The sequence below is a fragment of the Mucilaginibacter sp. GW822-FHT03E02 genome (genome assembly GCF_058801545.1).
Genome location: NZ_JBXANJ010000001.1, coordinates 4,612,253 through 4,842,938, shown reverse-complemented (window position 1 = coordinate 4,842,938; position 230,686 = coordinate 4,612,253). Strand labels below are relative to the sequence as shown.

The following is a 230,686-nucleotide window of genomic DNA, read 5'->3' as shown; positions in this document are numbered from 1 at the left end:
AATAGCGTCAAATATACAAACTAACTGCTCACTCCATCAACTTAATCAACCACTCACCAAATTAACCCTTCTCCACGCTCCTTTTCTTCAGTTCCTTGCTTATCGTATTCAAAGCTTTTTTCTTTTTGGCTTCTTTGGCTTTTTTAATCTTTGCGGCCTCGGCTTTCAATAAAGCGGTTTCTGTATTGTTTCGTTCATAATACCTGCAAAACCAGGTAAGCGGGCAAATATCACATTTGGGGCTGCGGGCCACACAAATGTACCGGCCATGAAGTATAAGCCAGTGGTGGGCTACGGCTATATGCTCTTTAGGAATATGTTGTATTAATTGCTTTTCAACAGCCAGCGGCGTAGTTGCGTTATTGGTTAAACCTATGCGGTTGGCTACCCTAAAAACGTGTGTATCTACCGCCATTGCCGGCTCTTCAAATACTACAGATGCAATAACATTGGCGGTTTTACGGCCAACGCCCGGCATTTTCTGCAGGTTATCTATGCCCGATGGCACCTCGCTGTTAAATACATCTACCAGTATTTTGGCCATACCCACCAGGTGCTTTGCCTTATTATTAGGATAGCTTACACTACGGATATAAGTAAAAACCTCATCGGGTGTTGATGCAGCCAATGCTTCGGGCGTAGGGAAGCGTTCAAACAGCGCAGGCGTTACCTGGTTAATGCGTTTATCTGTGCATTGCGCCGACAGAATAACCGCCACCAATAATTGAAACGGATTATCATAATGTAGCTCGGTAACAGGGTTGGGTTGATTTTTAGAAAAGTATTCAACAAAGTGTTTGTAGCGATCGGCTTTTAACATGGTTCATTAGTTCATTATCGGCTATGCCTTGTTCATTAGTTCATTGGTAGCTGCACATTTAGTTCATTGGTTCACTGGTTCATTAGTAGATGGTGGCAGAAAAAATGGGCATAATCAATATACTGCAATTATGCTCAATAAATTGCAATTGGCAAAACCACTAAAAATATTGAACTATCCACCAATGAACTAATGAACAAGCGCAGCGACAATGAACCAATGAACTAACATAAAATAGAAAGGTTCATAAATCATTTATCGGATTTTTGGCAGGATCGATTCACATCGGGTACCGTAATCAACAATTTATGATCTATGAACCAGTGAGGGGGTGCAATGCTTAACGCAGGCTCTTCGAATAGTCCAGTATCTGGTGTATGGTTTGCACTTTGGGCTTCTTAGCCAAAAGGTCCAAATCGGCGCGAATTGAATTGTAAAAAATCAACTCGTCGGCGTCCAGGTTTAAATGTACATTATCGTTCATTTCAGCTTGGTTAGCATTAGCATTCAACGTTCTTGTAAAGGTTTCATCCATAAGCTTTATTACTGTAATTTTTATACGATTTATAACGGTGGCTTAAAGATAATATTTTGTTAGATGAAAATTAAATGAAATATTTTTTATTAATTAATTTTTCCTGATTATTTAATTAGCTGGAAATGTGATTAATAAAGTTACCTACACAAAAAATCCGGTTAATTGATAATTAATCAACAACCGGATTCAATATTAAAATAACTTATTACTTAATGCTTAACCACTAATTTTTAAGGCTAAGTTCCCTCCCCTGCATCATTTTGCGCAGGTTATTGAGCGCATAGCGCATACGGCCAAGAGCGGTGTTGATACTTACGTCGGTAATATCGGCAATCTCTTTAAAGCTCATATCGCCAAAGTGACGCATAATCAGCACCTCTTTTTGTTCAGATGGCAAAAGCTGTATTAAGCCTTTAAGGTCCTTATAAGTTTGCTCCCTAACCATCTTATCTTCAGTGCTTTCATCGTAATTACCCAGCACCTCAAAAATATCAAAGTCGTCGCCATTGCTTACCATCGGTGCACGTTTTTCGCGGCGAAAATGGTCGATAACCAAATTATGTGCAATACGGGTTACCCAGGGCAAAAATTTACCTTCTTCGTTGTACTTCCCGGCTTTAAGGGTATTTATTACTTTTATAAAAGTATCCTGAAAAATATCCTCGGCAAGGTATTCATCTTTTACAAGCAAGTAAACAGAGGTGTATATTTTTGATTGGTAACGCCTGATCAATTCTACAAGCCCCGCTTCATCACCGGCAATGTATAGATGGATTAAATCCTGATCACTCTTCAATTGAAAATCCATAGAAAGTACTACTTTAAACTTAATTTTTAGTTAAACTCTTGAAAAGTAAAGTATTTCCTATAGCGTTTTGATTAGGGTAAAAAAATTGTTACGTCAAATAAAACAAATTCCCGGATAAAAAACAAATAATATTTTTCCAACCAGTCATTTTTTTAATATTCATCGGGTTAATTAGCAACAAAACAATTTATTATTTGGCAACAATAATATTAGACTAAATTATATTACCAAAGGTTTAATGGGTACCAAAATAAATTTTAAAAATTGAATTGATAAAAAAATATGGTACTGTTAAATTGTATTAAATCCGTTACAAATATTTTGTACTGTAAATTTATTAAAAGGCATCAACTTATTGCCCGGCAAGATGTTAAAAAATGTTAAATATTAAATGTTTCCGGTGTTAACAGATACTAATAGCCGTGGACAGTGCAGGCAGATAAGCCGGACAACGAGAGTGTTATATCAAACCATCATCCTTTAAACTTTTTAACAGCACGTTGATATCAGACGTATCATATTCGCTTTTAAGATAAATCTCTGCCAAAATAACAGTTTCATTATCTAATATTGCGTATGTTATCACCCTGACTCCACCTGACTTTCCTTTGCCGGTTCCGGTAATAGCCATTCTGATCTTGTAAAAATTTTGCCCCAGATTTGTCCCTATAATAGGATTTATTTCCAAATCAGTAATGAGTTTACCAATATCTGATTTTATGCCCGGATGTTTTTTTGCAATTCTCTTGGCCTCTTTACCAAATGCAGAAGCAATGATAACTCTATAGCTCATTTAAAAATTCTCTTGCATCCTGAAGTTCAATTTTCCCTTCCTTATAAAGATTTATTTCTTTTACAGATCGTTTTAGCCGGTTATACATCACCTGTTCCGACTTTGATAATGGGCGCTTAGTGTTGTCTTTTGCAACATTATAATCCAGGCCAAAAGCATCCAATACGGCTTTGATGGCTTTCTCGGTTTTTTTATCCTCAATATTTACAGTCAGCGTAGTCATTATGTTGGCGTATATTGTAAAATTACAAAATGATACCAGCTTTTAAAAGCATTATTTCACCAATTTGCAGGGCAATCGTCGTTAACGTTTATAAGATTTATTTCGCGCAAAAGACGCAGAGACGCAAAGTGATTTGCTTATTTTTTTCTTTGCGGCTCTGCGTCTCTGCCAGAAAAATCCAACAACTTGATGCCTGCATAGCAAATATAGCTGATCATGAAATCTTGAATGCTCTCTGCACCAATATGGAAGGATCGGTTAAATCAAAAGCCTAAAAAGCCTAACTCCTCCGCATGTTTACGTTAAAGTAATTTAGCTCCCCGCCACCCCAAAAAATCCTCTCTAAATAATTAAAAGTCAACAAACTGTAAACTCGGGTATTTAATTGCAATAATCATCTAAACAAAGTGAAAGCGATTTGGATTATGCTAAATATTTTAGGATTTTTGCACTCGCAAAAAGTTCATAGTTGATAGATCATGGTTCATGGTATAAATTTTGCCATCAACCTATTTAGCTTCCTAACGGCTATGATCCATGAACTATGAACCATGAACTAATTCAACGCATGAGCAAAGAAGCAGAAAAAGATCCATCAAAACATATTATTATAAAAGGCGCGCGCGTACACAACCTTAAAAATATGGATGTGGCCATCCCCAAAAACAAGCTGGTTGTTGTAACGGGTATGTCGGGTTCGGGCAAATCGTCGCTTGCTTTTGATACGTTATATGCCGAGGGCCAGCGCCGCTATGTAGAAAGCCTTTCGTCATATGCCCGCCAGTTCCTGGGCCGCATGAACAAGCCCGACGTTGATTATATAAAAGGTATAGCGCCCGCAATAGCTATTGAGCAAAAAGTAATCACATCAAACCCACGCTCAACTGTGGGCACCTCGACAGAAATTTATGATTACCTGAAACTGCTTTTCTCGCGCATTGGCAAAACCATTTCACCTATATCCGGCCTGCCAGTGAAAAAAGATTCGGTTACCGATGTGGTAAACTTTGTACTCGGCCTGCCCAATGAAAGCCAGGTAACCATATTGGCTCCCTTATATCCGCACAATAACCGCAGCCTGAAAGAAGAGTTGGCCGTGCTGATGCAAAAAGGTTTTGTACGCGTGGAATACCAGGGCAAACTTTCAAAAATAGAGGCATTGTTAGAGGATGCCAGCATTGTTGATGACGGGTCATGGCTGGTAGAAGAAATATCCGGCGAAGCCGTAACTGAAAAGCCAATGGCGAAGGGCAAAAAAACAAAGACGGTGAGCGATACTGAAAGCGCTACCGCCGCTGTGCACTCTGCTGATACCTATAACGCTGTACGCATCGTTATCGACCGTATAAACAAAAACGAAGAGGATGAAACGGTAAGTCGCCTGGGCGACTCTATCCAGACCGCCTTTTTTGAGGGTAAAGGCGATTGCTACGTGCGTTACCAGGAGCAAGCCCCTCCTAAATCCTCCCCGGAAGGGAGGACTTTAAATGAAGAGGAAGAAGCTAACGAAACCGAGCGCTTTTTTTGCGACCGTTTTGAATTGGACGGCATTAAGTTTGAAGAGCCTACACCAAACTTTTTCAGCTTTAATAATCCTTACGGCGCCTGCAAAAAATGCGAAGGCTATGGTAAGGTAATTGGTATTGATGAAGATTTGGTTATCCCCGATAAAAGTAAATCGATATATGAAGGAGCCATTGCCCCGTGGCGCGGCGAAAAGATGCGTGAGTGGAATGACAACCTGGTTAGGCATGCCCTGAAATTTGATTTTCCTATCCATCGCCAGTATAACCAGCTTAATGCCAAAGAACAAAAACTGCTGTGGACCGGCAATAAGTTTTTCCGTGGCCTTGATGAGTTTTTCAAAGAGATGGAAGAGCAAACCTACAAAATTCAGTACCGCGTTTTGTTATCGCGCTACAGGGGCAAAACCACCTGCCCCGAGTGTAAGGGCAGCCGTTTGCGCCAGGATGCATCGTATGTAAAAATTAATGAGCGCTCCATTACCGATGTGGTTTTAATGCCGCTGGATAAAGCGCTGGAGTTTTTCCAGGGCCTGGAACTGAACGAAACTGATGCCAAAATTGGTAAACGTTTATTAATGGAAATAACCAATCGTTTGGTTTTCCTGAATGATGTTGGCTTAAGCTACCTAACGCTAAATCGTTTATCAAACACGCTATCGGGTGGCGAATCGCAACGGATTAATCTGGCTACGTCATTGGGTAGCAGCCTGGTCGGCTCGATATATGTATTGGATGAGCCAAGCATAGGCCTGCACCCGCGCGATACCCAGCGCCTGATTGGCGTATTAAAATCCCTGCGCGATGTGGGCAACACCGTTTTGGTGGTTGAGCACGAGGAAGAGATTATGAAGGCAGCCGACCATATTATTGATATTGGCCCCGAAGCCGGTACCCACGGCGGCGAATTGATTTTTACCGGAACTTATGACGAGATTATAAAAGATGATAACAGCTTAACCGGCCGCTACCTAAGCGGTAAAGACGAGATAGCTATACCAGCCACCCGCCGTAAATGGCACGATTTTATTGAGATAAAGGGCGGCCGCGAAAACAACCTGCAACACGTAAATGCTAAGTTCCCTTTGGGTGTACTTACCGTGGTTACCGGTGTATCCGGATCAGGTAAAACCAGTTTGGTTAAACGCATCCTGGCCCCTGCCCTGCAAAAAACGCTGGGCAATTACTCGGGCGAGCAAACCGGATCATACGATAGTATTGAAGGCGATTACGCCAAGATAGAACAGGTAGAAATGGTTGATCAAAATCCCATTGGCCGTTCATCGCGTTCAAACCCGGTTACTTACGTAAAAGCCTGGGACGAGATCCGCAACCTGTACGCTGCACAACCAGCAGCCAAAGCAGCCGGCTTAAAACCATCCGCATTCTCGTTTAACGTAGAGGGTGGCCGCTGCGATGTTTGCCAGGGCGAGGGAGAAGTGAAAATAGAGATGCAGTTTATGGCCGATATTTTCCTTACCTGCGAAACCTGCGGTGGCAACCGTTTTAAACAGCACATACTGGATATTACCTACAACGAAAAGAACGTAGCCGAAGTACTGCACATGACCATTGATGAGGCTTTGCAGTTTTTTGCCAAAGAGCCCAAGATCATATCCAAAATAAAGCCCCTGGTTGATGTTGGTTTAGGCTATGTACAGCTGGGCCAATCATCAAATACGTTATCGGGCGGCGAAGCGCAGCGTATAAAGCTTGCATCGTTCCTGGTAAAAGGTAACAATACGCACAAAACGCTATTTATTTTTGATGAACCCACTACCGGGCTGCATTTTGCCGATATTAAAAAGCTGCTAAAATCATTTGATGCCCTGCTGGAACACGGTAATACCATTATTGTTATTGAACATAACATGGATGTTATTAAATGCGCCGACTGGGTAATTGACATTGGCCCCGAAGGCGGCGACAGAGGCGGGAAAGTAGTATTTGAAGGTGTGCCCGAAACCCTCATCAAAGAAAAAAAATCACACACCGGGAATTATTTAAAAGAACGGTTTGGAAAGTAATATCGCCGTATAAGCTATAACAAAAAGGCGTTTGCAGTATAAACACTGTAAGCCCTTTTTTTGCTGTTGTTAGCAATCCATGTTAATTTGCTTTTGATATTTGTTATGCAAATACTTATATTTACATAACAAGGCCTAACATCTTATTTTTTCCTCTTCCACAAACATCTACCTGTAAAAGATACGGTAACGGCCACGGGCTATTAACTTCTAAATCTTCAATTTATGTCGGGTACAAAACACCTCTACGACACCATTCGTCCTATGTTTGGTGGTCACATTTTACAAAGCCAGGTTGATGGCATCGAAACTATCTTAGCCGCTGTTGCTGCAGCTGGAATAACCGATAACCGCAAAATAGCTTATATGCTGGGCACCGTTTTTCATGAATGCGCAAAAAAAATGCAGCCCATCGAGGAGTTTGGCAAAGGGGCAGGCCACCCTTATGGGAAAAAATTAAAAGAAGGTAAGGCAGGTCATCATATCCCCTACACCACGCCCGACGAACTTTATTACGGCCGGGGTTATGTTCAGTTAACATGGTATGAAAACTACGAAACCATGGGCCACTTGCTGCAGATTCCGCTGCTTGTAAACCCCGCCCTGGCATTGGTACCTCAAAACGCGGCAAATATTATGATAAAGGGGATGATGGGCGGAATTTTTACCGGGGTGAGCTTAAACAAATATTTCACTAACACTAAAACCGACTGGGTAAACGCCCGCAAAATAATTAACGGCCTCGACCAGGCCGCAGCCATTGCGGAGTATGCGCAAACCTTTTATAAAGGATTAACGGTGCCTGTTTAAAATAAGCAAAGTGTCTCAGTTGGCGAAAGAGCCCAACGAAATTCCGGCTTCCCGAATTTCATCGCATCTGCTGTTTGTCAAAGCCGATACGGCGCTATATAATTGTTGATTATCTCGCCAAAAAGCAGGCTTGATTTTCAGCACAACCGCTAATAAGTCGCCGGGGTATAAATCACCCTCGGCAAAAAGGTCGTTAGTAAGTTTTTCGATAGCCAGTGGTACAAGATATTGCAAGCTAAACTCCTGCCCTATCATCAAACGCAGATCCTCGAAAGTAAACTCATTTAGCGGGACTTTTAATAGCTCAAGGCAGCGTCGTACAAGTCGTGTTGGCGCGGTTGCCGGATCTTCAACGACTATCTTTTCCAGGTTTTGTAGTGATTTGTAGCGCCAATTATTTTCCAGTTTCATAAAACATAATCAACATCCCTAAGCCATTAACTTAGTCAACCACTCACCCAATCAAACACTCACCTAATTACTTGCCGCCTGTTTTAACGTACATATAAATAATACCGCCGATAACGGTAATAGCCAATACAATAAGCCCGGTAACGCCTTTCTTTTTATCCTGGCGCATTAGCCATACTAAAAATGCAACCAGCGGCAGCACAAAAACTGCCCAGAATATTAATGATGGAATGTTCATATCAATTAATTTAGTTCATGGTTCATAGATCATGGTTCATGGTAATCCGGCCTCATTTGCTATGATCCATGAACCATCAACTATGAACCTAAAATATCATCCTCGCCATAGGTGCAATTTCCTGCCCTACAAATTCGCCTCTTAAATATTTATAGTAACCAGCAATTGCAATCATGGCAGCGTTATCTGTACAATATTGCATAGCCGGAATAAAGCTTTCCCACCCGTTTTTTTCGCAAAGTGCCTGCAGACCCAATCTTAAACCTGTATTGGCCGATACACCGCCGGCCAAAGCCAATTGTTTAATGCCATACTGTTTTGCGGCCTTTTCAAATTTATTTAGCAATATGGTTGCTATCCGTTTTTCAACCGAGGCACAAATATCGGCCATGTTTTCGCTGATAAAATCGGGGTTCTTGGCCACGTTATCGCGAATAAAATATAATATTGATGTTTTTAACCCGCTAAAACTAAAATCAAAACCCGGGATCTGTGGCTCGGGGAACTTGTAGGCATCCGGATTACCCAGCCGCGCATATTTATCTATAAGCGGGCCACCCGGATAAGGTAAGCCCAATATCTTGCTGGTTTTATCCATTGCCTCGCCCGCTGCATCATCCAGTGTTTGGCCAATAATTTCCATTTCAAAATAATCTTTTACCAAAACTATTTGCGTGTGTCCGCCCGATACGGTAAGGCATAAAAATGGAAACACGGGCTTATGATCGCCAATAAAGTGCGCCAGGATATGGGCCTGCATATGATTAATTTCGACCAATGGTGCGTTTTGAGCAAGCGCAAATGCCTTGGCGAACGATACCCCAACTAATAATGAGCCTAAAAGGCCCGGCCCGCGGGTAAAAGCTACCGCATCAATATCATTTTTGTTTACTTTTGCGTTCAATAGTGCTTGTTGAACGGCAGGAACAATATTTTGCTGATGTACCCTTGAGGCAAGCTCGGGGACAACGCCACCATATGCCTCGTGAATGCTTTGGTTAGCAATAACATTGCTCAGGATAACCCCATCAACGCAAACAGAGGCAGATGTGTCATCGCAAGAAGATTCAATTCCTAATATTACAGGCACTTTATTAAGTCAAAAGTCAAAAATTAAAAGTCAAAATGACTTAATTTTTGGCAGATTATAAATTAAATTCAGAAAGTGAAAACCATTAAGGCTTTTTTGAATTTTTACTTTTGAATTTTTAATTAATCACAAAGTTATTAAAAAAGCACTCAAAATAGTATTCGGGCTGGTGTTGTTGATATTATTGACACTGAGCATACTTTTATTGGCTTTTCAATATAAACCCGTACAAACATGGGCCGCAAAAAAAGCGACCAAATATTTGTCGGACGAATTGCGTACTACCGTAAACATAAAAAGCCTTTATATAAGACCTTTTAGCACCGTAGTTATTGAAGGCTTATATGTACTGGATAAAAAGAAGGATACGCTGCTGAATACCCCTAAGCTGGCAGTAGATATTAATGGCTTCTCGATTTTTAACAGCATCAAACAACGGCTTATCACTTTTTCGGCCATCGAGCTTGATAACGGTTCGTTTTACCTTAAAAAGCAAAAGGACAGTACCACCAACCTCGATTTCATCATCAATTATTTCAACTCGGGCGATACTGCAAAAACCACCAGCAAGCCCTGGACGCTGAATTTTGATAAGATTACCATTAACAACTTCCACTTCCGGTACAAAAACCAGCTGATTGATACCGCAATGGCCCAGGTTAATTTCGACGATATTGACGTAAAACATTTTAGCACAGTGGTTTTAAATATGGATATCAAAAACCACCTGTTTAAAGGCAACGTTCAAAAGCTGACCCTTGTAGAAAAAAGCGGGTTTTACGTTAAAAATTTAACATCAAATATCACGATAGATACTAACCAAATCCTGGCACAAAACCTCCATTTAAAAACCGGGCATTCTGATTTAAAAGATTATTTCAGGATGAAATTCAAATCGTTTAGCGATTTTAATGAGTTTAACACCAAGGTTTACATGGATGGCGATTTTAAATCGTCGCGGGTATCATCGGCAGATATCGCCTACTTTACCAGCGGGCTCGAAAAAGTAAGCTTTGATCTTGGTTTAGATGGCCGGGCCCACGGGCCGGTTAGTAATTTAAAATCGAAGGGGGTTACCATAACGGGTGGCCAGGCTACCTTTATAAAAGGCGATTTTAACTTAAGAGGCTTGCCCGATTGGAATAACACTTTCCTGGAGCTACGGTTTGACCAGATAGCATCCAACAAAAAGGATATCGATTATCTTATCAGTCATTTTTCGGGCCAGCCCAACTTAAAGGTACCCGATATTATCAACAAGTTTGGCAACATCAATTTCACAGGCAGGTTTAGCGGTTTGCAAAACGATTTTGTGGCCTACGGTATTTTCAAAACCAGGCTTGGCCGTTTTGATTCGGACATTAATTTAAAAATCGACAAAAAAGGAAACCCCAGTTACAGCGGCAAACTGGATGCCTTTAACTTTGACCTGGGCACCCTGCTTGATGAAAGCAGCCTGGGCCGCACCACGTTTACATCAAACATAAAAGGCAGCGGTGACGACCTGAAAACCCTGAGTGAAAAAGGCGATGCTAAAATTAAATACATCGATTTTAATAATTACACTTATAATAACCTTACCATCAATGGCTCGTTTATTAAAAAACTGGCAGATGGACATATTACCATTAACGACAAAAACCTAAAACTCGACCTGAAAGGCAAGGTAAACTTAAATGGCCAGCTCCCCGCTTATGATTTGGCAGCCACTATTAAGGATGCCAAACTAAACGCTTTAAAACTGATAAAAGATACCATCACCCTTAGTACGCAGCTAAAAACTACGTTCAGCGGCGATGACCTTAAAAACTTACAGGGCAATATTTTGCTATCGCCGATCAAGATTGTAGACCCACGCAATAATTACCAGGCCGACTCGCTTTACCTATCGGCCAATGGAAGCGGTAATGCCCGGGAGATAGCCCTTAAATCGGACTTTGCCGATGCCAATATTAAAGGCAGTTTTGACCTTGCTACCCTACCATCGTATTTTAAAACCATTGTTAAAAAATATATCCCCTCGTTACAAACTACTATCGTACCACCCAAGCCAGAAGAGTTTGATTTTAACCTGACCATCAAAAAACTCGATCCGCTTACATCGATATTTTTACCCGAATTAAAAATACCTGAGCAAGGGAATTTTACAGGCCATTTTGATTCCAATAACAAAACGGCTACGCTATCGGGCTATATCAAAACGTTTAAAATTGGGAAAACAGTTTTCCATGATTTTATTATTGATGAAAGCACATCCGATAATTTGCTGGGTCTTAACGTTTCGCTAAAAAAGGTTGACCTAACCGACAGCCTTTTTATAAAGGATATTAACATAACCAACTTTCTTAAAAATGATAGCTTAAACTTTAACGTTAAGCTATCCGATAAAAATGCGGTAAACCAGCTGGATCTTTACGGCCTGGTTGAATTTGGTAAAGACACTACCGCCAAATTAAAACTATTACCGTCGGATGTAATCCTGGAGCACGAAAAATGGAAAATACAAGACCAGGTACGTATCCGGCTACTTAATGGCAAAACCCAGGTAACGGGCTTTGAGTTATCAAACGGAACGCAAAAGGTTAAAATAAATGGCTTTATATCTGATAACCCTACTGATATATTAAAACTCTCGTTTGAGCAATTTAATATGCGCACGTTTAACCAGCTTACCAAAACATCGGGCATATTTTTAAAGGGCTACCTTAATGGCGATGTAAACATGACCGCCATTACCGCAGATCCCGGTGTTGACGCAAAACTGTCCATCGATTCGCTTACCATGAACAAAACGCTTATTGGTAATGTAAAACTGCTATCGGCACTGGATAACGACCGCAAACAGGCCGACATGAAATTAAACATCGTTAACCGCGGCCTGGAAACCATGAACCTATCGGGGATATACGCCTTTGGAAAGGATGCCCCAAACAACCTGGACTTTGATGTAAAAATGAACCAAACCGAGGCCATCATTTTTGAACCGTTTATTAAAGACCTTGTATCAGATATTAAAGGCAATATATCCACCAATTTAAAGCTGACAGGCAACCCGTCGAAACCGCAACTGAATGGTGATGTCACCTTAGTAAACACAGGCGTAACCGTTAATTATTTGAAAACAGCTTACACCGTTAATACCAAAGTAAACGTAACCAATAGCGTTATCAAGGTAGATAACATGGTGCTAAAAGACAAAAAAGGCGGCACAGGCACGGCTAATGGAACGATAGATTTAAACAATCCATCTAACCCCGATATTGAGGTTGACCTGGTTGCCAAAAACCTGCTGGCGTTGAATACTACATTTAAAAACAACCACGTGTACTACGGTACGGCATACGGAACAGGGAATTTCAGTTTCAAAGGCCCGGTTGATAACATGAAAATTGATATAACCGCGCGTACCGAGGCAGGCACAATTTTCAATATCCCGCTTAATACCTCATCAACAGCAAGCGATTATGATTTTATAAAATTTGTAAGCCATAGCGATACCGCCAAGGTTGTAGCCAAAGAGCGTGCATTTAATGGTGTTACCCTTAATTTTGATTTAACCGCCGACGAAAAAACCGTGGTAAGGATAGCAACGGATTATGGCTTGCTGGAAGGCAGCGGGGTAGCCAATAACCTAAAGCTGAATATTAACAGCCTGGGCGATTTTGAAATGTATGGCGACTTTTTAATAACCACGGGTAAATTTGAATTTACGGCCAAAAACTTTATCAGTAAAAACTTTACGGTAAGCCAGGGCGGTACCATCAGGTGGACAGGCAACCCGGCAAACGCCGAAATAAACCTGAAAGCTTTATACGAAGTACGAACAGATCGTTCGCCATTGTATACCGCCGCGGGCCTGCAATCGCCGCAGGGCAATAAGCAGGTATTGGTACAGGCCGAGCTGATCCTGACCAAATCGTTGTTATTACCTGTTATCGACTTCGACTTTAACTTCCCAACCGATCCTTCGGTAAAGGATGATGTAGCTACTTACCTATCGGATAATAACAACCGCAGCCAGCAGGCCTTAAGTATTATTGTACGCAGGCAGTTTTCGTCGGGCAGTAATAACAGTTTAACTAACCAGGTAATAAGTACAGCCGGCGATGCTGTTACCGAATTTGCTTTTAACAAACTAAATAACCTGATAGCGCAGTCAAACATTAAAAACTTTGATTTAAACATCCGCTCGTTTAATGAAGCCAGCGCCTCGCTTCGCTTTTTTAATGACAGGCTTTCATTTAACGGAAGTTTGTTTACCAACACGGCCTCAAACGATTTATTTAACAACAATAACACTACCCTTTTCAATCAAAGCTTCAACTCAATTAACAAGGATTTTGAAGCCCTGTACCGCATCAGGAAAGATGGTAACTTAACTGCCCGGTACTCCTACCGGATTTTAAACAGTACCACGCTAAATAATTTAAATAACCAGTTACTGCCACAGTATGTGAACGGGTTGGGCTTGGTTTATCAACGGGATTTTGACACCTTCCGCGAGTTTATCCGTAACCTTTTCAGAAGCGGCAGGCGCGCCCAGGCCCCGGTAACACCGTTACCGGTAACAAACCCCAATCCTATCGTTACCAGGCCGGATGACGATGATTAGCAGATTGATGTGCAAATGATTATGCCGGGTTGCTATTAAGGATGGCTATATCCAATACAAAAAAAGCAGGCTGACATTAATCAACCTGCTTTTTCCTTATCTAATTTCCCCACATCTGCACATTTGAAATCTGCATATCTGCACATCCAAGGGCTTAATGATCGCGCATAATGGCATGATCCATTTTGTCGCGTTTGGTACGCAGGTATAATTCGTTATGTGGGTTTGACGCTATTTCGATAGGTACATTTTCAACAACCTCAAGTCCGTAGCCAATAAGGCCTGCACGTTTTTTGGGATTGTTAGTCATCAGCCTCATTTTTGAAATTCCAAGGCTGCGCAATATCTGCGCCCCAACGCCATAATCGCGCTGATCCATTTTAAAGCCCAGTTTAACGTTTGCTTCAACAGTATCGTAACCGTTTTCCTGCAGGTGGTATGCTTTTAACTTGTTAATAAGGCCTATACCACGTCCCTCCTGGTTCATGTAAACAACAACACCCTTACCTTCTTTGCTTATCATCTCCATTGCTTTGTGCAGCTGTGGGCCGCAATCGCACCTGCACGATCCAAAGATATCGCCGGTAACGCATGAACTATGCACCCGGGTTAAAATTGGCTCACCGGGTTCCCAGGTACCTTTCACCAAAGCAAGATGATTTTCGCCTGTATCCAACTGGGTGTAGGCTATCATTTCAAAATCGCCCCACTCGGTAGGCATTTTCACCGATACTTCTTTTTTAACCAGCGTCTCGGCATTTAAGCGGTAAGCTATCAGGTCTTTTATAGATACAATTTTCAGGTTAAACTCTTTTGCCATAACCAACAGGTCGGGCAGGCGGGCCATGTCGCCATCTTCTTTCATGATCTCGCATATCACTCCGGCAGGTTCAAAACCGGCCAAAACAGCCAAATCAATAGCCGCCTCGGTATGGCCCGAGCGACGCAAAACGCCTCCATCTTTGGCAATAAGCGGGAATATATGGCCCGGCCTTCCCAAATCTTCGGGCTTGGTGGCCGGATCAATTAATGCCAATGTTGTTTTTGAACGGTCGGTGGCCGATATGCCGGTTGTACAGCCGTGCCCCAGTAAATCAACAGAAACCGTAAAATTAGTTTCGTGCGAGGTGGTATTATGGCTCACCATCGGCTCCAGTTCAAGTTCGCAGGCCCTATCTACAGTAATAGGTGCGCAAACCAGGCCCCGGCCATAGCGTACCATAAAATTTATTGCTTCGGGGGTTGCGTTGCGGGCGGCAGTCAAAAAATCGCCTTCATTTTCCCTGTCCTCATCATCAACCACAATGATCATTTTACCTGACCGTATATCTTCTATAGCTTCTTGTATTGTATTTAACATTATGTGGGTATTACGTATGGCAAACCTAAAAGGGTGCCATGATGTATTAAAGTTTAAACAAATTTAAACTATATTAAAATGATTCTGGTCGGCACTATGTAAAATGATTTTGGGAGCAACTTGCCTATCAGGCCTCCTTGCGTTTAAAGATTTTATTAAAATATCTTTTGTAGGCCTCCATATCAAATATCACCGAATCGGTAGCGGCTTTATAGGAAAGGAAGAGCCCGATGGGCGTTAGCACAATAATGGCCACCCACATACCAAATACAGTATTAACGTTACCTGCCTTTACAGACTTTTCGCCAATGGTTGATATAATATAGTAGATGAGGAAAAATATCACCGAAATTACCACCGGCAGCCCCAGCCCCCCTTTACGGATAATGGCGCCAAGCGGCGCACCTATCAAGAACAATGCTATACAGGCTGCAGATAAAGTATATTTCTTTTGCACTTCCGAATCATATCGGCGGATGGTAGATGCATCGTTATTATATTTATCGGCACGGTTTTTTAAAAAATCCTTTACCGACCGCACTTCAGATGCAGCGCTTGATAAGGCCATCTGCTGATCTGCAATTTTCATGCTTTTTAACACGTCTTTATCGGCAGCAATATATTTTACTTTTGATTTAGACGGCAAATTAAAATATTTGATATACGGTGTAATAAGTTTATAATTTAATACAACAGCAGCATCCGTAGCCTTTTGACTCGAATCAACAAAAAATTTAAGCTGCCGCAAATTCATCATCTGCGATGCCTGCTTAAACTCATTTTCATCGGTACGGCTAATTTTAAAGGCATCCAGCGGAAATTTTTGCTCCATTTCTTTAAAACGGAAACGGGTGAAGCGTTGCCGCAAATCATAATTGGCCCCGTCGCTTTTTGATTCCAAATAATCTACACCATCCTTGAGTTTTAGCACCAAAAACTTATCGCCCATGGTACGGAACATGGTACCTTCACGGGCCATGGTCACTTCGGTATTATTGGTTTCCTCGATTTTTTTGTAAATAATAATGCCATACAGCCTTTGCCCGTCGGGATCTTTCTTGGTTACACGAATGGTGTAGCCCGGAAAGCTGGAGCTGAATATCATTTCAGGCAATAAATCGGCCGATTTCTGCTTTCGGGCATCGTATAAAAGGGAATAGTATTTCAGGTTAGCTATCGGCAGCATATAATCTGAAAAGAAAAAGGCTGCGATACTTAATACCGATACAACAATGATCATGGGATACATTGCCCTGCGCAACGAAATGCCGGCAGCTTTAATGGCCACTAACTCATAATTTTCGCCAAGGGCTCCATAAGTCATGATGGTTGATAGTAATACCGATAGCGGTAGTGCCATGGCCACATTTGTTGCCGAGTTGTACATCATCAGCTCCAGGATGATATACCAGGCAAAGCCTTTGCCTATAAGATCGTCGATGTATTTAAACAAAAACAGCATCAGCAACACAAACATTACGATGAAAAGCGTGCTTACAAAAGGCCTTATAAATGATTTAAGCAGTAAAAGGTGGATCTTTTTCATCGGGGCAATTTGTATTTACAGGATAAAAAACGCGCAACGGTGCAGGTTAATTTTCATTAACGCAAAATTAGCTAAAATTAAATTGGCCTTACGCGCCCAGCACGCTAATGAGGTAATCAATCTGGTTATCCCATATCAGTTTTCGTTCGGGGATCTGGTCTTCGGTAGCAAAATCGGTAATGCTAAGGGCAACATCGTTAGTAAGTTCGTCTTGCAAAATTTCCATTTCAAAATAGCATTGCGGCTCATCCTCAAGCCATTTGAACCTAACCAGCTTATTTTCTTTAACTAAAATAAGTTTTGCTTTTTGCGGCTCATCGTCCCAGGTAAAAGTAAAAACCTGGTCACGAACATTTACATCATCGGCAAACCATTGTGCTAACCCGTTAGGCTCATTTAGGAAAGTGAACAGTATTCTTGGAGATGATTTTATCTCATACTCAATAGTAAATTTCTTTTTTTCGGACATCGGGGTTTATACTTGAAAACAGGTTATGCAGTAAATGTTAACATTTTTTCTAAAGAAAACGAATTTCTGCTATATTTGCAAACCTTTTTAAGGAAGCCTATTGTTTTATAAACATGGCTGCTCTTTTTAACAACCATATAAAAAGAGGATTAAATTAAAAACGGCGGGGTAGCTCAGATGGTTAGAGCGTAGGATTCATAACCCTAAGGTCGGCAGTTCGATCCTGCTCCCCGCTACTGAGACCGAAAACGGCCTTGAAATATCTATTTCAAGGCCTATTTTTTTCTACAATTCCCTATCGTTCTAAAAATCAACACAATACCTGGTTCGATCCTGCTCCAGTACCTAAAGCGAGAACTTCTTTAAAAGCGATTAATAACACTTCACAACTAACTTATTTCAATTAATTAACTTTACTCTTTTAATAGTTCCATATTTTCATCAAAATTATTTTTCCTAAATCAATCGCCGGTTTACAAAACCACTGTTTTTTGGGGGGGATGTCCGCATAAAATCCACGAATGGACAGGACTTAAGATGCTTACCGCAGCACAACGATACTCAAAAGATCATAGATGACCGGGAATGGAATATCCCTGCCTTTTTGAACAATCTATCAGTACGAAATCATTAAAAAGCACATTTTAATTTAAAATTCCATTTTTGCCCCTCCTTTTTTGCAGGTTAGCCCCTTTTGTTTTTAGTGTTTTTCAAAGACTTTGCCCTCTCGAATGGTCATATCAAAATCGCCATTTGTATTAACCAATTATTTCATTAATAAAACCCATCAATGAGAAAAATTCCGAAAGTTGCGGATGCCCTGAAAAAGACACCGCCGGCATCTTAGTTGAAACATTTTCACAAAATGCCAGGATAAATTCCTGGCCCGTGCAATTGTCTGTTATTGTTAACGCTGGGAGCTGTATCAGCTACTTGACATTATGCTTTTCGGTTACAGGCGCGTCATCGCCAACAGCATTACCTACAACGGCCCTTGCCGATTGAACCAAACAACTTAAATTTTAACAACCCAATTATGAAACGAAAACTACTAATTCCAAATTATTTGTATTCCAGGGGGTTTCGCAACACACTTAAAACTTTGGCATTATTGATATTGCCAGTTGCTACAAACGCCTCGGCCTCCAGTTTAATAACGCACAACAATCGGCAGGTAATTACCAAAATAACATCTTTTAAAGCTGCTATAACGGTAAAAGGCTCTATCGTAGATGCTGTTGATGGTCAGCCGCTGGTTGGTGTTTCTATCAGTGTAAAAGGAACCACAAAAGGTGTTCTAAGTGATTTAAAAGGTAACTTTCAACTTTCGAACGTGGCGGAAGATGCGATACTGGTTGTAACATATATCTCTTATGAAAGAGTTGAAATTGCTGTAGGCGGAAAAACTGATATCGCGATTAAACTTCAACCCTCCATGAAAACGCTAAACGATGTGGTAGTAGTTGGTTACGGAACACAGAAGAAAGAAAACCTTACAGGATCTGTAGGCGTTGTAAATACAAAGGATTTGGAAAGCAGGCCCCTGACAAATACCGGCCAGGCGTTACAAGGCACAGTTTCAGGTGTGTTTGCGCTGCAAAGTTCGGGTAAACCCGGAGATGACAATACCGTAATTGACATTCGTGGGGTAGGAACTTTTGGAGATAATTCCCCATTGGTATTAGTTGATGGTTTTCCAGGCAGTATCGGCGACGTAAACCCTAACGACGTTGAATCCATTTCGGTATTGAAAGATGCCGCGTCGTCGGCTATTTATGGTAGTCGCGCAGCAAACGGCGTTATATTAATTACTACTAAACGGGGATCAGCAGGCAAACTTCGTGTCAACTACAGTGGATATGCAGGTATCCAAAGTCCAACAAGGTTACCCAAAGTATTAAACTCTGTTCAATATACTACGCTTTACAACGAGGCTGCTGTAAATACCGGGGCGGCACCGGCTTATCCGGATTCGATAATTCAAAAATACGCGGCTCACAACAATCCATTATACCCCGATATCAATTATTTCAAAGTATATTATGATAATGCCTATATGCAAAATCATCGTGTAAGCGCAACGGGAGGGAGCGACAATGTTAATTATTCGTTTATGTTAGGCCATTTAGATCAGGATGGAATCCTGGTGGCGACCAATTACAAGAAAACAGACTTCCGCCTTAACCTTGACACTTACCACCTAAAAGATAAAAGACTTCGTGTTTCTGGCAATATATCGGGAAACTTAGGGGTAAAAAGCGAACCAACTGATCTTTGGAACGCCGAATGGTATGCAACTCTGGCTCCAATACACCCCCTTAAAGATGCCGACGGGAACTGGGTTTCTGTAAACGGCGAACGCAACTACTACGGCGAAATTAAAGAAGGTAGCACCAACCTTACCAAACGGTACAATTTTAGCGGCCAGGCCGAAGCAGAATATAAAATTCTGCCCGGTTTAAGTGCGCAGCTTACTTACGGTTATAATGTTATCTCCACTAACGCAAATGCTTTTCATGCCAATGTAACGCTGAAAAACCAAAATGGAACAAGTACACAATTGCCATCAGACCTCAATGTAACCAACGAGACTGACGGCCACTCATTGCTTACCGGATTACTGAAATATAATAAGACAATTAACCGTCATTCATTCAATTTATTAGGCGGTTACAGCGAAGAGGAGTTTACCTATGACTGGCAAAGCGGCTTTCGCTCACATTTTGTAAACAATACGCAACGCGTATTAAATCTTGGCGACGCTGCTACGCAAACCAATAACTCTGGCAGCTATGATCTGGGCCTTCGCTCGGTTTTTGGCAGGTTCAACTATGCATTTGACGGAAAGTATTTATTTGAAGCAAATGTCCGGAGAGATGGATCTTCCAGGTTTGCACAAGGGAAACAATGGGGAACGTTTCCGTCGTTCTCAGCAGCCTGGGTACTATCAAAAGAGGATTTCATGAAAAGCGTAAGCTGGCTTGACTTTGCAAAAATCCGTGCTTCCTGGGGCCGTTTAGGTAATCAAAATATAAGTAATTACTATAATGGAAGCGATATCTTGAGTTCGGGACAGAATTATTCGTTCGGCGGAACGCTTTACTCGGGTGTTGCCGTTACAGCGATGACTAATAAAGATTTAACCTGGGAAACAGCCCAACAACTGGATTTGGGACTTGACATCTCTTTCCACAATAACATTGAAATTACCGCAGATTATTTTGATAAAAGGACTAAAAACCTCTTATTGACCCAGCCGATACCACTAACAATTGCGCAGTCGGCCCCAATGGCTAATGCCGGTGAAGTGCAAAACAAGGGTTTTGAACTGGGCATCTCCTATAAAACAACGTTTGGCAATGGTGTTAAATTAAGAACTTCCTTCAATGTTTCTCACATCGTCAACAAAATCATCAGCATGAACGTGCCTCAGCAGTACAGCTCTCCAAAGGCGATTGTTGTGGGCTCGGCTATAAACTCATTCTACGGCTATCAGATGACAGGCATTTACCAGATCTCTGATTTTACATGGCAAAACAACAGTGATGCATCCATTCCTTACGCAAGCCGTAGTTATACGCTTAAACCGGGGGTAGTTAAAGTAAGCGATTACAGTGCACAACCCGGCGACATTAAATATGCTGATCTTAACGGTGATGGCATAGTTGACCAAAATCACGACCGCAAAATCATAGGTAAGCAATTTCCTGACATAACTTATGCTTTTAACTTCAATGTAGCCTGGAAAGGCATTGACCTGGGCGTATTTCTGCAGGGCGTACAAGGCATGCAGGGTTATACCTACTATGAAATAGCTTCGCCTTTTAGCGGCTTTGCAAACGTTGGTACCTGGTGGTTAAACAGGTGGACACCACAAAATCCATCTAATACCTATCCCCGCGTTACATTGGATGGTGTAAGAAACAATATCCACTCTTCCTTTTACGTGGAAAATGCATCATATCTGAGGGTTAAGAATATTGAATTAGGATATACCTTGAGTCCGGCTGCTATTAAAAAGATAGGCTTAAGCTCGCTTAGGATATATGCCAATGTGCAAAACGCCTTCACATTCACCAAATTCAAAGGATTTGACCCGGAACAAACCTCTGATCAAACAAGAGCGGAGGCATATCCACAGGTGCGCGTAGTGACCGCAGGTATAAATGTTAATTTCTAAAGGATAAAATCATGAAGACTATATATAAAATCATAATCTTAGCATCAGTTATTAATCTTGCCGGCTGCCAGAAAAACCTTCTGGATAAGACGCCAAAAGACCGTTTGTCGCCCTCGACGTTTTACCAGAACGAAACCCAGGTAAAAATGGCTATGGTTGGCATTTACAATGCATTACCGCCAAACGCTACGCCTGGTCATTTCTTCCAGTTTGAATTTGAATCGGATAATGCCTATTGCCAGGACGCGTGGCAGGGCTCAAAGGAAGTAGGCGCATGGCAAACCACAACCAACAGTTGGGCGCCATATGCAAAGTGGACCCAGGACTATACCATAATTTCCAGGGCCAACGAGTTTTTGCAGGACGTTGCCGCCGCAAACATTGACGCTGCTGAAAAAACCCAAATGTCGGCAGAGGCGAAGTTTTTACGAGGTTATGCATACGCCGATCTGATCACATATTTTGGCGATGTGCCCTTGATTACCAAGGTTCAGTCGCTCTCGGAAGCCTATGTTTCAAGGACGGCTAAAGCTACAGTTCTTACCCAGGTTATAACTGACCTTACAGATGCCGCAGCCGCGCTACCGACCTCCTATTCGGGTGCCGACGTTGGCCGCGCAACAAAGGGTGCCGCCCTGGCATATAAAGCAAAAGTACTTTTGTATAATGAAAAGTGGGCCGATGCTGCACAAGCCGCCCAGGATGTGATCAATCTTAACGCCTACAGTTTATACACCAACTATAGTTCGCTCTTTGATGAGACGCATGAAAACAATAGCGAAGTGATTTTTGACATCCAATATATACCTACTACCCAGCCACAGCCCTGGCCATCATCTGCCTTATCTTTGAGTGTTTGGCCAACCCCAAATGTTACAGCCGGTTTGATTGACTCATATTATATGACCAATGGATTGCCGGTTACCAACTCAGCTTCGGGGTACAATGCTCAAAACCCGTATGTCAATCGCGATCCAAGATTGGCTGCTTCGGTAGTATTACCAGGCTCTTTGTGGGGTACAACTACCTACATACCTGCCAGTGATGTGGTTCCGTCGGGCGCGCGGCCACGTAAATACGCGGCGATAGGTATTGCCGACCCGAATAATTGCTCGCTCAATACTATCTTGATGCGTTACGCCGATGTATTATTAATACGTGCCGAGGCCCTCATTGAATCGGGAAGCACCGCGCCGGAAATATATACACTTATAGACCAGGTGCGGGCCAGGGTAAACATGCCAAAGGTTGAAGATGTAGAAGGTACCGGTTTAAGTCAGTCGCAATTACGTGCAATTTTGCGCCATGAACGCAGGGTTGAATTTTTTATGGAAGGCACCCGGTATGCAGATATGTTACGCTGGAAAGACCAATCCCTGGTTCATGATGTTTATGGTTATGACAAATCCTTGCTGAGTAATCCGGCAAGTGCTTCTACCTGGCAATTTAAGCAGGTTAAGTTAGATACCCGGACATTTGATGCAGGTAAAGGATGGTTATGGCCAGTGCCACAAGCCGACATCGACATTAACAAAAAATTGCTACCCAACAACCCGGGATATTAAGGCGTCCTGTCATCGCACAAATTTCCTTTCGTCTTAGCGATATAGCCCCCGATAATACTGCAATAGCGGCCTATCGGGGGTTTCGTTTTAAATACGATATATCTGCTTTGTACATGTTTGAAATTGGCAGCTCCCATCATATCAGAAGCATTGCAGCAAGGCACTTAGTCCTATAACGCCCTGGGCAAACGCATCTAATTGGGTTAACACAACTTAACACATTTCAGATAAAATATTTATAAATATTTGATAATCAATACATTGTATTTCATCATGGTTAACACTAAAATGATCGCGCAATTTAGGCGTATCCTCTTTTATATCGATGAATACACTGCTTTGCAAATTTTCAGTTATCAATCGCAAGGTAAATAAATCGTAAAACAGAAAAGGCTGCCCTTTTAAGGCAGCCTCGCGATGTAGTATAATGTCATCGATAAATTGACGGAAAATGTTATCCTAAAGTTCTAAGTCAAAAAATAAAAAACCCAACTTTAGTCTTACCACTTGGTACTGTTGACTTTTTTATTGCGCAATAAGCGTCCATTGCTGGTTATTGCTTGAACCGCTTGTCCACTGTTGCATAACAGATCCATTGGCAGTTAAGCCTCCGGTATCAAGGCACTTTCCTGTAGCCAGGTTAACTATTTTGTAGTAACCGCCTCCGGCCGAAACTATTGACCAACGCTGGTTAGTACTGGAGCCTACTACGTATTGTTTAACTGACGATCCATCAGTAGTATTTCCCCCGGTATCCAGGCACTCGTTCCCGGTTACACAGCTTAGCGTGTAATAACCATTAGTATAGCTGATGTTCCATTTCTGATTGGCGCTCGTTCCCGATGCCCACTGAGCTACGGTCGCGCCATCGGTTGTACTGCCCAAATTATCAAGCATCAGGCCCGATGCACGGTTTTGAAGCTTGTACCGTCCGTCGGCAATAGGCCCCAGCCACACAGGAGATGCAGTAAGTTTCCACGACCATCTGAACATATTTGCGGCGCCCGGGCTAACTTCAACAAGGTTATTACTGGCCTTATACCAGCGGTAGGTATCAATATCATTAACGCCCGACCATGCAATTGTGCCCATAGAGTTGTCTTTTGCATAGGAAAGCGCACCTGTTAAAAATGCCTGATCAACAAATACACCGGTATCCCATTGCCACCAGAAACTTATGTTTCTGGCTACTGTCTCTACGCCAATTTCTGTAACCACCGTACGGGCCGCGTAAGATCCGGTCCTGCTCGACATATCGCTGTAATAGCCCGACCAAACGTTATGCGATCCCCAGAACCACCAGTAGCAGTGCAGGCCAAGGTATTGATTAACTAATCTTGAATCGGCGCCAACCGTGGTCACGTCAGCGGCGTAACCGGTACCATCCAGAATGCATTTGCCATCTGCAGTGCTAAATGTGGTCAGGAAACCGGCATATAAATTATTCAAATCGGTACTTGAATAATCAACTGGTTCATTAATAGGTTCATATAATACCGATGTATTATTTTTATAAACATTATTTACAGTTGTCCACATGGTAGTCCATTGGCTGGTATCCGGTACATGATGTACGCCTACCGGCCAGTAGCAAAGTATTACCTTACAACCATTGGCTATAATTGCATTAATTGCAGCCTGGTACACAGGCCAGTAAGTAGAGCTTGAAGCCGTCCATGGATTTATTGGCATCCTGATAGTAGTACCGCCGCTTGTTTTAACAGCGCTTGATATACTGGTGGCTAAAGCGGCCGCCTGGGTGGTGGTGAGCGATGTAGTCATGCCGCTTGGCAATACAACCCTTCCGTCTCCCTCGTTACCATTAGGGTCGGCCCAATTTATGCCCCTGAAACCATTGGTATTGGTTGTTGAAAGAGCAAGGTTTTGTTTGGTAGATAAGCCCGAGGTATCGGGGCTTTTTTGAATAGGGTTTTTAGAACAGCCCATCACGAAGGCTAACAGACAGCATAGTGCCTGAGCGGTTAAATTTTTTCTCATAGTTTTATATTAAAATGTTAAATAATTGGTTCTTTATAATCAGTTGGTTTTTGACTTTTAAACGTGGCGGAGATCTTCCCGGCGTGGGCACGAAGCAAGTAATGACATCGATTAACTGCAAAACAATTGAATGCATGCGCAGTAACAATTTAAATATTCTCATGGTAGGTGTACTGAAAAAAAACAGATTTCCCGGCCTGCAATCACCGTTATTAGCCGCCGGATGTTACCGACAGTAATTTAATCAGCCAGCGAAAAATGGCTGTAAGCAATAATGGAAATGGAAAATCCGTGTTTATATGGTTTGACCTAAATTTCTTTTAAAAAACAGGAATTAAAAAGGGGGTAAAGCCTCAATATTGCGGGGATAAAGTGTCATTTTAATGGGTTTTTAAAGTAATTCCCCATCTTTTTTAATCGGTTACCTCCTGAATATCAAATTTTGACGCTGTTTCCTGTCCCTAAACATTTGGAATTCTTGTTATTAATACAATTAATATTCTATAAATTTGAGTGCCTTATAAACTTAATGTTTCAACGTCACAGTAGGGGTTCGATTAATATTTAAGAGGGATGATGAATCCTCCAATTCGGGTTTAAATGAAGTTTTATCCATATATTCTTAAGGGAAAATGTGTATCAAACCTCAATTTATACCTCAATAAAAAGGATCATTTGTCGGTACTTTTAATATGGCCAACGTGCCGTGTTCCCCGCTTTGTTGGAATTGTGTTATCCTGAAAATTAGTGTATTAAGTACAATATTTTTGATTATTAACCAACCAAAAATGGTTGTGAAGCTTATTTTATACTGGTACAAGTTACCAGTGATAACACGGTATAGTATCTATCTAATTAAAAGTGATAACGGATTTATGTATAAAGCTGTCTTATTCTTCCTGATCAATTTTTTGTGCACAACCGGCCTAAATGGACAAATTTTAACGACCTCTCCAACCAACGACATCAAGAATTTTGCGTTAAAATCATATACTATTCATGACGGCCTGCCATCCGAAAACGTAACCGTAGCACTTAAAGACAGGCGCGGATACATGTGGATAGGGACAGACAATGGCCTTTGTAAGTTTGATGGCTACTCCTTTGAAAACTTAGTGAACATTCCTGGCAACACGGCAAGCATAAGCTCAAATTATATTAATGCGCTTGCCGAAGATAAAAACGGAAAAATATGGGTCGGGACGATGGACGGCTTAAATGTTTTAGATCCCAACACCGAAAAATTTGAACGGTTTTATCATAGTGATAAAATCAAACAGTCGATAAGTAACAACAAGATTTTTTCGATCTTATGTGACAGTGAAGGAACTATCTGGATAGGAACAGACGACGGCTTTAATCAATATGTGGCAAGCCGCCGTTCATTTATCACTTATAAACCTGCCTCACAAAATGAGTTTTCAATAAAAGGGAAGTCGGTAAATGCCATTGTTGAAGATAAGGAGAAAAACCTATGGTTAGGGAACTGGAATGGCGGGTTGAATAAATTCGATAAAGTTAGTAAGCGCTTTACCAATTATCCGCAAACCGAATCTTTGCATAAAAAAAGTCCTAATGATATTTGGAGCCTTTTCTACGATCAAAAAAACGGTTGTATTTGGGTAGGCACTTATTGGAGCGGACTTTTCTGTTTTGACCCTAAAATTCAACAATATACCGCATTCCCAAGTCATGACAACCTTAATATAGGCGCTTTTAGCATCGATAATGCCAATGACTCCACCTTAGTTGTTGGAAGCAACGCCGGGTTTTATTTTATAAATAAAGGCACCGGCCAATGGCGAAAAATTGGCGATGTTAATAGTACTGCAGATGGCTACGTTTATAATGATAATGCTGGTATCATGTGGCTCTGTGGTAAAGATGCTTTAACAAAAATCGATTTTACACAGTATAAATTTCATTTCATTCCATTGTCAATCAGCCCGCGCGAAGTAAAAAGCATGTTGTTACAAGGAAACAGGTTGTGGTTGGCAACAAACAACGGACTTTATCAGTTTGATTTAATAAAGAAAACCACCAAACTATTTAATCACACAAATGATCCTTCAAGCATTAGCAGCAATCAGGTTGGCAAAATATATTTAGATAATGAAAATGTGTTATGGGCCGCTACCGAAAATGGTTTTGATAAGTTTGACGTTACGAATAACCGATTTATACACCACTTTCATCATTCGGCCCTAAGCAATTTTTTTAATGAAGACGTTTTCAGGGATATTCTTGAAATAAGGCCCCATGAATACTGGCTCGCTACCGACGCGGGCCTTAAGATATACAACGAAGAAAAACAGCAATTCAAACATTATTATAACGATGATAAAAACCCTAATTCAATTGCCAGCAATCATATTTATAACCTTTTAAAAGACAAAAAAGGCAACGTATGGATTGGAACAAATGGAAACGGGGTTGATCGTTTTGATCAGAAAACCGGCATTTTTCATCATTATGCCTATAATGACAAAAATGCCGGTAGCCTCAGTAGTAATATCGTGCACTGCTTATTTGAGGATAGTAAAAGGAATATCTGGATCTGTACGGCCGACGGGCTAAATAAATACGTGCCGGAAAGTGATTCTTTTATCGTTTACTCGCGCAGAAATGGATTTGCAAGTAACGTTTTCAATAACCTTGTTGAAGATGGTTTCGGGAATCTTTGGATTAACTCTGCGACGGGAATATCAAAATTTACTCCCCAAACATTATCTGTTACCAATTTCGACGAAGGCGACGGCGTGTTTTCCCACTCGCTTATTTACAAGTCTGCAGACGGTCAGATTTATTTAGGCGGAAATACTGGTGTAGTTGTTTTCGATCCGTCAAAAATCAAATTGAATAATAAAATCCCCCAGGTTTATCTTTCCGATTTCCAGGTGTTTAATAAATCGGTAAGGCCGGGTAAAAACTCGCCATTGAAAAAGCCGGTTAGCATAGCCGATACTGCACTGCTTAATTACGACCAAAATGTATTTTCAATTGAATTCGTTTCGCTCAACTATACCCATTCAGAGAAAAATAGTTATCGGTATAAGTTGGAAGGCTTTGACGAAAAATGGAGTTTTAACAGTAGCCAGCGAAGGGTTACTTACACCAACCTTAACCCGGGAACTTATACCTTTAAGGTAATTGCAAGCAATAATGACGGCGTGTGGAACAGAACGCCGAAATCGTTAATCATAATTATTTCCCCACCATGGTACCGAACCTGGTGGGCGTATACAATTTACATTGTATTTATAGGTGGGTTGGTTTATCTGTATCTGTTATATAGAGACCATCAGGCTAAACTAAAATACGAAATTCAGATTGCACATTATGAAAGTGAAAAGGAAAAGGAGTTAAGTGAACGAAAGCTTGCTTTCTTTACCAATATTTCTCATGAGTTCCGGACGCCATTGACATTGATCATTAACCCAGTCAAGGAACTCTTATTTAGTGAAAAGAAGGCTATGGATACCACCAATTTAACCATTGTTTACAGAAACGCGCGCCGGCTATTAGGCCTGGTAGATCAGCTGCTGCTTTTTAAAAAGGCCGAGTCAGAATCAGACCAGCTTAGAATAAGCAATGTTAATATTGTTGATTTATGTAAGGAGGTTTATTTATGTTTTGTTCACGAGGCGAAAAGAAAGCAAATCCATTTGGAGTTTGCATCGACAGCCGAGTGCCTGAATACTTATGTAGATAGAGAAAAAACAGAAATAGTGTTATTTAATCTGCTCTCCAATGCTATAAAGTTCACTCCTAAACATGGAAAGATTCGCATCTGTGTAGAAGAAGCTGACCAGGTTGTATCAATAATGGTGGAGGACAATGGATGCGGAATTCCGCCTGAAGTTGGTGAAAAACTCTTTAGTCGTTTTTACCAGGTACCTGATTTGGCGGGCACACCAACCGGAGGATTTGGTCTTGGACTATACCTCGTCAAAAATTTTGTAGAACGCCAGGCCGGAACAGTTGAATACCACAGCCAGATTGGAAAGGGTACATCGTTCACCCTCACTTTTAAAAAAGGTAGCTCTCACATTAAAGATCAGATTATTTTGGAGCAACCATCAGCTACTTCGGAGTTTTTAAAGGAACTGATTGATGCTGAAACTACAGCCAATGATATAGTATCAGCAGCAGACCCGGTTGAAGAACAATCATTGTCTGACTTCAAAACGTTATTGATCATCGATGACCATGAGGATATGAGAGAATACCTGCGCCAGATTTTCAAACTTGAATATAATGTTCTCGTTGCGTCAAACGGTGAAGATGGAATAACAATAATAAACGAACAATGGCCGGATATTGTTATATGTGATGTAATGATGCAGGGTATTACCGGCATAGAAGTTTGTGCGGCCATTAAGGGAAATATGACAACTTCACACGTTCCCGTGATTCTTTTAACGGCCAGTGCATCAAATGAGATAAAGCTAAAAGGTATTGAAGGTGGCGCTGATGATTATATCGGAAAACCGTTTGACAAGGATATCCTGAAAGCAAAGGTCAATGGGCTGTTAAGGAGCAGGAATACCCTTCAACAATATTTTTATAACGAAATTACGCTTAACAATAATCCGCATAGCATCTCGATAGAGTACAAGCGATTTCTGGATTCCTGCATCCGGATTGTTGAGGATCACATAACAGATCCCGATTTTAACCTACAATCCTTAGCCTACGAATTAAATATGTCCTATTCCGGCATCTATAAAAAAATCAAAATGATTTCCGGGCAACCCGCAAATAGCTTCATACGGTCAATCAGATTGCGAAAAGCGGCACAGTTATTTGTACATAGCGATTTAAATATATTAGAAACCGCTTATGCCGTTGGAATAAAAGATATCAAGTATTTTCGTGAGCAGTTTAAAAAAGTGTTCGACTTAAAACCTTCCGAATACATTAAAAAATTCAGAAGGAGCTTCAAAAATGCTATGGTTAACCAGGTGGCCGAAAGAAAATAAACCGGTAAGCAGCCGCCTGGTTTACCGCCCCCCGAAAATGTAAAAACCATTCTCCAGCCGGCACTTTATTGGACGTTGTGCAATGATGTCCTTTTTTGACTATCAGAAATCTTTACGAAAATAACCTTTTGGGAGCTTTTTTCGTGGTTTACCCCTTCAATTTTGCCGGTTAGCCCCCTTTTTATTAATTGATTTTACATCCATTTTAGCAGCATCAGCCAATAGCCAGAAGTATTAATGGAGCTTAACCGCATCCGTAATGCAATTTTGACAAGCCTGCCAATTATGTAATCAATAACACTTTATATTTTTTTAATGAGATCATTTATTCTTTTTTTAATTGGGGCCATTTTGTTAGCGGGCGGCCTGGTCAAAGCCCAACCTAAACATCAATTCACATTAGGAGATAAGGACTTTCTGTTAGATGGTAAGCCTTTCCAGATGATCTCGGGCGAATTACACTATCCCCGCATACCACGGGAGGCCTGGCGCGACAGAATGAAAATGGCAAAGGCAATGGGGCTTAACACCATAGGTACGTATGTTTTTTGGAACTTGCACGAACCGCAAAAGGGACAATTTGACTTCTCTGGCAACAATGATATTGTTGAATTTATTAAAATAGCCCAGGAGGAAGGTTTGTGGGTAATTTTACGCCCAAGCCCTTATGTATGTGCCGAATGGGAATTTGGCGGTTATCCGTATTGGCTGGAAAATGAAGAGGGACTGGTTGTAAGAAGCAAGAATCCACAATATTTAAACGAATACGAAAGCTATATTAAAGAATTAGGAAAGCGTTTGTCCCCCTACCAGGTAAATCATGGCGGTAACATCCTGATGGTACAAATTGAAAATGAGTATGGCTCATACGGCTCTGACAAGGATTACCTGGCTATTAACCAAAAAATGTTTAAAGACGCGGGATTTGACGGTTTGTTATACACCTGCGATCCGGCCGCTGATCTGGTGAAAGGACATTTACCAGGATTGCTGCCGGCAGTGAACGGCTTAGACAATCCGGCTAAGGTAAAAGAGCTCATCAATCAAAACCACGATGGTAAAGGCCCTTATTATATTGCCGAATGGTATCCGGCATGGTTCGACTGGTGGGGTACAAAACACCATACGGTTCCGGCCGATCAGTATACCGGCCGGTTAGACTCTGTACTTGCGGCCGGCATTTCGATAAATATGTACATGTTTCATGGCGGCACTACAAGGGGATTTATGAATGGCGCTAATTATAATGACCAGGCCCCGTTTGAGCCACAAATAAGCAGTTACGATTATGATGCACCACTTGACGAAGCCGGAAACGCGACACCCAAATTTTGGGCTTTTAGAAACGTAATTCAAAAACATTTACCCGCCGGCATTAATTTGCCTGCTGTTCCCCGGGTTAAGCCCACCATCATAATACCTCAAATTGAGCTTAATAATGTGGCAGGCCTTGACGACCTAAAACTTGAAAGCAAGAACAGTCAAAGTCCGTTAACCTTTGAGGATATGAAACTTGATTATGGTTTTATGTTATACCGCACTATCATTACGGGAGGGAAATCCGGATTAATAAAGGTTAAAGACCTTAGAGATTTCGCCGTAGTGATGATCAATGGAAAAACGGTGGGAACCCTCGATCGTCGTACCGGATTGGATAGTATTAATGTGAGTTTACCTAATGGGAATGTGACGCTGGATATTTTGGTCGAAAACCAGGGTCGCATCAATTTTGGTAAATACTTGTTACAGAATAAAAAGGGAATTGTTGGCAAGGTGTTTTTTCAGGATAATGAAGTAACGGGCTGGCAAAACTTTCCTTTGCCATTAAAAACTGTTGGTACTTACAAACCTAAACCTGGTTTGTTGAGTTTAAACACACCTGTTATGAAAAAGGGGACTTTTTCATTATCTTCATTGGGAGATACATATCTCGATATGACCGATTGGGGTAAGGGCATGGTGTGGATTAACGGACATAACTTAGGCAGGTACTGGCGAACCGGCCCTCAACAAACTTTGTATGTGCCACGCGAATGGTTGCATACCGGCAAAAATGAGGTATTAGTTTTTGAACTGCTAAAACCCGAAAACCAAAAACTGTCGGCAGTGAACAAACCGGTCTTAGATCGCTTACAATAAGCCAGTTAAAAGGTTGATTTTTATAAATGTGGCGTGCCGTATCGTGTTACAATTATCGGGCATAAGCCTGTATTGTATACGCTGTTAACAACCTTGAACGTTCCCAAAATCTTCGGAACGTTCAAGGTTGTGATCAAGTATGCCGGATTTACAGTAACCAATTCTGTTGATGTTGCTTTGCCTCCCTGAAATTTTGCTTTCCTTGTAAAAAATACGACCCTTGTATCTTGTATGAAAAAAGCAGCAGCTACCCGGTTAAACATTCTACAAAAAGCTTTTGAACTGATCTATGTTAGCGGCTTGCCACCTGGATTAAAGATTACCGATAATCATCAAGATTATAGAATATTTAAAACTTGTCCGCAAGTGTTTCAATGCCGTTGTTAATTGATTTTCTACCGTCCGTTTTGAAATACCTAATTTTTCGGATATTTCTGTAATTGATAAATTATCCCTGCGGCTCATATGATATATTTCGCGACACCTTTTAGGTAAGGCTTTTAGCAACGCGTCAACAGTTTCATTGACATCCTTTTCGACGAGCGCCACTTCGCCCTGATTGCCCGCATAATGATGTATTTCGTTTTCGACGTAATTGTAATCTTCAACGTATTGTACAATCAGTCCGGCAAGTGCCTGCTTTTTGCGTATTCCGTGATAACTGGCAGCAGTAGTTACATAATTTTTAAATGAATTGACCTTAAGTTGGCGCCGTTTATCCCAAATATTCAAAAAAATATCGTGGGCTATTTCCAGGGCAGTCTCTTCATCTTTAACATACCTGTTGGCAACACTATAAACTTTAAACCAGTGACGTTCAAATAATTGATTAAACGCCTTCTCGTTGTCAAGTATGATAGCCTCAAATAACTCTGAGTCTGTTACATTATTGCTTGGCATATAATTGGGTTCGATAAAGCTATGAATTATAAATTATTTCAAACAAAATTTATTAATTCTGTAACTTTTTTACCACATAAACAGGGGTTTAAGGGATTAAATCACGGTAATTCCCTTGGCATCAACATGCCGCCACACCCGGTTACTCTACTGGGAATAAAATAATTTCTTTTTTTATGTGTGTTACAATACGTCCAATGTATCTATATAATATATAAGCCCAATTATACCCTTTTATTCAATTACATTATTTATGACCGACGATCAATATCTGTTCTTATGCGAAAAGTATTTGCAAGGAATAGCTACGCCTGAAGAAGAAATTTTGATCGAAGAATATCAGAATTCCCAGGGGTTGAATAACAACCTATTGGGAGACGTAGGGGTAAATGATAAAGAACGCTTAAAAGCTATACTATACAACCGGTTACAAGCCAGCCTTCAACAGCAGGCAGCACCTGTTGTTAAAATGCGTAGCTGGCCGTACGCTGCTGCTGCCGCCATACTTGTATTTATATCCGTTGGAATTTACCTGGTTGGCAAAAAAACCAGTAGCCCTGCTCCTACGCTAAGTCAGCATGCCAAGCCTGTAAAAAACGATATCCAGCCAGGATCGGAAAAGGCAATATTAACTTTAGCAAACGGAAACACAATAACCCTCGATGATGCTCCAAATGGCGTAGTAAGTAAACAAGGAAATTCCGCCATTTCAAAGTCGGCAAACGGCCTTGTTATCAATGGCGGCAATGATGCCGGTAACCAGCTGGCTTTTAACACCATTACAATACCTCGTGGCGGCAAATACCATATTACGCTGTCAGATGGCACCAACGTTTGGTTAAACTCCTCATCGGCATTAACATTCCCGGCTACTTTTACCGGAACCGGCAGAACAGTTCGCGTAACAGGTGAAGCCTATTTCGAGGTTGCCAAAAACGATAAAATGCCGTTTAAAATAGACGTAAATGGCAAACAAGTTGTTGAAGTTATAGGAACGCATTTTAATATCAGCGCCTATACCGACGAAAATAACATTACCACCACCTTGCTGGAAGGCTCGGTTAAAGTAACTTACAAAGACAAATTCACTTACATTGTCCCCGGTCAAATGGCGGTCAATAATTTCGGCCAGCGTATCATGGTGAAGCAGGCTAATCTGGAGGAAGTAATGGCATGGAAAAATGACAGCTTTATTTTTAACAATGAAAACATAACTTCCATTATGCGAAAAATATCGCGATGGTATGATGTGGATGTTGCTTATAAAGGCGACATGACCAGCATTAATTTCGACGGCAGCTATTCCCGCTCCAAAGGGTTGGCGAGCTTGCTGAAAAACATTGAATTAGTAAATAAGGTCCGTTTTGTTACCGAAGAAAGGAGGGTCACGGTTATAGCAAAATAGCTACTATCCCCAAAAAGTCAAAAACCGGGAGTGTTGAAGCCACCCCCGGCGTTAATTAGCCTTGTTAGGTTAATTAGGACAAAACAATAATTAAATCGATTAACCAATTATTTAATCCTAAACAAATGTATAAAATTTTTACTGCACAATTGTGCGGGAAGATGCATCGTCGTATCCCTAAATTTCTCTTGATCATGAAACTTACCGTCATTATTATGATGCTTGCCTTTTTACAGGTAAGTGCTGTCAGCCTGGCTCAGCATGTAAGTATAAATGTTAAAAAGGCATCTGTAAGAGAGGTGCTTAACCAGTTAACTAAACAAACCGGCTATGATTTTATTTGCGATGCAGATGTGATCAATTCCACAAAGCCGGTTACCATCAAAGCAACCAACGCAGAATTAAAAAGAGTGCTGGAAGATTGCTTCAGCGGTGAAACCGTAGAAATTGTAACCGGCGATAGTAAAACCATCATCATCCGAAAGAAACTGTTACCGGTTATACCAGCCGCCGCTGTGATCACCATTACCGGTAGAGTAACCGATAGCAAAGGCCAAACGCTACCAGGTGTTACTGTCGCAGTTAAAGGTACCCAACAGGGGGTTGTAACCAATGGTGATGGCGCATATACTTTAAAAGTGCCAGACGATAAAAGCGTACTGGTTTTCTCCTTTATTGGCATGGTATCCCAGGAGATTGTGGTTGGCAATAAAACTGTAATAGATGTTGTCCTTGCCGACGCTCCTAAGACGTTGAGTGATGTAGTGGTTATAGGTTATGGTACACAATCGCGTGCAACGGTAACAGCCGCCATTGCCAGGGTAGACGGTAAAAACATCGGCAATCAGCCTGTAAGCACGCCCGGGGAAGCCCTGGCCGGCTTAGCGGCAGGCGTTCAGGTACAATCAGATCAGGGTTCAAAACCCGGAGCTGCACCAACTATCCGCATACGGGGTGTGAGCTCATTAAGTTCATCTAACGATCCGCTTTACGTGGTTGATGGTTACCCGCTGGAAACCGCATCCAACTTTAACCTGATCAATCCCGGCGATATCGAATCGATAGAGATATTAAAAGATGCTGCCTCGGCGGCTATCTACGGATCGCGTGCGGCAAATGGTGTAGTATTGGTCACTACCAAAAGGGGAAAAGCGGGGAAAACCGTATTTTCTGTAAGTGCCTACACCGGCGTTCAACAAGTAAACAGGTTCATAGATGTTTTAAATAAAGATCAATATGTGGATCAGGTTAAAAATATCAGCCGCATCAGAAACCTGGCTTACCCAAGCAGTTTGGACGGCGATATTTCCGGGTTGCCTGATGTTGACTGGCAAAAGGCCATTTTCAGAACGGCACCTTTAAGAAATTTTGAGCTGAATGCTTCCGGCGGCAGCGAAAAAGTTAGGTTTAGTGCATCGGCCGGTATTTACAAACAGCAGGGCGTGTTGATTGGTACCGACTATACCCGTTATAATACCCGGTTAAATCTCGATGCCGACCTGGTAAAAAATCTAAAATTCGGCTTTTCCGTTTCTCCATCGTATGCAGAGCAGTTTAAACAACCTTCATCAGGGCAGGCAAGCGGTGCGGGAGCCAACCCTGCCGATTTTTTAATTGGTGTGCCGGGATTAGTTGCTAATTTGAATTTACCAAGCCCGCTTAACCAGGCTTTAACATTTCAGCCAATAGTACCGGTATATAAAGCAAATGGCGATTTTCAACAACCGTATGACCGTGACCTGGGTTTCAACCTGTCGCCTACAGCAGTCTTCTCTGCCAGTAATTTCTATAACCCGGTGGGCATTTTAGCACAGTCCATCAACCGTTCAAGAGCTTTCCGTACGCTTAGTAACATGTTCCTGGAATACACACCATTCCGCGACCTTAAATTAAAGACCTATATAGGCGCAACCCTGGAAAATGAACAGATTCATGCTTATGTACCCGGAACAATGGCCTACAGTTCGGCACCAACAGCTTCGCGATCCAATCCACAATTGGCGGGCATATACGCATCCGATAATGCCCGCACCAGCTTTGACTGGGTTTGGGAAAACACGGCAACCTACGATAAGCAAATAGGCAAACATCATTTTAATTTGCTGGGCCTGTTTTCTGCACAGAAATATAACTCACAGATCAACTATACCGCAGGCTTACCAGGCACTTTTATCACCACGGCAGTGGAAAGCCCGCTGGCTTCGCCAAACACGGTTGGTACCGAGTTATTTGATGCCAATACCTTTGTATCTTACGCGGGCCGTATCACTTATGATTACAGTAAAAAGTACCTGTTCACAGCTGCCGTACGTCAGGACGGTTCATCCCGCTTCGGGCCAAATAACCGCTACGCGGTATTCCCTTCATTCTCGGCAGGCTGGCGCGTAGGCGAAGAGCCTTTCCTGAAACCTTTTTTGGAGAAATTAAGAATAAACGAACTGAAGTTAAGAGGTGGTTATGGCCGCACGGGTAACGCCAATATCGGCAGCTTTACTTATGTTAATGCCATCGCACTCAACAGGAACTATGCATCGGGAAATAACCGGATATTTGGCTCGCAGCAATCAGGTTTCGCCAACCCGGACCTGACATGGGAGAAGAATGATCAGACCAGTGTTGGTATCGACCTTAGCTTATTAAACAGTGCTATCACTATAACGGCCGATTACTTCAGGCGCAACTCAAATGGCATGTTGCTAAACAAGGCATTGCCTCTTGATGTAGGTTATGCATCAACTTACCAGGCCAACCTGGGCAAGCTGAGCAACAATGGTTTAGAATTTAACATTAACACCGGCTTCACCATAGGTAATGTACGCTGGAATACAAACGCAAATTTATCAACCTACAAAACGAAGGTTTTAAACCTCGGCGGTCCGTCGGCATTACCGGCAGTGGCAGCAATGAATGGATGGAACAATGTTTACCAGGTTCAGGTAGGCAAACCTTTGGGGCTAATGTACGGTTACGTGGTTAAGGGTGTTTTCAAAAACGCAGATGATCTGGCCAACAATCCAAAAGCAGTATCAGGCAACGTGGTGGGCGACTGGATGATCAAAGATCAAAACGCTGATGGGAAAATTGATGCCAGTGACAGGACCGTATTGGGACATGGCCTGCCGGATTTCACCTACGGTTTAACCAATACCTTTCAATACAAAAATTTTGACCTAAGTATCTTAGTGCAGGGCGTACAGGGCGTTAATGTCATCAATGGCAATAACAGGCAAACTATCACCGGTAACAATAACCAGAACTCCCGCAGCATTTACTACCAGAATTATTTTGACCCGGCTTCGCCAAACAGGGATGTTAAATTTCCCATACCGGCATCCGGCGGTTTTGTTAACCCCGGTAATGCATTGGTCGACTTCGATGTGGAAAATGGTTCCTATTTAAGGGTGCGTAATATTACCTTGGGTTATCGCCTGCCGGACAATTTACTGCGCAAACTGTTTGTAAAAACCGCCCGTTTTTACGTTACTGCTCAAAATCCGTTCCTTATTACCAAATACTCCGGGTACAATCCCGAAGCAAATATTATGGGCGGCGACCCGACAACACCAGGTGTTGACCAGGGAACTTACCCTACAGCCCGCACAATTATCATGGGTGTAAATTTTGGATTTTAATTGCTTTAACCTGAAAATCATGAAAATTAAAAAACTAATCATAAGCAGCCTATCCGTAATTACACTGATGGTTGTATTACCTGCCTGTAAAAAGTCCTTTATTGATCTTACTCCGCAGGGCATTGTTCCCGTAAGCACCTACTATAGAACCGAGATAGATATTAAAACAGCCCTTAACGGCGTATACAGCAGTTTAAGGCCAATTTATAACGAGCAATATGGATTTGGCGAGGTTCCATCTGATAACACCGAAACGTATGGGGAGAGCGAAGTATCTTACGGCGAACAGGATAAATTGACCTGGGCTGCCACATCAACCAATCTTCAAAACGCTTATAGCCGGTTCTATGCAACCATTGCCTATGCAAATATCGTTTTAGGCCATGTGAATACCCCGGTGATGCCCCAGGCAAACCGTGACAGCTATACGGGTCAGGCAAAGTTTCTAAGAGCGTTAATGTATTTTAACCTGGTACGTATGTTTGGCGGTGTGCCCCTGGTATTAACGGAAATAACCTCTGAAGAACAAGCTTATACTTACAACAGGGCAACCCCGGCTGCAGTTTATGCACAGATCGAAAAAGACCTGACAGAAGCAGCAGCTGTATTACCGGCATCTTATACCGGTACCGACATCGGGCGGGCAACCAGCATTGCTGCCAACGCCTTGTTGGGTAAAGTTTACATGTTCGAGAACAAGTTTACGCAGGCAGAATCGATCCTGGCAACGGTTTCCGCCACTTCAGGGACGCTGATACCGTACGACCAGGTATTTGGCCTGGGAAAAGATAACAATAAAGACATCATCTTCTCCGTACAATATCTTGGCGGCGGATTTGGTGAAGGGAATACCTTTGCCCGTGGTTTTGTGCCACAGCCATCGGGTACAACAATTACCACATCGGTTACAGGCAATAGCAACAACATCGGCACTGCCGATCTTTACAAAGCCTTCGAACCAGGAGACAGTCGATTGAACACATCGATAGGTATATTCACTTCGGGAACCTTTGTATATTATTATGCCAAAAAGTTTATTTATTCAAGTGTTATAGGGGTAAGTGAGGGCGATAACGACTGGCCGGTTCTGCGTTATGGTGATATTATTTTGCTTTACGCGGAGGCGCTTAACGAAAACGGTAAAACAACTGATGCATTAACACAGCTTAACCTGGTGCGGAACAGGGCAAACCTGGGTTCAAAATCCGGTCTTTCTCAAGCAGATGCCCGCACGGCAATCCGAAACGAACGACGCGTAGAACTTTGTTTTGAGGCCGAAAGGTGGTTCGACCTGATCCGGTGGAATACCTATGTGCAGGTAATGACTGCCTTCAAGGCAAACAACAGGTCTGCTAATGGTACCATTGGGAACGTAACCGCAACTTTGAATTTATTCCCTATTCCACTCAGGGAAATTCAGTTGAATCCTAAATTGACGCAAAACCCCGGATATTAAGTATATATAGCCTGCCATAGCTATTATGGCAGGCTATATCTCATTAGGTTAATTTTTTATAAAGTCGTCCGGATAGAACTAGTGTCATTTATTGGGTAGAAACCATGTTGTATTATTAATCACTCCGAATTTCTTTACTGTTTCAGGCGGTTGTCACACTTTTTAATAAAGGTGTCTAATGATAAAACGAAAACATGGAAAACGAATTTAAAGGTAAAACCGCCTTGGTACTTGGAGGATCAAGCGGAATTGGTAAAGCTACAACGGCATTGTTATTACAAAATGGAGCTGCAGTAGTTATTGTTGGCAAAAATCAGGTTAATATAGATCAAACAATTAACGAATTGTCTGGCAGTGGAAATATTAAAGGTTACAAAGTTGACTTGACAGATCGTCCGCAAACTGCTGATTTTATAAATCAGTTCGGCAATACTATAAGCCGGGTTGACTATCTGGTTAATGCTTCTGGTATTTTTAGCCCAAAGCCATTCTTGGATCATACTTCTATTGACTATGATTCCTATCTTGATTTAAACAGAGGATTGTTTTTTATAACACAGGCCGTAGCCAAACTAATGGCTAATAATAAAAACGGCTCCATAGTTAATATCGGTTCAATGTGGGCAAAGCAATCTGTTAGGGCCACACCTTCATCTGCTTATTCAATGCAGAAAGCGGGGCTGCATTCTTTAACCCAGCATTTGGCAATGGAACTTGCACAATATAATATCAGGGTTAACGCAGTGTCTCCCGCAGTCGTTGAAACACCGGTGTATGATAAGGTTTTTGGAGGGCAGAAGGCTGCAGTTGAAGCCTTAAAAGGTTTTAATGGATTTCAGCCGATCGGCCGGAACGGAAAACCGGAGGATATAGCTAATACAATTGTGTACCTGCTTTCGGAAAAAGCCTCGTGGGTAACCGGTGTCATTTGGGATGTCGACGGCGGCGTTATGGCAGGAAGGAATTAATTTTTAAATTTAGATGCGCTGAACATGTCTTGTTCCAATAGAAATACGATGAATCCTTTTTTAGTCGCTTATGATACCAATGAGGAAATGCGTTTTATAAAAGAGGCGCAGGAAGGTTCAAAATCTGCTTTGGAAAGCTTGATTAAGCTGCATCAGCGATTTGTTTATAATGTCGCGCTGAGATTAGTACGAAATGCTGAAGATGCTGCTGATCTAACCCAGGAAGGTTTGATAAAAATGGTAACCAAATTAAGCCAATTCCAGGGCAAAAGCAGTTTCAGAACATGGTTGTACCGTATAGTTTTCAACCATTTCATCCAAAACCAGGGCAATAAGAGGAGGCTGGAAACGGCCTCCTTTGAAGAGCTCGGTGATTTTCTCGAAAATGCGCATGCATCTGAAGAAATGAGTGTTGAAGAGCAGGTCATTTATAGCGATTTGATTGATGATACGAGGAATAAATGCATGAGTGGCATGTTGCTTTGTTTAGACAGACAGCAAAGAATTATTTTTATACTGGGAGCTATCTTTAACATGAAATCTACTGTAGCTGCGCCACTGTTGGAAATTTCTCCGGAAAATTTCCGGAAACAATTGTCGAGAGCCCGGGCTGACCTTTTTCAATTCATGGGAAATAAGTGTGGATTGGTGAATCCCACCAATCCTTGCCGTTGTCATAAAAAAACAATGGGGTTTATTAAAGAAGGCAAAGTGGAACCGACTCAGAGAAAATTTATGCCTGAAGCTATAGAAACAATCCGGTCGGTCTCACCTCAAATAAATGATGAACTTGACCAATTGATGGAGGACAACTACATGAGTTTTTTTAAAACACAAAATTATGAAAAACATGAAGTTGCAAATGAGATTGTCCAGTCTTTATTATTTAATAGTGAGATTAAAACTATGTTCAACCTTAACTGAGAAAGCTTTACAGTCCTGATTAGCAAGCGCAAAGGCTCGTTAATGCCGATAGAGTTGTCCGTTCACGCCGCTGGTCAGTTAATACACCCCGACTAAATATATCGGCAAACAGATCTTTATACATTGGAGCTTTGCCAGCTAAAACGCCATTTTATGCAAATCCTCCAAGAAAAAGTTCGAAATTTGCCCAGTCAGGGCCACTTGAACCGTCAAAAGCCTCTAAAGTCGAACTTCTCTATTGAGAATCGATACTTTAGAGGCTTTGTCATTTTCTTATAGTTGAATATCGACTTGATAGAATAAGTCCCGGCAGCCGGGTTTACTGACTGCCGGGTTTAGCGCGATAAGATTCCTGGAAGCCGCCTGCTTTATATCAAGCCTCCTTCCAAAAGCTTGTTGATATCCCCTGACTTATAGCACACAATACTGCCGATATTGGTAAAGCTTCATCAATGGATAAAGCCGCTTAAAATGCCTAATCTCAAAGCAGACTTTAACAACTTAAAAATCAAAGTTACAAACCATTAAAGAGCTCATTAGCCAAATAAACTTTAAAATCCTTAATTCTCCCGGTTTCCATATCCTGCCGGGGCAACATTTTAACACCGCTTATGGTTGTCTTACTTCCCAGGTCAATAACAATCTGGTGCGGGTGTTTGGTGGCATTATCCTTCCATTGGGTATGCCAGATACTGGTATACTGTAGGTCGAAGACGTTTTCCGATTTGCCGTCCTCCCCTTTCAGTTCTTCGCTATCGGCATACACCACTTTCCACAAACCGCGGGGTATTTGTTTTCCGTTCTCATCCAGCAATTCAATCTCGGCCAATGAGGTAAATTGGTCGCCCACAAAGTTGTTTAATGCTTCCAGGGCAATATAACGACCGCTTTTTATGGGGAACGTAAATGTTTGCCATTTAGTAGAATTTTCCATTACTCCCGAATATAAAAGGCTATTCAAATTATTTCCGAAGTGTTGGCCGGCTTTACGGTGGTTGCTACTCACAGCCTTTATTTCTGTAAGACTATCAAGTATCGGCTTATCCAAACCTTGCAGGCGGGCAGCAAGTGGCCGGTGCATATCCAATACAACCACTTCATTTTTTCCCTTGTTTAGCCATACTCCGGGTACGTACATGGTTTGGGTTGGCCCAATGTTCCAGTACCGGCCCAGGCAATGCCCGTTTATCCAGGTAACACCTTTTTTAAACCAGCGCATATCCAAATAAAAATCATCCTTGCTTTTTACATTAAAGTAGCCTTTGTAAAACGCGGGCTCATTCAACTTAGCTACGGCATTAATTGGTTTATATTTAAATGCAGGGTTGCCTTCGCCCAATGGAATGGAATAATGTTTCCAGTCCTTTAACATAACCTTTTGCCCAACTGTTATGCTATAAACCTCGCCCTGCAGGCCCTTACGATCGCATAGGTAATAACCATAGTTAACCCTGCCCATGGCTTCAACAAAAACCCTGAGCCTGGTACGCTTAATTAGTGCAGGAATTTCAACTATATGATCATTTTTAACACGGTTTAATACGCCAACGAGCTTATTGTCAATAAAAACTTCGGCGTAATCATGTACTTCGGTAAAATCCAGTTTACTTTTTGCACCAGCCGGCAGCGTTGTTTCATAAACCATCATGCCGTAACCCTGGTTCAAATCTTCCATAAAAAGTGTGGTATCACTTAATACCGGTTTTCCCAGTTGACTCATTATTGGGGCTACCATGGTAAGATTAAAAGGCTTTATTTTTTGTACCGGTAACGCGTCGGGCACGTCTGTCAATACCTCGCCTGGCTGAAGATACTTTTTAAGTGTATTGCGCAACTCATCATATTTGGCTGTTGCAGAGCCATTTTCGCTTATAGGCGCATCGTAATCATAACTTGATGTTTCTGGGGCGTAAGGCTGACAGTTTGCACCCGCCCATAAGCCGAATGACGTGCCGCCATGTATCATATAGATACTAAAAGAAGCCTTATGATCAAGCATCCAGCCAATTTCTTTGATGAGATGATCATTTGAGCCAGTATGGTGCGGCGCACCCCAGCTGTCAAACCAGCCCGGGTAATACTCGCCGCACATTAGCGGCCCGGTGGGCTGTACCGCGCGCAAGGCCTTAAAGCCGGCTTCGGGATTATTTCCAAAATTCACCACGGCAAAAATATCCTTTTGAACATCGTTTTTTAGCTGAACAGTGCCATCGCATGTAAACAAGGGAACGGTAAAGCCTGCCTCCTTTAAATAATCGCGTATTTTTAAAATATATTCTTTATCTGTGCCGTAGCTGCCATATTCATTTTCAACCTGTACCATTAGTATGGGGCCGCCTTTAGTTATTTGTAAAGGGCTTAACACCCGGCCAACTTCTTTTAAATATTGGCGGCAACGCTGCATGTAGTAAGCGTCCTGGGTACGTAATTGAATGTCCTTCTTTTTTAACAGCCACCAGGGCAGGCCACCAAACTCCCACTCGGCACATGAATATGGGCCGGGGCGCAACAAAACATATAGCCCTTCTTCCTGCGCTATCTTACAAAACTCGGCTGCATCAGCCTGCCCTTCCCAGGTAAATTTTCCAGACTCTGTTTCCTGGAAATTCCAAAACAGGTAAGCGCACACCGTGTTTAAGCCAACGGCTTTCGCCATTTTCAGCCGGTGCCTCCAATACGCTTTGGGTATACGCGCAAAATGCATCTCGCCACAACGGATAACGAATGGCTTGCCGTTTAACATAAATGATTCTGTGCCAATTTTAAAAGGCTCATTAGTTTCCTGCTGACCAAAGGTGGATCGGGAAGTCAATCCGGCTAATAATAAGAGTAACCAAACAATACTTTTCTTCATTAAAAATCAATCTTAAAACTATGTTGTAAATTCACAAGAGGCAATACTTTTTCGGCTACTAATAAAATTAAAGCTTTCATATGCATGAAGCCAAAACATGTCATTCCTTTTTTAGCTGCAGTGTTATTACAAATGGCTGGGTAAATTTTGCTTCTCCTAAATGCAGATAATATTCGTTTCCGTACGTTTTCTCGATTGTGAATTTTTGAAGGCTATCAGTTAAAAGCGAGTTATCTGCAATCCTTGTTTTTTCGGGAAGCTTTAATTTTAATGCTTTTGATATTGGTATATTAAAAACTATCATGTAAAGCTTATCGTCGCCTGGCTTCTGTGTAAAATAGCCCCAGTCCTGCTTTTCCAGTCCGGCGTTATCACAGCCATATATCGCCGCCGAATTGGCTTTCATCCATGCACCAACTTCTTTGGCCAGGTTTTGCTCATAGGTACGGATAGCACCATCGGGCTGAGGGCCAAAATTGAGTACAAAATTGCCACCCATAGCGGTGCAGGTGGCCAGCATTTCTTCTATTTCGTAAGCGGTTTTTGTATGCCCCTGCCATATTTTGTGGTATCCCCATTGGTTTTCCGGAACGGTCATACAGGCTTCCCAGTCAAAATCAAGGCTTTTTACGTTTGAAGGTAAACGGCGCTCAAAACTCCCGTCAAAATCACCAAAATGCCGTCCCTTATAATCATGATCTACATGCCCCTGCGCATCGGTGCGGATGCGGTTATTAAGAATAATACCCGGTTTTAGTGCCCGGCAATATTGCTCCAGCTCATAACCCATTTTGTAGTTTTTTTTGTAGGATGCTTCCCATTGCCCGTCAAACCAAAGGCCTTTAATACCGGGATAAGTAGTTATCAGCTCTTTCAGTTGATTTTTAACGAATGCAAAATACCGTTCAAAAGCCTTTTGATCATCATCCGATTGTATAACCGACCGGTAATCGGGATGATGCCAGTCAAGAATAGAATAATAAAAATAAACATCAATCCCCTCCTTTTGATAGGCCTTTACAAAACGCATCAGTAAATCTTTTTTATAAGGTGTTGATGCTATAGAAAAATCTGTAAAGCTACTGGGCCACAGGCAAAATCCCTCGTGATGTTTAGTTGTAAGGATCACATATTTTACACCCATATTTTTAGCAATACGGGCCCATTCTGTCGGGTTATATTTTTGAGGGTTAAACTGATGGATGAGTTCGGCATATTCTGCGGAGGAAATGCGGGCATCGGCTTTTATCCATTCTGCAGCACCCGGATAATTTTCACCCTTCCACTGCCCGCCCGGCACGGCATATAAACCCCAATGGATAAATTGGCCGAATCTATTATCGCGCCATTTTTGCATCGCGGCGTCGGTACGCTTGCTTAATATCGTAGCGCCCAACAATGAATCGGCAGGGGCAATTGTTTGTGCAAATGAAACCACACTTACAACTGTGCAAATAATAAAGCTGATTATAATTTTCTTCATTTTATAAGATGATTTTTAACGATGAAAGGGGCGCCATTTGGTAAAATATGGCCTTTGAGATACAATGGTAGCAAAATAATAATCGAAAAAAATAGTGAAAACTTACGCAACCGTTTGCGCATGCTGCAACAAACGTTTGCGTAAGTTTTATGCAGCAACAGCGCCGGGCTGCGCCTTATTTTCTATTTTAATTTTAGTTAGTTTCGAGGATGTTAACCCTCAAAATCAATATTTTTATATGCGAAAACTAACTTTTCTGCTTGTTTTATTTTTGCCAATACACCTTTTTGCCCAACAATTTGAACCGGTAAAAGCACTGGTTAAAAGGCGTGCTCCCTGGTTAAGCGATCATATTATTTTCAAGGCCTTAAAATCTCCGGGCTCCGAAATAGCCCAGCTACAAACCATAAAAAACAAACTGGTGATCAGCACATCAGGGCCTAACGCAGCGGCAGTTGGTGTAAACTGGTATTTAAAATATTATTGCAATAGGTCGATGTCGCATATGGGCGATAACCTGGCGCCTGTATTCCCGATTCCGGTTGTTGGTAAAAAAACAAGTGTACAGGCTGAAGCCAAGTATCGTTATGCATTAAATTATTGTACCTATAACTATACCATGAGTTTTTACAGCTGGGCCGATTGGGAACGGGAGCTTGACTGGATGGCGCTAAATGGTGTTAATACGATGCTTACCGTTGAAGGCATGGAAGCGGTATGGCAAAATACATTGAGGAAGATAGGGTATAACGAAAATGAAATTAACAACTTTATAGTTGGCCCCGCTTATACCGCATGGTGGCTGATGGGCAATATTGAAGGCTGGGGCGGGCCGATGCCACAAAGCCAGATTGACAACCGCAAGCTGATTCAGCAAAAAATGATAAAGCGAATGCAGGAACTGGGGATAGAACCTGTGTTGCAGGGCTTTTATGGAATGGTGCCAAGTACGTTAAAAAATAAAAGCAAGGCACACATTATAGACCAGGGTAACTGGGGGGCTTTTAAACGGCCCGACATACTTGACCCTACTGACCCTGAATTTAGCCGCATAGCGGGTATATATTACAGCGAAATGCAGGCATTATATGGTAAAAACATTCACTTTTTTGCAGGCGATCCTTTTCATGAGGGAGGTAAAACCGATGGCATAGATCTGAAGAAAGCAGGAGCCTCCATACAGGCATCAATGCAACATTATTACCCGGGCTCGTCATGGGTGTTGCAGGGCTGGCAGGATAACCCCAAACAAGCAATGCTTGATGGTCTTGATAAATCAAAAGTATTAGTACAGGAACTTTTTGGCGAGTTTACCAATAACTGGGAAAAACGTAAAGCCTATGATAACACACCATTTATATGGTGCAGTGTTAATAATTTTGGCGAACGCCCCGGTGTATACGGCAAATTACAGCGCTTTGCCGATGAAATTTACAGGGCCAGGGAAAGCACTTACAGCAATTACCTTAAGGGTGTTGGTATAATGCCCGAAGGCATCAACAATAATCCGCCAGACTATGATTTGATGCTTGAACTGGGTTGGCGCACAGAACATGTTGATACCCGGAGCTGGATTAATAATTACGCCAAATACCGTTATGGTGTAAACAATGCGCATACAAGTAATGCCTGGCAGGGCTTTTTACAAACCATTTACCAAAGTCTCCCCGGTTACCAGGAAGGCGCAGGTGAGTCTATTTTCTGCGCAAGGCCCGCACTTAAAGTTAAATCAATCTCCAGCTGGGGCACACTTACCCGTAATTACGATACCGTACAATTTGAAAAAGCGGTAAAAGAGTTTGCACGGGCTGCACCCGGGCTCATGAATTCGGCTACCTACAAAATAGATCTCATTAACATGGTTAGGCAGGTGTTGTCAAATAAAGGAACCCTTGTTTTTAATGACCTGGTAACAGCCTATAACAACAAGGACTTACCGGCCTTTAACAAGGCAAGTGAAAAGTTTCTGCACATGGTAAAATTGACAGACGACTTACTGAATACAGATGGTTACTTCAGGCTCAACACCTATCTCAAACAATCTATAGCCAACGGAAACACTGCTGAAGAGAAAGCAAATAACCTAAAAAATGCTTTAATGCAGATTACCTATTGGGGAGAAAACGTACGTACCGAAGATAACCTGCATGAATATGCCTATAAAGAATGGGCCGGCCTGATGGATGGCTACTACCTGCCCCGCTGGGAAATTTATTTTGATTATCTGCGTGGTAACCTGCAAGGCAAAAACGCTCCCGAGCCCGATTACTTTTCATGGGAACGCAAATGGGTGGATGAAAACCAGAAGCTAAGTCCCGAAAAACCACACAGGCCTTTACAGGAAGTGGTTAACCAAATTTTATCGATGTAAACTTAAAACACCTACTTTAATTCAAGCTAACAGACCGCTATGCGTCAATTCAAAAAAACAGTCTTAATTACGTTATTAATTCCCCTAATATTTTCCTCTTCGTATGCTCAAAAGAAAATAGGAACAGAAACACCCGAACAAAAAGCTAAACGCATGGCCTGGTGGACCAATGACCGTTTTGGCATGTTTATTCATTGGGGGCTCTACTCGCAGGCAGCGAGGCACGAATGGGTAAAAAGGTGGGAACGCATGACCGATAAACAATACCAGCCTTACTTTGATGAGTTTAACCCCGATTTGTTTAACCCTAAAGAATGGGCGAAGAAAGCCAAAGCAGCCGGAATGAAATATGCCGTACTCACGACAAAACACCACGAAGGGTTTTGCCTGTTTGATTCGAAATATACCGATTATAAGGCCACCAATACCGCTGCTAAACGAGACCTTGTAAGAGAGTTTGTAAATGCATTTAGGGCCGAAGGCATAAAAATAGGTTTCTATTACTCGCTGTTGGATTGGCATCACCCTGATTTTACAGTTGATGTTTTACACCCGTTGCAACCGGCAAGCGAAAAGGATGAAGATTATGATAAATTGAATAAAGGCCGCGATATGGCCAGGTACCGTACCTACATGCACAACCAGATTAAAGAACTGCTTAGCAATTACGGTAAAGTTGATATGCTGTGGCTCGATTTTTCGTACCCCGACAACGGCAAACATGGTAAAGGTAGCAAAGACTGGGGATCTGTTGAATTGGTTAAAGAAATAAGAAAACTACAGCCCAATATTATAATTGATAATCGCCTTGATATAAACGAATACCAGGACGGATGGGACTACCTGACGCCCGAACAGGTAAACTTAACAGAATGGACCAAAAAAAACGATTACAAAACTTACTGGGAAACCTGCCAAACGTTTTCTGGCTCCTGGGGATATTTCCGCGATGAAAACAGCTGGAAAAGCACCAAACAGTTAGTTACGATGCTGATAGAAGCCGTAAGCAAGCGCGGCAACCTGTTGCTGAATGTGGGCCCTACTGCACGTGGTTTATTTGATAAACGCGCTAACGAAAGGCTGGACGGGATAGCAGCATGGATGAAATACAATAGCCGCGCAATTTACGGATGCACAGAAGCCCCGGAAACATTTAAAGCACCTGAACATACTATGCTTACCTATAATGCCAACACCAGGCGTTTGTATGTGCATTTGTTGGAGTACCCGGGCAAAACAATTACCTTATCGGGATATAAGGACAAAGTAAAATACATACAGTTTTTGCACGATGCCTCAGAGATACAAACCGATAGCAAATCAAAAGATGCAGGAAATGACCTTGTATTAAATCTACCGGAGACCAAACCTGATACCGAGATACCGGTAATTGAATTGATACTGAACTAATGCAATATACCCTGCTATTAAAATATATCCATTTATCATGATCCAAAAATTCATACTTGGCCTCTGCTTGTTGGCTTGTGGCCAGGCGGCGCTCGCGCAAAACGAGCACGAAATGTCCACTACGTACCAGGCTCCTAAAGACTCCCTGGTACGGAAAAAGCTTGCCCAATGGCAGGACCAAAAATTCGGTTTGTTTATGCACTGGGGAACATACAGCCAATGGGGTGTATCAGAAAGCTGGACTATTTGCCCCGATGACTGGGTTACACGTACCGGCCCCTATAGTGCTGATTATTTCACCTATAAAAAAGCCTATGAAAACCTGCAAACCACGTTTAACCCTGCAAACTTTAACCCCGAAAAATGGGCTAAAGCCGCAAAAGCGGCGGGCATGAATTACATGGTGTTTACAACCAAACACCACGATGGCTTTAGCATGTTTGACACCAAACAAACGGATTATAAAATTACAGATCCTAAAACGCCTTTCTCAAAAAATCCGCGAAGCAATGTCACTAAAGAAATATTTAACGCCTTCCGTAAAGATAATTTTATGATTGGGGCATATTTCTCTAAACCCGACTGGCATAACCAAAACTATTGGTGGCCATACTTTCCCCCTAAAGACCACAATGTTAATTATTCCCCGCAACGCTACCCCGAACGCTGGCAAAAATTTAAAGATTTTACTTATAACCAGATTGAAGAATTGATGACGGGCTATGGCAAAGTAGATATTTTATGGCTCGATGGAGGCTGGGTAAGGCCCTTGCCAACAAATGATAACGATCCGCAGCACTATAACCAGGATCTTGATATGGCCAAAATAGCCAAAATGGGACGCAGCCATCAGCGAGGCCTCATCATGGTAGACAGAACAGTTGCCGGCGAATTTGAAAACTATACCACCCCAGAACAGGAAGTACCGGATAAACCTTTATCGTACCCATGGGAAACCTGTATGACCATTGGTAAATATTGGAGTTACGTGCCGGATGACGAATTTAAACCCAGCCGGCAACTGGTGCAAACATTGATAAAAATAGTTTCGCGCGGCGGTAACCTGCTGCTTAATATAGCACCGGGACCTGACGGCGACTGGAATCCGGTTGCCTATCAACGATTGCAGGATATTGCGGATTGGATGAAAATTAACGGGAAGGGTATTTATGGTTCAGAGCCGGTAGCCCCTTACTCTGCCGGGAATATTTATTTTACTAAATCGAAGACCACGAAAACGTTATATGCTTTTTGGCTGTCTGAAAAAGATATGGTAAACCTACCGTCCAACGTAAGTTTTCCGGTAAATAACATTAAACAAGTTAAAAAAGTAAGCTTGCTGGGCAGCAGTCAAAAATTAAAATGGGACTACCAAAACGGACTGTTAAGTATTCAAATACCCGATGCTTTACAAAAAAGCGATGCCTTAAAATATAGCGGCACTTTTGTGTTGGCATATTAAGGGATAGACGATTATATCAGGAGGCTACTGTGTGGCCCCCTTTGTATATATTCAAAACTGTTGTGTTCGCAACAGGTGCAACAACAAAAAACATCATCTATCTAACAATCAATTGATTACCAATTGTCATATTTTACAAATCGCAACAAAACCGCAACATCAGGCGAAAAAGAGCGACTATCAGGAGGCAAAACTTTTGGGTTCCAAAACCCAGGGCAAACGCATCTAAATATTTAGCGCGATGATCTGTTTTTAAATTGTAGCTAACGGAATAAGCTTAGGAGGTGAAGAAGATATAAGCGTCAAACGATACCTTGCGTTATTTCCTGATGCTGGTTAAAAAATCCATGTCCATCCGGCACCTGTTTTTACCAATAACACACACAAACATTTGTATGCGCTTAAATTGCGTAAAGTGTCAATTTAATGTTAACCATGAAAAAACAACAAAACATTGACTACAAGGTATTTGTACAGAATTTTATCTAAATGTGTTAAGTTATGTTAACCCAGTTTAGATGCATTTGCCCTGGTTTCAAACGGGGTAATTACCCTACGCCCTATTTAAAATTTAGTTAATTTAACCATCACCACATCGTGTATTCCGATAGTGGTTTTTAATGCACGTTTGGTGTTACCTAAAGTTTTCTTCAGCCACAAGTCGTATATCTTGTAAGTTGATGTATTAAAATCAATATCGATACCAGAAAGATCATCTTTTACCGGATGATCTTTCCAGTTATAAGCGATGGTTTGTTCCTTGGCCGATCTGTTAAAAAAACAAACCGCCAGTTGGTTATTGGCTAAGGGCTTTATCCATATCTCCAACCCGTCAACAGCCGAATACTTAAAGCCCTCAATTCCTAAAGGATCCTGATCTACAGCAATTACATCCTTGTTTGTGAGTATGGATTTAGTTTGGTCGGTCATTTTACGCAGATCATTACCGGCCATCAACGGTGCTGCCAGCATACACCATAACGAAAAATGCGCCTTATCTTCGTTATAAGACATGCCGTTACCTACTTCCAGCATATCTAAATCGTTCCAATGCCCTGGCCCCGCATATTTTCTGAAGCCCTCCTGCTGATCAAGGATTCCGGTAACCCCTAAGGCATTCCACGTACCCTTGTTTACCAAACGCCCGAAACCGGCACCTATGTCGCCTGTGGTGCGCCATAAATGACCTACGTTTTTGGCCCATAGCCAGGGTTTATGGTTACCCCATTCGCATAAGCTAAATACCATTGGCCGGCCGGCAATTTTTATAGCCTTGCTCATGGTGGTATAGGCCTCGTGCGCATTCAGGCTGTCTGTATTGCACCAATCAAACTTCAAGTAGTCAACACCCCACGAAGCATACAAGCGGGCATCCTGGTACTCATATCCACGTGTGCCTGGATAGCCGCCACAGGTTAGCGTACCTGCACAATTGTATATGCCAAATTTTAGGCCCTTGGCGTGCACATAATCTACCAGCTTTTTTATGCCTCCAGGAAACTTCGCGGGATCGGCAACAAGGCTGCCATTATTATCTCTTTGCATGGCCATCCATCCGTCGTCCAATACAAAATATTGGTAGCCGGCATCCTTCATACCCGATGAAACAAAATTATCAACCATATTTTCAAGCATTTGCTCATTAATATTGGTTTGAAACGTATTCCAGGTGTTAAAACCCATAGGCGGCGTTTGCGCCAGTTTCTCAAATTTTTGAGCAAACAGGTTATTAACGTTCAATAAAATTATAATCGCAGTATATAAAAATGATTTTACCATAGTGGTGTAATTATTAAGGGAAGGGTAATGTAATGCACTACCTGTCGGGTTAAGCGCATAATGAATAATTTATCAGGCCGACTTATACAGCTGAATAAATGGCTTTCAACCAGGAATAATCACCTGTATTTACATCAAGCTGTTAACCGCATGTATAACCATGCTTGAATCAAATACAACCCGGTGAAAGCCAGGGATTGATGGAGTTTCTTTAGCACGGTCGTCAATTAACTTGAAAAGTATTTCTGCAGCTTTTACGCCTTGCTCTTTAGGGAACTGTTCGATAGATGCGAGCGGCGAATTATCCGTAAAACTCCAGATAGGCGAATTGGCAAAACTAATAAAGCTGATATCGCGATTGACTACCAAATTGTGGGTTTTTACCTGCCCCATTGCATCCCGGGCCACGTAATCGTTAAAAGTGATGACGGCTGTGGGCCTATCCGCCAATGAAATCAGCTCGTCCATGGCCTGCTGATTTCGCTCACGCGATAGGTCTGAATACACAACAAACCCTGGCTTTATGTCAATTTGATGATCGCTAAGCCCTTTTTGATAAGCCTCCAAACGTTCTTTACTTGCTGCTAACTGCCATGGGCCATTAATTAACCCAATATTGCGGTGCCCTTTGGCTATTAAACACTCAATGGCCTGTAACATTCCCGATTGGAGGTTACAAGCCGAATAATGTATATCTTCCATGTCGGGTATACGATCAACAAATACGATGGGGATATTATATTTTTTCAATTGGTTAAACACTTCATAATCGGTAGTATTTTTACTTATAGATATAATGATGCCATCTAACCGGTGATTCCTCATAGTTTGCAGGATTCCTTTTTCTTTATCGGGGTTTTCTAATGACTGCCCGATAAAAACATTGTAGTTTTTTTTACTCGCATAATCTTCAATGCCGCTAAGAGCCAAAGAAAAAAAAGCATCAGAAAAATCAGGAAGAATAACACCGATAGTGAATGTTTTTCGTTGCTTAAAAAAAACCGCGGTTTGATTACGCTCATAATTTAATTCGTTTGCTACCTTATTAACCCTCATGGTTGTTACCAGGCCAATACTGGGGTGCCCATGAAGGGCCCGGGATACCGTTGATGCATTTACTTTTAAGCGTTTAGCTATCTCTTTAATTGTCGGGATCTTTTCCATTTGATAAACGAGATTAAAACAATGGGTATTTATTATCTATTAGTCTTAGTCCAAAAAAATCGTTGAAGTCAAATAATTAAAGGGTTAACGTCACCCGCGTGTTGTTCTATAATTGCAAAACCAAAGCAGTATGCGTAACCTGCATATACAACTAATGGTTATTGATAAGCACCTTTGCTTATTTGCTGATTAACAATACGCGCGTTGCCATCAAAATCTGTATTACCATTAACAACATCTGATATAACCTGCCCGCTATTTTTTGCAGTAGAAGATAATTGCAAACGAAGATTGAGGCCGGATGTATTTATGAATAAAGGATCGGCACCAGTTGTAGAATTAGCATCTCCGCCACTGGCGGCCTTCCAGGCATTGTAATCGGTGTAGGATACGCCGTTCCAGGTCCACTGTGCGGCACCCGTGGTATAATACAGATTGTAATCAATAACGTTTCCGGATCCTTTAGCCGTGTACTTATGAATAAACATATCTGATGCACCTCCATAAATAACATTGTTCTTAATCACATTATTGGTGCAATCTTCCCTGATACTAATTTCTCCTTCTATTTCACCAAAGGCCCCTAATGCCTGGTTATTGTTGTATAAGGTATTATTTACAATGTATGAGTTACTTGTGCCCGCGCCGGTATAATTCAAATACCCTCCCATATAAATACCCGAGCACCAACAGTTGTATACCAGGTTGTTCCTTATGGTAACGTGATCAGTAGGAAATCCATTTGTTTCGCTTACTGCACCAATCCCCCTATCTGTAACAGATACCCTGTTCTTTTCTACTACCACGTTTCTGCCGCCATCTACATAAATACCTATAGCGCCATGCCCGCCAAGCGGCCCTCTTTTACTTTCAATATTATACAGGGTGTTACCGCTGATGACCCCGTTTCGAGCATAATTAAGTGCAGGGTCGGCATTGGCAGCGTAACCGCCGGCAGCATCAATACCAATATTTTGCGCGTTATAGATGGTATTGTTTGTAATGGCGAACCCGTCAACATACCCATTAACAGTCAGGTTTTCGCCGTATCCGGTTTTACAATCATGTATGGTGTTCCCGGTAACGGTAATATTAGTTACCGGATCGGATGTGTTCCCGATAATTAAAATGGCGTTGCCTCCGCCGTTCAGCGGCAGCTGGGTATAATCAATACCATATATGGTGTTGTTCTTTATGGTGATGTAGTCAGATCCGCCCTCAACCATAATGGCTTTAGGATCGCCGGTAGATGTTTTAAAATTGCGTATTTCAAAACCGTCAACCACTATAAATTTGGCTTTATCAATAGTTACCAGCGCCTCGCGGCCATTAACGCTAAAAGCGCTGCCATCAATAACCGGCTTCTCGCCGCGGTAGGCTTTCAATGTAATATACTTATCCATTACCCCCGACTTTGGGAAAACCACTTTTTCGTTATATATGCCAGCCCGTACCATTACGGTATCGCCGGGGATAGTATGGTTTAGCGCATTATTAATAGTTTGAAAAGGCGCATCAATCGTTCCTTTATTGGATTCCAATCCGTTGGCAGATACATAATAGATATGAGCGCCGGCAGAAGGGGTTACAACCCCGGCGCCGTTTTTTTTACTGCAACCAAATACCTGCGCCACAAAACCAAGCATTAAAAAAATATTAATATTACGTTTCATCATCTGTAGTTTTTAAATTAAGAATCCCCTATTGTTGTGCGCCCTTACTTATCTTATTGCTCACAACACGTGCATTTCCATCAATATCTGTTGCCCCGTTTATATCTGCCGAAATTACCTGCCCGGAATTTTTTGCAGGAGACGATGATTGTATATGAAGATCTGGCAGCGAAGTGCTTTTCAACAAAGGATCTGCACCATATAACGAGTTAGCATCATTAGCGCTGGCTGTTTTCCATGCGTTTAAATTGGTGTACGGAGTACCATTGGTACTATTCCATATCCATTGCGGAGTACCTGTTGTAAAGTATAAATTGTTATCAATTACGTTATTGCTCCCGGTTGAAGTATACTTGTGAATAAACACATCAACCGGCCGGGCGTAAACAATGTTGTTTTTTATTACGTTGTTAAAGCAGTTTTCGGTAAGCCTTATCTCCCCTTCAATTTCACCAAATGCACCTATTACACGATCATTTTGATAAAGGGTATTATTCACCACATAACAGTCTTTAGTTCCGCCGGACGTATAGTTTAAATAATCGCCCATGTATATGCCTGTACGGTAGCAGTTGTACACAAAGTTGTTTCGCACAATGGTGGTTCGGGTAGCATACACGTTACTTTCGCTCACCAGCCCTATCCCACGGTCGCTGTTATATACTTTGTTCCGTTCAATGATGGTGTTAGCGCCGCCGCACACATAAATAGAAATGGCGCCATACCTGTCGGCCCCCCAAATTTCCGGTGTTTTGGTCATCGAGTTATCGTGAAACTCGTTATCGCTAATTACCCCATTACGGGCATAATTGGTGGCAACTGCGCCGGTTTTATTGAGGTTATCGCCACCGGCTACAATTATCCCGATGTTTTCCGTATCGTATACTTTATTACGGCTAAAAATAAAGCCGTCTATATTACCCGCCAACGTTACGTTTTCGCTTGTACCGGTTTGTGTATCATGCACTGTACATCCGGTAATAACCAGGTTGGTAATAGCGGTGGTACCGTTGCCTATTACCAGTATAGCATGGCCGCTTCGCCAATCAGCTAATGAAGCGTTGCTTTTAATATTATAGATATTACAGTTTTTAATCGTGATATCGTGCGAGTCGCCGTTAATTGCTATCCCCTCCGGGTCGGTATTAAAAGCAGCACTTGTAAAATTGCAGATATCAAAACCATCAAGCGTTATATACCTTACATTACTCAGGGTAACTAACGACATCCATCCTGAAATAATTATTTTGCTTCCATCTATTACAGGCTTTTCTCCGGGAAATGCTTTTACGGTAATCAATTTATTCATTATTCCCGATTTTGGGAACACCACTTTTTCGTAGTAAGCGCCTCCCCTAACCAGAACGGTATCGCCGGGCGTGGCATGGGTTAACGCGGCATTGATGGTTTGGAAGGGCGCGCCGATTGTGCCTGTATTAGCATCAGACCCGTTTGCTGCCACGTAATAAACATGGATAGCGGCTATGGGCACCACATTATTACCAGCTGTTTTTTTGCTGCAGGCCAGCGTTTGTAAAGCGCACACACACACTAACAAAATATTGATATAAAATTTCATTGCGTTTTTTTAATTAAGAAATACTTGCTGCCTTGCCTTGCAGTTATTAAATGTTACCGGCGTTTAGCGGCGCAAAGTATAGCCCTCGTAGCAAATTATACGTGCTACGAGGTACCATACAAATCAAACAACATAAACTATCACTCAAACAGCTTCCCAAACAATGAAAGAGATATTTGTTGGGGCGGATACTCAAAGATTACCAACATCGATCCTGGGAAGCTATTCAGCGCACATATTGGCATTATTCGGAAACTATTTTCCGTATCCGGTTATTATTTTTGTCCAACACGTAAACGGTTCCGTTTTTATCTACAGCAACACCGGTTGGTGCGCTAAAAAGTGCAAACCCTCCTATTGCATCGGTGTAACCGGCTGTGCTGCTTCCGGCAAAGGTGCTTACGTCAAACGTACCTGCCTGTATATAGCGGATACTTTGGTCCGGATGGCTGATATCGCCATAAACGGTCCCGTTACCTGCCACATATATATTGTTATTATTATCTACAGCAATGCCCCATGGCAACGAAAATTTTGATACCGCGGGCGCCCCGTTCACATACCCGGCACTCCCCTGCTGCCCGGCAATGATACTGCCTTGCCATGTCCCGGCGGTATACTTTTTGATAACGTGATCTCCGTTCATTGACACATATAGATTACCGGTTTTATCAAACTTGATGCCTGCAGGATAATTAAGGCCGGATACAACTTCTTTAGCAGTCCACTGTGCTGATAGCTGGTAAATACTTCCCGGACTGGAGCAACTTGAATAATAAACATAGCCGGTAGTTTTGTCAACAGCCACACTCCAGGGCGATTGGTTTCCCCAGGCCCAGGTGGTGGCCGTGCCGTCGGGGCTTATCTTTCGGATATCCCAGTTGCCCGGGTCAGCAGAGTATACATTGCCCTGGGCGTCAACAGCCACATCATAAGGCAAAGAAAAAGTTGCGGCTGTACCTTTCCCATCAGAATAACCAGAAACCCCCGGATTACCGGCCAGCGTTGTAACGTTTCCGCCAGTGTCAATTTTCCGGATACAGTGATTCCCCGGATCGGCAACATACACATTCAGGTTATCATCAACAGCTACGCCGCAGCTCCTGTACCAGCCCTGACCGTTAAAATCAAACTGGGCATCCGCTCCCTGGCCATTGGCAAAACCGGCTTTACCCGACCCGGCCAACGTAGTAACCGTTCTGGTGTATTGATAAGTAAAATTAGTTGTGCTTGTTGCAGTTCCCTTTCCTATAGTTACCATAATAGGTCCGGTGCCGGCTTTTTTTGGTACCACTACCATCATTTGCGTGGTATTGGCACCGATGATTTTGAGCTTTACCCCATTAAGGGTAACTGCAATTTGCGAAGTATCTGTTGAAAAATTACTGCCGTTAATAAGCACTTCTGTTCCGCCACCGCCCTGTGCCGGAATAAAGCTGTTGATACTAATTGGCGAATTGTTATTATGGGTGGGGGTTTTGTCTTTTTTACAACTTATAAAAGCTATCATTATAAAAACCCCGCCGGCAAATAAGCATTGATTTATGCTTTTTGCCATTATGTTTATGAATGTTTTCATTTGAATAATTACACTTTAATTATTAGTTTTTTTATACCTCTTTTTTTGCCTTTGGGCAAATAAAAAACACGCATCTACCAACCGGGATTTTGAACCAATGCCCTATCACGGTCTAATTGATACTGGGAAATTGGGAACAGGTACATTTTATTGTTCCATACCCTTTTTTGGAAAAGTGTTTTATTATAAAAAGCTCCAAACGAAAATCCCTGTCCCTGGTCGTCGGTATTTACATTTAATCCATAAATGGTTTGGTTTTCGTCGGCACCCAATGATAGCCTTCTTATCAGTGTATAGTACCTGTCACTTTCAAAGCACAGCTCTACCTGTCTTTCCCTCAAAATGTATTTCCGCATTAAATCTTTGTTTCCTACGGCGCCCGGATAAACAGTTTCTATACCGGGCAAACCGGCCCTGCTCCTGATCTGGTCAAGGTAAAGCACAATATTTTGGTTAGATGGATCGTACTCATTTAAAGCTTCAACATAATCCAGCAAAATTTCGGCATATCTCAGCAGTATAAAAGGGCGGTAATTGGCAGTCCATTGCCTTATATTATCGGCAGGGCTTACATTTTTCAATACATCATATCCTGTAATGTTATTGCTGGCCCCGCTTGCTTTTGCTCCGGCCTTACCATTATAATAAAACTCGGCCCGGCCTGTTCCGTCAATATTTTCGGTTGATGAATAATAGTTTTTATCATCAACAGTTGGTGCGGGTAACACCGGGCGGCCGTTATATTGAATGTAAGCGTAAAACCGTGGTTCGCGGTTGGCATACATGTTCCACTGCCCCTTCTTGTGTTCCCAATACTTTGCGCCATTACTTTGCACAAAATTGCTTGCAATATATCCGGATGAAGGGTCGTCAATGGTTTTACCATTATTCATGTAAAACGCGTCAACAACGTTTTGGGTAGCATTATACATGCTGTAGCCCCCGGCACCTGGCGTTACACATTTTGTATAGCCCCCGTAATTCCATGAATTTCTCGAAAATATGATCTCGCTGTTCCAGTTGGTAATGAAAAGATCCCTTACAGACAGGTAAGGATCAAACACCGTCCCACCATTGTCAAGATTGGTAAATAATTTATATGAGCCAAGGTCAATTACTGCTTTTGCAGCATCGGCTGCTATTTTCCATTTATTGGCATCATATACCGTTGGTGCCAGTTGTGTACCATCCTGGTTTTTAAAAGAGGCAAACGAAGGGTTACCATTCCATAACGGACTGGCTGCCAGCAAGGCAAGTTGCGCTTTTACAGCAAGGCAGCTACCTTTTGTTGGCCGGCCGTAATTGCTGGTTGTAGCCCATTCTGCGGGTAAACCAGCTGCTGCCTGATCCATCAGTGTGTTAACATAGTCTTTACACTCGTCAAAAGATGATCTTGGAAACTTGTTGAAATCGGCATTCAAACTCATTGCTTCTGTCACTTTTACAACCGGACCATATTGTTTTATCAACTGCCAGTAAAACCACCCTCTTAAAAACCGCGATTCTGCTTTATATTGATTTTTTAAGGTAACACTTAACTGGCTGGCCGGAACCCTGTCAATATTAGCTTCAAAAATAAATGACGATCGGATTCCTCTGTAATAGTTATCCCAATTGTCAAAATAAGCATTTACAGGGCTCCAGTTGCCTGCAACCATTTGCCTTACATTGGTACCCGGGATAGATACAGATGATTCATCACTTGCGCCCATAGCACTAAAATCGCCGCCGTCGGTTTCAACGATATATCCATATATATTGTACAGGTACGATTCGGCATTGGCCCTGGTGCTCCAAATCAAATCAGATGTTAACAGGTTATCGGGCTTTTTATTAAGATAATTACAGGAAGATAAACTGGCACTCAGGAACCATACCCCAACAGCCATAATTAGTATATTTTTTTTCATTGGAAAAACTTTAAATACTTTTAAAATTGATTTAAATCCATTATTGCTAAAATGCAGCCCGCAACCCAAAAGCAAATATTCTTACCGGCGGGTAGCCTGCGCCATTAGAGCCGAGTTCGGGATCCCAAAGTTTGAATTTGGAGAACGTTAGCAGATTTTGGCCCGTTAAATAAAGGTAAACCGAGCTGATGCCCGCTTTTGTAAGAAACAAAGGCTTGAGTGTATACCCTAATGTTGCCTGTTTTAAACGAACAAAACTCGCATCTTTAGACCACCACGTACTTGGCTGATAATTGTTACTATTTTGGTTGGCAATGCCTAACCGTGGGTAATCTACATTTTGGCTGGGGTTTTCAACCGTCCACCGGCTTTCCAGGTTGGCCAGCATACCGGATGGATAAGTACCCATGCCTGTAAACGGAACTATCCCCGCCCCTTGCGCACCGGCACCCGTTATAGATGAACCGTTCGCCATTATGATTACATTGGAAGTCCCCTGAAAAAATAGCGAGAGATCGAACTTCTTATAACCAACGGTAAACCCTGCACCATATAAAATAGTAGGTATGTCTGATTTACCGGTGTATACCTTATCAAAGCTATTTATTACGCCGTCGTTATTTACATCTTTGTACTTGATATCGCCGGGCCTTAATACAGCGCCAAACTGAGTGGGGCTTTTATCAACATCTTCCTGCGACGTAAACAGCCCTTCGGCAACATACATCAAATTATCGCCATACTTACGGCCGGTAGCTTGCTGGTAAGCGTACAGTTGTTTTGGCTCGTCCTTTTGTACGATTTTATTATTATTATAAGTAAAGTTTCCATAAAGGCGAAGTGCCACTTTGCCAAAATTTTCATTGTATTCAACATTGCCTTCAATGCCATGGTTGTTCATTTCGCCCAAATTGGCAAATACAGCCCCGCTTACCCCCAGTATTCCCGATAAAGAACCGCGTTGAACTAAAATGCTGGTTCTTCTTTCTTTATAAGCATCAATGGTGATGTTCAATTTATTGAATAGCCCTATTTCCAGCCCGATATTGTCTTTGGTTGCTTTTTCCCAGGTAAGGTTCTCTACCCCAATTACGGTTTCGGTAGTGCCACCATACACGGTTCCGTTAAGGCCTAAACCTACAGATCCACCACCGCCATACTGGTTGATATAAGGGAACCTGGTGATACGGTAATTAGACCCAATCTGGTCATTACCTACAAGGCCGTGAGATCCCCTTATTTTAAGCAGATTAAATGTAGTTGCAAGGCTTTTAAAGAAAGGCTCCCTGGAAATTACCCATCCCCCCGAAACTGAGGGAAAAAAACCAAACTTTTTACCTGCTTCAAAGTTTTCTGAGCCTGTATAACCGGCATCAAACTCAAGCAAATACCTGTCGGCGTAGGCGTAAGTTGCCCTGGCTGCCAGGCTCTGATTATTATAAGGAATGGAACTAATAACGTCCCCTGCGGAACTCTGCACCCTCGATCTCATGTTATACAAAATCAATCCGCCAACATGGTGTTTGCCAAAAGCCTGGTCGTAATTAACGTTTGTTTCCAGGTACATGGTTTTTTCGGCCGATGATGATTGGGTGTAGCCTAAAAACTGGCTTCCGTACCTCGATTGGCCAAATACCAAATTACCCTGTGGGTCTCTTGATGTTGCTAAAAAGAGGTCATTTGTGCCGGTCCTGCCATTATCATTTTCGCTATAAGAATCAAACGAAAACCTCGCCATAGCGCTTAAGCCATCAGTAATTGCATCCAGTTTTTGGTTGATAGAAAAAACCGACTGAACAGTTGGGCGAAACTCGCTGTTATAACCAGAATTTTGAATATCGTTCACCGGGTTGGATCCCCCGTTGTTAAACGGACCGGCCCATATACCTCCCGGATATTGTATCGGGAATGCATTGGGTGGTGTTAAATACGATTCGTACCAGATACTGCCGGCAGACAGTCCGGGATAACGGCTGCTCACCAGCATCGCATCCAGGTTCATGGATAATAAAGTGGTTTTGCTTAAATCTATATCCAGGTTAGACCTGAAATCATACCTTTTGAAGTTTAGGTTGGGGTTATAACCATTTTGTTTGGTTACCTTATAACTTCCATCCTGGTCATAAAAAGATGCCGAAACATAGTACCTTACTGTTGATGCGCCGCCGCTAACATTCAGGTTGGTGTTATATCCCGGTGCCCAATCCTTGTAAACAGATTTTATCCAGTTAACATTAGGATACAGATATGGATCTAAACCGCTGGCTGTTTTTTGAATAGTTTCTTCAGAATAAGCCGCGGCGTTACCATCATTTGTAGTTGCTTCGTTATGTAATCTCATCCATGATACCGCATCCAGCATTTTTGGCGTTTTGGTAAGGCCAGACATTGAAGCTTCTGTTTTTAATGAAATTTTAGGTTTGCCTGCAACACCTCTTTTGGTAGTTATAATTAAAACCCCATTTGCGCCCTTGGCACCATACACGGCGGTTGACGAAGCATCTTTTAACAACGAAATACTTTGAATATCCTCCGGGTCGATGTTGTTGTAAGCCCCGCCATAAGTGCTGTTTACATCATCCCGCTGCACCCCGTCAATAATAATAAGCGGGTTTGCATTACCTGTAAAAGTACCAATGCCACGGATAGTAAATGATGCATTATCATAACCAGGTTCTCCGCTTCTTTGCATTGATATTACCCCGGCCACTTTTCCTGCCAGGGCATTAGATAATGAGCGGTTGGGTGTTGTTATATCGGCCACATTTACTGTAGTAACAGCCCCGGTTATCGTCAACTTTTTTTGCTTGCCATAACCTACCACTACTACTTCATTTATTCCTTTGGTATCATCCAATAATTGAACAGTTAGCGAGGATGTTGCTTCGGTAACTGTAATTTCTTTGGCAACGAAACCGGCAAATGAAAAAACCAGGATGCTGTTAACGTCGGCGTCAATAGTAAAGCGCCCTTGTATATCAGTTACCACCCCTTTATTGGTGCCTTTAATACGCACACTGGCCCCCGGTAAGGTAAGCCCCTTTGAATCAGTAACAATACCCGAAACCTTTATAACGGGTATTGGCTGAGACGGTGAAACAAAAGGTTTAGGTTTTATAATAATTGTTTTCTCGCTTATACTATAAATAAACGGCTGCCCTTTAAATGTCAGTTTTAATACTTCTTCTAATTCGGTATTCAGAACATCAATACTTACCGGGTTAGCCTGCTTAATTACCTTTGAATTATAGAAGAAATCATATCCGCATTGTTCCCTAATTTCTTTAAGAACTTTTTCTAATGGCGCATTTTTTTCTGATAACGTAATTTTTTGTGCGTAACCTGAAGCACTTGCCTGAAGTATGGTTGCTACCAACAATATGATGGATAGTTTCATAATCAACAAAGCTTTATTTTTTATACAGGGAACCCTGTACAAACTTATTTCATAACATTTCATACATTTGAACTTGTTTGGGTTTAAGGTGTAATTGGACTACGAATTTAGTTTCATGGTAAGCCCTAACGTTTTAGTCGGGAGTGTTCGAGCACTTCCGGCTTATTTTTCAGGATACCTTAATGCGGAGTAATTATCAAGGCATAATGATGACTCTCCTTCCTTCAATTTTAGTTTTAACGTTTCCTGTTTGCTCTATGATTTTCAAAGCCTGGGCTAAATCTCTTGAACGTGACACCATTCCGCCAAATCTTAAATTATCCACATTGCCGGCGTATTCTACGTCAACGTTATACCAGCGCGCAAACTTGCTCATAATGCTTTTCAAGTCTTCGTCAACAAACAGGAAATAGCCATTTTTCCAGGCAATTACCTCTTCGGTATTAACTGTTTGTACATTAAATGAGTTGCTTAAATAATTGATGTTTGATTGCTCGCCTGGTTTAAGCAGTTTTGATTGATTAGATTTGGTTGACAACACCTTAACAGAACCTTCCAATAAAGTAGTTTTAACCGAAGTATCATCAATGTAAGAGCTGATATTAAAATGCGTACCTAAAACTTCAACCACCTGGCTATTACTAACAACCCTGAATGGTTTTTTAGCATTTTTAGCAACTTCAAAATAAGCCTCGCCCGCTAACTGAACACTGCGTTCATTGCCATTGAAATTGGTTGGATAACGAAGCGATGAGCCCGCATTTAACCAAACTTTTGAACCATCGGGCAAATCAACCTGGTACTGGCCGCCTTTTGGTGTCTCGATGGTATTATATGTCACCTGGGCAGAAGCACCTGAATTAGAGGATGCATTTTCGACTGTATAAACCAACTGACCATTGGCAGCTTTGGTAACCTTTACACCAGATTGTTTGGCCAGTTCGCCGGTCGCGGCATCATCTAAAACAATTTTTGAACCGTTGGCTAAGGTTAATAATGCTTTGTTCCCGCCTGGGGCTATGGTATTCCCGGTTGCCGATTGCGGTTTGTTTTTAGTTAATAAACCAGAAGTGCCGGGCTTGAGGTAAAAAACCAATAATGAGGAAGCGACAAGGAATAAGGTAATTGATGCAGCTACAAACCACCGCCTCAAAAAAACAATTCTTTTAGGTGCAGATTCGCGTGCTTTTATCTCCAGCAATACTTTATCGTAAAGCTCGGCCCTGGCGGTATTTTCATCGCCCATGGCAAGCTCGTCCCATTTCAATTCGTTTTTCTGGAGTGTGTTGTAATAGTTTAATAAAAGTTCTTCCTCCTCGGCAGTGGCCTGGTTTGAAAGGTATTTGTTTATTAAGTTCAGAAGTGTTTCTTTTTTCATTGGGCGGTTATTGTATGTAAGTAACCCAACACAGGGGGTACCCCCAAAGAAATTTTAAATATTTCTATATCATTAACAAATCATGAAGTTTTAGGAAATAATGAGAGGAGAATATTAAGAAAACAGGCCGGGTAAAATTCAGTAAAAATGTTAAAACCATCGCCCGCATAGCATAATAGCAGCTAAGCAAACAAAATCGCCCAATGTTTTACGCAAACGGTTCAAGGCTACCGTTAATTGATTTTCAACTGTTTTAGGGGCAATTCCCAGCCGTTCGGCAATTTCTTTGGTGGTTAGGTGTTCTTTACGGCTCATAATAAATATTTGCCGGCACTTTTCGGGCAGTTCGGCCACCCCCTGCTCCAGCAAACGGTTAATATCTTTTTGGGATAAGATATCTTCGCCCCCGTTATTGCTAAAAAGTTCTTCCAGGTGATTAAAAAGATCTGCTCTTACTTTGCCGGAGCGGATAACATTAAACACCTGGTAGCGCACGGCCGTATATAAATAAGCATTTAAAGAAGTGAGTTGAAGGTTAGCACGTTTCATCCATAGGTTTACCAATACCTCCTGGGTAACGTCTTCAGATACCTGGCGGTCCCGGAGGATATTGTATGCTGAAAGATAAAGTTTTGACCAATATTTATTATAGATACGTTCAAATGCCGCAAGATTATTATCCTGGATCAACGCTATAAGCCGCTCATCTGTCAATAGCTGAACTTCCAGGTTATTCATTCGGCATTATGAAATTTAAAATTGGCAACTTCAAATAAAGTGTTTTTTATTGTTTTAAAATATTACAATTACTACCACTGAGGTAGCCATTCGGTATTCCCGCCGAAGCCCTTGTTTTCCCTCCGGCTCCTACTCAGAAATTTGCGGCATCTATCGTATACCGATTTGCCCTGAGACTTCAAAATTGTTATTTAAGCTACTTCTGATAGTAAATAAAGTCAAAAAAATGCAAAAAGTAAAAGAAAATGTTCAATAAAATTTAGAATCAGCCGCCGGGTTACCCTCTTCTGTAGTTGCTCTGTGATGCATCTAACCCATGATATAGCATCCATCATTTTTAGTGTTTTGGTAATGGTGTACATTAAAGATTCTGTTTTTAAGGTTTTTTTGGGGGAATTATGAATGATATAAGTGGCTGCCCATCTAAAAAAATAAAAGATCAATTTCATTTATTATAATTATTTATTACATTAGTATTATAATAATTCTATAAACTAAACATTATCTATTAAAATCTAACACTCATGAAAACCACATTATTAGTTTTAATTTCATTCCTGCTAATTAAGGCCGACCGTAATATTAACTCACGATTTTTCATACATGAAAAAAACGTAGAAATCACAAGTGCTAAGGCGGTCATACCTACTTCTTTTGATTTTGGTTTTACTTTAGACGTAGCCACTCATACATTGTATGTTCGTTGGAATCCAACAGGCGGTGGTAGTGTTGTACAGCCTGTACGATGGCTGGAAGACCAAAACCAGGTAAGATATGTCCTCATACAAGGTCCACATACAGAAACTTATTATGGTGCTATTATCCAGCCAAATGTAACTCAACATTACTATATAGGGAATCAAATGGCTACATTTAAATGGGATGGAGTTAATCCAGAGTGTATAATAATATGTCAGCCAGGCCCTAATACTTCGCCTTGTCCTTTTTAATTACGTAATGCTATTATATAATTGTACTTCAATTTGAGATATACGATCGGCATGTAATATTTCGAGTGTATTATAAATATTCTTTTTAAAAGCATATCATCTAAATAATTTGATTTGTTGATGGGTTGCCGAACGATCTTTTGCAATATATCGCTCAGCCAAGTATAAGGCTCAATTCTTTACATTTTGTATATGCTCAATAAAGTATAGCATGTTATTAGAGGATTTGTTTAATATATTTTTCGGATAAAATATCTTCGCCGCCATCATTACTAAAAAGTTCCTCCGGGTGATTAAAAAGATTGGCTTTTACTTTGCCGGAGCTGATAACATTAAACACATGGTAACGCACGGATGTATATAAATAAGCATTTAAAGAAGTGGGTTGAAGATTGGCACGTTTCATCCATAGCTTTACAAACACTTCTTGGGTAACGTCTTCAGATACCTGGTGGTCTCTGAGAATATTGTATACCAACAGATAAAGTTTTGACCAATACTTATTATAGATACATTCAAATGCCGTTATATCATCCTTCTGGATCATGGCTATAAGCCGCTCATCTGTCAATATATGAACCTCGACGCTATTCATTCCGTATTATAAATTTTATAATTGGCAACTTTAAGAAAAGTGTTTTTTATAGTTTTAAAACATTAAAATTAGTCCACCGGGAGCCCTGTTAGTGTCGGCACAAAACCTGCATTTGAGAAGTTCATTCCCTGCCAAAAAACACCAAAAGCTAAAGAAAAGAGCAATAAATTTAACAAAAACTACATTTTATTACAATAATTTACAAGTTATTTAAATCGTTCTGCGAAACGTGCAGAACTTCGCCTGCACTTTTATTTTTTGCCTCGCTGATATCAAAACCACTTAATATTTTTTCAAGCTGATGCAATTTATCTTGCCGGTTTTCTTTCATAAACTGGCTCTTTAGTATATTAATTTTTTCATAATCCTGAATACCCTCAACCAGCCGTTCAAAACGGATAGAGGTACGCAAACCGGGATAAACCAGGTAGGCATCCCCGGATGACCATGATCCGAACCGGGTGTCGCGTAAGGCATCTTTTGTCCAGCAGTTGTATGCCCAGCGCAGGTAACCATCATATCCCTTGTAAGCAGCATACCATCCAAGCCAGGCAGACTCGGCAGGTGCAGAAAAGGAAAAGGTGTTGGGATGCCCCTCTGTACAACAAGTATAATAGGTAGTGTTTAATCCTGCTTTTTTACGTGCAAGCATAGTTGCACTATCTATCACCTGGTTTGAGGCCACGCTGTAATCCACTAAATCTCTTTCAATTTCGGGGTGATAATTACCGGCCAACGAAATTTTAAAATCTTTATCGGCGCTTTTAATTAACGCTATAGCCTTTTGCATGTCGGCCATCGATCGTTCGTCCATGGCGATGGTAGTTTTGGCAAACCATCCCTTTTGTTTAAGATGCCTGGCAAAACTGGTAAGCATGGGGCGCCAATGGGCATCGTATGCTAAAGTGCCTGGTTTGGCTACTATGGCGGTATCTTTCCCAAGGGCCTCGTCGTGGTAGTAAAATTTCAAATTCCAGGGAATCATACTATAGCAGTTAATAAACTTATCAATGCCTAACGACATCATAAAAGTTACCCATTTGTCAAAAACGGTATAATCATACGCCCAGGAGCCGTTCCTGTTTTTAGTCCATTTTATCATCGAACCATACACGTCATAGGTTTGGCTGTTCCATGGGTCGTTTATCAGGGTGGTGGTAATTGATTTCTGACCGGCATCGGCAAGCATTTTCATATACGGGCGCATAGTGGCAAAATGCTGACTGGACCATGGCTTTACCCCATACCAGCGTGCAACGGAATAGGGATTTTGCCACAAATCCAAATGGAATTTCCACTGCGCCGGTGCGGGCAGCTGATGGTTAAGTACCTGTACTGTATAATGCAGCATTGCAGCATACTTATTTTTGCCTTCCTTAACTTTCACATAACCGCTGTACACACCCTGCGTAGCGTTGCCCGGCACATTAATGCTTAGCCAAACAGGCCGGGTAGTATTTTTAGTTAGGGCAAGGGATTTTACCTGGTCAATTACATCTTCAACCAGCGACGAGTCATGACCGGGTTGAATACCGCATCCGCCTCCTTCACTATTAAGCCCATCGGCCATCACATAACGTACAAAGTTGGCGCTGATGTTTTTTGCGGCAATTTCATGACCCTTACCATCATCAAGTTTACTCCACTCAACACTAATTTGCGGCAGGTTACGGGTTGCCCACACCAGGAATTGCGTATGCACCTTTTCGCCTTTCCAGGCTTTGGTTTGCCACTGGGTTTGTAACGGAAATATTGCGGGTGCATTACGCTTATCATACCGGATATCAGCCGACGCAAAACTCACGTATGTACCTGGTTTTAAAAGATTCCAGCTTTCCTGGTCAACAGGTTTTGGATCACGGAGCTCCTGGTAAAAATCGCCGGTTTTTGATTGCGCCCAAACACCTGCGCTATACAGCAACAGGATTACGGTAAATTTTAATCTCATGAGTTTGTTGCTTTTGTTTTACAGGAGTTAAGTGTTTATTGGGGCTTTGGAATTTCATTTCCCCAAAAAAACCGGGCAAATGAAAGTTGGGTTCGGCAGATTTGATATCATTCCACGCCAAAAAATGCGGATCGGGCAGTTCATCGCCACATTTATAAAAATTGGCCCGGCATTGCCTGCCATTTAATGTTGTAAACGAATGGTAGTAAAATGCATCCAACGGAATCATCAGGGTTAGTTCCCAGGCTATATTGCCCTCGCCTTTATGGTTTACCGCTTTCATTTGCACCTCGTGCCTTATCATTCTGATAACAGGCTCGGGTAATAACCGGCGATTTTCCCTGTGTGCCCCAAACCCCGCCAGGCAAGCACCGGCACAGTTAAATTCAAAATTGTAATATTCGTTTTCGTCACCAAAACAAACAAAAAACTCCACGCAACTATCTTTATAAACCGGCTCATTAGGCTGGCTATAAATTGCCCTTACACACTTTTCGCTCACGTAGTATTTTATAAAAACACAATCGTTACCATAGGCCATTGTAAAATTAGCATCGGGCTTATAACCGTAGTCGGGCCAGGGAACCATGCCTATGGCGTTAGTTTCGTAACTATCTAACAAAAAAGACACATGAGCTATGGGGCTAATTTTAGTTACCCCCTTCAAAAATGGTACGCTGAGTTCTTTCATTTAATTTCGGATGATAATTGCGGGCATAACTTTGCCGCGTTTTTAATTATTTGGTCTAAAACATCGTATTCTTCTTCAAGCTTTCTGAGCAACTGAAACTGCGCCCTGGTTCGCTGCAGGTTGTGATGGGCAAAGTGCGTTTTATAGTAAACATCGCCGGCAACGTAATCCGTCAGGAACCGAACGCCTTGCATATAAGGTATCAGCAAAACGCCCATTGAAAGGGATTGAACCTCCGTATCTGTTAAAAAACTGCCTGCACTTTTAAAATAGCCGTCGGTATAGGCCTTAAACAATGGGATGCTAAGCCCTATTTTTGTTAGGTCTTCCTCGTCCTCGGGCGCTATATTGATAATGGTGCGGATGGCATCGCCAAAATCATAAGCTACATAGCCAGGCATAACGGTATCCAAATCAATTACACACTGCCCGCAATCATTCGCATCCAGCAATATGTTGTTAAATTTGGTATCGTTATGTATAATACGCTGCGGCAATTTGCCTTTTTTTCCCAAATTTAAAATGGTAACCATGCTGTCTGCCCTTTCAACCACAAAAGTTAATTCGGGCAAAACATCTTTAACCCGGTTTTCCGGATCGGCCAGTACCGCTTTATTTAAGTTATCGAGCCGCATGCTGATGTCATGAAAACCGGGGATGGTTTCGCAAATCAGGCCGGCATCCAAATCTGCCAGCAGCAATTGAAACTTGCCAAAGGTTTTCCCCCCTTCGTAAGCTTGCTGTTCGGTTAGTACGAGGTCATAACTTTTGGTATCCTTCAAAAAACAATACATTCTCCAGTAACTGCCTTCAGCGTCACAAAAAAAACTTTGCTCGTCTTTCGTCCAAACCATAGTGAGCACTTCTTTATCCGGGTTTGAGCCTGGTATCTGCGCCAGCTTTTTTTTGAGATGACTGGTTACCCGATGTATATTTTCCATGAGGGCGGGCACATTTTCAAACACATGATGATTGATGCGCTGAAGCAGGTAGCCGGGCAACGCAGCATCTTTGTTCGTTACGTGAAATGTATCATTAATATGGCCCGAACCATACGTAACAACAGCAGCTATATCTCCCTCGACGGAAAATTTGGATACTATTTCATAAATCTTGTTGGTCATTTTTTCTTTTTGATCATTTTAAATTCTACGGTCAATTACTGCCCGGTGTACAAAATGCGAAAAGCTATATGTATCAGTATGCGCACACATTTACATGTTACAAATAGCTACAAACAAATATAAAAATATTTGCGTGCTCGCACACACTTTAATAAAAAATTATTAAATTAATTCTTTTATGTAAACAAACGCGCGCTATGGTAAATAAGGCTTTCTTTGACGGAGAGCCGCCGACTGCTGCAGCAGGATTAAATGAACTAAGGAATGGGCGGCATAGCAAAACTCCTGTTAAAAGAATCAGCTACTACTTTTGGATAAGCATAGGTGTGCTGTATTACCACACAGGACAATCGCGTTTTAAATTTGATGTAGAAAGCCCCCCTACGAGATAAGTGGACAATCAAATATCTAAGTAAACAGTGTCTTCATCATCTGTATAATAGTTCATATTCTCCTTTGTCACGATATCCAACGGCAGGTATTTAATAATGGGAACTTCCTTTTTGAACACGAGGTAATCGGTTAGCTGATAAATACCCCAATACCCCTGCCCCTTGGGGTTTTGGTTAATCAGGAAACTAATTGCACCTTTATTCAGGAAATATAAATTAGCAGGTAGCAAATCGTACCCTATTATTTTGATGTGTTTTATATGACGCTGCTCCAGGTGTTTTGCAATTTCGTGTGCTTTAGATGTTGTTACAAAAACACTGGTAATATCGGGCGTGCTATCAATAATATCATCAAGCTGTGTGATGAACAAAGCGGGGTTCGACCGGTTTAATTCAATCCTTAAAATATTGTACTGATGCTCCAGGTTATTTTGAGCAAAATAATTGCGGAACCCCTGTTCTTTTTTCAAAAGGTGGGCCGCGTTACTTATCTCTTCATCGATATGTGCAATTAAAACAGAGCAAGGATTGGGCTGGCCGTAATGAATAAGCTTACCAGCCAAAAAACCGCTTTGGTACGAGTCCTGGCCAATATAACTTAAAGGCTCGCACTCGGCAATTTGGGTATTAAACAATACAAATGGAATTTCGGCAGCTTTCCACTTCGCAAAAAACGGTAAGGTTTCCCGGTAAAATATAGGAGACAAAATTATACCGTCGGGATTATCTTTGGTTAATTGATTGGCTTGAGTTATAAACGACTCAACATCATAAGGATTAAATACATATTGCTGAACGACGATGCCAAATTGTTTTAAATCTTTCTCGGCTTTTTCAATTCCGGCTTTTGGGGCGTACCAATATGAATCGCTTTTATGATCGGGTATTAGGGCAGCAATCTGATATATTTTATTTGAGCCTAAAGCCCTCGCCATCAAATTTGGCTCATAATCCATCTCTTCAATGATCTTGAGTATCTTCTCTTCTACTTTTTTTGATACCCGCCCCCGTTTGTGTAATACCCTGTCAACTGTACCTGTAGAAACTTTCGCTTTTTCGGCAATATCTTTAATGCGTACAATTTTATTCTTCATGTTAACCTTTCGTGTAAAAAAGATAGCAAAGGTAATTTAATATAGTTTTTGTCGCATTATCCAGCTATAATTTTGCGTGGAGGTATGTTGGCCGTTTGCGTGGCGGTTAATCGAGTGTTGAAGGGTTGCGCGGAGAGGACTTTGCGCATTGTGCGTCGATGGGTTAGCAAACACATATCCTATTTTCCTATCATCCTGAACCTGTCGAAGGGTCGTGCGGAGAGCCCTTTACCCACATGCTTCGACAGGCTACCCATGACATATTATAAATACCCCCTTTGTCATTCTGAACGCAGTGAAGAACAACCTCTTGAACGAAGTGAAAAATCTGCAAGCTGACATGCATAGCCGACGGAAAAGTTCGCGAATAGATCCTTCACTGCGTTCAGGATGACAAGTATCTTATTGTATGCCATTACTCCTTCTGAATTTCGCGAAATTTTACCACTCAGCGGGGCGGCCTTTTTACTATGTTGCCTCCGCTTCAGAACTTTCGCCCCCACCCCTACTTTTTAAGATACGGAACCAAAGCAACTGCCAACTTTTGATACCCCTCCTCGTTCGGATGCAGGCCATCGCCAAACAAAGATTCATCGATGTTACCGGCACCATTAAGCAATAAGATGCCCGGATTAATAAAACGAACACCAGCCTGAGCCGCTAATTTTGCTATTCCTTTATTAAGTACCTGTACCCTTTTTTCCTGTGCCCGTCTTGGCAACAAGCCGGATAACAAAATTCCGGCCTGGGGCTGCCGCGCTTTTACGGCCTGCACCAGTAATTTTAACCCCGCAATTATCTCATCATCGGTATTAACAGACAGGTTATTGGTGCCTATCATAATCATAACCCTATCGGCTTTAAAGCCATCAAGCTCTTCATGATACACGCGCCACAGCACATTTTCAACCTGGTCCCATCCAAAGCCAAAGTTTTTTACCCCTAATGGTTCCAGGTATTTATCCCATGATGCGGCGCCTCTTGCTAAAGGCGCTTTTGGTGTTCCACCCCAGTAATTCAGGATAGAATTACCAAGGAACACAATTTTTGGCGCATCGGTTTTAATGAGCGTTAATATTTCATTATGCCTGTTTCGCCAATCGTAATAGCCATCCCGGCTTTGCACAACAGGCGCAGTAGTTGAATATGCACCCGTTGGCTCGTTAATAATTGCCCGGATAGCCTTTTCATAAGCCCGGGCATACTGTTGCATTCCGGCGTCATTGGGATGTACGCCATCGACCGTCGAATTAATATCAAACCCTATTTCTTTATTGGTTAACAGGTAAGCATTTTTCTCTCCCGCTGCAATCAGCTTTGAATAGGTTTGGTTAAGCACTTTATTTACCCGGATATAATCGGTATTCCTCCCGGTATCTAACAAGCCATCTACATTACCCCCGGCATGCTCCACAAGTAGTATTGGTACCAGCGGATGTTTGTGTTTTAAGCCTTGTATTGATGCCAGTAAACGCGTTTCAATTTCCGCGTCAGCAAAACTGGTTAAATTGGGCATGCAATCAAGAACGTAAACTTTTGCATCAACCTCGGCCATCAGGTCGATAACCGATTTTTCCAATCGCCCGGAACCGGAAAAGCCCAGGTTTACCAGCGGGCGGTCAAGCGTACGTTGTAAAATTGCCGTCCATGCCAAACCCGGCCGCGATGCGCAGGCACCCTGTGCTATAGATGTACCATACACAAGCACCGGTTTCTCCTCAGATAGAGGCAAAAAACTAAGATTATTACCTGCCGGAACACCTATTTGAAGCCAGGATACGGAATTATATAAGGGCAAAAAAAGCCTGTATTCATAGCTTCGGCCCGGAAAACTGGTGCTCACCTTTATATTTGAGTACCGATAAGTAATGGTATCCGTAAAAGTAAAGCTTCCGGGAGCCAGGCACCATTTTCCGTTAGGATCCAGCGCGTAAAGATCCAAACCGCTTACGCCTGTGGCCGGCATATGCGACATGGCTAAATCTCCTTTTACTTTATAACGGATAACCAGGTTTGGCGCATCTGTTTTAAACTTAATGTATAAACCGGCGCTACTATGCGAGATGTTCCACACATTAGGGTTTAAGCTTTTTTCTGCCCGCGCCGGGAACCTGTCGTAAGTATTTGCCGTTTCCGACGACCATGCCTGCCCCTCTATAACCGGGAATCCGGCGGCGGCTGGGTCAAGCCATTTATAGCCGGCCGTTGTTTGGCAAAAGGATGCTGTATTGAAAAGGCAAAACGTTAATAAAATTGCAATTCGTTTCATTTGTATTTTTTGGGCATTGAGTAGTATGGGATCCGGGATTAACTTAAAGCACGTATTCGTTGCATTAAATCACGTCATTGCGAGTAACCATCAGGATGATCCCGAAAAAATCATTATGACGTGCAACGAAATATAGATTATTAATGCTGTTTTTTTGTAGAGACGCATCACATGCGTCTCCTAACATGCAAATCGAACCTGCTAGCGGGAGGCGCATGTGATGCGCCTCTACAAAGCTCCAACCGTGTCATTATTATTTTTCCCAGCTACAAAGCAGGCCTGGCGTTTAATACCATTACTTCAAATGGCTGTAGCGTAACGGTATAGTTATCCCCTTTAAATAAAGGCGCTTTCGCTTCGTTGCCAGCTGATTTGGCGTTATAAAAAACATAACTGTACTTACTATTTAAAGGCAATTCAAAAACCTTACCTGCGTTAACCTCGAATGTTTTTGCTGTATCCGAAGGATTTCTTAAAGTAAGAATAGCTTTTTTTGGCGACCAGGCTGCAAAACCGTAAACATCACCTTTCGCCGGATCACCGCCTACCCAATGCACATCGGGCATAATATCTGCATTTTGCCGCGACCATTTTATTGCGCTGGCCAGGCAGTCCCAATTGGCGGTGTTTAATTTATGGGGATTGATATACAGCTCCTGCAAACTTGTTCCCGATCCAAAAAACGACCAGATTTCGTCAGCGATATCCTTATCGTTCATATCAAATTTGGCGGGCGGCCCATTGTCGGCAATACAAACGCCATGATACATTAAAGCGCTTATAGGATAAAGAGGGGCACGCTGTACAATATTTTTATATACTTCGCCATCGCGGTAATTGAGCCACTGTTGCCTGGTATCCCCCTGCCCTTGTGTATTGGTATCCCAGCCGTTTCTCCAAATTACATCGCCGTATTTAAGCCAGAAAGGCGATGGCCAGGTACCTATAGTCATGCTAAAATAAAGATCTGGTTTCACGGTGCGGAGTGATGCTACCAGCTTTAACAGCGATTCCATATCCGTTTGATATTCGGGAGTAGCACCGGTTGATTGATCTCCGGCCCCTACGCCATCAAATTTAAACATCGAGACGCCATATTTTGTAACAAAGTTAGCAGCCGTTTCTTTAAACCTGCCGGAATAGACAGGTCCGGAGAGAGAGAAACCATGCGAATTAGTTTCAAACGGGGGATTTTGTTTCCGGCCATACTGCAGCCGCTGTTCTTTTGCCTGCTCATATCCACCCCATGGCGACATCCAAACCCCCAGCGATGCGTGGTATTTATTGGCCAGCGCTTTCATATTATCAAAACCTACCGGGAAATTTGCTTTGCTGATTTGCCATAGTGTTTGATTATCGTCCCAGCCATCATCAAATAAAAAGGCGTTTAAGTTAAGGTGCCGCTTTACGGTAAGGCTATCGCCAAAGGTTTTAATACGGTCAAGACAGCCTGCTTCTGTCAGTTTACGATCGGCCCATGATATATCGTACCAGGAGTTATAATGAAGCATTTGCCGGTAAGGCACCGCCCTTTCGCGTTGCAGATAATACAGAAATCCCCTGCGCAGCTGGCCTGCGGGAGCTATGCCCCAAACCGTAGAGCCATTTAAATCTAAAGTTGGCTCCGGGTGTTCAATATAGCTGCTAACCCAGCCGTTATCGGTGTTGTATTTACTTATAGGAGTTTCAGATGCAAAAAAGTAGTTACCCGATACTATCGGCGAACCATCAACAACACCCGATGGCTTGATGCCCGTTTCCATCGGAAATTTGATGAGTTTTAATTTGGCGACTTTCAGGGAATCTTTGAGGCTGTGAAAACTGAATACTTGCCTGATATAGTTGGAATTATCTTTTAAAACAGCTTCCCACATTACGCGGATACCATACTTTATACTGAAAAGCTCCGCAAAAACCTCCACCCCATTTTCTTTTTCTGAAAGTTTAACTGCTTTCTGGTTGCCCTTTATGGCAATAATTTTTGGCGGGGCGCTTATTTGAAAATCGGCAGAGTTAATTACCGTGCCATCCTTCAGTTCCAGCTCAAACATGGGTGAACCTTTTAAAGCTACCTGTTTATTGTTTTGGGCAACAAATTCGTCTATCGCAATCGTCTTTTTATGGGCAAGCCATTTTACCGACAAGCAATTGTTTTTTAGAATCAGCGATCCCTTGCCCGAAAACGCAATCGCCTTGCCCGGCTTTATCCCCGACAGAAAAACATTCTGAGCATTACAAAAACCCGGCAGGGCGATACAAATTAAAAGCAATAGTTTTTTTAGCATGTTTGATAAATTACAGGGAAAAACACAAATAATAATTTTGCGTGTGCGCACACAAATATAGATAGTAATTTTTCTATTAAAAACATGCCATAAAATATTAGCTCCTTCAAACCAGCGAAAAAGGAGCAGATGACGCATTAATGGCCAAAACAATCGTTTGCGCCATTTTTCAGATGCAAGCGTAGTGTTAGACCCATTTACTCTCTTTTTCAGTTTAAATTCCTGTATTTTATGCACAATAAAATACACTATCTTTCAATATGCAGCACCAAGAATTTGCGCCTCCCGAAGAGCTACAAGATTCCATAAAATGTTTTTGGTACAACAGCAGAGATTTCGGGGAACAACTATCTGACTTTGAAGTACAACCCGATGGCTATGCCGAAATCATTTTTCATTTCGGGAGCGGTTGCAGCATTGCCCGGGATGGCGGCTTGCGGCCATTGCCATCGCCGTTTATGATGGGGTTGCTCAACCAGCCTGTTGTTTTTTACGCTAAAAACCGTTTACAAATCATTGGCATCAGGTGCTTTCCCTGGACGGTGTTCGATTTGCTTGGGCTGCCGGCTGGTAAAGGCGGCGTGCGCATATTTGAACATCCGATAGCACAGCTTCACCCCGCGTTAAAAAAGTGCATTGACGCCGGCAGGGTAGATGAAGCGCTGGCCGCGGTAAAAAAGTATTTTAGGAATGCCCGGTCGGAGGTTGCTACCAGCAGTATACTATTTAAAGCGGGCGTTGCGATGAGTAAAGCAAAGGGAACCATGCCAGTAAGCCAGGTAGCGGAGGCGGCCCATGCTACCGTTCGTACGCTGGAGCGGAACTTCAAGCAATCGTCTGGCCACACGGTTAAAGATGTATCCGGGTTAATGCGTTTTGAGCAGGTGCGCAACCGTTTATGGCTTTATCCGGATATCAACCTTGCCGGCTTAGCGCATGAACTGGGCTATACAGATCAATCTCACCTAAGCCGCGAGTTTAAACGTTATAGCGGCACTACGCCCGCAGCCTTCGCTCGAAAAGCAAAGAACGGAAAGCAAGCTGTAGGCAACGATTTTGTCGCGTTTGTACAAGCCTGAGACAGCAGCATTGCTGAATTTTGTGTATCAAATCATTCCATATGAAAGTTACACTTCAAAGCAATAAATCAGCACAAAATAATTCTATCTACAACGTGATCATTTCCGGCGCCGGGCCTGTAGGCCTGTTCCTGGCTTGCGAACTGGCCCTGGCCAAATGCTCGGTACTGATACTGGAAAAAGCGGAGAACCCACACTCGCCACTAAAACAATTACCCTTCGGGATCCGGGGGCTCTCGGCACCTACTATCGAAGCGCTGTACCGGCGCGGGTTGCTGCAGCAACTTGAGGTACACAAGCGTCTTAGAAATCCTCATCAAAATGCCGGGCAAGGGTTACGGCGCCAGGTGGGGCACTTCGCCGGCATTCCTTTTCACGAAGGCGATATTGACACAGTTCGATTCGCAAATCGCCTGCCCGGCTCAACTGATACCAGCTTGATTTCAGAAATGGCGGAGCTTGAAACTGTGCTGTCCCACCGCGCAGAGACTCTTGGCGTAGAAATCAAGCGCGGGCTTGCTGTTACTGACTTTCATCAAACAGCGGACGGGGTAACTGTTCAGTCTGACGAGCAATCTTTTCAGAGCAAATGGCTGGTAGGTTGCGATGGAAGCCGCAGCGTTGTTCGCAAGTTGGGCGGTTTTGAATTTGCAGGCACCGAACCTGAATTTACCGGCTACACTACCCGGGTTGACATTGCCGATCCTGAGAAGCTAAACCCGGGCCGAAATGTGACACCAAGAGGCATGTACCTGCAATCTCAGCCAGGCTACCTCATGATGCAGGATTTTGACGGCGGAGCATTTCATAGCTCCGAAAAACCAATAACCCTTGAACACGTGCAGGAGATGTTACGCCGTATCTCGGATACCGACGTTACCATCAATACGCTGCATATTGCAACCACGTGGACAGACCGGGCACGCCAAGCCACTACCTACCGCAACGGAAGGATACTTTTAGCCGGCGATGCCGCTCATATTCATTCGCCATTAGGAGGCCAGGGGCTTAACCTTGGGCTGGGCGATGCCATGAACCTGGGCTGGAAGCTTGCTGCAACCATCCGCCAGGAAGCGCCGGAAGGCCTGCTGGACAGTTATTATACAGAAAGGCACCCAATTGGCGCACAGGTTTTGGATTGGTCGCGCGCGCAGGTTGCCATTATGAAACCAAGCTCGGGAGCCCGCGCGCTACAAGTAATTATGCGCGACCTGATGAATACAAGCGATGGCGCCACCTATTTTGCAGGGCGCGTTTGGGGTGTTTCCACCCACTATGATCTTGGTGGTCATCACCCCCTGGCCGGCTACAGTGTTCCCAACTTTGAGCTGGGAGATGGTACAAAAATTGGCGAGCTTATGCACGATGGCATGGGAATACTGCTGGATTTTGATGAGAACCCTTCGCTTAAAACTTTAGCTGACCAATATAGCAACCGGATGAAGTACATCTCAGGCAACACAAAAGAGCGATTAGGTGTAAGCGCCGCGCTTATACGCCCGGATGGGATTATCGCGTGGGCATCTGCAGGCAACCCGGATTACAGCGAGTTGCGAAAGGCCCTCGCGCGTTGGTTTGTTGGTAACTAAAGGATTAGCATACACTCGCCCTTATTAGTCGGGCAAATACTGGCTGCTGATCTCACAGGGTCGCGAGTATGGAAAAAGTCATGTACCTGCATAATCGCTCACTGCCTGTCATCCCCAAACTCATCAGCACACTTTAACCGCCTGTATATTTAGTAGTTTTGCTAATTTTTGAATTTTGGATGCAATATGCCCTTTGCCCACGGCGCAATGGTGTGCAGGGCCATGCGAGTTCCAGGCCTCAACAAATCCCCTGGCCCCAATAGGAAATTTATAGCGGCTGTTGGTATTACCAATTTCCAGTATTGGGCCGGCAACAGATTCGGCCTCGGCAATAAGTAACTGCACCTTTCCGTCAACAGTTTCAATAACGGATAATAAGGTAACAGGACCATGCTTTACCGACATCTCCACCGATAATCCGCTGCCAACCTTACCATGATAAACCTGCAAGGGCTTCACCTTTATCCTGCCTTCAGCAATCGCCGGGTGACAAGGGCCATCGTGGCCCATTAATACCACATCATCGGTAAAATCCATGGCATAATATTCCGTAAATGAGCCGCCTGCTCCAAAGCAGTCCATAATCTTCATGGCCTGTGCATTCTTTATTTCATATTCGCCGGCCACCGGAATACCGCTTGCCGTAAGCAATGATGTCCCCAGGATAACCGAGCTCATGGTATCTTCATTTTGCGCGTTGCCGGTGCCCTTGTGGTAATAAGCCAGTGATCCCAAACTGTGCTTTTCAACCAGTTTATCAAGGGCTACCGCGGTTACCGCTGCCCGGCTTATTTCACCATCAGGGCAATCGGCCTGTACATCAAATCTGCAGTAAAACTCTTCAATTTTTTTCTTTGTCTCCTGCTCGGTAACCCCTGGCCGCAAACCAGACAACTCATCAACCTCGATAACTTCAATGTGGCCGCCAAACGTTGCACATTGCAGGGTAAGGTTTGCGTAAATATCCAGCATGCCGCTATAATAATTACCCATTACTCCCATCCTGTTGTAGTACATCATATGGGCAACTTTAGCAGCTGCTATCCATTCTTCTACTTCATCCCACACACCGGGATCGTTGTTCAACATGCCGGTAACCTGGTAAAACGGAATATTTGACCGCCTGAATACGTTGGCAATTTCGGGCACCGGGCAAGCCGAACAAAAGGCAAGCCACTCGCCTGTCATGGCGGTGCGGTTGTTCATTTGGTTGAACGTTGAATAATCAATGGCCGCCTCAGGGGCCAGGTTTAGTACAATAACCGGCACTTTAACCTTGCTTACAACAGGAAGTACAGTAGATGATAGGGCATAAGTGGTAACATATAAAAATATCAAATCTACTTCCTCGCGCCGAAAACGGCTGCCCGATTCAAATGCTTTTTCAGGGGTATCTACCAACCCAAGGTTTACAATTTCGGCACCATAGCCGCTTAGTTTGCCGGCCACCAAATCAATGTAACCCGCAAGGCGTTTTTCAAGCCCTTCAAATTGTTCCCAATATGCCTGCAAGCCTATACCGAACAAGCCAACTTTAAGTACAGGTTTGTATTTTTTATCAGTCATCCTTTTTATTTTTTACTATATAGAATTTTTAGCTTAAGCTCGATTAGTGGTGAGTAACAATTTGTCGAAACTCAACACGTTATGCTACGACATGCCCTGAAATTTTATTAATTGCAAAATTTGTATGTTTCGGACAAGGTTGATATTAACTGGCATTCAAATGTATCTGATTCGGCATGCCGGGAAATATATAATTTGATAATTGTTATATAGTTTTTGACTCCCCCATCTCTACACCTGCTACCAAACAAGCGCTTATGTACATTTTGATATTTAATATACCATTTATGTCATTTAAGGATTATGTAATAAAAATCTTGATAATTTTATCACATCATATAAACCGGCGGTATGCCTCAAGTCCACTTTATAGTCTTTTACCATTTACATTTATTTGCTTAATTATCAGGAGATGATCAATTATTACAAATATTTGCCCGTTAGCCAGGACGATGAAAACTGGGGGTTATATGTATTGAACACCGGTTGCACACATGTGGAACCAGCCGGCTGTTATCCGTCAAAAACGCACCCCTCACATCACAATTTCAACTGGGAAAATGGCCGGATTTTAAATGAATACCAGGTAATTTATATCACAAAAGGGCAGGGCATTTTTGAATCGGATCATTGCAAGATGAAAGATTTAAAGGCAGGAACGCTCATTTTTCTTTTTCCTGGTGAAAGGCATCGGTATAAACCCGATGACAACACCGGTTGGGATGAATACTGGATAGGGATAAAGGGCGAAATTCTGGATAACCTTGTTAACAAAGGTTTTTTTAAGCCCGAGACGCCATGTGTATATATTGGGTTTAATGAAAATGTATTTAACCTGTTTAATTCGATAATTGAAAAAACTAAAAATGAGAGTTCAGGATATCAGCCGTTAATATCCGGGGCTGCCCTGCATTTGCTGGGCTACTGTCATTCCATCACCAAACAATATGCTATTGAATCGGAAGAAAATGCAGTTGTTGTAAACCAGGCCCGGTTATTATTTCGCGCCAATATCGCCGAAGCTTTTTCTCCGGAGGAAGCTGCCGCCCAATTAAATATAGGCTATTCGCGGTTCAGGAAAGTTTTTAAAAATTATACCGGGTTATCACCCGGTCAATATTACATTCAACTTAAGATTGACCGGGCAAAGGAATTGCTAAACGAACCTGGCATGTCTGTAAAAGAAATCGCGTTCAAATTAAATTTCGAATCCTATTTCTACTTCGCCAAGTTGTTTAAAGAAAAAACTGGCCTGTCTCCTACTGATTACCGGAAAAGCGCGGCAGGCTAAGCTTAATCTTAAACCAGCGCCATTGATAATCAAGCCTTCACGAGTGATCTGTACTTACTAATCCCAATTAAATTCCCAACATGAACTTCTTTAACTATTTTGATAAAAAGCCTGTCGCAACTTTTATTTGTATTGCCTTTAGCTGCCTGCTTTTACCGCTGTGCGGCTACACGCAACTTTCAGAAGTAACCAACTTTGGCAAAGCGGGCGGCCAGGTAACAAAATTTAGCAAGCTTGGTGATGCCATTGACGCTCACGATGGCGAAATAGCCTATTTTAACGGAGTATATTACTTGTACGGAACCAGTTATGGCTGCGGATTTGAATGGGGACATAAAGAAGCACCATTTTGCGGTTTTAAGGTATATACATCAACAGATTTGATTACCTGGCAAGACCGGGGAGAGCTTTTTGATGCGAGTACCAAAATCTGGCAAACGCGATGCGACGGAAATACCTACGGTTGTTTTCGGCCACATGTTATTTACAATAAAAGCACCGCTAAGTATGTATTATGGATAAACGTTTATGATAACAGGGTGGGTTACCGTGTATTTACAAGCAGCAAGCCAACAGGCCCTTTTGTTGAGCAAGCCGAACCTAAACTGGCCGTAAATAGTGAGGCCGCTGTTGCCGGCCTAAACAATGGCGACCACGATACATTTGTAGATGATGACGGTACCGCTTACCTGGCTTATACAGATTGGCGGGCTAAGGGCGCAATTGCCGTAGAGCAGTTAAGTGCCGACTATTTGACAGGCACGGGCAAGGTTACCAGGGCCATCACTCCGGGCGAAACGGAAGCACCATCTTTATTTAAAAGGAAGGGCATCTATTACCTGGTATATTCAGATCCAAACTGCGGCTACTGCTCCGGAACGGGTGCATCTTATCGTACCGCCCCATCGCCTATGGGCCCGTGGTCTGAAGGGACGAGGATCAGCGATAACTCATGCGGCGGCCAGCCGTCGTTTGTATCGTCCATCAAATTAAAATCGGGCGAGGTTTTTCTTTTCGGCAGCGACCTGTGGAACAACGGCGCTAAAAACGAATCGTTGGCCAATTATTATTGGTCGCCATTAACATTCGATGCCCATGGCGCTATCAACAAAATGGAATGCAGCAAAACATTTAGCATTTATTCATGGGCAAAAAAAACAAACCATAAAAACACCGCGGTAACCGAGCTGGCGCCGGTTTGCGATATTGACAGTACAACTAAGCGCAGCCAGACTTTTATTGCCATCAAAGACGGCATTTTAAGACAACTGACGATATCATGTTTTAAAAATCAACACCCAACTGATGGCTTATTAATTGAGATAAAAAATGCGGCAGGCAAGCGCTTATACTCGGCAAATATCGCTGCTGACAGTATCAGCTGGTCTCCAAAAAACACCCTTATTCGCCCGGAAATCCGGGTACAAAAAGGAAAGCGTTACTTGATTACAGTTGGCACCGGGGCAACTAAAGGGACCTATGGACTGGAGTACTATGTAGAAGACAATGTAAAACCATCGAAACGCTTTTTGTTCTCAAAAACAATAGTTTCAAAATAGCGGCTGCCGCCTTGCCGGGCCTATTCGCAACTGATATAATTTATTATTGAGGAGGTAATTTGGTTTGTAAACGTTAAAACAAAACGTAATTGAAAATAAAATGAAAACAGTACCTATAATTATATCGATTTTATTTGGTGTCTTGATTTGTAAGGCGCAAACGCCACAGCTTAGAATTGGATGGGATGAAAATGTGATGATATCTAAATCGACCCCAACGCTGCAGGTTGTTGGCAACCCCATGTTGCGTCCCCAGGGGGCTATGCGCCAAGGTGCCCTCAATGCGCTTAAAAATCTTGGGGCAGATTATGTACGATATGTGCCGTGGTTTCCTTACCCTAAGCTTGCTGTAGCCGAACTGAAGGCCCCTGAAAAAACCACCTCATGGGATTTTAGTTTAATAGACCCCATGACCATCGATTTTTTGGAAGCAACAAAGGGTCATCCTGTAATCATCAACTTTAGTACAATCCCCCAGTGGATGTTTAAAACCAATCAGCCTGTTACTTATCCTGACGACCCTAACCAGGTTGGCTGGGGTTATGCCGGTGGTACCGAATTGCGCGATACAACAATGAAAGAATTAACAGATTATTATGTACGATTAATAAGCTGGTACACCAAAGGCGGATTTACCGACGAATTAGGAAAATACCACAAATCTGGCTATCATTATCAAATACCTTACTGGGAGGTATTGAATGAACCCGACCTTGAGCATAACATGTCGCCGCAAACGTATACCAAAATTTATGATGCTATGGTTACAGCCATCAGGGGGGTATTGCCCAAAGCAAAATTTGTAGGGATGGCCCTTGCCTATGTAAAACCCGGATGGTTTGAATATTTCCTTAATCCGGCTAACCATAAACCAGGTATCCCAATTGATTTAATATCATACCATTGCTACGCAAATGCCAATAGCAGGCAAAAATTCGATGCTTACGAATATTCTGTTTTTGATAAGGCCGAAAGCTTTGTGAATACCGTTAGTTATATCGAAAACATTCGTAAACGCCTTGCGCCCAATACCAAAACCGATATCAATGAACTGGGCACGTTTGTAAGCGACGAAATGCGCAACCAACCAATAACCCCTGCTTATTGGAACCTATCGGCAAGTGTGTATGCTTATTTTTTTATCGAGCTCTCAAAAGCAGGTATCGATATCATTGGCGAATCGCAATTGGTTGGTTTTCCAACACAATTCCCGGATGTGAGTATGATAAATTACCAAAACAATAAGCCCAATGCGCGGTATTGGGTATTAAAATTGATTAAAGACAATTTTACGCCCGGCAGTAAACTGGTTAAAACATTTTTGGACGACAATAATGGCGATGATATTTTAGCACAAGGCTTTGTAACGCAAGGGGTAAAAAAGGTATTGCTTTTAAATAAAAGGAACAGGGCAATCAACGTAAAACTACCTGCAGATTTCAAGGGGGCTAAGGTGAGCGCCATAGATATGGAATCTGGCGATAATGAAGCACCTGTAGCAACTATCAATGGCGAAGAAACAGAGATGAAAGCATTTGCTGTTAAGGTGATTACACTTGGTAACTAATTGCTTACGCACTTAACAACTTCCTTACCTGGTGGGACCAAATAGTTTTAAACAACACCCACATCGGTCGGGATATATTACCCATAACCACTGAGTTTGGCCCCGAACCGTACATGCCCAAAATCCCATTTAGTTAACACTCAAATAGTAGGCCTTTTAAGCGCACTTATTCAAATAAAAGCCCCAGTTTTTTTCGGCCGGCCCTACATTCAGATATTTTTGGTAATTCTGCATTGCTTACAGGTAAATATACGCCTAATTAATAGGTATACATATTAACTGTTACTGGGCCCAGTAATCCCGATGGTTCCAAACCCTTTCCCGCATCTGGTCCAAACAAGGCTGCTGTTTTCCTTTTATCGGCAGGTAATTTGGCATCGCCCAACAAACGGTTTACCCAGGTATTCACAATTTTAATTTGCAGCTGATTTTTGCCCGGCCGCAATGCTTTTGTAATATCCAAACGGTATGGCGGTGTCCATGCGCCACCCACTTCAATACCGTTTACTGTTATTTTGGCTATATCCCGGGCAAGGCCAAGGTCAATTACATAGTTTGTACCGCTTTGAATCTTATCTATGTTGATGGTGTTTCGATAGTATGCAGCACCCGAATAGTATTTGACGCTATCATTTGCATTAAGCGACCAATCGGTTAACGTACCGAATGTTACCGGTTTTGCGGGCCCACCCATGGTATTATCAAATGTTACGGCCCATGGTGTTGCTATACCTATGCTTTGCTTAGGCTCAGGGTAGTTTGATCTTGTTGTATCGCCGCCTGCCCCATCTTTCCTGAAAATAACAAAGGCACTTTCATTGGCCGCAAGCTTTAAAGGTATGGTGGTATGGGTTGCTGTTGAATGGAATGATGGCAAATTGCGTACGGTGCCAGTCACGGCATCCCAAAGTTCGGGCTTTTTGCCGGTTACCCTAAACTGGGCGGCAATGGTAATCGTTTCATTTTTTTGGTTCGATATAAAATAAACCGATCCATTGTTCAGTTTCCTGTGGATAAACAATACCGGGTCGTTCTTTTCTGTTTTAAAATCCGGGACAACCCCTATCAGGTTCAAGGCTTCCTGCATATCCATGCCGCTAATTACAAGGCCTTTGCCATAATGATTTACCTTATTTGTTGTACCATTAATATTACCCCACAACTCAGCTGCCATTAACTTTACCTGTTTATCTGCTTGTGGATAGCCCTGCAAACTTGGCGACCTTTCCGGTTTCGGCCCCAATATCACAGCTCCGTTGCGCACCAACTCCCTTATCTTAGCCAATAACTCCGGGCGAATGGTGCTAAGCTTAGGCATAACCAAAATGCTGTAGCTTATCCCGTTCGGCAAGCTGAGCTTTCCATTTTTTACCGAAAGACTCCCCTTTATCACGTCGCCGTTAATATAATCAAATGAATAGCCCTTAGGCAATTCGGGATCTGTGACTCCCATTATCCTTGGGGCATCCTCGCCTATAAAGTAGGCGGCATCAGCTGCATATTGGCCTTGCTGCAACATAAAATTGCACCGCTTTAAATATTTTAAAAATACATCCATATCAAAAAACCATGTATTCCCCCGGTTAAACTCAGTGCCAAACCAGGCACTGATACCCGGTTTCGGGTCATCCTCGGGCTGGTGTATAAAAACATGCAGCAAGGTGTTATTTATGCCGTCAGTAAAAAAGCGGTCACCGCGTGCCTTTAAATTTCCGGGGTACTTGCGCCAGGGAGCCCCCGCCGAAGTAAATGATTCGGCAGATACTTTAACCTTGCCATAAATGTGCGCAACCGAAGAGGCCGCCCGGTTTTCAAACATACCCAAACGCCCGTCAAGCCAAAATTCGCCCGCCACTTCGTCCGACTGGCCTCCGTATTGTAAAAACTCAGCCGGAAACCCAAAATAACCGTATGGTTCAAGCCAGGTGGTAAGCCCATGCTCATGACTTTTCCTGGTAAGGCCGCCCACGTATTTAAAAGCAGCATCATCTGCTATTAGTCGCCTAAGATCCCACAAAAAACGGTCAGACATCACAGCGCTGCCAACCACTTTACCCTGTAAAACCGGTATAAATGGAGTAGCATCATAATTGTACTTCTGTTTAAATTCCTGTAACAGCAAATCGGTCCAGTTTTGGCTGCCCGTTTCGTAACTATCGGCCACTACCACGGTAAGGGTTTTACGATCTTCTGGCGGAATACGCTTTAATACCTGACCCACATAATTATCAAAATGTTCATTAATGTGCCGGCTACTCATTTTGTCTGTTTCAAAGCCCGTTGCCTCGGGCGTTGCAGGCACGTTGTGCATGTTGGTGGGCACCATTCCGGTGCGTTCAATTATCCAGTTGCCGGCAGGCACCTGCCAGTTAAGCGTACCATCGGCAGCCATGTATTTTGAAACATCTATCACCTGCGCCTGGTTTATAATATATTTTGATTGCTCATTCGGTTGCAGATTCCAGAGATAGGCATTCCAGGTAAGGTCTTCGGTTTGCCAGGCTTTGGCCAGCGTTTTTTCCATATAACTATCAACCACCGCCGTTGGCGACATTTTCAATTCTGTTATGCCCGAATTACCGGAGATGTTGGTGAACAATAATCTAAAACCTGTAGCAGTAGTTGCCGGTATGGAAATTGCCGATTTGGCCCAGGGCAAAAAACCAAAGTTTAACGCCGGGCTTCGCCTGTCGATAATAAAATGCTTAACAGTAATATATTCACCCTTCGTTTTCACCTGTATATCTCCTTCCAGATAAACCGGCTGATGCGTTGTGGAGATGGTTATACTGCGCACGGTGTATGGCTTTTGCGTATTGATATCTATCGACAGTTGCTGGCCCTGTTTAAAATGAACCCCGGTAGCCAGGTTATTATCCATCAGGTTGTTCAGCGAATCGATCCCTTGTACTGACGATAGCCGGGGTTTTACTTCGCTGATATCTGCGCCATAATCGGCCGGAACAGGATAAGCCAGAACCTTTACATCCTGAAAGTTTGATTGAGATACAGGCAACTGCTTGTTATAAAGTAAAGGCCCCTTTACCAATACTTCCGATGATGTTAAATAGCGCATACTTTGCCCCGGTTTAACCCACGGCCCGCCGGCCTGGCTCCATCCCGGTCCGTTGAACAGCCCAATTTTTATATTTAAACGCGCTGCCGTTTTAAGTGCTGTATGTAAAATATCCCACCACTCATCCGAAAGAAATTTAACCTCCCCGTAAGGCACGTCGTTTAAACCAATATCGCCTAAAAATGCCCTGTTAATGCCCACCTTTTTCATGGCCTCCAGGTCTTTCACCACCCCGGTTTTTGAAACATTACCCGACAACCAATACCAGTAAACACTGGTCTGTATAGAATCCGGAATCATTTTAAAATCTTTTTCAATTGCATCAAACTTTGTTGACCTGGGCGGAGTAATGCTATTAGCATTTTGACCTTTGGTTACCTGGGTGATGAAAAAAAGCAAGAGCAGCGACAGGCTACTTTTTATTGATATCGTCATAAGTTTTTTATAAATATAACTGGCGACTTTCGGTTATTTAATGTTGATGTATTGTACCGATTTTACGTGAATAGCTCCAAAAAAAGAAGCGCAGGGTTTCTCCTGCGACTTCCGTGCATGCGGTTATTCTCAATAAACAACCAACGTCATGCCTTGTTAACCAATAACATTCTTTTAAATTTTGTCAAATTACAGTGTTTTTCAGTGGCTAACTACAAACCATACGTGCTTATTTCTCCCATTACCATATAGCTTAGCGGGCCGCTTATGCCAACAAATTTAAAATACCTTGCCCTTGGATTATTAGGGGTCAAATACCGTTGTTCGCCATTAATTAAACGGTTAAAATTAAACGTGCCCTGGTTTACCCAGTTTGTGTTATCGGTGCTGGTAAAAAACTGAAATTTATCTGGCCCACGGTCGTCACCCCCGTTTTCAAAAGTGGTACGCCAAACGCCAAATTGGGTAATTGTTCTTTCTATCCCCATGTCTATTGTTGCAAAATGCGGGTAGCTTGAACACCCGGCGCAGGTATGCCAGCGTGTTGCGTCGGTACCGTCAATAAAATTGGTTACCGCATTATCTCCTGCTGAGTGCTGCGTTGAATAATCAATGATCTTCCAGTCTTTTTTGTCAAATGCAAATAATCCTCCATCTGAATAACCGGTGTAAAAATTGTCGATACTCAGCGAATCGGGTTTAAATATTGTCCTGAACTTATAATTTGTATTGGGTTTAATATCGGTAATTTCAGAGGTTTTCTGGTCCACCGAAAATACCTGTGATTTCACATTACCGGCAACGTCTGTGTACTTAACTTCTGATGCAAAAGCGCCGTTTGATACATCGGCGCCGCCCCAATTGATGGTAAGCTTACCTTTAGCATTTAAAACCGTTGAATTTACAGGCCTGGTTAACAGTTGTGCCTGGTATTTAACGCCATAAGAGCCGCCTACTACCTCGACAGGTATGGATGAATTCCCCTTCCCGTCATAGGTACGGATAACAAACGTATAGCTTTTTTCGTCAAGGTTGTTGATCATCGCGCTTACGGTATCCCCTGCAGGCGGGATATCAACAGACAAAGAATCCTTAAAATTATTCCAGAAAATTTTGGCTTTTATTACCGTTGGGTCCGATCCCCTTAGCCACGCTATCTTTATCCTGTTAAGGCCAGAGTAAGCTTTTGGTGCAGTAGCTTTCCCGGTGTAGGTTAATCCACCCGGAACTACAAATTGTTTGTAGGTTGCATCCATTTTGGTACAAGCTGCAAAAACACAAATAGTAATGAATACTATTAGTCCGATATGCAATATCTTTTTCATTATATGATTTTTACGATTAATTAAGTAAAATACCTATTGTACTATCTGGCCAAAAAACGTCATCTCCATGATTACCACCTGGCCCGGACTGCTGTATGTTTCCAGCGATTTTAAACGCAGGTAACGTGCTGCGGGCGGCTGCACATCAAAATTAAAATCGGCACCCAGGTTGGTAGCATAATTGATATCCTCGTTGGTTTTTTGGCCCAGCGGCAAGCCCGATGGTTTAAATGTTGTAAAATTGCCCAGCAAGGTCCACTGTGTCCATCCGCCATCCGGATCGGGCGAATTTGATCCCCATAGTTCAAAGTTTTTTAAACCCGATCCTGTATAACAATGGTCATTGGGCTCCATCCACATTTTAAACCTGCTCATCAACACCTTTTTACCCAAATCAATGGTGATCCATTGCGGCAGCGACGAGGCATTTGATGAAGCGTAAATCCGCCTGTCGGCCAATCCGTTCCATATATTTTCGATGTTAAAACCCGGATCTGCAAGTTCAGTCTGGTCGGTTGGCAATACCAATTTACTAAAGGTATTTTTCGGAATTTCGATCTCGAATTTAGGGGTCAGTGTTTTAACCAGCGTGTCTGATTTATTATTCCAGCGATCGCGTATAAACACCGCAAATTTTTGAGGTTTTGATTCAAAGCCACGGGCGGCAAAATTACCGGCGGTGGCGGCTGTATAAAACGTGCGCACGGTTACCCAGTTGTTATTGCCGGTGGTATCCCTTAATACCACAATTGCCAAATCTGCCTTATCCGGGTTTTTAAAGGAGACGCTTACGCCGCCAAATGTTTCCGAAAAATTCGAAGTTTTAAATACTGATTTAACGGGCGGTGTTTTTGGCGTTACATCAACTGAAATAGGAGCTGATTCCTTTTCATTGTTGCCCACACTATAAACCTTTACCGCATGTTTCAATGTATCACCAAAACCTACCAAACGCAATGTATCTGTATATCTTGATGATTTTGCCTCCCTGAAAACACCCGGTTGTATTTCATATACAGCCTTTACGTAAGCCAGGTTAGGGTCGGACGGAAGCGTATAGGTTAGTATACCTCCCCCGGGAGTTGCATCAACCTTTACCGCGCTGATTTGCGCAGGAGCAGGTAAGTTTGAATCTACAAAGTCTAATCTTCCTTCTTTTGAACAACTGTACCATAAAAGGGCGACGAGCAACCCTCCTATAAAATATATTTTTTTCATTTTTACTGTTTTAATTATGTGATCAACCTGTAAATGATATTTTTACCAACCTAAGTTTTGAACTAAATTCCTGTTAGCGGTCATGTTACCTTCCGCAATAGGCCAGAAGTAGTCTTTTGCCCCAAACGTTTGGTTAAAAAGCACAGTGATGCGGTAGTAGGATATGGGGGTTGTTTGCGATAGATCCCAGCCTTTAATGGAGTTATTTAACTCTTTGGATGATTCTTTCCACCGGCGCAGATCCCACAACCGTTGCGATTCGAAAGATAGTTCGATAAGGCGTTCCTGGTGAATAATGGCGCGCATACCATCCTGGTTCTGGAATTTTACCGGATTGGTAGAGTAGTTGGTCCATGATGATGCAACGGTACCTAAACCGGCGCGTTTCCTAACCAGGTCGATATATTTATTTACCTCAGGCGACGGCCCTCCCGACTCATTCAACGCTTCAGCATAAAGCAAATACAAATCAGATAAACGCATTATAGGATAAGGATAATCAATAACCGAGTAATCGTTAGATGAGTTGATTGTATTTTGAAAATTTATCAGTTTTTTAAGGTTGTAGCCGGTTACCGTATTATAACCGTATTTGCCTTTACCATCCCGTTGTTTAAATTTCCCCTCCAGGTAAAATAGGTCCATATATTTTTTATCGTCAAAGCGTCCCTGGCCATAGTATACGCCGCCATCAAAGCCAAGGTCTGCGTAAAACCGTGGCTCCCTGTTAAAATGCAGCCCGGCGGTGGTATAACCTTTCCGTATGTACAACTTATCGGCATCCCCTGCAGTGCGTAAACCATACCGCCCGTTATAATCCCAGGTTTTATCCTCATCAATGGGTACACCATTAGCGGTATAAAACAATTCGGCAATTTTTAAAGGAGGCGAAAGTTCTCCCCTTGTAATAACGCCGTCAAGGTATAAGGGGTCCCACCAGCTTGATATCAACCGTTGTAAATCGGCCGTATTTGATTGGGTATTAGCCCAGATAATCTCGCTGTTCCATTTCTCGGTAACGGCATTTCTGATACTTAGCTGCGTTTTAATAGTATCCGTAAGGGTAAATTGTTGAAAGGCCGGGTTATAGACATACAGTTTTATACCGGCAGATTCGCACACATCTATAGCCCTTTTGCAGGCAGTAGCTGCCGAATCCCATTTTACTTTTGAATAATTGGTATTAAATAGTGGCGTCCCGTCCAGGTTTTTTAAACTGCTCTGATCGGTGTTACCATTAAATAAAGGGCTGGCTGCGGTAACCAATACCTTTGCTTTTAAGGATAATGCGATGGGCCGCGTAATGCGCCCTGCCTCGGTAGTCGGGCTGATGATTGTTAAGGGCAGCCCCGGTGCTGCTTCGTCAAGCAGCTTTGCGATGTAACTAAAGCAAGAATCTGCAGGATCACGAACTACTTTTACCTGGTTCACATCTGCCGATATAGGCAGGTTAGTTTTGATGAGCGGAATAGGCCCATACATCCGCACCAGGATAAAATGATAATAGGCTTTAAGAAATTTCACTTCCGAAATCCATCGTCTTCTTTCTGTTTCCTGCATATCGGGTACTTTCCCAATATTTTCAAGGAAAATATTGCAATCCCTGATGGCCTGGTACATTGGCTGAAACCTATCGCCCAGCGGGCCAACCTTACTCTGAAAGCCTTTGGCCATATCTAAATAGGCGCCCCTTTCAGGAATTTCCCATAGCTCATCGCCCCCAACCATCGCCGGGTCATCGCCTAACTGGCCATTTTTGGGCATAAAGGAGTAGCAAGTAAATAAAAACTTCATAGCCTGGGTACGCATGGTAAAGGCGTTATCTATGGTGGCCACGTTATCCGGAACTACATCTAAAAACTTTTTGCAGGAAGTTAATACAGCTAAAAAGAGCAATGCATAAGTTCCTGTTACAATATATTTTCTCATAATATGTGTGTTTATGAATTTAACTGGTATAAATTAATTGCGCCCTAATGCGGTATTTACCTTATTGATACGTTTAAACCAATATTAAACACGCGCTGAATAGGATAGCCAAGGCCATCGCCACCCATTTCTACATCCCATAATTTAAACTTGCTGAAATTAAGCAGGTTAGTTGCGTTCACATAGATCCTGAAGTTGGAGAGGTGCAAACTCTTCTGCAAACTTTGAGGGATCTTATACCCAAGTTCAACCTGCTTCAGGCGTAAAAACGAACCGTCGCGCATAAACCAGGTACTGGTTTGGTTGTTGTTATTGTTAATATCCGGGCTTAACCTTGGCCAAAGCGCATAAACATTACGTGAATCTTCAGACCAGTGACTATCAGCATAGGCTTTTAATAATTGTGTCTGGTTATTAAACGGTGATGTACTGTTGGCATCAATCCAAAATGATTCATTGGCCAACCCCTGGAAGAAAGCCGAAAAATCAAAATTTTTATACCCCATAGAAAATCCAAACCCATAAACAATTTCAGGTAATCGTGGATTGCCGATAGGAACACGATCTGCATCTGTAATTTGACCATCGCGGTTTACATCGGTATACTTTATATCTCCACCGCCGTAAGGGCCAAAGTTTTGTTTCGGCGAATTCAGGGCTTCTGCATCGTCAACAAATAGCCGCTCTGCAATGTATCCGTATTCCTGAAAAATAGGATTCCCTATACGGCTGCGATATTTTTCGTCATAAACCGGCTCTTCGTAAACGGTATACTTGCTCCTGGCATAAGTAAAGTTTCCGGTTGCCGAAAACCAAAAGTCTTTTCCTATATTGTCCTGGTAATCTATCGAAATATCAGTTCCTTTCCCTGCAGCTTCGCCTACGTTTGAGCGTACATCAGCAGTTAAACCCATGGTAACAGGAATTGACGCACGCGACATCAGGATGTTTTTACGCTTTTCGGAGTATATCTCGGCGTTTATCTTTAGCTTGTTAAAAAGCCCTATTTCAAGCGCAAGGTTTGTTTTTGTCGATTTTTCCCAGGTAATGTCGTCATTGGCGTACCTGGATATGTTTACACCGTTTAAATAAGTGCCTGCCCCCTGGCCGTTTCCAAAAGTAGCCCCCCGGTAATTGGCGTTCATATCCACATTAGAGAGGTAAAAGAAACGATCTGACGGCGAACCGATAGCATCGTTTCCGATAAACCCGTAAGTGGCCCTCAACCTAAGATTGTTAACAACGGGTTTAATATTCTCGAAGAATTTTTCATTGAATATACTCCAGGCAACACCGGCAGATGGAAAATATCCAAACCTGTGTTTTTGAGAAAATCTTTCAGATCCGTTATAACCAAAGTTATACTCCAAATAATAGCGGCTATCGTAATTGTAAGTTGCCCTTCCTGATACTCCTACGTTTCTGAAGGGAAGAGATTGCTGCAGATCAGGAGCATTTGCACTGATATTATTTTGTATCATATATACCAGCAAACCACTAAAGCCGTGCTTTTTAAACTGATGGTTATAACTTAACATGGATTGCGCATAGAAGGTAGAATTCAGATCTTTACCTCCCTGGTTGTAGTCAAGGTATTCTGTTGCGGTGGGTTCGTTAATATTTCTTATTGAATAGGTATTAGCAACAGGATCATACCCGGTAAGCGAATAAAAATAAGGATTGTATGACCGCCTGACATCAAAATATGATGTGCGGTTAATGTTCATCATGGCACTTAAGGAAAGCCCGTCGATAAAGCCAGACAGATCCTGCTTGGCCTCTAACTGTGCCAGCATCAGTGATCGGGAATAGTTCATATACCCTTTGGTCAAATCTGCGTAGGGATTGGTATAGCCACCCTGGTCATAATTTCCGTACATGATGTGTTTAACAAACGCATGATCAGCGTCTACCGGGTAATATTGAGGGAATAGCACAGGATTGGAGCGCATAACTTTTCTGTACATTTCCGCTCCGCCATCCAAAGGGCCGGTGTAATCGTCGAAATTGCCGCTCAAACGGACAATCATCTCCGTTGTTTTAGTTAGGTTTATGGTAATGTTGGATCTAAGCGAGTAACTTGTTAAATCAATATTATTATTAAAATTGTTCCGGTGATCAACTTTCAACATACCGTTGTCCCTGTTTACAGATCCCGAAACAAAATATTTTGCAACATCACCGCCACCGCTTACATTCAGGTTGGCGCGCTGGTTCATGGTATAATCTTTAAAAACCTGCTTCTTCCAATTGTTGGCAGGATAAATTATAGGATTTAACCCGGCCGCAGTATTTGCTATCTTCTCGTCGCTGTAAAGGGTTATGCCCAATGGGTTACGCGTTAATATCGCTTCATTGGATTGTTTCATATAAGTAACCGGATCGGCCATTTCGATATCCCGTACCGAAGTTGAAATGGAGTTTTCTAACCGGAAAGCTATTTGTGCTTTACCTACTTTACCTTGCTTGGTGGTTACCAAAATTACACCGTTGGCCCCGCGTGCGCCGTATACAGCAGTTGATGTGGCATCTTTCAGGATAGAAAAACTGGCAATATCGTCTGGTTGTAAGCGGGCCAGATCTGTTGTGCTTAGTTCCATCCCATCAATAAGTATTAAGGGATTGTTTTTGTAACCAAAGGTGGTAACACCACGGATAAAGAAATCCGCATTATCCTTGCCAGGTTCGCCACCCCGCTGAAAAGCAATAAGCCCTGCGGCGCGGCCCGCCAACGCTGTTGTAAGGTTGCTTGATGGAATTTTAAGCTCGGATAGTTTAATGGAAGTAACCGAGCCAACCAAATCGGTTTTCTTTTGTGTACCAAAGGCCACTACAACCACCTCGCTTATTGAATTCTTATTGGATTTTAGCAATACATTGATGACGGTTTTTCCATCTACAGGCACTTCCTGCGTAATATAGCTAACAAAAGAAAATACCAGTACCGCATTATCATTGGGTATATCCAGCACAAACTTTCCGTTCTCATCGGTTTTTGTTCCTAAACCGGTGCCCTTTATCTTGATGGTTACACCAGGCAAGGTGCCAAGCGAATCCCTCACTGTTCCGGTTACCGTAACTTTTTGATTTTCGTCCTTTACTTCGTCAAACACTGCCGTCGGGGGCTTCATTTTAACAATAATGGTTTTTCGCTCAATGAGGTAGGTAACGGGTTGCCCGTCGAAACATTTTTGCAGCACATCATCAACAGCTGCATTTTTTAGATCGAGGCTGATCAATTTGGTTTCTTTAAGAACATTGGGATTGTAAAGCAGATTTAAGCCTGTTTGTGCCTTTATCTCCTTTAAAACATTTTCAAGCGTTGCCCCCTTTACTGCCAGGTTTACTTTTTGCCCGTAACTGGCAGCACTAACCTGTAGCAGAGTGGCAATTATTAAAATAATGGTAAGCTTCATTATCTTGATGAATTGGAGCATTACGCGGGAATTTATGCCGCAACAAAATGCCGTATAAGTTTTATACATTTGGAATTAGGTTTATGAAATGAAAGTTGTTTCTATAACGGGAATGATTTCAATAGGCCAACGTTGACCAGGGTTGTCGCAAGCATCCCTGGTTTTGTTTTTACCTTGAGGCTTAGTAAGGTTAATTCATAGTCCTTCTCCTTTCATTTTCTTAGGCTGGTTATTGTTTTCTTTTATTGAAAACCCATTTATAGCTTCCTGGCAACCGTGTTATTTTAACAAAACGGCACACCACACAGCTCATTTAGGTATTGGTTATTGTAAAGACGGGGATGGCGGATAAAAGGGGGGGATCAATTTATTATTAATAAACTATCACACTCAATATTAACCTGAACCTTATAAATAGAGCATAAGCATAGTAATATAAGATCATCGAAGTGATTCATTCGGACCAGATAGATTGGGATTAAAGAAATTGTTTTTTAAATAACGGCGATCAACAACTATAGCTGTTATAGTTAGTATTTAAGGTTGTGGGTAAATGATTGGCGGAAAATATTAAAACACGGTAATCTTTCGCTCCTTTATGGCAAACGAAACACTGCCGGTTAACTGTAGCATCTTCAGTACTTCGGTTACGTTGCTATATTTTGATATCACGCCTGAAAAAACCTTACCACGCATATCTCCACGGTAATCCACATCAATGTTATACCACCTGGCAATTTTTCGCATTACCACATAAATATCTTCATTGTCAAATTGAAAAAAGCCGTTTTTCCACGCAGTTGCCGAAGCGGTATCAGCTGCACTAACCTTTATGTTACCACGATCCAGGTTTGCCTGCTGCCCCGGCCTGAGCATTGCTGATGAGGGGGACGTTTGCTGGCCATCTCCGTTAAGCGTATTCACTTTTACCGACCCTTCAAGCAAGGTTGTTTTCACACTGCTCTCTTCCCGGTAATCATTTACATTAAACCTGGTACCTAATACCTCTATCTGTTGGCGGCCGCTCAAAACAACAAAGGGCATCTTTTCAAACTTATTTGCCTTTTTCAGGGGAATAAAAACTTTCGTCACCTCAAAATAAGCCTCGCCGGTTAACTCAACCAAACGTTTATCTGCCGCAAATTGCGCCGGGAATTTTATGGACGATGCAGCATTTAACCACACCTTTGATCCATCCGGAAGCACAACCTCATATTGGCCGCCATCGGGTGTTGTAATCGTGTTATATAAAGGCACTGCTGATGCGGCACTGCCTGCTTCGCCGGAAGCATTGGCCTGGTAAACCACCAGCCCCTCTTTTGTTTTTGTGATAGTGAAATTCGATTGGGCGGCTATGGCTCCGTTAGCCGCGTCTTCTAAATTAATTTTTTGACCGTTGCTTAAAGTTAAAACGGCCTTATTGCCGCCAAACGTAATTTTTTGCTGATGGTTATTTGCCACCAAATTTGCCGGCTTATTTTTTTTGAAAACATAGGCTCCAATAGCCAAAAATAACAGCATGGTAGCCGCTGCATACCATTTGTATAAATGGCGGACATTTTTTTTGTTGATTTTTTTTGTTGGCAAACCAGAATTTAAAATCGCCTCCAATTTAAGGTTCAGCAATTCTTCAGACACCTCGTTTGGGTTTACACCCTGCTCCGTTTGCTGCAATTGCTCTTCTGCCAATTGGCGGAACATACCGTCATAAGATCTGTCTGACAGCAACTTCAACAGCAAATCTGCTTCCTTTTCAGTGCATTCATTTTTTACCAGTTTTTCAAACAGAAGTGATAATTCCCTGTAGTTCATCTATCAGCAGTTATACTATTTTACTAAAGACGTAATTAAAATAAATATGGGGGGCTCAATCAATCGAATTAAAAAACTGCGCACCAATTAATTGGACAAAACTATGTAAAAACAACACATCAAAAAGGTAACAATTTCCATGTTTTTGACCATGTAAGATTTCACAACGTTTTTTGCTTTAGATAGATATTCCTTTACGGTATGGGGAGATATGCCAAGTTTTGTGGCGGTTTCTTTATAGCTAAATCCATCAAGCTTACAAAGTTGATAAACCTGGCGCTGTTGTGGCGAAAGTTCTGCCAAAGCCTGTAGCAGCAGATTTTCGCTTTCTTTAAAAAATATTTTTTCTTCTATGTGCGAATAATGCTCGGTAATAGTCGATTTAAAGTGGGCCGTCATTTTCCGGTCGCTTTCCAGCTTTCTATAAAAATCACACACCAAATGCGAACCTGCCCTGTATAAATAACCCGAAAAATCGCGCTCATAGGTAATAGTCTCGCGCTGATGCCAGATCCGTGAAAATAAAACCTGGATCATCTCTTCTACAACCTCCTTGTCCTTCACCATCTTAAACATGTTGGCGTACATTTTAGGGCTGTATTTATGATACAACTGGGTAAATGCCAAAACACTCCCACTTTTGAGTAGTGCGGTAAGCTCTTTATCCGTTTGGCTAAGAGAAGAACTCATAGTGTTTTTTTCATTTGAAGTTGCAAAGCAAGGTTTGGTTACACCCGTTATCCGTTTAAAATATGGAATGGTTTTTATTGGTTACACAATAATGCATAACATAAATATTAAAACCATCCCTATCTATCTGTATCATCCGGCACCAGTTCATGGGGTTGAATAATTCTTTATTCCATTAATCTTCAACATAAATTGCACTGCTGTATGACGAGAATCGATAAAATAACAATCAACTAACAGTCAAATACTTACATATAGTTCAATAAAACGTTTGTGCTTTTTGATAAAACACAAAACATTCGCTTATCGTTGAAAATGATAAGCGCCGCCTTGAACAGAAAATTTTTGATAGGTTTTACCTAACGCATCGGGCACAAAAATATCAGCAGTTGTGTTTTGTGGGATGGTAACCGACATATCAAGCTTGCCGCCTTCTATTTTCCACTTACTGCTAATGTGTCCGTACGGGCAATCGTAACCGCCCTCGGCCCAGGTTAGGCCGCCGCCGATAGCCGGCTTAATAATTATTTTTTTATAACCGGCCTCACCAGCCTGTATGCCGGCTATGTTTTGATACATCCAATCGCCAATGGCGCCATAAGCGTAATGGTTATAGGAGTTCATAGACGATTCCTCGAAGCTGCCATCGGTCCTGATGCCATCCCACCTTTCCCAAATGGTTGTGGCCCCTGCCTTGATAGGGTATAACCATGACGGATAGGTATCCTGTAACAACAACCTGTAAGCCACATCCGCATGGCCAAACTTGCTAAGGGCATCGCAAAGGTACGGGGTACCTAAAAAGCCCGTTGTAAGGTGATAATCATACTGCTTTATATTTTTAACCAGCCGCCCGGCAGCCTGTTGCCTTAGCGGTACCGGCAGCATATCAAATTCAAGCGCCAGTACATAGGCTGTTTGTGTATCAGATGATATCAACCCATTTGGCGTAACATATTCCTTTACGAAGGCATTTTTTATCCTTTGCAATAATTGCGTATAATACTGTTCGTCGGCCTTTTTGTTCAGGACTTTGGCGCTGTTAAGTAATATCTGTGTTGAATAGGAATAGAAACATTGGGCAATTAAATATTTATTGGTGATGGCAGATGTACCGTCCCTGTCGTTGTTCACGCTGTAAAACAGCCAGTCGCCAAAATGATTTCCGGTAACCCAAAGGTCGTTTTCGGTTTGCTTTTCAATGTACTTAACCCAGGCTTTCATACTCGCGTACTGATTTTCCAGAACCTGTTTATCACCATAAGCTGAGTAAACCGTCCAGGGTACAATGGTTGATACATCACCCCAGCCGGTACTGCCGCCAACTTCATTATTGCCGTTAGTAAAAACATCGGGGATGATGTAAGGGATACTTCCGCTGGGGTATTGGTCGGCAGCCACATCTTTAAGCCATTTGGTAAAAAAGTTGTGCACGTTCATGTTGTACGATGCCGTGCGCGAAAAAACCTGCGCATCACCCGTCCAGCCCAGCCGTTCATCGCGTTGCGGGCAATCAGTAGGCACATCTAAAAAATTGCCCCTTTGCCCCCATTGAATATTGTGCTGTAATTGGTTAAGGGATGGGTTTGAGCATGCAAAACTCCCCGTCACCTTCATATCAGAATATAAGGCTATCCCGGTAAAATCGGCCGGATTTAATTCGCCTTTAATGCCTGCTACCTTAATATACCTGAAACCCTGCCAGGTAAACTGCGGTTCGAAAGTTTGCTTGCTGTTATCTTTTAAAATGTAAATATTCTGGGCTTTGGCGGCACGCAGGTTTTCGGTATAAAAATTACCGGCCTTATCTAATACCTCGGCGTGCGATATCATAATGGAATCGCCGGCATGGCCCTGAACGGTAACTTTTACCCAACCTACCAGGTTTTGACCAAAGTCGATCACTTTTTCGCCCCGTGGAGTGGTGATGATTTTAATGGGCTTAAATGTTTCATGCTGCCTAACCGGTTCATTAATGGTGGCCACCAGGTTGTTTTTATCCAGGGACTGTACTTTTACATCCTGCCAGTCCCGGTCGTTAAAACCGGCTTCCGACCAGCCCTGCCGGGCAAGCCGGGTATCAAGAATACAGCCATCGTAAATTTCGGCAAAGCGCAGGGCGCCGGTAGATGACTTCCAACTTTCGTCGGATACAATTAGTTTTTCGGTGCCATCGGTGTAAACTATTTTCATTTGCAGCAAAAGCGCAAGGTTTTTCCCGTAAAAATCCGGTCGTGGATTGTATGGCCCCAGCGGGCTGCGGTACCAGCCACTGCCAAGCGACACTCCAATAGCATTATCACCCGATTTTAAAAGGTCCTTAACATCATAAGCCTGGTATTGCAGCCTTTTGTTGTAGCTTGTCCACCCGGGTGTCAGGTAGGCATCACCCACCTTTTTGCCATTTATTTGGGCCTCATAAAAGCCATGGGATGTGATGTATGCTGTTGCCTTGCTAATCTGTTTGTTTAACAAAAAACCGGCCCTTAATAACGGAACAGGGCCATTCACCACATCGGGTGTTGAAGGGCCTATCCATTTTGCCTGCCAGTCGGCCGGGGATAATAGCCCCATCGTCCATAAGGCAGGTTCGCTCCAGGCAGACTGCTTACCGCTGATGTCCCAGGTCCTTACCTTCCATGAATAACTATGTCCCGATTGCAACGTTTGGCCACCGTATGGCACATACAACGTTTGGCTTGATAACACCTTACCGGTTGACCATAAACTAACGGGCTTGCCACCCTCAGCATCAATAGCATCCACCTGCACCTCGTAAGCGGCCTGGCTATTGGCCTTGCTGCCATTTGGGGCCAGCTGCCAGCTAAACCGGGGGCTACGGGCATCAATGCTGATGGGATTTTTCTGATCTTCGGTTAAAAGATTGGTAGCGGTTACCTGTGCTGTACCAATTTTGCATACTAATAAAAAACAGGCCGTGGCAAGGATTATTCTCATATATAGGTTAATGTTTTTACGATCTAAGGTTATCTAAAGTCGACCATCAAAAACCGGGATAGCCTGGTTAGCGGCCATGCTGGCATAGTTTGTTTTCCAACTTCATCTTTATCCTTCAGAAACAAATGGGTTATAACAGGCTTTGTTAGTTAAACACGCCACAAAGGGCACAACCGGTTGTCAAAAGCCAAAACAATTCAATTACAATCACTCGAAACAACACGTATTCAACAATATTTTATCATTGGTTGCCAACCCGGCAATTCGATAGATTATAAATGGTTAATCAAAATTAATTTAAGCAGATATGATAACCGTCCCCTTCTGTCCTGCAAGACAGAGAGCCTTTGTATAGCTATTTGCTGTTCAAAAGCGCTTCAGGAAAAGCGTGACTACCAATAAAAAAGAGCAAATTCCAGGTTGAAATTTGCCCTTTTTTATTGGTGGCTAAGGTCGTTGTCTGTTTTTGTTTGACTTACCCTTATCTGAGTTTTACCGGCCGGGCTGATATCGGGTTTGCGTTGCCCATTTAGCATCAGGTGTATCCTGCATAAAAAATTCCAGGCTACCGCCGTTCATGATCTCCTGATAGCTGATGTAATTACGCAGGCTTAGCTTCCCGTTCCGCTTAACCTGGTAAATGTATGCTGAATTTTTACTTTTCTTGTGGCAGGTTATGGTGGTGCTTTTCCCATTGGGCAGCTTCAATATTACTTTATCAAAAATTGGCGAACATAATACAAATTGGCCCGATACCGGGTTTACCGGGTAAAAACCCATGGATGCAAACATATACCAGGCCGACATTTGCCCGGCATCGTCATTACCTCCCAAACCACCCGGCCCATCACTATACTCCGTTGCAAGTATCTCCCTAACCTCTTGCTGGGACTTCCAGGGAGCGGCGGTATAATTGTACATAAAAGGTATTTGATGCCCCGGCTCATTGCCGTGCCAGTATTCTTTTTTCAAAAACAAACTATCCAATGCCGATTCCAGTTTAGCGGGCCCACCCATCAGTTGTGCAAGGCCCGGAATATCCTGGGGCACGTAAAATGTATATTGGCGGGGCGTACCCTCGGTAATATAGCTTTCTTTTTTATCGGGGTTATAATCCGCTATCCAACTGCCATTGGCGTAGCGGCCACGTACCATGCCCGTTGCCGGGTCAAATACATTTTTATAGTAACCCGCTCGTTGTATCAGCAATTTATAATCTGCTGTTTTATTTATTTGTTTCGCAAATTGCGATAAGGCATAATCATCATAAGCATACTCCATTGTACGGCTAACCTGCTCTTTTTTATGAAAGGCATCGGGCACGCTATCTTCCAGGGGTATGTAGTGATATTTTAAATAGCTGTCCAAAGCCCGGCGGCCTTTGCCTTCTATATAATCAGCTTTATTGGCAGGGATGTCAAAAGCGTTGTGCCGCAATAAACCATAAGCTTCGTTTACATCATAATCGCGGATGCCTTTAAGATAGGCGGAGCTAATTACCGAAGCCGTATGATCGCCTATCATTTCTGACGTGTAATTGTTCCAGCAGGGGAATATAGGCATCCAGCCTCCTTGCCTGCCTTTAATAATCAGCGAGCGTACCAGGTCATTTACAAAAGCAGGTTTCAGTATTTCATACAAAGGAATTTCGGCACGGTAAATATCCCACATCGAAAAATCGTCATAATAATTGCCCTTAGTTAACTTTGCTGTTTTGTAACTGGTGGCAAACATAGGATAGCGGCCATCCACATCGTTAAACAACCTGGGTTGCTGCATGGTGTGATAATAGGCCGTGTAAAAAATATTTTTATCCTTCAGGTTATCTGTTACTACGCTAATTTGGCTTAAGGCTTTTTGCCAAACCGCCTTACACGTAACAACTGCATTATCGAAATCAGCGCTGGGCATTTCTGCCTGTAAATTTTTACGGGCACCATCCAGGCTGGTAAATGATGTACCTATGCGGATTACCAGCTTTTCGCCCTTGTTCATTTTAAAGCCAACAAAAGCGCCTAAGCCCGGCATGTCTTTCAGGCTTGTGGCTGATAAAATCTTCTCCCCGGTAAAAGTCCCCGCGCGATCGGCCTGTTTTTCAAACCGGATTACAAAAAAGCCATTAAAACCCGCGCTTTTGCCCCATCCCTGGTAAATGCGATGCGCCGGGTTGTAACCGCATATTTCTCCGCGTTGGGCATCCACCTGTATGTAGCCTTCGTGCCTGTCGCTGTTGGGCGTAATCAGTAAATAAAGGCTATCTGCCTTATCCATTGTAAACTGCATTATACCACAGCGTGGGGTGGCGGTTACGGCGGCATGTACGTTATATTCGGCTAAATTAACCTGGTATAAATAGGGGGTTAACAGCTCATCGGTGTGTTTAAACGAGGTTTGGTAATTGTTGGTCTTTAATTTCCCGGTTATGGGCATAATGGTAAAGCTGCCATAATCCTGCGTGCAGGAACCACTTAACCAATGCGAGCCACGCAGGCCGTAAAACAGGCTATCTTTATAAAGATACGGTGGTACGCACTTATTTTCCGTTGCCTGGGTTTCCGGCGTCCACTGCGTCATGGCGAATGGTGTGGTTACGGCAGGGATAGTATTGGCCTGCGAGGCCCCGTAGCCCGCACCATGCTTTAGTGCCGATGCCGTTGTGGCAACAGCGGTACCCGCCAGGGGTTGCACATATTTAACAACATCCTGCGCAAATGCAGATGCCGATGCAACCGACAGCAACAAAGTAAAATATAAACGTAGTCCTTTAAATAGTATCATATAGCCCCCTCTAAATCTCCCCCGGTTGGGGAGACTTTTTTGAAATGAATTGTTATATTTTTAAAAATATCTTATTACGATATAAAAAGTATAGTAGGGCGAGTTGCACAATCACGATGCTTATGGCCTGCCAAACCGCTTGCCATAGCGGCGATACGTACTGGATCAGCCCGCCAAAAAAGTAATGGGCGGTATGCTGAAAATCGATCATGCCTTCGGATGCCAGGTAAATAAGGATTGAATTTACCCCGATAAGCACAAAAGGGAAAGCCCATTTGCGATAGCCGGCCACATCGATAATCAGATAAAATACAGACAGGAAAACCAAACTCCATCCACCTACAAATAAAACAAAAGAGCTTGTCCAGAGGCGTTTATTGATAGGGAAGGTCAAATTCCATACGGCGCCGATAGCAATTAATAGTAGCCCACCCACAAATAGCGCCACACCCTTTTTCCACATGGGCCATTTTACCGATTGGTATTTTAAAAACTGACCGGTAAAGATGCCCAGCATGGCTGTGCCAATTGCCGGGATGGTTGATAACACCCCTTCGGGATCATGTATTTTATCATGTAAGCGGCCGGGAAGTAATAAACGATCGACATATGATTCCAGGCTGCCATTCATGGTTAAAACTCCTGCGCCATAACCCGGCACCGGGATAAGCATCATAGCGGCCCAGTACCCTAACAATAATACAGCAAACCAGGCAAACTGCTGCCTGATATTAAAATTCAAATAAATGAGGCCTGCAAAAAACCAGGCCAGGCCGATGCGCCCTAACACGCTTGCAAAGCGCGTTTGCTCGTACCCGTTCCACTTAAAAAGGCCGTTAACAATCAGCCCTAAAAAAAGCAGGATCAAGGTACGCCGAATCATGGATAAATAGATGCTCCGCTTATCTGCTTTGGGTAAAAACTGTGCATCGTTTACCCCCGCCTTCAGCATTTTATTATGCATAGAGTATGGCATTGATACCCCCGCAATGAACAAAAACAACGGGAAAATCATATCATAAAATGTGATCCCGTTCCAATCGGTGTGGTGTAACTGGCCTGACATCCACAGTAAAACCGGCCAGTTGGTTGCCTTCGCCAGGGCGTGTATCACCCCTTCGCCACTCATTATCCAAAACATATCAAAGCCACGCAGCGCATCTAACGATAGTAAGCGGGGTAACTTTACAGGCGCGTTTTTACCGTTGCCGGTATTTATTAAAGGATCAGTTACAATTGGTGCATTGGCCATATGCCTTAAATATTAATATTATTTTAAGTCTGCCCCTATTTTAGTACGGTACTTTTTATATAGTTGCTGGGCCAGCAATATGCTATTGCCTTTGGTGGTTACCGGGTAGGGCTTTTGCGTATTTACCCAATTCCACTCCCAGGCGCTTATATTTTTATCAAATGCGGCGGCATCCATCGGCTTTCCGGCTTTCAACGCGGCCTGGGCTTCTGTAAAAAACTTTTGCCACCGTACTTTATAAAAATCATTTAACAAGCCGCTCCACTGGCGGCAGGAGTATTCATGAAGCGGGCTTTTCTCGTCGCCCCAAAGCGTAACCAGGTTTCGGGCATTCCGTTCATAAATTGCCTTTTCGGCCAGGGTAGTTCCGCATTTACGGGCATCGGCAAGCCATGGGCCTAATAAAAAATCTTTACGTGTTGCCAAAAGCGCATCCATATCGCCAATCAACTGAAGATACTGAACGCTGTATTTATCAAAGTCGGCCACGTTTTTATCCTCGTAAGCCTTTACCCATTTTTGCTGCAATGGCCTGGCATAGTTTGCCAATACCTGTCTCGATAAATCCACCAGGTCATATTGAAAACCATCGCTCTTCCCGTTTGTGGGTATTGCTTTCATTAATTCGTCCCAGGCGGGTAGTAAGTCTTTACGCTGATAATTTAGCTTAGTCCTCGTCCACACTGCTGCCGAATCAAACGTTGGCCTGCCTGTTATGATCGACTCCGAGGCGTCGCGGATATCTTTACCATTATAAACGGTTTCTTTTAATACCTGCCATGCTTTTAGGGTATGCTGGTTCACATTTCCATAGCGGTTTAAAATGTACGACCGAAGCCAGTTATCCAGGTTAATGGGTTCGCTTTGCCAGGTGTTGCTGGTCATTAGTTCATACAACACGGGGTTTTGTTCAATCCCCTCCATAGTAAGGCCAATACCTGCCAGTTTACCCGATGCGGTATCTTTAAGTGCAAGTGCCGGACCATTTGCCACCCCTTTTATCCTGCCGAACATGCCTATATTGCCGCCAAAATTATGCAGCATGTTCCATATCCACGGCTTGCCGTAATAAGCTTCGGTACGTTTCCAAACGGGTTCAATCTCGGTTGCCAAATCAAGCATAATCATATGATCGTTAGGCACCGCCTCCAATAAGGCTTTTATCTGTGGTGTTTTCCAGAATTTTCGGTCGCTGTAAAAAAGCCAGCCCTGCATTACCCAGATAGCTTTGGGGTCGGCACTACTCATAGCCTGGTACACTCGCGAACTTAGTGCCGATAAATAAGCCGGATCATCCGTCGGCGGTTCGTTTTCATTAAAGGTATCGGCCGAGTATAAATGATCGGTTCCGTATAAACGCGTTTGGGTTTCTAAAAACTTACGCCCAATTAAGTCAAACATTGGGTCGTGGGTGTCCAATATATAGGTGTCGCCAAAACCATTGTTCCAGTTAGTTTTTTTGAGTTTTGAATTAGGGAAGCGTGTCATGAACGCGGCGGGTACATGGCCGGTAAATGACTGTAAAACGGGTTTCATACCCAATGCCCTTTCGCGCTGTAGTATCTTTTTTTGCAGATCGCGGTGGCTTGTCATCCAGCTTACCGGCAAGGGGCCACCCCAGCCATCCAGGTTACCCATCCAAAACCATGAAAAATAAGCCGGGCCGCAAAAAAACGATTTCAAATCATTATCTGTAAAGCCCATATCCTTATACACCTCGTACCATGTATATTCCTGGCCGGTTAGCGCAAGCGGCATATCAATACCATGCAGGGCCATCCAGTCAATTTCTTTTTCCCATCGCTTCCAGTCCCACCAGCTCATGCTGTAGTTGTACGTGCAATAGTTTAAGTAGTACCGATATTGGTAGGGTGTGTTTTTATGAATTTTAGTGGTTACTGCGGGTAATTTTGCGGGCAGGTTTAAATTGGTACCATTCCAGGTTACCTGGCAGCGGCAGTATTCGGTTAAGTAATAGTATAATGCGGATGCTATCGCGACGCCATTATTGCCCCTTAATACAATTTTGTTGTTAACGCTTTCTATTTCAAACAGATCCTTGCCATTAACGGCAGGAATTTCTTCTATCTTAAAATGTGCTGCTGCCTTTGGTATAACGCGGCCAATTAACGCGTATGATGCATCCTTGTTAACCTGGGCATTTACAATATTCCCTATAAAAGTTAAAACAACAAGCAGGGCAAAAAAACGTACTGAAAAAAATTTGCTTAACAACATATAGAGCCTGTTTAAATTTGATAAGATAGAAATGTTAAAGAGGGCTTTAACTTTTAATTTACGTTATTGCTTTTACCTACTTACGAGTTATTGAAATTTATGTCATAAACATTTGCCCGAACGCCGGCTACGACTCACCCGGTCGAGGCTACGCCCGACCACCCTCTCTCCGGCTGCGCCGCATAGAGGGTTTCGCGTTTGTAGTTAATTTATAATCAATGTTTATAAAACCCTCCGCTACCAGCATGGCGGAGACGACTCACCCCGAACATCGCTACGCTCGTTCTGCCCCTCTCTCCGGCTGCGCCGCATAGAGGGGCGAAAAGATTGTTTTTTCTTTCCTCAACCCTCTTTGCGCGAAGCGGAGAGAGGGTCGGCCAGCGCAGCGTAGCCGGGGTGAGTCGTCACCGCCATGCGATATACGACATTCCGCCTCAGCCATTCGCCAGGCTTTAACATGCAATCATGGTCTTTTTCTTTTATTGTTAAACAGTGTTATAGAACAATTATATTAAAAACAAAAGACGGTAAAAAACAAATACAGGCCGGTGTACGGCCTGTATTTATTACTAAACATACTGCTCAATAACCTGGGTTTTGAACCAGTTTTGGATTTAACTGCATTTCGGGTCTTGGTATCGGGAAAATGCGTTTGGCAGGATTTGCATCGGTTTTTATACCCCATGGCTTCTCAAACTGACCAAAACGGATAACGTCATTACGGCGCCACATTTCCATCGCCAGCTCGCGGCCGCGCTCATCTAAAATATCCTGCAAGGTAACAGCCGCCATTGGCGAAGCTTTTGCACGCGCCCTTACCTGGTTAACTAACGACAAAGGCGAATCGCCGTTGGTTGCTGTTGCGCCCCTTAAAATGGCTTCTGCTTTCTCCAGCAACACATCGGCATACCTGAACATCGGCACATCATTGCCCTGGTTACGATCTGTATTTAAACTATCCGGATAAAATTTGTTGTTCCTGTAGCCTTCTTCGTTGGCAAGTTCATCATTGCCAATATCAAAGGTTGCGTTATTTTTCCAAACAATATCAGGCGTAAACTCCAGCTGGTGTACAACAGTTGCATTAGGATTTGGCCCGCTATAGCTTGCATCAAGCCCTATATTGGTTGTAGTAATATTTATTGGCGTGCCATCATTGTTATATTGCTTACCAACCAGGTATTGTTTTTTACGGATATCATTAGCATCGTTAAACAAAGCATAATACTCTTTGTAAGTGTACACAGGCCCATCTGGTGTGTAAGGCATTTTATACTTGTTTTTCAAGTTAGGGTTAATTGTCCAACGGGCATAATACTGGCCCTGCGCCTGCACGCCATCATAAGGTACGGCAAATATAAAATCTTTAATTTGCGGACCGTTATTTGGTTTAAACATGCCCAAATAATCGGCATCTAAAGAATATTGGCCCAGTTTTATGATATTATCGCACATGGTAACCGCATCCTGGTACCTTGCCGTGCCAATATAGTATTGGGCATTAAGGTACATTTTTGCAAGTATGGCATAAGCTAAACCTTTAGTTGGCCTGCCATAAGTAGTTACGCCCGATGTAGCGCTCAGATCAGGAATTTGTGCCAGCAATTCGCTTTCGATAAATGCAAACACAGTTGCCCTTGGCTGGGTGCCCAGATTGGTGGTATCGCCAAACTTTTTGCTGATAGGCACATTTCCGAAAAGATCCATCAGGTAAAAATATGACAATGCCCGCATGGTTTTAATTTCGGCAACGGTTTGTTTTTTAGCATCACTTGCCGGAGTAGCGTCAAACAATGACAATACCTGGTTACATAAACTTATGGTTCCGTAACCCCACTGCCAGCAGGTTTCTGTCATGCCGTTATCAGGTGTTACTGTATGCAGGTTCACGGTTGAATAGGTACCCCCATCAAGCCAGTTACCGCCACGTGCTACCAGCACATTTTCATCGGTACTTAAATTTTGCAATAACCAGTACTGCCTGCCCGGCGCCCCGCGAAACGAGGTATAAATAGGCCCGGTGGCAGCTACATACTGCGCCGGGGTAGTTGGGAAAATAGATGGGGTAAGCGCTGATTTAGGCGTAATATCTAATTTCGTACAACCCGAAAGGTAAATAGCGCCCATTACCATGGCAATAAGGCCAGGTTTTATATATCTTTTTAAATTATTCATGTCAGTTAGGTTAATGGTTATTATAAATCAACTTGTATACCTGCAAGGAAACTCCTTGTTTTTGGATAGAAATTATTACTATCAACGCCGATAAACTGGCCGCTTGCCTGGTTATCGATGTTCAAATTCAACTCGGGATCAACTCCTTTGTATTTGGTGATAATAAATAAGTTGGTACCAGTAACATACAAACGGATGCCATGTACATAATTACCTGAAACATTAAATTTGTAAGCAAGGGTTGCGTTACTTAACCTGATAAACGCGCCACTTTCAAGGTAACGGGTTGAATACAAGTTGGCGTTAACATCGGTACCCGGTTCGCTCAATGTTAAAGTAGGCACGCCATGTGCCGAAGCCTGGGTTGGCTGGTTAAAGCTGGCCAAAGATGCGTTCATGATTTTGTTACCACCCTGACCTCTGAAAAAGAAATTAAGGCTAAAGTTTTTATATGTAAAATCGTTACCCAAACCAAATGTATAGGTTGGCTGCGCATTACCCGCATAGGTTTGATCGGCACTTGTAGGTGTTGTGGTTGACTGACCGTTGGCACCTAAGAATGTTGATACTCCATTGGTGCGGCCAAGATATTTCAGCGTATAAAACTCGCCAAGCGGATAGCCGGCTTCAATAATAGATACTTTTATACCGCTTTGTCCGGGTCCTTCAGGATCACCCACATATATTTTAGAAAGATTTGGGGCCAACGATGTGATCTTGTTTTTATTGAATGAAATATTGCCGTAGCTGCTCCAGGTAAAATCTTTTGATTTGATAGGCGTACCGTTAAGGGCAATTTCAACACCTTTGTTAGACATGCTACCTACGTTTTCTACCTTAGTGGATACGAAGTTATTGATCAGTGATACCGGAACGGTAGTGATCATATCGGTTGTTTTTTTATTGTAGATATCAACCGAGCCACCCAGCCTTCCTTTTAATATAGAGAAATCGATACCACCGTTAAGCGTACCTGTACTTTCCCATTTCAAATCAGGATTTGGATTCTGGGTTACACCAATAGCGCCGATATAGGCACCGTTATAATAAAAACTACCGGTAGTACCATAAAGGGTAATTGGTGTATAAGGCGAAAAGCCTAACGAGTTACCTGTTTTACCATACCCTACCCTAAGCTTCAAATCATCAAACAGCGATTGTGATTTCATGAAACCCTCGTCGATTACACGCCATGCAGCCGATGCAGCCGGGAAATATCCCCAGCGGTTATTGGTACCAAAGGCGTTTGATCCGTCGCGGCGTAATGATGCCTGTAAAAGGTATTTACCTTGGTAGCTATAATTTAGGCGCGAATAAAATGATACCAGGCGTAACGTTTCCTGATTAACGCTGCCATAATCAACCCGGTAACCGGCGGCAGGCGTACCTAACGCCAGGTTACTGTAGCCGGTTGCATCAGATATAAAATTCTGATTAGTTGACTGAAAACCGTCACCCGTTGTAGTTTGATCTATTGAATAACCAAACAGGATTTTAAAATTATGCTTATCATTCCAGTTATGAGCATAGGTTAAATAGTTTTCAAATAACTTTTTGGTATCTGTATAAGTCGACCGGATAGCTTTACCGTTAAGACTTGGAGCAAGCTCAGATGCCGAATTGTAATAAGTATTGTTATCGGTATTTGTTTCCTGGTAAGCTAAGTTAAAATTGTAAAGCAGGCCGGCAGGTAATATTAACTCACCGCGCACATTACCCAATAACAAGCTCACTTTTTGTTTGTAGGTATCGTTGGTAATAAGGCCAACCGGGTTATAACCCAGTTTTAAAGTTGGGTCGTTATAAAATGTACCATCAGCATTATAAATGGTACGGGTAGGCAAATACTGAACTATTGATTTAAACAATCCGGGACTTTGGCCATTTGCACTTGACAAAGGGATATCATTAACCAACAGGTTTGAGTTGGTAACCGCGTTGCTTAACGAAAAATCCAGCTTCAGTTTATCATTCAATGCTTTTTGCGTAATGTTAAGCCTGCCTATAACACGCTTTAAACCGCTGCTTTTAACAATACCCTGGTTATCCAGGTAATTTAAGCTTCCGTTATAAGTAGTTTTATCGGTACCGCCGCCAAAAGACAGGTTATGGTTTTGCGAAAAACCGGTATTACGTTCAACTGCCTTTTGCCAGTCAGTATTTCCACCATTGTCATTTGCCGGTGTAAAACTTTGCCCGTTAGCTTTCACATAGGCCCTCAATTGGTCGGCGCTGGCTACATCAAACTGGTTAGATACTTTTTCAAATGCCCCGTAACCATTGTAAGTCATCCTCATCTGGCCCGATTTGGCTTTTTTGGTAGTTACGATAATTACACCATTGGTAGCCCTGGTACCGTAAATTGCAGCAGCAGAGGCATCTTTTAATACATCTATTGAAGCAATATCCGATGGGGCAAGCAAGTTAAAATCGGCTCCGGGTACGCCGTCTATTACATAAAATGGTGCCGATGCGGCACCAGCCCTTATTGACGATGGCCCACGGAGTGTAACAGAAGCTTTGCTATTGGGATTGCCATCATTGGTAATATTTAAACCGGCTACTTTACCTTCCAGCAAGTCGGCAGGACTTGATACCACACCGGCGTTAAATTGCTCGGCCTTAACCGTAGCAATGGCGCTGGTTAGTTCCTTTTTGGTTGTGGTACCGTAACCTACAACTACTACGGTTGATAATGAATTGGCCGAAGGCACCAACGTAACCTTTATAACGGTTTGCGTGCCAACAGTTATTCTTTGGGTATCAAAACCGATATAAGAGAATACCAGTACAGTATTTTCATTGGCTACCTGTACCTTAAATTTGCCTTCTAAATCGGTTACTGCCCCTGTTGCAAGGCCTGCTATTTTAACCGAAACACCTATTAATGGCAGCCCCTTGTCATCAACAACGGTACCGGTAATAATAGTAGGCGGCGGCAATTCCTCTTTTTTCTCCACAGGGGGTTTTGGCGCTGGCTTAACCAATAAGCTACCTTCAATTTCGGTGTAAGTAAATTGGTTGTCCAATAAAACCTTTTTCAAAACGGCCTCCAGTTTCTCGTTGCGAGCCGTCAGGGTCACTTTAACATCGCTTTCAATATTATTACCGGTATACATAATCCGTACACCTGTATTTGCCGAAATGCGCTCAAGCGCATCAGAAAGCGGCATTTTTTTCAATTTAAGGGTAACTGGCTTTTCCAGTACGCTTTGTCCGTATGAGTTATCGGCCATAGCAATGGACGATAGCGAACAGACAACTAATAAAATAATCGCATTAATTTTCATAACGAGTGTTATGGCTCGAAAGAATCTTTCGGGTATGGTTTTTTTCATATTTTTGCTATATTAAAGTGTTATAGGTCAAGCTGGAACGTGCTATGGTTCTTGAGGCCTCCTGCATGCTCCATTAATAAATCTTTGGCATTTTATTCCTCCAAAACTGGCCCGGCCATTTTGGAGGATCATTTTCTCTTTCCCTGGGTTTTAACTCATAGCTTTTATTTAGGTGTCAAACATTATTTGTTTTTATATAATTGGTATATTAATTACAGCCCTTACCTTTTAAGGTATATGCACTGCCCTCCTTTTTAAAGTGGGCGTTTATAAGGGCTTCTATCAGCTTTAATACTTTTTGCAATGGCATATTGTTAAAATCGGCATACAAGGTGCAGTTGAGCAGATTTTTATCGGCCTTGATCACCACGTTATATTTGCGCTGAACATCGGCCAGCACATCAGACAATGGTGTATTATGGTATTGCAACTTACCCTGCTGCCAGCTAACTACCGACAGGGCATCGTCAATTTTTTTTGCAACCAGTGTTTCGTCAGTCTTGGAATATACCAACTGCATATTAGGTGTAAGTAAAACAGCAGGCTGTTTTACTTTTGTGTTTAATATCCCCACCTTGCCGGTTACCACGGTTACTTTAATGGCTTTATCTTCGTTATAGGCTTTAACATTAAAGCTGGTACCTAAAACTGTGGTTGTAATTTTGCCCGAATGAATGATAAACGGCTTAGCGCTATTATGCGCTACTTTAAAAAAAGCTTCGCCGGTAAGGGTAACTTCCCTTGTATTTTGTTTGAACTTATCAGGATAGTTCAGCCGGCTGCCCGAGTTAAGGCATATTGTGGTGCCATCAGATAAACTTATTAGTTTTATTTCGCCGTTTAGCGCTACTGTTTCCTGGTACTTAACCGGGTCTATCCAATTATCCAGTTGTTTTCTGAACAAGTAGCCGGTACAAAATACAGTGGCAACAGATGCTGCAATGGCCATTTTTACCAGCAACCGCCTTATTGGAAATACCTGTTCAGGAGGCGTAGTTATACGTTGATGGATATTTTTTAGTATTTGGTTGGATGCCTGATCGCTGAGGGTAAGTTTTTGTTCCAGCACATCTTTACTGAAACCATCAAGCGCTATAAGGTATAATTCCGAGATATCTCCCTTCAGGTATTCGGCAAGCCAGCGCTTGTCGTCCTGAGTCAGGATATCAGTTTTATAAAGCCTTTCTAAACGTTGAACTATGGTTTCCACGAGCAATTTTTATATAAATACGCCGGGAGGTTTAAAACGGGGGGATGGTTTTGAAATTATTTTCAAATAAAATTCAAAAATTACAAATAGTGTCAATTATGTAGTTTGCAGATGCTGTTTTCATAAATCTTGACGGTACTTTTGTTGGCGAAAAAACATTCTGGTGATTACGACAGCAAACTCTTATTCGGTTACAGTTAGCCAATTATCTGTAACTTGTACGAGGCAAAGATTGTCTCACCGTTAAACCATACAGCATGAAACGCCTGTCTTTATTTGCTATTATTTTACTTATTCCGATTTTAACAAAGGCCCAAATAGATCGTGCGCGCCTGGACAGCCTGTTTCACTATCTCAGCACAGGTGACCTGGCGATAGGAAGCCTGGCGATCACTCAAAACGGTAAAATGATTTACCAGCGTTCCTTTGGCAAGGATCAGAACCCATCCACTGAATATCGTATCGGCTCGATCACCAAGGTATTCACGGCAATCCTCACTTACCAGTTGATCGATGCCCGTCGTTTAACGCTTTCCGATCGTTTAAGCCTTTTCTTTCCGGGTCTGCCTAATGCGGATAAGGTCACCATCGCCCAACTGCTGGGGCACCGAAGCGGATTAGCGAACTTCACGAATAACACCGATTTTGATACTTGGAAAGACCAGCCTAAAACGCATGCTGAACTGCTGGAAATGATCAGCAGGCAAAAGCCGGATTTTGAACCGGATGCTAAAGCAGATTATAATAATTCCAATTACTTGCTGCTGGGTTACATCGCTGAGAAATTATACGGCCAGCCCTATCAAAACGTAGTGACCAACCAGATCATCCGGCCACTGGGATTAAAGCATACCTATTATGGGGAAAAAGTTGGATTTATGCCTGGCGAAGCGACCTCTTATAAATATTTTGACAGTAACTGGAAGCCCGACCGCGCCGTTTGCCTCGATAACTTTGGCGGAGCGGGCGCACTCATTTCCACGCCGCGGGACCTCTGCAGCTTTATCACCGCACTTTTCAGCGGCAAACTGATTAGTGCCGGCAGCCTGGCGATCATGAAAACCATGCGGGACGGATATGGTAAAGGCCTTTTTCCTTACGGTGATGCGTTAAATCCCGGTTTTGGCCATAACGGCAAGACCGAAGGTTTTGGCAGCTCGATGCAATATTATCCAAAGGAAGGTTTGGCCCTTGCATATTGCACAAACGGCGAAGTATTCCCGAAAGCTCGCATCCTCGATCACATTTTTAAAGCCTGCTTCCATATCTCCGATACGCTGGAAACCTTCCAAAGCGTCCAACTCGATAGCACCCGGTTAAGTGCTTTTACTGGCACCTATAGTGCGCCTTCCGGCATGCAGGTTGCTAACCGTTTAGATAAAGGCAAACTGCTGATTTCGGTCAAAGGCAAGGATTTTGAATTGACCGCGATCTCACCAAACGAGTTCTGGAACAAGCCTTTCGGCTTTTTCTTTTATTTTGATGATGGCGGCAAGCGGTTATTGCTGCAGGACGTGGATGATGTGTATGAATTGCACCGCCCGTAGCGGGTGGCTGGAATGTCTCATAAAGGTCTATTAAAACAGTACCATTATACGGTATAACTGACAAACAGCTATTTTAACGCATAAGATACCCAATTTTTCAGGCTGTTTTTTTCTGAACTTTTAAGTGAAAAATCTTCATTTTATTTTTGTGTCAATAAATGTACTTTTTGTGTCAATAAATTGCGCATTTATTGCTGAAAAATGCAGACTAATTGCCTTATTTTTACCTGTTTATGCATAAATAAAGGGCTGTTTTGATATATAAAAAGAAGCGTGTAAATTTGTACTGTTTGCCCACAAAGAAAAAGAGTTTTGATGCTGTTTTGTACAACATTCACTTTGTGGATTCTGCTTTAATTTGTGAGAGGCAGGCTCTGTTAATTTTACCTGCCAAACTATATTTCATAGATCGAAATTAATGGTCGATGCCGACCCAATAACAGGCCAGTAACACGCCGGCGGTTTTCCATTCGGCCTGGTGTTCGTGAATGTGGTTTTTCACTGCAGCCACAGCATGCCCAAGATACTCTTTAACAGTATGTTTAGATATGTTTAGCGTTTCGGCCGCCTCTTCGTAAGTTTTCCCTTCTAACTTGCAAAGGGTAAATACTTTTTTACGCTGGGGCGATAGCTGGTTAATGGCCTGGTTCAACAAATAATACTGATCGTCAATTAGGTGCAGGTTGTTATCTTCCTGCTCAATTTCGGCAAATGGCATAGCGTTAACAACCGCTGCCTCCCGTAGCTTTTTACGTAAATGTGATATCGATTTATTAAAGCTCAACACAAAAAGCCAGCCGCTAACAGATTGGTCGGCATTAATTTCGGCACGCTTTTCCCATAATGCGATAAAAATATCCTGTAAAATATCGCAGGAGATGTCGTCATCCTTAGTGAGTTTGTAAATATTACGATAAATGGCCTGGTGATACTTTTGATAAAGCAGGTCAAATGCCGCGATGTCGTCATCGTGCAGGCGAAATACTAAATCTTTATCTGCGTCCATATTCATAAAAACCGGTAATTATTTAATCATTTAACAAGCAGGAATTATTGTGAAAAATACAAATATTTATTTGCTCATAAACACTTCTTAGCGTATCCGGGCCGGTTTATTGATTTTTAAAGTAAGCCTGTTTTAAACTTAACCTGCTAAAACGTTATTTTGTACAGGTTAAGTAAACAGGCCAAATCAATTAAAATCAAAAAAATCGTTGTTATAGGGGTACATCAATTACAATTTAACTGTAGCCGGCAAATATTTGGCAATCAAATCCTCATAGTAAGGCTTTAACTCCGATACTACGGGCGGTTTTGGGCTTTTTGAGTACAAATCGTACGGGTTAAATTTATCAACCCATTTAAACATCTCCTGGTCATGCGCGTTCAGCAAATGATCATACGCCTTTTCGCGGTGTTGCGAATAAAAGGAATGATAACGGATCATATACAACGCTTCTTCGGGCAAATAATCTTTGGTAATGTGGTACAGATATTCATCGTGCCCCCATGACATATGCACGTTATCCAACCCACACTGGTGGGTATAAACACCATATTTTGTATTATAGCGCTCATCAGTGCTATCGGGGTTGGCCGCAAAAAACTCAGGGTAAACTATCTTATCCGAAAACTTGCATCCTACCGGGAATGAGTCGCCTACTACGTTCCATTGCGGTTCGCCAAAAAGGCAAAGCACTTTGCCTAAATCGTGGATAAAGCCTGTTAATACAAACCAATCGGGATGGCCATCAGCACGAATAGCTTCAGATGTTTGCAATAAATGCTGCAACTGATCGAGCGAAATATCAGGATCTGATTCATCAACCAACGTATTCAAATACTCCATTGCCGACCACCATGGCATTTCCATTTTATCAAACTGTAAAAAATTAGCTTTTTTTGCTAAAACGTTACCATAAGTTTGGTAGGTATGGTTAAGCCTGTAAAACTCCCTTACCGGGTTGTCTTCGGCATCATTATAAACCCTGAACTCGTCTTTGGCTTTAGCTGTGCCGGGCTCGGGGTACCTGCTTAATACATCATCTTCCCAAACATCCAAACTCGGCAGCGGCGAAATCTCTTTTTCAGTTAACTTTTCCATATCGAAAACTATTCAAACAATTAATTATTAAATATTGGTAAAGCCCTCATCTGTTGAACTCTAAAATATACTTATCGCTCCCCCCGGAAACCTTGGAGTAAAAACTACAACAGGCCATTTATAAACCGGCAATCCAATAAATAAGTCTTAAAATGAGCTGTGCTTAAAGGCACAGTTTAGCTTTATAATGTTTTAAAATTCACTAAAAAAAACATCGGTTTTACATAATTGGGGGTATTTATTTACGTAAACGATTACGTACATACCCTGTTACCTATTTTGTAAGTACCTTATTTTTAGCACTTCCGGGCACTATAATATTTTGCATTAACGATTTAGTAACGCCAAAAAGCGATATTACGGGTAATGATTTTACCTGCGGTATTTTAAGCGAGTTAAGGGTTAGTCCGTCAATATCTTCAAATACGCAGGCTGCCCTAAAATCCCGCCCGGCGCAGCTAAGTGTTACATTTTTAAAGCTCACGCCTGCCGCATGGCGGGCATAAAACCCCCATGCAGGCAATTCGCCAAACATCGAAAACTCCGGATAATCATGCGGGTTTTCGGGTATCCTGGTCAATGAATCTAAACTTACGTGGGCTACAGCTTTACTGGCATCGCCATGATATACTATTTTGATATTCTGCAGGGTTACGTTTTGAACAGGATGTCCCGGTAACCCGGCAATTGAGGACGGGAAGGGGTTGTGTGAACCCTTAACCTCCGGCCCTTCCATTGGGTATCCTTTATCGGGTTTACCTTTGGGTACATCAACGGTTACGTTGCTTATCCTAATGCCATTAATCCTGCTCACTACAGTGTCTTTATTGCGATGGCCAAGGCGTATAAATATAGCATTGCCCGTGTTAATGGCATGAATGTTACTGATGTCAATATCTTCCATCACGCCGCCATCAACGCATTCCAGGGCAATTGCCGAGCGGTAGGTGTCATAAATTTTGATATCTTTTATGGTGATTTTTTTAAAGCCCCCCCATGAAGCAGTGCCAAATTTAATACCACTGGCGCTTGAACGCGTGGTGCAGTTGGCTATGTATATATTTTCGCAGCAGCTATTCCGGTCGCTCGATTTCAGGCAGATGCCATCGTCGTCGGCATTAAAAAAGCTGTTTGTAAGCTTTACATTTTTACAATCCACCAGGTCAATACCATCATTATTCCAGTAGGTGTTGCTTACTACTTTAATGCTATCGATAACCATATCCCTGCACTTATTGTAATCTTGGATCCACACCAGTCCATTTTGAATGGTTATACCTTTTACCTGGATGCCGGTACAGTTAAAAAAGCCAATTAGTTTGGGGCGATTTGGCTCTTCGGGTTGAATTTGCCCCCAGGGATTAGTTTTTTGCCATAACGAATCCCGCAATTTCCCGGCCTTCAGCATCGCGAAAAGGTCTTTCAGCAATTCGTCGCCGTTACCGTCAATTGTTCCTTTACCGGTGATACCGATGTGTTGCTGATCTTTGGCAAATATTAAGGGCGATGCATGGCCTTCGCCATAATCAATCCGCTTTGCGCTCCCCAGCAGTACGGCGTTGGCTGCCAGGTTTAGCGTAACGTTTGACTTTAAGTTGATAACCCCCGTTAAAAACTTCCCTGCCGGGACATATACCGTACCACCGCCTTGTGCGTTTGCATTGTCAATAGCCTTTTGAATGCTTGCGGTGTTATTGGTAATACCATCGGCTTTAGCGCCGTAATCGGTTATGTTAAAGGTTTTTTGCTGCGCATAACCGGCAAAGGGCAGCGCAAGCAAAGCCAAAAAAGAAAATATTTTCATGATAAACTATTGATAAAGAAAAATTAAGCAGGTTTATTATCCCGGCATATGCCACACAACCAGGATTTCATTTTTATATCAGGCATCTAAGTTGTTAAACTTTTAGTTTAGTTTGGGGCAACGGCATCCATTTATTTACGTAAACGTTTGCATAAAACCCATTATATTAGTAAAATTATATCGTTATAAACAGGTATCCGCAATGGGTAACATCAATTTAAAAGAACTCGCTTTAGCACTTAATTTATCAACCGCCACAGTATCAAGGGCGCTACGGGACAGTCATGAAATAAGCCCCGAAACCAAAAAGAAGGTTTTGGAACTGGCTAAACAATTGAACTATGAGCCCAACCCGGCCGCCAGCAATTTAAGGAGCCACAAAACAAAAACAATTGCCGTAATTATTCCTGAAGTAACCAATAACTTTTTTTCTCAGGCCATAAATGGCATCGAAGAAATAGCACGCCAGCATGATTATCATGTTTTAATATACCAAACGCACGAAAACAGCGATTTGGAAATGGCCTTTATGCGCCGTTTGCTGAGTGGACGGGTTGACGGCATCCTGATTTCGGTTGCAAGCGAAACCCATAACGATCAGGATTTTAAGGACATCATTAATCAGCTACCTGTTGTTTTTTTTGACCGTGTAAATGAAGATATAGATGCTGTAAAAATAACTACTGATGATTACGAAAGCACTTATAATGCTACCTGTCATTTAATTGAGTGTGGATGCAAAAAAATTGCCTACCTGATGGCCTTAAACAACCTATCGACAGGAAAAAAACGGTTTGCCGGATATTGTGCTGCATTAAACGACAACAGCATTGCCAAAAACGATGCATTAGTTGTAAACGACGCTAACGATGAAGATGAAAATTACGCGCTGATAAAAAAACTGCTGATTGATGAAAACCCCGACGGCATCATAACATCTATCGAGAACCTGGCCCTGCCCTGTTACTATGCGTGCAAAGATCTTAATTTGAATGTCCCCCGCGACATTAAGATAATTAGTTTTTCGAACCTCAAAACCGCACCGCTTTTAAACCCGTCACTTAGTACCATTACACAGCCCGCCTTTGAGATGGGCAAAGAAGCAGCAAGCATCCTTTTTAAAATATTGAATAAAAAGTATTTTGAACCAAACGAAACACTGATACTAAAATCAACCATTATAAAAAGAGAATCCACGGGATTTTAAGGGTTGTTTAATTCGCTGCTCCAGGTAATTTTCCGCACTATATTACCTTTCTGTTAAATAATACCCAAGCGGTAAAATTCCCGTTTGGGTGGTTTAACTTTGCAGTGGTTACCATGTGAACAAGGGTATACCGCTGCGTAGGGCGCCGGACGGCGGCATATGAAAGGTTCGAGCCCTTTCCCTACATCTCGTTTAAGAATTAAGTGCCCGAAATTAAGAGTTACTTTTTGGGGAGCAGGTGTTTACGCTGTTTGCAGCAAAGATTGATGAAATTAAGACCTGCCCGCTGGCTACATGCGCTTGTAAAACCTTATTTATGAACAATATAAATTATCTTGAAGTAAGTTTAGCCGTGCTTGCAGCAGCAGCGTTGGTGGTTTGGCTGGTGCGCCGCAACATCAAAGACGAAAAGAAGTTTGAAAAGGACACGATCCAATCGGAAATGAAGCCCGACAGTGAGGAGCAGGATGAGCGGGGCGATCCGTTGGTTTAATATTAATATTAAGTTGAAAGTACTAAGTCTTAAGTTCTAAGTCGAATTTGCTTTTTGACTTAGAACTTAAGACTTTCGACTAAAGACTAACAGTAGCATCAGATAAAATTTTACGTTTAGGCATGCAAAGAAGAGCAGCATTAAAAAACATTGGCGGCCTGTTGCTGGTACCGTCAATTGGATTGAGCCAAGGTATCGACCCTAAAAGGCGAGCGTTAAGGGTAGCCCATGTTACCGATATTCACCTGAAAGATAAGTTTGGTGCCCCTGCTAAATTTGTAAAATGCCTGCACCATGTACAGCAACAAAAGCCCGACCTTGTACTGAACGGCGGCGATATTGTTTTTGACATGAACAAGGAAAACCTGGGTACCATTAACACCCAATGGCAGCTGATGAAGGGCATCCTAAAAGCTGAAACCAGCATACCCACTCATTTTTGCCTGGGCAACCATGATATTTGGTGGAACGAAAACAATAAAAGCGAGGCCGTTTACGGCAAGCAATACAGCATGGACCAGCTGCAGTTAGCCAAACCTTATAACAGCTTTATACAGGGCGGCTGGAAATTTATTTTGCTTGATAGCGTTCACCTTGATGTTGATGGTACCTGGTACATTGGCAAACTGGGCGACGAGCAGTTTGCCTGGCTTGAAAACCAACTAAAAACTACAGATGCGGCAATGCCGGTACTCATCATGTCGCACATACCTATCCTGAGCGCTACTGTACTTATAGCCGATAATATTATTAACAAATGGGAAATACTGGGCGGCGACATGCATACCGATAGCACCCGCATCATTAACCTGTTTGCCCAATACCCCAACGTAAAGCTATGCCTGGCCGGCCACATCCACCTGCGCGACAAGGTGGTATACAATAACGTTACCTACATTTGCAACGGCGCGGTAAGCGGTGCCTGGTGGGAAGGTAACCTGCGCCAAACCGCCCCTGGCTACGGCTTGATTGACCTATATGCCGATGGTACCTTTGAGGAGCAATATGTGAATTACCTGGGGTAATAAATTAAGATTGAACTGCCGGTCCGCCCGCCATAATATTGCTGTTGTGTTGCGCAACAGGTGAAACAGCCACATTTTCTATTCCGCTAATAAACAACACTTTAAGAATTGTCATAAAATAAAATCGCAACAAAACCGCAACAGTAGTACTAAAATCCATTCATCTGCCTTTCAATGCTATTAAGTTAAGGGAAATATTAAAATTTTAATTTCGCGCAAAGGCGCCAGGACGCTAAGAAAAAATAAGCAAATCACTTTGCGCCTCTGCGTCTTTGCGCGAAAAGCCTCCTAACCTAATGACATTGCCCATTCTTCAGGAAAAGAATTACCCCATTCCCTGGCTTCTTTTAATCCATCCCAGACACCTCTGGCAACAACGCCCGCAAGGAACCTGGCTTTTTTAATATTCATTATTGTTTTCTCCCTCTCTTATTAAACGGCCTCTCGTTAACTTATAGCACTGATTTCCTGCTATATTTTTTGAATATACCGCCGCAAATATTATTAAAAATTATTTTTTGTACCTCTTGTATTTCTCAAATGCAATTGCATACATTTGTAGTGCACTATCTAACTATAGCACTTATTATGATAGAGATTAAAGAACTGCATTTCGGGTACCAAAAAAACAAGCTGCTTTTTAGCGGGCTAAACCTTTCCTTGAGCAAAGGCCATATTTACGGCCTGCTTGGTAAAAACGGGGCTGGCAAATCAACCCTGCTCAAAAACATGGTAGGCCTTACTTACCCGGCAAAGGGCGCCTGTTATTATAATAACAAAAATGTTTTCGGCAGGCCGGTTTCTGTTTTGGAAGATGTATACTTTTTGGCCGAAGAACTTTTTGTGCCCGATATTACACCCGCCCAGTATGTTAAAAGCACCGCCGTGTTTTATCCCAAATTCAGCAAAGCCGATTTTTACCGGTACCTGGCCGCTTTGGATGTTGATATGGATGCCGTGATGGATAAGCAAAGCTACGGCCAGCAAAAAAAGGCCATGATCGCTTTCGGGCTTGCCACCAATACAGGTTTGATGATCATGGATGAGCCTACCAACGGATTAGATATTCCGTCCAAAGTGCAGTTCCGCAAGCTGATAGCGTCGGTATTAACCGAAGACAGGTGCATTGTAATATCTACCCACCAGGTACGCGACCTTGACAGCCTGATTGATACCCTGCTCATTTTACATCAAGGCGATATAGTGGTTAACCAATCGATGGATGAAGTGGCCGAAAAAATAACCTTTGGCAGCTATGCCGATACCGAAGGCTTGCCTATACTATACGAAGAAAAAGGCCAGCGCGGCAAAAACGTTATTATGCAAAACAACACCGGCGAGTATAGTAAAGTTGATCTTGAGCTGCTGTTTAACGCCATTACAACCGGTAACCATCTTGTTTTACAAACCCTAAAAGCAACAGCAAATGAACGAGATATTTAACCTGAAACGTTTTGGCCGGCTGTTTTACAAACATACAACTGAGCATTATAAAAGCTATCTGATGTCAATAACAGTACTTACCTGTGTATTGTTATTGGGGGGTAGCTTCCTGGTGTTTTTGATGGATGTGCGTATGGAGTTGCCGCTGCAGCTTTTACTATTGGCCTGGGTTATACTGTTCACCGGCACCATATTTACCAGCACCATATTTGCCGATCTGGGCGACGACAAAAAAGCGCTTGGTGCATTAACCTTGCCAAGTACCCATTTTGAAAAATACCTGGTAGCCTGGTTATACTCGTTCGTGGTATTTTTGGTGGTATCAATAGGCTGCTTTTACCTGGTAATGTTGTTTTTATTACATGCTAAACATTTTCCAGGCCCGCCGCTTGAAATATTCAGCCTTTTTTACCGCGTGCTGGGCTTTGGTGGCGATGTGGTATTCATCATCCTTATTTTGTACTCACTGTTTCATTCTATCGCCTTTTTGGGAGCTATCTACTTCAAAAAACTTCATTTTGTAAAAACTGCGCTGCTGTTTTTTATCGTGATAGCTATACTCATCATCTTTAACAATATAGCTATGGCGCATATGATACACAGGGATATTATCCAGGTGGTCCCTTTTACCTCGGTAGGCTTTATGGAGAATGGGAAATACTTTGGCGTAAATGCCGAGGCCTTTGTATGGACAGGCCAGTTGGTATATATCATTATGGCATTTATTTTATGGACGGCTGCTTACTTTCGCCTCAAGGAAAAACAGGTGTAATGCATTATGGAATTTAAAGATAAGGATGCCATATACCTGCAGATAGCAGCTTATGTGAGCGAAAATATATTATTAGGCAAATGGCTGCCCGAAGAAAAGATCCCCTCCACGCGCGATCTGGCCGTTGAACTGGAGGTAAACCCCAACACGGTTATCCGGTCGTACGAGTTTTTGCAATCGCAGGAGGTGGTGGTCAATAAACGTGGGCTTGGCTTGTTTGTGGCGCCGGATGGGCCGCAAAAAGTGAAGGCCTATCGCAAGCAACGTTTTATTCAGCAGCAGCTGCCGGATTTTTTCAGGAATATATACCTGCTGGATATCGATATCAAAGACCTGGAGAATATGTACAAGGAATACACGGCCGGCTTAACCCAGCCTAAAGCAGATGAAAACAAATGAAAACGAGTACAAAAGTATTTATAGCCGCTTTAGTGTTCCTGGTGCTATGCATCGGTGGATACGACCTGCTGCTGAAAAAAGAATTTTTAACCGGCCGGTACAAAAACTTTTATTCGCACTTTACCCAGCTACCATACAAAGATTTTGATGCACTGGAAATAAATGCCGCGCATAAAGCCAGTGTTGAGGTGGTACAGGGGCCATTTGGTGTAAAAGCCGATCCCAACATACTTGATTACGTACAGTTTACCCAAAAGGGCAGGCTGCTGCAAATGAACATCCAATACAACACCAACCGGTTTTACAATGATGAAAATTACCGCATCATCATATCGTGTCCCAGCCTTACAAGTGTAACCGCCAATGCCTTCATGCTTATCAATAAGCAACGCGTTATTGATACTACAACAAACGACAACTGGAATTATGGCAAACTAATGATTAATGGCTTTAAACAGGATAGTTTAATCATAAGCCAGGATTATGGCAGCCAGGTTGTATTGGCCAATAATAACATAGGCTTGTTAAACGCCACCATTGGGCTAAGCCCTTTCAGCGGTTCGCACATTACCATTTTAAAAAACAACCATTTTAATGTAGCAAAACTACAGGTACTCAACAAAAGCACCCTAAACCTTAACGAAGCTAAAATAAACCAGCTGGATTATCGCCCCGGCGATAGCACCCGGCTCATTATAAACGGGGCTGCCAAAAACAGCCTGCTACCCTATATCCACCTTAAACAATAGTAACTTATGAAATTACAAATCAATTCCCTTTCAAAAACTTACGCCAACGGGGTACATGCATTAAAAGATGTATCCCTCACTTTAAATAACGGTATGTTTGGTTTATTAGGCCCAAACGGGGCCGGCAAATCATCGCTGATGCGCACCATTGCTACCTTGCAGGAAGCTGATAAAGGCAGCATTTTTTTAGATGACCTGGATGTGCTTAAAAACAAAACCCAGGTAAGGCAGCTGCTTGGCTACCTGCCGCAGGAGTTTGGGGTATACCCCAAAATATCGGCCGAGCGCATGCTTGACCACATTGCTCAGCTTAAAGGCATAGGCAATGCCGCCGAGCGTAAAGAACTGGTAGGCAGCCTGCTCGAAAATGTGAACCTATCTAAAGACCGCAAAAAACACCTGGGCACCTTCTCGGGCGGGATGAAACAGCGTTTTGGTATTGCCCAGGCACTGATAGGCAACCCCAAGCTCATTATTGTTGATGAACCTACCGCCGGCCTTGACCCTGCCGAGCGTAACCGTTTTTATAACCTGCTGAGCCAACTGGGCGAGAATACTATTGTAATACTATCTACCCATATTGTAGAGGACGTGAGCACCCTTTGCGCCAATTTTGCCATTATTTGCCAGGGCGAAGTATTATACGCCGGCCAGCCCGATGCTGCCGTAAACGAGCTGGAAGGCAAAATTTACAGCAAAGCCATCAACAAGGCCGATCTTAATTTTTACAAAGATGATTTTTCGGTTATCTCTACCCAGTTAAAAACCGGGCAGCTGCACATCCGCATTATACAGGATACCGAACCGGGCAACGGCTTTATCGCCGCAACCCCAAATCTGGAGGATGTGTACTTTAGCAATATTGCCACCCGCGTAGATGTAAATACCATTTAACCCGCTTAAAAACAAAATATTATGTTTCGGAAAATATTCATTTTCGAGGTGCAAAACCGCCTCAGAAGGCCCGCGGTTTATCTTTATTTTGCCGCCATTCTTGTATTTACCATCACGACATTTGCTACCGGATCGTTGCCCATGGGCGATAAGGAGCACATCAACGCGCCCTTTGTTTTGGCATTATGGTGCGCGGGTATTACCATGTTTATGATGCTGGTAAGCTCATCAATCATGGGTGAACCGCTTTACCGGGATATTGAAAACAACACTAAAGATTATTACCTCACCTACCCCATTACCAAGGCGGGCTATTTTTGGGGCAGGTATTTGGGCAGCTTTGTGTTTATGCTTTTTATAGCCAGCGCCATTATTATCGGGGCTTACCTGGGCACAAAGCTTGGCCCGGCCATGGGCTGGAAAGACCCTAAAGAATACGGCCCCAATAAACTCATTTATTACCTGCACCCTTTTTTGGTGATGGCCCTGCCTAACCTGTTTTTCACCTCCTCGTTATTTTTTGGCCTGGTGGCGCTTACGCGGAATGTAAAGGTGATTTACACCGGTGGCATCCTGCTGTTTTTAGGGTATTTTATTTCCGTTTTTTTTCTGCAACATACCAACAATGCCACAGTTATTATCAATGCCGACCCCTTTGGTATTAGCGCCGTGCGCTTTATGTCGGACATTACCACATCGGCTGAAAAAAACACGATGCTGTTCCCGGTTACCGGCGCTTTTTTGGCCAACCGGTTGATATGGACAGGCGTTGGCCTGGTAATTTTGGTATTTACCTACATGCGGTTCAGCTTCGAAAGGTTTTTTAGCGGCAAGCGCGATAAAGCGGCCATTGATGATGTGGTTTCAAAAACAAAGCGGGCATTGGTATTAAAGGCCAACGTTAGTTTTACAGGTTCCTACAACCGTAAAACCTTGTTTAGCCTTGCACGGGTAGAACTCACCAATATCATCCGCGATAATTATTTCTGGATAATTTTGCTTGCCGGAATGGGCTTCCTGGGTTTTGTATTCTGGTTGGGGATGAATGAGAGTGGGGTTGCCTATTTCCCGCGCACCGTAATTTTAATGGCCATATTTAACGATGTCTTCCCCTTCTTCATCTTCTTCATCATCATATTTTACACCGGCGAAACCCTGCACCGCGACAAAATTACGCGTTATGCATTCATTAACGATTCCTTACCGCCGCCAAACTGGGTGCTTAATGGTTCAAAACTCCTGGCTTTGCTGGTACTTGGTTTCGGCTTATCGTTGGTACCGCTGGTAACGGGTTTAGTTGTACAAACCATAAAAGGCTTCCATCAATATAACCTGTCGTTCTTTTTAATGTATGTGTTTACGGTAATTATGCCGCGTTTCCTGGAGATGGTGATTTTTGCTTATGTGGTACACGTTGTTATCAATAATAAGTTTGTGGCGCATGGTGTTGGGGTAGCTATTTGGGTGCTGGTTTTCTTTTTAAATACTACCGGGATATTCAATTACAACCTGCTCATTTACTCCTATACCCCATGGTACGGCATATCAGATATGGATGGCATAGGTCACATGCAGGCACCTGTGTATTGGTTTAACCTGTACTGGCTGTTATGTGGCGGGCTGCTTATTATTATAGCCGCTTTGTTTTATTATCGTGGCGTTACCAGCTCATTTAAAGAGCGGCTGCAACTGGTGGGCCAACGGTTTGATACCAAAACAAAACTTTTTACCGTGGTTGTTGGCATAGCTTTTTTGGCTGTAGGCGCTTACAATTACTACAACATTAGCTACCTGAACAACTTTTTAACCCAGGGCGAAAACGAAGACAGGGCTATTATTTACGAAAAATCTTTAAAAAAATACGCCGACCTACCACTACCAAAGGTTACCGGGATAAAGCTATTTGCAGATATTTATCCTGATAAGCAGCAGGAAATTGTAAAGGCCTTTGTAACCGTTTTTAACCCTACCGATAAACCAATTGAAAAGCTATTGTTAGATGGCGATGACGTTACCGGTTATAGTATAAAAATTGGCGGCAAGCCGGTGCCCTTTACCTATCCGCTGCTATACAAACGGGGTATGTTCAATTGGTTCAGGCCCAAACAGGATACGGCCGAATTCAGGTTATACCAGTTTGAAAAACCCTTGGCGCCCGGCGATTCGGCCGTGTTCGAGGTTAATTCATATATAGCACATAAAGGCTTCGAAAATGGTTTGTATGCCAAAAACCTGCTGCATAATGGCACATTTTTTAACGGCGGCCTGCCCGGCATGGGATATGATGATGACGACGAGGAAAACAGCAACTACGTCCGTAAAAAAAACGGGTTGCCCGAGAAGCAAGAGGAAGAAATAGCGCAAAACGACCCGATAGGCATCAGTACCCTCAAATCGGGCAAAGCTTCCGGCTTGGTAAATCTTGATATTACGGTAAGTACATCGGCCAATCAAACTGCCATAGCCCCCGGCTACTTGCAAAGACACTGGCAGCAAAATGGCCGCAACTATTACCACTACACCTGTAATAATTTTTATGCCCCGCTGGCCATCCTATCGGCAAGGTATGAAAACCGGCATGATAGCGTACAGCTTGACCATAAGGTTAATGTTGATGTTTATTACCACCCGGCGCATAATACCAACATCAACCGTATAATGGCGGCTTATAAAGATGGGCTGCATTATTTTTCAAAGGCATTTGGCCCCTACCCGTTCAATGATATCCGCCTGGCCGAAACCAGTGACTTTGGCCCGCATGATGCTTCGTTAAGCACGCTCGATACTTATGCCGAGCGATATGCCTGGAACGCCAATTTTGAAAACCCCAACCAATTTGACTTTGTATATTTTAACACCAGCCGCCAGCTGGCACAGCAATGGTGGCGCTACCAGGTTGCGCCAAACGCAACCGTAGGATCATTGGTAATACCCGAAGGCCTTGCCAGTTATAGTGCCTTGCTTTTGGCCGAGCAAAAGTATGGCAAAGACAATATGAAATGGATATTGTACAACCAGGTGAACTTTTACACCTTTATCAGGCACCGGCTGGAAGAAAAAGAACATCCCCTGATAAAGGCCGACAAGTGGTTTTTATGGGGCGGCAAAGCCGGACTGGTATTATACACCCTAAAAGATTTGATGGGCGAAGACAGCCTGAACAGCGCGTTGCGCGAATTTAAAAATGCCTATGCTTTTAAAAGTAAACCACCTTATGCCGGCAGCAATGATTTGTACCGCTACCTGCAAAAGCACGTACCCGATTCGTTACAATATTATTTAACTGATACCTGGCAAAAAATTACGCTTTACGATAATAAACTGATCGATTTAAAATCGGCGCCAACCAGTAACAAAAACGAATATAAGGTTACCCTTACCGTAAACGTAGGTAAAGTTTGGATTGATAGCAAAGGCAATGATATCGAGGCCAAAAACATGAACGATTATATAGATATCGGCGTGTTTGGGGCCAATACTACCAATAAGGAAGGCAGGTTGGTAACCAACCCGCTTTACCTTAAACGGCACAAGCTTACCGCCGGCAAGCACACCATAACGATGATTGTAAAAGGCAAACCCGTAAACGCAGGCATCGACCCATACAACAAACTGATAGACCGTTTAATGGGCGATAATTCAAAAGATTTTTAATAACCTGCCGCGATTTACCCAGTGCACCAAAAACAGCTCTTAAACCTTACTATAAAAAAGCTCATCGGCGAGACAACTGCCGATGAGCTTTTAGCACTTGAAAGCCTGGTAAAAGCCCATCCCGACTATGCTTTTTTTATAAATACCATGACCGCCTTTTTCACTACCGAAACCGAAATTGAGGAAGGGCAAAGTGAGCGGCTGTTTAACCGCATTAAGGCTAAAATAAAACCATAGCACAGCTAAACTTATAGAAAATTGCAAGCACCTGATTTTGTAGGGATAACCAAATTGCCATTCCCGGTTTTAAACCTTACCACTCATAAACCCAATGGACCTCGCTTCCTGCTCCTTAACTGCAAGGCCCTGTATAAAAAGCTGCCCATCCTCAATTTTAAACTGAAGGCTGCGTTCATCAACCTTAAAACCATCTGCTTTTAAAACATCTTTTATCTTTTCAACCAGTTCTTTACGGTCAAACACCGGGCTCAGCTTCAGTTGATCGGTTACCGGCTCCAGCACAATGCTGTCTGCCTTGTAGGAGAATATTTTTGATTCCATACGATAAATGTCGTGATTATTAAGTGGCAGATGCTTTATTTAGTGTCACGATTTTTGATTTACTTTTCTGCAAACTGTGTATTTACTGATAAGCGCAATTGTACCTGGTGGGTGTAATAATTATCGCTGTACGGCTATAATTTTTTACGCGGGCAAAAATTACTGAAAACGATTTTTCCGTATCCGGCTTAAATTGTTAAAATTGCAGTTGTGAAAACCTTACTTTTATACTGCTAAACAGGCTATTTCATAACTTCGCACACTGAGAAAATTAACCGGTTTGAGTATACAGGATTTGATCAGACGTATCCATCTTAATCAAGATGAATCTGCATTTAACGAGCTTTACAGACAGCAGTTTGGCAGGTTATTTCAGTTTGCCTATTCGTTTTTAGGAGATAAGGAAGCGGCCGAAGAAATTATTAACGACGTATTTCTTAAAGTTTGGTTAAACCGTAAAGATATGGACAAGGTGCTCAATATCCAGGTATACTTGTTCGTTATCGTAAAAAACGCCTGTTTAAATTATTTAAGAGGAACCACCACCAAACAACTCAAAGAGTTAAACATAGCCGAAGCCTATTATTTTCACCTTTCGGTTGATCCGGCGCAGTTGCTTATCAGTAAAGAGTTGCAGGCTTTCCTTTTAACCGCTGTTGATAGCTTGCCACCGCGCTGTAAGCTTATTTTTAAAATGGTTAAGCAGGATGGCTTATCTTGTAAAGAAGTGGCCTCCATCCTCAACCTATCCGATAAAACGGTGTTTGCACAACTGGCCATCGCTCTCAAAAAACTCGAAAGCGTTTTGCTGTAATCCATCATTGGTTTTTGGGGCGATTCCGGGTAATGCCTCAAAAGCAACTGTGCTCTCCCAAAACCCTTAGCCAATTCACACGCAGAAAGCATAACAATAACCGGGGTATTCCTTTACATTGCCGGCATATATTTACCAAATGAGTTTGATCAGCAAAAACGATGTGATAAAAGCAACCGGTACCGCCAGGCTTCCTGCCCTGGCTACGCTTTTGATGAGGCTGATGAAAATAGATGCATTTAACAACATGATGCAACAGGCAGGTATTTTAACAGGCGTTGAATTCACCAGTTTTGCGCTTCAGTTTTTAGGCATCACCATCCGGGTTGATGAAGAAGACCTGGCTAACATCCCGGCATCGGGTGCATTCATCGCGGTGGCCAATCACCCTTATGGTGCTGTTGAATCACTGGCGCTGCTTAATTTATTGGTATCGCGCAGGCCCGATACTTTGTTTATGGGCAACTTTCTGCTTAAACGCGTGCCCAACCTGGCCGATTACATCATCGCGGTTAATCCGTTCGAAAAAATCAAAGACAGCTCCAGCATCAGCGGACTAAAAAATACATTGGGCCAATTACGTAGTGGCACTCCCGTTGCCATTTTCCCGGCGGGCGAGGTCTCTGCATTTGATTTTAAAACGCAGCGTGTTACCGATAGGGAATGGCACCCAGTTGTTGGAAAGCTGATTGCCAAAGCCGGCGCACCCGTGTTGCCCATCTATTTTCATGGTGATAATGGTTTAGGGTTCAGTCTGCTGCGCTACATCCATCCCTCACTCCAAACCGCCATGTTACCCGCCGAACTTTTTAATAAAAAAGGAATGGTGCTTCGGGTACGCATAGGTAAACCCATATCACCCCAAGACTTTCAGACCCAGCAAAAAAACGACGAGCTATTGGCTATACTTAGGGCTAAAACATATGGGTTAAAAGAGGAGGCGGCTTAATGTCATCTTTTCAAATAACCAATCTCGCCCCTTCGCGGCTATCACTTTAATTCATCAATAGGGCTTGTTTATGATAATACCGATAGAATAAGCAACCTATGGTGTATTTCTGGATTAAACAGTTTTTTTTAATTATTATCTTTAGCTGTTTCACCAAAATCTTACACACTAAGTATGCGGGCAAGAACTGTGCTTTTTTTATTTATTTCAGTTATCTGCTGTGCCTGTAATCAAATAGATCAAAAGGATTTATCGGGTCAGTGGCTTATTAATAAATCATTTTTTAAGGGTGCCCCCATTAAAATAAACAGCAAAAGCTTTCGGGTGGCTTTCGTTCCTGTTGGATACGAAGCCAATTATAGTTTGAATTTTAACGTCAAAGATTCTACTGTTAGTTTCCCCGGGATACTTACCAAGGATATTCCCTGCAAATGGGTGATTGATGATAATAAACTAACGATTAACTTTGATGCCGTAACATTTAACAACGATGCCTTGTTCCCGATTGATAGTCTCAAACAAGAGTCTTTGCTAAAACACGATCCTGTCTTAATAAAAACATATGCTTTCAAACGCGATTCTATTTTAAAAAAGAAAAATATCGATTCGTTACTCGAGCCGATAAAAATTTATACCGGAACCTATAATATTGAGAAAATACGGGGTGGCCTGATCCTCACTTCGGCAACTACAAAATTTGAATTATATAATCTCGACTATATAACCAAACAACAAATAGATGGCATGTTTAAAGGGCTATGAATGATACAGTAATTAGATGGTCGGGATTAAACAAATTTAGATAACATCCCTTAATTTTAATTATTTATTGATAAATGGTTTATGAGTTATTGAAGCTTTGCTGGTAGCTTGCTGTATTTTATATAAACGGGTAGCCATTTCAAAACGCTCTTTATAGCTTCGCTTTAAACCTTCTTTTAAAAGGTCTAATTCGGCCTGATCAAATGATTGCTTCGCCTTTTCCATCACTTAAGCCATTAAATATTATCAAATTTAAGGAAAATACAGGTGAAAATAATTAACACAGGTATTTAAGCATAACGACTAAAGCTAAAGTAATTGCAAACCTGATCCGGCTTATAAAAATATGACATGTTTTTATTCAAGCTGATTACAATTAAGTAAATTTGTTTTAAATGCAAAAGTACTATTATGCAAATACTTGAAATAAATGTACCAGATAATAAAACCCGCCTTGTTAAGCAATTTTTAAAGGAACTTGGAGTGACTGTTAAAGTAAAAAAACAATCCGGCACTCCAAATGCGGATACTATTGCTGCTATGGCGGAACTTAAAGCTGGCAAAGGAAAAAAATTCAATAGCGTTAATGAACTGTTCGACAGTATCTGATTAAGGAAGATGTTTGAAATAGTTACTTCCACAAAATTCTTAAAAGATCTGAAACTGCTTAAAAAACGATCTGTTAAAGATTTACAGTTATTGCAATAGGTTATTACTACGCTTGCTGAAAAAGGGCACAGCGGACTATCAAAAAAACACAATGCCCATAAACTCAGTGGCGACTATAAAGGTTATTGGGAATGCCACGTAAAACCAGATCTGCTACTTATTTGGGATGAAAATGAACAAATAATGCTTCTTGAGTTGGTACGCACAGGCACACATTCCGATCTTTTTTAATCAAATCCTATTTAACCTTACTCACCCCTTCACTTGTCATCACCACCCTTTTTATTGTACCATCTTTATTGTAGTACAAATAATCGATACATACCGAGCGATGGAAGCTGCCGGCATCGGGCACCAGGGCGCCGTTATGGTATATAAAATAATTTTTGCCTTTAAAGTTAATGATAGCCTGGTGATTGGTGTTGGAATTACCGGCAATTTCGTTGATGATGCCTTTATAAACCCAGGGGCCATTAATATTGCGGCTCATGGCGTAGGCTATTTTCTCTGGGAACTCATAGGCATATGAAAGATAATACCAGCCATTACGTTCATGTAGCCATGGCGCTTCCGTGTAATGTGGCAGGGTAATGGTTTTAATTTCTCCGTCAAGTTCGATCATGTTGGGTTTTAGCTTGGCGTAGTAGCAAATGCCGTTGCCCCAAAACAGGTAAGCCTGCCCGTCTTTATCAATAATAACCGATGGGTCGATGTCGTCCCAGGAGTGTTTAACTGCTTTGGTCATGTCGTTGGTAACCAGGGCCGTTCCGCGGGCGTCCTTGAAGGGGCCGGTTGGGCTGTCGCTTACACCTACGCCAATTGCTTTGCCGTGTATAGTGGCATGCTCAACCGCTACATACCAGTAAAACTTGCCATTGCGCTCAATTACCTGCGATGCCCAGGCATCATCCCGTGCCCAGGTAAAATCTTTTACATTCATTGGCGAAGGATGTTCTGTCCAGGTGACCATATCCGACGACGAGAAGCATGTCCAATTATGCATTACGTAACCGTTGTGGTTGGTTGGCGCTTCGTCATGGCCGGTATACAGGTATACTTTGCCTTTATATACCATCGCAGCCGGATCTGCAGTAAATTCGTGACGGATGATTGGGTTGCCATCGGTATGGATAACAGAATCCGATTTCACAGTTTGCGCTTGTGCCGAAGCGAGGCAGCACAGTGTTAATGATAATGCAAGCAGGTATTTTGATGTTTTCATAATGTATTACATGAACCGTCATTGCGAGGCACGAAGCAATCCCCGATATGCTAAGTCCCACATAGTTCGGGATTATTAATGCTGTGTTTTGATTTTTACAGGTATTAATGAGCTCCCTACGGTCGGTTATCTTCGTACCTCGCAATGACGGTAGTTTAGAACATTCGTTTAACTATATACGTGGCGCGTCATAACGATTTTTTTCAGGTTTTATCTGGTGGATACCCGCAATGGCGCGACTTTTATTTAGCGTTTTCTCACCGTTCCACTATTACCGGCCATCCATCAACCCAGTTCAATTTTTTTAATTGCAGTTTGGATATGCCCCTGTCTGCCGCGTCGTAACCATGATAAATGATGTAATCATCGCCGTCAAAGCGGGCAACGCCATTGTGCCCTACGCCATACCAATGATCGTCACCTTCTAATAAAATACTGCCGCCGCCTTTGTTCATGGCCAGGCCGGCTTTATCAAGGTAAGGCCCTTTTAACATTTTTGAGCGGCCAATGATCATTTTATAAGTGCTCTTAGGTCCTTTGCAGCAGTAGTCTATCGATGCAAAAAGGTAAAAGTATTTATCGTGCCTGTAAATAAACGGGCCTTCAATGGCATTACCACCGGCATCAACCGGGTTACCATCCACAGCCGGCAGGCTTTCGCTAACCGCTTTTTTTCGCGTTGCAATGGTTGGGATATTATCTATATTTTCGGCAACGCTTAACCTGTCGTTATTAAGCTTAACCAATTTCAATCCATCCCAAAACGAACCGAATACCAGATATGGCGTGCCATCTTTATCCGTAATTAAATTGGGGTCGATAGCATTCCAATTGGTTTTACCGGGCACAGATTGGATCACTTTACCATGATCAACCCATTTATAAGCCGGATCATTAGGACGTAAAGTGGTATTGGTAGCCACGCCGATAGCCGAGGTATTTTTGCCAAATGCCGATACCGAATAAAACAGGTAGTAAAGGCCGTTATAATACGAGATATCCGGTGCCCAGATATGCCCCTTAAAGCCAGGGATAGCATCAACCGCCCATTGTGGCGCATTGGCAAAAACAGGCTGTTCGCGCTTCCAATGTATCTTATCTGCCGACGACCACATGGATATACCCATGCCGGTGCAAAAAATATAATACACGCTACCCTGCTTCATGATCACCGGATCATGCACCGAGATATCGGTTTTTAACTCCTGCGCATGAGTGACGATGCAGGAGGCTATCAAAAGGATGGCTATGGTTAGTTTTTTCAAAATCACTTGGTTGACCGGCGTTTTATTCCCCGTCATTGCGAGGTAGCCTATAATGACGTGTTTGTAAGTTATTGATTATCAATATCGAATATCCGTCATTGCGAGGCACGAAGCAATCCCCAACATGCTAAGTCCCACATAGTTCGGGATTGCTTCGTACCTCGCAATGACGGGAGTTTAGAACACTCGTTTAACGATGTCCGTTGCACGTCATAAAAATTTTTTTCAGGTTTTACCAGAAGGATACCTGCAATGACATAATCATCATTGCTAGTATCTACTTATTCTTCAACCTGATTATCTTGAACGTATTAGGCTCCACGTTAACATTTACCGATTTACCGCTTACCGCCATGGTGCTTTGTACCGGGCTTATCGCTGTTGGGTTATCCAACGAGTTTTCGTCGCTGCCTTTTTCGCTGTGCAGCGTTATCACGGTAGCTTTTTTCTGGTAGTTTCCGCCGTTTATTTTAAAGCTCACGTTTTGGGCAGTGGCGGCAGTGTTCACAAATTTGATGATCAGCTCATTGGTGTTTTTATCCAAACTGGCGGTTGCATAACAGCCATCCTGCCCGGCAACCGATTCATTGCCCAGCATCAGGGGTACTACATCGGTACCTTTGTTAAGCGAAAATAACTGCTGTACATAGTAGTTTGGCGTACCGTAGCTTTTCAGGTTATCAAACCAGATCAAATCGGGGGTCCATTGCCAGCCGTCTACATGAGCAAAAAGTGGCGCGTATGATGCCATGCTAACAACATCGGCATTACGCTCAAGGCCGGTCATAAAGGCGGCTTCGGCAAGGGCGCATTCCCATGTATTTTTGTTTAGGGGGCTACCGGTTTGTACGCTCTGCGCGGCATATTCACCGGCAAATATTTTTGGCCCTTTGCGGTCGTAATTATCATAACGGCGGGCATTGTCCCTAAACCATTTTGGCGATGCGTAATAATGCTCGTCCAAAATATCGGCACCCAGGCTGCGGAAGGTTGTGTTCAACAAATCAAACTCCGGCCCTTTAGGGAACGGACCTAAGGCCGATACGATTTTTACATCTGGATATTTCTCTTTGATGGCTTTGGTAAATATTTTCCACCTGTCAATGTACTGTGGCCCCCACTGCTCATTGCCCACACCAATCAGTTTCAGGTTAAAGGGGGCGGGGTGACCAAGATCAGTACGCAGTTTGCCCCATTTGGTATTTACATCGCCATTGGCAAACTCAATAAGATCAAGTGCATCCTGCAAATAAGGATCAAGCTGATCCAAAGGAACCATTTCGGAAGTGTTAAACTCGCAGGCCATACCACAATTCAATATTGGCAGCGGCGATGCGCCAATATCTTCGGCCGTCATGAAATACTCCATGAAGCCAAGGCCAAATGTTTGGTAATAATCCGGTGCCGGGCGATGTGCAAATTCGGTGTTCCAGCGGTTAATAATGTTGGTACGTTTATCAATATCGCCAATACTTTTTTTCCATTGATAGCGGGTATTCAGCTCGCGGCCTTCTACAATACATCCACCGGGGAAGCGCAGGAATCCAGGTTTAATATCGGCCAGTTTTTGTACCAAATCGGCGCGTAAGCCTCCGGGCCTGTTTTTCCAGGTATTTTCAGGAAACAGCGAGATCATATCCAGGTCGATAACGCCTTTGCCTGTCAGCCAAACATAAACCTTTGCTTTTTTAGCTGTGGCCGATGCGGTAAATTTTACGCTGTAACGGTTCCACTCCTTATCGGGTGCACTCAAATCGGCTTTGCCTATAATGGCATCATTATCGCCATGCAGTTCTATATTCAGTTTTACATTACTGTCGCCGTTTTGCTTTGCCATTACCGAAAAGCTGTATGTTTCGCCCTCCTTAATGCCGGTTCCGCCACGGAAGCCTTCATTTTCCAAACCGAATGACCCGGTTTCTGATGTTACATAAGCTTTTATAAAGTGCGGGTTTTCCGGCCTTTCTGTCGCGCGGTTAATTACTTCTATCCGGCCGTTGCCGCCGTCTTTTTTATGATCGTCCCAGGCCATCATCGGCATGTTAAACTCAAACGAACGGTTCTTTATTAATTCGGCATAAACACCGCCGTCGGCGCCCTGGTTAATATCCTCAAAAAAGATACCGTACATGGTTTTTTGTATGGGTGTTTTAATTTTATCGGCCTGTATGGTATAAACCCGGGGCGTTTGCGCCTGTGCCGATAAAAGCATACCAGCGCTGCAAATAGTAAAAAAAGCTTTCCTGATCATTGTTGGTTTGTATTGGTACGCTAAAACTACAAAAAATTATTAATAAGTGTAATTTTCACAATCATTATTTAAAAAATAAAAAAATGTCATTTCGAGTTTTAAAATCCACGGATTCTGACGGAGGAAATGACATTCAAAAATAAAAGACTGTCATCCTGAGGCACGAAGGATCTATTCGTGAACTTTTCTATCGGTTATGCACGGCTGATAGATCCTTCGTACCTCAGGATGACAGGAAAATTGGACAAGCGAGAATGACTATATCCTACAACTTGTTACTGTTTATTTCTTCTTCCCCCAAACAGCTGTACCAGTATTATCGAGCCCGGTAAATATCAAGGTTGAGGATACTTTGTTTTCCCAGTCGCGTTCGCGTTCAACTTTTAATTTGTAGGTGGCGCCGGCGGCATATTTTAGGGTGATGTACGGCGATGCATATGTCCAGGTATCGGTAGCGTTGCCATCTATGGTACCGGCGGCATCCAGTTTAAAGGTAGTAGCTACCTGGAAATCGGGATTGGTTTGCTCGGTTCCGTAGCCAGGTACAATATGGTAACCTAAAGTTATCTTCTCGTAGGTACCAACAACATACGCAGTAGCGATAGCTGTTTGGGCAACATTGGCATAACGCTCCGGCGATACCACCGGCCAGCCATCAGGAGTCCATGATATTTTGCGAACATGGAGGTCCATGAAATAGGAGTTAACGCCTGGCCTACCCTGGTGCGCCATAAAATATTGCCCGCTGCCATCATCAAATACCGCGCAATGCCCGGTTCCCTGCCAGCCGCCATGGCCATTAAACTGGTATGGTGCTAAAATCATCGGCCCATGATCAACATTGGTATTAATATCCTGCCCGTTATAATCATAAAACGGACCGGTTGGGCTATCGCCTCTGCCTACCCGAACATTGTATTTGGTTTGCAGCCAATCGTAGCTGATAAACAGGAAATATTTTTTCAGATCGGGGTTGTAAATCACCTCGGCACCTTCAATGTTGCCATTGTATTTGCCCCCCGTAAAACCGCGGTTGGCAATCCGTTTGCCTTTATCGCCGGGTGATGCCGCAAGGCCGGTTGAACCATCCAGCTTTAAAATATAGATACCATCCCATGCTGAACCGTAATACATATACTGCTCGCCTGCGGTTGTGGTTACCACCGTTGGATCGATAGCGTTGGTTTGAATGGATGCATCATTGGCCGATGTTACCACTACCCCCTTCTCGGTCCATGGCCCCTCGGGCGATGTGGCGGTTGCCATACCGATAACACTTAACCGCGCTACTGCCGATGAGAGGGAATAATACAGGCGATACTCAGATCCTACCTTCATTACATAAGGTGCCCACAACGAGTTGAACGGGGTGCCGCCTTTACCGGTAATGTATGCCGAACCCTGCGCAGGTAAAGATGAAAATACCCAACCCACATATTCCCACTGCACCAGATCTTTCGACCGGCGGATTTGCAGGCCCGAACGGACATCTATCCCAAAACCAACATCGGTACTGTAGCAATAATAGTAATCCCCAAATTTTTTGATGGATGGATCATGTACATTGTATACCGTCCATTTTGGGTAATAAGTAAAAGCCGAGATATCGGCATAAGTATCCGTTATGGAATTGATATCAAAGGCAACCGGCGTTGCCGGTGTTGTAGTTGTATCCGTTTTGGTTGGCGTAGGCGTGTCCTTTTTTGAGCAAGATATCATTACTGTTGCCAGCCCTGTTATCGCCAATAGGTATTTTGCTTTCTTCATCATGCTATTTCCCGGTTTTGTTATTGTTTAATGTTTAGTTCAAATAGTGTTACACTTAAAGGCCCGGTGCTAAGTGCCTGACCGGCATCTTTAACTGCCGAAGGTATAATACTTACGGTTGGTTTAGCACCTGGTACGTTGATGGCTTTTAAGTCGCTGCCTGCTATAGTCCATTTTTGCCCATCGGCAGCAATACTTATATTTTTATATAGTACATGTAGTGTTTGTATTTGCCTTGTTGGGTTAACCACCGCGATGGTTATTTTTTTACCATCGTTTGTAAGCGCGCCCATTACATCTAATGGATAAGTGCTGCTACCTGATGACGTAGCGGGCCTGTCGGCACCGGTGGTACCGGCAACCTGGGGCTGATTGGCGTTGCCGCTTACCATCACCGGAATACTGCCAAAATGATTGGCATATAGTTTAATAACGAGGCCATTGGGCTGCATAGCGCTTGCAGTCGCGCTGTAAAGCAAACCCAGCGGTGCGCTTGTTGATGTATAGGCCGACATTTTGATAATATCGGTATGGCGGGCTATCTCATTAAAGCCTTCGGCGGTTGCCAACGCGTCTTCTAATCCCCAGCCATCCTTCATACGCCATTCGTCCATCGCCATCAGGATATTCCTGCTTTTTATTTCGGGGATAGTTTTTGTGTATTGTTCAAAAGCTTCGGCCGCGCCTTTGATGCGGTTGGGCAGGCGCCTGATGCGTTGCGGCAACGAATCGTTCACATGATCAAACCGCTGCGTTTTTTCGTTGTAAGCCGAATCGGATATGGGGTATAGATGTTCGGCTATAAAATTCATGTACCTGGCATCGTGGGCCAGTAAATTGCCCGACCAATCCTGTTCCGAGCCGTAGCTATACGGCACATGTGCAATTTCGGGGTGGCTAACATATACCGATGTCGCGCCCATTTCAAATGGCGATGCACCGGATGCTACCAGTATTATTGATGGGTCTTGCTTTTTCATTTCCCGGGCAAAAACCTCGTGTTTTATCACGTAGTATTTTATGGGCATGTGGCCCAGCTGCCACTCGCCATACATCTCATTACCTATACCCCACCATTTTACATGATAGGGTTGCGGATGTCCGTTTTGAGCCCTTAGTTTACCCATCTGCGTTGACGCGGTGCCATTAACATATTGTACCCATTGAGCCGCTGAATATGCCTCGCCAAAACCGGCGTTTACGCCAATGTAGGGCACCACATTCAGTAACTTGCAAAGGGTCATATACTCATCTGTGCCCACATCGTTTGACTCCATGGCGCTCCAGGCGTAATCATATTTGGGGGCGCGTTTGTCCCTGTCGCCAATACCATTGCGCCAATCATAACCGGATGATGCATTACCGCCCCAGCGGATGATGCCCAAATTCATTGACTTTAAATCCCGTAAAATATCCGCCCTGAAACCTTGCACGTTATCGGCAGGCATTAAAGAAACCGCGCCAATATTAAAGGAACCATTACCCTTTGCCCATACTTCAAAAGTGGCTTTGCCTGTAGTAGCCCTAAATTTAAAAGGGTATTTATGAAACCCGCTGGTTGTAACAGGAAGGGCGATGTTCAGGTTACCTAAGTTATCATCAGCAACAACATCTATGTTTATTATCGTACCTTTTTTGGCTTTAACAATTACATAACCGGCATAAGCCTTATTTTTTAAAAAGGTAAGCCCCCCTTGCTCTATGCCATGCGCTGCTTTAGTATCCATAATAACTTTAACCGAATGCTCGCCGGTGTAGGCGTTCAGGGTATCCATCTTTACAAATGCATCCGGCCCAAGCGGCTTCCATCTGCCTAAATAATTACGGGAGTTGCCAGGTATTAATTTTCCGTTTGAATTTACCGGGTAAAAGAATTTCCTGTCGCCCAGCATTTCGGCCCACAAGCCGCCTTCAAAATAATTAAACAGCAGTTCAATAAACTGCCCGTACACCAGCTTTGATATTACCGGTCCCTTATGGCCTGCATCAATAGTAATATCAATAACGGCTTCCTTTTGATTTGCCAACTGCGCTTTGGCCTGTTGTTGTAACAGGAAGCACAGGCAAACCATGTAGCAAAGTTTTTTTATCACCGCAAAATATTTTGTTTGGAGTTAAATAAGCTGCACCGTTTATAAAAAACGGCACAGCTTCAACCTGATCTCAATTGTTTATTTTTATGCAGGGGCGCAAAATGGGCGCCCCTGCATAACGTTTAACTTTGCTTAATAAGTAGCGTTTTGTTTAAAGCCCGGATTGTTATCAATTTCTGATTGCGGAATAGGGTAATATTCCCGGCCGGCCTGGTAAGTATTAAACTCGGCATCGCGCGATTTTAATAAAGCCAGTTTGGCCGGATCCTGCAACCATCCCCAACGGCGGATATCATCAAAACGGTGACCTTCCAAACAAAACTCCAACAACCTTTCATGTGCAAGCTGATCACGCATCTGGGCCTGGTTCATGCCTGGTTTGGTAGTTGCCAAATTGGGCAATTTAGCCCTGGTGCGTACCATCTGGATGTATGGATAAGCCTGTGCTGTTTGGCCGGTCTCGTTCAGGCACTCGGCATACATCAGCAATACATCGGCGTAGCGCATAATCCTTTCGTTGATGCCCGAGCGCCAGTCAAATTCATCGGCACGGGTATCACCGTTTTCATATTTGCGGCAAAATATGTCGTTCAAATCGGCAGGGTTATTCTTGTATCTGTCAAAAAACGATTGGCCATACAAGGTCTCGCCAGGCTTGTTGTAATAAATGGTGGCATCAACCCTTGGGTCAACGTTACCGTCAACTGTTTTTTCGATCATGTATTCGTTCAATGCCGAAAATGTAGGCTGCACGTCTGTCCACCCAAAACTGCGCGGAGCAAATGTAATAGCCCTTGCCGATGTACGGCCCCAGGTTGATACCGGCGCACCGCCCCAGCCAAGGTCTGTACCCCCGGCATCGCGTGAAAACTGCACTTCAAATATCGATTCCGAATTATTTTCGTTGGCTTCGGTAAAGTTGTCTTTATAGTTTGCAACCAGGCTGTACACGTTTGCGTCAATAATCGCTTTAAACTGCGTAGCGGCACCAGCAAAATCCTTGTTAAACAATAAAGCTTTGCCCAGGAATGCCATGGCGGCACCTTTGGTGGCGCGGCCAATCTGGCCTGCATCCGGTCCGTTGGTTGATGTATAGGATGCCGGCAGCAAAGCAGCAGCCGCTGTAAAATCATCTTCTACCTGTTTCCAGCCTTCGGCCTCGGTTGATTGTTTTACAAAATAATCGGCCGATGTTTTTACATAATGGGTAGGTAACGATACCTTGCCAAAAAAGTTAACCAGGTGAAAAAAGTACAATCCCCTTAAAAAATGGGCCTGGCCAAGTATGCGGCTTTTTAAGCCGGCATCCATTGTAATGTTTGGCACATTATCAAGCACCTGGTTGGCACGGGCAACGCCTTCGTAATAAGCACCATAAGCCCAGCCGTAGCCTGCGCCATCGGCAGTACCTAATGCAAACCTGCCAATGTTATAAAATGCTGTCCATGGGCTGTTGCTGCGTACATCGTCGCCCCTGATATCCAGCATAGCCGGTGTAAAACGCATGTAAGTACCATCAATAATTAAACTGCCATAAGCGGCATTTAAGCCCGCGATGGCATCGGCCTGCGTTTTCCAGAATGACGCTGCTGTTTGCTGATTTGGATTTACCTGGTCTAACTTCTTAGTACAGGCGCTAAGGCATACTACAGCTGCGAATGCCCATATAAAATATTTTGTGTTTGTTTTCATGACTCTGTTTTTAATAAATTTTACAATCCTACCTGTACACCTAACATAACCGTTCTTGGATTTGGAAACGATCCATAATCATAACCACGGCTAAATAAACCGTCGCTTATAAAATCAGGGTCGTAGCCACGGTATTTAGAAATGATCAATAAATTCTGACCAGACAGATACACTCTTAAGCTGCTGAAAACATGTGTTTTATTTAAAATATTTTTAGGTATGGTATAACCTAACTGCGCGTTTTGTAATTTGATATAGCTGCCGCTTTCCACAAAACGATCAGAGAAGCGCGAGTTGCCGTTCGGGTCGCCAATGATTGGTCGCGGTATGTTGGTATTGGTATTGGTCGGGGTCCAGAAATTCAGTTCGGCTGTTGATGAGTTGCCGTACTGGCCAACCATCAGGTCATGATATACACCGTTAAATACTTTATTACCTGAACTACCTTGCAGGAAGAATGAGGCATCAAAGTTTTGATATGATGCGCCCACATTTAAGCCGTAGTAAAGTTTAGGGATTACAGAACCCAGGTAAACCCTGTCGGCATCGGTAATTGCGTGGTCGCCGTTAATATCTTTGAATTTAACATCGCCAGGTGCTGCCAATGTTTGGGTAGCATGGCTGGTAATATCGGCCTGGTTTTGGAATATGCCTTCGGTAACAAAACCGTATAGTTCGCCCACTTCGCGGCCAACTTCTGTTTTACTTCCGGCCCCGTATATAGGGTTGTTGGTGCCGCCCAATTTTAAAACTTTATTTTTAAGCGTATTTGCATTGGCGGTAACATTCAATTGTAGTTTACCAATGGTTTCGTGATAACTCAATGAAAACTCAACGCCCTTATTTTCTGTTGATGCCGCATTGGTAACTACAAAGTTAGGAACCGAACCTACCGATAAAGGCAAAGGAATACTGGCTAAGATATCGGTTGATTTTTTATAAAAATACTCCGCCGTAAACGTAAGCTTTTCTTGAAAAATGCCTAAGTCAATAGCAGCGTTGCTTGTAGTTGTTGCTTCCCATTTAACATTTGGATCGGCCACTGCAATTACTGCCGCGCCGGGTGCCAGTGTATTACCAAAAACGTAACTGGCGTTGCCATTTACATAACCAGTATTAAGGTAGTCACCAAAACTTTGATTCCCTAATGAGCCGTATCCGCTCCTTAGTTTTAAACTACTGATAAATGATGGCAGATGGAAAGCTTTTTCGTTGCCCACATTCCATGCTGCGGCAATTGAAGGGAAGTTACCAAAGCGGTTTTTAGGACCAAACCTTGATGAACCATCCCGCCTGAAGTTTACGGTTAACAGGTAACGGCTATCGTAGTTGTAGTTTAACCGGCCAAAGTATGATAACAAGGTGCTGGCATCTTTATAACCATCTAAACCTTTTGAGGTTGGATCGGCAATGGAGCCAAAGGTAAAAAACTGAAGGCTGCCGGCTGCCGATGCTGTACCGGTAACAAACTGGTTATGATCTTCCTGGTATGATGTACCCGCCAAAACATCCAGCTTGTGTTTGCCCGCGGTTAACTGGTACGATAAGGTATTTTCAACCAGGCCAGTATGCGCGTTACCGTTTTGATCGTTAAGGTAATATTTGGTATTCAGGTAGTAAAAACCCAGATCGTATGATGGTTCGTAGTGAAAGTTCTCATAATCGGTACGGTCGTAGCTTACGTTAACCTTGTATTTAAGGTTTTTAACCAGCTCCAGTTCGCCCCAAAAATTGCCAAACATCCTGTTACGATTGCTGTAATCGGTTACCAGGTTATTCATACCAATAACGTTAAGGGTAATAGCCCTTTGGGTTACGTTATCGCTGCCGCCGTATCCGCCCAGTCTGTTAGGGTCATAAACCGGCATAGTTGGTATAGCAGTTAGCATGCTGGTAAGGCCACCGCCAAATACCGCGTGCGAACTTGTAATAGCCGGGTTATTTTTATGCGATTGGGTGTAGGCTGTTTTACCACCAAAGCTAAATATCCCTTTTTTACCCTGGAAACTACCGGTAAAGTTATAACGCTTGTAGCTTTGCGGGCCCGATAATGTGCTGGTGTTATCAAAATAACCAAGGCCAACGTTGTAACTTATAGCATCGCTGCCGCCGGATAAATTCAGGTTATGATCCTGTATTTTACCGGTTTTAAACATTTCTTTTTGCCAGTCGGTATTGGTTTTACTGATGAAAGCCGCGTTTGAAGGATCATTTGCCGGGGCTATGGTTAAGCCGGCATTTAACTCCGCTGCGGTAGTTATTTTTTGATAACCTACCCTATCGGTAACATCCATCCGTTTGGCAATATTTTGCAGGCCGTAATAGCCGTTATAATTAACTCTTAAAGGGCCCGATTTACCTTTTTTAGAAGTGATGATAACCACACCTGTTGCCGCGCGCGAACCATAAATTGCAGCTGCGGATGCATCTTTTAATACCTGTATGGTTTCTATATTATCGGTAGGGAAATCAAACGGGGCATCAACGGGCACGCCATCAATAACAAACAGGGGGCTGTTGTTACCAAATGTAGATATACCCCTGATTTTGATTTGTACAAAGCCACCCGGCTCGCCAGATCCCTGTACACTTACACCGGCTGCCTGGCCCTGTAATAACTTGGCCACATCATATGATGCTGTTTTTTTGGCATTATCAACGTTTACCACAGATACAGAACCTGTAAGGTCTTTCTTTTTTACCGATCCGTACCCAACAACAATAACCTCGTTTAATGAATTTGACGATGCTTTAAGCTGAACATTAAGCGACGAGCCGCCATTTAACGGTACTTCCTGCGTAGTATATCCTATAAACGAAAACACCAACACCACGTTACTGGCGCTGGCATCCGGAATATTTAGCACATACCTTCCCTGAACATCGGTTTGTGAACCGGCGCTTGTTCCTTTTACTTTGATGCTTACGCCGGGCATAGGCATGCCAGCCTCGTCGGTAACCTTACCGGTTACGGTAAGTACCGATACCGTGGCACCTTTTTCTGACAGTATCACCAGGTTATTTTCGCTCAGCTTGTAAACCAGGTTGGTTTTGGCAAGCAGGGCGGCCATTGTTTCATCTAACGATGCATTGGCAACGTTAAGGCTGGCGGGCAATTCATTTTTTGCCAGTATATCGTCATTATACAAAAAGCGGTAGTCAGATTTTTTTTCGATCTCCTTGAACGCCTTTTTTAAGGTAACATTCTGGAAATTAACATTGATAACTGTCTGGCCATATCCTTTTGCAAAAACCTGAAATGACGATACAATCACCAGGGCAAGGATAAATTTAAACATAAGAAATATTTTCAAAAATTGGTTTAACCGCACTTGGTTAATGCGGGGTACATTTTTTTTCATAATTTAGCATTAAGGTTGTTTTAACTATTTGGTTTTCAAAAGGGCTGGTAGTTAACTTTTACCGTATTAGCGGGGGAATGGTGGAACATTTTCCCGCTTTTTGGTTTTCAGTTTAGATACTTATTTAAGCATAGGCTATTTGATTAATGGTTTAATGGTTAATAAATTAAAACTTGATTATTGTCGGTTTTATAATGGAAGTAGGTTGTTGTTTTAAGTGCTTTTAAGGCTTTGGCTATGGTTTCGTTTTTAAACTTGCCGGTAAACCTTAGTTTTTTCAGGTCCTCGTTTTTAAAAATAATGGTAACATTATAGCGGCGTTCCAGCTGTTTGGCCAGGCTTTCAAAGTCTTCGGCGTCAAAAGCAAGCTTGTTTTCAACCCACATGGCTTCAGAAGGCAGCGTATCTTTTTTGGCCTGGTGAATCTGCCCCAAAACCATCAATGGCGTTTCTTCGGTTATACTTTTATCCGATGGTACTAATGCCTTGCCTGTTAAAACCGGCTGCTCATTATTAATGGTGAGCTTATCGGCTGCTTTTAAAATGATCTTTTTTTCGGGGGTTTTTAAAATGGTTAACTCTATACGCCCATGTATCAGCGATGCCTCGGATGTTTTATCGTTATTATAGGCCCTTACATTAAACCGGGTGCCCAATACTTTAATGCTGATTGTTGATGTGGTAACTATAAACGGGTGTTGTGCATCTTTAACCACATCAAACAGCGCCTCGCCCTGCAGGCTAACTTTCCTTTGTTCAAGCCCGTAGCTGGCATCATAAATCAGTTTACTGCCGGCGTTTAGCCATACCCTGGTGCCATCGGATAGCTGAATTTTGCTGATCCCGTTTTGTGGAGCGGTTATTTGGTTTGACTTAACAGGGCCTGTTACATCTTTTTTATTTATCACAAAAAACACCAACGCAAAACAAGCGGCCACTACCATCGAAAAAAACTTAAGAAACTTAATAATGCCCGATTTGGATTTACCGTGCTCCTGATTTTCTGATTGGGCCAACTCGTCGGCCTCTGCTTTATCGGCTACGTCAAGTTTATCTTCAAAGGCAGCCCATTTGGCTTCCAGCTTGTCGTCGGCTTTTATTTTATTTTCTTCGCGCCATAAATTTTCCAGTAAATCAACCGGATATAAATCGGTACCGCCTTGCCGCAAAAGTTCTTCAAGTTCGGCCAACTCCTCGGCGGTAGCCTCCCCACTTAACTTTTTACCAATAAGTATCCAGATATTGTTGATCATTATTTACGTCTCTCTAATTGTAAAGACTGTAATTAATGGAAACACCCTGGTGGGAAATGAAAATTATTTTAAAAAAAGATTATCGTGAGACTTTTGTTGCCCGCATCTATCATTAGGTATAATGATTCTTAGTAGTTTTGACATAGCAGCATATAAAAATGAAATCAAAAGACAATCCCTTCCCGCTTTTTGAAAATATTAAAACCATAATAGCCGAAACACAGCATTATATTGTCAGGAATGTTAACGCTGCTATGATCCTTACTTATTTTCAAATAGGTAAAATGATTGTAGAAGATGAGCAACATGGAAGCCAACGAGCAGAATACGCTAAAGAAACGCTAATATATTTAAGCAATGAATTAAATAAAGAATTTGGGAAAGGGTATTCCGTCTCTAACCTGGAGTATATGAGAGGCTTTTATATAGCCTACCAACATCGAATTTCCCAGACAGTGTCTGGGAAATTCGATCAACTATTAAAATCCCAGACAGTGTCTGGGAAATCTCCCATCCCGTTTCCATTGGGGTGGTCACAATATGTTTTGTTGCTTAAAATTAAAAACGAAGATGAACGCAATTTTTATGAAATAGAAGCTGCGGCAAATAATTGGTCGGTGAGGGAGTTACAACGCCAATATAATTCGGCGTTATTTGAAAGATTAGCTTTAAGTAAAGATAAAGACGGAGTTAAACAGCTTGCAGCTAAAGGCCAAATAATAGAAAAGCCTGCCGATGCGCTTAAAAGCCATTACGTGTTAGAGTTTCTCGGGTTAAAAGAAGAAAGTAAATACTCTGAAAATGATTTTGAAACCGCCATTATAGATAAGTTAGAACATTTTATGCTGGAACTTGGTAAAGGGTTTCTGTTTGAAGGACGGCAACGCCGCTTCACATTTGAAGGAGATAGCTTTTTTGTCGATCTTGTATTTTATAATAGGCTACTTAGGTGCTTCGTTCTTTTCGACTTAAAAATCGGGAAGTTAACACACCAGGATATCGGGCAGATGCAGATGTATGTAAATTATTACGACAGAAAAATAAAAACAAAGGATGAAAACCCAACAATAGGTATTATTCTTTGCAAAGAAGAAAACAGAACGGTTATAGAATTTACCCTACCGCAAGATAACAATCAAATATTTGCCAAAGAGTATAAAGCGGTATTACCAAGTAAAGAAGCCCTTAAAAAGCAGTTGGAATAAAAAAATGGAGAGTGAATTACGCGGTTAAGCCTTGCTATGTTGTTCTGTCGTTTCAATAAACAAGCTTAACTCTTTTAGGAAGCTGTCCAGTTCAGTGGCCGAAAGCTGAAGGTATACATAACATTTTTTTAAATCATCTGCCGAAAAATCGGCATTCGTATCATTTAAACTTTCAATCAGTCCCATTATGTTTGCAACCGGCTTTCGCACTTTATGCGATGTTATAAACAGCATTTCTTTCAGGTCTTCTAAATGTTGCTTTTCTTTAAGCCTGCCTGCCCGGTTTAATCGCCCGTACAATATCGAGAGGTAAGAAATAACCAAAATAGCCAATACCGATATTCCCCGGTTAACCCATTCGGATAGATTAATTTTTCCATGATTGTTAAAAAACAGGGCATCAAGAAAAATCAGTATACAGGCGGCAATACTAAAGCTAATAATTGTTTTATCGGTTTGCCTGTACACAAGGAGAATACAGCAGATATATAAAATATCAACTACAAATGCAGGAGGAGTAATAATATCAATAATAAAAACAATCGCGAGGCTGGCAGAAGCTACATTCCTTGTTGTTTTTATAGAGGCATTTAACATATGGCGTTCTTTAACTTGCGGAACCTGATAAAGCTACACTTATATATTAGGTAATACTAAAGCTATAATAAAGAAAAAATACAAGCACCTAATATTACCGCCTTATCAAAAACTATTGCAAATATCACCAACTCATCAGGCTGCGCTAAATTGGCCGAAATTATTCGCTGAAAATTAAAAATCAGGTTAGCTTTACTAAAAAATCACCAGTTCCCGCATCCAATGAAACCATCCGATTACAACCCTAAACTGATAGACCTGAGCCATGTTATTTTCGACGGATTGATAACCTATAAAGGCCTGCCAGCCCCCATCATTTGCGATTATTTAAGTCGCGAAAAATCAAGAGGGCTTTATGAAACCGGCACAGAGTTCCAGATAGGAAAAATTGAAATGGTAACCAATACCGGCACTTACATTGATTGCCCTTTCCACAGGTTTGAACATGGCGCCGACCTGGCCGAAGTTCCCCTTGAACAATTTGCTAACCTTGAGGCCATCACCATAAATGCCTGCGATGTAACAGCAATTGGCGCCGATTTTTTTCGTGATAAAAACGTACGGGGTAAGGCAGTAATTGTATTTACCGGCTGGAGCAAACACTGGAATACCGACGCCTATTTTGAAAACCACCCCTACCTTACAGCCGAAGCCGCTCAATATTTAAAAGACCAGGAAGTAAAACTGGTTGGTATAGATAGCCATAATATTGATGATACTACAGGCAAAAGCCGGCCGGTACACACCACATTATTGGGTGCGGGAATTTTAATAGTAGAGCATTTATGTAACCTGGACAAACTCCCCCCGGATAGTTATAAATTTAACGCCGTGCCACCTAAATTTAAGGGTGTGGGCACTTTCCCGGTAAGGGCTTACGCGATGGTGGCGGGCTGATCAGGAAGCTTCATGGTGTTAACAAAGCAATTTTCAATAGCCTGTTTATATTTATATATCGGATATTTGATTAAAAAATCACCAAATGACCAGGAAGATAATATCGGTTATTGCAGGCTATGCTGTTTTTGCAGTCAGCTCGGTTTTGCTGTTTAAATTAACGGCACAGCCTCCTCACCAGGATGCGCCACTCACTTTTAAAATGTTGACCATAGTTTATGGCGCATTTTTTTCGGTTTTAGCCGGTTTTATGTTGCAATTGATAGCCAGGCAAACAAAACTTACACTAAATTTCATTTTAGCTTTAGTTATCTTTTTGCTGGCCGCCTTATCGATGCTGACATCTGCCGGCAGCCATTGGACGCAATTATTTGCTATGTTTATTTTTGCGCCGGTATCTGTTTTAGGTGGGTATTTGAAGTTACGGCTGGTGAAGTAGGAGACTGAAGATCTGCAATTCTTTTGAGAATGTGACACCTCGAATCTAATTCTTAATTCAGCAATACAGTTTATTTGAATGATCTCTACGTAGCTTTACTCCTTGCAATTTCTACCGCCCTATGTAGTTTTTGTTGTAAAATCTCTTGCGAAGGTAATACAGTTAAATAATCGGCGACTCTGATGTTACTTTGATCTAACTGCATTAATTCGACATGTTCTTCATTTTTACCAGCGCAAAGGATCAAACCTATGGGCGTATTTTCCCCTTCCACTTTTTCATATTTTTCGAGATAACGCAGATATAGCTCCATTTGGCCTTTATAACTTGCCTCAAATTCTCCAATTTTTAGATCAATAGCTACGAGGCATTTTAACCTCCTATGAAAAAAAAGCAAATCGATATAATAATCCCGATTATCTATAGTAATCCTTTTTTGCCGGGACATGAATGCAAAATCGGTACCCAGTTCTATTATAAACCTTTGTAATTCTGCAATGATTGAAGTTTCAAGATCCTTTTCTGAATAAGCGTCAGCTAAACCTAAAAAGTCCAGAAAGTAGGGATCTCTGAAAACGAGATCGGAACTCAATTTTTGTTCAGTTTGGAGTTGTTTTAAATCTTGCTGAATTGTTAATTCTGGTTTTTTGCTAATTGCAGTTCTTTCGTATAACATTGATTTAATACGTTCCTGTAGTTGCCGTGATGACCAATTTTCGAGTCTGCACATGGCAATATAAAAATCCCGTTTTAGTAAGTCGCTTATTGGAAAAAGCATTCGTATGTGTGTCCAACTTAATTCTATACGCAGCGCGTATACAATTTCTTCGTCGGGAAAAGCGATTGCAAATTGCATGCATTGCCTGAGCTGCATTTCACCCCAGCCTTTACCATATTCTTTGGTTAACTGGTCAGCCAAAGTTAAAACAACCTGCTTTCCATACTCAGCCCTATTACTACCTAAAATCTCGTCATTAATGCGTTTTCCTACCCTCCAATACAATAATGTTATCTCGCTATTTACGGCGACTGCAACAAATTGCCTGCTATTGTCAATTAGATGTTTTATATCATTAGCTATTGGTAGAATATTGTCAATGCCATTCATGGTAGTTTTGATATTTTGAATCTTGAATTACGTATTGCTAACGTATACAAAAAAATTACTAAGTACTACCTTTAAGTCGGAATAATTATCGTTCCAATAATTTAAAAGTACTATAGTAATTAAAGCTTACTTGATTGAACGAGGCATTAAAAGATAAATGCAGCCAGGTACTGGCTTAAAAGTGGAGATATTATTTTAAGTCTTTATCGTTGTTTATTCACAAAAGTACTATCAGCAGATGCAGGCAGCTGGTCTTTTTGCGAATTAACTATCCCGACCGAAATCTGCCGCAGCGCGTTACCCATGTGGTATTCTACCGTTTTGATAGATAAGCTTAACAGTTCGGCAACTTCGCGGTATTTTAAACCATCTTCTTTTACCAGTTTAAAAACCAGTTTGCATTGGTCGGATAATTTACTGAGCGAGTTGTTGATAAGCACTGTAGTATCATTGCAGATCAGCCGGTCTTCGCCTGTAGCTGCCGAATCGGCAATATCTACCTCAACATCATCAATGTTTACCTGGTTCAGCTTCGCTTTTGAAACATGTGTTAATGATTTATTTTTAACCGACATATAGCAATAGTTACTAAAATTACCAATATCGGTTAGCCTCGCGCGCTGCATCCAAAGGTTTAAAAACACATCGTCTATGATCTCCTCGGCGGCCTCATCGGTTTTTACAAACGATTTAGCAAACCAAAATAATTTGCTGTAATAAAACAGGTACACCCTTTTAAAGGATGCCCTGTTGTTATTTAAAGCAATATCATTTAGCAGATATTTTATTTCGGTATCCAACATCTCAATTCGGATTAATAATCATCAAACGATAACACCAATTAGCTTAAACAAACTTATTTATTGCTGAATTTGTAGATGCTTGTAGTATGATACGTTTGCCCCGGTTTTAACACGGTTGATGCAAATGCCGGCTGGTTTGGCGCGTCCGGAAAATGTTGTGTCTCCATACAAAATGCCGAACGGTGCAGGTACGCTTTACCGCCTTTACCATCTTTGGTTGCACCGGTTAAAAAGTTACCGCTATAAAACTGCAGGCCTGGTTCGTCGGTATATATATCCATCACAATACCTGTTTTAGGGCTGCTTACTGTAGCTATAGATTTGGTGATATCATGCTTATTAAGCGCAAAGTTATGATCGTAGCCTTTACCATTTTTCAGCTGGTCGTCCTTATCGTTTATGTTGGCACCAATGGCTTTTGCAGTAGTAAAATCAAAAGGCGTGCCTTTTACCGGCTGTAATTTCCCTGTAGGGATCAGTGTGGTATCAACCGGTGTTATGTTGTCGGCATCAATTTTCACTATGTTATCTAAAATAGTAGAGTCGCCTGCGCCGTTCAGGTTAAAATAGGCATGGTTGGTAAGGTTTACTATCGTAGTTTTATCTGTTGTAGCAGTATATTCTATCTTCAGCGCGTTATCAGCTGTTAATGTGTATGTTACTTTACTCGTAAGCGTGCCGGGGTAACCGCCTTCGCCGTCTTTAGATACATAAGTAAGGTTAAGGGTACTGTCGTTTGGTTGCGCGGCATCAAACACCTGTGCGTAAAAACCTTTAAAGCCACCATGCAGCGTATTAACACCATCGTTTATATCCAGCTGGTAAGCTTTGCCATCAAGGCTAAATTTTCCTTTGCCAATGCGGTTGCCATAACGGCCTATAATGGCGCCAAAAAATGGTTCTTTAGGTTTTTGGTAAGTTTTTACGCTATCATAGCCCAAAACCACATCGGTTAAAGCTGCTTTATTATCGGGTACCAGCAGGCTTACAACGCGGCCGCCATAATTGGTGATGGCTACGCTGGCGCCTTTGTTGTTTTTTAATGTGTAAAGCTTAACAGCCTTGCCGTTTATAGTAGCCTCAAAGTTTTTGGCATCAGGTGCCGCGGCGACTACTGTTGATGTAGAATCTGCCGCTGCTTCCTTTTTTTCGGCCGGGCCACTGCAGCTTACCAATAGCGATAACGCGAAGCTGTAAATTAAGTACTGTTTTTTGTATACTTTTTGCATAATTCCTGAAAGTTTTTGTCGCTTTTTTAAACTTTTTTGAAGTTTTTGAGCGGTTTAACTGGTTATAATTTGGTGTTTGGTTTTGTGATTGGGGCAATTGGCCACCCTAATCAAAATCTAAGGTAGAATAAAATTTATTTAATTGTGAAAAAAACAATTAAAATATTTTTACTTTTATTGGTGTAAGCCAAACACCAATAAAGCCTGCTAAATCAATTTCAAAGCTATTTTGCCAGTAAAATGGCATTATATTTAGATTTTTAGCGGTCAAAAAAATTACATTTGGCGCTTTTTTTTACCCCATCACATGCAAAAATACTCGAAACAAACGCGACTTTTACTGGCAGTTGACTGCATTATATTTGGATTTGATGGCGATACTTTAAAAATTCTGCTGATAAAAAGGGGCTTCGAACCCGAGAAGGGGAACTGGAGTTTGATGGGTGGTTTTGTACAGGTTGCCGAAAGCCTTGACCAGGCCGCCAACCGCATTTTAAAACAGCTAACCGGGCTCGAAGGCGTCTATTTAGAGCAATTACACACATTTGGCAGCACAAAACGCGATCCTATTGAACGCACCGTGTCAATTACCTACTTTGCATTAATAGATATCAATAAATACGAGATACAGCTTAGTAAAGATTACCACGCAGATTGGTTCCCGCTAAAACGCGTACCTAAACTCATTTTCGATCAGCAGGAAATGGTAGAGGCAGCCAAAAAACGCATCAGGTACAAAGCCGCCATGCACCCCATTTTGTTTGAACTTTTACCGGCAAGGTTTACAATTCCGCAATTGCAAACCCTTTACGAGAGCGTTTTTAACACCCAGATTGATAAACGCAATTTCAGCAAACGCGTTTTGGCCACGGGTTTGCTCATTAAACTAAATGATAAAGATAAAGCAGGTTCAAAACGCGGCGCGTACTATTACCAGCTGAATATGCAAAACTACTATGCTAAATTTCAGGCATTTATGAATTTTATCCCCAACCCGGATACACTTTAAACTAAGTTTTTAAGCCCCCTGTTTCAGTAACGATTTAAATGTTTTTTAATAAAAATTTTTTATTGTAAAAAAATAAGTGTTACTTCAACACGAATTATTTAACCAATATGAGAGAAGACCAATTTGTGATTGGGGTGGACTATGGTTCCGACTCCGTTCGCTCCGTGTTAATCAACGCGCACAACGGCGAAGAAATAGCCTCATCTGTATTCAATTACCCGCGCTGGCAGCAAGGTTTATTTTGCAAACCGGCCGAAAACCAGTTCAGGCAACACCCTCTTGACTATATAGAAGGATTAGAAACTACTATAAAAGATTGTATTGCAAAGGCAGGCGGAGCCGAAGTGGCCAAAGCAGTAAAAGGTTTATCGGTAGATACTACAGGATCGACCCCAATAGCGGTTGATAAAACAGGTACGCCATTAGCTTTAACCCCCGGTTTTGAGCAAAACCCCAATGCCATGTTCATTTTATGGAAAGATCATACTTCGGTATTGGAAGCTGCCCAGATTAATGAACATGCCACAAAATTTGATATCAATTATTTAAAATATGTTGGAGGCATCTACTCGTCCGAGTGGTTTTGGGCCAAATTGCTGCATATTGTAAGGGTTGATGCCCAGGTGCACGAAGCCCTGCACTCCTGGGTAGAGCATTGCGACTGGATCCCCTTCCTGTTAACAGGCGGTACCGATGTTAAAGAAATTAAACGTGGCCGCTGTTCTGCCGGCCATAAAGCTTTATGGGCCGAGGAATTTGGCGGTTTGCCGCCTGACGAATTTTTCTCGTCGCTTGATCCGTTATTGACGGGCATTACCGGTAAACTATCTAAAGATACCTACACCGCCGATGAGGCTGCGGGAACACTGAGTGCCGAATGGGCCGAAAAATTGGGCTTATCTACCGATGTTATCGTCGGCACCGGCGCTTTTGATGCGCACATGGGCGCGGTGGGCGGCCAGATTGAGCCATACCATTTAAGTAAAGTAATGGGTACATCCACCTGCGATATTTTGGTTGCGCCATCTGTTGAGGTTGAGGGCAAACTGGTGGCCGGTATTTGCGGGCAGGTAAACGGCTCGGTTATACCAGGGATGACGGGGTTAGAAGCAGGCCAGTCGGCATTTGGCGATACTTATGCATGGTTTAAAAATGTGCTGTTGTGGCCTTTAAATAACCTGTTATCGCAATCAACCATTATAGACGCAGCAACCGCCGAGGCGTTAAAAGCCGAAATGGCCGAACTGATCATCCCTGAATTAAGCCGCCAGGCCGATTTGTTGCCTTTGGATTTTGATAACGAATTATCTATCGATTGGTTTAACGGCCGCCGCACACCGGATGCCAACCAGGAGTTAAAAGGCGCTATAACCGGCTTAGGCCTGGGCAGCGATGCGCCGCGGGTATTCCGCTCATTGGCCGAAGCTACCTGCTTTGGGGCTAAAAGCATTGTGGAGCGTTTCATCAGCGAAGGTATCCCGGTTAAAGGTATCATTGGTATTGGTGGCGTGGCCAAAAAATCGCCGTTTGTAATGCAGATGATGGCCGATGTATTGGGTATGCCTATCCGCATTCACCAGTTTAAACATACCTGTGCACTGGGCGCGGCCATGTTTGCAGCTGTTGTTGCCGGCATTTATCCAACGGTTGAGGATGCCATGCAGGGTATGGGCCGCGGATTTGATGTAGAGTATTATCCGAATAAAGAAAAAGAGGCCTTATACCTGGCCCGTTACAATAAATACAAAACCTTGGGCAGTTTTATCGCGCAGCAAATAGCTGCAAAAGCCACCCAGGGCGTTAAAGATAATTCTGTTTTGGCATGAGTAAGTATCAACACATAAAACAAGCGGCTTATGAAGCCAATATGCAGCTGCCCAAATTGGGGCTGGTGCTTTTCACCTTTGGCAACGTAAGCGCTGTGGATAGGGAACTGGGCGTTTTTGCTATAAAACCAAGCGGTGTGCCTTATGAAGATCTTTCGCCAGAGAAAATGGTGATTGTTGATTTTGATGGGGTTACTTTAGAGGGCGACCTGCGCCCGTCGTCGGATACCAAAACGCATGCGGTACTGTATAAACACTGGCCAAACATTGGGGGTATTGTACATACACACTCCACTTATGGCACTGCCTGGGCACAGTCTCAGCGTGACATTCCTATCTTCGGCACCACACATGCCGACCACCTGACAGCCGACATCCCTTGTGCACCGCCTATGAGCGATGAAATGATTGAGGGCGACTACGAGTACCAAACCGGTTTCCAGATCATGGATCATTTTACAGCCGCTGGCCTGGATTATAACGAAGTAGAAATGGTGTTGGTAGGCAACCATGCGCCGTTTACCTGGGGCAAAACAGCGCATAAGGCAGTTTATAACAGCGCCGTTTTAGAGGCTGTTGCCCAAATGGCCTACTTAACCGAGCAAATTAATAACCAGGCCCCACGTTTAAAGGACTCGCTTATCAAAAAACATTTTGAGCGTAAACACGGACCAAACTCATACTACGGCCAATAATTATGAAATCATTACGCTATATCATTATACTGGCAGCCGGTCTGCTTGGAGCACAGGCATCATCGGCACAAACCGTTGCTGCTACGCCGCCTATGGGTTGGAACAGTTATAACTGCTTCGGCTCGGCTGTACATGAGGATGAAGTAAAGGCCAATACCGACTATATGGCCCAAAACCTGAAGCAACATGGCTGGGAATACATCGTGGTCGATTTTTTATGGTCGTACGATAACCCTCCGGGCAGCAACATCGGTAACCCCTTTCAATTGCGCCTGCAGGATGGCTCCTACGTGCCCTGGCTTACTATGGACCAATGGGGACGTTTAACGCCGCAGCCTACCAAATTCCCTTCGGCCTTTGGCGGCAATGGCTTTAAGCCTTTAAGCGATTACGTACACGCCAAAGGATTAAAATTTGGCATCCACGTAATGCGTGGTATTCCAAGGCAAGCATACTGGTCAAAATCACCTGTTAAAGGCACCAACGGTATCACTGCCGACATGGTGGCCGATACCAACAGCAAATGCCCCTGGATGAACCACATGTACGGACTGGACATGAAAAAGCCCGGTGCGCAGGAATATCTTAACTCTATTTTAGAATTATATGCCTCTTGGGGCGTAGATTTTATTAAGGTAGATGACCTATCGCGCCCTTATAGTAATGCCGAGGTAGAAGGCTACCAAAAAGCCATCCAAAATTGTGGCAGGCCGATAGTATTAAGCCTTTCGCCGGGCGAAACTCCTGCAGCACAAGCAGCTCATGCTGTTAAATATGCCAATATGTGGCGCATGGCCGATGATTTTTGGGATAACTGGAAAGAGATACTGCACATGTTTGATTATGCCAAAAGTTGGGAAGGTGTAAGCGGCCCCGGTCATTGGCCCGATTGCGATATGATACAAATTGGCAAGCTAAGCAAACGCGGTCCGGTTGGGCAGGAGCGTTATAGCCGCTTTACCGAAGATGAAGAAATTACCCACATGACGTTCTGGAGCATTTTCCGCTCGCCATTGATGATTGGCGGCAACATGCCCGAGAACCGCGAATTTGAGTTAAAGCTATTTACCAACGATGAGGTTTTGGCGGCTAACCAAAAAGGGGCCAATCCCAAACAACTGTACAAAAAAGACGGAGCCATGGTTTGGTATTCACAGATACCCGGCAGTAAAGACCTTTATGTGGCCCTGTTTAACATCGGCGATGTAAATAAAGGCGTTGCGGTTGATTTTGCTGCACTGGGCCTTAAAGGCAAAGTAAAGGTGCGCGATCTGTGGAAAAAACAAGATGTTGGCCAGTTTAATAAAACTTACCAGCAAAGCATTAACCTGCATGGTGCAACGTTATTAAAACTATCGCCGGCAAAATAATAATTATTGAATTATTGATTGACTGAATTATTGAATATAAAACCATTAACAAGCATATATCGCGATTTTAATTTCTAATTCAATGTTACTTCAATCACTAATTTAATAATCCACTAACTCAATAATTCATTAATTCAATAAATCACTAATTATAAAAATGATCGATCTTAAAAAATTTGAAGTTTGGTTTATTACAGGAAGCCAAAACTTATATGGGGAAGAAACGCTGAAAAAAGTTGCTGAACATTCGCAGGAAATAGCTGCCGGCATTGATGCTACCGGCAATATCCCCGTTCGCGTGGTTTACAAACCTGTGGTAAAATCGACCGAAGAAATTTATGAAACCCTGCAGGCCGCTAACGTGGCCGAAAACTGTATCGGTATCATTACCTGGATGCACACATTTAGCCCGGCTAAAATGTGGATCCGCGGTTTAAGCATCCTTAAAAAACCGATGCTGCACCTGCATACCCAATATAACCGCGATATTCCATGGAGTTCGATAGATATGGATTTCATGAACCTGAACCAAAGCGCTCATGGCGACCGCGAGTTTGGTTTTATGGTATCGCGTATGCGCATGAACCGTAAGGTGGTTGTTGGCCACTGGCAGGATCCTGAGGCTTTGGCCCAGATTGAAACCTGGACCCGCGCTGCTGCCGGCTGGTACGACTGGCAAGGTGCCAAATTTGTACGCTTTGGCGATAACATGCGCTTTGTAGCCGTTACCGATGGCGATAAAGTGGAGGCTGAATTAAAATTCGGCTTCTCGGTAAATACATATGGTATCGGCGACCTGGTTGCGGTGATTAACGCGATAAGCGAAGAATCGGTTAGCGAACTGATAGAAGAATATGAGACTACCTACACCATGGCCGATGACCTTAAAAAAGGCGGCGCTAAACATCAGTCGGTATATGATGCCGCTAAAATTGAGTTGGGTTTACGTAAATTTTTGGTTGACGGAGGCTTTAAAGGCTTCTCGGATACGTTTGAAGACCTGCACGGTATGATCCAACTGCCAGGCATTGCCGCCCAGCGCCTGATGGCCGATGGCTTTGGCTTTGCCGGCGAAGGTGATTGGAAAACTGCGGCCCTGGTACGTGCATTTAAAGTGATGGGTGCCGGCCTGCCAGGCGGTAACGCCTTCATGGAAGATTATACCTACCATTTTGACCCTAACAATGCGTTGGTATTAGGATCGCACATGCTGGAGGTGGATGCATCATTAGCTAATGGACAGGCAGCCTTAGAAGTTCACCCGCTGGGAATTGGCGGCAAAGCCGATCCTGCGCGTTTGGTATTTAACGTGGCCGGTGGTGCTGCGCTTAACGCATCAATTGTGGATATGGGCAACCGTTTCCGCCTGCTGGTTAACGAGGTTGAAGCCGTTGAACCGGTTGAAGACCTGCCAAACCTGCCTGTTGCCCGCGTACTTTGGAAACCACTCCCCGACATGAAAACCGGCTGCGCAGCCTGGATTTACGGCGGCGGCGCACACCATACCGCTTACAGTCAGAATTTAACAGCCGAGCATATGCAGGATTTTGCGGATATGGCGGGCATTGAGTTTTTAAGAATTGGTAAGGATACAACAATACCACAATTCAGGAATGAGATTTTGTGGAACGAGGTTGCTTATAAATAGGAAGAAGAAGCCTCACCTAAATCCTCTCCAAAGGAGAGGACTTTGATTTGCAGGGTTGCTCTTTTTAGTTCCCCTCTTGAGAGGGGGTGGGATGGAAAAGTGTGGGAGCAGGGGTGTGTTATACGAGCGATAAAACGAATGATGTCATTGCGAGGTACGAAGCAATCCCGAACTATGTGGGACTTAGCATGTCGAAGATTGCTTCGTACCTCGCAATGACGGATTATTTAAGAATCAGCAGAAAACGAGTAATTCTGTTAATTCTTAAATTCTGACAATTCTGATTCAGACAATGCGTTAGGGATAGCAGCGGATACCGGCCCGTGATTAAGGCCTGTGCAGTATGAGCGGATAGCCCGGGCCAAAGGCAACGCCCGGGGAAAGAGTCAAGAAATTAGAATCAAGAGTTAAGACTTTTGAGGATTTGTGGATAACGACGGAAGAACAAATAAATAAAACCAATTTGTCATTGCGAGGAACGAAGCAATCGCGAACTGTGCAGAGCCGCTGTGCAGACTACGAGGTTGCCACGCTGCGCTCGCAATGACAAATGTTTTAGCAATGACAAGTGTTTTAATAACATGCGTATTAATTGAAATAAATACAATCAAACACACAACCCACGATGGGATTCCGGTTGTGTGTTTTATATAAAAAGCAAAAGAGAGAACGAATACAATAAAACTAATTTAAACCCAATTTATGAACAAATTTTCAACCATTGATTACGTCATATTCGTGATCTATTTTATTGTGGTATCCAGTTATGGTTACTGGGTGTACAGCCGCAAAAAAAAGGCCAGTATATCGGCGAGTCATGATTTCTTTTTGGCCGAAGGTTCGCTTACCTGGTGGGCCATCGGGGCATCGCTTATTGCATCCAACATTTCGGCCGAGCAATTTATCGGCACCAGCGGACAAGGTTTCGCGGTGGGCTTAGCTGTGGCAGCTTACGAGTGGGTGGCGGCTATTGCGCTCATTATAGTGGCCGTATGGTTTATCCCGGTATACCTGAAGAACAAGATTTTCACAATGCCGCAGTTTTTACATACGCGGTATAACGAAACGGTGAGCTTTATTATGGCCATTTTCTGGCTGTTTTTATACGTGTTTGTTAACCTTACCAGTATATTATACCTGGGTGCGCTGGCCATTAATAACCTGATAGGCGGCGACATTAGCTCGATGCACAATATTATTATAGCGCTGGCTGTGTTTGCCTTATTCATCACCCTTGGCGGTATGAAGGTTATTGGCTTTACCGATGTAATACAGGTATTGGTGCTTGTAATAGGCGGCCTGGCTACTACTTACATAGCTTTAACGCTGGTGAGCGAGCATTTTGGTTTAGGCAAAGATGCTATAGCCGGTTTAAAAATGATGTTCAAGGACTCGCCGGAGCACTTTAAAATGATGATGGCTAAACCAAAGCCAGGAGCGCCACAGGCCGAAATTACCAAATACCTGGCGCTGCCGGGCATTGCCATGTACTTTGCAGGCCAATGGATTGTGAACCTAAACTATTGGGGTTGTAACCAGTACATTACCCAACGCGCTTTGGGCTCGGATATAAAAACCGCACGTACAGGCATCCTGTTTGCCGGTTTGATGAAACTGGCTATGCCTATCATCGTGGTAATACCGGGTATTGCGGCCTATGTATTATACAAAAATGGTGGCTTGCAACACGAAATGGCATCGGGCGGGCATTTCAATTCGGATAATGCGTACTCGGCTATATTGGGCTTTTTGCCTACCGGGCTTAAAGGACTTTCGGTTGCGGCGCTTACGGCGGCTATCGTTGCTTCACTGGCCGGTAAAGCCAACAGTATATCTACCATTTTTACGCTGGATATTTACAAGAAGCACATGGTTAAGGATGCCGACGAGAAAAAGATGGTTTGGGTAGGCAAACTCACTATTTTAGCCGCTTTGGTGTTCTCCATCATCCTTACCTGGAAAGATCTTTTAGGCATTGGCGGCGAAGGTGGCTTTACCTTTATTCAAAAATACACCGGCTTTATCAGCCCGGGTATCTTCGCCATATTCATTTTGGGTTTCTTCTGGAAACGTACTACTGGTGCGGCAGCTATTGCGGGTATCCTGACAGGTTTTGCTATGTCGGTACTGTTTAATAACTATGCGCCGGCTTTGTTTGGTCACGAAACGTTCCTGTACACCGCCTTCCCTAATGGCAAAGGTGGCTGGGAAATTCCATTCCTGATTTGTATGGGCTTATCGTTCATGTTTACCATTATTGTGATGGTTATAATCAGCCTGGCCGGACCTAAAATAAACCCTAAAGCTTTTGATATTCCGCGTGCCATGTTTAAGGTTGATAAACAAACCCTGGCATTAATTATAGTAACGCTGTTATTACTTACCATGCTTTATGCCAAGTTCTGGTAGTGTTAAGTCAACAGTACTAAGTCGTAAGTCTAAAGTTGAACTTTTTTTTGGCTTAGAACTTAAGACTTTGGGCTAAAGACTATCCGTCAATTTATCGTTGACACGACAGTAATACAAGAATTTTGTTATAGGTTACATTGATTGAATCCCCCGCTGGCTTAATTGCCAGGGGGATTTTTTATTGCTCCATTGTTGGGCCCCGAGCCGGCGGCTATGATAAATCAACAGCATCATTAATTTTGCTGTGAATTTGATGAACGATGCCATCCATTTCGTTGACCGTAACTTTCAGCAATTCAAATGCTTCTTCCTTCTCTTCGTTACCCTCGGCTATATCTACCAGGTACATCAGCCCCAGCATGGTAGCTACCGGCCGCCTGATCTCGTGCGAGCTTAGCCAGGCTATTTCTTTTAAAAATTCATTCTGCCGCTTATTTTCCTGGATGGATTGTTTTAAATCGTTGATGTCTTTAATAACCCCTATCAGCCTTACAGGCTCCTTTTGTTCGTTATAAATAAAATACCCTTGGTCCATAATGTATTTATACACGCCATTGCCGCAATTTATGCGGTACTCGCAGGCCCAGTTGGTTTTGCCTTCGCTTATAATTTTCTGCTGGCTTTTTACTACTTCGTCAACATCATCAGGATGGATGAGGTGGCGCCACCATGCCAGGTTGTATGCTATCCGGTCATAAGCAATATCAATCAATTGCGTTAAACTGGCATTGTAAACAATGGTATCTGCAGGGATGTTTAAATCATAAATCACATCCTTGGTGGCTTGTGCTAATAGTTCGTACCGTTCTACAGCTTCCTTTAGCTTAATATCTTTTAGCTTGTTTTCGGTTATATCCGAAAAGTAAACCGCAACGCCATCATCCGTTGGGTAGGCCGCCAGCCTAATCCATTTGTTTAATACCAGCGAATAATCTTCCATCCGTACAATCACCCGCTCTTCCAGCGCCTTTTGATAGTAAGGGTACATGCGGTTCCGCTCTTTGGGGAACAGCGTAAAAATACTTTCGCCAACAATTTTGGTAAATCTCCCGTTAACAATGTCTTCAAAAGCCTGGTTAATACGGGTAATGCACATGTTATAGTCTAAAGCGAAAAAGGCATCACTAATACTGTTCAGGGTATTTTCAAGGTTGCTTAAATGCCTGTTTTTTTCAACCTCCAGCTCCTTAAGTTCGGTAATGTCCTGCATCGAACCAATTACTTTCAGTGTCATGCCCGGTACGCTTTCTAAACGGGCCAATTGCCGCATATACCGGGTTTCGCCGTTTAGCACTTTGGTGCGGTGAGTAACATCCAGGGTTTTGCCATTGGTCATTAAATCGTTAAGCCCGGCAATCATCATTGGCCTGTCTTCCGGAAAAATATGCTCCAGGTAAATATCAAAGGGTTCCCGCTCATCATCCTTACTAATACCGGTAAGTGCGTACAACTCATCCGACCATAGCAGCTTACGGGTATCAGGAAAGTATTCCCAGCCGCCCACTTTTGATATCAGCTGCGTTTCTCTTAAATTTCGTTTCTTGTTTAAAATCTCCTGGTTTATTTTCTCCAACCGCTGCTCAAATAATAGCTGTTCGGTCATGTCCCGTACCATCACCAGCACATTTGGGCTGTTGTTGAAAGTTATTTTATGCGATGTAATACTTACCTGTATAACACTCCCATCCTTTTTAATATGCCGCCAGGTGCCGCTTAAATTCAGGTTAGGCGATAAGTTTCTGGCCGATTCAATAGCCTTTTCAGCATCTTCGGGCGGGCGGATGTCCAGGATGCTTTTTGTTAAAAACTCGGCCCTGGTGTAGCCGTATGTGCTAACGGCGGCATCATTAACCGAAACTATGTTAAGAGCCTCGTCATATATCCACATAGGCACCGGGTTAGCCTCGTACATATTGCGATACTGGCTTTCGCGTTGCAGAAGTTGCTTGTCGTTCCTTTTTATCAGGTAGTATAAAAACAAACCGCTGGCAAGTACAAAAAAATACCCCTTGGCACTGCTAATAAGTAAAACCTGTTCGCGGGTAAAATTATCCTGCAGTTGGAAAAGCAAACGATCGCCAAAAGTGATCCAGAGCAAACTTATAATGATGTAAATAAGGGCTATCCGTAAAGCTCCGTGCCGCATTAGCTTCGGGTTAAATTATTTAATTAAATTAAACGTTTAAATACAATATTGGTTACAATAAATATCTATACGTGTATGCTGTCAATGTAATGAATATATATCTTCAAACGTCAAAAGCTTGTAAATGCAAAGGGAATGTGACAATTGGATGCGGGTGTTTGATCCCCTTCATGCCGTTGCCTGCGGCCCGCGCTATCTGCTCATACGGCACAGGCATTAGGCGCGAGGCCGGTATCCGCGCCTATCGCTAACGGGGGAAGGGTAGCGAGCTGTACCCGGTTTTATCAATTGTTTTAAATATCTTTAGAAACGAGAACTATTTGTTTAATTGAAAACCTATTCCAATTTATAGCGATTAGGAGGGCTTTAGCAACCAATAACGTTTTTTCACAAAGACTTTATGTTTGGTGCCCAAAAGAACAAATGGGGACTCCAGGAAAAAACCTCCTTAAGAATTTATGCTAAACGCTAATCATAATAGCGACATTAACAATTACAATGCTTACAAATCGCTATAAACTTAATTTATTAAACTTTATACTGCGGCCGCGCATGTTTATCAAGGTTGCCGACGAAAACAGCATAGTAAGTTTTATTGAAGGTTACGAATTTGGTCAAAATTTGGAATGTGATTTCACCGAACAATTGAAAAAACATTTGATAAATAATTTTAAAATAACCTATAGCAACGATGGATGGCCTGGGCAGATTACACGTTACTCGAAAAAGAAGTCAATTTCGTGGGTAACCACTTTTAGACAGTTTGGGCTTGAAATATTAACTTCTGACGAAAATGGTGGGTTAACCGAAGAAATGCAGGAATTAATTAAAATGAGGATCCAAAACTTAATCAAAAACATAGGCTGCGAAAACCCTTGGTTTAAAGAAGAGTGGGCTAACGAATGCATTGCATTATTTGCAATAAAAAGTACATGGTTTAAAAATTTATGGAACAAGTGGGAATATGCCGCATTAAAATCAATCCTTAGGGTGATTAAACAAGGACAAGCTTTTGAAGGGCTGTTTTTTAAGCCAACAAAAGCCCTTTTAGATTTAAAGACTAAATTTACCGGCGACTGAACTTCTGTGGAAATCTATCAAACCCGAACACCGTAATCCAATTCAATATTAACTTCAAAAGTAACGTTTGTTGCCCCATCAATCGTTGGCACAGCAACCATTAGTATCGGAGATTCCAATCCGGGTATATCCTCAACAACAGCCCAGCCATCCGCCGCCCATACCGCTATTTTAGTTAACATTTGAGTTGGGAAATAATATTGGGCAGTAGCATAGTAAGCCGTATCTTTTATTTTTAAAGTGATAAAAGGATCAACCATATCGGCAGTCGCATTCGTAGTGCTAATAACCGGGCGCTGATAACATTGCTGGTCGGTAGCCCCCTCCACATTAAAAGTATTTATCCAGATGGGGTATTGGAGGTAATCGTTAATAGTAATATTTTCTTCCAGCTTTGCAGTACCAGTGATGTAACTCATGGCACAAAAATAGATAAAGAATTTTTCTTATTGCGCAATGATGCTGACCTCAATGGAGCTATGCGTTAAAACAAAGGCTCACTGATCTTGAACTTACAAAACATCACTCTCTGTTAACTTTCTAAATGTGAGGCTTATCCTTTCACTTTGTGAATTATTTTTATCGGGCAACACGGCATGCAACCAGTGCTTTTGTACTTCTTGCGACATATAAAACAGGGTACCGGCGCCCAGTGTAAAATCAATTTCCCTGTTTTTGTCGATTTTATTTCTGAAGCGAATAATGCGAGGGTCGCCAAGCGACACTATGGCTATTCCGGTGCCATGAACCAGTTGGTCAACCTGATCGGAATGAAAACCCATTTTTGAATCGCCATTTACGTAGTAATTAACCAGGCAATTGTTCGGGAAAAATCCGGTTTTATGACTAACAAAATCCTGAAGTGGATACAAGTATGGGGGCATGGCACAAAATTGATATTCCTGTCCCGAATAATTATAGGGAACGCCATAACTAACCGTCTTCCGCGAAACCATTGAATTGTCCCAAGCCGTATTAAGCTTAATCATCTCAAAAAGCCGGTTGTCAAGAGACGGTATTTTCACCATCATAATTTCATTTGCCAGCTCCATTGCTCCATTTTCCATGTCAAATTCCTTGATTATTAAATGTAATCAAATAAAGGAAATTTAACATCGCCGGTTAATCGAAATTATCGACCAGCAACCCATTTGTGCCGATGAAACCTTATCCACTATACTAAAACATCCCTCCGTCCCGGTGATTTGCCCCGTGGTCGATTATTTCTTTATGCCCGTCTATCGCGTTTTACCAAACGGTTGTATTGGTTTTTATTTGGGGCATGAAACTAAAAGTACAATTCCTGCTGTTGTTCCTTTTACCATTCACCATGGTAAAGGCCGCAAATATAATTACCGATGCCGGCACCGGCATTACCGGAACTGTTATCGATTCGGTGAGCCAGAAACCGGTGGATTATGCTACCGTATCTGTTTTTGACCAGGCAAGCAATAAGGTTGTAAACGGCACCATAACTGCCACCGATGGTAAATTTACTATTGATAAATTGCCGGCCGGCACTTACCGCCTCAGGATAAACTTTTTGGGCTATGCCAATAAAACCATTGCCAATATTAAGGTAGATGGCGGCATGCTTAAACTGGGCCGTATATTACTTAGCCCCGATAGTAAACTGCTGAATGAAGTACAGGTTACCGGTAAAAAAGCATTGATTGAAGAAAAAATAGACCGCACTGTATATAACGCCGAAAATGATTTGACTGCCCGCGGCGGCGATGCAACCGACGTGATGAAACGCGTACCCATGGTATCTGTTGACCTTGACGGTAATGTGAGCGTACGCGGCAGCTCAAACATTAAAGTGCTTATCAATGGCAAACCTTCGGCCATGGCTTCGGCAAGCGTATCTGACGCGTTGAAGCAAATCCCTGCCGATTTGATTAAAAGTGTGGAGGTCATCACTTCGCCATCGGCCAAATACGATGCAGAAGGATCGGGCGGAATCATTAACATCATCCTGAAACAAAACACACTGCAGGGGCTTACGCTAAACTTAAACTCGGCAGCCGGCACACGCGGCGCCGACCTGGGCCTTAACGGCGGGTACAAAACAGGAAAGCTTACCTTTTCATTAGGTGGTTTTGGGCGTACAGGCTACAATATCCCCGGCGAGTTTAACAATAGCCAAACAGTAACCAGCCTTACTACGGGTGATGCCTTGCTTACCACCCAATCGGCCAATACACACAACAAATATTTGTTTGCCCGGTATAACGCGGGGCTTGATTATGATATTAATGAGCATAATTCGCTTAGCCTTGGTGTGGTATTTGGCGCCAACAACCATCCTACCACACAGGACAACTTTTTAACCAACAGCTACCTGAATGATGTACTTACCGGTTCATCGCTGCAAAAAAACAAGATCACCAACAACTCCAATTCGGTTGATGCAACCCTAACTTATACCCTGACAGGTAAAAAACCCGACCGCGAGTTTAGCTTCCTGACAGAGTACAGCCAGAATAACCGCCACAACAACTTTGAAAGCATTTTTCTTGATCAAACCGATGGGGCATCAACAGGAGGATTAAAAAACAATAACAACAGCATCAATAAAGAGCTTACCCTTGAGGCCGATTACCAAACGCCGCTTGCTAAAAACCAGCTGCTTGAATTTGGCGCCAAGGAGATTATAAGAACAGTAACCAGCGATTACACCTACCTTTCGGCAGCCGATGGTTCGCTCAATTATCAGCCGGTATCGTCGGCCAGCCTGTCAAATGCGTTTAATTACAAGCAAAATGTGGCATCGGGATATGTATCTTTTACCTTTAACCCCTTTAAAAATTACACCATTAAAGCCGGTACCCGTTACGAGTACACGGCTATCAGCGCCGATTTTCAGAGCGGGCAGGCAGTCAGCATCCCCGATTATGGCATTCTGGTACCCAGCCTCAACATCAGCAAAAAGTTTGATAATGGCGATATGATTAAACTGGGCTACAACCGCCGCATCCAGCGCCCGTCTATCGAGTTTTTAAACCCCAATATCCAGGCATCCAACCCACTGAATATAACCAGCGGTAACCCTGGCCTGCAGCCCGAGTTTACCAATAATTTTGAACTGGCCTACAGCACCAATATCAAAAGTAACCATTTCAATATTTCGGCTTTTATGCGCAATACCAATGATGCTATCCAAACCATCCGTACAAGCAGCGGCGATACTATAAAAACCAGCTATCAAAATCTGGGCAAACAAAATGCCTATGGTATGAGCTTATCGGCCAATCTTACGCTCACCAGCAAGCTGAGCCTCAATGGCGGCCTTGATATGTACTATTTAGATTTGGATAACCAGGACCCCGACCCGCTTTTCCGCGCATCAAATCATGGCTGGGTGGCCAACTACCGCATATTTGGCAGCTATGACCTGTCAGACAAGTACTCGGTACAGGCATTTGCTTTCCGCCGCTCGCGCCAAATACAGCTACAAGGTTACCAGGGTAGTTTCGGGGTGTATAATTTAAGCTTTAACCGGAAGTTTGCCAATAAAAAAGGCAGCATCGGCATTGGTGCAGACAACTTTCTGACTAACGGGTTCAGGATACCTACTGTTGTTAATTCGGGCAATATTAACCAGAATGCCGTAAACATAATGCATAACCGCAGCATCGAGCTAACATTTACTTATAAGTTTGGCGGCTTGTCGGCAGAGAAACCTAAGAAGCCTAAAAAAACCATCAACAATGATGATTTGAAGGAAGGCAGCAGCAATAACAACAATAATTAATAAAAAACCGCCCCTCGCTTTGGTATCATACACCGGCGGCGGGCGGATAGCTTTTGGCTATACCTGGTTCATTATTTTCAAGCCCAATCCTAGTAGGGCGGCGAAAATTGGCAGGGCTAAGATTTACTTCTTTTAATATACTTTTTGTACAGGTACTCAGCATATCCCACGCTGATATAATCCGGAAACTTCCATTTGGGATAATACTGTCTTTGAATATATTTTACGGCGCTAAAAAACAGAATGGCCGCTATTAATAAAATGCCCAAACTCAATAGTATGGTACCAAGTATTACAACAATATCCATAATTTATTCATTTTTGGTTTGTACGCATCAGATAAAACAAAGGTTTCATTTGTTTCAATTAATAATTTTCGCCTTCAGGGCCATAATTAACTTTTAAACAAACTTATTAATAAATCTCCCGTAATTATATTCCACGGTGTAGTAAAATGCAAATTGTTACAGTAAATAGTACCAGTTAACAGGTAACGCAAACCACCCCAGGCTTACCGGAACACCAGTATACAGAGGATCAATATCCGTCGGCCCGCAAGTTAAAATATCGACAAGAGCTTGTTGAAGAAAAAAAAATTGCTAATTCAGCAAGGTAATTGATCCCGAAAACAATTGTTTGCTGTTTTTGCCCGATATAACGTAGTAGTATACGCCCGTGGGCACAGGCTGTCCGTTCTTGCGTCCGTTCCATGATGCAGTAGTGCCGGTGCTTTGGAAAACTATCGCCCCATAGCGGTTAAATACTTTTACCAGTACCGACGCATCAGTTTCCAGCCCTGTAATGTTCCATGTATCATTTTTTCCATCGCCATTGGGTGTAAATGCCGATGGAATATGAATATCCGGGCACGAGCTTATTACGTGTATCACCTTATCGCTGGGGCAACCGTTGGCATTTATTACGCTAAGAGTTATTGTTTGCGGATGATCGGCAATAAACGTATTGCCGCCCTCTGTGCCGTTCCAGGTGTATTTTGAAAAACCCGTGGGCGCGGTTATGGTAACCGGTGCGCCGGTATAAGTACAAAATGATGTATCGGCCATATTAAGCATAGCTACGGGTAAAAACTGCAGATCGATACCCGTAACTGCCTGGCAGCCCGCTGCCGAAGTTGCCGTTACGTTGTAAGTACCCGTGGTACTTACACTAATCTTATCGGTAGTTTCGCCGGTCGACCAGCTTACCGTGCTGCCCGCGCTATGCACTGCTGTAAGCTCCAGCGGCTGTCCCTCGCATAATTTAGTTGTAACGGCCTGGGTAATACTCACCGTGGGCAACGCGTTAAACGCCAACTGGTACATTGCCGAGTTAACAACGCAGGTACCCAGCGCCGTACTGGTAACAATTACCGAATAATTGCCCGCATCGGTAGTAGTAACTGTTGGCTTGTTTTGCCAGGCGCCTACCGTGGCTCCATCGCGCTGCCAGGTAATGGAATAAGCGGCATCGGTAGTAATACCGGCTTCAAGCTGGGCCACATCGCCTGTGCAATAGCTTACTTTATCAGGCGTAATTACCGGTGTTGGCAGGTTGTATACGTTTACCTGCACCTCTTTTGATGGTATCCAGGTGCCGGGGCAGGTACTTACCTCCACTTTATATTTGCCGTTTTGGGTAGTTGTAAGTGTTTGGGTTAAATTACCTGTAAGTACACCATCCTTGTACCAACGGTATTGATAGGCAATATCGCCCCCAACAGTTAACACGGCTGTGCCACCCTGGCAAACGTTTACATCGCCGGGGTAATTAAACGTAAATGTGGGAGCAGGTGTAAATACAAGATGATATACCGGCGACTCCTTAGAACAGGTATTAATGGGGTTGCGTACCGTAAGCATATAGGTACCCAACTCGCTCACGCTTATTGATGCCTTGTTGGTAAACTGTGTAAGCTCATGCCCGTTAAGGTACCAGTTTAACGAGTAATCGTTGCTGGCAGGCAGGTTTGAATTTAAAATGGCATTACTGCCACCGCAATGGGTAGGCTGATCAGGCACTATTTGCGGTTCGGGAAGATAAATTACATTAACCTGCACTTCTTTGGTTGAAACCCATACATCTTTTTCGGAGCTAATTTCGGCCCGGTATTTTCCTGTTACTTGTATGGAGTACAGCGTGGTAACATTGGTAGTTAGTACACCATCCTTATACCAGCGGTACAGGTATTCGGGATGGCCTTGTACCTGTAGCGTTAAAGGCACATTATCGCACTTGGGCAAAACATCGGGATAATCAAAACTAAATATCGGCGCTACGTTAATAATTTTTTTGCGGCTTGCAGACGTTTTCAAAGCGGCTTTGCGTGGTGACACGTGGTGAGCCGACACGAGTGCAACGCCCTGTTGGGCATTGGCTTGAGGAATAGCGATAAAGGCAGCCAGTAACAATAGTGTAAACCTGGCTATACGGTGTAAAGTCAATTTCAATCAGGGGTTTAGCAAATGTAGTTTTTATTAAAAACCATACACCTACCTTTTACCGAATATGTAAATTAATTGTTACGCTTTTGGCAAAAAAAGAGTCAAGAATCAAGAAAGTAGTCAGGCGGATACGTGAGATCTATTTACCCTTAGAATCTCTTTGCAAAACGCACCGAAGTCGCATGCCAGGCGATGAACTATTTTCTCATACAGCACAGGATCGAATCAAGGTATTAGAGCCAAGAAAAGGGGCTAATCCTCTGCACTAATGTACCAGATAGTACATTAAGAAATCTCCATATCCGCTTGACTGTCTTAACTCTTGATTCTTGACTCTTGGTTCTCCCCCCTCTTTTTTTGTAACAATTACGCAACAACCAATTCACTCAATAATATTCATAAAATCCGGGCGTTTTTAGGCCATTAGCATCTAAAATACCCCAAATTAATAATGAACATACAAGTTAACCTTGCCCAAATCCGCTTTAATACCGAAAGCGACGGCCAAAGCAAATGCTGGCGGCTGGTGCTGGATGGCGAAGAGATCCTGGTAGAATCTGTAAACATCCTGGCTCCTGTTTTTACCTCGCGCGATTGGATTGAGCCCATCAGCAAATTCAAACACCATATTTCTGTTGCCGATTGCCTCGTGCATATCGACGATGCCGGCGCGGCGCTGATTACAGCTGTTTAATCTGCTATCCTGTACCCATATCTTTTGGGTTCTCATTTTTGTCCCCTCAGGGTCTCTTTGAAAAAGGACCCTGAGGCAGCGTGCAAGGCGATGAACTATTTCAATTCAACGCCATCCTTCCACAGGTTTCTCTCCGAGAGAACCTGAGGGCTATTAAGTTAAGGAATTCACAGGTTGCTCCATCGGAGCAAAACATTTGTAGCACTTGTAAATCAACATTTTTGCGTGCCGTAGGTACGCTTCATAAGTTCCGTACCTACGGCACGGAGCATTATTTCTATCTTTTCTACAAATGTTATACCCCTACGGGGTTGAAAACGCTTTTGTCCCCTCAGGATCTCTTTGAAAAAGGACCTTGAGGCAGCATGCCGGGTAATGGACTATTTAAACACAACAAGCTGCCCTCTCTCCCACACTTTGTGCTCACAAATGAATCTGTTATCCTCAAATAATCAAAAACTGCATCTGTTATGCTCTTAAATATTTGATCAAATTTGTTGCATTAATTTAAAACCCGGGATCATGAAAAATTACACCATTACGCTATTGCTTTTATTGGCAATATCTATTGGCAGCAACGCACAAAATACAATTATGAGCACTACACAACAATCAAAAAAAATAGTAAGGGACTTTTTAGAAATCGTCCGTTCCGGAAAATCACCTGAAAGAGCTTCAGAATTTATGGCAGATTCTGTAAAAGCGCACCAGCTTAACGCTGAACACCAGGAAACCGTTGTCAGGACACCGGAAAACTACAGCCGGCATGTCAATGAATTCCTGCAAAGTTATGGCCGTTACCAATTTGAAGTAACCGAACTCATTGCCGGTAACGACAAAGTTTATGCCCGCTGGAAGCAAACCGGCAATCAAATAGGTGATGTGGATGAATTTAAATCTACAGGGCTGCCTGTAATTGAAATAGGAAGCGCAGTTTACAGGGTATCCAACGGAAAAATAGTTGAATACTGGATACAGATTGACAGGAAAGGCACAGAAATTCAGCTACAAAATAATGGGAAGGCTAAATCCGGAGAAATTAAAACTGGCCTACCCTTTTCTGATGCGTACATTTCCGGCGATGCATTGTATATATCCGGCCAGATTGGGATTGATCATACCGGTAACCTGGTAAACAACGGATTTGAGGCAGAAGCAACGCAGGTAATGGAAAACCTTGGCAATGTACTGCGCAAAAACAGGCTGCACTACCAGGACCTGGTCAATGTAACCATCTATCTTACCAGCATGGATAACTACGCCGCTACCAACCGTGTTTACAGCAAATATTTTCACCATAAATTTCCGGCCAGAGTTTGCATAGCCGTTAAGGAGTTACCACGCCAGGCGCAGATTGAAATTGCTGCGGTTGCGGGGTTTAATAACTAATATTATGTCACGCTATGTCCCCTCAGGGTCTCTTTGAAAAAGGACCCTGAGGCCGCATGCAAGGCGATGAACTATTTCAATACAACGCCATCCGCCCTCAGGTTCCTCTCCGAGAGAACCCGAGGGCACGGAAAATCATTTTCTTATGTCCCCTCAGGGTCTCTTTGAAAAAGGACCCTGAGGCCGCATGCAAGGCGATGAACTATTTCAATACAATAGGCATCCTCCCTCAGGTTCCTCTCCGAGAGAACCTGAGGGCACGGAAAATCATTTTAATATTACCAGCATTACGCAATACTAATCCCTTCTTTCAAGCGTTTCACATCATCACAATATTTATTAATTACCGGTGAAACCTTATCTTAAATTCCTCGCCCTATTGCAATTGCTGCTGTTAACCGCAGCCGCTAACGCCTTTGCCCCCCACATCGACATTAACCGCACCAGGCTAAAGGCCAAACAAAGCCTTGCTTTTTGCAAGCAGAAAGGCTACAATACCCGTTACTGTATTTTGATAGATATGAGCCTGCACTCGGGCGTTAAGCGTTTTATGGTTTGGGATTTTCGTAAAAACGATACCATGATTACCGGCCTGGTAAGCCATGGATGTGCCAGTGCGCCATGGTCGGGCGTGTGGACAAAAGACAAACCAGTTTTTAGCAACAGTGATGGCAGCCATTGTACCGCCCTGGGTAAATACCGGATTGAAGGCCGGGCCTATAGCGCCTGGGGCATCCATGTAAAATACTTTTTAACCGGGCTGGAGAGCACTAACAATAATGCCCTGATCAGGCAAATCGTGTTCCACTCCTGGGAAAAAGTTGCCGAAACCAATATATACCCCAACGGCACACCCGAAGGCTGGGGCTGTCCCGCCATATCAAACAATACCCTAAAAATTGTCGACGCGCTGATCAGGAAGCAAAAAAAGCGGATGCTGATGTGGATATATAGTTAGCAACGTTTCAACGATAAATTGACGAATTTTGTCCCCTCAGGGTCTCTTTGAAAAAGGACCCTGAGGCCGCATGCTAACCAATGATCCTTTGTACAACCGGCGTTCCGATAGGTTCTCCCTGCAAAAAATCTCGCAGGACAAAAGACCTCAAACCGAAAAACTTTCCAATATTTTATCAATGGAGGAGGCTAACGATCTATCCTTATCAGTAACGATATCGCCCTGATCATGAGTTGAAAGCCAGATTTCGACTTTATTCCATTCATTTTTCCACGCGGGGTGATGATTATTCGATTCGGCCAGCAAAGCCACCCGGGTCATAAAAGAAAACGCCTCCGAAAAGTCTTTAAATTTAAATGCCTTGTAAAGCTTGTTATCAATTTCCTGCCACATCATCTTTATTTTACCTCCATCTGTTTAACAGGCGAAATAACATCGTGTTTTATTTATATCTGATAAGTATCAATCCGAGAGAACCTGATGGAATGCAAGCAATTCACGCTGAGCCGCTTGCGCCGAAAAATAAAAATTCGTTCCTTTATATTAACCGGCAAAGCCGAGGGAATTGAAATTTCACATCCTCGGCAGGCTGCCCGCATTAGCGGCAATTTTTTAACGGGCCTTATAATCAATTCCTTAAAAATTGAACTACAACTATTATATACCTCAGGAGCCTTGTTTTAAGGATGCCATCCATGCAGTTTGGCAGGTTGATACCTTGCACCTGTTTCATAAGGAATACATTATACCCAAAGGCGTAATAGAGGTTATTTTCAACTTTAGCGATAGCTCATTTATCCCGGCCCGGCTTGGCAGTAAATTACATCATTTATCAAATTGCTTTATCAGCGGGTTCAATACCACGCCAATACAGCTTCATCTTCCCAAACAACAGGTTTTTTTTGGTGTCCTGTTTCAACCTTTGGCCGTAAAGGAAATTTTTAAGGTGCCTGCCTGCGAGTTTTTAAATATTACCGTCGACTTAACCCTGCTTAATCCGGCATTCAACTCACTTTGGCACCAACTTGCCGAACAAAATGATTTTGATGCGCGGGTATCTGTTTTCCTGGCCTGGCTCAGGCCAAATTTGATTGCCTGGCAACCCCGGGAACAACTAATGAATAGTTTTATATACGCACCTAATCAACATGATGCGTCGGTAACTGTCCTGGCAAATTCTTTATGTTATTCGCCCCGGCATTTATCAAGGAAACTTGTTGATGCAACGGGAATGAATACCGAAGAAATTTTACTTTACAAAAAATACCTGCACGCGGTGGATTTAATTCACCAGGGCGAATTATCGTTGACAGAAATTGCTTTTCAAAGTCATTTCGCCGATCAATCGCATTTTATCAAAACTTTTAAAGCTTACGCGGCAATAACACCCGGCGAATACAAACGGAACATGAGCAAAATAAAGGGGCATATTTATACAGATGTCCGTTAAATACAATTCTGCGGCCCATCCGGTAGCCATCTTTGCAGAAAAAAAAACATGAAAACAATAATTTTATTTGCTTCTATCAGTATTGCCTGCGGCCTGCTGTTTGTAAACCTGTATACTTCCCTGGTTGATGTAAAATCATGGGGAAGTGATATTCCTCACTCCATTGCCGTTACAAGAGATTATTTTAAAACGGTAAACCCCGGAAATTTTTTCAGGATATTTTCGCCCGTGAACCAGGTGTTGGGCCTGGTAGTCCTGGTACTTTTTTGGAAAACATCTCCTTCCATCCGGCTGTGTTTAGGAGCAGCGCTTGTTTTATACATTTTAGCCGATGTATTCACCTTTGCCTATTTCTATCCCCGCAATGACATTATGTTTAAGACTGCCCAACTCACCGATGTTGATTTGCTTAAAAGAACAGTATCGGAATGGAGCGGGATGAATTGGCTGCGTTCTTTAGTTATACTGGCAGGCCTCTTTTTCTCTTTTATGGCGCTGCATAAAATTTATTTGCTTCGGTATAAATAACAATATTTCATTCGTTCAGGTTTCTCTCCACGAGAACCTGGACGGATAGAAGCTATTTTCTGCTACAAATTATACTTCCTTTTTCACCGGGCTAAATTCTATTATCAATGCAGCGTCTGACTCCTGGTCATCTAATCGCCTTGATGATAAAACGAGATACCAGCCTACCGGCGCTAAAAATAAACAAAGCAAAAAGCTGGTGAAGCCCCCGATAACGCGCTTCGAGCCGATTTTGGCAAAAATAAAGGCTACAATTATATTCATGTGCAAGGCAGTAAAAAAGGTCGTCCTCAAAATAAACATAAAAAAGAAAAAAACCAACATGCCGCCAACCCTACTATGGCTTGTACGTCCACACATCACCCGAACGCATAGTAACCTGCGGGCTGGTATACAGCAGGGTGGTTCCGTCGGTATCGTAAACATAAAAATGGCCGGTTTCCATCTCGGTACTCATGTATAGCACAACCTGGTTTGGCCCGTGTGCTTTTTCAATATCGCCCCAGCGGCCGTTTGTTCTGTCGCTTATAAAAATTATTTTTTTTGTAAGCCACCTGGCGTGTAACGAATTGTGGCTCAAATCGTCGGTAGGCCCTGCGCCATACATAATACCGTATAACCTGTTAGCATTGGTTACAAACCCCATCGAAACAATATATAAATCGGCGGCATTGTAATTGCCCAGCAAAAAGCTGCTGGCCGGGAAACTGGTGAGGCTGTTGCTTAGGCTGTACCTTAATTCCTGCCCGTTATGGTGCATGCCCATTAAATAATAGGTGGTATTGTTGTAGCTAAAAGCTTTTACATCCTGCGCAACAACGTCTTCGGCCAGCGCATCGCCGGTGTAGTTAAAGTTTAGCCCATCGGTACTTACTGCATGATGAACCGCCCTGGGCCTGGTTGCAAAATCGTTAAAATACAAATGGTAAGTGCCGTTTTCCAGGTAGCCAACATTTGATCCGTTTACATCTGCAGCGGCCCAGTTAGGGTAATTGGCTATTTTTAAAAAGGAATTTCCGGAGCCAATATTTGGCACCCAGGCAACGCCATCGGGCGAGGCTGCAAAGCCGGGCTTATTGGTAGCCGAATTTTGAGGTAAGGCTGTATAATACATCAGCCAGCTGCCATCGGGCTTTTTTAATACAGTTTCGTTGTTTACATGGCGCCTGTCGCCATTGCCAATCATTAACGTGGGCGGGCCAAAAGTTAAAAAATCATCGTGGGTTATGGTAGCAAATATCCGGTCGTTTTTTGCTGATGTATTATCCCAGCCTCCATAATAAATATTCCAGTTGCCGCCATTATAAACTATGTTTGGCGCATATATATTAGAGTTAATAGCGTTGGTTGTGCCCCGGATGATGGGGTCGCGGTCGTCTTGTGTCCAATTGAAAATGCGATCCGGGTTAAATGAGTCCGAACCTGCGTTATTAATCCGGTTTTGCCTCACCGCGTTGTCATTGCCGGTCCATTTAAAATGATTGAAGCCGTCATCAAATCCCGCGGCAACTTCAGCCAGCTGGAAATAATAGTTTGGGCCATCGGCGCGTAGCCCGGTAACTTCTATTTTTATGCCGCTGGCATGCACAGTAACCGGCAGCGGTATGATCACCGGCAAATCGTAGTTGTCGCTTTTTTGGGGATTGGCAAAATTAGTGAACGCCTTTGCTGCCACCCATGATGAACCCGTATAATAATAAATTGTAAAATTTAAGGGGAAGCATAAGCCTGCATTATTGCTGCCGTACCGTGGGGTAAGCTTCACATAATTTATATCAACGGCACCGCTAAAATAAAATTGAACAAACTCCACACCGTTTGAACTTAAATGCCTGGCCGAGCTCCAACTGGTAGCAGTATTACTGTCAGTTGCATTTGATGCGTCCCACGTAGGATAGGTTGATGATGCCGAAATGCTGACAACAGGAATATCGGTATGTACCGGCGATATTTTCAGGCTTTGAATGTTTGGGGTAGATGTAGATTTTGTGTTTATTTCTACCACATCTTTGTTGCAACCTGCAAATAAAATAGCAATTAGTAGAAGCAATATGCGCAAAATTGTACTCATGATAAAGGCTGGCAGGTATTAACACGAGGTAGCGCGGCTGCTATTTAACGTAAATATATCTCAATATTTTATTCCCGTCAATACGCAAAAATATTTTTTTCTGGCAGTGCCGATAGGGTGATTGCGGGTATACTGCGGTGTATTACCAGGGGCCAACAGGTGCCCATTGGGTTCATTTCGGGAGCCGGCAGGTACTAAACATCGCACCGTGCTGTTGCCCGGAAAATTAGAAATTTTATTCAAAACGGGTGTTCGGGGCAGACTAAACCCAAATACATAACTAATTGATTATCAATAAATATTACTTTTTCGACTTAAACAAACCGAACACCTAAGCAACTGTAAAACAATGAATTAACAAACACAGCCCGAACACCACCTGTATCCACTCAAAAAAGCGAACACCCATAGTAATGCTACTCATCCAAAAAAACTATCTTTGCCTCCATGAATATCCTGATCCTCGGTTCGGGCGGAAGGGAAAGCGCCTTCGCCTGGAAAATTGCGCAAAGCCCTAAATGTGAAAAGCTTTTTATAGCCCCCGGCAATGCCGGCACTCACCAGTACGGCACCAACGTTAACATTAAGGTTACCGATTTTGAGGGTATTAAGGCCTTAGTATTGGAACAAGGCATCAACCTGGTACTGGTAGGCCCCGAGGAGCCACTGGTAAAAGGCGTTCATGATTTCTTTTTAGCCGACGAGCAATTAAAAAATGTACCCGTGGTAGGCCCCCAACAGGAAGCTGCACAGTTAGAGGGTAGTAAAGATTTCAGCAAGCAATTTATGCAAAGGCATAACATCCCTACGGCTGCTTATAAAACTTTCACTAAAGATACTTTGCAAGAGGGCCTCACCTACCTGGCAACTGCCGGCCTTCCGGTTGTACTGAAGGCTGACGGCCTGGCCGCTGGCAAAGGTGTGCTTATCTGCACGTCACTTGAAGAAGCCCAACTGGAGCTTACCCAAATGTTGGCCGAAGCCAAATTTGGTGATGCCAGCTCAAGCGTGGTCATTGAACAATTCCTGCAAGGAATTGAACTATCTGTCTTCGTAATGACCGATGGCAGCAACTACAAAATACTACCTGAAGCTAAAGACTATAAACGTATTGGCGAAGGTGACACCGGGCTGAACACCGGCGGCATGGGTTCAATCTCGCCCGTACCGTTTGCAGATGCCGCCTATATTAAAAAGGTTGAAGATTTAGTTATCATCCCAACGGTAGAGGGTTTGAAAAAAGATGGCATCCCATACAAAGGCTTCATTTTTATAGGCCTGATGAATAAAGATGGCGAACCCTGGGTGATAGAATACAACTGCCGCATGGGCGACCCTGAAACCGAAAGCGTAATGCGCCGCATCGACAGCGATTTTGTTGACCTGCTGCAAGGCGTAGCCGAAGGTAACCTTAACGAAAAAGAGCTGATTATTTCGCCGAAAACTGCCGCCACCGTGGTTATGGTAGCAGGCGGCTATCCCGGCGAATACCTAAAAAACAAAGTAATAACCGGCACCGAAAACGTGCGCGACAGTATAGTATTCCACGCAGGCACCAGCCTCGATGGCGAAAACGTGATAACCACAGGTGGCCGAGTTTTGGCAATAACTACCCTGCAAGACAATATGTTTAACGCCCTGCAACAAGCCACAGCCGATGCCAGCCGTATTTATTACGATGGCATGTACTTCAGGAAAGATATTGGATTTGACCTTTTGTAGTTTATTGATTCACTGGTTCATTAGTTCATTGGTGGTATAGTAGTTTAACTGTCATGTCAATTTAAAGCAAAACCGAGGTATAAAAAAGCCATGCTGATATTTAAACAGCATGGCTTTTTTTATAAGTTCAACCCGATAGCCTAATGAACTATTTTCAAACTGTTCACCAATAAACTAATGAACCAGTGAACTAATGAACCAACTATATTTTTCCAAAAATCTCGGCAAGTTTATCTTCCAGATCGTCGCCGCGCAGGTTTTTGGCAATTATTTTTCCGTTGGGATCTAACAAAAAGTTTTGGGGAATACCGCGCACGGCGTATAAGCCAGCCGCTTTGCTGTCCCAAAATTTAAGATCAGAAACGTGGGTCCAGGTAAGGCCGTCTTTGTGAATAGCGGCTAACCATTTATCCTTAGCGTTTGGTTTATCCAACGATACGCCCAAAATAGTAAATTTTTGACCTTTGTAATGGTTATAAGCTTTTACCACATTTGGGTTTTCCCTGCGACAAGGGCCGCACCACGATGCCCAAAAATCAATCAAAACATATTGCCCGCGAAATGAAGAAAGGTTGATGACCTTTCCGCTGGTATCAGCCTCGGCAAATTCTGGTGCGGTTGCCCCCAAGGCCACAGCCTTAAGTTTAGGCATTCTTTCGCCCAGGGCTTTACCCGCATCGGTACTTTTTACAGCAGGCGTTAAGGCATCGTATAAAGGTTTAAGATCAGCATAATCGGCACTGTAGGCCAATGATTCAAGCGCATTCAGGCTAATGATTGAGTTGGGGTTATCTTTTATAAATTGTTTATCTGTGGCCGCGCTCAAATCATCTATAGCTTTTTCATCAGCTTTCGCTTTTTTAATATATTCAGGAGAGGCCTTTTGCTCGTCCGTAGCTGCCTTCTGCTTTTCTTCCAAAGCGGTGTAAGCATCGTTTACAGGCTTTTGTAACAACTGATATTTTTCGTTTTCCTGGTTGGTTTTAGGACCATCAACTGTGGCGTTTTCTATTTTATCCGCAGCACTTACATTAATTAAACCTGGTTCAAGATAAATAGCCCGGTAGCCATCGGCCTTGCCCGTACCCGTACCTTTTGAGTTAAACAATAAATACGCGCTAAGCGGCGCTGCCCCAACCGAGCCTGCAAAATGGAATTTACCATTAACCACGGTACATGAATCATAAATAGGCTTACCCTTAGGGAACCTGTATTCGAGGTACATTTTGGCAGGTGCATTAAAATCACCCATTTTACCTTGTATGTCATATTTGTTATCCTGTGCAAAAGCAATAGCAGGCAGCGCGGCCAATGCTAATAATATTGTTTTTTTCATAAGCGATAAAGTTCAACTTGCAATATAATACGTAAAAACTATACATTACATATAGTCAGTAAAAAGTTACATTATTTTGGACTTACTCAAATTAATGACAATTAACCACTCAACTATTTTTCCATTTTTCCGGGCCAACACAATCAACCTAATCTAACCCAATCAACCACTCACTAATCTATATCTTCCCAAATAGCTCGGCCAGTTTGGCATCAAGGTCTTCGCCACGAAGGTTTTTGGCAATGATCTTTCCGTCGGGGCCAATCAGATAATTTTGTGGGATGGAGGTTACAGAATAAAGGGCGGCGGCCTCGTTATTCCAATATTTAAGGTCAGATAGCTGTGTCCAGTCCAATCCATCACTTTTGATAGCGGAAAGCCAGGCCGATTTACTTTCGGCTCTGTCTAATGACACGCCTACAATGGTAAAGTTTTTGGTTTTGTACTTGTTATAATTGCGTACTACGTTAGGGTTTTCCTGGCGGCAAGGCCCGCACCATGATGCCCAAAAATCAAGCAAAACATATTTTCCCCTGAATGATGATAATTTAACCGGTTTGCCGTTTACATCGTTTTGTACAAAATCGGGCGCAATTGCACCTATTGCTGTAACCCTTAAGGCATCAAGTTGTGCTTTCAACACCTTACCCGCTTCGGTATTCCGTACGTCGGCCGAAAGCGAGTTGTACAAAGGCTCAATTTCACCCGGATCAGGAGCCGGGCCACCTACCGAACTTAAAGCCAGCAAGCTTAGGTAACTGTTGGGGTTATCGGTTATAAAGCTCTTTAAGGTATAGCTCTGCAGCGTTTGCAATGCTTTATACTTACTTTGTATAGCGCTTTGAAATGCAGGCGACTTCTGTTGCTCAGGTGTGGCAGCCTTAACTTCGGCCATCAGGTGTTCGCCGCGCATGTTGATGCTTTTCAGCTGGGCCTGCAGGTTAATATTATCAAGGTTAAGCTGCGAACCGGTGATCTGCGCTTTTGAAACAGAATCTTTACTGGTAATAGTCAGCGTGCCTTTATCAATAAAAAAGTTAAGGTTATCGGCATTTTTTGATAATGCCCGGCCATCGCTATATTGCTGGGTAAATTTTTCTATCCCCAGGCCTTTGTAATCAACCACCAGCGTGGCATTAACCGGGTTTAGCATCGAACCTTTGAAACTAAAAACACCATTTACAACATCGGCCGAATCAATAACGCTGTTGGCGCCCAATTGATACGATAAATAAACTTTTGCAGGCGCGCCTACATTACCCAATTTACCATTTATAGTAAAGGTATCGGTACTTTGGGCATATGCAATGGCCGGTAATAAGGCTATAATTAAAAAAAATATTTTCTTCATCAGAGTTAAAAACTATAAGGATTGATAACGTTAAAATGCTGCTATAATTGCAATTATCAGTTTAATTTTTGATAAGTGCGCCACCAAAGGTCGGGCAACTCGCCGGATGTGGCCGTTTTATAGTCGGCATAGCTACAGGGCACCAGGTGGAAGCGTTCGTTTTTTGAGCCCCCCGTTGGGTAAGGTACCTGCATCCACCAGCGGTCGGATTTTTTGCTTTTTACAAATACAACCTCCTGGTCTTCATGCTTCAGGCTGGTTTTGTAAATAAGGTATTGTGATTTTGGATTGAGCGGAAAATCGCGCTTACGGCCGTAAAACCCATCAATAAAATACCAGATCATCTGCGCCAGCAACATAGCCGTTTGGCCATTATTATCGTAGGCCGGGTTAAACTCATAAAAACCTATCGAGCTTAGCTTATCGTTAAACCCCGCGTAGCGGCATAGCTGGCAGGCCTCCTGCCCGTTAAAGCCATTGGGGGTAGCATTGGCGTTGCCTGCAGCATCAGCCGATCTGATGGCCCCCACATCAAAACTTACCATGCTGGCGTTACGGATGGCAGGCTCGGTTACGGCAATGTTGCCGCTTAGCTCGCCAAGGCGGTGTACATCAAAGTAAAGCTTATCCATCACCCGCAAACTTTCCTGGCTGGCAAAATAAGTTTGGTACCCCAGGTTGCTAAAATTGAACAGGTAATTGGGTTCGTGCAAAAATATTTTGTTGAGATATGATTGCGAAGTTGTTTCCAATCCTGCCGGGGTTTCGTCCTCATCAAGGTCAAAACGGGCATCTACTACTACCAGGTCAACCTTCTGTTCCAGGTCTTCGTAGCCAAGGTATTGGGCGTAGGTTAAATCCTGCCCGCCACCTAAAATAATGGGGATAATATCTTTTTTCACCAGTTCGGATACCACGGTTTTAAGGGCAAAGTAGGTATCAGTAACCGATGCGCCTGCTGCAATATTGCCCAGATCGGCAATTTTTAAGTTGTAGCCACCCTCATTAAGCTGGTAAAGTTTTTCGCGGATATAGTCGGGGCCAAGTGCACAGCCCTGGTTATCGGTAGCATTACGATCGTCCATAACGCCAATGATGGCCAGGTCGATTTTCTCTTCCAGGTCGGGAAAATCGACCGAGTAATGTACAATTTTATCGCCAAGCTGACTGGTATAGTAGCCCTTTTTAGGAGTGATCTTTTTCAGATCGATGGGTTTAAAAAAATCAGCTAAGGACATTGAATACTAATTTGAAAATGCGTCAATTTGAAGATTTGAAGATGAAACATCTTTGCAAAGATGCGAATTCACATCATTAAATCGGCAACTTAGCCTCAATATGAATTTTCAAATCATCAAATTAAAATGATATTGTGCACTTTTACATTTTCAAATAAACACATTTTCAAATCTTCAAATTGAAATGATTCTAATTACTGGCGCAACAGGTTTTCTCGGGGCCGAACTGGCGAAACTGCTGGTTACATCTGGCTCAAACATTCGTTGCACCAAGAGGGCTACATCAACCATACCTGCCTTACTTGTCCCTTTTCAATCACAAATTGAATGGGTGGAGGCCGACTTGTTGGATATTTTTGCTTTGGAGAATGCTTTAGCTGGCGTAACCCAGGTTTATCATTGCGCGGCGTGGGTATCGTTAAAATCGGCCGATAAAAAGCCGATGATCAATACTAACGTGACCGGCACGGCCAACCTGGTTAATTTATGTGCCGAAAAGGGCATCAGGATGGTGCACGTAAGCTCGATAGCCGCTATAGGCCTGGCCAAACCCGGCGATCTTACTACCGAAAACCATCATCTGGAACAATCAACGGAAAATGATGGTTATGCCATATCCAAGCTGGAAAGCGAGATGGAAGTATGGCGCGGTATTGCCGAAGGTTTGGATGCCGTAATTGTAAATCCATCGCTTATCATCGGTGCAAGCGCGGGTAAAGTTGGCAGCGGTGCGCTGTTTGAAACCATCCATAAGGGCCTTAAATTTTATACTGCCGGCACTATTGGCTTTGTTGATGTAGAGGATGTGGCCAAATGTATGGTTGGCCTTATGAACAGTGCTATCACGGCCGAGCGCTACATTATCAGCGCCGAAAATCGCAGCTATCAATCTATCACTACAGAGGCAGCAAACGGCTTTGACATTAAACCGCCTGCCATTTTAGCCAAACCCTGGCTGATGGAAATTGGCTGGCGCGGTGCGGCTGTTATAGCCGCACTAACCGGCGGGGACCCGGCTATTGATAAAACATCCGCACAGGCGGCATCGGTAACACGCGAGTTTGATAACTCAAAAATCAAGAATGCGATTGGGATTGAATTTAAGCCGATAAGTGAAAGCATTAAAGAGATTTGTGCCGTGTTGCACTAATTGAAGATGGCTTTATGGATACGGCAAAACGGTATACATTTAATCCCCGGCGCTTAATTTTTGAGTCGGTATTTACTTTTGCATTGGTCGGTTTTGCTATTTGGTTTGCCGTAAAAGCAGTATCGTTGTTTCCCCCAACAGGGCCTCTGTTATTGTTTTTGCTATTGTTTTTTAGTGGTTTGGTAGCAATACTATACCAACAAATAAAGACTTTGCTTGTACTGAAGCAGTATTACCACTTCGATAGGGATAAAACAATAACACTAAGCGCCGACAGACTAACACTCAACATGGGTCAAGATGATCTTGATATACACATTAACAGTGATGAAGTTGTAAAAGTCGAGATTTATGAAGGTCAACCCTGGGGCAGATTCCAGGATTTTAGTTATATAATATTACACACGATAAATAAACAAAAGATAATCATTACCCAGTTTACCGTACCATTGCTTGTTCATGATAAGATATTTAAAAAGTTTTTGAGGAAGAAACCAAGAAAATATTTTAAAAAGAGATTCAATTTTATCGATCTGAATTAAAGCGCAAACAGAACAGACAACTCGCCGTATTGAAGCTAATCGGTATGTTTATTTACATCAATATCGTTACCTTGCCCATTCATTTTTTACATGCAACCCGACAAAAGAAACCACCTGATAGATTTGCTGAGGATACTGGCAGCTTCATGGGTAGTTTTTTTCCATCTCAATCAGCCTATAAAACCTATTGACAACTGGTACCGCGATTTTTGCAAATACGGTCACTTGGGGGTACCCATATTTTTTATCATAAGCGGTTACTGCATACTTATAGCGCTGCACCATGCCAAAAAACCAACCGAATTTATAGTAAGGCGTTTCTTCCGCATTTTCCCGCCCTATTGGTTCAGCCTGGTTATTACTGCAGTTATAGTTTTATTACTCAAAGTTATAACCCATGTAAACTCCGTAGCCGTACTCCCTAAAAGTATTGCGGGTATAGTAGCCACAATTACACTCAGCACATCGCCTGTCACCGGAGTAAAAACCATTAACTGGGTGTACTGGACGTTATCATGCGAGATGCTTTTTTACCTGGCGGTGTTTGTCTGCGCCTTTTTCAAAAAACAGTATTTTGTAACTGCCTTAATAGTGGTAACGTTATTAAGTATCGGTTTACCCCAGTTTGAATCGGGTCCCTTGTTCTTTTTAAACCTATGGCCATTGTTTTGCCTGGGTGTGGCCACATACCAATTGTTGCATCAGCCCGCTTATAAATGGTTTAATATTGCTCTACTGGCCTTTACCGCGGTCGACTTTTACGCGACCCATCAATCCTTTATTTACGTTCTGCTTTGCTTAATTACCGGCGGGCTTATCGTTATCAACCACTTTAAACCGCTAAAAAACAATTTACTTAGCCGCTATGGCGATGTTTCCTATTCGCTTTACCTGATACACGTGCCTATCGGCATCTATTTGTTAGGGCATTTGAAAACCACCGCGATACAAACCAACGTGACTTTAAATATTCTTTTCGATGTGGTGATATTGACACTCCTGGTGTTTGTTTCTAAGTTAATGCACAGGTACATCGAACTGCCTGCAATCAGGTATGGAAAGCGATTCGGGAAGTGAATTTTGGTGAGTGGTTGATTGGGTTAGATTGAGTTGATTCAGTTAGGTTCTAAATAACGCTTCAATTGGTACCTGTTAATTTAACCTCTATCTACTAATGAACTAATAAACCAATGAACTAATGAACCAAAAAAATTCGCACATTTGCACCCAAGATGGAGCAGTACTTTATTATTGATTTCGACAGCACGTTTACACAGGTTGAGGCCCTTGACGAACTGGCCCGCATATCCCTCAAAAATCATCCCGACCGTGAGGGTATTTACAAACAGATAGAAGATTTAACCAATGCCTCGATGGAAGGGCGGCTATCATTTACCCAAAGTTTAGAAGCCCGGGTTAAATTATTATGTGCCAACCGCGATCATTTGAAGCAGCTGATCAGTCATCTTAAAAAAAAGGTATCTACCTCATTCTCGCGCAATACAATCTTTTTTAAAAATCACCAGGACGAGGTTTTGATCGTATCCGGCGGTTTTAAAGAATTTATTACGCCTGTGGTTACCGAGTATCACATCAAAAAAGAAAACATCTACGCCAATACTTTCGAGTTTGACGACGAAGGCAATATTATAGGTTATGACCGCACCAACCCCCTGTCACAAGAAGGGGGGAAGGTTAAATTGCTTAAAGAGTTGCAGTTGCCCGGCGATATTTACGGCATAGGCGATGGTTACTCCGATTTCCAGCTGAAGGAGTCGGGCATGATCAAGAAATTTTACGCTTTTACCGAAAACATCGAGCGTAAATCGGTAACCGAAAAGGCCGACCACGTTACCCCAAGCTTTGATGAGTTCCTGTACCTGAACAAATTGCCACGCGCCATATCATATCCCAAAAACCGCATTAAATGCCTGGTAGTTGGCGCAATTGATGAAGAGGCACAGGCTCAAATGAAAAAAGAGGGTTACAACATTCGCAACCGGGATGAGATTGAAGATAAATATTTAGAAGAAGCCGGTGTTTTATTTTGTGATGAAGACCACCAGCCAACGCCCGAGCAGGTACAAAATTCTGGCCGGTTAAAAGTGATAGGTATTTTTGGCAAATGCAGTAACAAACTTGCCGAAACAGCCACCGAAAATGGCATTATTATATTTGACGATCCGAGGCATAACCCGCATAACAGCGATTTTTTGCCAAAAAGGGTATTGGCTTTCATGAACGAGGGCAAAACGCATACCAGCTGCAATTTTCCAGATTTACAGCCGCCAAGGGTTAACAATGCACACCGGTTAATCCACATCCACAAAAATGTGCCCGGCATCCTGGCCAAAATAAACGATGTATTTGCCCGCCACAACATCAATATTGTTGGCGAGTTCCTGGTTACCAACCCACAAATCGGGTATGTAATTACCGACGTAAATACGGGCTACGACACCCAGGTACTCAACGAGTTGAAAGCGATTGAGCATACCATAAAATTCAGGCTGCTATATTAGCGTTGCGAGTTGCCGGGATCGGGTTGCGGGATTTTTTGCCCGAACCTGGCCACACGAACCTCGAACCCCATTAAGCGATAAAAGGCACCACCAATACCGGGATAGGTGAATGGCGCACAACATTTTCGGCTACGCTGCCCATAAGCAAACGATCAAGGCCTGTGCGGCTATGAGTACCTATCACGATCAGGTCGGCGTTAAATTGTCGGGCACAACTAATTATACCATCGGCAGTAATATTAAAATCGGTAAACGAGGTAACTTCAAGCTCGCCTGCATATTCTTTTTTAATATTATCAATTACCAATAAAGATTGCTTTGATTGTATATCAACTAACTCAGCCTGATCTACACCCATAGTCCCCATCGGCATCCCGATCAGGCTATCGTTAGGTTCCGGCGGAAAAACAGCCGGCTCGATAATATGCACCAAACCAACCGCGGCCTTGTAAGTATGTGCAATATCAAACCCATAAGCAGCAGCATTATGCGCATAAGTGCTATCGTCAATGCCTATTAGTATTTTATTGATTTTCATGATCTATAAGGTTATTGTCTGAATCAGAATTTTTCACATGTATATTGTTTTTCAAAGGTGTTCAAGAGGGCTATCCCATTTACAGAATTTGAGAATGAACAGAATAAATCGGACAAAATATTAAGCCACGCGTTTTCATGTTTTTAATTCTGTAAATCCTTTAATTCTGTAAATTCTGATTCAGACATAATACAGCCCGCAGTAAAAAATGTTTTAATTTTTGATGTTACATAGCCCTATTTAACCTCATCCCATTTTTGCTACCTTTGATTATGCAATTCTCTCCCGAAATTGAAGAGCGCCTGGCGCAGTTACAGGAAAAATACGAGGCCATGGGCCAGGATATGAACTCCTACCTTGACGGACTGTTATACGCCGATTTTTTAACCTACTGGGATTACATCCACCTGGATACATTATTGAGCCTGCAAAGCCCTAAAACGCCCTTTCCCGACGAAGAGATCTTTATCATCTATCACCAGATAACCGAATTATATTTTAAGCTGGCCTTGCATGAGTGCCAACAGCTTGCTGCCGCCCAACCCTTAACTGTTGATTTTTTTACCGCACGTTTAAAGCGCATTAATAGGTATTTTGGCGCACTAACCCAATCGTTTGAGATTATGGTTGACGGGATGGAAAAAGAACAGTTCCTGAAGTTCAGGATGTCTTTACTCCCGGCCAGTGGCTTTCAATCGGGCCAGTACAGGATGATCGAGATATATGCCACCGATTTTATCAACCTGGTAGCTAAGGATAAACGCGAAGAACTACGTACCGTCACTATTGAAGAGCAATTTGAATACCTGTACTGGAAGTTCGGCGCTACCGAATTATCAACCGGTAAAAAAACGCTGACACTTAAACAGTTCGAAAAAAAGTACGCCAAAACATTTATAGAGCTGGGTAAGGCAAATGTTAGCTATAATTTTAACACATTAGCTTTAAAATTTGAGGCCGAAGGCAGCCTTACACCTGAGTTAAAAGCCGAATTGCGCCAGTTGGATGTAAATGTAAATGTAAACTGGCCGCTATCGCACTACAAATCGGCCGTGCGCTATCTTAACCGCGAACCCGAAGAAATAAAAGCCACCGGCGGTACCAACTGGCAAAAATACCTGCCTCCGCGCTTTCAGAAACGCATTTTTTATCCATCACTCTGGAGCACCGATGAAGTTGAAAACTGGGGTAAGGCCTGGGTGGATAGCGTGCTGGGGTAAAGCCCCTCCAAACCTCCCCTGAAGGGGAGGCTTATTTGGCGATGATTTCTTCTTCAGCCACCTCCGGCGGTTGAATTTGGCTTAGTGACAGTGGCACAAGCCTTTTGGTTTTTAGGTAGGTTATCCCCACAATAAGCATCGTCATACTACCGCCAAAAAGCACAGAGGGTACAGTACCCATTAACCTGGCTGCCGTACCCGATTCAAAAGCGCCAATTTCGTTTGATGAACCTATAAACATCTGGTTTACTGCCGATACCCGGCCACGCATATGATCGGGCGTTAACAGCTGCATAATTGTGCCGCGTATAATTACGCTAACGCTGTCAAACGCGCCTTCGGTGAATATAAAAAACAGCGATAAGTAAAAGCTTTTAGACAAACCAAAGCATATTATTGATAGCCCAAAACCGGTTACCGCTATCAATAAATTACGCCATGGCTTACCCATAGGCGAAAACCGGGTCATTACCAGCATGGTAAGTACTGCACCTAATGAGGATGTGGAACGCATTATACCAAAACCTTCGTCGCCTACTTTTAATACCTCATGTGCAAACACCGGCAACAAGGCAACTGCTCCACCAAAAAATACCGAAAACAAATCCAGACTCATGGCGCCTATCATCATCTTATTGCTAAACACAAACGTGAGCCCTTCCGACAAGCTCTTCCAGATATTTTCCTTTGGTACAAATACCGGTGGATATTTTCGTAAAAGCGCAACTAACGCCAATGACACCAACAGGAAAAAGATGATACAGGCAAAAGTTGCTGTAATCCCGGCCACACCGGGAATGTATTTTCCTGCATAAGCATAAATGAGTCCGCCGACTGTGGGACCTGCAATAAATGCTACCTGCCAGCTGGAACTGCTCCAGGTACTGGCGTTGGGGTATACTTCTTTAGGTACACTATGGGCATAAATGGTAAAAGTAGCCGGCCCGTAAAAAGCGCGCGCTATGCCGTTGCAAAATATCATTACATAAATAATAGGCACAATCCAACCCGCATGAATAATGTCTGACATGCTTTTTAATGTAACAATACACATCACGGAAGATGAAAGGATAACACCGCTAAATATGAGCAACAACATTTTGCGCTTCTCCGATTTATCGGCAATATAGCCCCCGTATAGAGCTATACATACCGCAGGAATAGCTTCGCACAAACCTACTAAACCTAAAGCGAACGGATTTTTTGTTAAATGATAAATATAAGCGCCGATAACCACGGCTTGCATAGAATATGCAAAGGTGAAACAAAAACGCATGCCGATATATGACCTGAAGTCTTTATATCGCAATGCTGCAAAGGAATCTATTTTCTGGGGGGTACTATCGCCTTCTTCAGTCACAGGGTTGTTTTAGATGAGGTGCAAATTTACAACACGATTTTCAGGATTTAACAGGATTTTTAAAAAATGTGCAGATTTCAGATTACAAATGTGCAGATTTTAGCCAAAAAACTTCTATGGAAGCACCCGTATTAAATCGTACTTACTAAAATTCAGATTAGGGCATTACCCTCGTTCCTCGGGTCAGGCTATGCGCTTATACTGCACGGGCCTTAGCCACATTTGGCCGGTATCCGCTCCTATCCTTAATGCAAAAAGCCGCCAGTGAGGACACTGGCGGCGGAAAATCCAAAAAAATCGTGTCAATCCTGCAAAATCCTGAAAATCGTGTTAAAGGCCATGCTGATCTATCAGGTAAATCAACGCTGCAATACCGGCGCCGCCCAGTTCCAGTTCGCGTTTGTTAACGTTTTCAAAAACATCATTAGGTGTGTGGTGAATATCAAAATAGCGCTGTGAATCAGGACGAAAGCCTATTAAAATAACCCCTGGCAGTGTTTCTTTCATCGGTTCAATATCAGTGCCAGCACCGCCAATTGTCAACTGGTCAACCTCATATGGCTCAAGTAACGCTTTCCAGTTGGTGTTCACTTTGGTTATAAAATCTTTGGAGACATCAGAGAAACTGAAACCGCGTGGGGTAAAGCCGCCTTCATCTGTTTCAATAGCGGCAATGTGCTCCTCCTTATTTTGAGCGGCAAGTTCGGCGTATTTGGTGCCTCCTTTGTGGCCGTTCTCCTCGTTCATGAAAAACACAGCTCGTACCGAATTTTTAGGCTTGTAACCTACTGCTTTAAAGAGCCTTAGCACCTCGGCCGATTGCATTACACCGGTACCATCGTCATGCGCGCCTTCGGCCAAATCCCATGAATCAAGGTGGCCGCCTACGGTGATGAATTTATTAGGATGCTCTGTGCCAGTCAGTTCGCCAATTACATTGTAGGATAATACATCGGGCAGCAGCTGGCAGCTTTGTTTAAAGTAGAATTTGGCCGCAGGAAATTTGCGCAGCTTTAACATGGTGCTCAGCTTGTTAGCCGCTTTGGTAGATATAGCCGCAGCCGGAATGTTTCTGCCGTCCTTATCGGCCAGGGTAGCGCCGGTATGGGGGTAATCATCTAAACTTTCGGTCAACGAACGGACGATAACACCTACCGCGCCATATTTGGCAGCAGCGGCAGGCCCCATAAAGCGCTGATCTCCAGCGGTTCCGTAGGCCTGGCCTGTTTCAATAAACCGTGGATCAAAAGCACGGTTAAAGAATACGATTTTACCCTTAATAGCCGCTTCTCCAAGGGTGGCCAGTTCTTTAAGACTCTGTACTTCAATAACATTGGCTGTTATCCCATCTTTAGGGGTGGCAACTGTCATGCCCAGGGCGGCAATAGGCACCGGGATACGGTTTGTACCATCAATAATAAAGGCTGTTTCTTTGGCTCCGCGCATCCAGTGCGGTACCATAACTTCCTGTAAATAAACCTTATCGAAGCCGTAGCTTTCCATCAGTTTCTTGCTCCACTCCACCGCTTTTTGGGCGTTGGCCGAGCCACTGATACGCTGGCCTATGTTTTTACACAGATAGCGCAAGCTCTCATAACTTTTGCCGTTTACAAGGGCTTCGTCATAAATTTTGCGGATCATGAGGGAGTCCTGCTGGGCATGGACAAAGGTGGCCGACAGCATGGCGGCGCATAATAAGGTAAATGTTTTTTTCATCAAAAATGTTCAAAGAATGGATAATAATGTGCGATAAACCTGTAACTTTTTCGATAAAAATTGATACTTTTTATCAACTTTTCACAAGTTTATTTTAAAGTAAAGTCAGTCGGAAACAAATTTAATATTTTGTGGCAATAATGAAAGCCTCAGGAAATTTTATCCCAGCTTAAACCGGCATTTTTTGTTTCGAAGGCATGGTGCAGCACCTGGTTTTCGGGCAGGGCCAGTTGAGGGTCTTTGGCAAAAATTTGCTCTACCGTTTTGCGGGCCTTAAACAACAACTCCTGGTCGGTAGCCAGGTTGGCAACCTTCAGGTCGAGCACACCGCTTTGTTGGGTACCATCCAGGTTGCCGGGGCCTCGCAGCTGCAGGTCGATCTCGGAGATTTCAAAACCGTTATTGGTTTTCACCATGGTATCCAGTCGGATTTTGCCATCGTGGCTTAGCTTGTGGCTGCTCATCAAAATACAGTACGATTGCTCGGCACCGCGCCCTACCCTGCCGCGCAGCTGGTGTAGTTGCGACAAACCAAAACGCTCGGCGTTTTCAATAATCATTACCGAGGCATTAGGCACGTTCACCCCAACCTCTATCACCGTGGTGGCCACCATAATTTGTGTTTGCCCCTTGATGAAGCGCTGCATCTCAAATTCCTTATCGGCAGGCTTTAATTTGCCATGAACAATGCTGATCCTATAGCCGGGCAATGGAAACTCGCGCGAGATAATTTCGATGCCCTCTTCCAGGTTTTTAAGGTCGAGTTTTTCGCTTTCCTTAATCAGCGGGTACACAATATAAATTTGGCGGCCCAGGGCAATCTCCTTTTTCATAAAACCAAATACCCGCAGGCGCTGGTTATCAAAAAAGTGCAGTGTTTGAATAGGCTTACGGCCGGCGGGCAACTCATCAATTACAGATACGTCCAGGTCGCCGTACAGGGTCATGGCCAGGGTGCGGGGGATGGGGGTTGCCGTCATCACCAAGATGTGGGGCGGTACAACGTTCTTTCGCCAAAGTCTGGCTCTTTGCTCAACCCCAAAACGGTGCTGCTCGTCAATCACCACAAAGCCCAGGTTTTTGAATTGTACTTTATCTTCTATCAGCGCGTGGGTACCAATGAGTATCTTCATTTCGCCGCTTTCGAGTTTCTGGTGCAGCACCCTGCGGTCTTTTTGTTTGGTCGATCCGGTTAACAGCGCCACCTCGATAAAACCATCGCCAACCAAGCTGCTGATAGTTTGGTAATGCTGGCTGGCCAATATTTCGGTGGGTGCCATAATACAGGTCTGGAAGCCGTTATCAACAGCAATCAGCATCGCCATCAGGGCAACAACAGTTTTACCGCTGCCTACATCACCCTGCAGCAGGCGGTTCATTTGTACACCGCGCTGGGTATCCTGCCTTATCTCCTTTAACACCCGCTTTTGAGGCGTGGTTAACTGAAAAGGTAATTTATGGTGATAAAAATCATTAAAGTAATGGCCTACAGTGCTGAATACATTACCCTTAAACTTTTGGGTATGCAACATTTTATTGCGCAGCAGCTTAAGCTGCAACAAAAACAATTCCTCAAACTTAAGCCGGTGCAACGCCTCGTTGAGCAAATTGGCATCGGCCGGGAAATGGATATTGCGGTAAGCATCGGCCCTGCCCAGGAGTTTAAAATGCTGGATAATGTACAGCGGCAAATTCTCTTTAATATCCTTAGCGTACAGGCCCAGTAAAGTAGCGGTAAGTTTTTGGATGCCCTTGCTATCCAGCTGAAACTGTTTAAGCTTTTCGGTAGAGTTGTATACCGGCTGCAAGGTAGCGTTGCCCTGCCGCTGCATATTAGCAGGCGAATAAATTTCCATTTCGGGATGCGCCATTTGGGCCTGGCCGTTAAAAGAGCCTGCCTTGCCAAACACAATGTATACGGTGCCGGGCACAATGGCTTTATCAATCCAGTTGACGCCTTTAAACCAAACCAGTTCAAGCGTGCCGGTATCGTCGCGGGTTTGCACCACCAAGCGTTTGGTGTGCTTTTCGCCAACAATTTGCTTGCTGATAACGCGTGCCAAAACCTGCACATAAGGTAAATCGGGGTTAATATCTTTTACCTTGTAAAATTTGGTCCGGTCGATATACCGGAAAGGGAAATGGCGCAGCAGGTCTTCAAAAGTAGCAATAGCCAATTCTTTTTTCAACACCTCGGCCCGGGTTTGGCCCGCGCCTTTTAAATATGTAAGTGGTGTTTGAAAAGGATCCATAAAAGCGGCAGCCCCTCTAAATCTCCCCTGAAGGGGAGACTTTTATAAGCGTGGTTTAAATTCAAAAACTCTTTATTCAAAAGCCCTCCCCTTCAGGGGAGGGTTGGGTGGGGCTTGAGGCCTATTTTACCGCAATAACCGATATCTCTACATTAACGCCTTTTGGCAAGGCCGATACCTGTACCGTTTCGCGGGCAGGGAAGTTGGCTGTAAAATAGGTACCGTATACTTCGTTTACCTGGCCAAAATTACCCAGGTCGGTTAAAAATATGCTGGTTTTTACTACGTTGGCAAAGCCGATGCCAGCTTCGGTTAAAATGGCTTTAATGTTTTCCATTACCAAAACGGCTTCATCTTTAATACCGCTGGTAACCAGTTCGCCGGTGGCGGGGTTAAGGGGTATCTGGCCGGATACAAATACAAAATTACCGGCAACGGTTGCCTGGCTGTACGGCCCGATAGGCGCGGGCGCGTTATTGGTGTTTATTATTTCCATCATTTTTTAAGTATGAACACTTGTATCAGCTTATAGATGATGCCCGCCAAAAACATAGTTATGGCAATTGCATTGATAATATGCATGGCCCGCAGGTTAAAACTGGTGGGCCTGTTGGGATCTTTTTTTCTAAAGAAATACATAATACAAACTTAGTAAAAAAAAGAGCCTCACCCAACCCTCTCCAAAGGAGAGGGCTGGTGATTTGCATCTACCCTATAGCAAGCTTTCGGCTCGTGGGTACCATGCTGGCAGCTTTTAGCGCACTGTGCAAAATTGTAAAATGAACTGGGTACGTAAGCTAAAAGCCTACGCCAGGTTTCTCCCGAATTAGGCCGCGCAAACCTGGCGAAAAAGAAGGATAAATCAAGCTCATATAAGTTTGCCGGTGATAAGTGAATAAATTCTTCTAAATTAAGGCTTAATACAAAAAACAAGCTACAGCTGGTACATCGACAACATCCACCAGCAGTACAAAAATGTTATGATTATTAGATGTCAATCATCATACACTACAAACCAATATTTAAAAACCGAAACAGGTAGCCAACATGATTGAAATACAAGTAATTACAAATTAAATAAAATTTCATTTGTTTTGAATTGCCATTTCTAAAATTTAAATTTACTCCATAAAGTTGTAACTGCTATTGCTTAAAAGGGGAGCAGTTCTTCATATAAAGTAAATTCTAAACCTTATCAATCATGCCCAGTTATAAAATTACTCCCCCGTTTTATCCAATTGTTTATGTTCGCGGCTATGCCATGACCTCGTCTGAAAGAGAAGATACATTTCATGACGCGTACTATGGGTTTTCGGCAAGTTCGGTAGAAAAACGCGAAGCATCGCCTACAAATGGCTACCAGGTTGTTGATATTTTTGAAGGCCAGATGATCCGTTTTATGAAAATGAAGGACTATGGCTATGCCGATTCCATCAACTATGGCCTGCGGGATTTTCATGATAACCCGTCGCGCAGCATCTGGATTAGCCGTTTTTACGATCAGGATTTTATGCAGGGTAAAGCAAGGAGTATAGAAGACCATGCCCGCGAACTGGCTAAACTCATTGTGGAGGATATCCCGAAAAAGCTGCATGAGTTTGGTGTTGAAAACCTTGATACAGACTATAAGGTGATTCTTGTAGCACACTCCATGGGTGGATTGGTATGCAGAGCCGCCATCCAGAATATATTGCAAACCTGCCCTGCATCTGAATTTATTCCTGAAAGCAAAGTGCAAACCCCCTCAGCACTTATCCATCGCCTGGTAACTATGGGTACGCCCCATAAAGGCATCGACCTTGGGAATATTCCTGACTGGATTGAGAACAGCCTCGTTTCGGCCTTGAATCCCTTTGATTCGGGGATTTTCAAACCGGCCCGGATGCGTGAATATTTAAAGTTAAGTGAAAATCAGGAGTTAAATAGTCTTGGTAACAGCGGCTTCCCGGTGGAAAAATGCCTATGTGCCATTGGTAGCGATTATCATTCGTATGGTGTGGTAAAAAACTTTACAGGCAGCTATAGTGATGGACTTGTTAAACAGGAAAATGCCTTTGTTGTATCAGATAAAGATGCCGATGGCAATACAGGTGTTGCCTTTAAGGCCAATGTACACCGGGCTCATTCCGGATATCGTGGGATTGTTAATAGTTATGAAACCTACGAGAATATTCAACGTTTTTTGTTTGGCGACCTTAAAATTGATATTGCTTTAAACAATATCAGTATCAACACTAAGTTTGATGCCAGTATTGAATATTTTTATGATTTTGAATTTGCCCTTTCAATAAGAGGTACAGGCGTTTACCTGCAGCGCCGGGAACAGGATCCATGCGAAAATGCCATGCGGTTTGAACGTGACAAGATACCCGCAGATACGTTAGCACTACACACAGCATTTTTGAATACCAAATTAAACGTTGATCCAACCGATCTGTACTCCTACTTTGTAATGAAATTCGGTGTTTCGGAATACCGAAAGGAAAAACGGTTTTTATGGGACTATAAATATCCATCGCGACAGATCTTTGCAGAAAGTCTGGAAATAAAGATATGTCAAAAGGCTGATGGAACATACGACGCAGGTTATCGCTGGCTCGCAGATATGACCAATTGGATAATGATCGATACTTCAGTAAGTAGTGTTTATAACATCCCATTCAGGGACACGCCATCAATAAGTGCAAATATCCAGCTTAATGCCAGCATTTGGGACCCAACTATATAGTTCTTAATAAAACTTAACCATCAATAAACCTTAACAATGACTGAAGATCCAAACTTACCAGACTTTGAATTTGAAAAGCTTAAGGAGCTTGACAAGGATAAATTAGATATTATTAAACTTTCGCTTGAAATTGCTGCGTTTAAAAGCGGGAAAAAATTTGAGCAGAAAAAATTTAAATGGGAAAATATCAGAGCATTTGGAGTTGTAGTGATAGTTGCGTTACTTACCTGGGGCGTAAACTCATACTTGAAAAAAAGCGAATCTGATTCAAACAAAATGGCACACGCCTGGGGTGAATTTGAACGTTTTACTGAACAATATCGAGGCAGTGGCTTAGAGGATAAAAATAAACTTGCCTGTAATATTAGCGGAATAGTCATTCCATCCGGTGCGGAAGACCTTAGAGATAGTATAAAAAGGTACACTGAACAATGCGAAAGTAATAAGCAGCTTGATTTGCAAAAAAAGGCTGCGGGAACATCTGCGTTTAAACAGTATGATGACGCAACAAAAAACAATATCGCGGAAGCAAATAAATTCGCCAAGGTTGATTCTCTGGAAAATCAGATCAGAACACTGGAAACAAAGCAAAAAAATGCAAAACCGGAACAACTCGCTTCAATTACTAAAAAAATCAAGGCCAATAAAGACTCCATCAAGGCTAATTCATCACCAATTATAAACCAGGTTGCCAATTCGTTGGATGTAGTTAATAAAAATATCATTACTCAAATAAAAACAATCGATGCCCTTAACAATAAATCAAATAATTCCGAAACAAAGAACTTTCCTGTTCAATGGTTTAAAACAGGTTATTATGTTAGGTTTGATGATATCAAAGTAAAGCTCCTATCAGAAAGCAAATCAGCAGGGGTCATTACTGTAATGGTATGTAACACCCCCGGAGATTGGAACTGCGACAATGATAAGTTACCAGTAATAACTATTACTTATAATACGCCCTACTCTTTCCCAAATAATGGGTTTATTTATACGCTCAGTTTAAAAACTATAGATTATGCAGGCAAAAATCCGTTTAAACTTGCGGCCTATGTAGGTATGTCTAAATCTGTTGCTCCTTAAAAAACAGCCGAGCATATCAATGCAGATACTGGGCTGTTGAGGCATTATTAAATTGCATTTGTCTTAATTTATACACATTAACTCCATCCCCTCAACAAACTGACACAAGTTAACCGAGTTGGGGAAGATGTTCGGCCAGTTATCGATCGTGATAACACCGACCACAAGTTCAACGTTCCCTTTTTAAGGCACTCTCCTTTGCAGAGAGTTGGTGAGGCTCTTTGCCTCATCGGCTTAGAAAACGCGGCAAATTCTCGTGCCTATCGCCATCCACAGTCTACTCATTAAAAAAGTAATTATCCTTAGGGTATATGCCAGCGTAGCTGTGGTTTCGGTTACATAAAATTTGCGTTCCCAAAAAGGCGCTGGTGACTTCGCTCGTCAGTATATATTCACCGGTTTTTTTTGTCGGCAGGGGGCTATGTCTTCCGTCGTTCTTAACCCATGGGTTAACGGGAATACATATTCAACCTCAGTAAAATAATGCCTCGCCCAACTCTCCCTAAAGGCTGCTGTGTGTGCAACATTTTTGGCCCCCTTATAATTAGAGGAAAAAAATCATGCGAACGAACCCGCGAGGAGTTTGACCATGGCGCAAGGAGAAATTGTACATCATGTTATATCAAACCCACAACCGCTCCCGCGAGCTTTCAGCTCGTGGGTACCATGTTTGCAGCTTTCAGCTGCCCCACGCTAAGCGGATATGGATACCTCAGCTGGAAGCTTACACCAAAATGCTCACGAGTTACGCTATGCTAACCTCGCGAGAGCGAAGGAATAATTACACCGCTCAGTACAATTAAAAAAAGTCTCCCAAAAATGAGTATCCCGCTTCTCTTTTAATGTCTTTACCATACTAATTACCTGCCCGGGGCAGTAACAATAAACCAATAATTAAACAACTGAAACCCAATACAAATTAAAATTATGAACATTAAAACCAACACTTTATGAATGTTTTTTACCAAACAAAACACCGGATACTACGGCTGTTTGCTGTACTTCTGTTAATTGCCTGCGCAGCAACAGCATCGGCCCAAAACAAGGCCGTTACCGGTAAAATTATCGACGCCAGTACCGGCGACGCCGTTATAGGGGCCACTGTGCTGGCTGTAGGTACATCAAACGGTGTAGCTGCCGATCTGAACGGAACTTTTAAAATCATAGTTCCGGCTAATGCATCACTGCAGTTCAAGAGCATTGGCTATACATCGGTTACTGTAGCAGCCGATTTTGATAAGCCAATGATCATCAAACTGGAGCCATCAAATAAAGGTCTGGAGGAGGTTGTTGTGGTAGCTTACGGACAGCAAAAACGCGCTACCGTTTCAGGAGCTGTTGCAACCATCTCCTCGAAGGTTTTCCAGGACAGGGGGCCTATCAATAACCCGCTCGAATCATTACAGGGGCAGGTGCCGGGCGTTGTGGTTACCCGCACCTCGGCCCAACCCGGTCGCGAAAACTGGAACTTCCAGATTCGGGGGACAGCGTCTTCAAACTTGCAGGACCCACTTATCGTGCTGGATGGTGTAGCGCTTGTTAACAATGCTGAACTGAACTCCATTAACCCGAATGATATTGACAATATATCTTTCCTGAAAGATGCGGCTGCATCCATTTACGGTGCACGCGCGGCATTTGGTGTAGTGCTTATCACTACAAAAAGGGCCAAAGCAGGTAAAATGGATGTTCAATACCTTTCTACTATCTCACAAAAACGGCTTGGCCTTCAACCTATTTTGATTAATAACCGGCAATGGGGCCAAAGTTTGAAAGAGGCCCTTACCAATGATAATTACGGTGTAGCGCCCACAAACTATCTTTGGTATCAACTGGCCGACCTGGCCACCCATCCGCCTGATTCCCTTTATATCGATATTACCAAACTGCCGGGTTATGCCGGTTCGGCCAATGGCGTTTTGTATAACGGCACGCCGCTGCCATCGTTTGGCGATGTTAAGGACTTTACCTTTTTTGATACCAACATGCAAAAAATGTTATGGGGCAATGCCACATCAACCCAACAGGACCTGAGCTTTTCGGGTTCGGGTGATCGTGGCGGCTACCGCGTATCTTTAGGTTACCTTAACGATGGAAGCCAGTTAAAATGGGGATTAAACGGAAACCAGCGTTATAACCTGCGTTTAAACCATAGCTACAAATTTAGCGACAAGGTAAACCTGGAAACCAACATATCCCTTGAACGAAATAATATACAGCAGCCTACACTATATAGCTACGGTGGCTACAGCGCACTGAGCAACTACGGCCAGCCTGGCCTGCCTGCGTTTACTTCAAAAGGACAACCCTACGCCTGGGGAACGGTTTACAGCGCCCCTGCATTGCTTAAATATGGTGGCGATAATAAGGAATCGAACAGCAGAGCTTTGCTCAATTCAACTTTCACCTACAATTTTGCCAAACACCTTACATTTACAGCAGTAACCGGCTACCATGTTTGGTACCAGGATAGCAGGATACAGCAAAAGCAGGTACAGTTTTATAACTATGCCGGTAACCTGTTAATACAAACTAACCCAATAAACGGCGGCAACGGTGGCAGCAATACGTTTTACAACCGCAGCAATATTACCGAGCCGTTTTACAACCTGGCAGGCAGGGTATCGTACGATAACGTGTTTAACAAGGTTCATGCGTTTGGGTTAATGGTTGGCAGTTCATATGAGCGCGATGAGTACAATTATTTTACCACGCGTACCTATAACCTGGGCAGCGATGATATCCCATCGTTAGGAACCGGTGTTACCAGCGGCACGGCGGGTTTTGTAACCAATGGCGAAACCCAGAACCATCTTGCATTGGGGTCGTACTACGGCCGTGCAACGTATACCTACAACAACAAATACAACCTGGAGGTGCAGGGACGTTATGATGGATCGTCAAAATTTATTGACTATAAAAGGTGGAAATTATTTGGGTCGGTATTGGCCTCATGGATTATATCCGAAGAGTCGATTGTTAAAAACCTCAACATATTCTCAAACCTTAAACTGCGGGCAAGTTACGGAACCACCGGTGCCCAGAGCGTGATTGGGAATTATGATTACCTGCAATCACTTAACGTAAATACCGGCGGTGCGTTACTTGGCTCAAACCTGGCTACCTCTGTAACTACTACCGGAAGCCTGGTGGCCCTTAACCGAACCTGGGAAACTGTAATTAAAAAGAACCTGGCATTGGATTTCGGCATTTTAAACGACCATCTTTCAGGCTCTTTTGACATCTTCCGAAATGATAATAATAATATGCTGCTTGGCCAGCTATATCCGGGCGTACTTGGCGCCAGCGCACCGGCGCAAAACATCGGAACACTACACACCTGGGGGTATGAAGGGAGCCTTACCTGGCGGTCAAATATCGGTAAGTTAACCTACTCGCTTACCGGCACAATTACTGATAACCAAAATAAGGTTGTTCATTATGGCGGGGCAAATGTTATTGGGCCGGGGTATAATAATATTGTAGAAGGGTATCCCCTGGGATCATATTTTGGCTTAAAATATGGAGGCAAGCTGCAAACCCAGGTCGAAGTTGACGCTTATAACGCCCAATACGCGCCCGCCGGAAGCACTAATAACGTAGGCCTTCCAATACCATCGGCGCTTGCCAACCCTGCCGGCCAGGTGAGCGGCCTACGCCCCGGCGATAATAAGTTTGTGGATGTTAATGGCGATGGTAAATTGAGTATTGGAGGCACCACGGCAGATAAGGGCGACTTGGTTTACCTGGGATCTGATAACCCAAGATACAGTTACGGGCTTAACCTTGGTTTGCAGTGGAATGGTTTTGATTTTTACTCCATTTTCCAGGGAGTTGGCAAACGGGCTGTACTGCGCACCGGCTCAACAGCAAACTTCAGCGTGCCTTTCCTGTCTATTTTTCAGGGTCAAACAACTTCATACCTGGGCAATGTATGGTCGCCTGAAAATCCGGACGCTTATTATCCAAACCTGCATTCGGCACAAAACAATGGTATCAACAACTATAATTATCAGCCATCAACGTGGCGTGTGCAAAACGGTGCTTATGTGCGGCTTAAAAACGTAGTGCTTGGCTACACCATACCTAAAACTCTGCTGGCACATACACACGCTATAAAAGGCCTGCGGGTTTACTTTTCGGGCAGCGATCTGTGGGAGAAAACCTATATACATGACGGCTGGGACCCTGAAGTTACCAGGACAGTTGCGGGTAACGAAAGGTACCCTTTTTACCGCTATCTCACCCTTGGCGCAAACGTGACTTTTTAATTTAAAAAACGATATCAAATGAAGACGAAATATATCAAGTTCATGTCGGTTATAGGGTTTGCCTTTGGCTTTACTGTAATGTCATGTAATAAAATAACGAACTTAAAGCCGCTTGACCAACTGTCAGACGCGGCCTACTTCAAAACTCCTACAGATTATAAAACTTTTGCCAACCAGTATTACGGCTATCTTAAAAACTTCACCACCGTTAACGGCTTGTCTGACAACCCACATTCCGACGGTCGATCGGACCTGTTTGGCGGCGGCGGCGTTTACGGTTCCGGTACCAACATAGTACCGGTTACCGAGACAAATTTTGGTAACGCCGGAAACTGGAACGTAGATTATGGCCGGATTAGGGCTGCCAATTACCTGCTGGATAAGGCTGCATCTTATCCAAGGCCTGCCGAAATAGCGCAATATGTGGCCGAAGCAAAATTCTTCCGGGCCTATGCCTATTTTGATCTTTTGCAGCAATACGGTGGCGTTCCGCTGATTACCAAACCCCTTGATCTTACCTCGCCTGAGTTGTTTGGTACCAGGGCCACCCGCGACGAGATAGCCGATTTTATTATAGCCGATCTGCAGGCAGCCATACCCGCCCTGCCGGTTTCGTTATCGGCCAACTCGGCAGATTTTGGCCGTGTAACCCAGATGGCAGCCCAGGCATTTTTAGGCCGTGTTGCGCTTTATGAGGGTACGTGGCAAAAATTCAGGTCGGGCGACGCGGCACGGTATAATGCCTTGCTCGATAAATCAATAGCGGCAAGCGCGGCGGTAATGGCCAGTAACCAGTATGCATTGTTTGGCACAGCGGCTTCAAACGCGCTGGGCGGCAACAGCACCGTACTGGGCGACTCCTGCCTGAAATATCTATTCATCCTTGAAAACATCAAGTCGAATCCTGCAGGCATTACCAAAACTGCCAATCATGAATACATACTTTCTACCCGGTACGATGATGTTTTGAAGCCGATTAACGCGTTTGTGAGCCGGAGCAGCATGGCAACAGGCGTGGGGCAAAAATTTGTAAATATGTTTTTATGTACCGACGGGCTACCGGTTGAAAAATCGCCACAGTTTGGCGGCTTTCAAACCTATTTATCTGAATTTCAGAACCGTGATAACCGTTTAAAATACAGCATTAAAATAACTTACCAGTATTACTGGTACAGCATAAATGGCCGTGTTAACTGGACCGGCGACGCGGCAGACAGGGCAAACTCCCTGGGGCCTGCAAAACCTTACGGCTATGGCAACCAAAAATGGATATCGGAAAGGCAAATGGTTGATGGTAAAGAATCGGAAGATTACCCGGTAATCCGCTACGCGGAAGTACTGCTTAACTATGCCGAGGCGGTATATGAACGAAACGGAATAATTTCTGATGGCGACCTCAACAAGTCTGTAAACCTTGTTCGCCTGCGCTGCAACTCAACCAATGGCATGCCGGGGCTTAGCAATGCGTTGGTGAGTACCAACAACCTGGATATGCGTACCGAGATAAGAAGAGAGCGTACGATAGAGCTTTACGACGAAGATTTCAGGTTTGATGATATTAAGCGCTGGCACAGCGGCACAACCGACCTGGTAACTAACGTAGGCGGTACCGCTTATGACAATGCTGCCGCTTTTGTAAGCCCATGGCCGGTATTGTATAAATACACAGGCACCCAGGCACAATTAGGCCCCGATGCTGTAAAACCTGTACCTACAAACGCCAAAGATGCCAATGGCAACCTGATCCTGGATCAAACCGCCAGGTTATTTGGCGAAAAAAATTATTTATACCCCCTTCCATCCCAACAAATTACGCTAAACCCAAAACTAACCCAAAATCCGGGTTGGTAATCCGGTTTGGTTATGAAGAAAGGCTGTCTCGAAAGGGACGGCCTTTTTTATGTACTGAGCCTAACAATCACTGTTTCTTAATATCCAGATTACAGCCATTTGGGTACCGGTGGTTAAACGTCGGGCGCTATTTTACCTATACTTTCGCGGTTACCAATTGTTGCCCCTACACTCGCGATTACAACCAGCACAACTGCGGTATATTCCTGTACCGAGAGATATTCTTTCAGAAATATTAACCCGCAAATGGCGCCGACGGCGGGCTCCATGCTCATGAGGATGCTGAAGGTTTTGGTGGGAATGTATTTGAGGCCATACATCTCTAACGAAAACGGAACAGCGCTGCAAAATAACGCCAATCCTACGGCCGGGATAATCATGCTGCTGTTAAAGTTCAGCATGCCACCACTTGCGAAGGCAAATGGCAATGTCACAATTAATGCAAACAGCATACCTATGGTAACAGCCTGCCCGCCATTTAACACTGCCGATACCCTGCGGCCCAAAACAATATACCCGGCCCAAAAAGCGCCGGCCAGCAGGGCCATGCCCGCGCCAAATAAATCAATGTTGGTGTTGTTCCAGGGTGTCATCAATGCTATCCCGGCAGTTGCCAGCAATACCCATAAAAATTCGATTAGCCGTTTTGAGCTGAATACCACCAGCAGCAGCGGCCCCATAAACTCAAGGGTAACTGCTATCCCGAGGGGAATGCGCGATAAGGACAGGTAGTAAATTAAATTCATGGCCCCAAGGCACACCCCATAAGGGATAACCGCTTGCCATTGTACTTTTGTCAGGGTTTTTAATCCGGGCTTGTTCACGGCAAGCAGTATCAGTACTGATAAGCCTATCCGCAAGGTGGCGGTAACTGAAGCACCAAGCGCAGGGAACAATCCCTTAGCTATAGCCGCCCCTATTTGCACACTTAATATCGAACCTAAAACTGCCATTAATGGGCGTATGGGTATTTTGTTTTTTTGCATTGATGAGATGCGGTTAGTTTGAAGCAAAATTAATCATGATGAGACCAATACGGCCCTGGTCAAAGATTTTCTTTTCAAAATAAAATAGACGGTTGTTAAAAGTACGATATAAACTAATAGATTTTGCCATGGATAGCCTATTTGGTAATTGATCACTGCACCCGCATTTCGAGAAGTTCTCATAAGCCACACGGGTGTAGATAACACGAACGCAAATCTTATTATATATATAAAGCCCCATAAATTAAATATCACCATTAAAGCGTATATCGACTTACTAAGCTTTTTAAACCATAATATTTGGGGCACCAACAATTTACAGGCGATCTCTGCAAAACCTAAGTACCAAAACGGGCCGGTGTAACGATTAACAAAAACATACTGCTCGTATTCTGCCTGCGAATAATAGGCCATAAAAAATTCGGCAAATAATGATACTAAAAATATTGCCGATCCAAAAAGCAAACAGGTGTTGACAGACTGTATCAACACTTGTTTATCAATATTAAATAGCCGGATTTTAAAAAGATGAGCAACAATAAGCAAGGGCGTTATAACGAAGGTAACTTCGAAGACAGCTCCTGTAATAACATTTACAATATTGTTAATTTCCATACTCCCAGCCATTTAGCGTATTGGCTTCGGAAACACCGGCAAACTCTCATGCCCATCAACATCTACCGATTGCACCGCAAAGAAGTAATTATCCTTTGAATAAGCAAGCGTAGCCGTGGTATCGGTTACATAAAATTTACGTTCCCAAAAGGCGCTGGTGGTTTCGCGCATCAGTACGTAATAGCCTGCGGGCTTTTTGCCGGTAGACGGTGCTTCCCAGGTAAGCTTCGTTTTATTGGTAAGGTCGCTGGTTACAATGCCTACGTTTTGGGGCCGGGCGGGTGCCAAGGCCAGGTTGGCTAATACCGAGAGGTTCATACGGGCTACTTTTTGTACGTAGTTAAAATCTACAAAGTCTGGCAGGTCGCCGTAGTCTACACCGTTTTCTGTGCGGATGTTCTGGTGCTGGCGGTTAAAATCTTCGTTCATTTCGGTGAAGCGTACAGCGGTGAAACCCTGCTCCAAAAACGGCAGGTGATCGCCGCCGCGCAGGTAGCGGTCGCGGCGGTAAATGAGTTTTACATCCAGCTGGTCAACATAGCGTTCGCCGGTTTCCTTGGCATAGCGGGCCAGCTCGCGCGAGGGACTGTCGTTTTCGCCACCTAATGATTTTAGCGCCGCCACCTGTTTATCGGTAGCATTGGTGGGAATGCCATCGCTGAAAACCCGCACGCTGCGGTTATCCTTCAGGTCGGTTTCCATGCCATGGGTATTGCCTACAATATCATTGTTCAGCATGGCATCAACATTCCAGTTTTCGGCTTTGGCGCGTTTGGCCACATTGGTTGAGCCGTAAAGTCCCTGCTCCTCGCCTACCACGGTCATAAAAATTATGGTGGCCGGGAATGCTCGTTTAGCCATCACCTTTGCCAGCTCCATAGAAAGCGCCGTGCCCGATGCATCATCATTGGCGCCCGGCTCTACCCCGTTAGCATCCATCACATCATTAATCCGCGAATCATAATGACCCGATACCAGGTACACCCGGGTATCGGTTGCATCGGTACCTTTTAGTATCGCCAGTACGTTTTTAAGCTTTACGGGTTTATCAATGCGGGTTCCTTTTGGCTGAGTGAATGTATCAAATTGAACTGTCATACGGCCATTTGATTCCAGCGCGTATTTTTCCATTTCGCCCTTTATCCAGTTTCGCGCCGCACCGCTGCCGGTGGTTTTGCTTGTGGTGTCGCTCAAGGTATGGCGGCTTTTGAATGTTACCAGTTTGCGAATGGTAGCCTCGATGTTTTTGGACGATACCTCATCAACCATTTGTTTAATCTGCGCATCTTGTTTAATGATGGTTTGGGCAGAGGTGGTGGCGGTGATGAAGAGGAGGAAGATGGTGATGTATTTCATATGGTGGATGATTTTTTTTAAAATTTTTCCTGTAGAGACGCATAATTGCGTCTCCCGCGTTCAGGTACAAAGTTTAATTCCGTAGTATTTTCGAAATTGCGTTCTTCTCTTGATTGTCCTATCAATGTGATACTTTCAACTATTGGTTTGAATGTCCTATGGGAAACGCAATTATGCGTCTCTATAGAAAATAACACTTCTCTAAAAATAAAGATTCTCAAACCCGTCATTATCTGCCAGCCAATTTCTCGGATTATTATAAATGTACTCACGAATGTTATTATATTCTTTATCATCTCTGATAACCCTGTCATAATACCGGGGCTGCCAGGCAAAATCTATCTCGTTATCATTGGCAAATGTTGTTATCGATGACTTATACCCACGTAAAACCGCCGCCAAATTTCCTTTTTGTGCGCCAAATTTATTTACTTCCCATGATGTTTTATCGGGCTTATCAATAAAAAGGATCGCATGCATATGGTCTGGCATTATGCAGAAATCGTCGAGCTTAACAAATGGATGCAATTCCGGTATTTTTAACCAATTATCATGGGCAATCTTGCCTATATCCGTATATTCGACAAAAGCGTCGCCCAAGTTTTCGGGTTGAATAACCTCGCCCAAATAATGAATACGATGTTTAGTACAAATAGTCACAAAATATAAACCATGCGAACCGTAGTCCCATCCTGCGAGACGGGGCGATGAGATCCTATATTTCTTTTGGTACTTATCTTCCATTTGTTGTACAGGTAGTCCGGCGCCTTATGTTGCTTGATTTGAGCTTCGGCCCTTGCAAATTTTGAATATCCTAAAGGAGACGCAATTATGCGTCTCTACAAAAAAAATAAAATTTATTCTTCCCCACGTAGAGACGCATAATTGCGTCTCCCGTGTTCAGGTACAATGCTTGGGTATTCCGTAATGGACATCGGAATAATATTAATTTTCCATTTAACAAACAGACATTTCTGCCTCGCAAATTTTGAATATCCTGCGGGAGATGCAATTATGCGTCTCTACAGAAAAAATCATTCTTCCTCCTCGCTTACCGCGTTCAAAACCACTTCGGCCTGTTTAAAATTCGTTTTTACAAAATGGCACCAATCGCATTCTTTTTTGCCGCAACCGGTGCTGAATTCGTGGGCCATAATTTTGGCGTAGGTATCGGTGATCTGTTGGGTTACCAGTTCGATATCAGACGAACTGATCACGTATTTTTCCCGGTAATATTCACCTTCGCTTACGGGCTCTACAAAATCAAAAATGGTGTCAATAACCTCCCAGTCGTTGGTGCGGTCATGGTCTACCAATATTTTGTAAAATACGCCCTGGCGCCAGTAGTCGCCACCCATGGGGGCGTCAAATGTGGGGCGCAGCAGTTTGTCTTTGGCATTCCGTACCTTGCCTGTTTTATAATCAACCACGGTAACGTTTTTACCGTCGAACTCCATTTTATCCAGGTTACCTTTAATGGGTACGCCGTTTATCTCGATGTTTTTGATCGATTTTTCGGTTACGGCTATTTTGTTCCAGCCACCTACGTTTTGTTCATAGTATGGTGGCAGTATCTTCTCGCCATAGGCAAGGCGCAGCTTGTACTCATCTTTGGTGAACGAATCGCGGTTGCGGGCCATGTACCATTTAAATTCGTTCATGAACTGCTCTGTAGACAGGAACTCGTTTTCGTTTTCCTTTAACAGCCTGTATGTTTTATTAAGCGCCCAGTGAACCGCCTGCCCAAACGTGGCCGACGGACTTTTGCCCGACGGAACCCTGATTAAACACTGAAAATAAAACCGCAGCGGGCAATCCAGGTAGTTGTTCAGGTGCGTTACCGATAGCGTATAGCTTTGCAGCAGCTGGTTAATGTAGTTTTTATCCAGCAGCTCAACCTTTGGTTTTTCAACCTCGCTAAACTGGGTTGCAATAAAATCAACCATGGTATCGGCCGGTACTTTGGGGTATTGCAGTTGTGTATCGGTACTGGCTAAAATTTCGCCAATAAACTGGCTTGCTTCCTGGTCTTTCCCTTTTTTATCCTTGCCTGCGTATGATATCATGAGGCATTGTTTGGCGCGGGTAACGGCCACATAAAATAAGCGGCGGGCCTCTTCTTTTTGGGCAATATCGTCGGCTGCCGAACGGGTAAGGGTATCTGGCAGGCTAAAGCCGCTGTTACGGCCTTTGCTATCCCAGGTGCGTTTATCGCAGCCAATAAAAAACACGTGCTCAAACTCCAGCCCTTTGGAGCCATGGGCGGTTAAAAAGTTAACGCCGTTATCGCTGAAGATCACTTTGTTCAAATCAAGCCGGATACCGTTCTTTTTCATCAGTTCAATGATGGCTATCAAGTCGGATAGTTTGATATCGGGATTCTTACGGCTTTCATCCTTTAAAAAATCGAAGAAGCTGGTGAGCATCTGCATATAGCCACCTTTATCGGGCTGCTGCATAATGTATTTGAGGATGCCCATTTTGGCAATCACATCCTGGAAAAACGCCTGCAGCGTTGAATTTACGGCCGATTTTAGCAAATCATCAATATTATTCATGAGATACCTCATCTCCATGTACTTATCCGGCGCAAACAAATCTGGCTGGGCAGGCGGCCGCAGCTCGCTGATGTACCTACGGATGGATGTTTTAACCTTATCGCGGCTGTTGGCAGCAAAGTTTTCCTGCGATACCGCTATACTGGCCTTGGCAATTTCTATGGGTGCAATGTTAAAAAAATCGTAATGCAGTATCTCAAACAGCAGCTCATCACCACTGTAAGGCGAATCAAGTTCCTGCATCAGGTAGCGCATAATGTTGATGATCTTTTCGCCAAAGGGCTGGGTGAGGATATCTATTTTGCGCCTGGTGTTTACGGCTATTTTTTTTACCTCCAGGTATTGGATCATCTCTTCCACCTGGCTATGGTTGCGGTAAATTACGGCTATTTCACCTGGCTCGGCACCCTTATCAATCAGGTGTTTTATTTGTGCCGATACATCTACCAGTTCCTGGTCGGGGTTCTCGTACTCACGAATCACCGGCTCAACGGCCATCTCGGCAAAGCGCGCATGCGAAGCCTGCAAATCCTTATCCAGCTTTAGCTGTTTGGTTAAGCGCTCCTGGTTGTTATCTATCAGCGCTTTGGAGATGTCCAGTATGTGCTGGTTCGACCGGTAATTATGCTTCAGCACCACCGTTTTAAGAGTGCTCACATAATCGCTGGCAAAATCAAGGATATTGCTCATGTTGGCCCCCTGGAACTTGAATATCGACTGGTCGTCATCGCCCACCACAAACACGTTGGGCACATCCCAGTAGTTGAGCAAAAAGCGCAGCAACTCGTTTTGCGACCCGCTGGTATCCTGGAACTCATCAACCAAAATATACTGGTAACGCTCCTGGTACTTGCGCAATATCTCCTCGTTATCGCGGAAAGCGCGCAGCACCCAAATGATCATGTCGTCATAATCATAACGACCTTTGGCTTTCATTTTAACATCATAGTTCTGGTATTCGCGCACGGCGGCAACCAGTTTCTTCATCAGGTCGTGCGCGGCATCAATATCCTTTTGTTTGGGGTCGCCCACCTTAATGCCGGTTTTGGAGTTGGCGCGTTTGTACACAAACTCTTCGCGATTGGGGATATCGTCCAGGTATTCCTGTACGGCCTTTTCAATCATAACCGCGTCCCAGTTCTCGCGCTTCATGGTGCTAAACAAGTCTTTCAGGCGTTTGGTATCGTAATATACGTCACCAGTAAAACGTTTCAGCAGGTGGTCGTTATCAAACTCGTCCACCAATTCGCGAAACAGCATGGCCGATTCCAGGTCGGATAGCGACTCCAAATTAAGCTTGCCAAAATACTCCAGGTTTTCCTGGATAATTTCGTTGCAAAAGGCATGGAAAGTGTATATGTTGATGCGGTACGCATCAGGGCCGATAAACTCAAACAAGCGCTTGCGCATGGCCACGGCACCGGCATCGGTATAGGTTAAGCACAGAATCTCACTTGGCAAGGCATCGGTATCGGTAAGTATTTTGCCAATGCGTGCCGCCAGTATCTGCGTTTTGCCGGTACCCGGTCCGGCAACTACCAGTACCGGCCCGTCCATTTTATTTACGGCGGCCAATTGCTCGGGGTTTAGCCCGGCTAAGGCTGATTGGAATTTATCGTTGTATTTGTTGAAGTTGGATTGCATAGTTGTTGAGTAAAGATAGGAAAGCGAGGGCGGGATGGCAACTTGGGGGTGGGAATGTTGTTCTAAATAAATTATCTGCTGGTGTCTATATAGGATAGAACTTCACCGAAATATTTTAAATTTGTGAAAAGGTAAAATATATGCGCACATCACAAATAAGAAAACAATTGCATGAATATATTGAAACGGCAGAAGATGATAAATTAAAAGCTATTTATACCTTGTTACAAAATGAAATCTCTGACGGTTACGAACTTACCAAAGCCCAAAGAGAGGAATTGGACAAAAGATTTAGTGACCATCAAAACGGATTAGGCCAATCATTTACCTGGGATGAAACCTTGACTATGGCAAAACAATCATTGGTAAAATAATTTATCGATGAGTTATGATTTAAAAATTCGGCAGGAAGCAACCAAAGAATTCTTAAATGCATTTTTGTGGTACGAAGAGCAACAATCGAGACTTGGCAACGTGTTTGAAACCGCCATCCGCAGAAAGCTAAATCAAATTAGCAGGAACCCTTATCACTACAAGGCCGACTATAATCAATTTCACCAGGCATTAACTTAAAAATTTCCTTTCCTGATTGTTTACGTAATCGATGAAAATCTGAAACAGATTACCGTGATGGCTATATTTCATACCAGTCGCAATCCAAACAAAAAATTTCGAAAATAGCCTTCGGGGCGTTACCTACGGTCCGGGCTGTATGCTCATACGGCTTCAGGCATTACGCCCGGGCCGGTATCCGCGCCCATCCCTAACGCAAAATAATTCACCCCCCCTACAACCCTATCCCCGTTCCCGTAGGGAAAAACATATTAACGCTCACCGGCAATTTACCCGTTGGCTTCAAAGTACCCATAAGTACTTTCACTACTGATTTTTGCAGCTCGGGGCTGTTTTGGTAGCATGCCATCAGCGAGTTGCTTTTTTCGATACCCGGCAGCCCGGCTATGGTATAGGCATTAGCAAAAACGCTAATCACCGTGTTAGGCCGACCGGCCAGGTCGGCTATCATCAATTTTACGTCGCTGCTGTAATCAAGCTTGCTTTGGGGGCGCAGTCGGGTATCATGTACGCCCACTATTACCTGCTGGTACTGGCTTAACAACGCCAATATATTTTTAAGGCCAATAGCTGGGGTGTTTTTATCAACCATAAACAGTTTGCAGTTGGGAAAACTTTTGGCGGCTTCCTGCTGAAACGCGGTTGGCGAGGATACGCCAATACTAACTATGGCGGTTTTTAAAAACGGGTTTAGTTTCAGCGTTGATGCATCACCTTTCAATACGGTTACAGCGGCATCGCTTAGCTGCTGTACCAGTTCTTTTTGCGCAGGGCTGTTAATATCGGCACTGAAATTGGCCGGCGCCGCTGCCTGGTATTGATTAAGCCCGGCCCAGTATTTGGCAGCAAGCACTTTTTTAACTTTTATCTCAAATTCGGTTTTACTGATGGCACCATGACGCAAGGCCTTGCGGATAAGTTTAATGGCACGATCGGAATTTTCGGATAGCTCAATAACATCCATGCCTGCGATAAAGGCTTTTACATCGGCTTCGCCGTTAGGGAAGTATTTTACAACACCCTTCATTTCCATGGCATCTGATACCACCAGGCCTTTAAACTTCAGCGAATCTTTTAAAATACCGGTAATAATTGGGCGCGATAACGTTGACGGCAAATGGGTGGTAGTATCCAACGCCGGGATGCTCATGTGGGCGATCATTACCCCGCTGATACCGGCTGCAATAGCCTCACGAAAAGGGTATTCTTCCAACGAATCCAGCCGGGCGCGGCTGTAAGGTAATAACGGTAAATCGAAATGCGAATCGACATTGGTATCGCCATGGCCGGGGAAATGCTTGGCGGCGGTAAGCAAACCGGCATCCTGCATGCCTGTAAAATAGGCTATGCCCTTTTCGGCCACGTTATATTTATTATCGCCAAAAGAGCGATAATTAATTACCGGGTTGTTAGGGTTGTTATTTACATCCATATCGGGCGCCAAATTAAAATGAGCGCCTATGCGTTTAAAATCGGCAGCCACCTGCCGGCCCATTTTGTATATCAGGGTATTATCCTGTATCGCGCCAAGCGTCATCTGGTAAGGGTATGATACGGTAGAATCCAGGCGCATTCCCAGGCCCCATTCGCCGTCCATGGCTATCAGCAAGGGAATTTTTGCCAGTTTTTGATATTGGTTAACCAGGTTTAACTGCCTGCCAGGGCCGCCCTGGAAAAACACCAGGCCGCCAATTTGCTGATCCTTTATCACTTTACCTACCGAATCGGCATAGGCCTGCCCTTTGTTGGTATGTGCACGCACAAATAACAATTGTGCAATACGGTGCTTACGGCTCAGTTTATGGTAAACAGAATCCACCCAATGGTTTTGCGTATTGAGGCTTTGTATATAGCTTTCTTTTTGCGCAAAAGCGTTTATAACGATAAAATTAAGGGAGATAGCGAATATTAAACAGCAGTAAGTTTTCAATTTTGGCATGTTCAAATGTAAACACGAAACACGAATTGTCACTAATTAAATCGAATTACACGAATTGATGCAACACGAATTTTACGAATTAAAGCGAATTGCACGAATTGATAGTGATATAGGCAAAACCTGCGCGCAGGTTGGTGTAATTAGAAAAAATTCGTGGCATTAGTGTGCACATTAAACCTTTGCGATATTTTTTATTCTATGGGTATATAAAAACACACTAACATGAAGAAGATTATTTTTTTTGCTATCTGCCTGTTTGCAGTATATGACGCGAGCGCACAAGGATATTACGGCCCGCCACGCCGCAGGCCCCGTTACCGCGAAGAACGCCGCGAACGTCCACGCCAGAGCCAGGACGATTTTTACCGCATAAAAGTTGGCCTAACGGGCGGCTTAAATATTTCAAACACCATTGATGCCGATAACTCCAACTTCAGCACCAATTCTATCGCCGGTTTTAACGGTGGTTTAACATTGGATATCCCAATTGCTTACCCAATATCATTTGCCCCCGAAGTTTTGTATTCGGGCAAGGGTTATACAGCCAATACCGATTACGGCAAGTTTACGCAACGCACCAATTACATTGATGTTCCCTTGCTGTTAAAGGTTAAACTGGCACCGCAATTCAACTTTTTGGTAGGCCCATCTATCAACTTTTTGGCATCAACCAAAAATACTTATGAAACCGGTTTTATTACCGAGCAGGAGCAATACTACAACAACCGCGGCGACCATACCGACGTAAGCGGCGTTATTGGCCTTAGTGTTGATTTGAGCCGCAACATAGAGCTTAGGGGGCGCTATAATATCGACCTTACCACCAGTCGCCCCGACGATAATTCTTATCTGCCTAACTACCGCAACCAGGTTTGGCAAATTGGTTTAGGGTTTAAATTTCAGTAATAGCTTTTTATTAAGCTGAAAGCCGAAGGCTTAAAGCTATTGAAAAGGGGTCATACGGGATTGCCGTATGGCTCTTTTTTAATTATCCCTTAACAAATATCTTTTGAATATCCTGTTCAAACTGCTGTTCTTCCGCGTAAAGTACTTGCCGGTAGGGTGCAAAATCTTTTATCAACTCAGTGTAGTTATTTAAACATTCATTTATCCGGCTGATAATTTCCGGGATTTGATCCTCGCTTTTATCAAACCTATATCGTTCAGGAATGGGCATATCCTGCTGATAAGCCGCCGAGCCGGTTTTGCCAATAATCATACAGCAACGCATAATACAAGCCTCGCGCGGCATACGTTCTTTGCCCGGATGGAAACCAAAATCCACATATAGTTTGGCCTTGTTCATCAGGGTTGCTACTTCGGCAGGTGTCATGTTCTTAATTGGCATCCATTTAATAGTGGGTGTAAGGGCAATGATCTTATCTAAAAAATCGTCGTTTTTAATGGGGTTGTATATTACCAGGTTTTCTTTGGGCGTACTTTCATCTACCATATCAAAAAAAGCGCTGTTCATGTAGTCAGATATCCGGCCAACCGGCTTTATACTATTTTCGAGCAGGTGCACCTGCGAGTAGTAAGAATGGCTGATGTGCTGCACATCATTGCGGCGTTTTAGCCTGTCGAATGATGCTGTTGGATATTTGCCCAGGTAATTTTTCAGTTTAAAATATTTTTTGTGCTGTAAACTTTGGATGAGATTGTTTTGGGTAATGTAATAGTTAACCACGCTAAGCCACCAGATTATTTTACGCACCTTTTTATAGCTATCATCAAAAATGGGCAGCAGGTGCGTTTCGGGTAGTATGATGATATTTTGGGCATTATTTTCGATGCTTTCGGCAACAGGCACGCTGTATTTTTCATAGTTTTTATGCACTATATCCACGCTATCGGGGGTAGCGTAGTAATGCATAAATACATTAAAATTCATCTGCTTTAACTTGGTGCCCAACTGGTGCAAAGCCTCGGGGCCACCGGTGGCGTATCCTGCCGGGCAAAAAATATAAATTTTGGTTGCGGGCAGGCACTTTATTTCGGTCAAATTCTTTGTCAAAACTGGCTTGTTGTTTTTAGCAATTTAAAATCCGGTGTAATTATTATTGTCATTTTCAATTTATTGCAATACGAGATAATTTATATATCTGCTACAAATGCACAAATACTATGCTGTATTGCCGGGTAAGCTACTAATAAAATAAAAAACATTTTTCGATAAAAACTGTATCACATTAACAAAACCGCACGTAATTAATTTAAACACGATAAAAATTGCATTAAATGCGTTTTTTATCCATTAGATTATTAACATCTACTTTTTTACCGGAAAAACATATTACTGAATGATATCAATTATTATTTCATCCGTTAATAAAGCTAATCTGCAACAGGTAAGTGAAAATATCGATGCCACAGTCGGCGTTCCGTTTGAAATTATTGCTACCGATAACAGCAAAGGCCAAATGGGCATCTGCGAGGTATACAATAAAGCAATGCTGCGCGCTCAATATGATTTTTTATGTTTTGTGCATGAAGATGTGTTGATAAAAACCAATAACTGGGGCCAAAAACTATTAGCTTTATTTGAGCAAGACCCCCAATTAGGTTTAGTAGGCATAGCAGGCAGCAGCTATAAACCGCTGGCTCCTTCGGGCGTGGGCGGTGTGGGCGCTTATACGCACTATCATAACCTTATACAATCATTCAAATACAAAAAAGAGAAAGCGCGGCATGCCTACCATAACCCCGGTAAGGAGCGCCTTGCCGAAGTAGTATGTATCGATGGTGTATTTATGGCTACTACCAGGGAAATAGCCGGGGAATTTATGTTTGATGAAATTACCCTTAAAGGCTTTCATGGGTACGATATTGATTTCTCCTTATCGGTAAGTCAAAAATATAAAGTGGCAGTTACCTTCGATATACTGCTCAACCACTTTTCTGAAGGGTTGTTTAACGATGTGTGGATGGAAGAAAATCTGAAATTACACAATAAGTGGAACAAATTTCTGCCTATAAAAGCCTGCAAGCTTACGGCCGAACAGATCTTTTTTATCGAAAAAAATACCTTTAAAAATTTTATTGATGAGTTGATCAAGTTCAACTACCCTATATCTACCGCCATTAAAATGCTTTGGAAAAACAGGCGTTTTTTTCAACTCAACTCAAAGCTGTTTTTTAAACTGAAGTTCCATATTTTTAAAAAATATATTAAATCGAAACCTTCGTTAGCAAGCTATATCTGGTAGCCGCTGGTTTTAAAAATAGGTCGCCAAAAGTCAAGGTACAAATCCCAGGCATGGCAGCCAAAAGGCAGTTGGTTATTATTTAACTCGATGCACCTTGCGGGGGGCTGCTCAACAGAAAATTTCAATGCGGTTTTGTAGGATGGAATTTTTAATAGTTTACGCTTGCGGTTTACCTCGATGCTCCAGAAAATATCCTCATTAAACTCGTGCTCATGGCGGGTTAAATAAACATCCATTTTGTGGCGCATGCTAATACTCAACTCATGAAATTTTCTTACCCGGCGCAACGATAAGCCACCGTTACCAACCTTATACTCGTACTGCATTGGCGATGGCACCCCATTTTTTTGCACATTATAACGGGCGTGGTAATAAAATTGAATTTTTGATTTAATGGCTTTAACTATATCAGGGTACTTACCTGGCGGTATCCATGGCGCTCCAATGTAGTCATATGGTTGGTTGCACCAAAAAGCAAGTTCATCGGTAAATACAAAAGCGTCCAACTGATGGATAAGCATAAATTCGTACCCCAAAAAACGTTCGTAAAAGATATCCGACAGCATCAGTGCATTGTAGCCTTCAATGCCTTTAAAAAAATGATTGTCAAAACTTTCCTCGCCGGTAAAATTAAAAGAAGCTATTTCATCAGATAAAACAAGGGATTCCGGTTTAACAACTATACGCGGATAAGCGGCTAACACAAGTTGCATTTGCGTAAGTGCTACTTTTTCTAAAGCCGAAAGTTCATTTTTATAGATGGGAACTATTACTACAACTTTTAGTGGCGCAATCATACCTATGCTATTTTGGTGTAAAGCTCTGCAACTAAAGATTCAAAATGATCCTGGAAAAGAAAATCGTGCCCGCCAGGCCCTTCTGGCACCACATTTATCACATCATAACAAACCTCCAGTATCCGGGGCACTTTAAGGGCTTCGGCAATTGAGAATGGGAACGATTGGTTACCGATAAAAAATTTACAACCGGCTATTACCCGCGCCATTTGTAAAAAATCGCTTACCTGCACCCATTCAATATTGGGGATTTGTTTTTTGATATCCTCATACTCCGATTCAACCCCTATAAATTTCAATTTATCATACTTACTCAAAAATGAATAATCGGTGGTTATATTCCGGTACCTTTCGCTGCGGGCAATAACTATGTAACCGGCAAAGGCCTTATCCGGCTCAACATCAAGCCAGCTTTTCCAAAGATCGGGTGTTACGCCGGTAACGTAGGCGCACCAGTGGGCAATGTTGCACCTATCCATAGGGATATGCCCGGCTCTGAAAAAATCAAGATCGACGTCAATAACCTCATCCTTTAATTCACTCAAGGTATTGATGTACGGTTGCGAACTAATTAAAGGCGTCAGCATATCTATCATTTTGGCATTGAGCATTACACCACCTAAGGGGTGCTTTGCAGGATTGGCTATCATTAAAGGCTGACCGGCCCGTAAATATAAGTTGATGGGCACCTTAACCGTTTCGGCCAGCTTTTTTATAGTGGCCATAGCATATATGATATCGCCGGCATTGCCACTGTGATTTAAATTGAGCTGATGATTGGTTTTGGCAGCAACCTGAATTTTAGCCGGCGTGGTTAAGCGTTCATTACCGGTTAAAAACTGTATAAATTCTACTTTCTTATAATTGCTTAACTCCCACTTGTAAGTTTTATAGCCTTCCCTATTGGTGTATTTAAGCCAGTAAGTACCTATAAAACTTTTTTTTTGTATCATTTTGCTTAATCAAAAATTTGTTGACAATGCTATTTTATTAATCCGCTGTAAATGTTTGCATATCAATCAGCCTGCGGTAAACACCGTTATGGTTCATCAGCTCCAGGTGGGTGCCCTGCTCGGCAACCCGGCCGTTATCCAGTACAATAATTAAATCGGCATTTTGAATAGTACTCAGGCGGTGCGCAATAATCAGCGAGGTACGGTTTTGCATCAGGTTATTTAAAGCCTCCTGCACCAGTTTTTCCGATTCGGTATCCAATGCCGATGTGGCCTCGTCTAATAACATGATAGGCGGATTATTCAAAACTGCACGGGCTATACAAATACGTTGCCTTTGCCCACCGGATAGTTTTGAGCCGCGATCGCCGGTGTTAGTTTCGTATCCGCTGTCGGTTTCTAAAATAAAATTATGGGCATTAGCAATACGCGCGGCTGCTTCTACCTGCTCCTGGGTTACATTGGGTTTACCAAAGGCAATATTGTTAAAAATGGTATCATTAAACAATATCGATTCCTGGTTAACAAAACCCATTAAATTACGCAGCGAGGTAGTTGTAATAGCCTGAATGTTGTGGTCATCTATCATGATATGTCCGCTTATAGGCTCAATGAACCTTGGCAGCATGTCCATTAGTGTTGATTTACCACCGCCAGATGGGCCAACCAAAGCTATTGTTTTGCCTTTAGGCAGGGTTAAGGTGATGTTTTTCAAAACCTCTTTCTCCTTGTACGCAAAAGATACATTCTCCAGGCGGATGCTCTCTTTAAATTCATCTATAACAATGGCATCCGGAGCATCTTGGATAAGCGGTTTTTCATCAATGAGGGCCAAAATCCTTTCGCCGGCCACCAAACCCGAATGGATATTACTAAAGGCATCGCCAATAGCTTTGGCCGGGCGCATCAGCTGCGAAAACAGTGCGATATAGGCTATAAACTGCCCGGCATCCAGGTCTGATTTTTTATTAAAAATGAGGTATCCCCCGTAAAGTACCACAAACGAGATCATGGTTACCGAAAGCGTTTCAGATACCGGCGACGCCAGCTGCTGCCGTTTTGACATCGACCGCGTGATTTTTGAATAATTCGTATTCTCATCATCAAAGCGTTTGATAATAAAATCGGTAGCATTAAATGCTTTAATGATCTTTATGCCGGATAATGCTTCATCAAGATAGGCGATCATGTTGGCATAGGAGTTTTGTGCTGCTATAGCTTGTGACCGCAATTTTTTTACGATGCGCGAAATTAAAAAACCGGCTACCGGGATAATTAACAACGATATCAATGTAAGCCTTGGAGATATAATAAACAACCAAACCAGGTAGCCTATTAACAGTAAGGGTTCTTTAAAAATAACCTGCAAAGTGCCTGTTACCGAAAACTGCACCTGCTGAACCTCTGATGCAATTTTAGACATGATATCGCCTTTACGCTCATTGCTAAAAAAGCCCATATGCAGGCGCATTACATTATCAAACACTGCTTTACGGATTCTTAACAATGTGTGGATGCGAAGGCTTTCCATTATACGCTGCGACAGGTACCTGAATATATTACCTAAAAAAACAGCAATTACAATTACGCCACATACAAATTTAAGCGCTCCCCACTCGCCGTAAAGGGCTATAAAATGATTGGTGTAATATTTAAACCAGCCCGATATATCAAACGTCGAAATATCTTTCGCGGCAACAGCAACCGTTTTTGGGTCGCATTTGCTGGCACCAACATGGAATAAAGTGTTCAATAAAGGCCCCAGTAAACCTAATACAGACGTACTGAATACTACATAAAGTAAGGTGAAGATAATATAGGGAATTGCAAACTTTTCGATGGGTTTTGCAAACGATAGTAATCTGAAATAAGTTTTCATTCAAAAAGTTGAACCGCAAAATTAACTAAATAGCGGCTATTATAAATACTTAGTTTTTGGGGCGTATTTTAAACGATGATAAGGCTTTAATTATTGCTGCCTACTTAACCCAGTAGCTTATCCTGTCAAAAACCATCTCAACAGAAATACTGTCCAGGGTATCCGAGTCGCTTTCAATATGCTCGGCTTTGATGCCCAGGGGGGCCCAGCGAGTGGCGTTTATTGACCTGGAAATTGGGAATAAACCCAGCGTGTGAATGCCCGAAGCGGCTGCAACATGCAGTGGCCCCGTTCCCGACGCGAGCAAACCATCTGCGTTATATATAAAGGCAATCAATTCGTTAAGTGACATTTTGCCGCTTAAATTAATTACATGTTCCGGCAGTTTCGGAATCCATGTTTTAAATAACTCATGTTCTTTTTCAGACCCCGTGATAAAAATGCGGAACTTATCTGCCGGTAAAAACTTAATAAGGGCAGTAAACCTATCCATATCCCACTCCCTGCCGTTACCGTTTGATTTGGAGTGGATAATTAAATTAAACTTATCGTCAGTTAGCTGATCTTTAAACCGGGCAGGTAATTCTATAGATGGCCTAAAGTTATCTTTATAATAGTATGCTATAGTGCCAAGCGTTGGGATATGGGTAACGCCAAGCGGTTTGCACAAATAAATATTTTGCTGTGCTTCGTGCAGGTCTGATTTGCCCCTGCTTAACCTGATTAACCGGTTACAGGTAAAAAAATGATAATTACGGCTTGTGGTACCTATCCTTAGTTTTACCCCTGCTTTTTTGGCGGCTTCGGCAATATGCCTTTTCGGAAACTCATGCACTATCGCGTCAATGCCTTTTTCTTTGAAAATAGCAGCTATCTCATTTGTTGATAAAGCGCCAATCTCATCATAATTAATAAAATGGTCAATTGCCTTGCAGGCATCAACCACTGGCTTAGTGTAGCTACGGCCCAACATGCTAATGGTAACATCCGGATATAACTGTTTTAAATAAATACAGGTGGGCAGTTGCAATACCACATCGCCCATGGCATCAATCCTGTTTATTAAAATATGCTTTATCTGTTTGTTATCTATCAGGGTCATTAACTTTTAATTTTTATGCGTTATGAATTGGGCAAAAGTACAATAATTGGCTTTAAAGGCCACCGTTTATCTGCTATCGCAGCCAGCTGGTTAGTTTTTCTGTTACCAGGTTTACCGACAGTGGCAGCAGATTATCTGTCCCGCTTTCCAAAAAACCGGCCTTTTTACCCAATGGTGCCCAGCGCCCGGGATGAATAGGCCTTACCGATGGGAACAACCCAAGGGTATTTATCCCTGCCATAGCGGCTATATGCAAGGGCCCTGTACCCGAAGCTATCAGCCCATCTACCTGGCTGATAAAACTAATAAGTTGTGGTAAACTCATTTTACCGGTCATGTCAACCACGGTAGCTGGCAGGGTTGTAATCCAATCGGCCAGCAATATTTTTTCTTTATCTGAGCCGGTTATAATAATATTAAATATATTCGATGACAGCACATTAATAAGCATCGCGTAATTATCAAGCCCCCACTCCATTCCGCTACCGTGCGATTTGGGGTGGATGATGAGGTTAAATTTATCGCCGGATAGTTTACCTGCTAATTCTGGAGGAAGCAACGCCTTGTTTTCAAACCTGATATGCGCAATGATATCCTGTAACGATGGTACAGCTGCAAGGCCCAAAGGTTTTAACAGGATAAGGTTGAGTTGTGCTTCGTGCAGATCGGATTTTTTACGGCTTAGTTTTACCAGCTTGTTACAGGTAAACCAATGAAACACTCGATTTGTGGTACCTATCCGTAATTTAATACCCGCGGCCCTGGCTATTTGGGCCACATGCTTATTAGGGAAAACGTGAATAATAATGTCTATTTTTTCACCGTTCAGATAGTTAATTTGCTCCGTTTGGGATAGCTTTTTTATTTCGTCGTAGTTAATAAAAATATCAACCGCTGAACAGGTATTTATGACCGGCTGGGTATAAGTGCGCCCTAAAAACGAAACCACTGCTCCTGGTAACAGCTCTTTAATATAAGCAGCCATGGGCAGGGTAAGCACCACATCGCCGATAGCATCTGTGCGGCTTATTAATATGTGCTGTATTTTTGTTTTGAGGGGCTGGGGCATTGTTGCAAACGTTGAATATGCTGTTGGGGCCGAACGCCGTATCTATTCTTTTTTTACTCAGAACTTAAAACTCAACACAGCCGTACAGGTGCAATAATAAAGATTAAATTGCCTTTTATTATGATAATTTTCGTCATTTGCATTTACAAATATGAATGGGGCAGCTGTTTTTAACAAAACCGGAATGACAAATATCATTGACTTTAAACAGGTTGCCCGTGCACTAACCATTGTTGAAAACGACCTGCCCGGAAGCCAGGAACTATTAAAGGGCCTTACATTTAATAAACCTACACCGGTAATAGGCATAACTGGCCCACCGGGCGCCGGCAAAAGCACCCTGGTAAATGCCTTAATAGATTTACTTTTAAAAGACAGCAGCAAAATAGCCGTTTTGGCCATCGATCCAACATCGCCGTTTAACTTCGGCTCTCTGCTGGGCGATAGGATCCGGATGTCTTCGCACTTTAACCATCCCGATGTTTTTATCCGCTCGCTGGCTACACGTGGTTCGTTGGGCGGTTTATCAGCCAAAACCATCGAAATGGCGGATGTATTACGTGCAGCCGGGTTTGATTATGTACTGATAGAAACCGTTGGTGTTGGCCAGTCGGAAATTGAAATAAGCGGGCTGGCCGATGTTACCCTTGTGGTATTGGTACCCGAAGGTGGCGACGAAGTGCAGCACATTAAATCGGGCCTGATGGAAATTGCCGATGCCTTCATTGTTAACAAAGCCGACAGGGCCGACGCCGATGTTTTTGCCAATAACCTGAAGAAGATCATAGGGCAAAAAAAAGACGGGCAGCCACCGGTATTCAAAACGGCAGCATCGATGGGGGCAGGGATTGCCGAAGTTGCTGAGTTTATAAAAACACCTGCACACATAAAAAACCCACGCCGAAAGCTACTACTTACCGAGAAGGCTTACAAGCTGTTAGCCTACAAATTAACGCAGCATATAGATAAAAAAAAGCTTCAGCAAGATGTTACTGAAGCTTTAAAGCGTAAAGATTTTAACCTTTATAGTTTTGTTGATTCGTATTTATAGCAACTTGACAAGGCCTAAGTCGAAAGCCTTGAGTTCTAAGTCTGGATTGCCATTTTCAACTTAGAATTTAAGGCTTTCGACTATAAATTATTCATGATCTCTTCAATATGCTCCGCCTCCACAGGGATATTAACCATCAGGTCGCGGTTACCGTTCGCAGTAATCAATATATTATTTTCAATCCTGATTCCCAGGCCTTCATCCGGAATATAAATACCAGGCTCACAGGTCAGTATATTACCAACCTCGAATTTCTTATATCGGCTTGCAAAATCATGCACATCTAAACCCAGGTGATGCGATGTGCCATGCATAAAATATTTTTTATATAACGGGGCATTGGCATCCTGTTTTTCAACATCATGTTTATCAAGCAATCCAAGGCCTATCAGTTCGCTGGTCATTATCTTGCCAACTTCGTCCTGGTATTCGCTTAAAACAGTACCGGCTACAATCATGCTGCTTGCTTCACGCATCACCCTTAACACTGCATCATAAACAGCACGCTGCCGTGGGGTAAACCTGCCGTTAACCGGCACCGACCGGCTCATATCAGCATTGTAATTGGCGTACTGGGCACCAAAATCAAACAGGATCACATCACCATCATTGCAAACCTGGTTGTTATCAATATAATGCAGCACGTTGGCATTTTTACCCGAAGCAATTATGGGGCTATAAGCGTGGCCTGTAGCCCTTTGCCGTAAAAACTCGTGTATAATTTCGGCCTCTATCTCATACTCGGCAACACCGGGCTTTACAAATTTTAAAACGCGCACAAAAGCGTCGTTGGTGATGTTGCAGGCCTTTTGAATCAGCTCAATTTCCAGCTCCGATTTTACAACCCTCAAATCCCTTAATATCAATGCCGAGCGTTCGTATTTATGCAGCGGGTATTTTTGGCGTAAGGCTTCGTACATTCGCATATCCCGGTATGGTACAGTATGTGCATACCTGTCGTTTTCGTTGGTGTTGATGTAAATATTTTCGGCATAGTTAATGACGCTATGCAAAATAGCGTCGTATTCATGCAGCCAGTAAACACTCTCGATACCAGAAACTTGCCTTGCTTCCTCTTTTGTGTACTTATGTCCTTCCCAAACTGCAATGTGTTCGTTGGTTTGTCTTAAAAAAAGTACTTCTCTGTATGCTTTATTAGGACAATCGGGGTACAGTAACAATACGCTTTGCTCCTGGTCAATGCCAGTGAGGTAAAAAAAGTCTGGATTCTGTTTAAAAGCAAAAACCTGGTCGCCACTCACCGGAAACTCATCATTCGAGTGAAAAATGGCCAGCGAGCCCGATTTTGTTCTCGAAACGAAATTTTTTCTATTATTTGTAAATAAGGAGTTTAAAATTTCCAAATATTTCATATTTAACTCTTGATTATTTTAATAAATCAATTTTTTTTACTTATTTGTGTAACTATTACAATTTTTGGAACAATGTTTGGTCATCGTTTCAAACATAATTACTAAATTTGAAAAAAATCACAATTAAAATCGTTTAATCTTAAAAACTATGAATTATTCTAC

Annotated in this window: 163 protein-coding genes and 1 tRNA gene (1 of these 164 only partly in view); 70 read left to right on the top strand and 94 right to left on the bottom strand. The window is 43.0% G+C overall.

Annotation, left to right across the window (positions count from 1 at the left end; translation table 11 throughout):
• Window positions 1–61: 61 nt before the first annotated feature.
• From nth to AC1RM2_RS20030, 5 genes are all read right to left on the bottom strand, one after another.
• Window positions 62–820 carry an endonuclease III gene (gene nth / locus AC1RM2_RS20050; RefSeq protein WP_492986933.1) on the bottom strand — a complete coding sequence of 253 codons (759 nt, stop codon included), beginning with the start codon at window positions 818–820 and terminating at the stop codon, window positions 62–64.
• Window positions 821–1,160: 340 nt separating this feature from the next.
• Complete coding sequence (locus AC1RM2_RS20045) at window positions 1,161–1,304, bottom strand: hypothetical protein (protein WP_158642931.1); 144 nt, start codon at window positions 1,302–1,304, stop codon at window positions 1,161–1,163.
• A 277-nt stretch (window positions 1,305–1,581) separates the two neighbouring features.
• Window positions 1,582–2,166, bottom strand: coding sequence for an RNA polymerase sigma factor (locus AC1RM2_RS20040; protein ID WP_147055814.1), 585 nt, complete (start codon window positions 2,164–2,166; stop codon window positions 1,582–1,584).
• A 460-nt stretch (window positions 2,167–2,626) separates the two neighbouring features.
• On the bottom strand, window positions 2,627–2,959 hold the full coding sequence (locus AC1RM2_RS20035; RefSeq protein WP_492986932.1) for a hypothetical protein: 333 nt from the start codon (window positions 2,957–2,959) through the stop codon (window positions 2,627–2,629).
• On the bottom strand, window positions 2,949–3,182 hold the full coding sequence (locus AC1RM2_RS20030) for a hypothetical protein (protein ID WP_147055810.1): 234 nt from the start codon (window positions 3,180–3,182) through the stop codon (window positions 2,949–2,951). Before AC1RM2_RS20030 ends, AC1RM2_RS20035 begins: the two co-directional genes overlap by 11 nt.
• A gap of 568 nt (window positions 3,183–3,750) precedes the next feature.
• Between AC1RM2_RS20030 and uvrA the strand changes: the two genes are divergently transcribed.
• Window positions 3,751–6,732, top strand: coding sequence for an excinuclease ABC subunit UvrA (uvrA, locus tag AC1RM2_RS20025; protein ID WP_492986931.1), 2,982 nt, complete (start codon window positions 3,751–3,753; stop codon window positions 6,730–6,732).
• A gap of 225 nt (window positions 6,733–6,957) precedes the next feature.
• The gene (locus tag AC1RM2_RS20020; RefSeq protein WP_492986930.1) at window positions 6,958–7,542 is read left to right on the top strand and encodes a hypothetical protein; all 585 of its coding nucleotides are present in this window, start codon (window positions 6,958–6,960) and stop codon (window positions 7,540–7,542) included.
• Between the two features lie 15 nt (window positions 7,543–7,557).
• On the opposite strand, the gene AC1RM2_RS20015 is transcribed toward AC1RM2_RS20020, so the two are convergent.
• The 3 genes from AC1RM2_RS20015 to tsaD form a co-directional block, all read right to left on the bottom strand.
• Window positions 7,558–7,953, bottom strand: a complete 396-nt coding sequence (locus tag AC1RM2_RS20015) for a contact-dependent growth inhibition system immunity protein (protein WP_492986929.1) — start codon at window positions 7,951–7,953, stop codon at window positions 7,558–7,560.
• A gap of 67 nt (window positions 7,954–8,020) precedes the next feature.
• On the bottom strand, window positions 8,021–8,191 hold the full coding sequence (locus AC1RM2_RS20010) for a hypothetical protein (protein ID WP_177183727.1): 171 nt from the start codon (window positions 8,189–8,191) through the stop codon (window positions 8,021–8,023).
• Between the two features lie 88 nt (window positions 8,192–8,279).
• Window positions 8,280–9,281, bottom strand: coding sequence for a tRNA (adenosine(37)-N6)-threonylcarbamoyltransferase complex transferase subunit TsaD (gene tsaD / locus AC1RM2_RS20005; RefSeq protein ID WP_492986928.1), 1,002 nt, complete (start codon window positions 9,279–9,281; stop codon window positions 8,280–8,282).
• 262 nt (window positions 9,282–9,543) lie between these two features.
• Between tsaD and AC1RM2_RS20000 the strand changes: the two genes are divergently transcribed.
• Window positions 9,544–13,893, top strand: a complete 4,350-nt coding sequence (locus AC1RM2_RS20000) for a translocation/assembly module TamB domain-containing protein (RefSeq protein ID WP_492986927.1) — start codon at window positions 9,544–9,546, stop codon at window positions 13,891–13,893.
• A gap of 154 nt (window positions 13,894–14,047) precedes the next feature.
• On the opposite strand, the gene AC1RM2_RS19995 is transcribed toward AC1RM2_RS20000, so the two are convergent.
• From AC1RM2_RS19995 to AC1RM2_RS19985, 3 genes are all read right to left on the bottom strand, one after another.
• Window positions 14,048–15,253, bottom strand: coding sequence for a bifunctional 3,4-dihydroxy-2-butanone-4-phosphate synthase/GTP cyclohydrolase II (locus AC1RM2_RS19995; RefSeq protein ID WP_492986926.1), 1,206 nt, complete (start codon window positions 15,251–15,253; stop codon window positions 14,048–14,050).
• A 127-nt stretch (window positions 15,254–15,380) separates the two neighbouring features.
• Window positions 15,381–16,799 carry an LptF/LptG family permease gene (locus AC1RM2_RS19990; RefSeq protein ID WP_492986925.1) on the bottom strand — a complete coding sequence of 473 codons (1,419 nt, stop codon included), beginning with the start codon at window positions 16,797–16,799 and terminating at the stop codon, window positions 15,381–15,383.
• A gap of 88 nt (window positions 16,800–16,887) precedes the next feature.
• Complete coding sequence (locus AC1RM2_RS19985; RefSeq protein WP_090642033.1) at window positions 16,888–17,268, bottom strand: START-like domain-containing protein; 381 nt, start codon at window positions 17,266–17,268, stop codon at window positions 16,888–16,890.
• A 162-nt stretch (window positions 17,269–17,430) separates the two neighbouring features.
• Between AC1RM2_RS19985 and AC1RM2_RS19980 the strand changes: the two genes are divergently transcribed.
• The 3 genes from AC1RM2_RS19980 to AC1RM2_RS19970 all read left to right on the top strand — a co-directional run bounded on the left by AC1RM2_RS19980 (window position 17,431) and on the right by AC1RM2_RS19970 (window position 23,013).
• Window positions 17,431–17,504: transfer RNA gene (locus AC1RM2_RS19980), tRNA-Met, on the top strand.
• A gap of 800 nt (window positions 17,505–18,304) precedes the next feature.
• Window positions 18,305–21,448, top strand: coding sequence for a SusC/RagA family TonB-linked outer membrane protein (locus tag AC1RM2_RS19975; protein WP_492986924.1), 3,144 nt, complete (start codon window positions 18,305–18,307; stop codon window positions 21,446–21,448).
• 11 nt (window positions 21,449–21,459) lie between these two features.
• Window positions 21,460–23,013: a RagB/SusD family nutrient uptake outer membrane protein gene (locus AC1RM2_RS19970; protein ID WP_492986923.1), complete on the top strand. Its 1,554-nt coding sequence runs from the start codon at window positions 21,460–21,462 to the stop codon at window positions 23,011–23,013.
• A 525-nt stretch (window positions 23,014–23,538) separates the two neighbouring features.
• On the opposite strand, the gene AC1RM2_RS19965 is transcribed toward AC1RM2_RS19970, so the two are convergent.
• Window positions 23,539–25,011 carry an RICIN domain-containing protein gene (locus AC1RM2_RS19965; protein WP_492986922.1) on the bottom strand — a complete coding sequence of 491 codons (1,473 nt, stop codon included), beginning with the start codon at window positions 25,009–25,011 and terminating at the stop codon, window positions 23,539–23,541.
• Between the two features lie 875 nt (window positions 25,012–25,886).
• On the opposite strand from AC1RM2_RS19965, the gene AC1RM2_RS19960 reads away from it, so the two are divergent.
• Entirely contained in the window at window positions 25,887–29,993 is a 4,107-nt protein-coding gene (locus AC1RM2_RS19960; RefSeq protein WP_492986921.1) for a hybrid sensor histidine kinase/response regulator transcription factor, read from the top strand.
• Between the two features lie 315 nt (window positions 29,994–30,308).
• Complete coding sequence (locus AC1RM2_RS19955) at window positions 30,309–32,132, top strand: glycoside hydrolase family 35 protein (RefSeq protein WP_492986920.1); 1,824 nt, start codon at window positions 30,309–30,311, stop codon at window positions 32,130–32,132.
• A gap of 312 nt (window positions 32,133–32,444) precedes the next feature.
• Here AC1RM2_RS19955 and AC1RM2_RS19950 read toward each other — a convergent pair whose 3' ends face one another.
• Complete coding sequence (locus tag AC1RM2_RS19950; RefSeq protein WP_492986919.1) at window positions 32,445–33,032, bottom strand: RNA polymerase sigma factor; 588 nt, start codon at window positions 33,030–33,032, stop codon at window positions 32,445–32,447.
• A 253-nt stretch (window positions 33,033–33,285) separates the two neighbouring features.
• Between AC1RM2_RS19950 and AC1RM2_RS19945 the strand changes: the two genes are divergently transcribed.
• From AC1RM2_RS19945 to AC1RM2_RS19925, 5 genes are all read left to right on the top strand, one after another.
• Window positions 33,286–34,437 carry a FecR family protein gene (locus tag AC1RM2_RS19945; protein ID WP_492986918.1) on the top strand — a complete coding sequence of 384 codons (1,152 nt, stop codon included), beginning with the start codon at window positions 33,286–33,288 and terminating at the stop codon, window positions 34,435–34,437.
• Window positions 34,438–34,562: 125 nt separating this feature from the next.
• Window positions 34,563–38,069, top strand: a complete 3,507-nt coding sequence (locus AC1RM2_RS19940; RefSeq protein ID WP_492986917.1) for a SusC/RagA family TonB-linked outer membrane protein — start codon at window positions 34,563–34,565, stop codon at window positions 38,067–38,069.
• 19 nt (window positions 38,070–38,088) lie between these two features.
• The gene (locus AC1RM2_RS19935) at window positions 38,089–39,525 is read left to right on the top strand and encodes a RagB/SusD family nutrient uptake outer membrane protein (protein ID WP_492986916.1); all 1,437 of its coding nucleotides are present in this window, start codon (window positions 38,089–38,091) and stop codon (window positions 39,523–39,525) included.
• Window positions 39,526–39,719: 194 nt separating this feature from the next.
• Window positions 39,720–40,493: an SDR family NAD(P)-dependent oxidoreductase gene (locus AC1RM2_RS19930; protein ID WP_492986915.1), complete on the top strand. Its 774-nt coding sequence runs from the start codon at window positions 39,720–39,722 to the stop codon at window positions 40,491–40,493.
• Between the two features lie 48 nt (window positions 40,494–40,541).
• Window positions 40,542–41,417, top strand: coding sequence for an RNA polymerase sigma factor (locus AC1RM2_RS19925; protein ID WP_492986914.1), 876 nt, complete (start codon window positions 40,542–40,544; stop codon window positions 41,415–41,417).
• Window positions 41,418–41,931: 514 nt separating this feature from the next.
• On the opposite strand, the gene AC1RM2_RS19920 is transcribed toward AC1RM2_RS19925, so the two are convergent.
• The gene (locus AC1RM2_RS19920; protein WP_492986913.1) at window positions 41,932–44,271 is read right to left on the bottom strand and encodes a beta-galactosidase; all 2,340 of its coding nucleotides are present in this window, start codon (window positions 44,269–44,271) and stop codon (window positions 41,932–41,934) included.
• A 100-nt stretch (window positions 44,272–44,371) separates the two neighbouring features.
• A complete protein-coding gene (locus tag AC1RM2_RS19915) occupies window positions 44,372–45,754 on the bottom strand; it encodes an alpha-L-fucosidase (protein ID WP_492986912.1) in 1,383 nt (460 codons plus the stop codon).
• 238 nt (window positions 45,755–45,992) lie between these two features.
• On the opposite strand from AC1RM2_RS19915, the gene AC1RM2_RS19910 reads away from it, so the two are divergent.
• Genes AC1RM2_RS19910 through AC1RM2_RS19900 form a run of 3 tightly spaced genes read left to right on the top strand, consistent with a single transcriptional unit; the run spans window position 45,993 to window position 50,997 of the window.
• Window positions 45,993–48,125, top strand: a complete 2,133-nt coding sequence (locus AC1RM2_RS19910; protein WP_492986911.1) for an alpha-N-acetylglucosaminidase — start codon at window positions 45,993–45,995, stop codon at window positions 48,123–48,125.
• Between the two features lie 39 nt (window positions 48,126–48,164).
• Window positions 48,165–49,535, top strand: a complete 1,371-nt coding sequence (locus AC1RM2_RS19905) for an alpha-L-fucosidase (protein ID WP_492986910.1) — start codon at window positions 48,165–48,167, stop codon at window positions 49,533–49,535.
• 37 nt (window positions 49,536–49,572) lie between these two features.
• The gene (locus tag AC1RM2_RS19900) at window positions 49,573–50,997 is read left to right on the top strand and encodes an alpha-L-fucosidase (RefSeq protein WP_492986909.1); all 1,425 of its coding nucleotides are present in this window, start codon (window positions 49,573–49,575) and stop codon (window positions 50,995–50,997) included.
• A 564-nt stretch (window positions 50,998–51,561) separates the two neighbouring features.
• Here the strand turns inward: AC1RM2_RS19900 and AC1RM2_RS19895 are convergent.
• The 9 genes from AC1RM2_RS19895 to AC1RM2_RS19855 form a co-directional block, all read right to left on the bottom strand.
• Entirely contained in the window at window positions 51,562–52,776 is a 1,215-nt protein-coding gene (locus tag AC1RM2_RS19895; protein ID WP_492986908.1) for a glycoside hydrolase family 27 protein, read from the bottom strand.
• A 129-nt stretch (window positions 52,777–52,905) separates the two neighbouring features.
• Window positions 52,906–53,940 carry a LacI family DNA-binding transcriptional regulator gene (locus AC1RM2_RS19890; protein WP_492986907.1) on the bottom strand — a complete coding sequence of 345 codons (1,035 nt, stop codon included), beginning with the start codon at window positions 53,938–53,940 and terminating at the stop codon, window positions 52,906–52,908.
• Window positions 53,941–54,098: 158 nt separating this feature from the next.
• Complete coding sequence (locus AC1RM2_RS19885; protein ID WP_492986906.1) at window positions 54,099–55,616, bottom strand: right-handed parallel beta-helix repeat-containing protein; 1,518 nt, start codon at window positions 55,614–55,616, stop codon at window positions 54,099–54,101.
• 25 nt (window positions 55,617–55,641) lie between these two features.
• Window positions 55,642–57,192 carry a right-handed parallel beta-helix repeat-containing protein gene (locus AC1RM2_RS19880; RefSeq protein WP_492986905.1) on the bottom strand — a complete coding sequence of 517 codons (1,551 nt, stop codon included), beginning with the start codon at window positions 57,190–57,192 and terminating at the stop codon, window positions 55,642–55,644.
• Between the two features lie 244 nt (window positions 57,193–57,436).
• Complete coding sequence (locus tag AC1RM2_RS19875; protein ID WP_492986904.1) at window positions 57,437–58,771, bottom strand: IPT/TIG domain-containing protein; 1,335 nt, start codon at window positions 58,769–58,771, stop codon at window positions 57,437–57,439.
• Window positions 58,772–58,845: 74 nt separating this feature from the next.
• On the bottom strand, window positions 58,846–60,681 hold the full coding sequence (locus AC1RM2_RS19870) for a RagB/SusD family nutrient uptake outer membrane protein (protein ID WP_492986903.1): 1,836 nt from the start codon (window positions 60,679–60,681) through the stop codon (window positions 58,846–58,848).
• Window positions 60,682–60,727: 46 nt separating this feature from the next.
• Window positions 60,728–64,078, bottom strand: a complete 3,351-nt coding sequence (locus AC1RM2_RS19865) for a TonB-dependent receptor (protein WP_492986902.1) — start codon at window positions 64,076–64,078, stop codon at window positions 60,728–60,730.
• Window positions 64,079–64,274: 196 nt separating this feature from the next.
• Window positions 64,275–65,456, bottom strand: coding sequence for a FecR family protein (locus AC1RM2_RS19860; RefSeq protein WP_492986901.1), 1,182 nt, complete (start codon window positions 65,454–65,456; stop codon window positions 64,275–64,277).
• A gap of 150 nt (window positions 65,457–65,606) precedes the next feature.
• A complete protein-coding gene (locus AC1RM2_RS19855) occupies window positions 65,607–66,194 on the bottom strand; it encodes an RNA polymerase sigma-70 factor (protein WP_492986900.1) in 588 nt (195 codons plus the stop codon).
• A 524-nt stretch (window positions 66,195–66,718) separates the two neighbouring features.
• Here AC1RM2_RS19855 and AC1RM2_RS19850 point away from each other — a divergent pair.
• Complete coding sequence (locus AC1RM2_RS19850) at window positions 66,719–67,144, top strand: hypothetical protein (protein WP_492986899.1); 426 nt, start codon at window positions 66,719–66,721, stop codon at window positions 67,142–67,144.
• Between the two features lie 217 nt (window positions 67,145–67,361).
• Here the strand turns inward: AC1RM2_RS19850 and AC1RM2_RS19845 are convergent, their stop codons facing one another.
• From AC1RM2_RS19845 to AC1RM2_RS19815, 7 genes are all read right to left on the bottom strand, one after another.
• On the bottom strand, window positions 67,362–67,739 hold the full coding sequence (locus tag AC1RM2_RS19845) for an RNA polymerase sigma factor (protein ID WP_492986898.1): 378 nt from the start codon (window positions 67,737–67,739) through the stop codon (window positions 67,362–67,364).
• A gap of 199 nt (window positions 67,740–67,938) precedes the next feature.
• Complete coding sequence (locus AC1RM2_RS19840) at window positions 67,939–69,687, bottom strand: DUF4091 domain-containing protein (protein ID WP_492986897.1); 1,749 nt, start codon at window positions 69,685–69,687, stop codon at window positions 67,939–67,941.
• Window positions 69,650–70,378, bottom strand: a complete 729-nt coding sequence (locus AC1RM2_RS19835) for a carbohydrate-binding family 9-like protein (RefSeq protein ID WP_492986895.1) — start codon at window positions 70,376–70,378, stop codon at window positions 69,650–69,652. Before AC1RM2_RS19835 ends, AC1RM2_RS19840 begins: the two co-directional genes overlap by 38 nt.
• Window positions 70,375–71,502, bottom strand: coding sequence for a phosphotransferase enzyme family protein (locus AC1RM2_RS19830; protein WP_492986894.1), 1,128 nt, complete (start codon window positions 71,500–71,502; stop codon window positions 70,375–70,377). Before AC1RM2_RS19830 ends, AC1RM2_RS19835 begins: the two co-directional genes overlap by 4 nt.
• Before the next feature lie 400 nt (window positions 71,503–71,902).
• Window positions 71,903–72,988, bottom strand: coding sequence for a substrate-binding domain-containing protein (locus tag AC1RM2_RS19825; RefSeq protein WP_492986893.1), 1,086 nt, complete (start codon window positions 72,986–72,988; stop codon window positions 71,903–71,905).
• A 505-nt stretch (window positions 72,989–73,493) separates the two neighbouring features.
• Window positions 73,494–75,257, bottom strand: coding sequence for an SGNH/GDSL hydrolase family protein (locus AC1RM2_RS19820; RefSeq protein ID WP_492986892.1), 1,764 nt, complete (start codon window positions 75,255–75,257; stop codon window positions 73,494–73,496).
• 266 nt (window positions 75,258–75,523) lie between these two features.
• On the bottom strand, window positions 75,524–77,542 hold the full coding sequence (locus AC1RM2_RS19815; protein WP_492986891.1) for an alpha-amylase family protein: 2,019 nt from the start codon (window positions 77,540–77,542) through the stop codon (window positions 75,524–75,526).
• 260 nt (window positions 77,543–77,802) lie between these two features.
• Between AC1RM2_RS19815 and AC1RM2_RS19810 the strand changes: the two genes are divergently transcribed.
• The gene (locus tag AC1RM2_RS19810) at window positions 77,803–78,621 is read left to right on the top strand and encodes a helix-turn-helix domain-containing protein (protein WP_492986890.1); all 819 of its coding nucleotides are present in this window, start codon (window positions 77,803–77,805) and stop codon (window positions 78,619–78,621) included.
• Window positions 78,622–78,662: 41 nt separating this feature from the next.
• A complete protein-coding gene (locus tag AC1RM2_RS19805; RefSeq protein WP_492986889.1) occupies window positions 78,663–80,210 on the top strand; it encodes an FAD-dependent monooxygenase in 1,548 nt (515 codons plus the stop codon).
• Window positions 80,211–80,333: 123 nt separating this feature from the next.
• On the opposite strand, the gene AC1RM2_RS19800 is transcribed toward AC1RM2_RS19805, so the two are convergent.
• Window positions 80,334–81,776, bottom strand: coding sequence for an arabinose isomerase (locus AC1RM2_RS19800; protein ID WP_492986888.1), 1,443 nt, complete (start codon window positions 81,774–81,776; stop codon window positions 80,334–80,336).
• Window positions 81,777–82,188: 412 nt separating this feature from the next.
• On the opposite strand from AC1RM2_RS19800, the gene AC1RM2_RS19795 reads away from it, so the two are divergent.
• The 3 genes from AC1RM2_RS19795 (at window position 82,189) to AC1RM2_RS19785 (ending at window position 86,193) form a co-directional block, all read left to right on the top strand.
• Entirely contained in the window at window positions 82,189–83,067 is an 879-nt protein-coding gene (locus tag AC1RM2_RS19795; RefSeq protein ID WP_492986887.1) for an AraC family transcriptional regulator, read from the top strand.
• Between the two features lie 80 nt (window positions 83,068–83,147).
• Window positions 83,148–84,626 carry a family 43 glycosylhydrolase gene (locus AC1RM2_RS19790; RefSeq protein ID WP_492986886.1) on the top strand — a complete coding sequence of 493 codons (1,479 nt, stop codon included), beginning with the start codon at window positions 83,148–83,150 and terminating at the stop codon, window positions 84,624–84,626.
• 100 nt (window positions 84,627–84,726) lie between these two features.
• The gene (locus AC1RM2_RS19785; RefSeq protein WP_492986885.1) at window positions 84,727–86,193 is read left to right on the top strand and encodes a GH39 family glycosyl hydrolase; all 1,467 of its coding nucleotides are present in this window, start codon (window positions 84,727–84,729) and stop codon (window positions 86,191–86,193) included.
• A 259-nt stretch (window positions 86,194–86,452) separates the two neighbouring features.
• Here the strand turns inward: AC1RM2_RS19785 and AC1RM2_RS19780 are convergent, their stop codons facing one another.
• The 14 genes from AC1RM2_RS19780 to AC1RM2_RS19715 all read right to left on the bottom strand — a co-directional run bounded on the left by AC1RM2_RS19780 (window position 86,453) and on the right by AC1RM2_RS19715 (window position 116,043).
• Window positions 86,453–89,704 (bottom strand): glycosyl hydrolase, encoded by a 3,252-nt coding sequence (locus tag AC1RM2_RS19780; protein WP_492986884.1) that lies wholly within the window; start codon window positions 89,702–89,704, stop codon window positions 86,453–86,455.
• Window positions 89,705–89,916: 212 nt separating this feature from the next.
• Window positions 89,917–91,029: a DUF4998 domain-containing protein gene (locus AC1RM2_RS19775; protein WP_492986883.1), complete on the bottom strand. Its 1,113-nt coding sequence runs from the start codon at window positions 91,027–91,029 to the stop codon at window positions 89,917–89,919.
• 33 nt (window positions 91,030–91,062) lie between these two features.
• Window positions 91,063–92,247: a DUF5000 domain-containing lipoprotein gene (locus AC1RM2_RS19770; protein WP_492986882.1), complete on the bottom strand. Its 1,185-nt coding sequence runs from the start codon at window positions 92,245–92,247 to the stop codon at window positions 91,063–91,065.
• 42 nt (window positions 92,248–92,289) lie between these two features.
• Window positions 92,290–94,176, bottom strand: a complete 1,887-nt coding sequence (locus AC1RM2_RS19765) for a RagB/SusD family nutrient uptake outer membrane protein (RefSeq protein ID WP_492986881.1) — start codon at window positions 94,174–94,176, stop codon at window positions 92,290–92,292.
• Window positions 94,177–94,232: 56 nt separating this feature from the next.
• On the bottom strand, window positions 94,233–97,592 hold the full coding sequence (locus AC1RM2_RS19760) for a TonB-dependent receptor (protein ID WP_492986880.1): 3,360 nt from the start codon (window positions 97,590–97,592) through the stop codon (window positions 94,233–94,235).
• 570 nt (window positions 97,593–98,162) lie between these two features.
• The gene (locus tag AC1RM2_RS19755; RefSeq protein WP_492986879.1) at window positions 98,163–99,404 is read right to left on the bottom strand and encodes a FecR family protein; all 1,242 of its coding nucleotides are present in this window, start codon (window positions 99,402–99,404) and stop codon (window positions 98,163–98,165) included.
• A gap of 87 nt (window positions 99,405–99,491) precedes the next feature.
• Window positions 99,492–100,094 carry an RNA polymerase sigma factor gene (locus AC1RM2_RS19750; RefSeq protein WP_492986878.1) on the bottom strand — a complete coding sequence of 201 codons (603 nt, stop codon included), beginning with the start codon at window positions 100,092–100,094 and terminating at the stop codon, window positions 99,492–99,494.
• 303 nt (window positions 100,095–100,397) lie between these two features.
• Window positions 100,398–103,052 carry a family 78 glycoside hydrolase catalytic domain gene (locus tag AC1RM2_RS19745; protein WP_492986877.1) on the bottom strand — a complete coding sequence of 885 codons (2,655 nt, stop codon included), beginning with the start codon at window positions 103,050–103,052 and terminating at the stop codon, window positions 100,398–100,400.
• 492 nt (window positions 103,053–103,544) lie between these two features.
• The gene (locus AC1RM2_RS19740; RefSeq protein ID WP_492986876.1) at window positions 103,545–105,830 is read right to left on the bottom strand and encodes a GH92 family glycosyl hydrolase; all 2,286 of its coding nucleotides are present in this window, start codon (window positions 105,828–105,830) and stop codon (window positions 103,545–103,547) included.
• 52 nt (window positions 105,831–105,882) lie between these two features.
• Window positions 105,883–107,082, bottom strand: coding sequence for an acyltransferase family protein (locus AC1RM2_RS19735; RefSeq protein ID WP_492986875.1), 1,200 nt, complete (start codon window positions 107,080–107,082; stop codon window positions 105,883–105,885).
• An 18-nt stretch (window positions 107,083–107,100) separates the two neighbouring features.
• Window positions 107,101–109,320, bottom strand: coding sequence for an alpha-N-acetylglucosaminidase (locus AC1RM2_RS19730; protein WP_492986874.1), 2,220 nt, complete (start codon window positions 109,318–109,320; stop codon window positions 107,101–107,103).
• Window positions 109,321–109,902: 582 nt separating this feature from the next.
• Window positions 109,903–111,495: a RagB/SusD family nutrient uptake outer membrane protein gene (locus tag AC1RM2_RS19725; RefSeq protein WP_492986873.1), complete on the bottom strand. Its 1,593-nt coding sequence runs from the start codon at window positions 111,493–111,495 to the stop codon at window positions 109,903–109,905.
• Between the two features lie 20 nt (window positions 111,496–111,515).
• The gene (locus tag AC1RM2_RS19720) at window positions 111,516–114,785 is read right to left on the bottom strand and encodes a SusC/RagA family TonB-linked outer membrane protein (protein ID WP_492986872.1); all 3,270 of its coding nucleotides are present in this window, start codon (window positions 114,783–114,785) and stop codon (window positions 111,516–111,518) included.
• A gap of 256 nt (window positions 114,786–115,041) precedes the next feature.
• A complete protein-coding gene (locus tag AC1RM2_RS19715; RefSeq protein WP_492986871.1) occupies window positions 115,042–116,043 on the bottom strand; it encodes a FecR family protein in 1,002 nt (333 codons plus the stop codon).
• A gap of 257 nt (window positions 116,044–116,300) precedes the next feature.
• Between AC1RM2_RS19715 and AC1RM2_RS19710 the strand changes: the two genes are divergently transcribed.
• Window positions 116,301–117,590 carry a serine hydrolase domain-containing protein gene (locus tag AC1RM2_RS19710; protein WP_492986870.1) on the top strand — a complete coding sequence of 430 codons (1,290 nt, stop codon included), beginning with the start codon at window positions 116,301–116,303 and terminating at the stop codon, window positions 117,588–117,590.
• 415 nt (window positions 117,591–118,005) lie between these two features.
• On the opposite strand, the gene AC1RM2_RS19705 is transcribed toward AC1RM2_RS19710, so the two are convergent.
• The 3 genes from AC1RM2_RS19705 to AC1RM2_RS19695 form a co-directional block, all read right to left on the bottom strand.
• The gene (locus AC1RM2_RS19705) at window positions 118,006–118,596 is read right to left on the bottom strand and encodes an RNA polymerase sigma factor (RefSeq protein ID WP_492986869.1); all 591 of its coding nucleotides are present in this window, start codon (window positions 118,594–118,596) and stop codon (window positions 118,006–118,008) included.
• A 228-nt stretch (window positions 118,597–118,824) separates the two neighbouring features.
• Window positions 118,825–119,694 carry an inositol oxygenase family protein gene (locus AC1RM2_RS19700; RefSeq protein ID WP_477353774.1) on the bottom strand — a complete coding sequence of 290 codons (870 nt, stop codon included), beginning with the start codon at window positions 119,692–119,694 and terminating at the stop codon, window positions 118,825–118,827.
• Between the two features lie 274 nt (window positions 119,695–119,968).
• On the bottom strand, window positions 119,969–121,498 hold the full coding sequence (locus AC1RM2_RS19695; protein ID WP_492986868.1) for a glycoside hydrolase family 28 protein: 1,530 nt from the start codon (window positions 121,496–121,498) through the stop codon (window positions 119,969–119,971).
• A 202-nt stretch (window positions 121,499–121,700) separates the two neighbouring features.
• Here AC1RM2_RS19695 and AC1RM2_RS19690 point away from each other — a divergent pair, with 202 nt between their 5' ends.
• The 3 genes from AC1RM2_RS19690 to AC1RM2_RS19680 all read left to right on the top strand — a co-directional run bounded on the left by AC1RM2_RS19690 (window position 121,701) and on the right by AC1RM2_RS19680 (window position 124,223).
• Window positions 121,701–122,705, top strand: a complete 1,005-nt coding sequence (locus tag AC1RM2_RS19690) for a LacI family DNA-binding transcriptional regulator (protein WP_492986867.1) — start codon at window positions 121,701–121,703, stop codon at window positions 122,703–122,705.
• Window positions 122,706–123,021: 316 nt separating this feature from the next.
• The gene (locus AC1RM2_RS19685) at window positions 123,022–123,198 is read left to right on the top strand and encodes a hypothetical protein (RefSeq protein ID WP_492986866.1); all 177 of its coding nucleotides are present in this window, start codon (window positions 123,022–123,024) and stop codon (window positions 123,196–123,198) included.
• 122 nt (window positions 123,199–123,320) lie between these two features.
• Window positions 123,321–124,223 carry a metallophosphoesterase family protein gene (locus AC1RM2_RS19680; RefSeq protein ID WP_492986865.1) on the top strand — a complete coding sequence of 301 codons (903 nt, stop codon included), beginning with the start codon at window positions 123,321–123,323 and terminating at the stop codon, window positions 124,221–124,223.
• 4 nt (window positions 124,224–124,227) lie between these two features.
• Here AC1RM2_RS19680 and AC1RM2_RS19675 read toward each other — a convergent pair whose 3' ends face one another.
• Together AC1RM2_RS19675 and AC1RM2_RS19670 are read right to left on the bottom strand one after the other, a co-directional pair.
• Window positions 124,228–124,383: a hypothetical protein gene (locus AC1RM2_RS19675; protein WP_492986864.1), complete on the bottom strand. Its 156-nt coding sequence runs from the start codon at window positions 124,381–124,383 to the stop codon at window positions 124,228–124,230.
• A gap of 128 nt (window positions 124,384–124,511) precedes the next feature.
• A complete protein-coding gene (locus AC1RM2_RS19670) occupies window positions 124,512–124,634 on the bottom strand; it encodes a hypothetical protein (RefSeq protein WP_492986863.1) in 123 nt (40 codons plus the stop codon).
• 177 nt (window positions 124,635–124,811) lie between these two features.
• Between AC1RM2_RS19670 and AC1RM2_RS19665 the strand changes: the two genes are divergently transcribed.
• From AC1RM2_RS19665 to AC1RM2_RS19635, 7 genes are read left to right on the top strand one after another with little or no spacing between them, the layout of a single operon-like run.
• The gene (locus AC1RM2_RS19665; RefSeq protein ID WP_492986862.1) at window positions 124,812–125,666 is read left to right on the top strand and encodes an ABC transporter ATP-binding protein; all 855 of its coding nucleotides are present in this window, start codon (window positions 124,812–124,814) and stop codon (window positions 125,664–125,666) included.
• The gene (locus AC1RM2_RS19660) at window positions 125,650–126,438 is read left to right on the top strand and encodes a hypothetical protein (RefSeq protein ID WP_492986861.1); all 789 of its coding nucleotides are present in this window, start codon (window positions 125,650–125,652) and stop codon (window positions 126,436–126,438) included. Before AC1RM2_RS19665 ends, AC1RM2_RS19660 begins: the two co-directional genes overlap by 17 nt.
• 6 nt (window positions 126,439–126,444) lie before the next feature.
• The gene (locus AC1RM2_RS19655; protein ID WP_492986860.1) at window positions 126,445–126,837 is read left to right on the top strand and encodes a GntR family transcriptional regulator; all 393 of its coding nucleotides are present in this window, start codon (window positions 126,445–126,447) and stop codon (window positions 126,835–126,837) included.
• Window positions 126,834–127,586, top strand: coding sequence for a head GIN domain-containing protein (locus AC1RM2_RS19650; protein WP_492986859.1), 753 nt, complete (start codon window positions 126,834–126,836; stop codon window positions 127,584–127,586). The genes AC1RM2_RS19655 and AC1RM2_RS19650 overlap by 4 nt, the downstream gene beginning before the upstream one ends.
• Window positions 127,587–127,592: 6 nt before the next feature.
• Entirely contained in the window at window positions 127,593–128,480 is an 888-nt protein-coding gene (locus AC1RM2_RS19645) for an ABC transporter ATP-binding protein (protein WP_492986858.1), read from the top strand.
• A gap of 21 nt (window positions 128,481–128,501) precedes the next feature.
• Window positions 128,502–132,134 carry an ABC transporter permease/M1 family aminopeptidase gene (locus AC1RM2_RS19640; protein WP_492986857.1) on the top strand — a complete coding sequence of 1,211 codons (3,633 nt, stop codon included), beginning with the start codon at window positions 128,502–128,504 and terminating at the stop codon, window positions 132,132–132,134.
• A gap of 21 nt (window positions 132,135–132,155) precedes the next feature.
• Window positions 132,156–132,371, top strand: coding sequence for a hypothetical protein (locus tag AC1RM2_RS19635; RefSeq protein WP_492986856.1), 216 nt, complete (start codon window positions 132,156–132,158; stop codon window positions 132,369–132,371).
• A gap of 69 nt (window positions 132,372–132,440) precedes the next feature.
• Here AC1RM2_RS19635 and AC1RM2_RS19630 read toward each other — a convergent pair whose 3' ends face one another.
• Complete coding sequence (locus AC1RM2_RS19630; protein WP_492986855.1) at window positions 132,441–132,695, bottom strand: hypothetical protein; 255 nt, start codon at window positions 132,693–132,695, stop codon at window positions 132,441–132,443.
• A 295-nt stretch (window positions 132,696–132,990) separates the two neighbouring features.
• Here AC1RM2_RS19630 and AC1RM2_RS19625 point away from each other — a divergent pair, with 295 nt between their 5' ends.
• The 3 genes from AC1RM2_RS19625 (at window position 132,991) to AC1RM2_RS19615 (ending at window position 135,220) form a co-directional block, all read left to right on the top strand.
• Complete coding sequence (locus tag AC1RM2_RS19625; RefSeq protein WP_492986854.1) at window positions 132,991–133,509, top strand: RNA polymerase sigma-70 factor; 519 nt, start codon at window positions 132,991–132,993, stop codon at window positions 133,507–133,509.
• A 139-nt stretch (window positions 133,510–133,648) separates the two neighbouring features.
• Window positions 133,649–134,458 carry a lysophospholipid acyltransferase family protein gene (locus AC1RM2_RS19620; protein WP_492986853.1) on the top strand — a complete coding sequence of 270 codons (810 nt, stop codon included), beginning with the start codon at window positions 133,649–133,651 and terminating at the stop codon, window positions 134,456–134,458.
• 363 nt (window positions 134,459–134,821) lie between these two features.
• The gene (locus AC1RM2_RS19615) at window positions 134,822–135,220 is read left to right on the top strand and encodes a hypothetical protein (protein WP_492986852.1); all 399 of its coding nucleotides are present in this window, start codon (window positions 134,822–134,824) and stop codon (window positions 135,218–135,220) included.
• Between the two features lie 60 nt (window positions 135,221–135,280).
• On the opposite strand, the gene AC1RM2_RS19610 is transcribed toward AC1RM2_RS19615, so the two are convergent.
• On the bottom strand, window positions 135,281–135,445 hold the full coding sequence (locus AC1RM2_RS19610; protein ID WP_492986851.1) for a hypothetical protein: 165 nt from the start codon (window positions 135,443–135,445) through the stop codon (window positions 135,281–135,283).
• Between the two features lie 186 nt (window positions 135,446–135,631).
• Between AC1RM2_RS19610 and AC1RM2_RS19605 the strand changes: the two genes are divergently transcribed.
• Both AC1RM2_RS19605 and AC1RM2_RS19600 read left to right on the top strand, forming a co-directional pair.
• On the top strand, window positions 135,632–135,829 hold the full coding sequence (locus tag AC1RM2_RS19605; protein ID WP_492986850.1) for a hypothetical protein: 198 nt from the start codon (window positions 135,632–135,634) through the stop codon (window positions 135,827–135,829).
• Between the two features lie 102 nt (window positions 135,830–135,931).
• On the top strand, window positions 135,932–136,120 hold the full coding sequence (locus AC1RM2_RS19600) for a type II toxin-antitoxin system YafQ family toxin (protein ID WP_492988261.1): 189 nt from the start codon (window positions 135,932–135,934) through the stop codon (window positions 136,118–136,120).
• A gap of 7 nt (window positions 136,121–136,127) precedes the next feature.
• Here the strand turns inward: AC1RM2_RS19600 and AC1RM2_RS19595 are convergent, their stop codons facing one another.
• The 8 genes from AC1RM2_RS19595 to AC1RM2_RS19560 all read right to left on the bottom strand — a co-directional run bounded on the left by AC1RM2_RS19595 (window position 136,128) and on the right by AC1RM2_RS19560 (window position 150,794).
• Window positions 136,128–137,111: a glycoside hydrolase family 43 protein gene (locus AC1RM2_RS19595; protein ID WP_492986849.1), complete on the bottom strand. Its 984-nt coding sequence runs from the start codon at window positions 137,109–137,111 to the stop codon at window positions 136,128–136,130.
• A 257-nt stretch (window positions 137,112–137,368) separates the two neighbouring features.
• Window positions 137,369–138,376: a family 43 glycosylhydrolase gene (locus AC1RM2_RS19590; protein ID WP_492986848.1), complete on the bottom strand. Its 1,008-nt coding sequence runs from the start codon at window positions 138,374–138,376 to the stop codon at window positions 137,369–137,371.
• Window positions 138,377–138,653: 277 nt separating this feature from the next.
• A complete protein-coding gene (locus tag AC1RM2_RS19585; protein ID WP_492986847.1) occupies window positions 138,654–140,627 on the bottom strand; it encodes an alpha-L-arabinofuranosidase family protein in 1,974 nt (657 codons plus the stop codon).
• A 282-nt stretch (window positions 140,628–140,909) separates the two neighbouring features.
• A complete protein-coding gene (locus AC1RM2_RS19580) occupies window positions 140,910–142,397 on the bottom strand; it encodes an arabinan endo-1,5-alpha-L-arabinosidase (RefSeq protein WP_492986846.1) in 1,488 nt (495 codons plus the stop codon).
• 17 nt (window positions 142,398–142,414) lie between these two features.
• Window positions 142,415–144,487 carry an alpha-L-arabinofuranosidase family protein gene (locus AC1RM2_RS19575; protein WP_492986845.1) on the bottom strand — a complete coding sequence of 691 codons (2,073 nt, stop codon included), beginning with the start codon at window positions 144,485–144,487 and terminating at the stop codon, window positions 142,415–142,417.
• A gap of 132 nt (window positions 144,488–144,619) precedes the next feature.
• Window positions 144,620–146,179: a RagB/SusD family nutrient uptake outer membrane protein gene (locus AC1RM2_RS19570; protein ID WP_492986844.1), complete on the bottom strand. Its 1,560-nt coding sequence runs from the start codon at window positions 146,177–146,179 to the stop codon at window positions 144,620–144,622.
• A 20-nt stretch (window positions 146,180–146,199) separates the two neighbouring features.
• Entirely contained in the window at window positions 146,200–149,478 is a 3,279-nt protein-coding gene (locus AC1RM2_RS19565; protein WP_492986843.1) for a TonB-dependent receptor, read from the bottom strand.
• A 221-nt stretch (window positions 149,479–149,699) separates the two neighbouring features.
• Entirely contained in the window at window positions 149,700–150,794 is a 1,095-nt protein-coding gene (locus AC1RM2_RS19560; RefSeq protein WP_492986842.1) for a FecR family protein, read from the bottom strand.
• Window positions 150,795–150,952: 158 nt separating this feature from the next.
• Between AC1RM2_RS19560 and AC1RM2_RS19555 the strand changes: the two genes are divergently transcribed.
• A complete protein-coding gene (locus AC1RM2_RS19555; RefSeq protein ID WP_492986841.1) occupies window positions 150,953–151,999 on the top strand; it encodes a PDDEXK nuclease domain-containing protein in 1,047 nt (348 codons plus the stop codon).
• Between the two features lie 24 nt (window positions 152,000–152,023).
• Here the strand turns inward: AC1RM2_RS19555 and AC1RM2_RS19550 are convergent, their stop codons facing one another.
• A complete protein-coding gene (locus AC1RM2_RS19550) occupies window positions 152,024–152,596 on the bottom strand; it encodes a hypothetical protein (protein WP_492986840.1) in 573 nt (190 codons plus the stop codon).
• A 222-nt stretch (window positions 152,597–152,818) separates the two neighbouring features.
• On the opposite strand from AC1RM2_RS19550, the gene AC1RM2_RS19545 reads away from it, so the two are divergent.
• Both AC1RM2_RS19545 and AC1RM2_RS19540 read left to right on the top strand, forming a co-directional pair.
• On the top strand, window positions 152,819–153,493 hold the full coding sequence (locus AC1RM2_RS19545) for a cyclase family protein (RefSeq protein ID WP_492986839.1): 675 nt from the start codon (window positions 152,819–152,821) through the stop codon (window positions 153,491–153,493).
• An 85-nt stretch (window positions 153,494–153,578) separates the two neighbouring features.
• Entirely contained in the window at window positions 153,579–153,932 is a 354-nt protein-coding gene (locus AC1RM2_RS19540; protein WP_492986838.1) for a hypothetical protein, read from the top strand.
• An 85-nt stretch (window positions 153,933–154,017) separates the two neighbouring features.
• Here the strand turns inward: AC1RM2_RS19540 and AC1RM2_RS19535 are convergent, their stop codons facing one another.
• From AC1RM2_RS19535 to AC1RM2_RS19525, 3 genes are all read right to left on the bottom strand, one after another.
• On the bottom strand, window positions 154,018–155,040 hold the full coding sequence (locus AC1RM2_RS19535; protein ID WP_492986837.1) for a PDDEXK nuclease domain-containing protein: 1,023 nt from the start codon (window positions 155,038–155,040) through the stop codon (window positions 154,018–154,020).
• Window positions 155,041–155,243: 203 nt separating this feature from the next.
• Window positions 155,244–155,843 (bottom strand): RNA polymerase sigma-70 factor, encoded by a 600-nt coding sequence (locus AC1RM2_RS19530; protein ID WP_492986836.1) that lies wholly within the window; start codon window positions 155,841–155,843, stop codon window positions 155,244–155,246.
• Window positions 155,844–155,896: 53 nt separating this feature from the next.
• Window positions 155,897–157,072 (bottom strand): aldose epimerase family protein, encoded by a 1,176-nt coding sequence (locus AC1RM2_RS19525; RefSeq protein ID WP_492986835.1) that lies wholly within the window; start codon window positions 157,070–157,072, stop codon window positions 155,897–155,899.
• Window positions 157,073–157,379: 307 nt separating this feature from the next.
• Here AC1RM2_RS19525 and AC1RM2_RS19520 point away from each other — a divergent pair, with 307 nt between their 5' ends.
• From AC1RM2_RS19520 to AC1RM2_RS19495, 6 genes are all read left to right on the top strand, one after another.
• A complete protein-coding gene (locus AC1RM2_RS19520; RefSeq protein WP_274211350.1) occupies window positions 157,380–158,081 on the top strand; it encodes an NUDIX hydrolase in 702 nt (233 codons plus the stop codon).
• A gap of 107 nt (window positions 158,082–158,188) precedes the next feature.
• Complete coding sequence (locus AC1RM2_RS19515) at window positions 158,189–159,907, top strand: ribulokinase (protein ID WP_492986834.1); 1,719 nt, start codon at window positions 158,189–158,191, stop codon at window positions 159,905–159,907.
• A complete protein-coding gene (locus AC1RM2_RS19510; RefSeq protein ID WP_492986833.1) occupies window positions 159,904–160,602 on the top strand; it encodes an L-ribulose-5-phosphate 4-epimerase in 699 nt (232 codons plus the stop codon). The genes AC1RM2_RS19515 and AC1RM2_RS19510 overlap by 4 nt, the downstream gene beginning before the upstream one ends.
• A gap of 2 nt (window positions 160,603–160,604) precedes the next feature.
• Window positions 160,605–161,972, top strand: coding sequence for a glycoside hydrolase family 27 protein (locus AC1RM2_RS19505; protein ID WP_492986832.1), 1,368 nt, complete (start codon window positions 160,605–160,607; stop codon window positions 161,970–161,972).
• Between the two features lie 157 nt (window positions 161,973–162,129).
• Window positions 162,130–163,620: an L-arabinose isomerase gene (gene araA / locus AC1RM2_RS19500; protein WP_492986831.1), complete on the top strand. Its 1,491-nt coding sequence runs from the start codon at window positions 162,130–162,132 to the stop codon at window positions 163,618–163,620.
• Between the two features lie 702 nt (window positions 163,621–164,322).
• Window positions 164,323–166,029: a sodium:solute symporter family transporter gene (locus AC1RM2_RS19495; protein WP_274211345.1), complete on the top strand. Its 1,707-nt coding sequence runs from the start codon at window positions 164,323–164,325 to the stop codon at window positions 166,027–166,029.
• A 211-nt stretch (window positions 166,030–166,240) separates the two neighbouring features.
• On the opposite strand, the gene AC1RM2_RS19490 is transcribed toward AC1RM2_RS19495, so the two are convergent.
• Window positions 166,241–168,175 carry a PAS domain-containing protein gene (locus tag AC1RM2_RS19490; RefSeq protein WP_492986830.1) on the bottom strand — a complete coding sequence of 645 codons (1,935 nt, stop codon included), beginning with the start codon at window positions 168,173–168,175 and terminating at the stop codon, window positions 166,241–166,243.
• Between the two features lie 552 nt (window positions 168,176–168,727).
• Here AC1RM2_RS19490 and AC1RM2_RS19485 point away from each other — a divergent pair.
• Window positions 168,728–169,255: a hypothetical protein gene (locus AC1RM2_RS19485; protein WP_274211342.1), complete on the top strand. Its 528-nt coding sequence runs from the start codon at window positions 168,728–168,730 to the stop codon at window positions 169,253–169,255.
• Window positions 169,256–169,272: 17 nt separating this feature from the next.
• Here AC1RM2_RS19485 and AC1RM2_RS19480 read toward each other — a convergent pair whose 3' ends face one another.
• Window positions 169,273–169,674, bottom strand: coding sequence for a hypothetical protein (locus AC1RM2_RS19480; RefSeq protein ID WP_492986829.1), 402 nt, complete (start codon window positions 169,672–169,674; stop codon window positions 169,273–169,275).
• Window positions 169,675–169,767: 93 nt separating this feature from the next.
• Window positions 169,768–170,322, bottom strand: a complete 555-nt coding sequence (locus AC1RM2_RS19475) for an alpha-ketoglutarate-dependent dioxygenase AlkB (protein ID WP_492986828.1) — start codon at window positions 170,320–170,322, stop codon at window positions 169,768–169,770.
• Between the two features lie 215 nt (window positions 170,323–170,537).
• Here AC1RM2_RS19475 and AC1RM2_RS19470 point away from each other — a divergent pair, with 215 nt between their 5' ends.
• A complete protein-coding gene (locus tag AC1RM2_RS19470; protein ID WP_492986827.1) occupies window positions 170,538–173,012 on the top strand; it encodes a TonB-dependent receptor in 2,475 nt (824 codons plus the stop codon).
• 116 nt (window positions 173,013–173,128) lie between these two features.
• Here AC1RM2_RS19470 and AC1RM2_RS19465 read toward each other — a convergent pair whose 3' ends face one another.
• Window positions 173,129–173,320: a hypothetical protein gene (locus tag AC1RM2_RS19465; RefSeq protein ID WP_492986826.1), complete on the bottom strand. Its 192-nt coding sequence runs from the start codon at window positions 173,318–173,320 to the stop codon at window positions 173,129–173,131.
• A 291-nt stretch (window positions 173,321–173,611) separates the two neighbouring features.
• A complete protein-coding gene (locus AC1RM2_RS19460; protein WP_492986825.1) occupies window positions 173,612–175,453 on the bottom strand; it encodes a T9SS type B sorting domain-containing protein in 1,842 nt (613 codons plus the stop codon).
• 451 nt (window positions 175,454–175,904) lie between these two features.
• Between AC1RM2_RS19460 and AC1RM2_RS19455 the strand changes: the two genes are divergently transcribed.
• The 3 genes from AC1RM2_RS19455 (at window position 175,905) to AC1RM2_RS19445 (ending at window position 178,494) form a co-directional block, all read left to right on the top strand.
• Window positions 175,905–176,147 carry a hypothetical protein gene (locus AC1RM2_RS19455; protein ID WP_492986824.1) on the top strand — a complete coding sequence of 81 codons (243 nt, stop codon included), beginning with the start codon at window positions 175,905–175,907 and terminating at the stop codon, window positions 176,145–176,147.
• Between the two features lie 522 nt (window positions 176,148–176,669).
• Window positions 176,670–177,536, top strand: a complete 867-nt coding sequence (locus tag AC1RM2_RS19450) for a Rid family detoxifying hydrolase (RefSeq protein ID WP_492986823.1) — start codon at window positions 176,670–176,672, stop codon at window positions 177,534–177,536.
• 349 nt (window positions 177,537–177,885) lie between these two features.
• The gene (locus AC1RM2_RS19445) at window positions 177,886–178,494 is read left to right on the top strand and encodes a murein L,D-transpeptidase catalytic domain-containing protein (RefSeq protein WP_492986822.1); all 609 of its coding nucleotides are present in this window, start codon (window positions 177,886–177,888) and stop codon (window positions 178,492–178,494) included.
• Between the two features lie 147 nt (window positions 178,495–178,641).
• Here AC1RM2_RS19445 and AC1RM2_RS19440 read toward each other — a convergent pair whose 3' ends face one another.
• A complete protein-coding gene (locus AC1RM2_RS19440; RefSeq protein ID WP_492986821.1) occupies window positions 178,642–178,890 on the bottom strand; it encodes a 4a-hydroxytetrahydrobiopterin dehydratase in 249 nt (82 codons plus the stop codon).
• Between the two features lie 247 nt (window positions 178,891–179,137).
• On the opposite strand from AC1RM2_RS19440, the gene AC1RM2_RS19435 reads away from it, so the two are divergent.
• Both AC1RM2_RS19435 and AC1RM2_RS19430 read left to right on the top strand, forming a co-directional pair.
• Entirely contained in the window at window positions 179,138–179,944 is an 807-nt protein-coding gene (locus AC1RM2_RS19435) for a helix-turn-helix domain-containing protein (RefSeq protein WP_492986820.1), read from the top strand.
• Window positions 179,945–179,992: 48 nt separating this feature from the next.
• Window positions 179,993–180,472: an anthrone oxygenase family protein gene (locus AC1RM2_RS19430; RefSeq protein ID WP_492986819.1), complete on the top strand. Its 480-nt coding sequence runs from the start codon at window positions 179,993–179,995 to the stop codon at window positions 180,470–180,472.
• A 69-nt stretch (window positions 180,473–180,541) separates the two neighbouring features.
• Here the strand turns inward: AC1RM2_RS19430 and AC1RM2_RS19425 are convergent, their stop codons facing one another.
• Window positions 180,542–180,736, bottom strand: coding sequence for a hypothetical protein (locus AC1RM2_RS19425; RefSeq protein WP_492986818.1), 195 nt, complete (start codon window positions 180,734–180,736; stop codon window positions 180,542–180,544).
• A 73-nt stretch (window positions 180,737–180,809) separates the two neighbouring features.
• Entirely contained in the window at window positions 180,810–182,543 is a 1,734-nt protein-coding gene (locus AC1RM2_RS19420; RefSeq protein WP_492986817.1) for a discoidin domain-containing protein, read from the bottom strand.
• Between the two features lie 447 nt (window positions 182,544–182,990).
• Between AC1RM2_RS19420 and purD the strand changes: the two genes are divergently transcribed.
• The gene (gene purD, locus AC1RM2_RS19415; protein ID WP_090640928.1) at window positions 182,991–184,265 is read left to right on the top strand and encodes a phosphoribosylamine--glycine ligase; all 1,275 of its coding nucleotides are present in this window, start codon (window positions 182,991–182,993) and stop codon (window positions 184,263–184,265) included.
• A gap of 202 nt (window positions 184,266–184,467) precedes the next feature.
• On the opposite strand, the gene AC1RM2_RS19410 is transcribed toward purD, so the two are convergent.
• The 3 genes from AC1RM2_RS19410 to AC1RM2_RS19400 all read right to left on the bottom strand — a co-directional run bounded on the left by AC1RM2_RS19410 (window position 184,468) and on the right by AC1RM2_RS19400 (window position 188,190).
• The gene (locus AC1RM2_RS19410; protein ID WP_492986816.1) at window positions 184,468–185,601 is read right to left on the bottom strand and encodes a redoxin domain-containing protein; all 1,134 of its coding nucleotides are present in this window, start codon (window positions 185,599–185,601) and stop codon (window positions 184,468–184,470) included.
• A gap of 178 nt (window positions 185,602–185,779) precedes the next feature.
• Window positions 185,780–186,952, bottom strand: coding sequence for a redoxin domain-containing protein (locus AC1RM2_RS19405; protein ID WP_492986815.1), 1,173 nt, complete (start codon window positions 186,950–186,952; stop codon window positions 185,780–185,782).
• A 56-nt stretch (window positions 186,953–187,008) separates the two neighbouring features.
• Entirely contained in the window at window positions 187,009–188,190 is a 1,182-nt protein-coding gene (locus tag AC1RM2_RS19400) for a formimidoylglutamase (RefSeq protein ID WP_492986814.1), read from the bottom strand.
• A gap of 184 nt (window positions 188,191–188,374) precedes the next feature.
• Here AC1RM2_RS19400 and AC1RM2_RS19395 point away from each other — a divergent pair, with 184 nt between their 5' ends.
• From AC1RM2_RS19395 to AC1RM2_RS19380, 4 genes are all read left to right on the top strand, one after another.
• Window positions 188,375–189,340, top strand: a complete 966-nt coding sequence (locus tag AC1RM2_RS19395; protein WP_492986813.1) for an NAD-dependent epimerase/dehydratase family protein — start codon at window positions 188,375–188,377, stop codon at window positions 189,338–189,340.
• Window positions 189,341–189,354: 14 nt separating this feature from the next.
• Window positions 189,355–189,882 carry a PH domain-containing protein gene (locus AC1RM2_RS19390; protein ID WP_492986812.1) on the top strand — a complete coding sequence of 176 codons (528 nt, stop codon included), beginning with the start codon at window positions 189,355–189,357 and terminating at the stop codon, window positions 189,880–189,882.
• A gap of 90 nt (window positions 189,883–189,972) precedes the next feature.
• Window positions 189,973–190,959, top strand: a complete 987-nt coding sequence (locus tag AC1RM2_RS19385) for an acyltransferase family protein (protein ID WP_492986811.1) — start codon at window positions 189,973–189,975, stop codon at window positions 190,957–190,959.
• Window positions 190,960–191,114: 155 nt separating this feature from the next.
• A complete protein-coding gene (locus AC1RM2_RS19380) occupies window positions 191,115–192,404 on the top strand; it encodes an HAD-IB family phosphatase (RefSeq protein WP_492986810.1) in 1,290 nt (429 codons plus the stop codon).
• 70 nt (window positions 192,405–192,474) lie between these two features.
• On the opposite strand, the gene AC1RM2_RS19375 is transcribed toward AC1RM2_RS19380, so the two are convergent.
• The gene (locus AC1RM2_RS19375) at window positions 192,475–192,942 is read right to left on the bottom strand and encodes a universal stress protein (protein WP_492986809.1); all 468 of its coding nucleotides are present in this window, start codon (window positions 192,940–192,942) and stop codon (window positions 192,475–192,477) included.
• Window positions 192,943–193,214: 272 nt separating this feature from the next.
• On the opposite strand from AC1RM2_RS19375, the gene AC1RM2_RS19370 reads away from it, so the two are divergent.
• A complete protein-coding gene (locus tag AC1RM2_RS19370) occupies window positions 193,215–194,162 on the top strand; it encodes a tryptophan 2,3-dioxygenase family protein (protein WP_492986808.1) in 948 nt (315 codons plus the stop codon).
• A 31-nt stretch (window positions 194,163–194,193) separates the two neighbouring features.
• Here the strand turns inward: AC1RM2_RS19370 and AC1RM2_RS19365 are convergent, their stop codons facing one another.
• The 5 genes from AC1RM2_RS19365 to AC1RM2_RS19345 all read right to left on the bottom strand — a co-directional run bounded on the left by AC1RM2_RS19365 (window position 194,194) and on the right by AC1RM2_RS19345 (window position 200,129).
• Window positions 194,194–195,522, bottom strand: coding sequence for an MFS transporter (locus AC1RM2_RS19365; protein WP_492986807.1), 1,329 nt, complete (start codon window positions 195,520–195,522; stop codon window positions 194,194–194,196).
• Between the two features lie 330 nt (window positions 195,523–195,852).
• The gene (locus tag AC1RM2_RS19360; protein WP_492986806.1) at window positions 195,853–197,238 is read right to left on the bottom strand and encodes a M20/M25/M40 family metallo-hydrolase; all 1,386 of its coding nucleotides are present in this window, start codon (window positions 197,236–197,238) and stop codon (window positions 195,853–195,855) included.
• 149 nt (window positions 197,239–197,387) lie between these two features.
• Window positions 197,388–199,490, bottom strand: coding sequence for an ATP-dependent DNA helicase RecG (gene recG / locus AC1RM2_RS19355; protein ID WP_492986805.1), 2,103 nt, complete (start codon window positions 199,488–199,490; stop codon window positions 197,388–197,390).
• Window positions 199,491–199,611: 121 nt separating this feature from the next.
• Window positions 199,612–199,989 (bottom strand): RidA family protein, encoded by a 378-nt coding sequence (locus AC1RM2_RS19350; protein ID WP_477414940.1) that lies wholly within the window; start codon window positions 199,987–199,989, stop codon window positions 199,612–199,614.
• Complete coding sequence (locus tag AC1RM2_RS19345; protein WP_317131370.1) at window positions 199,986–200,129, bottom strand: DUF6728 family protein; 144 nt, start codon at window positions 200,127–200,129, stop codon at window positions 199,986–199,988. Before AC1RM2_RS19345 ends, AC1RM2_RS19350 begins: the two co-directional genes overlap by 4 nt.
• Before the next feature lie 562 nt (window positions 200,130–200,691).
• On the opposite strand from AC1RM2_RS19345, the gene AC1RM2_RS19340 reads away from it, so the two are divergent.
• From AC1RM2_RS19340 to AC1RM2_RS19325, 4 genes are all read left to right on the top strand, one after another.
• The gene (locus AC1RM2_RS19340) at window positions 200,692–202,218 is read left to right on the top strand and encodes an esterase/lipase family protein (RefSeq protein WP_492986804.1); all 1,527 of its coding nucleotides are present in this window, start codon (window positions 200,692–200,694) and stop codon (window positions 202,216–202,218) included.
• 36 nt (window positions 202,219–202,254) lie between these two features.
• Window positions 202,255–203,301 carry a hypothetical protein gene (locus tag AC1RM2_RS19335; protein WP_492986803.1) on the top strand — a complete coding sequence of 349 codons (1,047 nt, stop codon included), beginning with the start codon at window positions 202,255–202,257 and terminating at the stop codon, window positions 203,299–203,301.
• 950 nt (window positions 203,302–204,251) lie between these two features.
• The gene (locus tag AC1RM2_RS19330) at window positions 204,252–207,572 is read left to right on the top strand and encodes a SusC/RagA family TonB-linked outer membrane protein (protein ID WP_492986802.1); all 3,321 of its coding nucleotides are present in this window, start codon (window positions 204,252–204,254) and stop codon (window positions 207,570–207,572) included.
• A gap of 18 nt (window positions 207,573–207,590) precedes the next feature.
• The gene (locus AC1RM2_RS19325) at window positions 207,591–209,423 is read left to right on the top strand and encodes a RagB/SusD family nutrient uptake outer membrane protein (protein ID WP_492986801.1); all 1,833 of its coding nucleotides are present in this window, start codon (window positions 207,591–207,593) and stop codon (window positions 209,421–209,423) included.
• 113 nt (window positions 209,424–209,536) lie between these two features.
• Here AC1RM2_RS19325 and AC1RM2_RS19320 read toward each other — a convergent pair whose 3' ends face one another.
• The 4 genes from AC1RM2_RS19320 to AC1RM2_RS19305 form a co-directional block, all read right to left on the bottom strand.
• On the bottom strand, window positions 209,537–210,409 hold the full coding sequence (locus AC1RM2_RS19320; RefSeq protein ID WP_492986800.1) for an EamA family transporter: 873 nt from the start codon (window positions 210,407–210,409) through the stop codon (window positions 209,537–209,539).
• A gap of 627 nt (window positions 210,410–211,036) precedes the next feature.
• On the bottom strand, window positions 211,037–212,380 hold the full coding sequence (locus AC1RM2_RS19315; protein WP_492986799.1) for a M28 family peptidase: 1,344 nt from the start codon (window positions 212,378–212,380) through the stop codon (window positions 211,037–211,039).
• A 201-nt stretch (window positions 212,381–212,581) separates the two neighbouring features.
• Window positions 212,582–213,124, bottom strand: coding sequence for a transposase (locus AC1RM2_RS19310; protein ID WP_492986798.1), 543 nt, complete (start codon window positions 213,122–213,124; stop codon window positions 212,582–212,584).
• 290 nt (window positions 213,125–213,414) lie between these two features.
• Window positions 213,415–216,582, bottom strand: coding sequence for an ATP-dependent helicase (locus AC1RM2_RS19305; protein WP_492986797.1), 3,168 nt, complete (start codon window positions 216,580–216,582; stop codon window positions 213,415–213,417).
• Between the two features lie 140 nt (window positions 216,583–216,722).
• On the opposite strand from AC1RM2_RS19305, the gene AC1RM2_RS19300 reads away from it, so the two are divergent.
• Both AC1RM2_RS19300 and AC1RM2_RS19295 read left to right on the top strand, forming a co-directional pair.
• Entirely contained in the window at window positions 216,723–216,956 is a 234-nt protein-coding gene (locus AC1RM2_RS19300) for an addiction module protein (RefSeq protein ID WP_492986796.1), read from the top strand.
• Between the two features lie 7 nt (window positions 216,957–216,963).
• The gene (locus tag AC1RM2_RS19295) at window positions 216,964–217,155 is read left to right on the top strand and encodes a hypothetical protein (protein WP_492986795.1); all 192 of its coding nucleotides are present in this window, start codon (window positions 216,964–216,966) and stop codon (window positions 217,153–217,155) included.
• Between the two features lie 214 nt (window positions 217,156–217,369).
• Here AC1RM2_RS19295 and AC1RM2_RS19290 read toward each other — a convergent pair whose 3' ends face one another.
• On the bottom strand, window positions 217,370–219,094 hold the full coding sequence (locus tag AC1RM2_RS19290; protein WP_492986794.1) for a glycoside hydrolase family 3 protein: 1,725 nt from the start codon (window positions 219,092–219,094) through the stop codon (window positions 217,370–217,372).
• Window positions 219,095–219,316: 222 nt separating this feature from the next.
• On the opposite strand from AC1RM2_RS19290, the gene AC1RM2_RS19285 reads away from it, so the two are divergent.
• Window positions 219,317–220,000, top strand: coding sequence for a porin family protein (locus tag AC1RM2_RS19285; protein WP_147053557.1), 684 nt, complete (start codon window positions 219,317–219,319; stop codon window positions 219,998–220,000).
• A gap of 82 nt (window positions 220,001–220,082) precedes the next feature.
• Here the strand turns inward: AC1RM2_RS19285 and AC1RM2_RS19280 are convergent, their stop codons facing one another.
• Entirely contained in the window at window positions 220,083–221,108 is a 1,026-nt protein-coding gene (locus AC1RM2_RS19280; RefSeq protein WP_492986793.1) for a hypothetical protein, read from the bottom strand.
• Between the two features lie 286 nt (window positions 221,109–221,394).
• On the opposite strand from AC1RM2_RS19280, the gene AC1RM2_RS19275 reads away from it, so the two are divergent.
• Window positions 221,395–222,300, top strand: coding sequence for a glycosyltransferase (locus AC1RM2_RS19275; RefSeq protein WP_492986792.1), 906 nt, complete (start codon window positions 221,395–221,397; stop codon window positions 222,298–222,300).
• Here AC1RM2_RS19275 and AC1RM2_RS19270 read toward each other — a convergent pair.
• From AC1RM2_RS19270 to AC1RM2_RS19250, 5 genes are all read right to left on the bottom strand, one after another.
• Window positions 222,288–223,097: a DUF5672 family protein gene (locus AC1RM2_RS19270; RefSeq protein WP_492986791.1), complete on the bottom strand. Its 810-nt coding sequence runs from the start codon at window positions 223,095–223,097 to the stop codon at window positions 222,288–222,290. The genes AC1RM2_RS19275 and AC1RM2_RS19270 overlap by 13 nt on opposite strands.
• A gap of 2 nt (window positions 223,098–223,099) precedes the next feature.
• Window positions 223,100–224,050, bottom strand: coding sequence for a hypothetical protein (locus tag AC1RM2_RS19265; RefSeq protein ID WP_492986790.1), 951 nt, complete (start codon window positions 224,048–224,050; stop codon window positions 223,100–223,102).
• Between the two features lie 37 nt (window positions 224,051–224,087).
• Window positions 224,088–225,929, bottom strand: coding sequence for an ABC transporter ATP-binding protein (locus AC1RM2_RS19260; protein WP_492986789.1), 1,842 nt, complete (start codon window positions 225,927–225,929; stop codon window positions 224,088–224,090).
• Window positions 225,930–226,029: 100 nt separating this feature from the next.
• Window positions 226,030–227,031: a glycosyltransferase family 9 protein gene (locus tag AC1RM2_RS19255; RefSeq protein ID WP_492986788.1), complete on the bottom strand. Its 1,002-nt coding sequence runs from the start codon at window positions 227,029–227,031 to the stop codon at window positions 226,030–226,032.
• A gap of 73 nt (window positions 227,032–227,104) precedes the next feature.
• A complete protein-coding gene (locus AC1RM2_RS19250; RefSeq protein WP_492986787.1) occupies window positions 227,105–228,100 on the bottom strand; it encodes a glycosyltransferase family 9 protein in 996 nt (331 codons plus the stop codon).
• A 184-nt stretch (window positions 228,101–228,284) separates the two neighbouring features.
• On the opposite strand from AC1RM2_RS19250, the gene meaB reads away from it, so the two are divergent.
• The gene (meaB, locus tag AC1RM2_RS19245; RefSeq protein ID WP_492986786.1) at window positions 228,285–229,151 is read left to right on the top strand and encodes a methylmalonyl Co-A mutase-associated GTPase MeaB; all 867 of its coding nucleotides are present in this window, start codon (window positions 228,285–228,287) and stop codon (window positions 229,149–229,151) included.
• 80 nt (window positions 229,152–229,231) lie between these two features.
• Here the strand turns inward: meaB and AC1RM2_RS19240 are convergent, their stop codons facing one another.
• Entirely contained in the window at window positions 229,232–230,524 is a 1,293-nt protein-coding gene (locus AC1RM2_RS19240) for an aminopeptidase P family protein (protein ID WP_492986785.1), read from the bottom strand.
• Between the two features lie 148 nt (window positions 230,525–230,672).
• Here AC1RM2_RS19240 and AC1RM2_RS19235 point away from each other — a divergent pair, with 148 nt between their 5' ends.
• Window positions 230,673–230,686 carry the start of an OmpA family protein gene (locus tag AC1RM2_RS19235; protein ID WP_492986784.1) on the top strand. Its footprint extends 1,300 nt past the window's final position, so only the first 14 of its 1,314 coding nucleotides appear in the window; the start codon lies at window positions 230,673–230,675; its stop codon lies beyond the right edge, outside the window.

What these genes read in the sequence shown, in the direction of transcription:
- nth (WP_492986933.1), bottom strand. Translation starts at nt 820, where the DNA reads ATGTTAAAAGCCGATCGCTACAAACACTTTGTTGAATACTTTTCTAAA.
- AC1RM2_RS20045 (WP_158642931.1), bottom strand. Translation starts at nt 1,304, where the DNA reads ATGAACGATAATGTACATTTAAACCTGGACGCCGACGAGTTGATTTTT.
- AC1RM2_RS20040 (WP_147055814.1), bottom strand. Translation starts at nt 2,166, where the DNA reads ATGGATTTTCAATTGAAGAGTGATCAGGATTTAATCCATCTATACATT.
- AC1RM2_RS20035 (WP_492986932.1), bottom strand. Translation starts at nt 2,959, where the DNA reads ATGAGCTATAGAGTTATCATTGCTTCTGCATTTGGTAAAGAGGCCAAG.
- AC1RM2_RS20030 (WP_147055810.1), bottom strand. Translation starts at nt 3,182, where the DNA reads ATGACTACGCTGACTGTAAATATTGAGGATAAAAAAACCGAGAAAGCC.
- uvrA (WP_492986931.1), top strand. Translation starts at nt 3,751, where the DNA reads ATGAGCAAAGAAGCAGAAAAAGATCCATCAAAACATATTATTATAAAA.
- AC1RM2_RS20020 (WP_492986930.1), top strand. Translation starts at nt 6,958, where the DNA reads ATGTCGGGTACAAAACACCTCTACGACACCATTCGTCCTATGTTTGGT.
- AC1RM2_RS20015 (WP_492986929.1), bottom strand. Translation starts at nt 7,953, where the DNA reads ATGAAACTGGAAAATAATTGGCGCTACAAATCACTACAAAACCTGGAA.
- AC1RM2_RS20010 (WP_177183727.1), bottom strand. Translation starts at nt 8,191, where the DNA reads ATGAACATTCCATCATTAATATTCTGGGCAGTTTTTGTGCTGCCGCTG.
- AC1RM2_RS19995 (WP_492986926.1), bottom strand. Translation starts at nt 15,253, where the DNA reads ATGTTAAATACAATACAAGAAGCTATAGAAGATATACGGTCAGGTAAA.
- AC1RM2_RS19990 (WP_492986925.1), bottom strand. Translation starts at nt 16,799, where the DNA reads ATGAAAAAGATCCACCTTTTACTGCTTAAATCATTTATAAGGCCTTTT.
- AC1RM2_RS19985 (WP_090642033.1), bottom strand. Translation starts at nt 17,268, where the DNA reads ATGTCCGAAAAAAAGAAATTTACTATTGAGTATGAGATAAAATCATCT.
- AC1RM2_RS19975 (WP_492986924.1), top strand. Translation starts at nt 18,305, where the DNA reads ATGAAACGAAAACTACTAATTCCAAATTATTTGTATTCCAGGGGGTTT.
- AC1RM2_RS19970 (WP_492986923.1), top strand. Translation starts at nt 21,460, where the DNA reads ATGAAGACTATATATAAAATCATAATCTTAGCATCAGTTATTAATCTT.
- AC1RM2_RS19965 (WP_492986922.1), bottom strand. Translation starts at nt 25,011, where the DNA reads ATGAGAAAAAATTTAACCGCTCAGGCACTATGCTGTCTGTTAGCCTTC.
- AC1RM2_RS19960 (WP_492986921.1), top strand. Translation starts at nt 25,887, where the DNA reads ATGTATAAAGCTGTCTTATTCTTCCTGATCAATTTTTTGTGCACAACC.
- AC1RM2_RS19955 (WP_492986920.1), top strand. Translation starts at nt 30,309, where the DNA reads ATGAGATCATTTATTCTTTTTTTAATTGGGGCCATTTTGTTAGCGGGC.
- AC1RM2_RS19950 (WP_492986919.1), bottom strand. Translation starts at nt 33,032, where the DNA reads ATGCCAAGCAATAATGTAACAGACTCAGAGTTATTTGAGGCTATCATA.
- AC1RM2_RS19945 (WP_492986918.1), top strand. Translation starts at nt 33,286, where the DNA reads ATGACCGACGATCAATATCTGTTCTTATGCGAAAAGTATTTGCAAGGA.
- AC1RM2_RS19940 (WP_492986917.1), top strand. Translation starts at nt 34,563, where the DNA reads ATGTATAAAATTTTTACTGCACAATTGTGCGGGAAGATGCATCGTCGT.
- AC1RM2_RS19935 (WP_492986916.1), top strand. Translation starts at nt 38,089, where the DNA reads ATGAAAATTAAAAAACTAATCATAAGCAGCCTATCCGTAATTACACTG.
- AC1RM2_RS19930 (WP_492986915.1), top strand. Translation starts at nt 39,720, where the DNA reads ATGGAAAACGAATTTAAAGGTAAAACCGCCTTGGTACTTGGAGGATCA.
- AC1RM2_RS19925 (WP_492986914.1), top strand. Translation starts at nt 40,542, where the DNA reads ATGAATCCTTTTTTAGTCGCTTATGATACCAATGAGGAAATGCGTTTT.
- AC1RM2_RS19920 (WP_492986913.1), bottom strand. Translation starts at nt 44,271, where the DNA reads ATGAAGAAAAGTATTGTTTGGTTACTCTTATTATTAGCCGGATTGACT.
- AC1RM2_RS19915 (WP_492986912.1), bottom strand. Translation starts at nt 45,754, where the DNA reads ATGAAGAAAATTATAATCAGCTTTATTATTTGCACAGTTGTAAGTGTG.
- AC1RM2_RS19910 (WP_492986911.1), top strand. Translation starts at nt 45,993, where the DNA reads ATGCGAAAACTAACTTTTCTGCTTGTTTTATTTTTGCCAATACACCTT.
- AC1RM2_RS19905 (WP_492986910.1), top strand. Translation starts at nt 48,165, where the DNA reads ATGCGTCAATTCAAAAAAACAGTCTTAATTACGTTATTAATTCCCCTA.
- AC1RM2_RS19900 (WP_492986909.1), top strand. Translation starts at nt 49,573, where the DNA reads ATGATCCAAAAATTCATACTTGGCCTCTGCTTGTTGGCTTGTGGCCAG.
- AC1RM2_RS19895 (WP_492986908.1), bottom strand. Translation starts at nt 52,776, where the DNA reads ATGGTAAAATCATTTTTATATACTGCGATTATAATTTTATTGAACGTT.
- AC1RM2_RS19890 (WP_492986907.1), bottom strand. Translation starts at nt 53,940, where the DNA reads ATGGAAAAGATCCCGACAATTAAAGAGATAGCTAAACGCTTAAAAGTA.
- AC1RM2_RS19885 (WP_492986906.1), bottom strand. Translation starts at nt 55,616, where the DNA reads ATGATGAAACGTAATATTAATATTTTTTTAATGCTTGGTTTTGTGGCG.
- AC1RM2_RS19880 (WP_492986905.1), bottom strand. Translation starts at nt 57,192, where the DNA reads ATGAAATTTTATATCAATATTTTGTTAGTGTGTGTGTGCGCTTTACAA.
- AC1RM2_RS19875 (WP_492986904.1), bottom strand. Translation starts at nt 58,771, where the DNA reads ATGAAAACATTCATAAACATAATGGCAAAAAGCATAAATCAATGCTTA.
- AC1RM2_RS19870 (WP_492986903.1), bottom strand. Translation starts at nt 60,681, where the DNA reads ATGAAAAAAAATATACTAATTATGGCTGTTGGGGTATGGTTCCTGAGT.
- AC1RM2_RS19865 (WP_492986902.1), bottom strand. Translation starts at nt 64,078, where the DNA reads ATGAAACTATCCATCATATTGTTGGTAGCAACCATACTTCAGGCAAGT.
- AC1RM2_RS19860 (WP_492986901.1), bottom strand. Translation starts at nt 65,456, where the DNA reads ATGAAAAAAGAAACACTTCTGAACTTAATAAACAAATACCTTTCAAAC.
- AC1RM2_RS19855 (WP_492986900.1), bottom strand. Translation starts at nt 66,194, where the DNA reads ATGAATAACCTGGAAGTTCAGCTATTGACAGATGAGCGGCTTATAGCG.
- AC1RM2_RS19850 (WP_492986899.1), top strand. Translation starts at nt 66,719, where the DNA reads ATGAAAACCACATTATTAGTTTTAATTTCATTCCTGCTAATTAAGGCC.
- AC1RM2_RS19845 (WP_492986898.1), bottom strand. Translation starts at nt 67,739, where the DNA reads ATGAATAGCGTCGAGGTTCATATATTGACAGATGAGCGGCTTATAGCC.
- AC1RM2_RS19840 (WP_492986897.1), bottom strand. Translation starts at nt 69,687, where the DNA reads ATGAGATTAAAATTTACCGTAATCCTGTTGCTGTATAGCGCAGGTGTT.
- AC1RM2_RS19835 (WP_492986895.1), bottom strand. Translation starts at nt 70,378, where the DNA reads ATGAAAGAACTCAGCGTACCATTTTTGAAGGGGGTAACTAAAATTAGC.
- AC1RM2_RS19830 (WP_492986894.1), bottom strand. Translation starts at nt 71,502, where the DNA reads ATGACCAACAAGATTTATGAAATAGTATCCAAATTTTCCGTCGAGGGA.
- AC1RM2_RS19825 (WP_492986893.1), bottom strand. Translation starts at nt 72,988, where the DNA reads ATGAAGAATAAAATTGTACGCATTAAAGATATTGCCGAAAAAGCGAAA.
- AC1RM2_RS19820 (WP_492986892.1), bottom strand. Translation starts at nt 75,257, where the DNA reads ATGAAACGAATTGCAATTTTATTAACGTTTTGCCTTTTCAATACAGCA.
- AC1RM2_RS19815 (WP_492986891.1), bottom strand. Translation starts at nt 77,542, where the DNA reads ATGCTAAAAAAACTATTGCTTTTAATTTGTATCGCCCTGCCGGGTTTT.
- AC1RM2_RS19810 (WP_492986890.1), top strand. Translation starts at nt 77,803, where the DNA reads ATGCAGCACCAAGAATTTGCGCCTCCCGAAGAGCTACAAGATTCCATA.
- AC1RM2_RS19805 (WP_492986889.1), top strand. Translation starts at nt 78,663, where the DNA reads ATGAAAGTTACACTTCAAAGCAATAAATCAGCACAAAATAATTCTATC.
- AC1RM2_RS19800 (WP_492986888.1), bottom strand. Translation starts at nt 81,776, where the DNA reads ATGACTGATAAAAAATACAAACCTGTACTTAAAGTTGGCTTGTTCGGT.
- AC1RM2_RS19795 (WP_492986887.1), top strand. Translation starts at nt 82,189, where the DNA reads ATGATCAATTATTACAAATATTTGCCCGTTAGCCAGGACGATGAAAAC.
- AC1RM2_RS19790 (WP_492986886.1), top strand. Translation starts at nt 83,148, where the DNA reads ATGAACTTCTTTAACTATTTTGATAAAAAGCCTGTCGCAACTTTTATT.
- AC1RM2_RS19785 (WP_492986885.1), top strand. Translation starts at nt 84,727, where the DNA reads ATGAAAACAGTACCTATAATTATATCGATTTTATTTGGTGTCTTGATT.
- AC1RM2_RS19780 (WP_492986884.1), bottom strand. Translation starts at nt 89,704, where the DNA reads ATGACGATATCAATAAAAAGTAGCCTGTCGCTGCTCTTGCTTTTTTTC.
- AC1RM2_RS19775 (WP_492986883.1), bottom strand. Translation starts at nt 91,029, where the DNA reads ATGAAAAAGATATTGCATATCGGACTAATAGTATTCATTACTATTTGT.
- AC1RM2_RS19770 (WP_492986882.1), bottom strand. Translation starts at nt 92,247, where the DNA reads ATGAAAAAAATATATTTTATAGGAGGGTTGCTCGTCGCCCTTTTATGG.
- AC1RM2_RS19765 (WP_492986881.1), bottom strand. Translation starts at nt 94,176, where the DNA reads ATGAGAAAATATATTGTAACAGGAACTTATGCATTGCTCTTTTTAGCT.
- AC1RM2_RS19760 (WP_492986880.1), bottom strand. Translation starts at nt 97,592, where the DNA reads ATGAAGCTTACCATTATTTTAATAATTGCCACTCTGCTACAGGTTAGT.
- AC1RM2_RS19755 (WP_492986879.1), bottom strand. Translation starts at nt 99,404, where the DNA reads ATGAACTACAGGGAATTATCACTTCTGTTTGAAAAACTGGTAAAAAAT.
- AC1RM2_RS19750 (WP_492986878.1), bottom strand. Translation starts at nt 100,094, where the DNA reads ATGAGTTCTTCTCTTAGCCAAACGGATAAAGAGCTTACCGCACTACTC.
- AC1RM2_RS19745 (WP_492986877.1), bottom strand. Translation starts at nt 103,052, where the DNA reads ATGAGAATAATCCTTGCCACGGCCTGTTTTTTATTAGTATGCAAAATT.
- AC1RM2_RS19740 (WP_492986876.1), bottom strand. Translation starts at nt 105,830, where the DNA reads ATGATACTATTTAAAGGACTACGTTTATATTTTACTTTGTTGCTGTCG.
- AC1RM2_RS19735 (WP_492986875.1), bottom strand. Translation starts at nt 107,082, where the DNA reads ATGGCCAATGCACCAATTGTAACTGATCCTTTAATAAATACCGGCAAC.
- AC1RM2_RS19730 (WP_492986874.1), bottom strand. Translation starts at nt 109,320, where the DNA reads ATGTTGTTAAGCAAATTTTTTTCAGTACGTTTTTTTGCCCTGCTTGTT.
- AC1RM2_RS19725 (WP_492986873.1), bottom strand. Translation starts at nt 111,495, where the DNA reads ATGAATAATTTAAAAAGATATATAAAACCTGGCCTTATTGCCATGGTA.
- AC1RM2_RS19720 (WP_492986872.1), bottom strand. Translation starts at nt 114,785, where the DNA reads ATGAAAATTAATGCGATTATTTTATTAGTTGTCTGTTCGCTATCGTCC.
- AC1RM2_RS19710 (WP_492986870.1), top strand. Translation starts at nt 116,301, where the DNA reads ATGAAACGCCTGTCTTTATTTGCTATTATTTTACTTATTCCGATTTTA.
- AC1RM2_RS19705 (WP_492986869.1), bottom strand. Translation starts at nt 118,596, where the DNA reads ATGGACGCAGATAAAGATTTAGTATTTCGCCTGCACGATGACGACATC.
- AC1RM2_RS19700 (WP_477353774.1), bottom strand. Translation starts at nt 119,694, where the DNA reads ATGGAAAAGTTAACTGAAAAAGAGATTTCGCCGCTGCCGAGTTTGGAT.
- AC1RM2_RS19695 (WP_492986868.1), bottom strand. Translation starts at nt 121,498, where the DNA reads ATGAAAATATTTTCTTTTTTGGCTTTGCTTGCGCTGCCCTTTGCCGGT.
- AC1RM2_RS19690 (WP_492986867.1), top strand. Translation starts at nt 121,701, where the DNA reads ATGGGTAACATCAATTTAAAAGAACTCGCTTTAGCACTTAATTTATCA.
- AC1RM2_RS19685 (WP_492986866.1), top strand. Translation starts at nt 123,022, where the DNA reads ATGAACAATATAAATTATCTTGAAGTAAGTTTAGCCGTGCTTGCAGCA.
- AC1RM2_RS19680 (WP_492986865.1), top strand. Translation starts at nt 123,321, where the DNA reads ATGCAAAGAAGAGCAGCATTAAAAAACATTGGCGGCCTGTTGCTGGTA.
- AC1RM2_RS19675 (WP_492986864.1), bottom strand. Translation starts at nt 124,383, where the DNA reads ATGGATTTTAGTACTACTGTTGCGGTTTTGTTGCGATTTTATTTTATG.
- AC1RM2_RS19670 (WP_492986863.1), bottom strand. Translation starts at nt 124,634, where the DNA reads ATGAATATTAAAAAAGCCAGGTTCCTTGCGGGCGTTGTTGCCAGAGGT.
- AC1RM2_RS19665 (WP_492986862.1), top strand. Translation starts at nt 124,812, where the DNA reads ATGATAGAGATTAAAGAACTGCATTTCGGGTACCAAAAAAACAAGCTG.
- AC1RM2_RS19660 (WP_492986861.1), top strand. Translation starts at nt 125,650, where the DNA reads ATGAACGAGATATTTAACCTGAAACGTTTTGGCCGGCTGTTTTACAAA.
- AC1RM2_RS19655 (WP_492986860.1), top strand. Translation starts at nt 126,445, where the DNA reads ATGGAATTTAAAGATAAGGATGCCATATACCTGCAGATAGCAGCTTAT.
- AC1RM2_RS19650 (WP_492986859.1), top strand. Translation starts at nt 126,834, where the DNA reads ATGAAAACGAGTACAAAAGTATTTATAGCCGCTTTAGTGTTCCTGGTG.
- AC1RM2_RS19645 (WP_492986858.1), top strand. Translation starts at nt 127,593, where the DNA reads ATGAAATTACAAATCAATTCCCTTTCAAAAACTTACGCCAACGGGGTA.
- AC1RM2_RS19640 (WP_492986857.1), top strand. Translation starts at nt 128,502, where the DNA reads ATGTTTCGGAAAATATTCATTTTCGAGGTGCAAAACCGCCTCAGAAGG.
- AC1RM2_RS19630 (WP_492986855.1), bottom strand. Translation starts at nt 132,695, where the DNA reads ATGGAATCAAAAATATTCTCCTACAAGGCAGACAGCATTGTGCTGGAG.
- AC1RM2_RS19620 (WP_492986853.1), top strand. Translation starts at nt 133,649, where the DNA reads ATGAGTTTGATCAGCAAAAACGATGTGATAAAAGCAACCGGTACCGCC.
- AC1RM2_RS19610 (WP_492986851.1), bottom strand. Translation starts at nt 135,445, where the DNA reads ATGGAAAAGGCGAAGCAATCATTTGATCAGGCCGAATTAGACCTTTTA.
- AC1RM2_RS19605 (WP_492986850.1), top strand. Translation starts at nt 135,632, where the DNA reads ATGCAAATACTTGAAATAAATGTACCAGATAATAAAACCCGCCTTGTT.
- AC1RM2_RS19595 (WP_492986849.1), bottom strand. Translation starts at nt 137,111, where the DNA reads ATGAAAACATCAAAATACCTGCTTGCATTATCATTAACACTGTGCTGC.
- AC1RM2_RS19585 (WP_492986847.1), bottom strand. Translation starts at nt 140,627, where the DNA reads ATGATCAGGAAAGCTTTTTTTACTATTTGCAGCGCTGGTATGCTTTTA.
- AC1RM2_RS19580 (WP_492986846.1), bottom strand. Translation starts at nt 142,397, where the DNA reads ATGATGAAGAAAGCAAAATACCTATTGGCGATAACAGGGCTGGCAACA.
- AC1RM2_RS19570 (WP_492986844.1), bottom strand. Translation starts at nt 146,179, where the DNA reads ATGAAAACAAACACAAAATATTTTATATGGGCATTCGCAGCTGTAGTA.
- AC1RM2_RS19565 (WP_492986843.1), bottom strand. Translation starts at nt 149,478, where the DNA reads ATGTTTAAATTTATCCTTGCCCTGGTGATTGTATCGTCATTTCAGGTT.
- AC1RM2_RS19560 (WP_492986842.1), bottom strand. Translation starts at nt 150,794, where the DNA reads ATGATCAACAATATCTGGATACTTATTGGTAAAAAGTTAAGTGGGGAG.
- AC1RM2_RS19555 (WP_492986841.1), top strand. Translation starts at nt 150,953, where the DNA reads ATGAAATCAAAAGACAATCCCTTCCCGCTTTTTGAAAATATTAAAACC.
- AC1RM2_RS19550 (WP_492986840.1), bottom strand. Translation starts at nt 152,596, where the DNA reads ATGTTAAATGCCTCTATAAAAACAACAAGGAATGTAGCTTCTGCCAGC.
- AC1RM2_RS19545 (WP_492986839.1), top strand. Translation starts at nt 152,819, where the DNA reads ATGAAACCATCCGATTACAACCCTAAACTGATAGACCTGAGCCATGTT.
- AC1RM2_RS19540 (WP_492986838.1), top strand. Translation starts at nt 153,579, where the DNA reads ATGACCAGGAAGATAATATCGGTTATTGCAGGCTATGCTGTTTTTGCA.
- AC1RM2_RS19535 (WP_492986837.1), bottom strand. Translation starts at nt 155,040, where the DNA reads ATGAATGGCATTGACAATATTCTACCAATAGCTAATGATATAAAACAT.
- AC1RM2_RS19530 (WP_492986836.1), bottom strand. Translation starts at nt 155,843, where the DNA reads ATGTTGGATACCGAAATAAAATATCTGCTAAATGATATTGCTTTAAAT.
- AC1RM2_RS19525 (WP_492986835.1), bottom strand. Translation starts at nt 157,072, where the DNA reads ATGCAAAAAGTATACAAAAAACAGTACTTAATTTACAGCTTCGCGTTA.
- AC1RM2_RS19520 (WP_274211350.1), top strand. Translation starts at nt 157,380, where the DNA reads ATGCAAAAATACTCGAAACAAACGCGACTTTTACTGGCAGTTGACTGC.
- AC1RM2_RS19515 (WP_492986834.1), top strand. Translation starts at nt 158,189, where the DNA reads ATGAGAGAAGACCAATTTGTGATTGGGGTGGACTATGGTTCCGACTCC.
- AC1RM2_RS19510 (WP_492986833.1), top strand. Translation starts at nt 159,904, where the DNA reads ATGAGTAAGTATCAACACATAAAACAAGCGGCTTATGAAGCCAATATG.
- AC1RM2_RS19505 (WP_492986832.1), top strand. Translation starts at nt 160,605, where the DNA reads ATGAAATCATTACGCTATATCATTATACTGGCAGCCGGTCTGCTTGGA.
- araA (WP_492986831.1), top strand. Translation starts at nt 162,130, where the DNA reads ATGATCGATCTTAAAAAATTTGAAGTTTGGTTTATTACAGGAAGCCAA.
- AC1RM2_RS19495 (WP_274211345.1), top strand. Translation starts at nt 164,323, where the DNA reads ATGAACAAATTTTCAACCATTGATTACGTCATATTCGTGATCTATTTT.
- AC1RM2_RS19490 (WP_492986830.1), bottom strand. Translation starts at nt 168,175, where the DNA reads ATGCGGCACGGAGCTTTACGGATAGCCCTTATTTACATCATTATAAGT.
- AC1RM2_RS19485 (WP_274211342.1), top strand. Translation starts at nt 168,728, where the DNA reads ATGTTTATCAAGGTTGCCGACGAAAACAGCATAGTAAGTTTTATTGAA.
- AC1RM2_RS19480 (WP_492986829.1), bottom strand. Translation starts at nt 169,674, where the DNA reads ATGAGTTACATCACTGGTACTGCAAAGCTGGAAGAAAATATTACTATT.
- AC1RM2_RS19475 (WP_492986828.1), bottom strand. Translation starts at nt 170,322, where the DNA reads ATGGAAAATGGAGCAATGGAGCTGGCAAATGAAATTATGATGGTGAAA.
- AC1RM2_RS19470 (WP_492986827.1), top strand. Translation starts at nt 170,538, where the DNA reads ATGAAACTAAAAGTACAATTCCTGCTGTTGTTCCTTTTACCATTCACC.
- AC1RM2_RS19465 (WP_492986826.1), bottom strand. Translation starts at nt 173,320, where the DNA reads ATGGATATTGTTGTAATACTTGGTACCATACTATTGAGTTTGGGCATT.
- AC1RM2_RS19455 (WP_492986824.1), top strand. Translation starts at nt 175,905, where the DNA reads ATGAACATACAAGTTAACCTTGCCCAAATCCGCTTTAATACCGAAAGC.
- AC1RM2_RS19450 (WP_492986823.1), top strand. Translation starts at nt 176,670, where the DNA reads ATGAAAAATTACACCATTACGCTATTGCTTTTATTGGCAATATCTATT.
- AC1RM2_RS19440 (WP_492986821.1), bottom strand. Translation starts at nt 178,890, where the DNA reads ATGATGTGGCAGGAAATTGATAACAAGCTTTACAAGGCATTTAAATTT.
- AC1RM2_RS19430 (WP_492986819.1), top strand. Translation starts at nt 179,993, where the DNA reads ATGAAAACAATAATTTTATTTGCTTCTATCAGTATTGCCTGCGGCCTG.
- AC1RM2_RS19425 (WP_492986818.1), bottom strand. Translation starts at nt 180,736, where the DNA reads ATGAATATAATTGTAGCCTTTATTTTTGCCAAAATCGGCTCGAAGCGC.
- AC1RM2_RS19420 (WP_492986817.1), bottom strand. Translation starts at nt 182,543, where the DNA reads ATGAGTACAATTTTGCGCATATTGCTTCTACTAATTGCTATTTTATTT.
- purD (WP_090640928.1), top strand. Translation starts at nt 182,991, where the DNA reads ATGAATATCCTGATCCTCGGTTCGGGCGGAAGGGAAAGCGCCTTCGCC.
- AC1RM2_RS19410 (WP_492986816.1), bottom strand. Translation starts at nt 185,601, where the DNA reads ATGAAAAAAACAATATTATTAGCATTGGCCGCGCTGCCTGCTATTGCT.
- AC1RM2_RS19405 (WP_492986815.1), bottom strand. Translation starts at nt 186,952, where the DNA reads ATGAAGAAAATATTTTTTTTAATTATAGCCTTATTACCGGCCATTGCA.
- AC1RM2_RS19400 (WP_492986814.1), bottom strand. Translation starts at nt 188,190, where the DNA reads ATGTCCTTAGCTGATTTTTTTAAACCCATCGATCTGAAAAAGATCACT.
- AC1RM2_RS19395 (WP_492986813.1), top strand. Translation starts at nt 188,375, where the DNA reads ATGATTCTAATTACTGGCGCAACAGGTTTTCTCGGGGCCGAACTGGCG.
- AC1RM2_RS19390 (WP_492986812.1), top strand. Translation starts at nt 189,355, where the DNA reads ATGGATACGGCAAAACGGTATACATTTAATCCCCGGCGCTTAATTTTT.
- AC1RM2_RS19385 (WP_492986811.1), top strand. Translation starts at nt 189,973, where the DNA reads ATGCAACCCGACAAAAGAAACCACCTGATAGATTTGCTGAGGATACTG.
- AC1RM2_RS19380 (WP_492986810.1), top strand. Translation starts at nt 191,115, where the DNA reads ATGGAGCAGTACTTTATTATTGATTTCGACAGCACGTTTACACAGGTT.
- AC1RM2_RS19375 (WP_492986809.1), bottom strand. Translation starts at nt 192,942, where the DNA reads ATGAAAATCAATAAAATACTAATAGGCATTGACGATAGCACTTATGCG.
- AC1RM2_RS19370 (WP_492986808.1), top strand. Translation starts at nt 193,215, where the DNA reads ATGCAATTCTCTCCCGAAATTGAAGAGCGCCTGGCGCAGTTACAGGAA.
- AC1RM2_RS19360 (WP_492986806.1), bottom strand. Translation starts at nt 197,238, where the DNA reads ATGAAAAAAACATTTACCTTATTATGCGCCGCCATGCTGTCGGCCACC.
- recG (WP_492986805.1), bottom strand. Translation starts at nt 199,490, where the DNA reads ATGGATCCTTTTCAAACACCACTTACATATTTAAAAGGCGCGGGCCAA.
- AC1RM2_RS19350 (WP_477414940.1), bottom strand. Translation starts at nt 199,989, where the DNA reads ATGATGGAAATAATAAACACCAATAACGCGCCCGCGCCTATCGGGCCG.
- AC1RM2_RS19345 (WP_317131370.1), bottom strand. Translation starts at nt 200,129, where the DNA reads ATGTATTTCTTTAGAAAAAAAGATCCCAACAGGCCCACCAGTTTTAAC.
- AC1RM2_RS19340 (WP_492986804.1), top strand. Translation starts at nt 200,692, where the DNA reads ATGCCCAGTTATAAAATTACTCCCCCGTTTTATCCAATTGTTTATGTT.
- AC1RM2_RS19335 (WP_492986803.1), top strand. Translation starts at nt 202,255, where the DNA reads ATGACTGAAGATCCAAACTTACCAGACTTTGAATTTGAAAAGCTTAAG.
- AC1RM2_RS19330 (WP_492986802.1), top strand. Translation starts at nt 204,252, where the DNA reads ATGAATGTTTTTTACCAAACAAAACACCGGATACTACGGCTGTTTGCT.
- AC1RM2_RS19325 (WP_492986801.1), top strand. Translation starts at nt 207,591, where the DNA reads ATGAAGACGAAATATATCAAGTTCATGTCGGTTATAGGGTTTGCCTTT.
- AC1RM2_RS19320 (WP_492986800.1), bottom strand. Translation starts at nt 210,409, where the DNA reads ATGCAAAAAAACAAAATACCCATACGCCCATTAATGGCAGTTTTAGGT.
- AC1RM2_RS19315 (WP_492986799.1), bottom strand. Translation starts at nt 212,380, where the DNA reads ATGAAATACATCACCATCTTCCTCCTCTTCATCACCGCCACCACCTCT.
- AC1RM2_RS19310 (WP_492986798.1), bottom strand. Translation starts at nt 213,124, where the DNA reads ATGGAAGATAAGTACCAAAAGAAATATAGGATCTCATCGCCCCGTCTC.
- AC1RM2_RS19305 (WP_492986797.1), bottom strand. Translation starts at nt 216,582, where the DNA reads ATGCAATCCAACTTCAACAAATACAACGATAAATTCCAATCAGCCTTA.
- AC1RM2_RS19300 (WP_492986796.1), top strand. Translation starts at nt 216,723, where the DNA reads ATGCGCACATCACAAATAAGAAAACAATTGCATGAATATATTGAAACG.
- AC1RM2_RS19295 (WP_492986795.1), top strand. Translation starts at nt 216,964, where the DNA reads ATGAGTTATGATTTAAAAATTCGGCAGGAAGCAACCAAAGAATTCTTA.
- AC1RM2_RS19290 (WP_492986794.1), bottom strand. Translation starts at nt 219,094, where the DNA reads ATGCCAAAATTGAAAACTTACTGCTGTTTAATATTCGCTATCTCCCTT.
- AC1RM2_RS19285 (WP_147053557.1), top strand. Translation starts at nt 219,317, where the DNA reads ATGAAGAAGATTATTTTTTTTGCTATCTGCCTGTTTGCAGTATATGAC.
- AC1RM2_RS19275 (WP_492986792.1), top strand. Translation starts at nt 221,395, where the DNA reads ATGATATCAATTATTATTTCATCCGTTAATAAAGCTAATCTGCAACAG.
- AC1RM2_RS19270 (WP_492986791.1), bottom strand. Translation starts at nt 223,097, where the DNA reads ATGATTGCGCCACTAAAAGTTGTAGTAATAGTTCCCATCTATAAAAAT.
- AC1RM2_RS19265 (WP_492986790.1), bottom strand. Translation starts at nt 224,050, where the DNA reads ATGATACAAAAAAAAAGTTTTATAGGTACTTACTGGCTTAAATACACC.
- AC1RM2_RS19260 (WP_492986789.1), bottom strand. Translation starts at nt 225,929, where the DNA reads ATGAAAACTTATTTCAGATTACTATCGTTTGCAAAACCCATCGAAAAG.
- AC1RM2_RS19255 (WP_492986788.1), bottom strand. Translation starts at nt 227,031, where the DNA reads ATGACCCTGATAGATAACAAACAGATAAAGCATATTTTAATAAACAGG.
- AC1RM2_RS19250 (WP_492986787.1), bottom strand. Translation starts at nt 228,100, where the DNA reads ATGCCCCAGCCCCTCAAAACAAAAATACAGCACATATTAATAAGCCGC.
- meaB (WP_492986786.1), top strand. Translation starts at nt 228,285, where the DNA reads ATGACAAATATCATTGACTTTAAACAGGTTGCCCGTGCACTAACCATT.
- AC1RM2_RS19240 (WP_492986785.1), bottom strand. Translation starts at nt 230,524, where the DNA reads ATGAAATATTTGGAAATTTTAAACTCCTTATTTACAAATAATAGAAAA.